The following is a 226212-nucleotide window of genomic DNA, read 5'->3' as shown; positions in this document are numbered from 1 at the left end:
CCCCGCTACGCCGCTTGGCTCGGCGCCGCCTTCTCCTCGGCGAACCCCCAGTCCGGCCACGGCGTCGGCGCTCCGAGATCGGCGGTCCCGACGGTGGCGCCGCCCCAGACCCGCAGGCCCGCCGGGGCGTCGCGGTAGGCGCCGAGGTCGAGGGCGACGCCCTCGCGGTCCAGGCGCTCGACGATCCCCCCGGCGAGCGCCGCCACCGCCGCGTCGCCGCGGGCGAGCACGTCCGGGTCGGCGATCACCAGGCAGACGCCGGTGTTCGAGTAGGTCGCGGGGTCGACCGCCAGCGGCGCGATCCACGGGGTCCGGGCGACCCAGTCGTAGATCACCGCTGCGTTGGCGTCGGCCCGGGCGTGGAGCGCCGGCAGGCCGCCGATCCGCACCGCCCAGTCGAGGGTGTCAAGGTAATCCTCCACCGCCAGCATCGAGGGCGTGTTGATCGTGTCGCCCTTGAAGATGCCCTCGATCAGCTTGCCGTCCTTGGCGAGCCGGAACACCTTCGGCAGCGGCCAGGCCGGGACGTGGCTTTCGAGCCGCGCCACCGCCCGGGGCGAGAGGATCAGCATGCCGTGCGCGGCCTCGCCGCCCATCACCTTCTGCCAGGAGAAGGTGACGACATCGAGCTTGTCCCACGCCAGCGGTTGCGCGAAGGCCGCCGAGGTCGCGTCGCAGATCGTCAGGCCGGCGCGGTCGGCGGCGATCCAGTCGCCATTCGGCACCTTCACGCCGGCGGCGGTGCCGTTCCAGGTGAAGACCACGTCGCTGGTCCGGGTGTCGATCGCCGACAGGTCCGGCAGCACGCCGTAGGGCGTCTGGTGGATCCTGGGCGCGATCTTGAGCTGCTTGAGCGCGTCGGTGACCCACTCCTTGCCGAACGCCTCCCAGGCGGCGACCTCCACGGGGCGCGGCCCGAGCAGGGTCCACATCGCCATCTCGACGGCGCCGGTGTCGGAGGCCGGCACGATGCCGATCCGGTAATCGTCGGGCACCTGCAGGACCGACCGGGTCAGGTCGATCGCCCGGCCGAGCTTGGCCTTGCCGATGCTGGAGCGGTGCGACCGGCCGAGCGCGGCATCGGCCAGGGCGGCCGGCGTCCAGCCCGGACGCTTGGCGCAGGGGCCGGACGAGAAATGCGGAACGCGCGGGCGCCTGTCGGGTCGGCTCATCGTCGGATCCATCCTTGCAGATGGGCGCTCCTCGGCGGGGAGGAGTGTCCCGCGCCGGGGATGCGCCCAATCCGGGGCCCTGGCAAGCGCTTGTCCGGTCTATAGTCTTCGGCGCATGGCCAAGGCCGGGACGAGCCGTCCGGCGGTCTGGAACCGTCGATTAATCTTGGGTCGTTAGCCTTAATGCCGTGCCGTGTTGTGTTTGAGGTACGCTGATGTCTTTCCACAGTGCTGCGATAGTGTCGGCTTGGTCGGTTTTACTTATGGTTATCGGTGCGTTAGCGACCCGCCTGGCCCTGGCGGGTCGGCTGCGCCGTCCCGCAGGGCAGCCGCTCCAGCTCGATCCGCTGGATTACGACCTCGACGGACCGGTGATCGACTTGGAGCCGGCCTGATTGGAACCCGCCTGAAGGTCCGGGCGCCGCTCGGCAGTGATCCGCTCGGCCTCCGCCCGTCGCCAGCGGGCAATGGCTCCGTGATTGCCGCCCGACAGCACCTCCGGGATCGGACGGCCCTCCCAGTCCCGGGGCCGGGTGTAGTGGGGATATTCGAGCAGCCCGCCCTCGAAGCTCTCCTCGATGCCGGATTGCGCCTTGCCCATCACCCCGGGCAGGAGCCGCACGCAGGCGTCGAGCACCACCAGGGCGGCGATCTCACCGCCCGACAGCACGTAATCGCCGATCGAGACCTCCTCCAGGCCGCGGCCGGCGATCACCCGCTCGTCCACCCCCTCGAAGCGGCCGCAGACGATCAGCGCCCCCGGCCCGGCCGATAGCTCCCGGACCCGGGCCTGGCTCAGAGGCCGGCCGCGGGGGGACATCAGCAGCCGGGGCCGTGAATCGTCCGGTTCGGTCGCCGCGTCGATGGCGGCGGCGAGCACGTCGCAGCGCAGCACCATGCCGGCGACGCCGCCGGCCGGCGTATCGTCCACCGCCCGGTGGCGGCCGAGCCCGTGCTCGCGGATGTTGCGGGCTTCCAGGCTCCAGTCGCCCCGGGCGAGCGCATCGCCCGACAGGGACACGCCGAGCGGCCCCGGGAACATCTCCGGGTAGAGGGTGAGGATCGTGGCCCGCCAGGGCGTTTCCGCGCGCGTCATGGCGCTTGATCGCGCGCGGGGTGCGGCACGGTCAACGCCCCGGGCACCGTTCGGGCCCATCGAGGGTTGTTGGCGATGATCCGGCGCACGCTTCTCCTAACCGTCCTGCTGGCGGGACCGGCCCTCGCGGCGGCGCCTCTGTCGCCTCCTGGCGCTCCCGCTAATGCGTTCCCAAAGCCCGACCGGCCCGTGGCCGAGATCGTGGCGCCGCAATGGTCCTCGGAGGCCGAGCGCGACAAGGCCGGCGAGTTCGATGCGGTCGCCCGCGGGATGGGTATCGCCCCCGGCGAGACGGTGGCCGATATCGGCGCCGGCAGCGGCTATTACGTGGTGCGGCTGAGTTCTCGGGTCGGGCCCGATGGCAAGGTCCTGGCCGAGGACGTGACTCCCGCCTACCTGGCAAGCCTGGAGCGGCGTGTGAAGGGGCTCGACAACGTCACGGTGGTGCGGGGCGAAGCCCACGATCCGCGCCTGCCCCCGGCCTCGGTCGATGCCGCGATCCTCGTGCACATGTACCACGAGATCGCCCAGCCCTTCGGCCTGCTGCACAACCTCGCCCCGGCAATGCGCCCGGGCGGCCGGATCGGCATCGTCGACGCCGACGACATCCCATCGCGGCACGGCACCCCGCCAGCGCTGCTCCGCTGCGAACTCGCCGCCGCCGGGTACCGGGAGACCGGGTTCCACCTCCTGAGCGGAGGGGCCTACCTAGCGGTGTTCGTCGCGCCTGCGCCGGAGGACCGGCCGCGCCCGGAGACGATCCGCCCGTGCCGGGATGCCGTGACGCCGCGCTGACTGCTTCGGCTGGCGCGGTCAGGATCCTGGCACGCAGCCGGCGTCCTACTGCGATCCGTCCAGATGGGCCGCGAAGCCGCTCAGATCTGGGGTGAGGTCGGGCCGCAGTTCCATGGACGGGATTGCGTAATCCCCACTGTTCTGCCGCCGGTAAGGGACGGGGGGTGTGCTGAACAGGGTGCGCATCCGCGCCCGCAGGCTCTCTGCCGTCGCCGCGAAGGCGCGCTCGCTCAGTCCGTCAGCTCGGTAGACGATAAAGGGCGGGAGCACGTCATAGCCTGGGTAGAACAGCACGCCGTGCTGGATCGGGAACAGGAGATCGTCGATCGGCCCGTTGATCCCCCGGGGGCCGTAATGGCTCTCCCAGCCGCCGGCGGTCACGACCAGCATCGCGCGTTTCCCGGCCAGTGTGCCCTCGCCGTAGCGGTCGCCCCAGCGGGTCTCGCTATGCTCGCCGACGCCGTAGGCGAACCCGTAGGCGTAGACCCGGTCGACCCATCCTTTCAGGATCGCCGGCATTGAGAACCACCAGAGTGGGAACACCAGGATCAGGGCATCCGCCCAGAGCAGCTTAGCCTGTTCGGTGATCACGTCGTCTGTCAGGGTCCCGGTGGCGAACGCCGCGCTGGACGCGGCCGGGACCCGCAGGCGCGCCGCCTCCGGCAGGCTCGGGAAATCGAATCGATCGACCGCACTTTTCCAGCCCGCGGCGTAGAGGTCGGTGACGCGGACTTCGTGTCGGTCCGCCTCCAACTGGTCTACCGCCACGCCGCGCAGCGCGTTCGTCAGCGATGCGGGATCCGGATGGGCTGAGACGACGAGGATCTTCATGAGGCGGTCTCGCTGGGTAAGAGGAGCCGCGAAGCTAGAAGCCCGTTCGACCATCCGGTAGACGGCACGGCGGGATAGGATCGTTCCGCGCAATGGATAGATCGGACGTTACGCTGGAGCGGATGCGCAGCTTCGTCCGCGTGGTCGAGCGCGGCAGCCTGTCGGCGGTGGCGCGCGAGCAAGGCGTTGGGCAATCGACTGTCAGCCGGCACATGGCCGAGCTCGAAGCCGCGCTCGGCGCGACGCTGTTGAACCGGACCACGCGGCGCATCATCCTGACGGACGAGGGAAGGCGCTTTCACGCTGAGGCTCGCACCATCCTGCGGATGGTCGAGGAGGCCACGGACGGCGTCCGGAACGCGGGGGGCGACCTGACCGGCACGGTGCGGGTGTCCTGCACGGCGGCTTTGGGCGTTCGCCATGTCTGCCGGGCGCTGTTCGCGTTCCAGGATCGCTATCCCGGAATCAACGTCGATCTCAGCCTGACCGATGAGCGCATTGATCTCGTGCGTGAGGCGATGGATGTGGCGATCCGGCTCGGCCCGCTGCCGGAGAGCAGCCTGCAGCGCAAGGCCGTTGGCCGCTCGCGCAGGATCCTGGTGGCGTCGCGTCGCTATCTCGCGGATCACGGCCGGCCCGAGAGACCGGACGACCTGTCGCGGCATCCGACGATCCGCATGAGCAATGTCGCCGGCAGCGACACGCTGTGCCTGTACGGGCCGGACGGCACGACAACCCGGGTCCTAGTGGGCGGCCGCCTACTGGTCGATCACGGCTTGGCCGCGGCCGAGACCCTGGCGCAGGGCCGCGGAATTGCGACCGCCCATGTCTGGCTCGTCGACGATCTGCTGGCGGCGGGCGCGATCGACCACGTCCTGCCGGACTACGTGCCCGAGCCCGTTCCGCTCTCAATCCTGGTCGTGCCAGGCCGCATCCGTATCCGGCGCGTTCGCCTGGTGGTTGATGCCCTGGTGGCCGCGCTGACGGAGCTTCCTGGCATTGATGGGCCGTGAGCCGGCCGGGCACACCAGTTCCGGAATAGGGGTTTCAGCCCGGATCGTCGGCAGGCTTCTCGCCCACCGGCGCGAAGAAATCCTCCGGAAGCACCACGGTCACACGCCGCTGCGGGAGGTCCAGGACCGGCACGAACGCTTTGGTGAACGGCAGCAACGCCGTGGCGCCGCCCGCAGCGGGGCGGAGTTCGAGGAGGTCGCCGCCGCCGTAATTCGGCACCGCCACGACCGTGCCGACGACGGTTCCAGCCTCGTCCATCGCGGTGGCACCGACCAGGTCGGCCGCGTAGACCTCGTCGTCATCCTCAGGCTCCGCCAGGCGGTCGCGGGGGATGAACAGGGCGACGCGATTGAGCGTCTCGGCGGCACTCCGGCTGCCGATATCCTTGACCCGGGCGATCAGGATGTCGGGGGAGGAACCGGGGGCGGTGCGTACGCCCGACAGGGTCAGCGTCCGACCGTCGGAGGTCAGGAGCGGCCCGTAGCCGGCAATCGCCAACGGATCGCCGGTGTGGGATTTCAGGCGGATCTCGCCGTTGAGCCCGTGCGCGCGCCCGAACTCGCCCAGGAGGACGAGATTCGCGTCGGGCGGCACGGGCGGCACTGCCGGCTTCGGGGCCGGTGCCTTGGGCGAGGTCGCGGCCTCGGGCGCGATGGCACCGATCGCCGTGCCGACGCGGCCACGGCGACCGCCGTCGCGGGAGAATGAACCTGCGGGGCGGCGCGCCATGGCCAGGCCGCCTTACGCGGCGGCGTCCTCGGCGGGCGCCGCGGCCTTCTCGGCGCGCTTGGTCGCGCGCTCCTTGGCCTTCTCGCCGGGCTCGGCCTTCTGCGGGTTGTTGCGGGTCGGGCGCTTGGCCAGGCCGGCCTGGTCGAGGAAGCGCAGGACCCGGTCGGTCGGCTGCGCGCCCTTCGCGAGCCAGCCCTGGATCTTCTCGGCATCGAGCTGGATCCGGGCCGGATCGTCCTTGGGCTTCATCGGGTCGTAAGCGCCGACCTTATCGATGAAGCGGCCGTCGCGGGGCGCGCGGGCCTCGGCGACGACGATGCGGTAGTACGGGCGCTTCTTGGCGCCGCCACGGGTGAGACGGATCTTCAGGGCCATTGTTTTACGACTTTCTCTGTTCTTCGACCGGCGGCGCATGGTTGGCCGCGATCGTCTGGTGGTGCCGGATGACTTCCTTGACCACGAAGGCCAGGAACTTCTCGGCGAAATCGGGGTCGAGCTTGGCGTCGACCGCGAGCGTGCGGAGCCGGGCGACCTGACGCGCCTCCCGGTCCGGATCGGAAGGGGGGATCCCCTTTCGGGCCTTGAGCTCGCCGACCCGCTGCGTGCAGCGGAAGCGCTCGGCGAGCAGATGGATCAGCGCCGCATCGAAATTGTCGATGCTGTCGCGCAGGCGCGCGAGCTCGGGATCGACCGCTTGGGCGGCGAGGACGCTCATTTCTTCTTCCCCGGCATGAAACCACCGAGGCCGGGCAGCTTCGCGCCGCCGAGGCCGGGAAGCCCTGGCATCTTCGGCATCCCGCCCAAACCGCCTCCGCCCAGGCCCGGCGGCATCGGCGGCAGCTTGCCGCCGAACTGCTTCTCGATCTGCGCGATCTGCTCGGGCGTCGGCTCGGGCATGCCGGGGGGCAGGCCGGGCATTCCGCCGCCCATTCCACCACCCATGCCGCCGCCGCCGAGCCCGAACATCGAGCCGAGCGCCTGCCCGATCCCACGCTTGCCCGAGCCCATCGCCTTCATCATGTCGGCCATGGTCCGGTGCATCTTCAGGAGCTTGTTGATCTCCGAGACATCGACGCCAGAGCCCGCCGCGATGCGCTTCTTGCGGGAGTTCTTCAGCAGATCGGGGTTCTTGCGCTCGTGCGGGGTCATCGACGAGATGATCGCCCGCTGGCGCTTGAACATCTTCTCGTCGAGGTTGGCGCCCTCGACCTGCTTCTTCATCGCGCCCATGCCGGGCAGCATGCCCATCAGGCCGCCGATGCCGCCCATCTTCTCCATCTGGGCGAGCTGCATGGAGAGATCCTCCAGGTCGAACTTGCCCTTGCGCATCTTCTCCGCGGTGCGGAGCGCCTGCTCGTGGTCGATGGTCTCGGCGGCCTTCTCGACCAGGGAGACGATGTCGCCCATGCCGAGGATGCGGTTGGCGACGCGGGCCGGGTGGAACTCCTCAAGGGCATCGACCTTCTCGCCGGTGCCGACGAGCTTGATCGGCTTGCCGGTGACGGCGCGCATCGAGAGCGCCGCGCCGCCTCGGGAATCACCGTCCATGCGGGTGAGCACGATGCCGGAGACGCCGAGACGTTCGTCGAAGGCACGGGCGGTGTTGACCGCGTCCTGGCCGGTGAGCGCGTCGGCGACCAGCAGCACCTCGTGGGGCCGGGTCGCGGCCTTCACTTCGGCCGCCTCGACCATCAGGGCCTCGTCGACCGTGGTACGGCCGGCGGTGTCGAGCATCACCACGTCGAAGCCGCCCAGCCGGGCCGCCTCCATGGCGCGCTTGGCGATCTGCACCGCCGACTGGCCGGCCACGATCGGCAGGCTCTCGACGCCGACCTGCTTGGCCAGCACCGCGAGCTGCTCCATGGCGGCCGGGCGCCGGGTATCGAGCGAGGCGAGCAGCACCTTCCGCTTCTCGCGCTCGGACAGACGCCGGGCGATCTTGGCGGTGGTGGTGGTTTTGCCCGAGCCTTGAAGGCCGACCATCAGGATCGGCACCGGGGCGGGGGCGTTGAGATCGATCACCTCGGCATCGGTGCCGAGCATCGCCACCAGCTCGTCGTTGACGATCTTGACGACCATCTGACCGGGGGTGACCGACTTGAGCACGACGGCGCCGACCGCCTTCTCCTTCACCCGGTCGGTGAAGCCGCGCACAACCTCCAGGGCCACGTCGGCTTCCAGCAGGGCGCGGCGGACCTCGCGCATCGCTGCAGTGACGTCGGCTTCCGTCAGGGCACCCCGGCGGGTGAGCCCCGAGAGGATTCCGGAGAGGCGATCGGACAGGCCTTCGAACATGGTTTTTCGGACCCGCGCTTACTGTTCGAGGCCGGCGCGCTCGACGCGGCGCGCCTGGAGGGCGGCCTCGAAGCTGCGCACGGCGCTCGCGAATTTGTCCCGGCAGTCCGGATCGCAGAAGCCGACGACGGCGCCGTTATAGAGCGTCAGCGAGTCGGCCGAAATCGGCTTGCCCGACCAGGGGCAGGTCTCGTTGATCGCGTCCGCAATGTTCAATGCGGCTTGGGTCACGGCGACTTGGGGCATGCGAAGGCCTCGACCGGCGGATTCCGGCGCGGCGGATCGGCCCAACACAGATCGCGCCCGAGGGCGCGGACGCGCTGTCGGGCGTTGACCTCCGGCCTCAGGGGCCGGTCGGCTTCGTGTCGTGGCGATCAACTACGGATCGGAAGCGCGGGGGTTAGCGGCCGCGGCCGCAAAAGTCAATTTTCGGTGTCCTCGGCTGCAAACCACCTCAGGGTTGAACCCGTCCATTAACTTTTACGGATCGTTAAGCATGTTGGGACTCTGATCGGACAGCACCCGTTCAGGACGACCGCCGATGTCGGAACCCGCCCGCACTTTACCGCCGCACGAGACCGGCAGCCGCATTGCCCCCGGTCCCCTGCGGGATTGGCTCGCGACGATGAAGACCCACAGCCCGGCCGAGCTGCGCGGCCACGATCGGCCGGAAGAGGCTCTGCAGGAAACCAAGGCGGAGACCAAGGCGCCGCGCGGTGCCGAGACGGCGTGGTCGCCCCGGCTCGTGGCGCAGCCCGAAGGGCCGCTGTCGGCCGCCGAGGACGCGGACGTGTCCGAGTTGATGGCCGAGAACCTGATGCTCAAGGCCAAGCTACGGCTGGAGGCCGAGCGTCAGGACGAGCTGCAGGCGATCCTGGCCGAGGAGATTCGGACGCTGCGCGAGCATATCCGCGAGGAGATCGGCTCGATCGAGGATCTGCGCGCCGAGCAGGAGGATGTCCGCGCCGAGCGCGAGGAGTTCCGCAGCGAGCGCGAGCGGTTCCGCCAGGAGCGCGAGCACATGCGCATCGAGCGCGACCGGGCCGTTGCCGAGCGCGACGCGCTGCGGGTCGAACGGCACGCGATCGCGGCGGAGCGCGATGCCCTGCGCGAGGAGCGCGACCTGTGGCGGGCGCGGACCGAGGCCCTGGCCCAGCCGCTGTTCCAGGCTCCGAAGCGCTGAACATTCAAGCTCTTAAAAGCCGAAGGGCCACCCGTGAGGATGGCCCTTCGCATTGCCGAACCGACATGTCCGGCGGAACTGTCCCTAAATCGGGGCTCAGACGCGTCTTAGAACGACGCGCCGGAGGCGACGGTCCAGGTCCGGTAAGCCGAGACTGACGGCTGATGACAATGAGACACTGGATCACCTCCTTTCGTTCGTTGCGGGTGATGCCAAGGTAGGTGGCTCACCGCCGCTTGTGAAGCCCCGCGGCTGCGCCCGTTTGTCCTCCCCGTGCCGGCGCCCGCACCCGTGCTTCCCCGCCCCGGCTGTCGGGCGTATGACCGGCGCTCCGAGGCCAGCCCGAAACCCCTTGACCGCTCCCGTCACGTCCCTGCCGCGTCCCGCTGAAGACGCCGCCCTCGATCCCGAGGCCATGCGCCAGCCGCTCGGCAATGCGTGGTACTGCGTCGGCCAGTCCCGCAGCCTCGGTCGCACCGGGCTTCGCGCCGTGGAGCTGAACGGCGAGCAGATCGTCCTGGGCCGCGCGCCGGACGGAATCCCCTTTGCCCTGCGCGACCGCTGCCCGCATCGCGGCATGGCCCTGTCGAAGGGCCGCTTCGACGGCGACACGCTGATGTGCCCGTTCCACGGCTGGCGCTTCGGCACGGATGGGCGCTGCCGCGATGTGCCGACGCTCTCCGAGCATGATGCCGCCGATTTCTCACGCATCCAAGTTCAGCGCTTCCCGGTCTGCGAGAGCGCCGGGTTCCTGTGGGTGAACCCGCATCTCGGCCCCGCCTCCGGCGCGGTGCCGGCGGTGCCGGAACTGGATTTCGAGCCGGCCGGGTCTCTGGTCGTCGAACTGGTGGTCGAGGCCTCCTACGACCTCACCACCTTGAGCCTGGTCGATCCCGGGCACGTCGCCTTCGTGCATGACAGCTGGTGGTTCCGCCCGTCGAAGCAGCTGCGCGAAAAGGTGAAGACGTTTCAGCCGGTGCCGCACGGCTTCGTCATGACCAGCCACGCCACCACGACCAGCTCACCGGTCTACCGCCTGCTCGGCGGCGTGCCGGAGGTCGAGATCGAATTCCGGCTCCCCGGCGTCCGCCTGGAGCGCATCCGCGCCGGCGAGAAGCGCGTGGCCAATTACACCTTCGCGACGCCGCTCACGCCGGACCGCACGCTGCTCACCAACGCCCTCTACTGGAGCATGCCGGCGCTGAATCTGCTCAAGCCCGTCGCCCGGCCGCTGATGCGGCAGTTCCTGACCCAGGACCAGCAGGTGCTCCAGCACGCCCAGGACGGCCTGGACCGCAAGCCGACCATGGTGCTGTTCGGCCAGGGCGACCTGCCCTCGCAATGGTATTTCCGCCTCAAGCGCGAGGCCCTGGAATCGGCCCGGGCGGGTCGTGCGTTCGTGAACCCGCTGGAACAGCGCGAGCTGCGCTGGCGCTCCTGATTTGTAGGAAAGTTATAGATAACTATTCGAGGCGATTAACGCATCATTAACTATAATTGCGCACTCATGTTATGGAATTATTTCCCTCGAGACGCTGCGCGCCGATGCCTCGCTTCTTCATCGACCTCCATGACGGCTCCCAGCCGGTCCGCGACGAGGTCGGCTTCGACCTGCCGGATCTGCCCGCCGCTCGCGCCAAGGTGACCCGGATCATGTCGGCGATCGCCCGCGACATGCTGCCCGACGTCGAGCGCCAGGATTATGTCGCCAGCGTGCGCGACGCGGTCGGCAAGGTGGTGTTCCGCGCGCGCCTGTCGCTCGCCGCGGAAGCGGTCGAGTGAGGCAAAGACGACCCTGAGGCTCCCCGTCGCGGCCGAAGGAGCTTGACCACGGCGCCTTGCCGGCCATGTCCTCTCCATGAAACGGCGCAGCCTGCTCACGGTCGCGAGTGCGGCCACGGTCATGACGCTCGGCGGCGTGGGCTATGCCGCTCACCGGCGGGGCAAGAACCCGTATTATCGCGGATCGAAATCCGATCATTTCGATGGGCTGCGATTCTTCCTGCCGGACCAGGCCACCGACAAGTCGCTGCCGGACGTGCTGCGCTGGCAGGCCAAGCGGCAGCGCGAGCCCTGGCCCAAGAGCTACCCCAGCCCGTTCCCCGCGGACCGTCCGCCCGAACGCAGCGGATCGCTGCGCGTCGTGCTGATCGGCCATGCGAGCTATCTCGTGCAGGTCGCTGGCCGCAACATCCTGATCGATCCGGTTTTCGCCAAGCGTGCCAGCCCGCTGCGCTTCGCCGGACCGAAGCGGGTCAATCCGCCAGGGATCGCGTTCGGTGATCTGCCCCCGATCGACGTGGTCCTGATCACCCACAACCATTACGACCATCTCGATGGGCCGAGCCTCGCCCGGATCTGGCAGGCCCACCAGCCGCTGATCGTGGCGCCGCTGGGCAACGACACGATCCTGCGCAACTTCGACGACACGATGCATGTCGAAACCCGCGACTGGGGCGAATCGGTCGATCTCGGCGACGGACTGGCCGTCCACCTGACCCCCGCCAACCACTGGTCCGCCCGCGGCGTGCAGGACCGGCGCATGGCCCTGTGGTGCGCCTTCGTGCTCACCGCGGCCCAGGGGGTCCACTACCATGTCGGCGATACCGGCTTCGGCGACGGCGGCCTGTTTCGCGACATCCGCGCCCGGTTCGGAGCCCCGCGCCTGGCGACGCTGCCGATCGGTGCCTACGAGCCGCGCTGGTTCATGCAGGCCCAGCACGTCAATCCGGCCGAGGCCGTGGAGGCGTTCGCGCTCCTCGGGGCCGAGCAGGCGCTCGGCCACCATTGGGGCACCTTCCAGCTCACCGACGAGGGCATCGAGCGCCCCGTCGAGGCGCTGGCCGCGGCGCTGGAGGCGCAGGGCATCGCCCCAGAGCGGTTCCTGGCCCTGCGGCCGGGGCAGGTCTGGGCGGCCTGAGGGTCGGAATACCGGCGGCAGCCGCGTTGGGCACGATGCATGCAAGATGCCGTATGCGGCCCCCAAGCGGTGCTCTCGACGGAGGGGGCGACGCCGATTGGCCGCGCGTCCCCTCCTGCCGAGAGACACGATGGACCCGATCAAGCCGACACGCCGCGCGCTCATGGCCGGGGGCGCCGCCCTGGCGGTGTTGGGTACGGCGGGCCGGGCTGGCGCGCAGGGCGCAGCCGCCGGTAGCCTGACCTACGGCATCTCGATGACCGACCTGCCGCTCACCACCGGCCAGCCGGACCGGGGCGCCGGCGGCTACCAGTTCACCGGCCTGACGCTCTACGATCCCCTAGTGGCCTGGGATCTCGGGATCGCCGATCGGCCCGGCACGATGATCCCCGGCCTCGCCACCGCCTGGGAGGTCGACAAGGCCGATCCCAAGATCTGGATCTTCCACCTGCGCGAGGGCGTGACATTCCATGACGGCTCGGCCTTCGATGCCGATGCGGTGATCTGGAACTTCGACAAGGTTCTCAACAAGGAGGCGCCGCATTTCGACCAGCGGCAGGCCGCCCAGGTCCGTCCGCGGCTGCCGGGTGTCGCGAGCTATCGGAAGCTCGACGCCAAGACCGTCCAGGTGACCACCAAGAACCCCGACAGCCTGTTCCCCTACCAGATGCTGTGGTTCCTGATCTCTTCGCCCGCGCAATACGAGGCGGTCGGGCGCGACTGGGCCAAGTTCGCGTTCCAGCCCTCGGGCACCGGGCCGTTCAAGATGGGCCAGCTGGTCCCCCGGGTCCGCCTCGAGCTGCTGCCGAATGCCGGCTACTGGAACCCGAAGCGCGTGCCGAAGCTCTCCAAGCTGACCCTGACCTGCGTGCCCGAGGACCTCGCCCGGGTGAACGCGCTGCTCTCCGGCAACGTCGACCTGATCGAGGCGCCGGCCCCCGACGCGGTTCCGCGCCTCAAGGCATCCGGCATGCGCGTCGTCGGCAACGACACGCCGCATGTCTGGAACTACCACCTGTCGATGCTGGAGGGCTCGCCCTGGCGCGATCTGCGCCTGCGCAAGGCCGCCAACCTCGCCATCGACCGCGAGGGCGTCGTCCAGTTGCTCGGCGGCCTCGCCCAGCCGGCGGTCGGCCAGATGCAGACGTCGAGCCCCTGGTTCGGCAAGCCCAGCTTCCAGATCAAGACCGACGTCGATCAGGCCCGCAAGCTCGTTCAGGAGGCCGGCTTCTCGGTCCAGAACCCGGTGAAGGCCACGATCATGATCCCCACCGGCGGCACCGGGCAGATGCTGTCGCTGCCGATCAACGAGTTCATCCAGCAGAGCTGGGCCGAGATCGGCATCCAGGTCGAGTTCAAGACGGTGGAACTGGAGGTCGCCTACACGGCCTGGCGCCAGGGCGCGGCCGATCCGAGCCTCAAGGGCATCACCGCCGGCAACATCGCCTACGTCACCTCGGACCCGTTCTACGCGATCCTCCGCTTCTACGATTCGAAGCAGATCGCCCCGGGCGGCGTGAACTGGAGCCACTACCGCAATCCCGAGGTGGATGCCCTCTGCGACAAGGTGAAGGCGAGCCTGGACCCGGATGAGCAGAACAAGCTCCTCGCCCGCATCCACGAAATCGTCGTCGATGACGCGGTGCAGGTCTGGGTGGTGCACGATACCAATCCGCACGCATTGTCGCCGCGGGTAAAGAACTATGTCCAGGCACAGCACTGGTTTCAGGACTTGTCGACCTTGGCCTGAGGCCGGTCTGATCCACGCTGTGCGTCGGGGAAAGCCTGGGGCGAATCGGGAACGATCCTCACGAGACTGTGTTGGGCCTCCAACGCACGAAGGAGTGTCCCATGAAGACCCTGCTCGCCGGCGCCATCTTGGCCGCCTCCCTCGCGACCGTCGTTCCGGCCTCGGCCCAGCGCATCGATATCGGACCCGACGGCCCCAGCGTCGATCTTCGCTCCCGCGGTCAGCGGGAGCGTGACTTCCGGCGCGAGGAATATCGCCGGGACCGCGATCGCGCCGACGACGATGACCGGATGTATCGCCGCCAACGCTTCGAGGATGATCGCCCGGCCGTCCGTCGCGGCTATGGCTACTGAGCCGGCCTGCCGACAACGTAGTGTGATCTGATGATCGTAAGAGGGGTCGGCCTTTGCCGGCCCCTTTTTCACGTTTGTGCTTCTCTGGGTGCAGCGTTGCCCAGCCAATTTCGCACTTGCGGCAAAGCCAGGGCGAGACTAGGAAGATCACGCATCATGTTTCGGGAGCATTTGGCAATGGCACTTCGTTTCATCAGTGGTTTCGCGGCGGTCGCATTCGCCGTCTCCGGTCTCGCCGTCCCCGCCGCCCTGGCCAAGCCGGTGAGCGGCGCCAGCGCCGTCAAGATGATCGACACCGACAACGACGGCACCGTCGACCTCAAGGAAGTGGAGGCCGTCGCCTCGGCAACCTTCGATCGTCTGGAGAAGGATTCCGACGGCACCCTCGACGCCAAGGAACTGAAGGGCCGTCTGAGCAAGGCTGGCCTGAAGCAGGCCGATCCGGATAGCGACGGCACCATCGACAAGAAGGAATACCTCGCTGCCGTCGCCGACCGCTTCAAGGCGGCCGACCCGGATGGTGACGGCACCCTCGACGCCAAGGAGCTGAACTCCAAGGCCGGCAAGGCGCTGCTTGCCCTGATCAAGTAACGGTTCGTTAGCGCTCGTCGCACGGACTGAGAATATCGACGCCCTCGCGGATATCTTCGCGGGGGCGTTCTTGCGTTTCAGGACCGAATGCCGGGCCTGGCGGCGCGATACGGCTCGATATGCTTCTGCACCCTTTGGTTGTAGCTCGTTTGTCTCGAAGGTAATGTCCGGCTCAGCGTCGCAGGGAAAAACCCGGAGCAAGCGCGATATAATTCCCTCATGCCTCGAAGATGTGCAGGTAAGTGGTTGACGGACCGCAACCTGTAGGTGCAGTTTGGGGATGGTTGGGGGACCGGACCATGCGTAACGACACGCCCGAAGACGCAACAAGTTTGGAATTGCTCGCGGAGATGCGGGCGATGATCGACGCCGCGCGTCACGTCATCGAAGTCTCGCAGACGGCATGCGCTCGGCCCGCCGGCGAAGAGGCGGCTCTACAGGAGCCGCACGCCGTGGACCTTCAGATCGAGTCGTCGGACCTGCTCGGAGATATCAGCGACAACCTGCTCATCGCCTATCACCTCGCCAAGCACGATGGCGATCCAACGACCGTGGCGCTGATCGAGAAGGTCTTGTTCCACGTCGGGCGTCGGCTTGCGAGCGGGATGTCGCCGGCCGATGTCGGCATTCCCTGCCACTAGGATCACGTTCGGAGCGGTGATTGTCCGCGGGGGCCTGAACGCTCAGGCATGGGCCGCCTTGCAGCGGTCCAGGAAGGCGCGCAGGTAGCTGCCGACTGCATCGGCGCGCTCGATGGCAAGGAGATGCGCTGCCCGGGGGAGCACAACCAGCTCGGCTTGGGCGATGCCGGCGCAAATCTCTTCCGCCATGGCCGGAGGTGTCGATGGGTCGTCGCGTCCAGCCATGACCAGGGTCGGTGCCGCGATGCGCGACAAAGCCGGCCGCAGGTCCATTCGGCCGATCGCCTCGCAACAGACCGCGTAGCCGGTCCGGTCGCAGGTGACGAAGCGCTCGCGCACGATCTGCATGGCCTCGGGTGCGCACTCCGCGAAAGCCGCCGTAAACCAGCGCGCCAGGGTCGCGTCCGCAAGAGCCCCGGTTCCTTGCGACCGTGCCGTGGCCGCGCGCTCGTTCCACATCTGCGGGCTCGGCAGATGAGCCGCCGTCGCCATCAGGGTCACGCTCGGGATACGCTCCGGTTCGGCGCTCGCCAGGGCCTGCACAGTCATGCCGCCCAACGAGAGCCCGACCAGATGGGCACGGTCGATCCCGAGGGCGTCAAGCAGTCCGGTGAGGTCGCCCGCCAGATCCGCGATCTCGGTGGGCCGGTCGCGCGTTTCCGAACCGCCATGACCGCGCGTGTCGTAGCGAAGGGTCCGGAAGCGTCCGGCCAACATCGGCAACACCGCGTCCCACATCTCCAGCGTCGCGCCCAGCGAGTTCGAGAAGGCCACTACGGGGGCGCCCTCCGGGCCTTCGAGGCGGTAGCGGAGCTCAAGCCCCCGGATGGCGATCTGCGGCATCAAGCGTCTCCGTGTTCGGCTGTGCGATTCATCTTCGCAGATAGGTCCGGATGGACCGTCTGATCAGCGCCGCCGCGCAGTGTGACGGCGAATCAGACAGATCGTGGCCGCGACAGCCCAGGCGGTGAGGGTCGGCGCCAGCCATTGCTGGAGGTTCGGCAGCGACCAGCCATACAGGAACTCGGCACCCAGATGCGCTTGAACGGCGTCCCAGCCGGCATGCTTGTTGTCATGCTCGCGCTGTCCGGCCTCGCGGCCAAAATAGTAGGTCGAGACCACCAAGGCCGCGGTCGCCTCGGGCCGGGGGATGCGCAGCCAGCGCATGGCGGTGGCGACCCCGGCGGTCTCTGGCAGGGCTGTGAGGGCGTGGCTCGCCGCGGGGTTGGCGATCATGAAGTCGAGAAGCGCGTCGAGCATCTCGAGCGCTTACTCGATCCGGCCTCGGCGCTGTACGCATCCGATCGACCGCCGCTGGGTTGGTTCCGTGCAGAGCGGAGCGGGACCATGGCTGAACCGTACAATCTCGAGCGTTTCGTCGCCGCGCAGGAGGGTGTTCATGAGCGGGCGCTTGCCGAGCTTCGGGCCGGAGAGAAACGCAGTCATTGGATGTGGTTCATCTTCCCGCAGATCGCCGGCCTGGGCTTCAGCCCGATGGCGCAGCGCTATGCCATCGGTTCCCTCGACGAGGCCAGGGCATACCTCGCTCATCCCGTGCTCGGCGACCGCCTGCGCGCCTGTACGGCGGCGGTGAACGGCGTCACCGGCCGCTCGGCGCACGTGCTCTTCGGTTCGCCCGACGACGTGAAATTCCGCTCGAGCATGACGCTGTTCACGCGCGCCGCGCCGCAGGAGCCGCTCTTCGCCGCGGCGATGGTGCGATATTTTGACGGCGAGCCCGATCCGCTGACGCTCGCCAAGCTCGGCGCGAACTAGAGGGTCACCGCCCCCACAGGCCGACGCGCTCGGCCCGAGCCTGCTCCTCGGCGCCGAGCAGGTCCGGGGGCGCATCCTCTGCGGCACGCGCGCCGCCCGCCGTGAGGATCAAGGCGGCGAGGTCGTCGCCCTCGATCCGGCAGCGGCCCGTGGCGCCGTCCGAGACGGTACAGACCACCTCGCGGCGGCGCAGGTAGTTCGCAAGCTGGCGGGCGAGGTGGCCGCGCTCGCCGACGACGCCGAGCAGGCGTACGGTCCGCCCGCGCAGCGAGAGGGTTCCGGTATCGATCACCTCGGGCACGCCCCGGATTTCGGCGGATGCCACCGGGGTCGACGGCGGCGCCGCGGCGGCGCCCGGCGCCGGCTCGGCCCGTTCCGCCGAGGGGCGCGGTCGGCCCTTGGCCAGCTGGGCGGAGGCGCGCTGGACGAAATCGTGGAAGATGCCGGCCGGCATCTCGCCGCCGAACATCCGGTTCATCGGGCTGTCGTCGTCGTTGCCGATCCAGACCCCGACCACGAGCTCCGGGGTCATGCCGACGAACCAAGCATCCCGAAAATCCTGGCTGGTGCCGGTCTTGCCGCCGATGATCTGGCCGGGCACCCGTGCTGCCCGGCCGGTTCCGGATTCGACCACTGCCTGCAGTGAATCGAGCATCATCTGGCGCGGCTCCTGCGCCAGGGTGGCGGTGGGCGCCGGTTCGGCCCGGACGTAGAGCGGCTGCGGGGCCGCGCCGCGGATCGCGTGGATGCCGAAGCTTGCGAGGGGTGCGCGGCCGGAGAGCACGGAGCCGTAAGCGCGGGTCATCTCCAGTAGGCTGACGGTACCTGACCCGAGGACGAGGCTCGGTACGTTCGGCAATTCGGATTGGATTCCCAGCTTGCGCGCTGTGGCGATCACCGCCGGAATGCCGACATCCTGACCCAACTGGGCCGCCACCGTGTTGATCGAGAGCGCGAAGGCGGTCCGCAGCGGCACCGGCCCGCGATAGCGCCCGTCGTCGTTCTCGGGCTCCCAGTCGCCGATCCGCACCGGACGATCGTCCATGACGGTCTCGGGCGTAAGGCCCTGCTCGTAGGCCGTGAGGTAGACCAGGAGCTTGAACAGCGAGCCTGGCTGCCGCTTCGCCTGGACCGCACGGTTGAACTGGCTGTCCTCGTAATCCCGGCCGCCGACCATGGCGAGGATCGCGCCGGTCTTCGACAGTACCACCATGGCGGCCTGGCCGACCTTGCGCTTGGCCCCGTCCTTGTCCAGTCGCCGGGCGACGACGCCTTCGGCGAGGCTCTGCAGGTCGAGATTGAGGGTCGACCGCACCGTCATGTCGCCGTCGATCCCGGCCAGACGCTTCACGTCGCCGGCGATCATGTCGAGAAAGTAGTTGGTGCCTGGTGGCGCCTCGGGCGGCGACTTCAGGGTCACGCTCTGCTTGCGCGCCGCGTCGGCCTCGGCTTGCGTGATTGCACCGGTCTCGACCATGGCTTGCAGCACCACGTCGGCCCGCTCCTTGGCGCCGCCGAGGTTGCGGGTCGGGGCGAGCTGCGAGGGCGCTCGCACCAGCCCGGCTAGCATGGCCGCCTCGGGCAGGGTCAGGGCCTTGGCCGGTTTGCCGAAATAGCGCCGGGCCGCAGCGTCCGCCCCGTAGGCGCCAGCGCCGAAATAAGCGGCGTCAAGATAGCCGAGCAGGATCTCGTCCTTGCTCATCGTCGTCTCGACCCGCAGGGCCAGGAACGCTTCCTGGACCTTGCGCCAGAGCGTCTTCTCCTGATTGAGGGAGGTCAGGCGGACATATTGCTGGGTGATCGTCGAGCCGCCCTCGCGGACGCCGCCGCCCACGGCGTTGCGCCAAGCGGCGCGGGCGAGGCCGCGCAGGTCGATGCCCCAGTGGCTGTAAAAGCGTCGATCCTCGATCGCCACGATCGCCTTGGCGAGATTCGGAGGCATATCGGCGGCGGTGAGCTTCTGGCCGCGGAAGCTGCCCCGTGTAGCGAAAACCCGGCCGTCATCGGCCTCTACGGTGATCGCCCGCTGGCCGGTATCAACGACGGCTCCGCCGAGCGGCGGGAGTGTCAGGAGGGCGGCGAGCAGATAGATCGCCAGCGCCAGGGCGGGCAGCAGGATCGCGAGGCCGGCCGAGAGCAGCACGGGCCGACGCCGCAGGCGGCCGACATATCCCGTGTCGACTGCCGGGCGAATTGCCGGGTCCACCGTCACCGGCCGAGCGCCGTCCCGCTTGCGCGCAAGGGCGCTGGCCATTCGCGCGAAACCCGACTGCCCCAGGCGCATGAGGCTGCGTCCGGCGGCGGCGATCAGGATCCACAGATGGCGGAAGAGGTCGCCGGCGGCGCGTCGGGCCTCGCGGGCGGCCTCTCGCGGATCCGGCGTGTCAGACTCGGGACCCTGTGCGGGACCCGAATCGGTCGGGGCGCGCTCCGGCGCGTCTGGCGTCATCGCGATGCGTGTTCCGGGACCGGCCTGTCCGGTCGATGCCGCGTTCTAAGCTGCATTCGGGTGCGTGTCCCATCGACAAACGGGCGATATCCGCCCGCAGCGATCGAGGAGCGGCGACCGTGTGCCCCGCGCCACGCAGACTGGCGGATGACCGGGCCGGCGCAGGCGATTACCGCCCGACGACCGGTCCGGCGGCCCCATGGCGGCTGCGCAGCTTGATGGCCAGGATCAGCAGGAGCACGCCGAACGCGAAGCTGTAGGCGCCGATCCACCAGGTCAGGACCAGGGCCGACATGCCCGGCTCCAGGATCAACGCGATGCCGAACAGGATCGAGACGAGGCCGCCCAGTCCCAGCCACCACCGCCCGTAATGGAGATGCAGCCGGAAAGCGGCGGCGATCATCAGGCCCGCGGTCACGAGCGCCCAGGCGGCGAGCAGCAGCACGAACGCCCAGACCGCGGCCGCCGGCACCAGCGCGGCCGCCACGGCGACGATGATATCGACGATGCCTTCAAGGAGCAGGAAGCCCCAGCGCTCATGCCGCTGTGCGGCCCGCACCGCGCCGACGATGGCGAAGATCCCGTCGACGAGCATGTAACCGGCGAACAAGAGCACCAGCGACAGCACGAACGCCGCGGGCGCCGCGAAGGCCACGACGCCGAAGAGGATCGCGATCACCCCGCGCAGGGCGATAAGCCACCAGTTCCGGGCGAGCGACGCGCTCATGGCGTCGAGCCGGGCGGCTCCGGTGAGTGGAATGCCGGATGGGGACGTCGCAGTCGAACCGTAGCCCGGGCCCTGGGGTGTCGGTGACGGGGTGCTGATCATGGCGGAACTCCGGAACGCGCCGGGCGCGCGTGCCCAGTCGGTTCGCCCGCAGAACGCCGCACTGCGACAAGCGTTCCTGAGCACGGTCGCACGCGGGGCGGAACCTTGGTGCGGCCGGCGACTTTTGGTGACCGAGGCGGGCATGAGTACAGCCCGGCCGCCGCTCGGCGGCCGGTCCATCCGGTGGTGATGAGACGCCATGTTTGACGATCAGCGGCAGGCTGCCGAGCCTGCGTCGCGCCCTGTTCAGGCCGAAGGCCGGCCCGACGCTCCCGATCGCGACATTCTGGATCTTCGACGCGACGGTTCCCATTCGGATGGTGAGACCGCGCGCAAACTGGCCCAAGAGGGCGACGAAGATCAGCGTGCTTCGGACGAAGAGCCCGAGCAGGACGGCAAGCCGGAGGACGAGGAACAGCGACCGAATATCCTGCGCCGCCACCCCTGGGCGTTCCTGTTCGGGGGCCTCGCGGTGGTCGCGCTGTGCGTCGGCGTGTTCTTCTACTGGCTCCTGTACATGCACCCTTACGAGAGCACCGACGACGCGTTCGTCGATGCCCGCAGCATCGCGATTCAGCCGAAAGTCGGCGGTTATCTGGTCGAGGTGCCGGTTACCGACAATCAGCATGTCGACGCTGGGCAGATGCTGTTCCAGATCGATCAGCGAGACTACCGGATCGCCCTGGAGCAGGCCAAGGCCCAGGTCGTGGCCGACGAAGCCGCGATCAAGAACATCGACGCCCAGATCCAGGCCCAATACGCCAACATCGATGTGTCCAAGGCCCAAGTCTCCACCGCAGAGGCGGCGCTGAAATTCGCCCAGGAGGACGCGGCCCGTTACAAGGACTTGGCGGAGCGCGGCTCGGGCTCCGTTCAGCAATCGCAGTCTGCGACTTCGACGCTCCAGCAGCGCCAAGCCTCGGTGCAGAGCGCCAATGCCAGCGTGGTCGCCGCTCAGAAGCAGATCGGCTCCCTGCAGGCCCAGAAGGCCTCGACTCAGGCGCAGATGGCCCGCGACAAGGCGCAGGTCGAGCAAGCGGAGCTGAATCTCGGCTATACTACGCTCAGGGCCGTGCAGCCTGGGCGCGTCGTGCGCTTGACCGGCGGCATCGGGGCGTACGCGCAGGCCGGTCAGAGCCTCTCGATGTTCGTGCCGGACGACATCTGGGTGACGGCAAATTACAAGGAGACCCAGATCACCGACATGCGTCCGGGCCAGCCCGTAGACCTTGTGATCGATGCCTATCCGGGCCGGACGATCCACGGCACGGTGGCCTCCGTCCAGCCCGGTTCCGGTACGGCCTTCAGCCTGTTGCCGGCTCAGAACGCGACCGGCAATTACGTGAAGGTCACGCAGCGCATCCCCGTGAAGATCGTCGTCAAGGATTGGCCGACGGACGTGTCGATCGGCCCCGGCATGTCGATCGTGCCTACCGTCACGGTGCGGTGACCACGATGGCCGGCAAGGGCCAGGCATCTTCCGATAAGGCCCCCGGCGGACACAATCCGTGGCTGATCGCTGGCGTGGTGGCACTCGCGACTTTCATGGAGGTGCTCGACACCACCATCGCCAACGTCGCTCTGCGGTACATCTCCGGTGGCCTCGCGGTCGGGCCCGACGAAGCGGCCTGGGTGGTGACCAGCTACCTGGTGGCCAACGCCATCACGCTGACTGCGTCGAGCTTTCTGGCCAAGCGCTACGGCCGCAAGGCGTTCTTCATGTGGTCGGTGGGCCTGTTCACCATCGCGTCGATCCTATGTGGCTTCGCTTGGAGCCTCGAATCGCTGCTGCTGTTCCGGGTGCTTCAGGGGCTCGGCGGCGGCGGCATGGCCCCGCTGGCACAGTCGATCCTGGCGGATTCGTTTCCGCCCGAAAAGCGCGGGCAGGCCTTCGCCCTCTACGGTGTCGCCATCGTGGTTGCGCCGGTGATCGGCCCGACGCTCGGCGGTTGGCTGTCGGACAACGCCTCCTGGCACTGGTGCTTCTTGATCAACGGGCCGATCGGCGTGATCGCGCTCGGGCTGATGTACTGGCTCATTGAGGACAGCGACGCTGCCAAGAAGGAGCGCCGCGCCCTGGTGCGCAAGGGCATCCGGTTCGATGTCGTCGGCTTCCTGCTGGTCGCCCTGTTTCTCGGCTCGCTGGAAGTGATCCTCGACGAGGGGCAGCGGAAGGACTGGTTCGGCACCTCGACCCTGATGAACGTGTCGGGCGTCCTCGTGGTCGTCTCGTTCGTCGCCATGATCCCGTGGCTCCTCACCCGCAAGAACCCGGCGGTCGACCTGCGCCTGATCGGCAATCGCCAGTTCGGCTCCTGCTTCCTGGTGATGATGTTCACCGGGGCGATCCTGATCTCGACGACGCAGTTCATCCCGCAGATCACGCAGGAATATTACGGCTACACCGCCACGCTTTCGGGTCTCGTGCTGGGCCCGGGCGGTATCGTCACCGTCGTGATGATGTTCCTCACCGGCCGTGCCTCGGCCTACGTGCAGCCGAAATGGCTGATCGCCGCCGGCATGACCATCGTGGCGCTCGGGATGTACGACCTGACGCGGATCAACGGGACGACGACCTTCGCGTTCTTTGCCTGGTCACGAGTCTATATCGGCATCGGGCTGCCGATGGTGTTCCTGTCGATCACTTCCGCGTCGTACGAGGGCCTGCGTAAGGACCAGACCGATCAGGCCTCGGCTCTGATCAACGTCGCCCGCAACGTCGGCGGCTCGATGGGCGTGTCGCTCGCCCAGAACATCTTGGCTTATCGCAGCCAGTTCCATCAGAGCCGGCTTGTCGAGAGCGTCAACCCGGCGGCGCCGGCCTACCAGGAGACCATGCGGCAGGCGACGCAGTACTTCTCCGAGCACGGCTATGCAGGCGTCGAGGCCCAGAGCCAGGCGACCGCCTGGATCGGCAGCGTGCTTCAGACCCAAGTGGCCTACTGGGCCTATATCGATGTGTTCTGGGTACTCGGCTTGGTGGCCGCCTGTGCGGTGCCACTCGCGCTGAGCCTGAGAACGGTCAAGCTTGGTGGCGGCGCCCCGGCAGGCGGGCATTGACGCGGAGTGGCATCAGACGCCGTCCGGGGGCAGCGCCTCCGTCACCTCCACGCGGCGGTTGTCCGGGACTTTGTCGGGCTCGTTCGTCGCGGTCTCGGTCGAGGTCGGTGCCTTGTCGGGGGCGCCCGCCACTGCGGCGACGCCCTGGTAGCGGGTCAGGCGACGGTCGATCATGTCGTCGATCCGACCGTGCAACTCCGCGACTGTTAGGCTGCGGCGCTTGCCACCGGATTTCTCAGTAAACAGGTTGCGATTGGCCCGGGCGGCACTGCGGAACTCACGACCCGCCACCTCGTCGGGCTTCTCGGAGGACAGCGAAAGGAAGCGTCCGGCGCTGGCGCTGCCGAGGAAGTGGGCGAGATACAGCTCGGTGGTGGTGAGCGCCCGCCCGACCTTCGCCTCGATCCGCTCGCGGTCGCGCTTGATCAACTCAGCCGCCATCAGAGCGGCGACGCGGGGATCGTTGCGCAGGCCCAGAACCCGGGCACGCATGGTGCCGGCCACGGTGATCGCGGAGCCCCGGCCCTTCACGGCAGCGGCTTCTTCGCTCAGGCCGTAGCGGGGACCGTAATCGCGGATCATCTCCAACCAAGTCCGGGTGACGAATTGGAACAAGCCCTGCGCCGAGGAGGTCCCCGCCTTGGCATCCGTGTCGAAGCTCGATTCCTTGTCGGCCAAGGCCATCATGTAGACCGGATCGACGCCGGCCTCATCGGAGGCCTTCACGATCGTGTCCACCACCTTGCGCGGCACGCTGCGCTCACCGAACCGGACCGCATCCTCGCCTTGCTCCTGGATCACCCGAGGCAGGGTTGCGAGGTCCTCTTGGATCAGGGCGACGGTTGGCGGCTCTTGGTCCTCGACGGGCAATCCGGTCCAGTCTGCAGCGCCCTCGGTCGGCGCCGTGTCTGCGAATCCGGCCCGCAGGCCCCGATCCAATCCGCCTGCCTGCATCCAGCCGGTCTCGCCCTCGGCGGCGAGTGCCCGGGCAGCGCGCGGGCTGGTGTCGATGCGGTCATGGGCCTGAGCGGACGGCGCGAAGAAGGCCGGCGCGAAGGCCGCCTGCGGCAGTCCGAACCCGGCGACAACGCCCAAAGCCAGGGTCCCTGTGAGGCGGCGAAGGCCATTGCGGCCGATGCAGCAAAGTGACCGGCGCCCGTTCCTGCGTCCGGCCCGCGGCAGCCACGCCACGGTTTCAGTCTCACAAAAGCTCGCGCTGGGCACGAGTCGGCTCACGTCGTCGGCGCAACGCGCCGGCTCCGGGAAAACCCCCATCGTTGGTCCTCTTCCAGATTGTCCCTTGTGTCGGTCCGGCGTCTGGCGGCCGGTTTCTCGTAGGCGGCGGCCCTATCGGCGCTTGCCGTGACCAGAATGGGACGGCCCCGTGATTCAACCGTGGCACGGTCAACGAAGGGTTAACCCTGCTTTTTCAGGCCGCCTTAACGCCCTGATCCGGCCGCGCCGGGCTCCCCGCAGGCGCAAAGTTGTCGCATTCGACTTGGAACGGGCCACGATCGAGCCAGTTAGATATCGCCCCGGGGGGGTCGACTACTCTTTCCCCAGACGCGACGCGCGTCCCCACAAGGACACTATTTTCCGATGAGCATGCAGACCGGTCGCCGCGTCGGCGTCGCGTTCGTTGGCATGGGTGGCGCTGTCGCCACCACTGCCATCGCCGGCATCGAAATGATCAAATCCGGATCGAACCGGCTGGATGGACTGCCGCTCGCCGGCCTCTCCGTGGCAGGCATGGCCGATTACAAGGACCTCGTGTTCGGCGGGTGGGACCTCAACGGCGATGACCTCGCCTCGGCTGCGTCCGGTCACGGCGTGCTGTCGAAGGACGACATCGAGGACGGTGCCCAGGCGCTCAAGGGCATCACGCCCTGGCCCGCGGTCGGCAGCGCCAAGTTCTGCAAGAACATCGATGGCACGAACCGCATCGTCGCCAAGGATCACCGCGAGGCGGTCTCGGTCATCGCCAACGACCTGCGGCGCTTCCAGAAGGAGAGCAACCTCGATGAGGTGGTGGTGGTGAACCTCGCCTCCACGGAGCGTTGGCCGGACCTTAACGATCCGACCCTCAACTCAACCGCCGCCTTCGAGAAGGGCCTGGATTCCAGCGACGAGGCGATCTCGCCCGCGATGCTCTACGCCTATGCGGCGATCAAGAGCGGCATCCCCTACGCCAACTTTACCCCGAGCATCGCGGCCGACGTGCCGGCCTTGCTCGGGCTGGCCACGGAGATGAACGTCCCGGTGGCCGGAAAGGACGGCAAGACCGGCCAGACCATGATGAAGACGGTGCTGGCACCGGCCTTCAAGGCCCGCGCCCTCCATGTCGACGGCTGGTTCTCGACCAACATCCTAGGCAACCGCGACGGGCTGGCCCTGAACGACCCGAACTCGCTGCAGTCGAAGCTGAACACCAAGGGCACGGTGCTCGACTCGATCCTCGGCTACCCGGTCGAGGACCATCTGGTGCACATCCACTATTACCGTCCCCGCGGCGACGACAAGGAAGCCTGGGACAACATCGACGTCACCGGCTTCATGGGCCAGCGGATGCAGATCAAGGTCAACTTCCTCTGCAAGGACTCGATCCTCGCCGCACCGCTGGTGATCGAGATCGCCCGCGTGCTCGATCTCGCGAAGAAGCGCGGTGATGGCGGCGTGCAGGAGCAGCTCTCGACCTTCTTCAAGGCCCCGATGGTGAAGAACGGCCACGGGCCGGAGCACGCCTTCGGCAAGCAGGAAGCGATGCTCCTCGACTGGCTCGGCGTCCACTGATGTCCGACGCGGCGGCGCCGGCCGCTCTGCGCGAACTCTTCGTCGAGATGAACGACCTCAAGCGCGTCCATTCGGCGGGCCGCGAAGGGTCGATCGCCGAACGGCTATTCGCGCAGGGCTGGAGTCTGCTCACCGGCGGCGCCGCACCGGACGATGTCGCCCTCGACATCACCGCGACGACGTTGGCCGCGACCCGCCTCTGCGACCTCGACGCCGCCTTCCTGGCGGCGGCGGGGCTCTCGGAGACGGCGGCCTCGGAAGTGCTGGTGGCGGGCTTCGACGCTGTCACCGGCGATCTCGATCCGGACTTGCGGGATCGACTGCGCGGCCGGCTTGCGCCGCGGCCGCCGGGCCGGCCCGGACCGGTGCCGGCCTTCGTGTCAGCACTGGCGAAGCAGCCGCGGGCGGGGGTGACCTGCCCGGGCCGTGCCCGGATCCTGCTGGAGCCCCCGGAGAATCATGCCGAGCACTGCCTGATCGTGGCGGTCTACGGCGTCTGCCTCAGCCCGTTCTACCGGGCCGATCCCGGGACCGTGTTCCTCGCCGCCATGGCGCATCACTTCCACAACGCCGCGATGCCGGATGCCGGCTTCACCGGCGAGATGCTGCTCGGCGATCATCTCGGCCCGATCATGGCCGTGACGACCGCCTGGGCAATGTCCGAACTCGACGGGCCCCTGCGCGGGCAGGTCGAGCGGGCGCGGGCTGTGCTGCCGGACGATGCCACCGCGGAAGGCCGTGCGTTTCACGCTGCCGATTGCGTCGACCGGGTCCTGCAGATCGCCCAGCATCTGCGCGGCGCCTCGACCACGATGGCGGCAGTGCTCGACGAGTGGGAGCTGGTCCATGCCGGACCGGTGAAGGGGTTCCACGACCGTGTCCTGCGCGACATGCGCATCCCTTAGGACCAGACCCGCGTTGTCCGTCAGACCCCGTCGCCAAGGCGACGGGGCGGTCCCGAAAGCCCATGATCCCGTTCGAACTCAGATCGCCGCAAACCGGCAACGTGCTGAAGCCCGACGTGCCGCATGCCTTGCGCGATGCCGGCACCGGTGCGCGCTGGCCCGTCATCGATGGCATCCCGTATCTGCGGATCGGCCGCGAGGCTCTGGTCGAGCGGGTTCTGGCCCATCTCGACGCGGGTGAGGCCGATGAAGCGCTCGCTGCTCTGCTGGTCGATCAGGATGATTGGTGGAACGGCCCTCCGGCCGATCCGGCGGAAATCATCCAGCTCATCAAGGACCGTCGCCATGCGACGCTGCGGGATGCAGTGGAGCGCCTCGGCTGGGGCCGCGTCGGCAACTATTTCCTGCACCGTTGGAGTGACCCGACGTTCCTGGCCGGACTGACGCTGCTTGAAGCCCACTGGAACGAGCCGCGCTGCGTCTTCGAGTTTGCCTGCGGCATCGGCCACTACCTGCGGGAGCTCGAGCGCCGCGGCTGCAAGACCGCCGGAGCCGACGTGGTCTTCGCCAAGCTCTGGGTCGCCCGCCACTGGGTCGTGGGCCCCCGGCCGCAACTCGTCTGCTTCGATGCCGGCTCGCCACACTGGCCGATCCCCGGCGCGCCTGTCGATCTCGTGGTGTGCAACGACGCCTTCTACTTCCTCGATGACAAGGCCGGTCTCCTCGAAAACCTGCGCCAGAATGCCGGCGATGATGGCTGGTTGGCCCTGAGCCACATCCACAACCGCGAGTGCCCCGGCTTCTCCGCCGGTCGCGCCGTCACCGCCGAGGAAATTGCCGAGTTGTTCCCCGATGCCCTCGTGTACGACGACGCGGAACTGACTCGTGCCCTCGTCGAAGCCCGGGCACCGGTGCCCCAGGAGCCCGCCGCGCTGCGCACCTGCGAGGCGTTCTCGGTGGTTGCTGGCCCTGGCATGCGCCCCGCACCCCGCGCGGTGGTGGACGGCCTAACCTTGCCGAAGGCTGGAACCGTCGTGCAGCTCAATCCGCTCTACCAGCCCGAGGGCGACGGCCATGCGATCCGCTGGCCCTCCGATCGCTACCGCGAAGAATACGCCCCCCGAGCCACCTACCCGATGCAGACGTCGGCCCCCGAACATATGACCTTCGACGGTCGCATAGACGGTGCCGAGACGCAGCGGGTCCGCGCCCGCGAATTCGTCGATCTCCCGGAGCGGTGGTGATGGACGCCGTCGGCTGGGGCATCGTCGGCTACGGCTGGGTCGCCCGCGATTACATGGCCCCGGGTATCCGGGCGGCGGGCCACCGCCTCGTGGCGGTCAGCGATCCCAACCCGGAGAGCCGCGCGGCGGCGGAGCGCGAAGGCGCCCGCGCTCATGCCGATCTCGCCGGTCTCCTCGCGGAGCCGGAGGTCGAGGCGGTCTACGTGGCGACGCCGAACCACCTCCACCGGGGCGCCGTCGAGGCGCTGGCGGCGGCCGGCAAGGCGATCCTGTGTGAGAAGCCGATGGCGGCGACGCTCAGTGACGCCGAGGCCATCGTGCGGGCGGTAGAGTCCCAAAACATCTTCTACGGCACGGCCTTCGATCAGCGGCACCATCCGGCTCACCGGGCCATCCGCGCCCAGGTCGCAGCCGGTCGGATCGGGACGGTGACGACGGTGCGGATCGTTTACGCCTGCTGGCTCGGGCGCGACTGGTCGGAAGCCGGCCAGCCCAACTGGCGGATCGACGCCGCGCAGGCCGGTGGCGGCGCCCTGATGGACCTCGCTCCCCATGGGCTCGATCTCGTGGATTTCCTCCTCGGCGAGCCCATCGCGGATCTCGCCGCCCTGACCCAGAGCCGCGCCCAGGACTATGCCGTCGATGACGGCGCGCTGCTGATTGGCCGGACCGCTAGCGGTGCATTGGCGAGTCTGCATGTCGCCTACAATTGCCCCGACGCCCTGCCGCGCCGCCGCCTGGAGGTGGTCGGCACGCAGGGCCAGCTCATCGCCATCGACACGATGGGTCAGACGGCCGGCGGATCTCTGACCTTCACGGACGGGGCGAGCGGACGCACGGAGCCGCTGGCCTTCGATGCCGGCAGCTCGCCCTTCACCGAGCAGGTGCGTGCCTTCGGCTCGGCGTTGCGCCGGCCCGAGGAGCGAGCGGCCTATTCGGCGGCTCGTGATCTCCACACCATGCGCCTCGTCGCCCGAGCCTACGGCTACGAGGGAACCGGACGGACGCCTTGACCAACGCAGATTTCAGTCACGACCAGGACGACCGAGCCCGCCACGAGCGGATCAAGGCGCCACGCCCCTATCGCTTTGGCGCCAAGCGCCGGATCGAGGGGCTGCCGGAGTCGCTGCCGGATCCGGTGCGGGCTTATCTCGACGTGCTGCCTGAGGGGCGCATCGTCGGCTTCCCGCTGGCGCCGCTGGACCGCACCGGCGTTCCGGTCTGGTTCGTGGCCCTGTTCCTCGACGATCCGTTCTTCGTCGGCGCGATGCCGTCCGGGATCGGCTACGGCGCCACCGATGAGGAAGCGCTGATCGGCGCCGTGGCGGAGATCGCCGAGAATCTGATGCCCTCGCTGGCGGTGCTGCCGCGGGCCAAGGAGCGTGCGAGCTACGCTGACCTCGTGCGGGTCTATGGGGCGAATTCGGTGGCCGATCCGCTCACCCTGTGCCTGCCGGCGGGCTCTCCGGTCGGCCGCGATACGGTGCTGGAATGGACACCGGCGATCCGGCGGGGGACCGACGAGATCGTGCTGATGCCGCTCGACGTGGCCGCCACCGATTACTTCGAGCTGTCGGAGGGCTATCGACCCTTCACCAACCTGATCACCAACGGCCTCGGCGCAGGGCCGGACGTGCCCTTCGCGCTCGGCCACGGTGTGCTCGAATTGCTGCAGCGCGACGGCAACGGTCTGCTGTTCCGCGCTCTCGACCAGGGCGTGATGCTCGATCTCGACGGGATCGGCTCTGAGAACGCCGCGATGCTGGCGCGCCTGAAGGATCTGGGCATCCGCGCGCTGCCGAAATTTGCCACCGACCAGTTCGGCCTGACCAATATCTACGTCGTCGGCTACGACGAGGATCCGGCGCGGGCGCCCGCGCCCATCGCCCTCTCGGCCTGCGGCGAGGCCTGTGATCCGGATCGGGAGCGGGCCCTCCGCAAGGCGCTGCTCGAATTCCAGGCGGCCCGCGTGCGCAAGACCTTCGGGCACGGGCCGCTGGACCTCGCTGCCACAGTCACGCCGCCCGGCTATGTCGACGCCTTCATCCAGAAGGCGCTGCCCAGCCTCGACCTTGAGGAGAGCCGCGCCCTGCAGGCCATGCTTGCATGGATCGAGATGCCGGCTGCAGACCTCCGCGGCGTGCTGGCCGACACCGTGTACAGCGAGCGCAGCACCAAGCGGTTCTCGGACCTGCCATCCACCGAGGCTGCCGATGGGCATGCCCGCGGCAAGATCGCTTGCGATCGGCTCACCGAGGCTGAGTTCGATCTGCTCTACGTCGATTGCTCGCCGCTCGGCGGCAGCGTCGGCGTGGTCAAGGCGATCGTGCCCGGCCTCGAGGTCGAGACCATGAGCTACTACCGCATCGGCGAGCGCAACACGCGCAAGCTGATCGAGCGCGACCATCCGCTGATCCGGTTCGGCACCGAGACCGAGACCCTGCGCCCGGTGCGCCTCACCCCGGAGGCCCTGGAGCGCTTCGGCGGCCAGCCGCTCTTCGACACCGCCTTGGCCGAGCAGATCGTCGGCCGGCATTATCCGCTCTACCGCGAGCCGGAATCCCACCACGCGCCATTCCGCCTCGCCCAGAAGCAGGGGAGGGCGGCGTGACCCTCCGCTTCGCCTACAACACCAATGGCGCCGCCAACCACCGCCTCGACGACGCGCTGCACCTGATCAAGGCGGCGGGCTACGACGGCGTTGCTCTGACGCTCGACATCCATCATCTCGATCCGTTCGCCGAGACCTGGGCGGCGGAAGCCGGCCGGGTGGCGAGCTTGCTGGAGAAGCTGGAGCTGGCCTGCGTCATCGAGACCGGCGCGCGTTTTCTGCTCGATCCAAACGCCAAGCATGAGCCAACGCTGGTGACCGCTGACGCAGCGGGCCGTGCCCGACGGGTCGGCTTCCTCAAGCGCGCGGTCGAGATCGGCGCGATGCTGTCGGCCGAGGCGGTGTCGTTCTGGGCCGGTGTGCCGAAGCCCGGTGTCGACCACGACGAGGCCCGCCGGTGGCTGACCGAGGGGCTGCACGAAATCGCGGCCTTCGCCACGCAGGCCGGTGTGGTGCCCTGCCTGGAGCCCGAGCCCGGCATGCTGATCGAGACGCTGGACGATTACGCAGCCCTCGACGTGCCCGGACTGAGGCTCGCCCTCGACACCGGTCATTGCCTTGTCACTGGAGAGCGCGAACCGGCTGCGGCTGTCCGCGAGTTCGCAGATCGGATCGGCACCGTCGCGATCGAGGACATGAAGCGCGGCAGCCACATCCATCTGCCGTTCGGCGAGGGTGACATGGACGTGCCCGGCGTGCTCGGCGCGCTCGAAGAGATCGGCTTCGGCAAGCTGGTCTGCGTCGAGCTGTCCCGCGAGAGCCACCGGGCCGACGTCATGATCCCGCAGGCGCTGGAGTATCTGCGCGGCTGCCGCCGGCCGGGCCCGGAACTCGCCGGCGAGCAGGAGACACGGCGGCAATGGCAGTGAGGGGACGCGCGCACCTCTCCTCCCCCTTGCGGGGAGGAGCCGGAGGTGGGGGTGCTGCAAGATCGAGCGCCCTGGTGCCGTCTGCGCCACCCCCACCCCTACACCTCCCCGCAAGGGGGAGGGGATCCTGGCCGTCCGGTGATGCCCAATGAGAATCCTCTTCCTCAGCCGCCGCTATTTCCCGGCGATATCGGGCATGAGCGTCTACGCACAGAACCTGTTGCGCGAGCTGGTTGGCGCAGGTCACGACGTGACGATGATCTCGCAGTACCGGGGCGATGCCTTCGGCACCCGCGTCTATGGCGGCGGCCCGCCGCCGCAGGTGCCAGGGGTGCGGGTGATCGGCCTGGAGCAGCTCGGCGAGCAGACGTCGGGCGATTTCGAGCGCGACATCGCCACCATGGTGGACGCCATCTGCCGGGAGCACGCGGACAAGCCGTTCGACGTGCTGCATGCACAGTACGGCTACCCCACGGGCTGGGCGGTTCTGCTCGCCGCGAGAAAGCTCGGGGTACCGAGCGTGGTCTCGATCCAGGGCGGCGACGGCCACTGGGTCGGTTCCTGCTGCGAGACCCACCGGGTGGCGATGTGCGAGGTCCTGGCGCACGCCAACGCCCTGCTGATCGGCGGCGCGTCCTTCGTGGGCGAGGTCTGCGAGCGCCTCGGCTCCGATCCCGCCCGGTTCACCATCGTGCCCGGTGCGGTGGACACCGACCGCTTCGCGCAAGGCACATCTGATGGCCTGCCGACGCCGCATGCCGGCCCGGTCCGGCTGTTCTACCATGGCCGGGTCGACCGCCGGAAAGGCGTGCTCGACTTCATCAACGCCCTGGCGGTCCTGCGCGAGCAGGGCACGCCGTTCGCCGCGACGATCTCGGGGATCGGGCCGGACGTGGATCCGGCCCAAGCCCTCGCTGCGGACTTGGCCTTTTCCCCGCGTGAGATCGCGTTTACCGGCTATGCCGAGTACGGCCGCGTGCCGGACCTCTATCGGCGCGCCGACGTGTTTGTGTCGCCGACCTATGCGGAGGGGTTCTCCAATACGATCCTCGAGGCGATGGCGGCCGGGCTTGCGGTGGTCTCCTGCCACGCCGTCGGCGTCTCGGATTGCCTGCGCGACGGCGAGAACGGCCTGCTGGTCGATCCTGGGGACGTTCCGGCGCTGGCCAGTGCGCTCACCCGCATCGTCACGGACGCGGAACTGCGCCGCGGTCTCGCGATGGCGGGCCTCGAAGAATGCCGGCGGGTTTATTCGTGGAGCGCGGTCGGCCGGCAGATCATGGAGGTCTACGCGCGCGTGCATCACGAGCGTCCGGCCACGGACTTTTCTGTCGACCTGCCCGAGGATCCGACCTGCCGCTTCCGCGCCGAACCGCATCTCCTCTGACCGAAAAGCCGCGCCGCGTGCCGACAGTTCTCGCCCTCTCGCCCCACCTCGACGACGCGGCCTTCTCTTGCGGCGGCCTGCTCGCAAGCTTGGCCCGACAGGGTTGGCGGGTGGTGATGGCGACGCTGTTCACCGGCAGCGTCGCCGATCCGAAGGGCTTCGCGCTGGCCTGCCAGCTCGACAAGGGGCTGTCGGCCGAGGTCGACTACATGGCCCTGCGCCGGGCCGAGGACGTCCGCGCGGCCACTGAACTCGGGATCGCCCCGCCCCGGCATCTGCCGTTTCGGGAAGCGCCGCACCGTGGCTATGGCTCCGCGCCGGAGCTTTTTTCCGCGCCCCACAGCGATGACGATATCGCGGCCGTACTGGAGACGGCCTTCTCCGGTCTGATTGCCGAGGAGAGGCCTGACCTCCTCCTCGCCCCGCAGGCGGTCGGCGGCCATGTCGATCATGTTCAGGCGGTCCGTGCCCTGACGAGCCGCGCCGTGCCGATCCCGATCCTGTGGTGGCGCGACTTTCCCTATACCGTCCGGGAGGCCGCGCCTCGGGAACCGCTGGCCGACCTGTTCGCCGTCCTGCCGGTGTGGCGGATGGCCCTCGATCCCGAGGCGCAGGCGCGAAAACGCGCCGCCTGTGCCGCCTATGCGAGCCAGATCGGATTCCAATTCGGCGGTGTGGAAGGCCTCGACACGCGCCTTGCCCGGGAGGAGGGGATCGAGCGCTTCCGCGTCACGGGCCAGCTCGACGCGGCGATCCTCGGCCTCGATGCTGCCTGAGCCGCAGGCGCCGAAAGCTCTGACCGATCCTGAGGCGCTCGCCGCCCGCCGCGCCTTGATCACCGCGCCCCATATCGCCCCGATACGGAGCCTCGCCGAGCGGATCTCCGTGGAGCGGGGCGCGCCGGTGCCGATTCCCGACCCGCTCGACGGTGGCGTCGCGGCGCGGATGCTGCTGCTTCTGGAGACCCCGGGGCCGGCGGTGCTGCGCACCGGCTTCGTCACCCGCGACAGTGCGAACGGCACCGCCGCCAACCTGTTCCGATTTCTCAAGGATGCCGGCATTCCCCGGGCCGACACCCTGATCTGGAACGCCGTGCCCTGGCTGATCCATGAGGAGGGCGCTCTGAACCGGCCGCCGCGCCGGGCGGAGCTCGCCGCGGCGGCGCCCTATCTCGCTCCGCTGCTCGACCTGTTGCCGCATCTGACTGTGGCGGTGCTCGCTGGCCGCTACGCCGGCAGCGTGGCACCAGCGATCGAGGCCCTGCGCCCTGGCCTGCCCCTGATCGCGATCCCGCATCCGAGCCCGACCTATGTCTGCACCGCGCCGGAGGTGCCGGCGCGGATCCGGATGGGCTTGTCGGAGGCCGCGGCGATCCTCTGCCGCGCCATCCGTTGAGGACCGGGCCACCATTGCATCCGGGCCTTCCCTGGCCTTGCGCGCTGGTTCGGCCTACATGGCGAGGCAACGGGCCGCGGTCCGGGACTAACCGGCACGGGCGCAGGCCTTCGGCCGGGCCGCGCAGCCGGAAGGGCGGACGCCGAACGGCATGAATTTTCAGGGACAGCACCGGGGGCCGGCGGAGCCGGTCGAGCCGGTCAAGCACGACGCTGCCGCGGACACTCCGCGGAAGAGCTGGCGCGGCCGGTATGCCTGGATCGGTACGGCCGCCAGCATCGTGTTGTTCGCGGTTTCGCTCGGCGTATTGTGGAAGCTCGTCCAGAGCGTGAGCTGGGCGGAGGTACGGGGGGCCGTCGCGGCGGCAACCGCCGAGCAGCTCGGACTCGCCTTCCTGTTCGTCGGAATCAGCTATCTGTTCCTCACGGGCTACGACGCGCTGGCCCTGCGTCAGCTTCGGATCAAGGTTCCGTACCGGATCACTGCCCTCGCCTCGTTCACCAGCTACGCGGTGAGCTTCACCCTCGGCTTCCCGCTGCTGACCGCCGGCACGATCCGCTACTGGATCTACGCCCGGCAGGGCCTGTCCACGGCCAAGATCGCGGCGCTCACCGTCATCGCCGGTTTCACCTTCTGGCTCGGCATGGGCGTCGTGCTCGGCCTGAGCCTGATCATCGAGGCCGGCCAGCTCGCTGGGCTCGCCTTCACGTCGATCCGGATCAACCAGGGCATCGGCCTCGTCGCGCTGGCCCTGGTGCTCGGCTACCTTGCCTGGGTTTCGGCGAAGAAGCGCAGCATCACCGTCAAGCAGTGGCGGCTGGAACTACCGGGGGCCTCGGTCTCGATCGGCCAGATGCTCGTCGGCATTGGCGATGTCTGTGCGGCGGCAGCCGTGCTCTACGTCCTGCTGCCGCAGGAGATGACGCTGGGGTTTACCACCTTCCTGGCGATCTACGTGCTGGCCGCCATGCTGGGTATCGCCTCCAACGCCCCCGGGGGGATCGGGGTGTTCGAGGCCACGATTCTGCTTGCCCTGTCGAGCTTGCCGCGCAACGAGGTGCTGACCTCGCTGCTCCTGTTCCGGGGCTGCTACTACGTCGTGCCGTTCGTGATCGCCCTGGCGATGCTCGGCTTCTACGAGATCGTGAAGCGTGCCGGGGGCGCGCGTGATCCGGGCCCGCCCGAGGGGATTGCCGGCCCGTCCGGGCGGCCGCGGCCCGACGATCCCGGACCCCGGTAACCACTCCGGCCCGCCGTCTATCATGTCAGAACGCCCGCGCAGCGCCACGGCCTGGACCGGCGCCGCGATTGCGGTCGGCCTGTTCGGCGCCGTTGTCGCGCTGTCCGGGCATCTCGACCTTCCGCTGATTCTCGCCGGACTCGTCTCGATCTGCCTCGGCGGCTGGCTCGGGGGGCGCGGCCGAGAGGCCCCGCCGCCGCGGCCGGCGGCGACGGCCCAGCGCCACGCGATCGCCGAGGCGCTGTTGGCCCATGTTCCCGATCCGGTCATCCTGGTGGACCGCCGCACCCTCGTGGTGGAGGCCAACCCGGCGGCCCGGGCGCTTCTGCCGGCCCTGCACCAAGCCCGGCCCCTGTCCTTCGCGCTGCGGAGCCCAGAAGTCCTTGACGGGGTAGAGGCTGTCCTCAGTTCCGGCATGCCACGCCGCGTCTCCTTGGCCACGCGGGTGCCGCTGGAGCGGATCTTCGAGGTCCAGATCGGCGCCCTGCCGATGCCGGACGGATCAGGCGTCAGCGCGGTGCTGTTCCTGCGCGACCTCACCTCGGCCCGGCGGCTGGAAGCGATGCGGGTCGATTTCGTCGCCAATGCCAGCCACGAGCTGCGCACCCCGCTTGCCACCCTGATCGGGTTCATCGAGACCCTGCAAGGGCCCGCCCGCGAGGATTCGCAGGCCCGCGAACGCTTCCTGGAAATCATGCGCGTCCAGGCCCAGCGCATGACGCGGCTGATCGACGACCTGCTGTCGCTGTCGCGGATTGAGCTGCGCGAGCACGTAGCCCCGACCACCGTGGTCGATCTTGGGGCGCTCGCCCGACAAATGGTCGACGCTCAGGGACCGCCGGCCGAGGTACGGGGCGCCACGATCCGGTTTCAGGACGGTGCGGGCCCCTATCCCGTACCCGGGGATGCCGACGAACTCGCTCGCGTGATCGAGAACCTGATCGAGAACGCCGTAAAATATGGCGGCGGCCATGTCAGCGTCGCCCTCTCGCGGGAGGAGGATGCTCGATTGGGCGCTCGGATCGTCTTGTCGGTAACCGATGACGGCCCCGGTATCCCGCCCGAGCATATCCCGCGCCTGACCGAGCGCTTCTACAGGGTCGATGTGGCCTCCAGCCGTGCCCGGGGCGGGACGGTTCTCGGCCTGGCCATCGTCAAGCACAGCCTCAACCGCCACCGGGGCCGCCTGACCATCGACAGCACGGTCGGGCAGGGGACCATCGTGCGGGTCAGCCTGCCGGAGCACGGAGCCGCTGCCGAGGTGCCCCGCGCGTCCGATCAGGCATAGGGTCCGATCCCGAGCCCGGTCTCGACCCGGGTGATCCAGCTGCGAATGGCCCGGTAAGGCGTAAGGTCGAACCCACCCTCATGGGCCATGCGGGTGTAGGCGACGAGCGCTACGTCGGCGAGGGTGAGAGCGTCGCCCACGAGGAAGGCGGTGCGTTCGAGCGTTCCGTCCATCAGCTGCAGGGCGGCCGCACCGCGCTCCGCGAGCTTGGGATCGAGGTCGTCCGGCGATCGCTTGAGATAATGGAGCTGGTAGCGGCGCACCGCGATGTAGGGTTCGTGGCTGTACTGTTCCCAGAACATCCATTGCAGCATGCGGGCCCGCGGGCGCGCGGCCTCGGGAACCAGCACCGAGCCTTCCGCCAGATGAAAGATGATCGCGTTCGACTCCGACAGGGTCTCGCCGTCCGGGAAGACGAGCAGGGGGACCCGGCCGGCAGGGTTCAGGGCCAGGAAGGCCGGTTCCCGCGTCCCGCCGCCCGGCACATCAACGTCACGCCAAAGTGCGGGAATGCCGAGATGGGCGGCCACCCATTTGACCTTGAGGCAATTTCCGGAGCCCGGATCGCCGTAAAGGGTCAGGGGTTCGGCCATCGGCTGCCTCGCGTTCGGTGCAGAGCGAAGTGTGTCGCCCGGTTCGCGATTCGGCAATGCGACCCGAATGGCCCTTGACCTTCCCATGATGGGAAGCACCATCTGAGCTGGCATGGATGCTCTGATCGGAACCACCCCCGTGCCCGAACCTGTCTCTCTGAGCCTCCCCGTGGAGGGAATGTCCTGCGCGTCCTGTGTCGGCAGGGTCGAGCACGTTCTGAAGGCGCTGCCCGGCGCTCGCGACGTAGCGGTCAATCTCGCGACCAACCGCGCCAACCTTGTCCTTGATGGCGGCGCGAGCCCGGCTGAGGCCGCGGCGGCGTTGGCGAATGCCGGCTACCCAGTCTCGGAGACGCAGACCCTGATCGCCGTGGCGGAGATGTCCTGCGCCTCATGCGCCGGCCGCGTGGAGCACACCCTCGCCGCCGTGCCGGGCGTAACCGGTGCCAGCGTCAACCTCGTCACCGGTCAAGCCACGATCCGCCATCCCGAAGGGCTCGTGGCGATCACCGACCTCGTCGCGGCCGTAGAGGCGGCGGGTTACGAAGCCCGATCCCTCGATGACGGATCGCGCATCGATCCGGCTGCCCGGCGGGAGGCCGAGGGTCGCGCCCTCCGACGCGACCTCGTCGCTGCAGCGCTGCTCTCCAGTCCCGTGGTGGTGCTCGACATGGGCGGCCACATCCTGCCGAGCCTCCATGGCGGTTCGGCCTCAGCCTTGATCCAGCTCGCCCTGGCGACCCTGGTCCTCGCTTGGCCCGGCCGTCGCTTCTTCCTGCGTGGGGTGCCGGGGCTGCTGCGTGGCCATCCGGACATGAACGCCCTCGTCGCCCTCGGGGCAGGGGCCGCTTATCTCTACTCCCTGGTTTCGACCCTGGCCCCCGGTCTGCTGCCCGCCGGCGCGGCGCATCTCTATTTCGAGGCCAGCGTGCTCATCGTCACCCTGATCCTGCTGGGGCGAACCCTGGAGGCGGGGGCCAAGGGGCGGACGGGACAGGCCATTGCCCAGCTGATGAATCTCGCGCCCAGGACCGCCCGCGTGATCCGCGACGGTACCGAGACTGGGGTGCCGCTCTCGGCCCTGGCGGTCGGCGACGTCGTGCGCGTCCGCCCTGGGGAGCGAGTCGCGGCCGACGGTGCGGTGGTGTCCGGCACGAGTTACGTCGACGAGAGCATGGTTACCGGGGAGCCGGCGCCCGTGCGCAAGGGGCCGGGGGACCCGATGGTCGGCGGCACCCTCAACGGCCGCGGCAGCCTCGACCTGCGGGTCGATGCCATTGGCGCCGCCACGGTGCTGGCGCAGATCGCCGCCATGGTCGAGCGGGCCCAGGGCGGCAAGCTGCCGATCCAGGCGCTCGTGGATCGGGTCACCGGGCGCTTCGTGCCGGCGGTGATCGGGGTCGCCGTTCTGACCTTCCTGGCCTGGCTGGTGCTCGGCCCGGCACCCGCCCTCGGGCCGGCCCTGGTCAACGCCGTGGCCGTGCTGATCATCGCCTGCCCCTGCGCCCTGGGGCTCGCCACCCCCACAGCCATCATGGTCGGGACCGGCCGGGCCGCGGCCCGCGGCATCCTGTTCCGCGACGGCGCGGCCTTGCAGGGTCTGCGCGACGTGCGCGTGGTGGCCTTCGACAAGACCGGGACCCTCACCGAGGGACGGCCGCGCGTCACCGATTTTCGCGTGGCCACGGGCATCGCGGAGGGGGAAGCGCTGGCGCTGGCCGCCGGGCTGGAAAGCCGGTCCGAACACCCGCTCGCCGGTGCCGTGATGACGGCCGCGCGCGCCCGCGGCCTCGCCATCCCCGAGCCGGAGCACTTCGAGGCGCTGGAGGGGTTTGGAATCTCCGGCCGGGTCTCGGGTCGAAGCGTGATCCTCGGCGCGCCGCGCTACCTCGAAAAACTCGGCATCGCTCAGGACCCGGACCTTTCCGCCCGGGCCGAGCGCTTGGCCGCGGACGGCAAGAGCCCGATCCACCTAGCCCTCGACGGTCGCCACGCCGGGCTGCTGCACGTCGCCGACCCGGTGAAACCGGGCGCCCGTGAGGCCGTGGCTGCGCTGAAGGCGCAGGGGCTCGTCGTCGCGATGGTGACGGGCGACGATCCCCGCACCGCCGCAGGGATCGCCAAAAGCCTCGGCATCCACGACGTGGCCGCCGGCATCCTGCCCGGCGGGAAGGTCGAGGCCGTCCAGCGATTCAGGACGGCGCATGGGCCGGTGGCCTTCGTGGGCGACGGCATCAACGATGCGCACGCCTTGGCCGAGGCGGATGTTGGGCTGGCCATCGGCACCGGCACCGATATCGCCGTCGAGAGCGCCGACGTGGTGCTGATGTCGGGCGATCCACAGGCGCTGGTCGAGGCGCTGACCCTATCGCGGGCGGTGATGGCCAATATCCGTCAGAACCTGTTTTGGGCCTTCGCCTACAACGCCGCGTTGATCCCGGTGGCGGCAGGCCTGCTGGTGCCGTTCGGCGGCCCGGCCCTGTCGCCTGTCCTGGCCGCCGGCGCCATGGCCTTTTCCAGCGTCTTCGTGCTCGGCAACGCCCTGCGCCTATGCCGGGCCGGTGGCCGAGCCGCGTCCGTCGAGTCGACGGCGCTGTCGCCGAGGCCCGCATGAGCGCGGGCCCGATCACCATCGGGGAGGCGGCGCGGCGCACGGGCGTGTCGGCCAAGATGATCCGCTGGTACGAGGCGACCGGTCTGCTGCCGACGGCCGCCCGTTCCGAGGCGGGCTACCGCCATTACGACGAGGCGGACCTGCACACGTTGCGCTTCGTCCGCCGTGCCCGCGATCTCGGCTTCAGCGTCGACGCCATCGCGGATCTGCTGGCGCTCTGGCGCGACCGAGCCCGGCCCAGTGCCGGCGTGAAGGCGATCGCCGAGCAGCAAATCGCAGATCTGCGCCGCCGCATCGCCGAACTGGAGGGTATGGCCCGGACTCTGGAGCGCCTCGCCGAGAGCTGCTGCGGCGACGAAAGGCCCGAATGCCCGATCCTGGATGATCTCGCGACCGAGGACGGGCCATCCGCGGCGCGGCGTGGATCCGCCGGGCTGGAGGCCCACGCGACGCACGCGATGCATCTCCGCGACAAGCGTGGCCGTTGACGCCGCGTCTGGCCCCGGCTTTGCTGGTCCGGCCGAGTCTCTTGCCGAGACCTGATGGCCACGAAAGCCCGTACTCATGCCCGTCCTCGAACGGATCCGTGACTTCGCCGACACCATGACCGCGTGGCGGTACGATCTGCACGCCCATCCCGAGCTGCTCTACGACGTGGAGCGGACCGCGGGGTTCGTGGCCGACCGACTCCGGGCCTTCGGCTGCGACGCGGTGGAGACCGGCATCGGGCGCACGGGCGTGGTCGGGGTGATCCGCGGCAATGGCCGGAACTCGAACCGCGCCATCGGGCTGCGCGCCGACATGGACGCCCTGCCGATCCAGGAGGTGCGCGATCTGCCTTACCGCTCCACCGTGCCGGGCAAGATGCACGCCTGCGGCCATGACGGGCACACCACCATGCTGCTCGGGGCGGCCAAGTACCTCGCCGAGACCCGAAATTTCGACGGCGCCGCGGTGCTGATCTTCCAGCCCGCCGAAGAGGGTGGGGGCGGCGGCGAGGCGATGGTCGAGGACGGCCTGATGGAGCGGTTCGGGATCGAATCGGTCTACGGGATGCACAACATCCCCGGCATGGCGGTCGGCACCTTCGCGATCCGGCCGGGTCCGATCATGGCGTCCACCGACCGCTTCACCCTCACCATCGAGGGACGGGGCGGCCACGCGGCCCTGCCGCAGAACGCCGTCGACAGCGTGCTGGTGGCGAGCCACGTGATCATCGCCCTGCAGAGCATCGTGTCACGCAACCTCCATCCGCTGGAATCGGCCGTCGTCTCGGTCTGCGCGCTCGATGCCGGCGAGGCGTTCAACGTGCTGCCGCAGAGCGTCACCATGCGCGGCACCATGCGGACCCTGTCCCAGGGGGTGCGCAGCCAGATCAAGGCGCGGATCGAGACCCTGGTGACGGAGATCGCCGGCGCCTTCGGTGCCAAAGGCGTGGTGGAATTCGGCTCGAGCTATCCGGTCACGGAGAATCATCCGGCCGAGACGGACTTCATGGCGGGCGTGGCCGAGGCCCTGGTCGGGGCCGAGAATGTCGACCGGACGGTGGCGCCGATGATGACCGCCGAGGACTTCTCCTACATGCTCGGCCGCCGCCCCGGCGCCTACATGTTCATCGGAAACGGCGACAGTGCCTCGCTCCACCACCCGCATTACGATTTCAACGACGCCGCGACCCCGTACGGGGCTTCGCTTTGGGCGCGTCTGATCGAGACGGCGCTGCCCCTGACGGCGTGAGCCCGGCGGGCGCCTCCGGCATTCCGCGTCCGACCCTGAGGCAAACCATACCGGTCTGGGTGCGGGTGGCGGCGCTGTCGTTCGGTGGCCCGGCTGGCCAGATCGCCGTGATGCACCGCATCCTGGTGGAGGAGCGGCGCTGGATCTCCGAGCGGCGCTTCCTCCACGGGCTCGGCTTCTGCACGCTGCTGCCCGGGCCGGAGGCGCAGCAGCTCGCGACCTATATCGGCTGGCTGATGCACGGCCCCGCCGGTGGAATGGTCGCGGGCGGGCTGTTCGTGCTGCCGGGGCTCGTCGTTCTGATGGGCCTGAGCTGGCTGTATGTACTCTATGGGGCGGTCGTCTGGGTCGAGGGCTTGTTCTTCGGCCTCAAGGCAGCGGTGCTCGCCATCGTTTTGCATGCGCTCTGGCGTCTCGGCGGCCGGGCGTTGCGCGGGCGAGCGGATCGGATCATCGCAGCCGCCGCCTTCGTGGCCATCTTCGCTCTGGCCATCCCGTTCCCGCTGGTCGTCGTCGCGGCGGGAATCCTCGGCCTCGTGTTGGGGCGCCGGCCCGCGTTGGCTCCAATCCTCGCGGATGCGGAAGGCGACGAGGCCGGTTTCCTGATCGGCGCCGCGACGCTGCCGCGGGAGCAGGCCGGGCCAGCGGAATCGCTGCGGATCGGGGCCCTCTGGCTGGCGATCTGGCTCCTGCCGGTAGCCGCCCTCTTGGTGCTGCCCGGGCTGCCACCGGTCTTCGGGCAGGTCGCTGTGTTTTTCGCCAAGATGGCGCTGGTGACCTTCGGGGGCGCCTATGCGGCCTTGGCCTATGTCGCCCAGCAGGCGGTGGAGCATTACGGCTGGCTGCGGCCTTGGGAAATGCTCGATGGGCTGGGGCTCGCCGAGACCACGCCCGGCCCGCTGATCATGGTGCTCCAGTTCGTCGGCTTCCTAGCCGGCTACCGGGCGCCCGGCACCTTGCCGCCGCTGCTCGCCGGGACCCTGGCCGGCCTGCTCACCACCTGGGTCACCTTCGCGCCCTGCTTCCTCTGGATCTTCGCGGGCGCGCCGCTGATCGGGCGTCTGCGCGGCAGCCGTCTCCTGGCCGGCGCGCTTTCGGCGATCACCGCCGCAGTCGCGGGGGTGATCCTGAACCTCGCCGTCTGGTTCGGGCTGCGGACCCTGTTCCGTGAGGTCCGGACCGTGCCGCTCGGGCCGCTGCGCCTCGACCTGCCGGTACCCGGTAGCCTCGATCCCGCCGCCCTGGCGCTGACGCTGCTGGCAATCCTGGCCGTCTTCCGGCTCAATCTCGGGGCGGTGCCGACCCTGGCGCTCTGCGCCGGGGCCGGGATGCTGCTGCGTCTGTCGGGCCTCGCCTGATCCGGTGGGATCAGGTCCCGTAGCGGGCCTTGAGCAGCGCGTAGGTCAGGCGCGCGGTCTGGACCTCGCCGCCTTCCGGCCGTCCGGGCTTGGTCGACGGGTTCCAGCCGTAGAGGTCGAAATGCCCGTGTGCTTTGGTCTTCGGGGCGAAGCGGCGCAGGAACAGGGCCGCGGTGATCGCGCCTGCGAACGGGCCGCCGGAGACATTGTTGAGGTCGGCCACCTTGGAATCGAGCAAGCTCGCGTAGGGGGCGTGGAGCGGCATCCGCCAGATCGGATCGATCGCCGTCCGCCCGGCTTCGGCGACGGCGGCGGCCAGGGCCTCGTCCTCGGTGAAGAAAGCCGGAAGGTCCGGGCCGAGGGCCACGCGCGCCGCGCCCGTCAGCGTCGAGAAGTCGAGGATCAGCTCGGGCCCCTCCGCGTCGGCGAGCGCCAGGGCATCGGCGAGGATCAGCCGTCCCTCGGCGTCGGTATTGCCGATCTCGACGCTAAGCCCGGCCCGGCTGGGCAGCACGTCGCTCGGGCGGAAGGCGTTGCCCGAGACCGCGTTCTCCACCGCCGGGATCAGCACCCGCAGTCGGATCTTGAGGCCAGCGCCCATGATCATGTCGGCCGCCGCCAGGGCCACCGCGGCGCCACCCATATCCTTCTTCATCAGCAGCATGGCGGAGGAGGGCTTGATATCGAGCCCGCCGGTGTCGAAGGCGACGCCCTTGCCGATCAGGGTCACCCGCGGTGCATCCTCCGGCCCCCAGGTCACGTCGATCAGACGCGGCACCCGCGGCGAGGCGATGCCGACCGCATGGATCAGGGGAAATTCCTGGGCCAGCTCCTCGCCCTGCGTCACGTCGATCGCCGCGCCGTGGCGCTCGGCCAGCGCCCGGGCGGCGGCTTCGATCTCGGCGGGGCCGAGGTCGTTGGCCGGGGTGTTGATCAGGTCGCGGCCGAGCGCCACCGCACCGGCGACCCGCTCGATCTCCGAAGCATCGATCCCGGCCGGCGCCGCGAGCCGGGCCTTGGTGCTGCCGGAGGACTGGTAGCGGTCGAAACGGTAGCTGCCCATCAGCCAGGCCAGCGCGGCCTCGGCGGGGTCTGGGGCGTTCTCCAGGCGAAACGCGCCATCGGGCAGCAGGCCCGGCAGCTTGCCGACGATCAGCCGATCGTAGGTGGCGGCCTCGGCGTCGCCGAGACCGAACAGCGCCCGGGCGATGCTCCCGTCCAATCCCGGCAGCAGCGCGAGGCTCCCAGCCTTCGGCTTGAAGCCGAGTGAGCGGGCGAAGCTGCTGTGGGCTGGGTCCAGGGCGGCTTCGGCCTCCGGCCAGGACGCCGTCGTGACCAGGGTGACCGGCACCGCGGGCGTGTCCGTGGGCAGCAGGGCGGGATGCGTCGCGGGAGCTTCGGCCTGGGTCATGTGCCTCTCGTGCGGCGGTCGGGCCGGCAGTGGCTTAACCGGTGATTAGGGTTAACGCTCTATCACCGGCCGGCCGGGAGCGTGAAGCGCGAGCCAGAGCCCGCCCGGCCTGTGCTGGCGGAGCGCATCATGAAGACGGCCCCGACCCGGGTCTCCCGGACCCTGGCTTCCAATGTCCGCCGTGCCGGCCTCGCCGCCGCGGCACTCGCGGCGCTGGGCCTTGCCGGTTGCAACACCCGCTCCCCGGAAACCACCGGCTCGATCGGTGATCTTGGCGAGCGCCAGACGGCCTCACGCCAGGAAGCCCCCTCCCGTCAGGATCTCGACGCCTTGGCCGAGCGGTTCAACGCCAATCCCGGCGACGGGCGGGCGGCGATCGCCTATGCCCGCGCCCTGCGGTTGAACGATCAGGCGGCACAGGCCTCCGCGGTGCTGCAGCAGGCGGCCCTGCGCAACCCGCGCGACACGTTCATCCTCGGCGCCTACGGCAAGTCGCTGGTCGAGGCCGGCCGCTACGCCGAGCCGATCGACGTGCTCGCCAACGCCCATTCCCCCGCCTCGCCGGACTGGCGCATCCTGTCGGCGCAGGGCTCGGCCTCCGCGCAACTCGGCGAGCAGGCCCGGGCCCAGAGCTTCTACGAGGCCGCGCTCAAGATCCGGCCGAACGAGCCGTCCCTGCTGTCGAATCTCGGCCTGTCCTACGCCCTGTCGCGCAATCTCGACCAGGCCGAGCAGACCCTGCGGCTCGCCGCCGACCAGCCCGGTGCCGATGCCCGCGTACGGGCGAACCTCGCCCTCGTGCTGGGCCTCAAGGGCCGATTCGCCGATGCCGAGACGGTGCTGCGTCGCGACATGGGTCCTGAAGAGGCCGCCTCCAACGTGGCGTCGCTGCGCAAGCTCGCCGCTCAGCCGAATCGCTTCAAGACGCTGCCCGGCACGCCACAGCAGGGCTGACGGATCACGGCGTATCCCGGGGCGCCGCTAGAGCGAGCAACCCGGCTTGCGCCGCAGGCAGGTCCCCTCGCGGGCGGACCGCCAATCGCCCGACAGGGCCACGCGGCTGTCATCGCAACCCGGTAGCGGCCAGATTCGAAAAGTTCTATATCGACTCCTGGCTGCGCCGCGCGGCTCCACGGGCGTCCAAATCGCCCCCGCGCATCGTCCTGCCCGGGCACTCCCGGGGCGGCGCGCGCCCGTCGGGCGCTAGAAAGGCCGAACACAAATTCGTAGCGCAGGTCTTGCCTGCGCGTGTTCGACAACCCGCAGCGAGGATAGAACCAGCCGTGCCATCACTCGACAGCTTCAAGGCCCGCCAGACGCTCGAAGCCGGCGGCAAGACCTACACGTATTATTCGATCCCCGAGGCCGAGAAGAACGGCCTCGCCTCCGCCACCGCGCTGCCCTTCTCGATGAAGGTCCTGCTGGAGAACCTGCTGCGCTTCGAGGACGATCGCTCGGTCCGCAAGGCCGACATCGCCGCGACGGTCGGCTGGCTGGCCGAGAAGGGCAAGGCCGAGGTCGAGATCGCGTTCCGGCCCGCCCGCGTGCTGATGCAGGACTTCACCGGCGTCCCGGCCGTGGTCGATCTGGCGGCCATGCGCGACGCCATGGTGGCGCTCGGCGGCGACCCGCAGAAGATCAACCCGCTGGTGCCGGTCGATCTCGTGATCGACCATTCGGTGATCGTCGACGAGTTCGGCACCCCGAAGGCGCTGGCCGACAACGTCGCGCTGGAATATTCGCGCAACGGCGAGCGCTACACCTTCCTGAAGTGGGGCCAGTCGGCCTTCGACAACTTCTCCGTGGTTCCGCCCGGCACCGGCATCTGCCACCAGGTGAACCTGGAATATCTGGCCCAGACCGTCTGGACGAAGTCCGAGGACGGGGTCGAGGTCGCCTATCCGGATTCGCTGGTCGGCACCGATTCGCACACCACCATGGTCAACGGCATGGCCGTGCTGGGCTGGGGCGTCGGCGGCATCGAGGCCGAGGCGGCCATGCTCGGCCAGCCGCTCTCGATGCTGATCCCCGAGGTCGTCGGCTTCAAGCTGTCGGGCAAGCTGCCCGAGGGCACCACCGCCACCGATCTCGTGCTCACCGTCACCCAGATGCTGCGCAAGAAGGGCGTGGTCGGCAAGTTCGTGGAGTTCTACGGCCCCGGCCTCGACGACATGGCGGTCGCCGACCGGGCCACGATCTCCAACATGGCCCCGGAATACGGCGCCACCTGCGGCTTCTTCCCGATCGACCAGCGGACCATCGACTTCCTGAAGGTCACCGGTCGCGCCGACGACCGGATCGCTCTGGTCGAAGCCTATGCCAAGGCGCAGGGTATGTGGCGCGATGCCAAGACCCCCGACCCGGTCTTCACCGATACCCTGCATCTCGACATGGGCGAGGTCCGGCCCTCCCTCGCCGGACCGAAGCGCCCGCAGGACCGGGTGCTGCTCGACGGGGCCAAGCCCGGCTTCGCGACCTCGATGGAGACCGAGTTCAAGAAAGCGGCCGACCTCGCCAGCCGTTACCCGGTCGAGGGCACGAACTTCGACATCGGCCACGGCGACGTGGTGATCGCGGCCATCACCAGCTGCACCAACACCTCGAACCCCTCGGTGATGATCGGCGCTGGGCTCCTCGCCCGCAACGCGGTGGCCAAGGGCCTGCGCTCGAAGCCCTGGGTGAAGACCTCGCTGGCCCCCGGCTCGCAGGTCGTCGGCGAGTATCTGGAAAAATCCGGCTTGCAGGAGCCCCTCGACGCCCTGGGCTTCAACCTCGTCGGCTTCGGCTGCACCACCTGCATCGGCAATTCCGGCCCGCTGCCGGAGGCGATCTCCAAGGCGATCAACGACAACGACGTCGTGGCCGCCGCAGTGCTCTCGGGCAACCGCAACTTCGAGGGCCGCGTGAACCCCGACGTGCGGGCGAACTACCTCGCCTCGCCGCCGCTCGTCGTCGCCTACGCACTCGCCGGCTCGATGCAGATCGACATCACCACTGAACCGCTCGGCCACGGCTCCGACGGCAAGCCGGTCTACCTGCGGGACATCTGGCCGTCCTCGGCCGAGGTGCAGCAGTTCATCGAGGAGAACATCACCTCGGAGCTGTTCAAGCGCCGCTACGCCGACGTGTTCGGCGGCGACCAGAACTGGAAGGACGTCGAGGTCACCGAGGCCGAGACCTTCGCGTGGAATCCCGGCTCCACCTACGTGCAGAACCCCCCGTACTTCGTCGGCATGGAGAAGACGCCAAAGCCCGTGGAGGACATCGAGAACGCCCGCATCCTCGGGCTCTTCCTCGACTCGATCACCACCGACCACATCTCGCCCGCGGGCAACATCCGGGCGGCCTCGCCGGCCGGCGAGTACCTGCAGGCCCACCAAGTGCGCGTGCAGGACTTCAACCAGTACGGCACACGGCGCGGCAACCACGAGGTGATGATGCGGGGCACCTTCGCCAACATCCGCATCAAGAACCAGATGGTCCGGGACCCGTCCGGCACCGTGGTCGAGGGCGGCTGGACGCTGTTCCAGCCCACCGGCGAGAAGATGTTCATCTACGACGCGGCGCAGAAATACGCCGAGAGCGGCACGCCGCTCGTCGTCTTCGCCGGCAAGGAATACGGCACCGGCTCCTCGCGCGACTGGGCGGCAAAGGGCACGAAGCTGCTCGGCATCCGCGCCGTGGTCGCCGAGAGCTTCGAGCGCATCCACCGCTCGAACCTCGTAGGCATGGGCATCGTCCCGCTGGTGTTCCAGGGTGAGACCTCCTGGGCTTCCCTGGGCCTCAAGGGCGACGAGACCGTCACGATCAAGGGCTTGTCGGGCGAGCTGAAGCCGCGCCAGACCCTGGTCGCGGAGATCACCTCGGCGGACGGATCGAAGAAGACGGTGCCGCTCACCTGCCGGATCGATACGCTCGATGAGCTGGAATACTTCCGCAACGGCGGCATCCTGCCCTACGTGCTGCGCTCGCTGGCAGCTTGATCCTCCACGGGCGGCGTCCGCGCCGCCCATCCGGGTTCCATCAGGCGGCGTCCATCGGGCGCCGCCTTATTTGTAGCTTAGACGCGTGGGTTTGGCTTGCGCGCAACCTTGTTTGGCGCGACGGGCGCCCCATAACCCGGCTTCCGAAGCCAGCATGGGATCCCGATGAAGCACCTCAGCAAGACCCTCGCCGCCGCCGGCCTGACAGCGCTGCTGTCGAGCGCGGCCTTCGCCGCCCAGGTCGAGCGCGTCCGCGGCACCATCGACAAGGCCGAGGGCAGCACGCTCACGATCAAGACCGACGACGGCAAGTCCGAGACCGTCGATGTCGGCGGCGCCAAATTTGCCTGGGTCGTCCCGTCGAGCCTCGACGCCATCAAGGACGGCGTCTTCATCGGCACCGCCACCAAGGGCGAGAACCCGATGACGGCCCTCGAGGTCGTGCTGTTCCCCGAATCGATGCGTGGCACCGGCGAAGGCCATTACGGTTGGGACACGATCACCGACCAGACCGGCGGCGCCGGATCCAAGGTGAAGAGCGCCATGACCAACGGCACCGTAAAGGCCGAGACCGCCAACGCGCCGAAGGTGAAGAGCGCGATGACCAACGGCACCGTGAAGGCCGACAAGGCGGCGTCCGGTGGTGAGCGCACCCTGACGGTGAGCTACGGCAAGGACGGGTCCAAGGAGATCGTGGTTCCGTCCTCGGCGCCGATCGTCGCCTTCGAGCCGGCCGACAAGGCCATCCTGACGCCCGGTGCGAAGGTCTTCGCCGTGGTCGCCAAGGACGGCGCCAAGGCCGAGGGCAAGCTCGTGGCGGTCGGCAAGGACGGCCTCACCCCGCCGATGTGATTCTTTTGAGTTCTCGCGTGCCGTGGCCGGCTGGGCTGACCGCGGCACGCGACGTCACTGTCGACCTCAGGTCAAACGGCCTCGCGCGAACTTGTTGCGGCGACTGTGTGCCCCCAGGAATGCTGCAAAGGATGGAGCTTGTCAGGGTTCGAGCGCTGCACAACAACTTTGTACTCAAAGTCTATCTCGGATGTTATAACTGATATCTGACTATGCGAATGGTCGTATGAATAAACATTGTGTGCGAAAAGGATAACGCATGCAATATGAATCCTAATTCTTGTTCGGGTTGAGTCAACAGTGTGCTGAATATAGTCTTTCATTATTGGACGCGTTCTGTTTGATCTGTCAGGCTCGAAGCATGGCCTGCTTCCGTCGTTGATGTTTTTGCGGCGCTGCTAGATGATCGGAGGTCTGGGTTCGACGGCGCGGGGCCAACGCGATGAAATGCTTTCGCGACGCAAAGATCTTGCTGAAGCTTGCGCTCCCGCTCCTCGTCGTTGCCCTGGCCGCGGGCGGATTGATACTCTACGCTCGTGCGAACCTGCTCGCCCAGTCGGGCCAGACACGGCAGATCGTCGATATGCAGGCCAAGCGCCTCGCGCTGATCCTCGGCGTTCAGATCGATGTCGGCGAGATCTCGGTTCAGGCGCGGAACCTGGTCCTCGAGACGCGGGAATCCCAGATGGCTGGGTACGAGACCCGCATCAAGCAGGCGAAGGCGCATGCTTTCGGCCTCATCGACGAGTTGGGAAGATTGGCCGCCTCGGCCGAGCGGCGTGCAACGGACGAGACGCTGCGTCAGACCTTGACGGCGCTCGGGACGATCATCGATCGGGTCATTGCCAGCGCGGAGCACGGCGATAGCGAACTCGCCCGCGACATCCTGTTGGGCGAAGGCAACCCGCTTCGGGCGAAGCTGTGGGAATTGGCGCAGGCCCGGGTCGATGTCCTGACGGCCGAGCTCCAGCAGGCGCGCGATGCGTCCGAGCTTTCTGCCTCCCGCGCGACAGTCACGCTGGTCGTAGCCGCCGCCATCGGTCTGGTCGCCGCCATCGCCGGGGGCGTCGCCGTGGTCGCCCGTGGCGTCACGGCCCCGCTCGGGCGTCTGGTTCGGACACTCGAGCGCATGGGACACGGGGAGATCGACAGCGAGATCCGCGAGGCCGCCCGCGGCGACGAGATTGGCGCGGTCGGGCGCGCGGTCGAGGGGATCAAGCGCATGGTCGCCGAGAAGGCTGCCGAGCAGGCCGAGACCCGGCGCCGCGCCGACGCTGAAGCTGCGGCCGAGCGCAGGCGCGCCCGGGCCGAACTGGCCGACAACTTCGAGAGGGCCATGGGCGGCATCGTCGGTGCGGTGTCGAATTCGGCGAACGAGCTGCAGAAAGCCGCCCAGGGTATGACCGACACGGCCAGTGTCGCGGCGATGCAGGCCGCCACCGTGGCTGCGGCAGCCGAGGAAGCCGCCGGCAACGTCCAGACCGTCGCGACGGCCGCGGAGGAACTCGGCACCTCGGTTCAGGAGATCGGCCGGCAGATCACGGGGTCGGCCGACCTCACGCGCACGGCGGCCCGGGAGGCCGGCCAGACGGCGCAGCTCGTAAAGGCCCTCAATCAGACCTCGGTGAAGATCGGCGAGATGGTCGGGCTCATTGCCAACATTGCCAGCCAGACCAACCTTTTGGCGCTCAACGCGACCATCGAGGCGGCCCGGGCCGGTGAGGCAGGCCGCGGCTTCGCCGTCGTCGCCACGGAGGTGAAGGAGCTGGCGAGCCAGACCGCCAAGGTCACGGACGAGATCACCGGCCAGATTGGGGCGATCCGGGCGGTGACCGAGAACGCCGTCGCAGCCATCGGAGGCATCACCAACCGGATCGGCGAGATCGACGGCTTGACCGCCGGCATCGCGGCTGCAGTCGAGGAGCAAGGCGCTGCCACTCAGGAGATCGTGCGCCACGTCGCCCAAGCGGCGTCGGGCACCGGCGAGGTGACGAGCAACATTGTCGGGGTTGCGGAGGCGTCCGAAAAGACCGGCGCGGCCGCGGCCCAGGTGCTGGGTGCGGCTGCGGCGCTCTCGGACCAGTCCGGGCGCCTGAACGCCGAGGTCGCCCGCTTCCTCAACGGCATCCGCGCTTCCGGAGGGGGCTCACGGTGACGATGCGGATCGGAGGCTTCAACCCGAGAGGCGTGTTCGGCCCGCGGGTTAAGGCGAAAGCGAAGGCCGAAGGCATCGTCCCGGATGAGATGTCCGGGACGATGCGCGATCAGGCCGCGAGCGCGACGGTGTAATCTGCCTCGGTCTTCGTGCGGATTTCGTCCTCCGAGACGCCGTCGGCGAGCTCGATCAGCTTCATGCCGCCGTCGCCCTTCTTATCGATCTCGAACACCCCGAGATCGGTGATGACAAGGTCGACCACCTGCGTGCCGGTGAGCGGCAGGTCGCAGGCCTTGAGCAGCTTCGGGCTTTCGGTGCCGTCCTTGTTCTTGGCGACGTGCTCCATCACCACGACCACGCGCTTCACCCCGGCCACGAGGTCCATGGCGCCGCCCATCCCCTTCACCATCTTGCCGGGGATCATCCAGTTGGCGAGATCGCCGTTGCCGGCCACCTGCATCGCGCCAAGGATCGACAGGTTGATGTGCCCGCCGCGGATCATCCCGAAGGAATCCGCGGAGGAGAAGTAGCTCGTCGTCGGGAGCGCGGTGATCGTCTGCTTGCCGGCATTGATCAGGTCCGGGTCCTCCTCGCCCTCGTACGGGAAGGGGCCCATGCCGAGCATGCCATTCTCGGATTGCAGCTGCACCGACATACCCTCGGGGATGTAGTTCGACACCAGCGTCGGGATGCCGATACCGAGGTTCACGTAGAAGCCGTCTTCCAGCTCCTTGGCGGCGCGCGCCGCCATCTGCTCGCGGGTCCAGGCCATCGTTCTACTCCCTTCCCTCGATCAGTGGGTGCCGCCGCCGGCGGCGGCCGCTGGCGTGTTCTCGGCACGCTTGCGGGTGGTGCGCTGCTCGATACGCTTCTCGCGGACGCCGACCTCGATGATCCGCTTCACGAAAATCCCGGGCGTGTGAATCGTGTCCGGGTCGATCGCACCCGGCTTCACGAGGTGCCCCACCTGCGCCACCGTCATCTTGGCGGCGGTCGCCATCATCGGGTTGAAGTTGCGCGCGGTCATCCGGTAGCGGAGGTTGCCCTCGGTATCGCCCGTATGGGCGTGCACGATGGCGAGGTCGGCGAACAGTCCGCGCTCCATCACGTAGTGCTCGCCGTCGAACTCCCGGACCTCTTTGCCTTCCGCAACCTTGGTGCCGACGCCGGTCTTCGTGAAGAAGGCCGGGATGCCGGCGCCCCCCGCGCGAATGCGCTCGGCCAAGGTGCCCTGCGGATTGAACTCGATCTCCAACTCGCCCCCGAGATACTGCCGGGCGAACTCCTTGTTCTCGCCGACGTAGGACGAGATCATCTTGCGCACCTGCCGGGTATCGAGGAGCTTGCCCAGGCCGACCCCGTCGATCCCGGCATTGTTCGAGACGATGGTCAGGCCCTTGACCCCCGAAGCGCGCACCGCCTCGATCAACTCGTCCGGGATGCCGCAGAGGCCGAAGCCGCCGCACATCACCATCATGTCGTCGCGCAGCAAGCCAGCCAAAGCCGCCGTGGGATCCGTGTAGACCTTCTTCATCGAACCGTCCTTTTCCCGTCCGGTCTGCCCGGCCGAAATCTTGGGAACCGCGTTTCCTCGGGCCTGCTGTCCCCGATTCCGTGAACGAAATCCAGTACCGGCATACCCGGCCCGCATGGCGTCCGGGGCGATCCGTAACCCGCGCCGCCCTGGGGAGAGCGGGGCGGCCTGCGCAGGCCCCCGCAGACAAGGCCGGCGGGGCGCGCTATGACGTGCCTTCAACGAGCAGACCCAACCGGGCCGCGACGGCTTGAGGGGGCTGGCGCGGCACCCGGTCTTCGGCCGCAACCGCGGCTCGCCCATCCGGAGCACGATGTCGCCCCGACGTCCCATTTTCCTTCTCACCCTCGCAGGCGTGATCCTGGTTGGCCTCGGCCTGCAGGATTGGCCGGTCGATGGCCGCCGGGCGATGACCTTTGCAGGCCGCGCGCTGGATGAATACGGCCTGTCGTTGACCGGCGAGGGGCCGGCACGCCTCACGCTCCTGCCCCTTCCGCGCCTGTCCCTCGGTCCCGTCCGCGTCGCTGCCGGTCCCACGGGGCCGACACTCGCCAAGGCCGGAAGCCTGACCGTCGACCTCGATCCGCTCGGCCTCCTGGCCGGCCGCGCCACGCTGGGCGGTCTCCGGCTCGATGGCGCACAACTGTCATCGGACGCCGCTGCCTGGAGCGTGCCGCTTGCTCAGCTGGCCGCGCGGATGCGTTCGGGCGCCACGCAGCGACCGCGCTGGTTGAGCGTGACCGGTGCCCGCATCGCCGAGGGCGACGAGGCACGGGACATCGACCTTGACCTCGCCTGGCCGTTCTGGAGCGCCTCCGCAGAGGCCCACGCGAGCTTGACATGGCGGGGCGTGCCCACGCGCATCGCGCTGACGCATCTCCGGGCTGCCGATATCGTTCAAGGGCACCCCACCCCGTTCACCGCCGCGGTGACGTGGCCCGACGGCAACCTGGCTGTCGATGGCACGGCAAGCCCGTCGCTTCAGGGAGGCGCCTTGCCTGCACTGGCCGGGCGCGCCCGATTCAAGAGCCGCTCGCTGTCCGAAACCCTGGCTTGGCTCCGTCGCGATGCCCCGCTCTCCCCCCTTGCCCGGGCCTTCTCTGTCGACGGACAATTCGACGTTTGGGACCGTTCCGTATCCTGGCCGCGCTTACGTGTGGGGCTCGGAGACGACGTGCTGGAGGGGGCGGGTGCCGTGACCCTCGGGCCGGGGACCGGGTCACGCCTCTCGGTTCAAGCGACTCTGGCGGCCGAGACGCTGAATCTCGCGCCGCTGATGGGTGATCTGATCAAGTTGTTTGACGCAGAGGCGGCGCCGCTGGCCCTGACGCCGCTCACCAAGGGCGATCTCGATCTGCGACTATCGGCGGCCGAGGGCCGGGTCGGACTGCTGCAGGTCCAGGACTTGGCCGCCAGTATCTTGGTGCGTGACGGCGCGATGGAAGTCGCTGTGAACCGCGCACGCCTTCAGGACGGAACGCTCAAGGGGCGCCTTACCCTGGTGAGTGCCAAGGATCCGGCTGAGACCGAGGTGCGGATGCAGGGCAGCCTGGATCGGGTCGACGTGGGAACCCTGCTCGGCGAGATCGGGGGCGGGCGCTGGATGAGCGGGCCCCTGCAGGGGCAATTCACCCTGGAGGGCAGTGCCCGCGACAGTGCAAGCCTGCTCGCCCATCTCGGCGGCCGCGCGACGCTGGCAGTCGACGGCGGCGCGATCTCGGGCCTCGACCTGGCCGAGATCGTCCACCGCAACGGCGTCGTCCCGGCAGGCGCGCTCGCGCGTCGGAATGGTCGGACCGCCTTCGAGCGCGCGGCGATCACCCTGCGCTTCTCCGACGGGATCGGTGAGTTCGCCGAGTCCGGCTTGCGCGGGCCGAGCGTCGGAGCCAGCCTGCAGGGACAAATCTCGCTGCCTAGTCGGCGGATCGAAGCCCGGGGCGATCTGGCGCTTCGCGCCGCGGACCCGTCGCGCAGGCTCCTGTTCGAAGTCTCAGGTCCGTGGGACGCGCTGACCGCGCAGGTCGTCCCTCATGGTGAGGCGATGCTGCCCGATCCCCTCAAGTTTCCGGCCGCCCTCGGGCTGAGCGGCAACGCCCGCGCTTACGCTCCGTGATTCGGGCGATGGCGCCCAAGCTCACCCGATTCTAAGCTCCGGCTTCAACTCCGTCCGTGATCCCCATGCGCCGCCTGCTTGTCGAGGAACCCGTCACCCGCGCCGGACCGTTGTCGCGGCAGCTTGCCGTGTTTGCCATTATCGCCACGGGGCTCGCCCTGATCGTGGTGCGCGACCCGCGTTCCGACACCGACGCGGCGCTGGTTGCCCTGGCGGCTGGGCTGTGTATCGCCCTGGCCGCGGCTGTCGCTGCCGTGTTCGCGTTCGTGCATGTCTGGCGTGAGGGTGCGCGCGGTCTGGGGGCTGCGCTCGCCGGATTGTTCCTGGCGCTACTCCTCCTGGGCTATCCGGCCTATCTCGGCTTGCGGGGTCTGCGCCTGCCGGTCCTTTCAGATATCACCACCGATATCGACAACCCCCCGGCCTTCTCGCGGTCCCGGGCCGCCTTCGCGGCACGGGGCGGCCGTTACCCGTCGGATCCGGGTCCCGCGATCCGTGAGCGTCAGCGCGGCGCCTATCCGCAGATCGCCCCGCTGACCCTCGATATCGGTGCCGACGAGGCATTCGAACTGGCCCGTAAGGCCGCCCTCAACCGGCACTGGCAGATCGTCGAGGCGATCCGTCCCGGGGGGCGTACCGGCAACGGCCGGATCGAGGCCGTGGCCCGTGGCCTCATCCTCAATCTGCCTGACGACGTGACCGTGCGAATTCGCCCCCGGGCCGACGGCGCCCGGATCGACGTGCGCTCGGCCTCCCGGCTCGGCGGCCGCGATTTTGGCACCAATGCCGATCGCATCCGCGCCTATCTCGACGACGTGGCGAACCTGGCCCTGGCGGTGAAGTAGCTGGGTCACCCGTCAGGTGGGTGCGTAGGCGCTGTCGAGACGGGGCGGCCCATCGCAGGCCACGAGCCCCCGCCCGACCAGATCTTCCAGATGGGCGAAGACCGACAGGGCGGCGGCCCCACGAAGGCGGGGGTCGAGCCCCTGATAGATCGCCGCCACAACGTCTGGAATCCTTGCATCTCCGGCGGCGAGCCGGGCGCGGATCGCCGCTTCCCGCTGGCGGCGGTGGCCGATCAGGCAGCGGACGAAACGCGCCGGCTCGCGTACGGGACCGCCATGTCCCGGCCAGTAGATCGTCTCACCGCGTCCGCGCAGCTTTTCCAGCGACGCCATGTAGGCGCGCATCTCCCCATCCGGAGGCGCGACGATCGTGGTGTTCCAGGCCATCACGTGGTCGCCCGACAACAACGCCTCCGCCTCCGGTAACGCGAAGGCGAGATGGTTCATGGTGTGACCAGGGGTCTCCAAAGCCACGAGGGTCCAGCCCGGTCCGGAAACCGTGTCGCCCTCGGCCATCACCCGCGTGGGGGCATGGGCCGTGTCAGAACTCGAATCGAGGATCGGCACCTCGCCCTCCGCCAAGGCGCGAGCAGCCCGGTGTGGGGCGCACCCGACGATCGGGGCGCCGGTTCGGGCGGCGAGAAGCCGAGCGCCCGGGGAATGATCCCGGTGGGTGTGGGTGACCACGATGGCCTCCACCTGCTCGCCCTCGAGGTCCGCCAGCAGCGCCTCGATGTGGCTAGGCTCGTCGGGCCCAGGGTCGATGACCGCGACGCGCCGGTCGCCGATCACGTAGGAACAGGTACCGGTAGCCGTGAACGGGCCGCCATTCGGGGCGATACGCCGCCGGATCAGCGGAGCCACGCGTTCCAGGCGTCCGGCTACGGGCAAGGACCGCTCGAAGGTCGGCCCGCTCTTGTCCTCGTCCGCCATCGCCACCCCGTGCTATTCCGGGGGCGGTTCTAGAGCCGTGCCCGCTCGCGGTGCAATCGGGCACAGGTGTCGGCTGGAATTTCCGAAGCCGATAAGTCGCGAGATCTCAAATCGCGGCCCGTCCTTCGGCGGGCCAGGATTTTAGCGCTCCCGGTGGGACCGGCCGGCACGCACGCGGACAGGCACCGGGACGGGAGCCGGTATCACACCGAGACCGAGAGCCGCCGCGCGCACGGCGTCGGCAGCACCGTCGACGATCTCCGTCACGCGCGCCGCCAGCGCGTTGGCCTTGGATCGAACGGCTCTCTTTGCAGCTTGCAGCATCACGGATCCTAGCTCGGACCTAACAACCACTGTTCGAACGCTACCGTCTCGCTCCCGTTCCGTCACGCATCGTCGCGGGCAGATCGTTAAGCGAAGGGAAGGAGCGGTCCTTTGTCAAGTGCGCGGAACCGAAGCGAGACCTTGGCGTTTTCGAGTCCAGAACGACGCGGCCGCCCGCGCCGGTATTTTCAAAGGATACGCACAATGCTCGGTTGGGCCGTAACTTTCCTCGTCGTCGCTCTGGTCGCCGCTCTGCTCGGCTTCGGTGGTATTGCCGGAACCGCCATGGAAGCCGCTAAGCTCGTGTTCTTTGTCGCTATCGTTCTGTTTGCGATTTCCGCAGTCGTCGGTCTGATGCGCGGCCGCTCGCCAACTTTGTAAAGCGACTTTAACGACTGGCGCTGGCGCCAGGCTGGCGTTCGCATTCGGAAAGCCGCCGTCATCAGCGGCGGCTTTTCAGTCTTCAGGGACAATCGAGGCGTCGGAGCGGGTAAAGTCTCCTCAGACGTTCTCACGGTCCCGATCATCAAGCTTCGCGATCAGTTCGGCGAAGCGGTCGGGAACCGGTTGCTGCGCCACCGTGTCGTACATGGCCCGCAACTGTGCGGCGAGACGATTGCGGGTCAGATCGCTCAGGCCGCCGCGGGCGACGGGTGATTCATCCTGGCCCGCAGCGGTCGTTCGGGCGTCGCTGGGGTTGCCCATCGCGGCTCGCAGCGGGGAGGTGACAGCGAGGCCCGCATGCGGATCTCCCGCGCGACGGTCCTCGTCCTTCCCCCGATTCGCCATTCACACGCCCCTTTTGCCGAAGTCCGCGGGGCCGCATTGTACTGCGGCTCGACATACGCCATGGCTGCGGCTGCAACGCCCGCCCGCCGGATCGGTTCCGCTGGGGGCGGAACGGAGTGCGGGCCTCCGCGTTGGGCGGTAGGCTGCGCAGGATACAAGCCGGCCCCGGCACGACCTCGGTCGAGGATCGAGGCATCGCGGCCGGGCAACACGGCGAGGCACAGGGGATCGAATGTCGACATCGCAACTCGTGGTACAGCACCTGCCGTACCTGCGCCGCTACGCGCGGGCGCTCACGGGGAGCCAAGTGGCCGGCGACGCCTATGTCGCCGCCACCCTGGAAACCCTCGTCAACGAGCCGGATACGCTCGGCCGCAGCACCAACATCAAGGCCGACCTGTTCCGGGTCTTCACGCGGATCTGGAACTCCCTGTCGGTGAACGGTCGCAGTGAGCAGGTCCAGCACGACCTGCCCGCCGAGGTTCGCCTGGGCCAGATCACCCCGCTGCCGCGTCAGGCATTCCTTCTGTCCTGTCTCGAGGGTTTCTCGGAAGAGGATGCGGCGATCATCCTGGCCGTCGACGTCTCCGAAGTCCGTGACCTGGTGGATGAGGCGGGGCGTGAGCTCGCCGCCGACATGGCGACCGAGATCCTCATCATTGAGGACGAGCCGCTGATCGCCATGGATCTCGAGGCATTGGTCGAGGGCCTCGGCCATAACGTCATCGGCGTCGCGCGGACGCGCACCGAGGCGATCAAGATCGCCGGCGAGGGCAAGCGCCCGGGTCTGATCCTCGCCGATATCCAGCTAGCGGACGGCTCCTCAGGCCTTGATGCCGTGAACGATCTGCTGAAGACCTTCGAGGTTCCGGTGATCTTCATCACTGCCTATCCGGAGCGTTTCCTCACGGGCGAGCGTCCGGAGCCGGCCTTCCTGATCGCCAAGCCGTTCCAGCCGGCGAACGTCTCAGCGGTGATCAGCCAGGCGCTGTTCTTCCAGCAGACGGCGCGTCGGCGGGAAGCCAAGACCGCTTAACCCGTCATATTCGGATCGGCTTGCCGCTTCGGATCAGTTGGGTGCAACGACGAAAACCCCGGCGCGAGCCGGGGTTTTTTTATGCGCGAAGACTGTCTCGCTTGCGCACAAAAAAACGGGCCGGAGATGGCTCCAGCCCGTCAATAAGGTTCCGGCCGATGCACAAGGGGAATGCGGGGAGGACCAGATGGCCGGGTCTCGATGTAACGGTCAGCCCACCCGCGAGGTTCCGGCGATCGCACTTTTTGGGCGACCGTGGCCGTTGCGACACAGGGGATGGTTATGGATGACCCGCGTACGCAGCCGCATCATAACGCGAACGTGTGCGAATACTCAGTGATCACCGGGACGAGACAGTGGTGGAACCGACGATTGCAGGCCGCGTTGTTGAAATATCCTGTCAAGCTCTCATGATGAGGTCGGGGCAATGCTGCGGTCTGGTTTCATTCTGGGCGTAAGTGCTCCCGCGGCTCTGATCACCGTGCTGATCCAGCCGGTGGTTCGCGAGACCGCTGACCATTGGTCGCCCCCGGTCATCACCGCTTCCGTACCGTCACCGCTGCCTGGCATGCGTCCGGCCTCGCTGGCCCTCAGCCCGACCCGGGTTGCCGGTGTCCAGCGGATTGAAAGTCAATCAGGTCCGGTTGCCGAGGAGGGACAGGAACTCGGTACTCAGCCCATCCTCAAGCCGCTGCTGCAGCCACGCCGCCTCGTTCGGGAGGGGTGCGAAACCGCTCTCAGCTCGCTGGTCGGTCCCGAGGCCCGTCGCATGATTCCGGGCCGCTGTATCTCCTGATCCCGCCACCCGCAATTGCCCACAGCAAAAGGCCCCGCCGGATCGGCGGGGCCTTTTGCTGTGGGTGGTCTGCAAAAACAAGGACGGCGCCGGTCGTTAAACGCGGCGCCGTTACGCAACTCGACAGTCGTTTTGGGTCACTCGGCGCGGCCGGTCCCCGTGGATTGGCCGCCCTTGCGTCCGGCAGCCGAAGCCAATTCGCGATCCTGCGAGAAGGAGCGCTTCTCGGCCGGCACGCTGCGTCCGCCCTTGCTGGCGATCTCGCGCTGCCGCGACAGGTCCATCGAGGCAAAGCCCCGCTTCGAGGTTGAATTTCCGGATGCCATCAGTTCCTCCTCAGGCTTCGCTTCACACCGCAACAACCTTCAGCAATAACCAAGGTTCCTGTGATCAGGCGTGGCCAAGTTTGGCAAAGCTAAGCTTGGCAGCAACCGCTGGCTTTGTGTGGCGTTGATGCGAGATTGCCTGGCATTCACTTCCCGGGGCGCCCGAGCGCGCGCCGGTACCGGGCCGGCCTGCCCTCGGCGGGCGCCTGCACGGAAGCTGTGATGCGGGCTACGGCAAAGGGCTTTACGCGATGACGAACCGCAACATGGTCAAGGCTGGGCCGGGATCCGGGCCTGCCGTTGAGCCGAACACACCGCCGCTCCCTCCGATGCCCGCCCCCGAGGATTCGCCGACGCCGACGACCCGCGAGGAGCCGATCGACTCACCACACCTGAATGCGAGTCCGAAACGCGAGGCCCCCGGCCCCGGAGAGTATGGTCTGTCGACCAAGCGCTGAGGCAGGTCCGCTTTCAGCCGGCGCGCAGGCGCGTCCGGCGAAGCAGGATCAGAATCAATGAGCCGATCGCCAGGACCGTAGCGATCCCAGCAACGGTCAGGATCCGTTCGACCGCGGGGGTGTAGATGCCGCGTGCGGCATCGTAGCCGTAGCAGAGCAACGCTAGGCGATCCGTGAGGCCGCCGACCAGTCCTTCGCCGGCTTCCGTGAGCGCCAGACGAAGGTCTCGGCCGGTGAGTGCCAGCGGTGAGAGGACCCGGGCGACCCGGCCCTCGCCGGTGAGCAGCATCGCCGCAGCGGGATGGGCGAAGCTGTCCGTCCCGGGGTCGTAAACGGCCGTGTAGCCCAGGGCACCGGTGAGGCTGGCCAAAGCAGCCTCCGAGGCGATCAAGGGCCGGATGCCGGCTGCCCGGTCTCCGAGGGTTTCGTGGAGCATGCGGCGCGCGGCCGCGGCATCGTCCCGGGGATCGATCCCGACGAGCACCAATGCGTAGTCTTCGTCAGAGAGTCCGGTCGCCGCGAGGGCATCCGCCGCCATCGACAACATGGGGTCGCAGACATTGCCGCAGGTGTAGTCGACCGGCAGCAGCAGGACGGCGCGTCCGCCGAGCGCCTGCCCCAAGGTCTTCGCTTGTCCGGTTCGCGCGTCCGTAACGACGAGATCCAGGGGTACTCGGGCGCCGGGCAGGGGTGCTGCTGCGACGCGGGCGAGATCGGCCTTGACCAGGCGCGCCTGGACGGGTTCCGCGCTCGTCAGAATCCCCCCCAGAATCGTCAGTGCACCGGCAATCAGGCATCGGAACGCCCGGGCTGCGTCGGGGGTGGGACTGGACAAGTGCTTGATGAACCGCATGGATGTATGGGCCAGTCCGGCCATCTGAATACCATCCATGCCCGCAAGGGTGTGAAACCCCTCGCGGAGCCCGCGAATGACCCTCGATACCGAGGTATCCTCCTTAAGGCAGGTTCCGCTGTTCCGCGAGGTGGAGCCGGCGCGCCTGAAGCTTCTGGCCTTCACGAGTGAGCGCGTGCATTTCGAGCCGGGGCAGCGCTTCTTCGCCCGCGGTGACGTGGCGGATGCGGCCTACGTGATCCTCAAAGGCAGCGCCGAGGTCAGCATCGACGGGCCGGCCGGGCCGATCCGCCTCGCGCTGCTCGGGCAGGATGCCTTGGTCGGCGAGATGGGCATCCTGGCCGACCAGCCCCGTTCGGCCACCGTCACGGCGGAATCGGCGGTGACGGCGCTCCGCATCGACCGCGGCGTGTTTTTGGAACTGCTGGCACAGTTTCCCCAGATCAGCATCGCGCTGATGCGGGTTCTCGCCCTGCGGCTCGAACAGACCAACCAGGCGTTGGCCGAGAGCCGGGGCTGACCTCACGCGGTCGGATAGGTGATGAATTCCAAGAGCGATCCGTCCGGGTCGCGGAAATAAATGCTGAGGCCGGTTCCCGCGGCCCCGTTCCGCTCGACTGGGCCGAGCTCCACCGGCACACCGGCTGCTTCGAGATGTGCCATTGCGTCTTCGATGGTGCCCGACCAGCGGAAACACAGGTCACTGTTTCCCGGCAGCACAGGCTGCGCCGCGACCGGTTCGGCCTTCACGCCGGGACCGTGGCAATTGAGCTGCACCCCACCGAACCGGTAGGCGAAGCCGCTCCCGCGCGCGATCACCTCGGCGCCGACCACGTCATGATAGAAAGCGTTGGATCGCGCCCAGTCAGTGACGTGGATGACACAATGATCGAGGTGGATCGCTGGACGCAGAGGTACCTCGGGCGCAGACACCGCCTCGGTCGGAAGCGTCTCGGTCTCGGCCATGATTCACCCCCCCGGATGCCGTGTCAGCTTCGGATCCCGCGTCATGAATTAGGGCGCAACCGTGGCCGCGGCATCAGGCTCTCGCGGGCCGCTGCGGCGCAAAAGCTACATCGCCGTGGGCGTCGAGACGGTAGGCATGGGGTCCAGGACCGTATCCCGCATGTCAGGACCCATGATCGCAACACGCCCATCGGCCTGGAGCCGAATTCGCCGGCTCCTGCTCTCGCGAATTCTGCTCGCCGTGGTCGCGATCGCACCGCTGGCCGCCTGCCAGACGCGCCCGTCCCAGCTCGCGCAGGACGACGAATCGGCCTGGTACATCGGGACGAAGCCCGACAAGCCATACGATATTCCGCTGGTCGATACCGCGCGGCTCGACCCGAAGTACCGCCGCCAGCAGGTCAGCTACAACGGCCCGGAGAAGCCCGGCACGATCCTGGTCGATATCGACCAGCGCCAGCTCCTTTTGGTCCAGGCGGACGGCACCGCGATGCAGTACGGCGTCGGCGTCGGCAAGGCCGGCTTCTCCTGGAAGGGCGAGGCGCGGGTCGGCCGCAAGGGCGTCTGGCCGGATTGGAGCCCGACCGTCACGATGGTCTCCCTCAACCCGGACCTGCCGCGCACCCGCAAGGGCGGCGTCGACAATCCGCTCGGGGCCCGCGCCCTCTACCTGTACCAGGGCAACCGCGACATCCTGTTCCGCATCCACGGCACCAACGAACCCTGGAGCATCGGCGAGCAGATGTCGTCGGGCTGCGTCCGCATGCTCAACGAGGACATCGCAGACCTCTACGAGCGCGTGCCGGTGGGGACCCGGGTGCTGGTGAAGCGCAACGGCAAGTACCGGGTCTGACCAAGTATCGGGTCTGACACCGACTCTGTGTGCCTGAGGGCGACGGGTCTCGCTAAGCATCATGCGATCGGCACGCACCCGCTCCGGGGCGCATGCAGCGCCAACAATACACAGAACCCGCTCCGGCGTGAGACGCCGGGAAACGCTCGCTCACGAGGGGGCGGGCTTCCGGATCGCCGTCCACTAACCCGCCCGGCATCCGGGACGCCAAACGCTGCCCGCCTCTACGGCGGCGCAACGTTGCAAACCCTTTCGCAACCTATCCGCGCGACGCTGCGTCGAGCCCGCTCCGGGATGACGGCCGTGCCGGTCCATCGCGGGCAGACCGCGCGACAGAACGCCCAGGCGCTCCGAGCGCGCAGCGTAGCCGGCAAAAACGCCACAATGGTCGGCGACCCTACGCGCTTCCGAAACGAACTCTGCCGCCCCTTCGTGGACAGCTTTCTGATGACAAGATCGATGCTCGCCCTGCTCCTCCTCTGCGGACCGGCCGCCGCGGCCGGGACGATCAGCGGGCCCGCGACGGTGATCGACGGCGACACGATCGAGGTGCATGGCACCCGCATCAACCTCTACGGCATCGACGCGCCCGAGACCGCGCAGAGCTGCCAGACCGTCACGGGCCGGGAATACCGCTGTGGCCGCGAGGCTGCACAGGCGTTGAGCGCGCATATCGGCAGCGGCGTCGTCACCTGCGAGCGCCGCGAGAATTCGGCTGCAGGCGGTATCGCCGGCCTCTGCCTCGCGCATGGCGAGGATCTGTCTGCCTGGATGGTTACGCGGGGCTACGCCCTGGCGAGCCGCCAGGTGACGGCGGCCTACACCCATCAGGAGGGCCAGGCCTGGGCGACCCGACGGGGGCTCTGGGCCGGGACCTTCGAGAAGCCCGCCGATTGGCGCCAAGACCGGCGCCGCATGGAGGCTTCGGCCGGAGCGAGCACAGCCGATTAGGTGTGATCACGCCGTCTGGTCGTGGCCCTCGGTGAATTCCCGCCACAGCAGGACCAGGGCTGCCATCACGGCAGGGCCAACGAAAAGGCCGAGCAGGCCGAAGGTCTCGACGCCTCCGAGAATTCCGAGCAGCACCCAGAGGAACGGCAGCTTGGTCGTGCCCCCGATCAGCGCCGGCCGGACGAAGTGGTCGGCTACGAAGGTCACCACCAGGCCTGCTACTGCCACGACGATCGCTGCTTTCACCGAGCCCGCCGCGACCAGGAGCAGCGCTGCGATCGCGATGGCGACGGCCGCGCCGAACGGGATCATGGCGGCGACCGCCGTGAAGGCGCCGAGCAGCACCGGGTGCGGCACGCCAGCGAAATAGTAGACCACCCCGAGGATGAAGCCCTCGCCGAGGCCGACCAGCACGAGCCCGTCGACGGTGCCATGCACCGAGGCCACCATCTGCCGCGCCACGCGCTCGCCCCGGGGGCCGAACAGGCGGTCGCAGGCGACCCGGGCTTGCTCCGTCACCGTCCGCCAGTCGCGGAACAGGAAGAACAGAGCCACGAGGCTGAAGCCGAACAGCACGATCCGATGCACCACCTCGCGGCCGAAATTACGCGAGGCACCGACGACCGAATGGTTCTCGAAGCGGTGCAGCAGGTCGGAGCCGGCCTGCGCGTGGCCGAGATTGTCATTCCACCAAGCGGTGGCCTGCGCTGCTCCGTAGGGCAGGTGCTGAACGAATTCGGGGGCCGGGATGCCGTTCGCTTCGGCGCTACGGACGAACTCGGCCACATCGTGGGCTTCGCGCGCCGCCTGGACGCCCAGGATCGCCAGGGGGGCGAGGAACACCAGGGCCACCGCGGCGGTCATCAGCGTGGGCAACAGGAGATTATGTCGACCCGGCGGGAAGCGCCGCTCCAAGCGGGCGTAAAGCGGCCAGAGGGCGATCGCCAACACGACCGCCCAGGCCAGGGCCGGCAAGAAGCCATGCAGGATCCAGAGGCCGAGGGCGGACAGCGCCAGGACCAGCACGACCCGCGCAGCGCCTTGCGAGCGCGCTCGCTCCGGCGGGGCCGGAGGAGCGACATGCGCCGGGACCGCAACCGGTTGGGCCGTGGGTAACATCCGTTTCGTCTCCTGGCGCCGCGCGAAGGATCCCGCGCAGATAAGCCGAACTCTTTCCGCAGGGCGGCACACGGTCCCGCGCACCCGTCGATGTACTACCCTGGACCAGCGCGGCAACGCACCGGGAACCGTTACGGTTGCCGCCCCCGACCCCCTCGTGTAGAGGTCGCGGCCATCCGACCGGCCTGCGCAACTGGGGCCGGTATGCGTATTGCTGGCCGCGCGGGGCGTGAGCGCCGGGTCGCCCGGTGTCGAGGGGGGCTCCCCGCCCGACCGATCCGGAAACCGAACAGCCCGCGAGAAGACATGTCCGACGATCCCGCCCACGGCAGCGCCACCTTCGAGCGCGTGGCCGACATCATAGCCGAGACGGCTGACATCCCGCGGGACAAGATCACCCCGGAAAGTCACGCCATCGACGACCTCGGCATCGACAGCCTCGCCTTCCTCGATATCGCCTTCGCCGTCGACAAGGCCTTCGGGATCAAGCTGCCGCTCGAGCGTTGGACCCAGGAGGTCAACGAGGGCAAGGTTCCGGCGGAGCAGTATTTCGTGCTCAAGAACCTGTGCGCGCGCATCGACGCCCTGGTGGCCGAGAAGGCCGCCAAGGTCTGACGCCCTAGAGCCCGACGCACCCCCATGCGCCTCGAATACTTCGAGATGATCGATTCTGTCCGGCACCTCGACCGGGCCGCCGGCCGGATCGAGGCGCTCGCCCGGGTGCCGCTGGAGAGCCCCGTCTTCGAGGGGCACTTCCCCGGCCATCCGTTGGTGCCCGGCGTGCTGCTCACCGAGACGATGGCGCAGGCGTCCGGCTACCTCGTGCTCGCTCATCTCGACTTCACCCGCATGCCGTTCCTCACGGGAGTGGACAAGGCCCGGTTCCGGTCTTTCGTCGGGCCCGGTGCGGAGCTCGTCGTGACGGCAACCCTGGAGCATGACGGCTCGGGCTACGCCGTGACGAAGGCCGCGATCAGCCATGCCGGCAAGGCGCTCTGCGACGCGGAGTTGCGCTTCCGCACCATGCCGTTTCCGGACGGGCTCGACGCGCCGATGCGCGAACGCGCCCGGGCGATCGGCCTGTTCCAGGATCCGGTGCAGCCATGAGCCGTCCCGTCCTTGTCACGGGTCTCGGCCTCGTCTCCTGCGCAGGCGAAGGAATCGAGGCGCATCTCGCCGCCCTCGAGGCCGGCGCGGCACCCCGGACCGATACCCAGACCTTCGCACCCTATTGCGTGCATCCGGCGCCTTCGATCGCCTGGGATGGGCAGATCCCCAAACGCAGTGACCAGAGGCAGATGGAGGCATGGCAGCGCCTGGGCGTCTACGCAGCCGGACTTGCCCTCGACTCCGCTGGCGTGAAGGACGATGCCGCTCTGAAGCAGGCGCTCCATCTCGTGGTGGCTGCGGGCGGCGGTGAGCGCGACTACGCGGTCGACGGCGCGATCCTGACGGGCCTGCGTAATGCGGCCGACCCGGGCGCCTACCTGAATGAGCGGCTGCAGAACGACCTGAGGCCGACGCTATTCCTGGCCCAGCTCTCGAACCTGCTCGCCGGCAACATCGCCATCGTGCACGGCGTTACGGGCGCCTCCCGCACCTTCATGGGCGAGGAAGCTGCCGGTGTGGATGCGCTACGGATTGCTCAGGCCCGGGTCGCCGCGGGCCAGATCGACGCGATCCTGGTCGGCGGCTCCTACAGCGCCGAGCGGCCGGACGTGCTGGTGGTCCACGAGATGGGTGGCTATCTCGCCCGCGCTCCCTACCACCCGGTTTTCGAGCGGGGCACGCGAATTGATGCCCCGGCCGGCTTCATCCTGGGGAGCTGCGCGGCCTTCCTCATGCTGGAATCGGAAGCGCACGCAGCGGCCCGCGGGGCCCAGGCCCTCGCCCGGCTGGACCGGGTCGCGAGCGATCGTGCGCCGCGCATCCCCGGCAGCGTTGCTCACAGTCTCGACGTCCTATGGGCGCAGGCCGGTCTCGCGTCGCCTGATCGCGTCCTGTCGGGCGCTTCAGGCGTCGCACCGATCACGGCGGAGGAACAGGATGCGATCGCGCGGCTCGCGCCGGGCGCCGACGTCCGAGCGCTCGGGGACGTGATCGGGCACGGGCTCGAAATCGTTGCGCCCTTCGGAGCGGCGCTTGCCGCAGGCCTCGTGGCTGCCGGATCGGCCCGCGAGGTGGCGGTGACGACGGTTGGTCATCGCCGCGGCGAAGGGGTGCTGCGTCTGACTCAGGCCTGACCGGCGCTCGAGACCGGGCTGGCGGCTTGCGTGCGCCAAGTCATCCCGACGTGATGCACACGGCCTATCTGTTTGACGGCACAAATCTTCTGCCCGCATCGCGTTTTCATTTCCACAAACATCACGCCCGTTTTACCGATGCCGGTTCTGGTCGAAATATCTCTTCGGACTTGCCAATGCGCGAGCGAAGGTCTATCTGAGGCCTATCGGCACGTGTCCGGATATCTTGGACCGTTACGCCTTCGCAGGGCGGTTCTGACTTTCCTATCGCTATCGGTCGATATCGGTGCCCGCTTTTTTGAGCGGGTGCCATCTCTCACGACGCCTGCGAAGATCGAGGAATTCCATGAGCACCGGAACCGTCAAGTGGTTCAACGAGACCAAGGGCTACGGCTTCATCCAGCCGGATGACGGCGGCAAGGACGTGTTCGTGCACGTTTCGGCTGTCGAGCGCGCCGGCCTGCGTGGCCTGAACGAAGGCCAGAAGGTCTCCTACGAGCTGGAAACCGATCGTCGCAGCGGCAAGGAATCCGCTGGCCAGCTCCAGACGGTCTGATCGCCGCTTCGTCGGCCTTTGTCGAAGCCGCTCTCGAGGGAGCGGCTTCTTCGTATTCAAATCCGATTTCGGGACGATGGCGGCCCGCCGCGCCCAACTCAGGAGTGTCTGTGAGCTTTCCGAACAAGCAAGGCGTCGTCGATCGACTGGAGGCCGCCGCCAAGGCGCGGTCCGAGATGCTGGCTCGTTTCCGAGCCCGCCCGACTGCCGATGATCCGGCCGTCCTCGCCCGCCAGTCTGCGCGTCGCGCCGTGGTTGATGCCCGCGAGGCCCGCGCGGCCGAGCGCGCTGCCCAGCGCCAGGCGGAACTCGAGCGCGCCGCCGCTCAGGCCGAGGCCGAGCGTCAGGCCGAGGCCGAGCGCAAGCTCGCCGAGCAGCTCGCCGCCCAGGAGCGTGCCAAGGCCTTGCAGGCCGAGCAGAAGCTTCAGCGCGATGCGCGCTATCTGGCTCGCAAGGCCAAGGCCCAGAAGCGCCGCTGAGGCGCCTGCCGCCGAAGGGAATGCCGAACGGCACGAACGGGCGCGTGAGACCAGAGACACGGAGCCGTATCCGACCGCAACTGCGGCCGGCGGCTGCTCCGATGGCGTCGCCCCTTCAAACCGCGCCCCAGGAGCCCGGCATGACCCACAAATTCAAGATCGGCCAACGCGTCTGCCGGGTGCAGCTCGGGCTTCCCGGTGACAAAGGCGGCGGCGAGATCTTCGAGATCCTGCGCCTGATGCCTGAGGATCAGACCGGCGAGCGCTCCTACCGGATCCGGACGGAAGCCGGCGAGCGCGCGATTCGCGAGAGCGAACTGGTCGCGGTCAACCGGCACTGATCGGCGGCGATCTCAGAGCGCTCTGAACATCACCAGGGCGTCGACATCCCCGAATCTCGGATGCCGGAAGGCTCCCGGGATGCGCCCGACCACGTCGAAGCCGAGGCGCTGCCAGAGTTTGACGGCTCGGGTGTTGGTCGAGACGACGCCGTTGAACTGCATCGCTGTGAAGCCGTGCTGGCGTGCTTGATCGAGTGCATGCTGGCACATCGCCCGGCCGATCCCGTGCCCGGCGGCGTCTGCATCGGTCATAAAGCCGCAATTGGCGACATGGGACCCGCCGCCCGCTTGGTTGGCGCGCAGGTAATAAGTGCCGAACACCGCCCCGTCCCGGTCTGCTACAAAGGTCTCGCGGTCCGCGCCGGTCCAGTAGGCGACGGCGTCGGCCTCGCTGAGCAGCGGATCGACCGCGTAGGTTTCGCCCGCCCGGATGGTCGGCACGATGATCCGGGCGATCGCCGGGTGGTCGGACGGCTGGGCCGGTCTGATCTCCAGACTCACCCGAACTGTTCCCGCAGGATGCGCTCGTCGAGGCTGTGCCCGGGATCGTGCAGCAGCACGAGTTCGGTGGCGCGGTCGAGTGAGGTCTCCACAGCGCAGACCCGGCGGAACTCGGTGTGGTCGGCCACCGCCGCCACCGGACGGTGAGGGGCGTCGAGCACGTCGATGCGGATCCGAGCATAGTCCGGCAGCAATGCGCCCCGCCAGCGCCGGGGGCGGAAGGCCGAGATCGGCGTCAGCGCCAGCAGCTTCGCGTCGAGCGGCAGGATCGGGCCACCCACCGAGAGGTTGTAGGCGGTCGAGCCCGCCGCGGTGGCGACCAGCACCCCGTCGGCGATCAGCAGGTCCAGCCGGACATGTCCGTCAACGGCGATCTTCAGCTTGGCGGTCTGGTGCGTTTGACGCAGCAGGTAGACCTCGTTGATCGCGCGGGCGCGATGACTGCGGCCTTCCGTGTCCAATACATCCATCACCAGGGGGTGGATGACGCTGCGCTGGGCGGCTTCTAGGTGCTCCAGCAGGTCATCGTCCCGAAATTCGTTCATCAGGAAGCCGACGGTGCCGCGGTTCATCCCGTAGATCGGTTTCGGGTGATCCATGAAGCGGTGCAGCACCTGCAGCATCAGCCCGTCGCCACCGAGCGCGACGACGACATCCGCGTCCTCCGGTGGGACATGGTCGTAGCGCCGCATCAGGGCGGCGGCGGCTTCCCGGGCGTAACCGGTGGGGCTCGCCACGAATGCGATCTTTTTGAATGTCGGCATGGCGTCAGGCGGTGCCTGGCAAGCGCATCTGGGTCGCGTCGGGGGTCACGTCACGGCTCCAATCTGATGAGCGAACCGCCCGGTTGACGTCGGTGCCCCGCATGCGTCTGACTCCTCGGGCACATGCGCGATCCTGGAGGCATAGCATGGAGCGTCCGCTCCTCGTCTACACCACCTTTCCCGACGCCGCCTCCGCGCTGAATATCGGCGAGGCCCTGGTCCGCGAGCGCCTGATCGCCTGCATCAACGTCCTGCCCGGGATGCTGTCGGTCTACAGCTGGAAGGGCACGGTTGAGCGGGGTGAGGAGGTCGCGGCGATCCTCAAGAGCCGCGAGGGCCTCGCCGATGCCCTGTCGGCCGCCCTAAAGGCGCGCCACCCCTACGAGACGCCGATCATCCTGCATCTCCCGGTTGCCGGTGCCGATGCCGATACGGCGGCCTGGATCCTCGCGGAGACGCAGCCAGCCGATGCTGCCCTCGCGGCGTTGTCGTCGTCCTGATCGCCGTCGCGATACTGCGCTGCGGCGAAGATCGGACGGGTGCGAATACAGCCATTCATGGCATTCATTGAGGGCTGCTGCGGTCTGCCGTCAAATTGTCGCCGATAACAATTGACTTCGTGAAAATTCGATGCTGAATTATCGTGGTGCCGTAACTCGAATACGGCGCCGTGACTTGCGGTGGCGTGCGATGAGAGGATTGGTTGCAATCCTTGCGATCGGATTCGGCCTCCCGGCTGCGCAAGCCCTGGAAGCCGACGCGGTGGTCGGAACCTGGCGCCTTGTCACCGCCACGCGGAAGATCGTCGAGACCGGCGAGGTTATCGACGCCTATGGTGGCCCCAAGCCCAATGGCTGGATCACCTACGGGCGCGACGGGCGGATGATGGTCGTCTGCGCCTTCGAGGGACGCGCCCGGCCCGCCGCCAACGACACGATGTCCGACGCGGACAGGATCCACCTGCACAAGACCTTCTTCGCCTATGCGGGCACGTACCAATTCGATGCCGACCGCGTCACCCACACCATCGACACGTCCTGGAACGAGGCCTGGACGGGGACGTCTCAGGTGCGGCACGTCGAGCAGAGGGGACGGCAACTGATCTACACGACCACGCCGTTCAAGTTCAACGTCGACGGAAAGCTGAGCATCATTACGCTGATCTGGGAGAAGTATCCCTAATCTTCGGTTCGTATCTGTATTGGGAGGATCTGATGCCCCGCAATCACGTTCTGCCGGCCCTGGTTTTCGCCGCCGCCGCGCTCCTGCCCGGCCTGTGCCGGGCGGAGGCGCTGGAAGCCGACGCGCAAGGCGCCGCGACCCGGTGGGACGAGGCCTATAACCGCAACGACATGGAGACGCTGGGCAAGCTCTACACGCCCGATGCCCTCGTCGTTACCAAGGGCGGGACCCAGACCCGCGACGGCATCCCGAAATTCTTCTCCGGCCTCAAGGCGAAGGGCTGGGACGACCACAAGACGACCGTGAAGAACGCCGTCGCGAAGGATAACCTGCTGATCGTCTCGGGTCGCTGGGAGATGACCGGCCCGGTGGATGGCGGCGCCAGGAAGACATTCGAGGGCAATTGGGTGAACGTGCTGGAACGCCAGAAGGACGGCTGGCGGACGGTTCTGCACACGTGGAACTGAGCGGCGCCTCGTCTTCGAAGACGCCGCCGCGCCACGATCGGGCAGACGAAGAGAGGCATCACCAGCCCTGATCGATCAGCCCGAGGCGCGGCACGACGGCGTGGGAGTCGATCGCTGCGCCCGGGGCGATCACGGCATTGGCGCTGATCCGGGCGCCGTCGCCGATTAGCGCGCCGAATTTGCAGGCTCCAGTCTCGACGAGGCGCCCGCCCAACCGGAGGCGGATCGGCCGGTCCGGTGCTTCGTTGCGATGGTTGGCGATGATCGCGCCCGCTTCCAGGTTCACGTTCGCGCCGAGGATGCTATCGCCGACGAAGTTGAAATGCGCGGCTGCCGCGCCCGTGAACAGGAACGCGGACTCCAGCTCGACGCCGGGCCCGGCGATGCAATCCGCTTCCAGCCAGCATCCGCCGCGCAGGTAGGCACCGGTCGCCACGAGGCAGCCCGGCCCGATGATCGCCGGGGGCTTCACGGTCGCGCCGGCCTCCACGATCGCCTGCGCGTGGATCGCGATGCCGTCTGCGACCCGATAGGTCCTGTCGAGGGCGGCGATGCGCGCGGCGACCAAAGCCGCCGCCCGGGCCGTGATCTCCCAGGGGCCCAAGGCGAGCTCGCCCAACCAGGATGCGGGGTAACGCGCGATGAGGTTACGCAGACCCGGTAGGTCGTCAGCCATGCTCGGTCTCGGACATGCGGCGGCGATGATCCGCGGCGTGGATCCCGATCTTGTCAGTCCGGGTCCGATGTTGCCAGCCGCCTGCGCCGAGACGACGATCCACCATTTGAGTTTGTAGGAACAATCCCAATTCCGCATGCGACGAATCAAGCCAAGATATCATTCGGTGGGTTGCCGTTGATCGAGAGCTTTAACAGCACTTAATCTAAGTTCAATAGATGGAAAATTAGGCGTTGGTGGCGGCTTAGACTATGAGATCCGCGGTGCCGTCTTCGGTGCCTCGAACTCTGGGACGTCGAAACCATGATGTCATTCAAGACCGCCGGTCGCATCGCGATGGTGCTGCTGGCTTCCGGCGCGGGCGGGACGGCCGTCCTGGCGGCCGGCGGCAAGGCGAGCGAGCCGGTGATGACCATCGAGCCGGCCCCGTCGGGTCCGGCCGGCCTGACCGCGGCCAATCCGCCGGCGCTGCGCTACGGGACACTCTACGCGGATGCCAAGGGCCAGAGCCACGTCCAGTATTGCGACCTGAAGAACTTCATCTTCAAGAGCTACGCGCCGCCCGCGGCCCCGCAATATGTCGGCTTCCCGCCGGGCGAGGTGGCGTCGATCAAGTACGCGATCCTGCCGGTCGGCTATGTCGGCACCTGGCACACCGCTCCCGGCCCGCAATGGGTGATCACCCTGTCGGGCCGCTGGTCGGTGGAGGCCACGGACGGCTCGGTGCTGGAGCAGGGGCCGGGCGAGGTGGAGTTCAACGCCGACACCGGATCGACCCCGCAGGGGCCGGAGGGCCATGTCGGGCACCTCACCCGTCAGGTCGGCGACGTGCCGAACGTTCAGCTGATCGTGTCGCTGATGCCTCGGAAGGGCAAGCGCTCGACCGATCCGTGCCAGCCGACCGCGCGGTGATCGCCAAGCCTGCCTGACGCTTGCGAGAGCAATTCGGCGGACATGCTCCGCCGGACCTTCGAAAAAAATCAGGCGCCGCTGACCGGGTAGGTGCGGCCCTTCCAGGTGGCCGCGCCGGCTCGGACGCCGCGCAAGAGCACGTTCCACTGGATTGCCAGCGCCACCAGCACCGCAGCCGGGTGGAGCGGGATCGTGGCCAGCGGCGCCCGGACGGCCAGGGTGATCGCCGCCCGGGTCGCGAGCGACAGCCCGCAGGCCGTTGCGGCGAGGATCAGGGCGAAGGGCGGTATCAGGCCGAACAGGCCGGCCAGCACGAGGAGCGGCGGCAGGACCTGGCCGCAGCCCAGGAGCAGTGTCCAGATCGGCAGGGCGCGAGGCGTGGCCATGCCCTCGTGCGCATTCTTGGAGAACCCCGCCCAGGCCTCCGAAAACCCGCGATACATCCGGCAGGTCGCGAGACCCGCCCCGGCGACGAGGTCGGTGCGGTAGCCGGCCGCGCGCAGGAGCCGGGGCAGGCGCACGCCGTCGTGCAGGAAGCCGCGGATCGCGCCATGCCCGCCGATCGCCGCGTAAGCCGCGCGCTCGAACAGGATGAGCTGCCCGCAAGCCGCACCCAAGGCCGGGTCGGGGCGGCGGCGCATCAGTGGAACCGGCAGGAAGCCGACGAGCAGGAAGTCGATCATCGGCACGGTCAGCAACTCGCCGAGCGTCCCAGTGCTCTGCCGGGGCACGCCGCTGACGAGGGCCGCATCCGCGCGCCGGGCCTGCGCCACGAGCGACGCAGCGGCCTCGGGCTTCAGTCGGACATCCGCATCGATGAACAGGAGGTGGCGGCCGTTCGCGAGACCCGCGATATGCGCACAGGCGTGGTTCTTGCCGGTCCAGCCCTCGGGAAGTGGCGGCACCGGGACAACGCGCAGCCGCGGGTCGCCAAGACCGCGCACGATCTCGGCAGTCCCGTCCGTGGAATGGTCGTCGCCGACGATCACCTCCACGGGCACGGCGCTGCTGGCGAGCGCGGCGCGGACGGTCCCGGCGATGTTCCCGGCTTCGTTGCGCGCCGGGATCAGGATCGAGACAAGGCCGGAATCGGCCTCCGGGGCGGGCTGGTGCAGGGCGAACAGGTTCACCGCCGTCAGGATTGCCGGAAGGGCGGCCGCGAACAGGCAGAGGAAGGCGAGCGCCGTGAGGATCGAGGCACTCATCGACCGGGCTGCCTGTCGCTGGTTCGGTGGGCCGGATCGAAGCTGCGGCCGGCCAGCCGCGCGGCGAGGCGCCGCCAGAGATCATAGACGCCGCCGACGCCCTTCCGGCCGGCGACCAGGGCGCGGAAGCGCTCGGGCTCGCGGCTGATCACGTCGCTGCTCAGCCGATCCAGGGTCGCGGTCAGGTCGCCCTCCAGGCGGGCCAGTCTATCCGTGCGCGGCAAGGCCGCTAGCTCGGTACCGGGGATCCCGGGTCCGAAGGCCGCGAAGGCCTCGGCCCCGCGCTCGTCCCAAAACGCGTATTCGAGGGCGAGGGGCACGAACAGCGCGTCGGGGGCGATCTCGGCGAGCCGGGCCACGCCTGGGCGCAGCCCGAGGGGCCGGACCCGTGTGTCCACGAATCGGCCCTGCGCGGTGATCCAGAGGGCTGTGTCGGAGCGCGCCAGGATGGCCCGCGCGGCGGTCAGGAACTGGGCGGCGCCCCGGGGGCTGTCGAGATCGACCCCGAAGGCACCGATCCGCTCGAACACCCGGTAGCGCGCCAGCATGGCGGCGTCGAACGGCGCCCGGTTCTCGCGCTTCGGACCGAGCCGGCCAGACAGCACGATGATCACCGCGGCATCCCACCAGGCGGGGTGGTTGCAATAGATCACCAGCGGTCCGGGATGGTCCTGAGCCGGCGGGATGCTCCAGCGCGGCAGGCGCAGCGCATCGAAGTGACGGTGCAGGTAGCGCTCGAACCACGCTTCCATGAAGCGGCGGATCAGGGGCGAGACCGGGCGCAGGGGCGCGGATGGCGGGGAGGGCACTATCCGGGCCTCCGCGGATGGCCGGATGCGCCGCGGATTTGCCCGCCCGTGCGGGTGAGCGAGGTCACGCGCCGCATTCGCCAGCAAGCGCTTGCGGCGCGGCGTTCTTTTCCCTGGCCCTTGTGGGGAGGTGTCAGGGGTGGGGGTGGTCCAGAAGGCACCGCTGCGCTCGATCCTGCACCACCCCCACCTCCAACGCCTCCCCGCAAGGGGGAGGAGAGGGCGTTGCGCTCTGCCGAAAACGATCCGTGACGATCGGAGCCCGATCGGGATGGCGGCGCGGGTGTCACGCCGAGGCGCGCAGCGTTCCGCGCGCGTCCTGGTCGTGCGCGTCGGCGGCGATCCAGCCGGACATCATCACCATCGGCATGCCGGGGCCGGGATGGGCGGCGCCGCCCGCGAGGTAGAGGCCGCGCACCTGCCGCGAGCGGTTGCCAGGCTTGAACGCGCCCATCACCCGGCCGTGCGAGGCCAGGCCGTAGATCGCGCCGTTGAGCACCCGGTAGCGCTCATGGATGTCCTGCGGGGTCAGGTGGCGCTCGACGACGATGCGCTCCTCCAGGTCGGGCATGCCAGCGGTGCGCTTGAGCTTGTCCAGGATGGTCCGGCGGTAGTTCTGGAACAGAGGGCCATCCGGGCGCCAATCGTGGTGCGGGCGCAGATACGGCGTGTGCACCAGGACGTAGAGGGCCTCGCCCCCCTCGGGCGCCACGCTCGGATCGGTGGAGGAGGGCGCCGCCAGATAGGCCGTCGGGTCCGGGGCCGGCTCGCCCTTGTTGTAGATGTAGTCGAACTCCTCCTCAGGGTCCCGGGAGAAGACGAAATCGTGGTGGTTCAGGTGCTCGTAGCGCTTGTTCAGGCCGAGATAGAGCACGACGCCCGAGCAGGCCGGCTCGGGGTTCTTCTTCTCATAAGCCTTGCCGGGGGCGCCCCCGACGAGCTCGCGGTAGGTGCGGACCGAGTCCATGTTGCTGATCACGGCGTCGAACGGCGTCATGCCCTCGGCGGTGCGCACGCCCCGGACCGCGCCGTTGGCGGTCTCGATCCCGGTCACCTCGGTGTCGGTCTTGCAGGTCGCACCGAGTTCCTGAGCCAGCTTGGCCAGGCCCTCGGCCACCGCGCGGGTGCCACCCATTGGGTACCAGACCCCGTCGGCCGTCTGCATGTGGGCGATGGCGCAGAGCACCGCCGGCGCGCCGTAGGGCGAGGAGCCGACATATTGCACGAAGTGGTCGAGCATCTGCGCGAGGCGCGCATCCTTGACCTTGCCGCGGATCGTCGAGGCCACCGAAGCGTGCATGCGCAGGGACAGCACGTCGCGCAGCGTGCCGGGATTCATGTTGGCGCGAATATTAATCGTGTCGAAGAGGTCCTCGACCGGTTTCCAGAAGAAGAATTTTTCCGAGACGCCGTGCAGGTGCTCGGAGATCGACAGGAATTTCTTGTAGCCGTCGCCGCTGCCGGGGGCGAAGCGATTCATGTCGCCGGCCATCCGCTCGACATCCTGCATCAGGTCGATGTGGGAGCCGTCGTCGAAGAAGCAGCGCCATTGAGGGTCGAGGCGGCGCAGGTCCATGTAATCGTGAACCGAGCGGCCGGCCTCGGAAAAGATCCGCTCCAGCACCCGCGGCACTGTCAGGATGGTCGGACCCATGTCGAAGCGGAAGCCACCCTCATGCAGCACCGCCGCCTTGCCGCCGAGCCAGCCGTTCTTGTCATAGACCGTGACGCGGTGGCCGCGCGCCGCGGCCACGCACGCGGCCGCGAGTCCGCCGAGCCCGCTGCCGATCACGGCGACCGTCGAATCCTGGCTCATCCTGTTAGGTCGCTCCCCGGGCCCGTCACAGCGTTGCCCGCCTGGCGAAGCTAGACGTGAAGCCCGGTGGGTCAACGCGCCACCCGGTCGCGGCATCGGCCGGTCAGGGCCTGTTTGTAGACAGTTGGGCCAAGAAGTTACCGATCTCCCGGCGGCGCAGGGGCGCGTCGAGCACCTCCGGGCCGAGGCCGTGGCGCCAGGCGAGGCGCCGCGCCGCCTCGGGATCGTCGCCCTGCAGGCTCGCGATCTCGACGGCATAGGCCGCCACCGCGTCCGGATCCTTGGCGAGGCCGGCCTCGACGATCGCCGTATCGCAAAGGCGCAGCATCGCGGCGACCTCCTCCAGGTCGAGTTCCGGGTGGTACTGCGTGCCCCAGAACCAGCCGGGTCCGTGCTGGATCTCGATGGCCTGGACGCCCAGCACCCGATTGCCCGCCAGCACCCGCGCGCCAGGGGGCGGCTCCAGCACTGCGTCCGAGTGGATCGCGGGCGCGTCCCAGACTGCTGGCCGGCCGGCCAGCAGCGGATGGGTTCGACCCTCCTGTGTCGGGGTGATCGCCCGGGCGAAGCCGTATTCCGGCCCGCGCGGATTCTCAGCGGCGTGTCCGCCGGCCACGGTGGCCGCGACCTGTACACCCCAGCAGGATCCGAACACCGCGAGCCCCGCTTCCAGGGCGGTTCGCATCAAGTCTAACTGGCGGGTCACCGCCGGCGTGCCGTCCGAGACCTTCAGAGTCGATCCGGTGAAGATCAGCCCATCGAACTCCGACAGGTCCTGCGGCAGGGCCGCATCGGCATCGGCTGGGTTGAGGAAGCGACAGGTGGTCTCGGGGGCGAGATCGTGGACCACCACGGCGTAGGATTCGGCCGAGGTCCGGCCCGTCGCCCCGACGTGCCGGTCGCGGGCCGCCCGGTCGTTGCCGTCGGCGATGAGCAGGCGGAGCATAAAGGTCTCACAATGTGCAGAGGCGGACCCTGCCCGATCGGCCGGGCCGTGTCCGGGGGCGGCTGGTCGCAGGCGCGGCGCGGATCGTCGCGGCGTCGGCCGATCAGACGGTCCGGCGCGCGACCAGGCCGAGCGCCAGCCCAAGTCCGCACAGGGTCAGCACGCTCAGCACCGCGAAGGCCGGGGTGGCGGAATCAAATCCCTCGCCCAGCGCGTTCTGATAGGCCTCGATTGCCCAGGCGTTCGGCGTGAGCCAGCCGGCCTGCTGCAGCCACGGGGGCATCAGGAAGCGCGGCACCATCGAGCCGCCCACCGCCGAGAGCAGCAGGACCCCGAAGGTCGAGGCGAGGTGGGCCTGCTGACGGGAGGCGGCCAGCGCACAGGCGGCCAGCGCCAGGCCCGCGGCCATGGCCGAGACCAGCAGGCAGGCGGTCAGGAAAGCCGGCCAGTGCGGGCCGATCTCGACGCCGTAGAGCAGCGCGGCGGCTAAAAAAATCAGGCCGGCTTGGACCATGCCTTGCAGCGTCAGGAAGCCGAACTTTCCGAGCACCACCACCGGCAGGCCACCAGGGCCGGCCATCAGGCGCTCGGCGATGCCGCTCTCCCGCTCCTCGACCAGCGAGAGCGCCCCCTGCATGGCGGCAAACAGCAGGAACACCGCGGTGATCGCGCCGGCGTAATAGCTCACCCGGGCATTGCCGGTGCCGGCGGCGGTGCTTCGGCGCTCGACCAGCGCGGCGAAACTGAACGGCTCCTTCTTGGCGCGCTGCTCAGCGAAGGCCTCCTCGAGGAAGCGCCGCTCGTCCGGCCCGATCTTGCCCGTCCGCTCGACGTCCGCGACGATGCGCGAGAGCACCACGTCGGGCAGCGCCTCGTTCAGCACGCGCTGGAGTTGGCCCAGCGCGATCGGCGTTGCGAGCGCCTTGGCTGGATTCTCGACCAGCACCACCGGCTGGTCGGAGGGGCCGGACGCGGCATCCGCCGGGGCGGCGATCAGGTCGCCCCGGAGCGCCAGGGCCACGTCGACCGCGCCGGACCGCACCGCCCGGGTCACCTCCGCCAGATCGGTCGCCGGAAGGCGGGTGACGCGCAGGGATGGGTCGGCCACGAGGGCGTCGGAGAGGCGCTGCGTGGCCGCCGTCCGGGCGAAGTCGGCCAGCCCGAGATGGATACGGATCCGGTCGCCGGTCGCCCCGGAGAAGATCGCCGCGAAGATGACGAAGATGACGGTGGGCAGCACGAAGGCCATCACCAGGGCAGCGCGGTCGCGCAGCAGGCTGAGCGCCATCACCCGGAACGCGGCACCGATCATTCGGCGGCCCCCGCGCGGCGCGGCTCGGAGGCTGGGCGGTCCGTGACCTCCCGGGGCCGGATCGCGTCGAGATACAACGCCTCGAGCCGCGGGGCCCGGACCCGCACCTCGGCTACCGGGATCCCCTGTGCCCGCAGGGCCCCGAGCAGGGCCGCGCCGTCGAGGCCGGATCGCTCGATTGAGCACCAGATCAGGCCGCCCGACTCGGCCGGCACGAAGCCGGCCCGGCGCAGCACGGCCTCCGCGTTCCCGTCCGCCGGCACGGTGAGGCTCAGCTCCCGTTCCGGGGCACCAACGCGCAGCTGCGCCAGCAGGTCGGTGAGGTGCCCGGCGCGCACGATCCGTCCCTGCGCCAGGAACGCGACCCGGGAAGCGAGACGCTCGGCTTCGGTAAAATCGTGGGTGGCGATCAGGATCGCGGTACCCGCCGCTTTCAACCGGTCCAGCACCGCATGGATCGCCGCTCGGGCGGCGAGGTCGACGCCGCTCGTGGGCTCGTCGAGCAGGACGAGGCGGGGCCGGTTCATCAGGCTCGCCGCGATGTTGACCCGCCGCCGGTAGCCGCCTGACAGGATCCCGACCGGGCGGTGCGCCACATCGGCGATGTCGGCCATCTCCAGGGCTGCGGTCACGGCTTCGCGCCGGTCGCGCCGGGGCACGCCTGCGAGCTGCCCGAAGACGCCGAGATTCTCGGCGACCGTGAGGCGCGGATAGAGGGCGATCTCCTGGGGGACCCAGCCAATCCTGCGGCGGGCGCTGCCTGCCTGGAACGGATCGGCGCCGGCCACCCGGATGATCCCGGAACTCGGGGCGAGGCGGCCAGCCACGAGGCGCATCAGCGAGGACTTGCCGGCTCCGTTCGGCCCGAGCAGTGCCAGAGTTTGTCCGGCGTCGAGGTCGAGATCGACCTGTTCCAACACCTGCTGCCCCCGAAGGTCGAGGCTGACGCCCGCGATCCGTACGAGGGGATCATCCACGCCGTCACCGCCTCGGCAGAGCGCGGGCGAGGCGGACCCGCACAGCAGCGCCGGGCTCCTGAAGAGCGAAGGCCGCGTCGGGGAAATCCGGCCGCGCCCGACGAGCCACGGTGCCGGAGAAGCCGTAGGGCTCGAGCGGCAGGCCGAGCCCGGTGCGGTCGAGCCGGCCATTGCCGTTGGCATCCTGGAAAGCCGCCACCGCATAGGCGCCCGGAGGCAGGTCCCGGAAGGTGAACAGCGCCCGGCCCCCGGAAGCCGGCGCTTCGTCGCCCCGGGTGCAGAACGGCTCGGAGAGACCGCCCTGGCACAGGGCTACCCGGACCGGGCCGCCGCCGGATTCGACCCCGTCGATTTCGACCTGCAGCGTCGCGGCGATCGCGTTCGAGCCCCAAACCAGTGCGATGGCGCAGAGGCCGGCGGTCAGCGTCGCCCGGCCCGGCGCTCCGATCACGAGGCCTCGCCGGTGGTCGCCAGCGGCGCCGTGTCGGGAATGCCCGCCTGGGCTGCGGCCCGAGCGCCGGCCAGCTCCTCGATCAGCAACCGAGCGGAGATGCGGGCGCCCTCGTAGATCACCGGCAGGCCCGAACCCGGATGGGTGCCGCCGCCGACGATGTAGAGCCCAGGCCCGAAGCGGTTGTGCGGCCGGAAATACAGCATCTGCATCAGGTCGTGGGCGAGGTTGAAGGTGGCGCCCTCGTGGACCGCAAAATCCTCCTCCCACTGCGTCGGATCGATGATCCGCTCGTACCGGATGCGGGATTCGAGGTCTTCCAGACCCAGATGCTTCAGGCGCCCCAGGATCAGGGCGCGATAGCTGGATCGGATCGCAGGCCAGTCGATCCCGGCCTTGAGGTTCGGAACCGGCACCAGAACGTAGAGGGCGGTGTGCCCGGGGGGCGCCATGCCGCCGTCGGTGTAGCCGGCATGCTGGACGTAGAGAGAGGGCTGCATCGGCAGCGTCCCCTCGGTGATCTCGCGAATGTTCTTCTCATAGCCGTCGGCCAGGAGGATCGTGTGATGCCCCAGGCTCTCGGGCATTTTCCCCTCGATGCCGAGATACAGCATGAAGGTTGAGCAGGAGAGCCGGGCCTTCTTGATCTTGGCGTCGCGCCAGCGCGGCCGGTGACGCTCCGGCACGAGGGCGCGCATCACCTTGGCGAAGTCGCCGTTGATCAGCACCGCATCGGCGTTGAAGGTCTCGCCATCCGCGACCACGCCGCTGGCGCGTTTGCCGTCGAAGAGCACCCGCTCGACATTGGCGTTCAGCCGGAGGTCGACGCCCATGCGCCCGGCCAAACCCGCCATCGCCTCGGACACCGCGCCGCAGCCGCCGACCGGGTGGTAGACGCCATGCTCGTATTCCAGGAACGAGAGGATCGTGAACAGGCTTGGGCAGCGGAACGGCGACATGCCGAGGTATTTGGTCTGGAACGAGAAGGCGAGGCGCACCCGTGGATCCGCGAAGTAGCGCTTCAGGTCGCGGTCGACGCTGCGGCCGGGATGCAGATGGGGCAGGGCGGCCAGCATCGCCGGGCTCACCATGCTGCGCAGCGTGTGGAAGGCCTGCTGCAGGATCGGCTTGAAGTAATCGAGCTTCGCCCGGTTCTCGGTAAAGAACGCCTGGACGTTCTTGGCGTCGTCCGGCGCCAGGCGGGCGATCTCCGTCTCCATCCGGGCGATGTCGCCGGTGGCGCGGATCGTCCCGGAGATGCCGTCCTCGCCTTCAAAGACCAGGTTGTACTGCGGATCGAGCCGCTCGAGCTTGACGTGGTCCTCGAGCCGCTCGCCACAGCTCGTGAAGATATCGGCGAGGATCTGTGGGTAGAGGAAGAAGGTCGGGCCGATATCGAACTTGTAGCCCCCGGGCGCCGTCACGGTCTTCGTGCGGCCGCCGACCTGGGCGTCCTTCTCGAATAGGGTCACATGGACCCCGGCGCGGGCCAGCAGCAGGGCCGAGGCCAGGCCGCCCGGACCTGCACCGACCACGGCCACCCGACGGCCGGTCAGCGCCCGCAAACCATCCCCAGACTGAAGCAACGCCGCCGACTCCCCTCGCAACCCCCGAACCCTGTCGGCCAAGCTAGCCTCGCAGCAGCACGCGGCAATTGCAGCCCTTTGTCGCGCGTTTGGCGCCAGACCGTAAAGGGGCGGATTCAACCGGCCGGTACGAGCCGGCCTTGGCCGCGGGCGATCGTCTGGAGCGCAATCCCCGCCGCGGTGGCGACGTTGAGCGAATCGAAGCCCGGGGCCATCGGGATTCGCACCGGACGGGCCCGCGCCAGGGTCGTCGCGTCGAGGCCCGGCCCCTCGGTTCCGAGGATCAATAGCACCCGCGTCGGCACGGTCAGAGCGTCCAGCGTCTCGACCGCCCCGGGGCTGAGCGCCAGAGCCTCGAGATCCAGGGTGCGGGCCAGGGTCAGCCAGTCATCCCCGGCGGGGAGCCGGGCGAAGGGTTGGATCAGCGCGGCGCCGGCCGAGACCCGGATGCTCTTGCGGTAGAGGGGATCGCAGCTTGCGGCATCGAGCAGCACCGCATCGGCTCCGAAGGCGGCCGCGTTGCGGAAGGCGGCGCCGACATTGTCGTGGTTGGTCAGACCCGCGAGGCCGAGCACCAGCGCCGGGGCGGGAATAGGCGGCACGAGGGCGGCGGGGTCGGGGTCCTTGCCGCGCACACCCACAGCCAGGACGCCGCGATGGATCGGGAAACCGGTCACACGGCTCATCACCGCCTTGGCGGCGAGATAGACCGGCGGCGGTTCGGTGGAGGCTGCCACGTTCGGGGCCAGGCCCGGCCACCGCTCCGGGGCAAGCAGGATCGACTCGGCCCGGAAGCGGGTGCGAAGGCCGAGCAGGAGCCGCAGTGTGACCTCGCCCTCGACGATGAAGCGCCCGGCGCGGCCGACGAGGTCGCGCTCGCGCATCCGCGTGTACGGTTCGAGGCGCGGGTCGTCCGGGTCCGCAATCGTTTCCGCGGCGATCGGCTCCCCGGCCTTGTCCACTTCAGCCCTGCTGGCGCTCGGTGCGGATCGCGAGCGGATCGGCCTCGGCCTTGGTCGGCACCTTCACCAGGGCTTCGCCGTCGAGGACGGTCTCGCCGGCCACGGAGCAGCGGCAGGCGAGGCGCGCCCGGCGACGCTCCGGCATCAATTCGGCGACCGTGACGGTGACGTCGACGACGTCGCCGATGCGAACCGGCGCGCGGAAGTTGAGGGTCTGGGAGATGTAGACCGCCCCCGGGCCTGGCAGGCGGGTGCCGAGCACCGCCGAGATCAGCCCGGCCGTGTACAGGCCGTGGGCGATGCGGGTGCCGAACGGCGTGCGCGCGGCGAAGTGCTCTGACAGGTGGATCGGGTTGCGGTCGCCGGTGATCTCGGCGAACCCGACCACGTCGGAGGAGGCGATGGTCTTCGAGAGGGTTTCCGACAACCCGACCTCGAGATCCTCGAAAAAGAGCACGCGCAATTCGGGCAGCATGGCTCGGCAGACCTCCGGTTCCGGCCGGTCGCATCTTTGGCGCACGCGGCTCAACAAGTTCGGTTCGCACGATCGCGCCGCCGAATCCACCCGGACGAAGGCGCAAGATCCCTGAACTTTCTTGAGGCGCAGACAGGGTTTTCTCAACAGCGGCTCGACAGGGGCGCCGCACTCGGCGATGACGCGCCCCGTGATCACGGACAACGCCGCCCGGCCCGAGCCGCCCGCCCTGCGCCCGGTCGTCGCCCGTGTGGCGACGCTGAACCTCGGCTATTTCGGCATCGAGATCGCGGTGGCGCTCGCCATCGGCTCGGTGGCGTTGATCGCCGACAGCCTCGATTTCCTGGAAGACGCGGCGATCAACCTGCTGATCTTCGCCGGCCTGTCCTGGAGCGCGCGCAACCGGGCGCGGCTCGGCACCGCCATGGCGTTCATCCTGCTCGTGCCGGCTCTGGCAACAGCCTACGCCGCCTACGACAAGTTTGCGGACTTCGTGCCCCCGGCGGCGCTGCCGCTGACGCTCACCGGCCTCGGGGCGCTGGCGGTGAACCTCACCTGCGCACTGATGCTTGCCCAGCACCGGTCCGGTTCGGGCAGCCTGACCCGGGCGGCCTATCTCTCGGCCCGCAACGACGCCTATGCCAACTTGGCGATCATCGCGGCCGGGCTGGTCACCGCCCTCCATCCCAGCCCGTGGCCGGATCTCGTTGCGGCGGCCGGCATCGCGATCCTCAACGCCGATTCCGCCGCCGACATCTTCCGTGCTGCCGCGGCCGAGCGCCAGGCCGCGAAATAGGCATGTCTATGCGCATCTTCCCCATTTCCGACCTGCATCTGGAGCGACGGCGGCTCGACCTCATCGCGCTGCCTCAGGAGCCGTTCGACGTCCTCGCTTGCCCGGGGGACCTTTACGAGGGGCATCCCGAGCGGGGGCTGGCCGCTCTGGTGCATCTGGCCCAGGGCAGGCCGATCGTCCTGGTGCCGGGCAACCACGAGCGCTACGCCCCCACGGGCGACCCGCGCACGGCCCCGGAGTTGCTGGCGGCTCTCGAGGCGGAGGTCGTCCGGGTGAACGCCCTGGGCGCAGACATCCACCTGCTCCAGGCGGCGCAGGCTTGCGTGATCGATGGCGTGCGGTTCGTCGGGACGACCCTGTGGAGCGACTGGCACCTGGCCGGGCGCTGGCTCGCCGCCGACGCGCCCGAGCGCCCGGAGGATCCCGTTGCCTATGCCGCCGCGCGCATGACCGATCCGGTCACCGGCTCGCGCGAATATCTCGGGTCGATCCGCAAGGCCGATGGCGGCGCGTGGCAGCCCGCGGACGCCATGGCGGCGCATGCGGCCGAGCGCGCTGCGCTGCACGACGCGCTCCGCTCGCCTTATGACGGACCGACCGTGGTAATCACGCATCACCCGGCGAGCCCGCAGGCGGCGGACCGCTACCGGGATCAGCCCGGCGTGCCGTGGTGGGTGCCGGCATTCTACGCCAGCACCGCGCTCGACGACCTGCCCGATGCCGCGCGGCCCGAAGTGTGGATCTCAGGCCATTTCCACGCCGGCCACGACCTGCGGGTCGGTCGCTGCCGCTGGGTGGCGAACCCGGTCGAGGGACAAAGCTACCGGTCGGATCTTTGCGTAACCGTCGGGGCGAAGGGGTAGCGTTCACGGATCCCCATCCCGTCATTCCGGCCTCGCCTGCGGCCCCCCGAACTGACGACGGTGTTTATCGATCCACCCCATGCATCGCGGCTGGAGCGATCGGTTCGGCAAGCCGCTCCACGTTCTGAGCAGCCCGACCGGCGAACATCGCCGCCGGTCGGGCCGGTTTCGCGCACAGGATCTCAGGCGGCCCGGACGGTGGCGAGGAAGTGACGGACCTCGTCCGAGAGATGCTCGGATTGGCGCGACAGCGCGGAGGCCGCGGACAGAACCTGGGCGGCTGCGGCTCCGGTCTCGTCGGCGGCGCCGGCCACGCCCGCGATGTTCGTCGTTACCTCGGCGGTGCCGCTCGCAGCCTGTCCGACGTTGCGCACGATCTCCTGGGTGGCCGCCTGCTGCTGCTCGACGGAGGCCGCGATCGCCGTGGCGACGCCGCTGATCTCCTGGATCCGGGCCGTGATGCCGCCGATCGCCGTCACGGCCTGACCGGTCGAGCCCCGGACCTGCGCGATCTGTCCGGAGATCTCCTGCGTCGCCTTGGCGGTCTGCTCGGCCAGGGTCTTCACCTCGGAGGCGACCACGGCGAAGCCCTTACCGGCCGCCCCCGCACGAGCGGCCTCGATCGTGGCGTTCAGGGCCAGCAGGTTGGTCTGCCCGGCGATATTCGAGATCAGCCCGACCACATCGCCAATCCGTCCGACGACCGTGTTCAGTTCCAGCACCAGGGCGCCCGTCTGGTCGGCCTCGGACACGGCCAGCCGGGCCAGCTGCGCCGAGCCGTCGACCTGCCGGCCGATCTCCTGCACGGAGGAGCCCAGCTCTTCCGCGGCCGCCGCCACGGTGTTGACGTTGGCCACGGCCTCCTCGGCCGCGGCCGCGACCGTCGTCGATTGGCTGGCGGTCTGGGCGGCGGTGGCGTTCATCGTCTGGGCGGTGGCCTGGAGCTCGGTGGCCGAGGCCGAGACCTGGCCGATGATGCCGCCGACCGCGGCCTCGAAGCTGTCGGCCATCTGGCGCATGCCGGTCTTGCGCTGCTCCTCCGCCTCCAGCCGCGCCTGCGCGGTCTCCTCCTCCAGCCGGCGGGTCTGGATCATGTTTTCCTTAAAGATCTGGACGGCGGCCGCCATCGCGCCGACCTCGTCGCGCCGCCCGACGGCGGGAATTTCTGTTCGCGTATCGCCCGACGCGAGCTGATGCATGGCCGCGGTCATGCGTCCGAGCGGACGGCTGATCTCCACGACGAGCATCACGACGGCCCCGATCGCCAGGAACGCCGCCAGCGCCAGGAAGCCCATCATCTGCTGATGGGCGCGCTCATAGGCACCCTGTGCCTCCGCGCCGCTGGCCGCCGCTGCCGCACTCTGCAGATCCGACATCGCGACGAGGGTCGCGATGGTGGCTCTGATCGTATCCGACATGGTGGTGTTGTATTGCTCTTGGGCGCCGGCGAGATCGCCGCGTTCGGCCTTGGCGAATCCGTCGGTCTGCTGATCCAGATACGTCGCCCATTGCTGTTCGAAGGTCTTGTACAGATCGCGGGCCGCGTCAGTCTCCAAGAGGCTCGCGTAAGTGGCTTTGTAAGTCTGCAGCTCCGCCAGGCGCTGCTGAATCGACTTCAGGGCATCCGCTTTCTGTTGTTGTGTCTTCGCCGAGAGGACACGGCTTCCATTGACGCGCGTGCGCAATGTCACGACTTGGATGCCGGTGAGGGCTTGCGCGGCCGGCAGGCGGCTTGCGCGCATTTCCGTGGCGACACGATTGATCAATTCGATGTGATAATAGGACAGTGCTGCCAGACTAGTGATGAGAGCAAGCATGACCGAGAAACAGACGATCAGCTTGCCTTTGATTGACATGAAGTCTAGCATTATAGTTCCAGTATAGATCCGCCTCAGCGCTCTGTGCGCCTGTCGAATGTTATATAATGATTTGTAAAAATTCCGATTAATCGGTGGGCATTTTTGGCGCGATTGGCCGAACGGTCCCGTCGATCGAAGGCCGCGCGCCACCCATCAGATGCTACAAGGCCCGATCCCGTCTGCCCGCGCATCACCCGGCCCCGCCTCCCCAGGGGAGAAGCCGGCCCTCGTTTGAAAGCTACGCATGGAAAGCGTCACCGTCGTCCTGGCCCTGTTGCTGTCCGTGCTCGTGAGCGGGGCGCTCGGCCGCTTGGTCCCGCTGCCGTTGCCGCTGATCCAGATCGTGATCGGCGTGGCCCTGGCGCTGGGCCCGCTTCCGAGCACGACCCTGGATCCCGAGATCTTCTTCCTGGTCTTTCTGCCGCCGCTCCTGTTCCTGGACGGATGGCGGATCCCGAAGCGCGACCTGTTCCGCAACGGCCGGACCGTGCTGGCGCTGGCGCTGGGCCTCGTGGCGCTGACGGTGCTCGGCATCGGCATGCTGATCCACGCCATGATCCCGGGCATCCCGCTGGCGGTGGCCTTCGCGCTGGCTGCGGTCCTGTCCCCGACCGACCCGATCGCGGTCTCTTCGGTGGCCGCCCAGGCCCCGGTGCCGCGGCGGCTCATGCACATCCTCGAGGGCGAGGCGCTGCTCAACGACGCCACCGGCCTCGTCTGCCTGCGCTTCGCCATCGCGGCGGCCCTCACCGGGACCTTTTCCTTGTCGGAGGCCGCGACCACCTTCGTCTGGCTGGCGCTCGGCGGCCTCGGCATCGGCGCCGCCACGACTTTCCTTCTCATGGGCGCCCAGGACCTCCTGCGGCGGCGGACCGGCGAGGATCCGGGTCTCCAGATTCTGTTCAGCCTGCTCACGCCGTTCGGGGCCTATCTCGCCGCCGAGCATGTCCACGCCTCGGGCATCCTGGCTGCGGTCGCGGCCGGCATCGCCATGACCTATGTCGAGATCCAGGGGCGCAGCCTCGGCACCACCCGGGTGCGCCGCACCGCCGTGTGGGACACCGTCGCACTCGCTGCCAACGGCTCGATCTTCGTGCTCCTGGGCGAGCAATTGCCCGAGGTCCTCGGCCATGCGGTCACGCAGGCCGACGTGCAGGGCGCCGGTTGGCTGGTGGCCTGGGTGCTGGCGATCACGGCGGGTCTCATGGCGATCCGGTTCGCCTGGGTCTGGGTCTCGCTCCACTTCGTCCTGGTCAAGGCGCATCGGAGGGGCGAGCGGCGCGAGGGCCTGACCTGGCGGCTCGTGGCCGCCACGACGCTCGCGGGCGTGAAAGGCGCGATCACGCTGGCCGGCATCCTGACCCTGCCGCTCACCCTGAAGGACGGCACGCCGTTCCCGGCGCGGGATCTCGCGATCCTGCTGGCGATGGGGGTGATCATGACCTCGCTGCTGCTGGCCACCACGGTCCTCCCGCCGCTGTTGCGGGGCCTGCGCCTGCCCGCTGATTCGAGCCACGATGCCGAGGAGGATTCCGCCCGCGCCGCCGCGCGCCACGACGCGGTGACGGCCATCGAGGCCCTGCAGCACCGCCTGGTCGAGGAGCAGGAGGACGCCTCCATCGCGGTCGAGGCCGGCGCCCGGGCCATGGACCGTTACGAGGGCCTCGAGGCCCCGACTGGTGCCCCCCGGGAGGGTGGCGGCCGCGCCCGGCAACTCGCGGTGGCCGAGAAGCGCCTGCGGCTCGCCGGGATCGAGGCCGAGCGTCAGGCGCTCTATCGCCTGCGCCGGTCGCGGGCCATCGACGACGTGGTCCTGCGCCAGCTCGTCCGCGAGGTCGATCTGGTCGAGGCGCGGCTGCTGGCCTGGAATCCCGCCGGCCGTGCCCTGTCGACGCCGCGCAGCTGAACCGCTGCGGACGCGCACGGACGGGAAGGCGCCGGCCGGATTAGTCCCGGCCGGCGGGCGCGATACGTCCAGGGCGTGTCGTTGCGCACAGCTTGGCTGTAAAGCCCGGATGAGCCTGGTTCGACCGCGCGTCATACCTTGATCAGCCCCGCGTTACGGGGCTCTGGATCGGGGGTTTCATGACCGGATTTGGCCTGGGATTACGCGGGATCGCGTCGGCTGCTCTGGCCTTTTACAGTGCAGGTGTCACGACCTCGGCTTACGCTGCTTCCGCGGCCCAGCCTGGACAGACCATCGGCCTGCCGGTGGGCGCGCAGCTCCCGGTCGGATTGTACTTCGTGAACCTGTCGAGCTTCGGCAGCCGCAGCGCGCGACCGGGCGACACTGCGACGAACGTCAACCTGCCGACCTTCGCTTGGGCGACGCCCTGGACCATCGTGGGCGGACGTCTCCAGTTCTTCGTCACCCAGCCTGTCGTGGCCGCGACCCTCCAGGGCGCGCCCTATCAGAGCGGCATCGGCCAGCCGCTGCTCGCCGCCCAGCTCGCCTGGGATCTCGGCAACGATGTCGGCGTCAGCTACTTCTTCGGAGGCTACCTGCCGATCGAGACGCGCTTCCTGACCCAATCCGCCTCGCTGACCCATCGCTTCGCAGTCAGCTACACCGGCCAGGACTTGAGCCTGACGGCGAACCTGCTCCACGGGATCTTCCTCGAGACGCGCTCGCCCTTCGGCACGCTTTACCCGGACTACCTGAACCTCGATCTCACGGCGGCGAAGAAGTTCGGCAAATGGCAGGTGGGCGCCGTCGCGTTCGGATCGACCGACCTGCCGACCGGCGTGTCCGGCTACCTGCCCCAGGGACAGATCGCGGTGGGCGGCTTGGTCGGATACAATTTCGGGCCGGTGAACCTGCAGGCCTACCTGACCCGGGACGTGGTCCAGCGCAATTACCGCGGCCGCGAGACCCGCGGCTGGCTGCGGGTGATCGTGCCGCTCTACCAGGACAAGGGCGAGGTCGAACCGAACCGCACCCTGGTCACGCGCCGACAGGCCGAGTAGCCGGTCTGGCGCCCGCAGCGCCGCCTCCCTCGGACAAGGGAGGCGGCGCGAGACATCAGCCGTGCACCAGCACGTTGCGGAACTGCCAGGGATCGCTGGTGTCGATATCCTCCGGGAACAGGCCCGGGCGGTCGGTGAGCGGGGTCCAGTCGGTGTACACGCCCACGACCGGGCCGAGATACGGGGTCTGGACTTCCAGGCAGCGCCGGAAATCCATCTCGTCGGCCTCGACGATGCCGGCCTCCGGGTTCTCCAGGGCCCAGACCATGCCGGCGAGCACCGCCGAGGTCACCTGCAGGCCGGTGGCGTTCTGGTAGGGGGCGATCCGCCGGGTCTCCTCGATGGAGAGCTGCGAGCCGTACCAGTAGGCGTTCTTGGCGTGGCCGTAGACCAGCACGCCCAGCTCGTCGATGCCGTCCACGATCTCGGTCTCGTCGAGGATGTGGTGCTGCTCCTGCACCTTGGCGGCTTTGCCGAACATCTCGTGGAGCGAGAGCACGGCGTCGTCGGCCGGGTGGTAGGCGTAATGGCAGGTCGGGCGGAAGACGGCCTGATCGCCCTCGCGCACGGTGTAGTAGTCGGCGATCGAGATCGCCTCGTTGTGGGTCACCAGGAAGCCGAACTGCGACCCTGCGGTGGGCACCCAGGTGCGCACGCGGGTGTCGGCCCCCGGCTGCAACAGGTAGATCGCGCAGCGCGAGCCCGTCTCCTGCTCGCGGGCATTGGCAGGCTTCCAGGTCTCGTGCGTGCCCCAGCCGAGCTCGGCCGGCTGGTTGCCCTCCGAGACGAAGCCCTCCACCGACCAGGTGTTGACGAAGACGCCCCGGGGCTTGGGGGTCTTGGCGCGCTGGGTGTCGCGCTCGGCGATGTGCACGCCCTTCACGCCCAGGGTCTTCATCAGGGCGGCCCAGTCCTTGCGGGACTTGGGCTCGGGCGCGGTGACGCCGGTATCCTTGGCGATGTTCAGGAGCGCCTGCTTGACGAACCACGAGACCATGCCGGGATTGGCGCCGCAGCAGGAGACCGCCGTTGTGCCGCCCGGCTTCTGGGCGCGGGCGTCGAGGATGTCCTGGCGCAGGGCGTAGTTGGTGCGGTCGCCCTGGCCGCGGCTCTTGTCGAAGTAGAAGCCCGGCCAGGGCTCGGCCACGGTGTCGATGTAGAGGGCGCCGAGCTCGCGGCACAGTTCCATGATCGCCCGCGACGAGGTGTCGACCGACAGGTTCACGCAGAAGCCCTGGCCGCCGCCCTCGGTGAGGAGGGGGGTGAGCACGTCGCGCAGGTTCTCCGGGGTCAGCGCCACCTTCTCGAAGCGCAGGCCGTGCTTCTCGGCGAGCGACCGGTGGGTGTCGACCGGGTCGATCACGGTGAAGCGGGCGCGGTCGTACTCGAAGTGGCGTTCGATCAGCGGCAGGGTACCGCGCCCGATCGAGCCGAAGCCGATCATCACGATGGGGCCGCTGATGCGGCCATGGATCGGGTGACGGGACGGCTGTTCGGTCATGCGGAAGGTCCTTGTCTGGCGGACGCCTGAGGTCCGCGCATAGGGTCGCGAGCGAGGTATGGCGCGCGTGTGACAGTGGGGCGACAGGCAGGCGCGCCGCGCCCTGCGGCGGCGCGTTCGTCGAATCCCGTCGTCGAGAAGGCCGCTCAATGGCGGCTCGACCTGCGGCGGTCAACTGCGCTGCACAACGAACGGTTAAGACGTCGTTGAGGATTGGTGGATGGCATCATGTTTGCAGCGCATGTGTCCTGCGCGCAAAGGCGAGTGGTGAGCAGTTGTGGCATGGCTCATATTGCGCTGCAGCAAAGGTCCCGCAGAAAAATCAACACCATCGGGGCCGAGGAAACGTCCGAGATCCAGATTTTCGGAGTTGTTATGCTCGCTTTCATCGCCACCCGCATCCCCGGCCCGGTCGCCGAGACCGCCGACCGCGATCCCGGCATCCTCACGCTCGCGTTCTCCCTCGCCCGCGCCCTCCGCACCGGGGCCGAGGCCGCGTTTGCGCGCCGCTGCGCTCTCGCCGAGGCCGCCGGCGGACCGAACCCGCTCTGATCCGTCACAACGGGGTGGACCTGCGCCCCCCGGTGATTGCCTCGCCCCGGCTGGGACGTTAGGCGGCTTTGCCGTCAATGGCCCCGGGGGATCGTGATTCCATGTCGACGTTTCGAGCGGTCGTTCGCTTCAGTCTGGTCGCGACGCTGCTGATTGCCGTTCCGTCCGCCTCGCCGCGCGCCCAGGATGCCGATCCCGAGGCGCCGGCCACCAGCGACGCGCCGGCCAAGGCCAAGCCCAGACCCAAGCCGAAGCCGCCCGCTCCCAAGCCGGCGGCCAAACCGGCTGCCGTCACGCCCGCTGCGGCGCATGCGACCTGGCCCACCGGCGCCAGCACGGTCAGCGAGAGCTACGGCGATTGGACCATGACCTGCACGCGCCCGAGCGAGAAGGTCACCTGCATCGTCGCCCAATCCCAGGGCGATTCGCAGACCGGACGGCGCAAGTTCGGCGTGGAGTTGCAGGTTCCCAACGACGGCCGTTCGGAAGGCATCGTGCTGATGCCGTTCGGCCTCTCGATCGAGGCGGGCGTGACGTTCAAGCTCGACGAGCAGAACCTGGGCAAGGGCGCGCCCTACAGCCTGTGCATGAGCGACGGCTGCCTCGTGCCGATCAGCTTCCCGACGCTGGCCCTCGACGGCATGCGCAATGCCAAGAAGCTGTTCGTGACCGGGCAGAAGTCGAGCGGCAGCGAGCCCGCCACCATCACGGTCCCTCTTGAAGGCTTTCCGCAGGCCCTCGACCGCGCCGTCGCCCTCAGCGGCTGAGACCGATCGGATCGGATCCGGCCAATCCCAGGGTTACGGTTAAGCCAGCGTTAGCCGCCGTGCCGCAGGATGCCTCCGATGTGTGGCGCCGGGCGCCGTGGCCCGAGGGTGGCCGCGCGCCGGGATTGGATCGGCGAGGCGATGAGCTCCGAGGGCAGGCGATCCCGGATCCGCCGATATGTCGGCACGCGGCTCGTGCGCGCGTCGCTGCCTGCGCTTGTCCTGCTGGCAGCGATCGATCCGGCGCTCGCCGCCCGGCTGATCGGCGCCAAGGGCAGCGAATCCGGCACGGGCCCCGGCGGTTACGGCCGGATCGTCCTCACCTTCGACAAGCCGGTCGCCGTCAAGGCGAAGCTCGCCGGAGGGGTGCTGCTGCTCGGCTACGGCGAGCGGGTCGCCCAGGGTCCCGAGCGGCTGGCCGAGGAGATACCCGCTTTCGTCTCCACGGTCCGGCGCGATCCCGACGGCTCGGGCCTGCGGGTCGCCCTGCAGCGCCCCTTCCGGGCCAACGTCCAATCGGCCGGCGAGCGCGTCTTCGTCGATCTGCTGCCGGAGGGCTGGTCCGGCCTGCCGCCGCCGCTGCCCCCCGAAGTGGTGGCCGAGCTCGCCCGCCGGGCCCAGGTCGCCGAGGAAGCGTTGCGGGCGCGTACGCCGCCGCTCGTCCGCAAGCCCCTCAGCCTGGAACTCGCCCGGCTCCCAAAGCTGACGCGCCTGTCCCTGCGCCTGCCCGACGAGGCGGTGGCGACCGTGACCGCCGAGGGGGCGACGACGCGCCTGCGCGTGGCCGGGGCGTGGACCATCGATTCGAACGAGGCCCGTGGCCGCCCGCGGCCCGGCATTGTCAAGCTCGCCACCGATTCCGACGCGGGTTCGGCCAGCATCCTGGTAACGCCTGCGGATGGATTCATCGTCACCACGGAGCGGGAGGACGGCGCCTACACGATCGACGTGGTGACCCGGGCGCCGCCCGAAGCCGCCAAGTCCAAGGCCGTTGAGGTGCCCGGCCCGGCCGCGTCCGAGCCGGGCGCCGCCAAGCCGACCGCGCCCATCCCGGTTCCCGCCCGGAAGGCCGAGGCCCCGGCCGTTCCGGATGCAGCCCCCGAATCGCCGCCGAAGCGCAAGGCGGGCGCCGGCCTGGTCTTCCCGTTCCAGACCCTGCCGCCTGCGGCCCTGTTCGAGCGCGGCGGCGTGGCCACGCTGGTGTTCGAGACCGCCGAGCCCGTAACCGTGCCGCCGAGCGCCCAGGGCCTCGCGCCGGTGGGAGCGCCGGAGCGGACCGGGGCGGTCACCGTCCTGCGCTTCGCGGTGCCGCCGGGCCGGCTGGTGGATCTGGCCGCCGTCACCACCGGGGCCGGCTCCGCCTGGGAGCTGTCGGCGGGCGATGCCCTGAGCCCGAGCGACAGCCTCGATCCGGTCCGCAAGCCGGACCCGACCGGCCGGATCACCGTCGCGCTGGCGCTCCCCCGGGCCGGATCGGCGACCTGGCTCGATCGTGACGGCGAGCGCATCGTCGTGGTCACCTCGGCGGCGCAGCGCGCCATCGGCAATCCGAAGAGCCGCCGTTTCGTAGATTTTGAGATCCTGCCGAGCCGGCACGGCGTCGCGGTGCTCGCGGGTGCCGACGATCTCGCGGTGCGGCCGCAGATCGACGGGGTGACGATCGGCCGGGAAGGCGGCCTTGCTGCCTCGACGGCTGTCCGCAACGCCGATCCCGCCCTGGCCGAGGCCGGCACCCTCGCCGTCGTGCGCGAGTCCTGGGATCGAGCGCGGGCCGGGAACGTGCGTGAGACCCTGCGGACCCTGGCCAACGCCGCCGCAACGGTGCCGCCCGGCGAGCGCGGCCCGGCGCGCCTGGCGCTCGCCCGCGCCGACATCGCCAACGGCTTGGACCTCGAAGGGCTTGCGCCCCTCGAGGCGGCGGCCGCCGAGGATCCGCTGCTGGCCACCCAGCGCGACGTCGCGATCCTGCGCGGTCTGGCACTCGCACGCAGCGAACGAAACACCGAGGCTCTGAAGGCCCTGTCGACGCCGCAACTCGCCAGCGACCCGGAGGCCGCCCTGTGGCGGGCGATGGCGTCGGCCGGTCTCGGCGACTGGAAGGCGGCCGAGACCGGCTTCCTCAAGGCGCTGCCGGTGGCCGACGGCTACCCGTCGGACCTCGCCCAGCAGATCCGCGCCCGGGCGGCGGAATCGGCGATCGAGAACGGCGATGCCGAGACCGCCGCAGCCCGGGCGGACGATGCGCCCAACCTCCCGCCCTGGATCCGCGACCGGCTCGCCCTGGTCCGCGCCCGCGTCTCGGAGGCGACCGGCCAGACCGAGGCGGCCCTCGACGCCTATGCGCGCCTCGAACAGGTCGGTCAGCGGCCGGTAGCAGCCGAGGCGCAATTGCGCGGCACGCTTTTGGCCCGTGCCTCCGGCAAGCTCGAACCGGAGGCCGCGATCGATCGGCTGGAGCGCTTGGCCCTGACCTGGCACGGCGGTCCGACCGAAACCGGCATCTCGGTGGGCCTGGCGCAGCTCTATCTCGGCGCGGGTCGCTGGCGCGACGCCTTCACGGCCTTGCGCCGGGCCAACGCCTTCGCACCGAACGACACCGCCACGCAGGCGCTCACCCGCGAGATGCGCGCCGCCTTCGAGAATCTCTACCTCACGGACAAGGGGGACCAACTCTCCGGGGTCGACGCGGTGGCGCTGTATTTCGATTTCCACGAACTCGCCCCGATCGGGCGGCGCGGCGACGAGGTGGCGGGTCTCCTGGCCGACCGCCTGGTCGGGCTGGACCTCCTCGATTCGGCCGCCGACCTGCTGCAGTATCAGATCGACAACCGGCTTACCGGCCCGGCCAAGTCCGCCGTGGCGGCCCGGCTCGCCACGATCCGGCTGATGGACGACAAGCCGATGCGGGCGCTGCAGGTACTCGACGCCACCAATCTGCCCGAACTGCCCGGCGAGCTGAAGCGCGCCCGCGCCCTGGTCCGCGCCCGCGCCCTCTCGGACCTCACCCGCACCGATCTCGCCTTGGAGACCATCGAGGAGGAGAGCGGCCCCGATATCGAGCGTCTGCGCGCCGACATCTATTGGGGTGCCCGCCGCTGGCGCGAGGCCGGGGAATCGCACGAGGCGCTGCTCGGCGAGGCCTGGCGCGCCGGCCGGCCGCTGAACGAGCAGGCCCGGGCCGACGCGGTGCGCGCCGCCATCGCGTACGACCTCGCGGGCGAGGCGATCGGCCTGGAGCGGCTGAAGGCCAAGTTCTCCGAGGCGATGGCCGAGAGCCCGGACGCCCGCACCTTCGCGCTGCTCACCGGCGCCAATCCGACGAAGACCCCGGAATTCCGCGCCATCGCGGCCCGCGCCACCAAGGCCGAGACCTTGTCGGCCTTCCTGGCCGAGTACCGCAAGCGCTATCCCGAGACCGCTCTGCCCGAGCGCGGCGCGGCGGGCGCGGAGCGCCAGAGCAGCGTGGAGGCTCCGGGTACGCCGCCGGGGTGAGTGGCATCATAATTTTGGTGATCGATCCCGATCGATTCCTCGAAACCGAGGGCGGCCGCGTCTGGACGCCGGAGCGCAACGGGGAGGCATGGCGGCTCGCCCACGCGGCGTTGGAGGAGGCGCTGGCCGCCGGTGGTGTCGACCGGGTCGTGATCGTCTGCGGCCTGCAGGGGGCGGGGAAGTCGAGCTGGATCGCTCACCAGGATCAGGACGCCGCCCACGTCTATGTGGACGCGGCCCTCCCCGGCGCACGGCATCGGGCGCCGATCGTCGCCATCGCGCGCCGCTACCGCGTCCCCGTGGACGCGGTCTGGATCCGCGTTCCCCTCGTCGTCGCCCTGGAGCGGAACCGGCAGCGGCAGGGCGACAAGATCGTCCCGGAGACGAGCATCCGCTCCGTGGACCGCCTATTCGAGCCGCCGACCCGCGATGAAGGGTTTTCGGTGGTGCGGATCGTCGTGGCTTGATTCCGGGCCTCGATCGCCCCACGCCGTCATTGCAAGCGCTGCGAAGCAATCCCGTGCGGCGCGCGATCCCCGACCATGGCTGTTGCTTCGCTACGCTCGCAATGACGGTGCGGGCGACGTGAAAAAATCGGCCGTCACTGCGTCAGCCGCGCGACCTGGAGCGCCTGATCGAACATCGCGGTGAGCGAACTCTTGATGTCGTCCGGGCTATTGGCCGTATAGAAATATCCCGGCGAGGCACAGCTTTGCAGAGGGGTCGCCAGGGTTGGGCTGAAGGCGTTCACCTTCTTGTTCTCGGCGGCGACGGTCCCGCCGTAATCCGTGAAGGTGATGATGTTGTAGGGGATGTACAGGATCGAGATCGTCGCCCCGGCCGTCTTGAGGGCCGTGCAGAGCGACGGGTCGATCTGTGCCGGCGTCGACCCGTCGAAATTGCCGGCGGCGTAGCCCGGGAAGCTCGATGGATTGCCAGGATAATAATATTTGCCGTTCTTGGTGATGGAATAGTGCTGCCCGTTCTGCATCCCGTCCGTCACCAGGAAGACGAACGGCTTGCGTGCGCCGATGCCGGAACCGTCCCCGAACCCACCGGCATTGGTGATGGTGCTCTTCATTTGAGGCAGGACGACCTCGAAATGCGTGCCGCCGGAGCCTGTGCCGGTGCTCGGATCGCCCCCCGTCGAGAGCTGCGTCGTACCGGTGTCGAGCAGCTTGGTCAGGGCCAGTGGATAGGGCGCGGTGTTGGCGCAGTCGGCCGCGGTGTTCAGCGTCGCGATACTGCTGTTGATGTCGGCCAGCGTGCCCATCTGGTTGATGAACGGATACAGGCCGACGCGGTACTGGCTCGTCACCGTCGGGTTGGCGGCCCGTTGAATCAGCGAGCAGACGGCCGTGTTCAACGCATCCGAGCGCAGCTGGATCTTGCCGGCGGCCAGGGTCCAGCCGTTGTTGTTCGGGTAGTGGCAGGCGAACTGGCAACCCTGCTTGTAGTCGGAGTTCAGGTCGTTGTTCTTGGCGGCAAGCTGGGTCATCCCGGCCGTCGTCGCGGGCAGGCCCATCGAGCCCGACACGTCCAAGAGCAGGTAGAAATCGAGATAGCTCGCCAGATCCGCGGACGCCGTGACCGTATTGGCGAAGGTCGTCGTCGGCGTCCGGAAGATCTGCCCGAAATTGTTCTTCACCGTGGCGCTGTAGACGACCGTCGACCTGAGCGTTTGGCGGGTCCGCACCAGCTGCGGTGTTTGGAGCTGCACCTGCGCGAACGGCACCGTGCCGGCATTGACCGTGAAGGCGTTGGTCGCCTGGGCGATGCCGGCCGCGATGGCGTTGGCGGTGACGTTCGCCTCGCCCGGGTTGGCGGCGATATAGGCCTTGGCGGTCGCCACCGCGGCGATGGCGGCGGCATCCGCGGCTGCGTCGAGCTTCGCCTTGTCGGTGATCGCCACGCCGTAATCGACCCCGTAGCCGAGCAGGCCGACCATGGGCAGCAGGCTCAAGGCGAACAGGATCGTCACGTTGCCGGAGCGCGCGCCAGACAGGAGCGCCGCCCGGGCGACGAGGCGGCGTGCGCGGTTCAGAAACCCGGGCATTTCACGGCGATCCCATCGTTGCCGGTCGTATCGAAATTGACCAGCGCGGCGTAGCGCGGCTGCACGTACATCGAGCGGGCGATCCGCACGGCGGGGATGAACCGCGCGCCGAAGGTCGGCCGAAAATTGAAGACCACGTCGACCGCGACGATCGAGCCCGGCCCGAAGACCGAGCGCGGCAGCGTCGTCCGGTTGGGCGGGGTGGTATCGGCCGCGGGAAGCTGCGGGACTTTGCAGGGGCGATAATTGCCGCCGGTGGTCCCCGAACTCGTCCATGCGACGGCGGCCGTATAGCAGGCGCTCAAGTCGCCGCCCGTGCAATTCGACGACGTCCGGGTGAACGCGACGGCGGCGTAGGTGATGGCGATGTCCTGCCACCATTGCAAACCCTGTCGCGGCGCGTCCTTCAGCAGGTACGGGAACAGGACCAGGGTCGAATCGTAGCTGAAATGCAGGTCGGCAGCGGTGACGGTCGCCACGGTGGAGCCCGAGGGGGGCATCGCCTGGGAGATCATCTGGCTGATCGACTGGGCGATCAGCCCGACCTTGCGGCTGGCGTCGATGTACGTGACCAGTTGGATCCCGCCGAGCATCAGGATCAGCAGCACCGGCAGGATTAGGGCGAATTCGATCACCGAGGCTGCGCGCGTGTCGCCGAGGAAGCGCGTCGCCGAGGGCAAACGGTCTGCCATCAGAACAGCTCATTGCGGAACGCCGCGGTCGAGATCGCCAGGTAGGCCGGGGCGCCATTGAAGGTCGTGGCGCCGCCAAGCATCGACGCGTAGGCAGAGGGCAGGAAGGTGATCGGATAGATCACCAACAGATACTGAAACTGCCCGCGGGTGCCGAGCCTGTACTGGCCGGTGCTCGGCGTGAGCGGCGGGATGATTAGGCCGCTGAGGTCGGATCTCACGTATGCGTAGTAACCGCCGGGCGACGTTCCGGTCGGAACCACGGACAGGTTGACGACGAGATTGCTGCATTTCAAGGCCGCCGGCAGGTGGCTGCACAGCGAAGCCTTGAATCCGGCTTGATCGAGGGCATTCCTCTGGGCCGCGCCGGTGAGGATCTGCCGGGCCGCCCGTGTCGTAGCAAAATCGAGAGATTGATTTATATACAGTATCGTGCCGACTGCCATGATCAGCAAAAATGTAAGAATAGACAGTATCGAGACGAGCGTGAATTCGACCGCTGCGGCCCCTTTCCGATCGCGAACAAAAGCGTGCATGAAAAACATGCGCCCTGCTAGCGAGAGATTACTAAATCCAAGTTAAAAACGTCTTCAGGACTCTAGAGACTTAACTTGGTGAATCTAGGGGCGTAACCAGTCTGATCGGCTTAGGCGGGTGCCTCTAGGCCATCGTCTCACTGCGCATTCTTTCGACGCATCTCTGGGCACTTCGGCGGGGGGCGCTTTCGAGCATGTTTTGAGCGCGTCGACTTGGGGCCCGCCCCGCGATCCTTGCCCAGTCTGCACTTCGGCGATGCTCTATCCGCCGTAGCTCTGGACCAGCGATCCGGCCACCAGGGTCCAGCCATCGACCAGCACGAAGAAGATGAGCTTGAAGGGCAGAGCGACGGTGGCGGGCGGCACCATCATCATGCCCACCGCCATCAGCACCGAGGCGACCACAAGGTCGATGATCAGGAACGGGATGAACAGCAGGAACCCGATCTCGAAGGCGCGGCGCAGCTCCGAGATCATGAAGGCCGGGGTCACGATCTCCAGACCGACATCCTCTGGGCCCTTCGGCACCGGTACCTTGGCGAGATCGAGGAACAGCTTCAGGTCCTTCTCGCGCACGTTCTTCAGCATGAACGTCTTGAACGGCGCCGATGCCCGCTCGAAAGCCTGCGCCTGGGTGATTCGCCCGGCCACCAGAGGCTCGATCCCGGCGCTGTAGGCGGCGCGCCCGGTGGGGGCCATCACGAAGGCGGTGAGGAACAGCGCGAGACTGACGATCACAGCGGTCGGCGGCGCCGTCTGGGTACCCAGCGCCGAGCGCAGGATCGACAGCACGACGACGATCCGGGTGAAGGCGGTGGCCATCACCAGGACCGAGGGCGCCACCGCCAGGACGGTGATCAGCGCAACGAGCTGAAGTGCCCGCTCGGTGGTGCCGCCCGCGCCGAGATCGACGCTGAGGCTCTGGGCCAGGGCCGGTCCGGCGGCCAGCGAAGCGCCGGCCAGCCCGGCGAGGATCGAGACGCGGATTCTTGGGACTGAACGCGGTTTCGCGCCGCCGGTCGGAGCGTCGGCCTTCGAGGTCACGGGCATCGCGGTCACAGGCGGTCTCAGGTGGGGGTGGCCGGGCGCACGCCCGTGCGTCGCGCCTCGAGATTCTGCCAGATCAGCAGTGCCGGCAGCCCGAGCACGACATCGGGGATCCGGCGGGCGAGGGAGAGCGCGATCGCGGTGCCGGCATCGATTCCGAACAGGCCGCAGACCAGGACGAGGCCGCCTTCCTGGACGCCGAGCCCGCTTGGAACCAGGAAGGCCGCGGCCTTGATCGCCTGGCTGAGCGCCTCGATCACCAGGACCTCGGACAGGCTGATGTTGTCGACGCCGATGCAGGTCAGCACGACCGCCACCTCGGCGGCGCCGAGCAGCCAGGCCAGGGCATGGAGGGCGAAGGATTGGGCCAGACGGCCGCGCCGCTCTGCCGCCCAGACCGCGTCGAGCGCCCCCTGGATCCGTGGGGCCGGCTCGGGACGTGCTTCGGTCTCGCGCACGAATCGCCGGCCCAGAGCCGCGACGCGATCTTCGAGCACGCGCACGATCCCTGTACGCTGAAGCGCGAAGAAGGCCGCCACCGCGAGTCCCGCCACCGCGAGAGTCCGCAGCGTCCAATGCGCCAGCTCGGCGGCGGCCGGACCCTCGACCTGGCTCAGCAGACCGGCGCCGAGCCCGGCAAACAGCGCCAGCGTGCCGACCTGGAACAGCATGTCGGCCAGCACGGAGGCCGCCGCCAGGGTGCCGGTCACACCCCAGAAGGTCAGGAGCCGGGCGCCGAGCACGTCGCCGCCGACCGAGGCCACCGGCAGCAGCACGTTGATGCCCTCGCGCACGAAGCGCAAAATCAGGCAGGCCGAGGCCGGGGCGGGCGACAGGCCGTCCAAGATGCGCGCCCAGGCGAGGCCGCAGACCACCACGACCAGCGCCCGGACCAGCGTGACGCCGGCAAAGCCCACGAATCCGATCCGTCCGAACGCCGCGGCCACTGCGGAGAGATCGTTGGTCGCCACGAGCCAGATCGCGAGGCCGAGGCCGATCAAGGTGCCGATCAGGGGCAGCCGACGCAGCACGGCGAGGCCGATGCGCCGCATCGGGGAGGCGCGGTCGCCGCTCACGGCCGGACCGTGGGGGATGTGCGCCGAATGGCGGGCAAGGGGGAGCGCTCCAGGTTGCGCCAGTCAAGCATCCGGCGGCGATTCGGCAGGTGGCACCGCCGCTAGGGGGGTATTGGGGCCGAATTCGGGGGCGCGCCGCCGCGGCAGCACGGGGCGGAGCACGGCCGCGAGGGCGTCCTGAGACGCTGCATCGGGATTGAGCAGGACGATGCGGCCCTCTGCCAGGCTCGCGCCCGTGGCCACCGCCACCGCGCGTTTCGGACACGGCCCGAGGCAGCCCGACTCGACGATGCAGAGTTTGGTCCGCCCGGTGAGCGCGCCATCCTTGACGGCCTGCTTGGCGGCCCCCTTCAGCAGCGCCCGCACCGCGCGCGGGCGCAGGCCCTGGCGCTTGGCGCATTTGGAGCACACCACCACGACCTCCGCGAGCTTGGTCTTGGCAGACTTCGTCCGGGCCGGGCGGCCGGCGGGGCGGTCTCCGGGTTCGCGGGCGACAGGGGGGCGTGTCATCATCGGGAGATTGTACGGCGCGATACCGGGGCCGGCTACGTTGCCCGTCGCCGCGGTGCGGCGGCGCCGGGGGGCGGTGCCTTAAAAAGGGCCGAAAAGAACGGGATTCCGATCGCTGCGCACGGGCCGTCCTCCGGCCGGTTTCGCGGTGGCGGATCCGGCGCAGACCCAGGAACAGTGAGCGGATGAGCTTCGACGACGTCAAGGACGACACGCGCGAAAGCGAGCTCGTGACGTTCGCCCCATCGACGATGACCGAGCTGCGCCACGGCGCGGAGACGATCCGTCCGGTGCCGGAGAAGCGCGGCGCCCGGGCCCTGGTGGCCGCGGCGCGGGAGCGCCTCGACTGGACCCGCCTGCCCGGCCTCGGCCGGCGCCGGGAGGACACGTCGAGCTACGGGGCGCGGGTCATTCGCCGCGTCGGCCTGTTCGTGCTGCTGCCGACCCTGGTGGTCGGCCTGTACCTGTTCGTCTTCGCATCCAATCAGTACATTGCCGAGGCGCAGTTCACGGTGCGCGGCAACGTCGAGCCGATGGAGAACATTTCCCTCGGCCAGTACACGAACCTGATTCAGAAGCATAACAGCCAGGACAGCTTTATCGTCCGCGACTTCATCGAGAGCCAGACGCTGGTCGAGGCTCTTGAGAAGAGCATCGGCATCTCGAAGATGTTCTCCCGGCCCGAGGCGGATTTCTGGGCCCGGTTCGATCCGAGCGACCCGATCGAGGACCTCACCAAGTATTGGCGCAAGCACGTCGATGCGCATATCGACTCGATCTCGGGCGTGATCCGCCTGTCGGTGCGCGCCTTCACTCCGCAGGACGCGCTGACCATCGCCCGCGAGGTGGTGAGCCGATCCGAGGCGCTGATCAACGACATCTCGAAGCGCGCCCAGGCCGACATGGTCAAGCAGGCGCAGGCGGACGCGACGGTGGCGCAGGAGCGCCTGAGCAAGGCCCATCTCGCGTTGCAGAGCTTTCGCAACCAGTGGGGCGTGATCGACCCGATCAAGACCGCCGAGGGAACGCTGACCACGCTCACGCTTCTGCGCAAGGAGAAGCTCAAGCTCGAGACCGATCTTCAGGTCCTGCGCGGCTCGAACCTGGATGAGCGCTCGCGCTCGATCCAGACGCTGGCCTCCAACGTCGCGGCCATCGACCAGCAGATGAAGGTTCTGCAGGACGAGCTGACCAATGCCGGACGGGCCGCGGGGGGCGGCACCAACCTGACCGAGGCGCTGCTCCAGTACGAGGGCCTATTGGTCGAGCGGACCATCGCCGAGAAGCTCGAGGAATCGGCGAACATGCTGCTGGACCGGGCCCGGATCTCGGCGAGCAAGCAGCACATCTTCCTGGCCACCTTCGTGCCGCCGGTGCTGCCGACAGACAGCCTCTATCCCGAGCGGGGCCATAGCCTGATCGTGGCGTTCTTCTGCTTCTTCGTGCTCTGGAGCTCGTCCTCGCTCCTGATCGCCGGCATCCGCGACCAGCGGATGTGAGCCGGCACCGCGGGGTCTGGATCCCGCGGCGTACGGTCTGTAGAGGGGAGACGGCCCGGCATCCCGGGCCTCCCCCGATCGATGAGCGAAGTCTAACGGTCCATGTCGGATTTCTCCGATCTCGTCGCGAAGGCGATCCAGCCCTCGATGAACCGGGCGGAGCGCGAGGCGGTCTACACGGTCGTGCGGCAGGCCGTGCTCCGCCTCCAGGAGCGCGAAGCGCTGCCCCCGGACGACCCGCGCGTCGCGCTTCAGCGCCACCTCGTCGAAGAGACGATCCGCGACGTCGAGGGCGACGTCGCCCGCTACGAATCCCTGCGCAAGCTCGACGCCGCCTTCGCGGCCCAGAATGAGGCCAATAAGGCCGCGCGCGAGGGGCGGTGACGGGGCCGCGGCTCGGAACGTTCTGCTGGTTTCGTCATCGCGAGCGCAGCGAAGCGACCCAGGGCGGCGCGCGATCCCCGGAGGTGGCGTTTCTCTAGGTTGCTTCGCTGCGCTCGCAATGACGGTGATAGCCGCTGCAAGCCCTCCTGATATCCTGCCCTACCCGTAGGCCGCGCTCGCCCGGACGGCGCCGGGCTCGGCCACGTCGAGGCCGGCCGAGACGTACTCGTTGAGCTTGTTGCGCAGCGTGCGGATTGAGATGCCGAGGATCTTGGCCGCGTGGGTCCGGTTGCCGAGGCAATGGTCGAGGGTGTCGAGGATCAGGTCGCACTCGACCTGCGCCACGGTCCGGCCGACCAGGCCGCGGGTAGCGGCTTCGGCGGCCTGGACGGCACGGCCGGCCGGACCCGCCGTGGCGATCGCCTCGCCGTCCGGGGACAGGATCGCGTCGGGGCCGATCTCGGGGCCGGAGGCCAGCAGCACCGCCCGGTGCAGGGTGTTCTCGAGCTCGCGCACGTTGCCGCGCCAGGGATTCTTCACCACCAGCGCCCGCGCCTCGGCGCTGAGCGGGCGGGCCGGGACGCCGTTCACCTCGGCGTATTTCCGGGCGAAGTGAGCGGCGAGCTCCAGGATGTCGGCCGGCCGGTCGCGCAGGGCCGGCAGCTTCAGCGAGACGACGTTGAGCCGGTAGAACAGGTCCTCGCGGAACGTGCCCTTGCGGACCTCCTCCATCAGGTTGCGGTTCGAGGTCGCGAGCACGCGGATGTCGACCCGCACCGGGGCGGTGCCGCCGACCCGGTCGATCACCCGCTCCTGCAGGGCGCGCAGCAGCTTCGACTGCAGGCGCACATCCATCTCGGATATCTCGTCGAGCAGCAGGGTGCCGCCATTGGCCTCTTCGAACCGGCCGATTCGCCGGGCGACCGCGCCGGTGAACGCGCCCTTCTCGTGTCCGAACAGCTCGGATTCGAGCAGGGCCTCGGGGATCGCCGCGCAATTGACCGAGACGAACGGCTTGCCGGCCCGGTTCGACTTGAGGTGGACATGGCGGGCCAGCACCTCCTTGCCGGTGCCGCTCTCGCCGGTGATCAGCACCGAAGCCTCGGAGGGGGCGACCTGCTCGGCCAGCTTGACCACCCGTTCCATCGACGGGTCACGCCAGACGAAGGCCGCGCGGTCGGAGGCGACCGCCTCCAGCACTGCGGCGATCAGCTCGGGATCGGGCGGGAGCGGGATGTACTCCTTGGCTCCGGCCCGGATCGCCGCGACCGCGGTCTGGGCGTCGGCCGAGACGCCGCAGGCCACGACCGGGGTGCGGATGCGCTCGGCCTCCAGGGCGTCGACGAGGTCGCGCACCGCCAGCGACACGTCGATCATGATCAGGTCGGCGCCCTTGGCGCGCAGGACGTTGAGGCCCTGCGGGATCGCGTCCGCCTGCGTCACCGAGGCGCCGCGCCGCATCGCGATCTTGGAGGCGGTGATCAGCTCGCCGTTGAGCCGCCCGATCATCAGGAGCCGCATGGTTCGTCCCTCTCAAATGTCGTGGCGTGAGGTGCAAGCCGCCTCGCAAGGCGGCGGTCTCCCGCGCAAAGTCCCAAAACAATCATTCGCCCTTGACGATCTCGGTCATCGTCACCCCGAGCCGGTCCTCGACGAGGACGACCTCGCCGCGGGCGACGAGCCGGTTGTTGACGAACACGTCGATCGCCTCGCCGACCTTCCGGTCGAGTTCGAGCACCGCGCCGGGGGCGAGCCGGAGCAGGTCGCCGATCGGCATCCGCGAGGAGCCGAGCACCGCCGAGACCATCACGGGCACGTCGAACAGCTGCTCCAGGTCGGCGGCCGTCTTCGGGGTGGTGGGCGTGTCGCGGATCGAGCCCGCGGCGTAGTCGGGATCGGTGTCGCCGAGCTGGGGCAGGCTGAAATCGTCGGACATCCGGGCTCCTTAGGCGGTCGGGGGCAGGCCGAGGGCGTCGGCGACGGCGGCCTCGATGCGGGCGCGCTCCCGCACGATGCCGCCGTCGGCCCATTCGATGCGGGCATCGCCCGCCTGCATGTCGGGGTCGCCCAGCACGACGAGGCGGCCCTCGTAGCCGCGCTCGCGAGCGAGCTTCTTCACCAGCGCCTCGGCGTCCTCGACGAGGCCGTCATGCACGCGCACCACGAGATGCGGCACGCCGCGCAGGTGCTGGAGCGCCGTGCGGGCGGCCTCGCCGATGCTGGCCAGCGGGGCGGCGTCGAGGGCGTCGCCGGCGACCTTCCGGGCGATCAGGACCGCAACCTCGACCGCCTGCGCCTCGCGCTCGGCATCATGGGCGTCGGCCCGGGCGAGGAGCGCGGTGGCGGCCTGGGCCAGGTGGCTCAGGGCGGTGGCGAGCCGGCCCTGGATCTGAGCCTCGGCTTGGATCAGGCCCTCCTGCACGCCGCTGGCATGCGCCTCCATCTCCGCGCGGGCCGCCGCCTCGGCCGCGGCCCGGGCCGCCGCGCTCGGGCGCGGGCTGCGGAAGTCCGTCTCGAAGAGGAACGGCTTCGCGGTCCGGGGCGACGAGGCGTTCAATAGACCAGCTCCTCCTCGGCGCTGTTCTTGGCGATCATGATCTCGCCCTTCTCGGCGAGGTCCTTGGCGATCTCGGTCATTTTCGTCTGCGCCTCATCGACCTCCTTGAGGCGGACCGGGCCCAGCGAGGCCATCTCGTCCGTGAGGTTCTTGGCGGCGCGGGTCGACATCTGCCTCATGAAGAAGGCCCGGGTCGGCTCGTTGGCGCCCTTGAGCGCCCGACACAGGGTCTCGCCGTCGATCGAGCGCATCAGGGTCTGGACGCTGCCCGGATCGAGCTTCAGCAGGTCCTCGAAGGTGAACATCAGTTCGCGGATGCGCTTGGCGGAGCCGCGGTTGGCCTGATCGAGGGCGGCCAGGAAGCGGCCCTCCGTCTGGCGGTCGAAGGCGTTGAACACGTCCGCCATCATCTCGTGGGCGTCGCGGCGCTGGGTCTGGGCGATGGTCGAGACGAACTCGACCCGCAGGGTCTCCTCGATGTGGCGCAGGGCCTCCTTCTGCACCGTCTCCATGCGGAGCATCCGGTTCAGGACGTCGATAGCGAATTCCTCGGGCAGGATGGTAAGCACCTTGGCGGCGTAGTCGGCCCGCACCCGGGACAGCACCACCGCCACGGTCTGCGGGTACTCGTTGCGCAGGAACGAGGCCAGGATCTCGGGATCGACCTGGGCGATCGAAGCCCAGACGCGCTTGCCCGAGGCGCCCTTGATCTCGGCCATGATCAGGGAGACCTGATCGCTGGGGAAGATCTTCAGGAGCAGCGCCTCGGTGCGCTCGAAGTTCGACGAGATGCCGCCGCTGTTGCTGAGCTTCGTGACGAACTCGATGATCAGCTTCTCGACGGTGGCGACCTCCAGCGTGCCGAGCTGGACCATCGCGTGGCTGACCTTCTTGACCTCGTCCTCCTCGAGCATCTGCCAGATGGGGGCGCCCTCGGCCTCGCCGAGCATCAGCAGCAGCGCGGCCGCGCGCTGCGGGCCGGGCATGGTCGCGAAGGCGTCGCCGCCCGCTTCCGCCAGAGAATTTGCCAGACCTGCCGCCATCGTGCGTTCCCGATCCTCGACGCGCTACTCTTCCTGGATCCAACCGCGCAGCACCTCGACCGTCTCGGTCGGGCTGGCCCGGACCATGTCGACGACGCGCTGCACGGTATCGGCCTGGATCTGGCCGTTGATCTTGGCGAACTCCATCAGCCGGGAGGTCGGGCTGTCGCGCTCGATCATGGTGACCGTGGCACCCGCGGCGGCGGCGGCCGCTGCCTCGGCGAGGGTCGCAGGCCCCGCCAGGGCGGGGGCGGCCGGCACCGGGGCCAGCACCTGCCGGACCAGCGGGCGCACCACGGTGAGGAGGACGATCAGGGTCAGCAGCGCCAGCACGGACAGCTCGGCCATGCGCAGCACGTCCTCCTTGGTCGGCGCCAGCAGCGATTGGATCAGGCTCGGCTCGCTGAACTGGGGCACGCTCGGTGCCTCGGCGAAACGCAGGTTCACCACCTCGAGCTGATCGCCGCGGGCCTTGTCCAAGCCGACCGCGCTGCGGACCAGGGCGGTGATCCGCTCGATCTCGGCCGGCGGCCGGGGGCTGTACGTCTGCTTGCCGTCGGGGGCGGTGGCGTAGACGCCGTCGACCACCACGGCGACCGACAGGCGCTTGATCCGGCCACCTTCGGCGATCTCGGTCTTGGTGACCTTCGAGATCTCGTAATTGGTGGTCTCTTCGTTCTTGTTGGTGGCGTCCTTCGGGGCCGGAGGCTTGTCGCCGCCATTGGCGCCCGGCAGCTCGTTGCCGACCGTGACCTGGCCGTCGGCATTACCGGTGACGGCCGATTCGGTGCGCGTCTGGGCGGACCGCACGACCTTGCTCTCCGGGTCGAAGGTCTCGGAGCGGCTCTCGATCCGGTTGAGGTCCAGCTCGGCATTGACCTGAACGCGCGCCCGGCCCGGGCCGACGATGCCGGCCACCACATCCTCGATCTGGCCGCGCAGGCGCCGCTCCATCCCGAGCTGCCGGTCCTCCAAGGCGCTGGCGGCGTTGGAATCGGCATCCTTGGCGCCGTCGGCCAGCAGCCGGCCGCGCTCGTCGACGATCGAGACCCGCTCGGGCTTCAGGCCTTCCACGGCGGAGGCCGCGAGATGGCGGATCGCCCGGACCTGCCCGGCATCGAGCTCGCCCATCAGCTTCAGCACGATGGCGGCGCTCGGGCTCTCGCGGTCGCGCTCGAACAGGCGCCGCTCCGGCAGGACCAAGTGGACGCGGGCGGCCTGGACCCGGCCGATCGCCCGGATCGAGCGGGCAAGCTCGCCCTCCAGGGCGCGCAGGTGGTTCACGTTCTGAACGAAGTTGGTGGACGAGAACGCGTCGCCCTTGTCGAAGATCTCGTAGCCGACCCCGCCCTGGACCGGCAGGCCCTTGCCGGCGAGGTCCATGCGCAGGCGGGGGAGGTCGGCCCGGGGTGCCATGATGGTCTGGCCGGTATCGCCCCTCGATTCGTAGCGGATGCCGCGGCTGTCGAGCTCGCGGATCACGGCGGCCGAATCCTGCATCGACAGGTCGGAGAACAGCACGCCCATGTCGGGGCGCGAGACCCGCAGGATAATGAAGGCGAAGAAGCCGATGAGGGTCAGCGTCACCGCCGCCATGGCGGCGATCCGGGCCGGTCCAAGCTTGGAGACGAGATCGAGAACCGGCTTCACGGGATGGTTCGCTGCACTCTAACGCTGGCGGCGCCCGACGGCCCGCCCGGCAGAAATTGCCCAGCCCCTGGTTAGCGAGGCGTTAATGCCGGGGGCCGTACGGGCGTTAAACCGGCCCCCGGAACGAAACGAAGCCGCATCCGGGGTTCGGAGGCGGCTTCGGAAAGGGTCTTTGCGGGGCACGGACCGCCTGGAGCGCGATCCCGGTTCAGTGCCGGTAGTGCTGGATCCGGGTCGTCCGCAGTCCGGCTAGGCCGTGCTGGTCGATGGAGAACTGCCAGCTCAGGAATTCCTCGGTGGTCAAGGTGTAGCGCTTGCACGCCTCCTCGAGACTGAGGAGGCCACCGCGCACGGCGGCTACGACCTCTGCCTTGCGCCGGATCACCCAACGGCGGGTGCTCGGCGGCGGAAGATCCGCGATGGTCAGAGGACTGCCGTCTGGCCCGATCACGTATTTGACTCTCGGGCGGCTGGGTTCGGTCATGATACGCTCTACACTCGACTGACCTGTCGAGCGTTGAAGGTACTTGCGTCCGCTTAAGAGATGTTGAAGCGGATCACTCGGATATGATTCGTCAGGAGCCACTTGTGGACAACCCTATGCTTTGGACGCTGCTGAGCGGAACTTTCTGAGAGCCGATCATCAGGACCGGTGCCGTGCCGCTGAGGTCGACCGAGTCCACCGTCCCATTCAGCTGGGTGTCCACGGCCACGTTCGTCCCGGTGGCGTCGGAGGCCGAGACCTTGATCGCGTAGGTGCCGTCCGGTGCGGTCAGTCCTGCCGACGTCTTGCCGTTCCAGGAATAGGTTTGACTGCCGGCGGTGAGTGACGTGCTCTGTGTCGCCACGACGTTGTTCTTGGAATCGAGGATCGTCACCACCGCCTTGGAGGCCGCCCGGGCCGGGGTCAGCGTCCAGGATGCCGAGCCGTTGGAGAGCTGGGACGAGCTGCCGTCCGCCGTGATGCTCTTGCCGATATAGCTCGTGGCCGAGGCGGAGCTCGCCGATTTCGAGGCGGTCAGGATGCTGTCGAGGCGATCATTGGATTTGAGCTGCTGCTCGACGCCCGCGAACTGGACCAGCTGCTGCGTGAATTGGTTCGTGTCCATTGGGTCGAGCGGATTCTGGTTCTTGAGCTGCGTGGTCAGCAGCGTCAGGAACTGCGTGAAGTTGCTGGCGATCTCGCTGGCGTTGCCGGTCGCGGTGCCGCTCGACGCTGTGGATGACGTGTTGGTAACGCTGGATATGCCGGAGGTCATGCGGCTCGCTCCCGTGGCGCGTCGGGGCGAAACGCCGGGACGCGGGATGTTTCGATGTGGTCGCGCATCGCGCTAGATCCGGATGTCGAGGCCGCCGTAGCCGCGCAGCCAACGCGTCGGGACGGTCTCCTGGGTCGCCTCGGCCCGATCCTGCGCCCAGGCGGCCTGCCCGCCCCGGGGCGCCTCGCCCTGGCCGCCGCCAGCGCCGCCCTGTGCGTTGCCGTCGCTGCGCAGAGACAGGTTGAGCCCGCCGGCGGACGGATCGAGCCCGGCCTGGGACAGGGCCTGCTGCAACTGGCCGGCATCGCGCTGGAGCATGGCCAGCGTCTCGGGCCGCTCGACCACGAGGTGGGTCGTCACGGTACCGCGGGCCTTGTCGATCGCGAGCTTCACGTCGATCCGCCCGAGCTCGGCCGGATCGAGCCGGATCTGGAACTCGCTCGATCCGGCGAGCGAGCGCAGCCCGATGGTCATCGGCACCTGGCCGATCGGCACCGGCGGATCCACCGGGGCCTGCGCCTGGGTCGGGGTCGGCGCGGCGGCCTGCGTCGCCCCGGTCGTCGCCCCGGCCACCTGCGGGGCGAGGGGGGACAGATCCGGACCGCCCTGGGGGAGGGCGGGTGTGGCGAGCGGTGCCTGCAGGCCGGCGGCTGTGCCCTGGCCGCCGCCCTGGCCGGCATCGGCCAAGGCGGTCAAGAAGTCCTGGCCGGCGGACGCGCCCGAAGGCGCTTCCGTTCCCGCAGCTTCGCCCGCACCGGGTTTCACGGCCTCGACCGGGCTGGCGCCCTGGCCCGCCGCCGGCTGCGCCGTCTGCCCCGCGAGGGCTTTGGCCCCCGACACGTTGGGGCCGGCTTTCGCAAGGGCTGCATCCGCCCGGGCGCCCGCCGCCTGCGACGGCCCCGTCGCCGAACTCGCAAGCCCGGTGCCGGCGCTGCCCGAGCCGACCGCTCCGGTCGCCGGGACCTCCGCGGCCTCGCCACCGGCCGCGGCACCGTCGGCCAGGAGGGGGGCGCCCTTGATCAGATCGGCCAGCAGCGCCTGAACCGGTCCCGGCACGGTCGGGCTCGCCGGCTGAGGGGGGGCCTGTGGCGGTACCTCGCTCGGCGCCGTCTCGGCCTGCGCGGCTTCGGTCGCCGGGGGATCGGCTGTCGCCGGGCCAGTCTGGGCGTTGGTGGCCGTTGGCGCGTCGGGTAGGGTCTCCGGCGCGGGCGTGGCGGCCGTGTCGGAGGCCGGCTGCGCTTTCGGATCCGTATCCCGGCTCGTTCCGGCGGGGACGGGATCCGAGGCTGTCGCCGGGGCCCGAGCGTCGGCACGAGCCGTCGGTTTGGTCGGCCCCGTATCGGCAGGCGCCGTCTTTTGAGCCGGCGCGGGAGGCTCCGGCGGCTTCGGGAGATGGCTGGGTCTGGGCTCCGGCCGGGTGGCGGCGCGCGCTTTGGCGGTATCGACCGCATCCCGGGCGCGCTCCGTGGCCGTCCGGGCGGCGTCGGCCTGGTGACGCTGAATCGCGTCGCGGGCGCGGCTCGCCGCCGCGTCATCGCGGACCTGCGCCGCGCTCAGGGCCGCACCGAACCGATCCTGCGACGAGTCGCCGGCCCGGGCGGCAACGCCCGCCGCATCCCAGCTCGATCGCGCGTTCGACGCCGTGCGGCCGGATGGAATCCACCCGGTGACATCCAACCGATCCGCTGCACCGCTCGCCATGCTGGGCTCCTCTGGATGGGATCGAGCAAGGGTCAGGCCATTGGTGCTGTCGGATAAACAGCTGATCGATAACGGTTTTTGCCGCGACGCTGCCGATTGCAGGGGCGTGCCCGGGTCTGAAGCTGCCGCACGCCCGGCAGCATTTGCCGGGTAGGGCAGGCCGGAGGGATACCCGCGACGCCCTCCCGCCGCTGCGGGCGAGCAGATCCATATATCGGCTTCGTTCTCTGACAAGCTTTTGAAACGCAACGCGTTTCCCCGCCCCGCAAGGGGGAGGAGCGCGCGGCGTGCCTCTCCGAGGACGATGCGTGAATCCGCTGGCCGCTGCGGGGGAGGGTGGCCCCGAAGGGGGGTCGTGCCAGGGGAGCGACGGTGCAGAATACGGCTGTGATCGTCACGTCCGCTCTGCCTCATTCGGACGTCCTTCGAACCGCCGTCCATGCCGCTGCGGGCCGCGCGGCCCACGCCCCGCACCGAGCACGCGCAAACCGGCTCGCCCCGGTCAGACAAACCCCGCCCTGGAAAGCCGACCCGAGTCCCGCTATAGACGGACCGTGCAGCCGTGACGCCTTTCAGCCGGCGGCGGCGGACCCCTGTGATGAACGCCCTCGACCTTCCCAAGCCAGCCCACGAGACGCGCGTCGTCGTCGCCATGTCGGGCGGCGTCGATTCCTCCGTGGTCGCGGGGCTTCTGAAGCGGCAGGGCTTCGACGTGGTCGGCGTGACGCTCCAGCTCTACGATCACGGCGCCGCGACCCATCGCAAGGGCGCCTGCTGCGCCGGGCAGGACATCAACGACGCGCGGGCGGCCGCCGAGCATCTCGCCATCCCGCATTACGTCCTCGATTACGAAGACCGGTTCCGTGACGCGGTGATCGAGAAATTCGCCGAGAGCTACCTCGCGGGCGAGACGCCGATTCCCTGCGTCGAGTGCAATCGCACGGTGAAGTTCCGCGATCTTCTCGGCCTCGCCCGGGATCTCGACGCCGACGCCCTGGCCACCGGCCATTATGTGGCGAGCCGCGCCCTGTCGGGCGGCGGCCGGGCGCTGCACCGCGCCCTCGATCCGGCCCGGGACCAGAGCTACTTCCTCTACGCGACGACGGCCGAGCAGCTCGCCTTCCTGCGCTTTCCCCTGGGCGAGATGTCCAAGATCGAGACCCGGGCGCTCGCCAAGGATCTCGGCCTGTCGCTCGCCGAGAAGCCGGACAGCCAGGACATCTGCTTCGTGCCGCAGGGTCGCTACAGTGATGTGATCGCCCGCCTGCGCCCGGATGCGGCCCGGCCCGGCGAGATCGTCGACCTCGCCGGCCACGTCCTCGGCCGGCACGAGGGCATCGTCCACTATACGGTCGGCCAGCGACGGGGCCTCGGCGTGGCGGGCTCCGAACCGCTCTACGTCGTGCGCCTGGAGCCGGATACCGCCCGGGTCGTGGTCGGACCGCGCACCGCCCTGGCGACGACGCGGATCCGCCTCTCGGACCTCAACTGGCTGGGTGAGGGCCCGGCCGAGTCGGTCCGCGACCTGCCCGTGGCGGTCCGGGTCCGCTCGACCCGGCCGCCGCGTCCGGCGACGCTCACCATCGGGCCGGACGGTACCGCCGAGGTGGTGCTGGCCGAGCCCGAGGACGGCGTATCGCCGGGCCAGGCCTGTGCGATCTACGGCGACGACGGCCCCCGCGCCCGGGTGCTGGGCGGCGGCACCATACGCAGGGTCGATGCGTTGTCGGCCCGGCCCCGCGAAGCGGCCTGATCTCAATCTCTGGATAATCTGAACGATGCTGAGCGAGCCGCAGATGGCCGGGCCGAGCACGGCCCTGATGCGTAAGGCCTATGCCCGCTGGGCCCCCGTCTATGACGTGGTCTACGACAAGCTCACCGAGCCGGCGGCCCGCGCCGCGGTGGAGGCCGCGGCCGAGCACGGCCCGCGGATCCTGGAGGCCGGCGGGGGCACCGGGCTGGCGCTCGGCTATTACCCCAAGGCGAGCTTCGTTTGCGGAGTCGACCTCTCCGAGGACATGCTCAAGCGCGCCCGCGCCAAGGTGAAGCGCCGGAACCTCGCCCATGTGAAGGGCCTGCAGGTGATGGATGTCTGCCACCTCGGCTACGCCGATGCGAGCTTCGACGCAGTGGTGGCGCAGTTCCTGATCACCCTGGTGCCCGATCCCGAGGCCGCGATGTCGGAGTTCCTGCGGGTGGTCCGCCCCGGCGGCGGCATCGTGCTCGCCAACCATTTCGGCCAGAGCGACGGTCCCCTGGCCCGGGTCGAGGAGGTCGTGGCGCCGCTCTGCACCAAGATCGGCTGGTCATCGGACTTCAAGGCGACCCGGATCGAGGCCTGGGCCCGGCGCAACGGCGTCGAGGTGTTGGGCCTGAAGCCGACCTTCCCGGGCGGTTTCTTCAAGATCCTGCGGATGCGCAAGCCCGGGTGAGCGAGGCCGGGCGCGCGTCCGTCCCCGAGGGACGCTGGAAGCGGCTGCTGCGCTGGCTGCCGCTGGTGCTGCTCCTGGGCATCTCGGCGGTGGTATTGGTCTCCGGGGTCGCGCAGCTGCTGAGCCTCGACCGGCTGCTCGCGTCGCGGGCCTGGCTGCATGGCTTTGTCGAAGCCGGCTACGGGCGTGCCCTTGTGGTGGCCTACCTGGTCTACGTCGCCTCCGTTGTCGTCTCGGTGCCGGCCACGCTGATCCTGACCATGATCTGCGGCTTCCTGTTCGGGATCGTCCCGGGGGCGCTGACCGCGGTCTGCGCCGCCACCACGGGGGCGGCGATCGTTTTCGCCATCGGCAAAGGCCCCGGCGCCGATCTGCTGCGGCGAGTGGGCGGGACGCGTCTCGCGGCGTTCACGGAGGGGTTCCGGCGCGACGCCTTCGGGTACATCGTGGTGATGCGGTTGCTGCCGCTGTTCCCGTTCTGGATGACCAACCTCGCCCCCGCCGCCTGCGGGGTGAAGATGCGGGTCTTCGTGCTGGCGACCTTCCTGGGTCTGCTGCCGGGGGCCCTGGTCTACGCGACCACCGGGGCGGGGATCGACGACGTGGTCGCCGCGCACGAGACCGCCAAGGCCGCCTGCCTGGCCTCGGGCGTGGTCGGCTGCGGCTACGCCCTGACCCTGCGAGCGCTGATCACGCCCAAGATGGTGGCGGGGCTGGCGATGCTCGCCGTGTTCGCGCTGGGGAGCGTGTTCCTGAGCCGGCGGCTACGGCGAGCCTGATCGGGCTACGGTCGGAGCGTGCGGCGCCCCGCGCCGGCATCGCGCGCCCACCAAAGCACTGCGTTGTCGCGGTTTTGATTTCCCGCCCGCCCGTTCCCAGCTTGCAGCTGTATCCGGGCGGATATCATCATCCCTGGATTGTCGCGGCCGCCTTGATGTTCTGAGTGACCCGTCGAAGATGTGTCGGCGCGTGAGTTTCACCTTTTGCGGAAGGCCGGGCTGCCGGGTATAGGGTCAAGACATCGTTCCCACGGCCACACGGATATCCGCCACTCTTGTCGTCATCGATTGACCCACTGTGTGTCGAGGAAAGCCGGCGGTCCGCATCTCTCCATGCGTACGAGCTGCTCGATGCACCGCGTGAGCAGGACTTCGACGACATTGCTCACATGGCCTCGCGGATCTGCGGGACGCCCATGGCTGTCGTGAACCTCGTCGATACGCACCGGCAGTTCTTTCTGGCCGAAGTCGGGCTCGGGGTGCGCGAAACGCCCCTCGAAACCTCTTTCTGCGGTCATGCGATCCTCGAAGACGACGTCCTGGTCATTCCCGACGCCCAGCGGGATCCGCGCTTCGACGGCAATCCGCTCATTCATGGGACGCCGGGCCTGCGCTTTTACGCCGGCGCCGTGCTGAAAACCCCCGATGGCGAGGCCATCGGAACGATGTGCGTGCTCGATACCAAGCCACGCCATCTCAGCGAGCAGCAGATCGACATGCTCCGCTTCCTGGCCCGCCAGGCGATGACCCAGATGGAACTGCGGCGCTCCATCGCGACCCGTGATCGCCTTCTGGCTGAGGCCCGTGCCGCCGAGGCGCGCCGGCGGGATCTGGTGCAGGAAATGGCGCACCGGATGAAGAACCTGCTCTCCATGGTCCAGGCCATTGCGACGCAGACCCTCCGCCAATCGGCCACGATGGAGGATGGGCGTCAGGCGATCGCACAGCGTCTGGCGGCCTTGGCCCGGGCTCAAGATATTCTCACCCAGGCGGACCACGAAGCGGCAAACGTCTGCGCGGTGGTCGCCGCCACGATCGAACCCCATCAGACCCGTGACGGCCGCATTCGTTTGGACGGTCCTGATACGCTCCTGACCTCGCAACAGGCGCTCGGGCTTTCGCTCGCCATCCATGAGCTCGCGACGAACGCCGCGAAATACGGTGCCCTGTCGAATGAGGACGGCACCATCGATGTCGCCTGGACCAGCGACGATGAGGCGTTCGTTTTCGACTGGATCGAGCGCGGTGGTCCCGCGGTTCTCGCGCCGCAGCGACGGGGGTTCGGCTCGAAGCTGATCGAGCGGATCGTGGCGTCATACTTCAATGGCGAAGGTCGCATCGATTTCGCCCCGACCGGCATACAGTTCAAGCTGGTCGGAAGAGCAGACCATGGCGCGCTGAGCCGCTAGAGTCGTTCCCGACCGCGTTGCCATTGGGCTCACCACTGAAAGCCTCACGCAAAACGCCTTCCGCCCCGTCGTTTGGAGAGGGTGGCGTCCGGTGATCGGCCGTTGTGTGCGGTGTTCAGCGGCCCTGAGCGAACGCACGCGTTTGCCCAAGACCGGTCGGTCCCTGTGAAGAGGCCTGCGTCACGGTCTGGGACCCGAGGAAGGCCGATCACGGACGCGGCCCGGTAAAGCGCGATTCGGATCTCCGCGGCCTCGCCATGACGGTGCAGGGCAGTCCGCTCCGCATTCGCGGCTGGGGACGGATTTCGCAGGTGCTCCAGGATACATGCAACTCCGGCCCCCCCGTGCTCGTATAGTGCGCACGGGAACGCACCTGCCTTCCCGCCTTCGAGATGATGGCGTCACCACCATGTCCTGCGCGAAGGCCGCACACGGCTCGAGCTTCCACGATTTCCGCGCCACCGCCGATCTCCGTTCGCGATGCCGGCCCGGAGTGTGATGGGCGTGGCCGTTGAATCCGACGCGGTCGCGGCCCCGGCGGCCGCTGGGGTGCGCGAGCTGTTCGAGCGGCGCCCGGCGCGGCTCGGCCTGTCCGGGCGGCTGTTCCTCGTCACCGTCGCCTTCGTGGTGGTGGCCGAGGTGCTGACCTACGTGCCGGCGGTAGCCAATTATCGAATCGAGTGGATGGCCGACCGGGTCGCGGCCGCGCAGGTCGCCGCCCTGGTCCTCGACGGTCGCACCGGCGAGCCGGTCTCGGAGGCGCTGGAAAGCCGGCTGCTCGCCGGGGTCAACGCCCGGGCGATCGCGGTGCGCGGCGGCGGCGCCCAGCGGCTGCTCGCCATCGAGCCGGTGCCCGAAACGGTCTCCGACACCGTCGACCTGCGCGACGTCTCCGCCCTGTCGACCATCCGGGGTGCCTGGCGGACCCTGGTCGCGCCGGACCGCGACCCGATCCGGGTGATCGGGGAGGGGGGCATCGGCTTCGACCGGGTCGAGATCCTGCTCGACGAGGCGCCGTTGCGCGCCGCCATGGTCGACTACGCGTTGCGGCTGCTGGTCTCGTCGCTGATCATCGCGGCCTCCGCGGCCGGACTGGTCTTCGTGGTGCTGCAGGTGCTGATCGTGCGCCCGGTCCGGCGGCTTGCCACCAGCATCACCGCCTTTGCCGAGAATCCGGAGGATGCCGGCCGGATCATCGCGCCGTCCCGCCGCCGCGACGAGATCGGCCAGGCGGAGCTGGCCCTCGGGCGGATGCAACGGATTCTCGCCGACCAGCTTCGCCAGAAACGGCGGCTCGCCGAGCTCGGACTCGCGGTGAGCAAGGTCAGCCACGAGCTGCGCAACCTGCTGACCGGCGCGCAACTCCTGGGCGACCGGCTGGAGGATACCGCCGACCCGATGGTCCAGCGGGTGGCACCGCGGCTGGTGGCGGCCATCGCCCGGGCGATCCGGTTCTGCGAAGCGAGTCTGGCGTACGGGCGTGTCTCCGAACGCGCGCCGAAGTTAAGCGCCACGCCGTTGGCGCCGCTCTTCGCCGAATTGCCGGATCTCGCCGCCCTCGCGTCGCATCCCGTGCGCGTGACCGTGAGCGCCGCCGAGTGCCAAGTGCAGGCCGATCCGGAGCAGCTCGCCCGGGCGCTGGCCAACTTGGTCCGCAACGCCGTCCAGGCGCTCGATGGCGCTGCCGTTCCGGACGCCGAGGTCCGCGGGGCCGCCCGCCGCGACGAGCCCGGCCGGGTGACCATCCTGGTGACCGACAACGGCCCCGGCCTGCCGACACGGGCGCGGGAGAACCTGTTCTCGCCGTTCCAGGGCTCGACGCGGTCCGGCGGCACCGGGCTCGGCCTGCCGATCGCCGCCGAGCTCATCGAGATCAATGGCGGAAGCCTGACCCTCGATCCGGGGGAAGGCGGGGCCCGGTTCCGGATCGTGCTGGCGGAGACCTGACGCGCTACTCCGCCGCGGCGAGCACCGGCTCGGCGACTCGCATGCCGAGATCCTGAAGCAGGGCGGCGTCGAAATCCTCTTCGTTGTTGGCGGTGGTGAGCAGGCGCTCGCCGTAGAAGATCGAGTTGGCCCCGGCGAGGAAGCACAGGGCCTGCGCCTCCCGGCTCAGGGACTTGCGTCCGGCGCTCAGGCGCACCCGGGCCTTGGGCATGACGATGCGGGCGGTGGCGCACATCCGCACCATGTCGAACGGATCGACTGGCATGGCCGTGTCGCCCAGCGGGGTTCCGGGAACGGCGGCCAGCGCGTTGATCGGCACGCTCTCCGGATGCGGCGCGTGGTTGGCCAGCACGTGGAGCATCGCGACACGGTCGCCCACCCCCTCGCCGAGGCCGATGATCCCACCGCAACAGACGCCGATCCCGGCTTCGCGCACCCGCTCCAGGGTGTCCAGGCGATCCGCGTAGGTCCGGGTCGAGACGATCTTGTCGTAATAGTCCGGCCCGGTATCGAGATTGTGGTTGTAGGCGGTGAGCCCCGCCTCTGCCAGGCGCTCGGCCTGGCTGGCGGTCAGCATGCCCAGGGTGACGCAGGCCTCCATGCCGAGGCCACGCACGCCCCGCACCATGTCGAGGACGGAGTCGAACTCCGCCCCGTCCCGCGGGCTGCGCCAAGCCGCACCCATGCAGAACCGGGTCGCGCCGTTGGCCTTGGCGGCGGCGGCTTCGGCCAGCACCGTCTCCACCGGCATCAGGCGCTGGCGCGGCAGGCCGGTGCCCTTGTGGTGGGCCGATTGCGAGCAATAACCGCAATCCTCCGGGCAGGCGCCCGTCTTGATCGAGAGCAGGCTCGCACGCTGAACGTCGCTCGGATCGTTGTACGCCCGATGCACGCCGGCGGCCCGATAGACCAGGTCGAGCAGCGGCAGATCATGGATCGCGCGGATCTCGGCCACGCTCCAGTCGTGGCGGAAATCGGAGGCGTGCGGATCGGCGGCTTGGCTCATGATGTCTTCTTCAGCGGGATCGGTAGCCAAAATCAAGCGCCCTGCGGGCCGCCGTCATCCGGTGCGGCGGCGCCGCCGCGGCTCAGTGCGTCGACTCGCCGGCCGAGACCTTGGCGGTCCAGTCGTCAAAGGCGATCACCGGCTGGCGCTGCTCACCCAGGTGCTCGATGCGCAGGACCATCTCGTCGCCGGCCTTCAAATAGCGCGGCGGCTTCATGCCCAGGCCGACCCCGGGCGGGGTGCCGGTGGTGATCACGTCTCCGGGCTCCAGCAGCATGAAGTGCGAGGCGTAGGCGACGAGCTGCGGCACGTCGAAAATCATGGTCGCGGTCGAGCCGGTCTGGCGGCGCTCGCCGTTCACGTCGAGGCTCATGGCGAGGTTCTTGAGGTCGGGGATCTCGTCCAGCGTCACCAGCCAGGGGCCCAGGGGCCCGAAGGTCGGCGCGCTCTTGCCCTTGGTCCAGGTCGGCCCCCGGTCCATCTGCCACTCGCGCTCGGAGACGTCATTGCAGATGCAGGCACCGGCCACATAGCTCAGCGCCTCGTTGGCGTGGACGTAGCTGGCGCGGCGGCCGATCACCACGGCGAGCTCGACCTCCCAGTCGGTCTTGGCCGAACCCTTGGGGATGATCACCGTGTCGTTCGGCCCGCACAGGCTGGATGGTGCCTTGTTGAAGATGATCGGCTCGCTCGGGATCGGTGAGCCGGTCTCGGCGGCGTGGTCGGCGAAGTTGAGACCGATGGCGATGACGTTGCGGGTGCCGCCGACGCAGGGGCCGAGTCGCACGTCCGGCGGCAGCTTCGGCAACGTCTCCGGATCAAGGGCGCGCAGCCGAGCCAGGGATTCGGGCGCCAGAGCCGGGCCGGCAATGTCGCGCACGATGCTCGACAGATCACGCAAGCCCCCCTGCGCATCCACGAGACCGGGCTTCTCGACGCCGCTCGGGCCGTGCCGGAAGAGCTTCATCGCCGCGACTCCTCATCCTTCCCTGGTACCGGTCTACGCCGGGCGCCGGGACCATGGCCGTGCATCGTCGCCGGTGCAAGCGCATCCAGGGATCGGCCGCGCTGGCGGGGTGTCGCAACTCGGCAACAGCATGGCAAAAAAGTGCCTATTCAGCTGCTGACGGATTTATTGTTCATTACTCAAACTGGATGGAAAATAGCGATCTGTTCTTCGGAAGATCAGATTTCCGCGCGATCACACAAAATATAGATCCATCAAGATTGACGATAGATCAATGGGAGCCGCGCCACTTGGAATAGAAAACATCGTTGCGGTCGACCGGTGGAAGTCGGCACCATGCTGGCAACGGCGCCGGACCGGTACGCAAGGTCGAATCAGGGCGCGGGCAAACCAGCCGGTTCGGGGGGAGTCGATGAGCGGGACAATGCGCGCGATGGCGCTCGCAGCTTCTGTGGCGGCCTTCGGCGCCGGGGACGCCAGGGCCGGAGCGTTCGGCATCCGGGAACAGAGCACGCAGGCCCAGGGCCTGTCCTTCGCGGGTGTGGCCGCCGGCTCCGGCGGCGTCTCGTCGATGTTCTGGAATCCCGCGACCATCACGATGAACCCCGGCTTCGTCGCGGAGCAGAACCTCACCTATATCGGCCTCTCCTCCGAAATCCGGACTGCGCCCGGCACCAATCCCGGCTTCGCGAACCTGGGCAATTCCGGCGATATCGGGCAGGGCGCCGTGGTGCCCGCGGGGGCGACCTCCTACCAACTCAACGACCGCCTGTGGCTCGGCCTCTCCACCGGGGCGCCCTTCGGCCTCGTGACCAAGCCGAACCAGGTCTGGGCCGGCGAGGTCTACGGGCGCTCGTCCCGTATCTTCACCCTGGCGTTCAACCCGGTGATCGGGTTCAAGGTCAACGAATGGCTGTCGCTCGCCGCCGGCCCGAACATCGAGTATTTCCGGCTGACCTTGCGGCAGGCCCTGCCGATCCCCGGGATCTCGCCGACCCTGTATCCGAGCTCGTTCCTGAAGGGCGAATCCTGGGGCGTCGGCTTCACGGCGGGTGCCACACTGACGCCCCGCGACGGGACCGTGATCGGCATCGGCTACCGCTCGTCGGTGCACCACGACATCGACGGGTCGATCGGCGTGCCGCTGGTGGCCCTGGCGCCGCTGGCCGGGCAGGTCCGCGCCAAGCTCAACACCCCGGATAAGCTCAGTGTCGGCCTGGTCCAGGCGATCTCCCCGGTCGCCCGGTTCGATCTCGGCTTCGAGTGGGATCAGTGGTCGCGCCTCGGGACGATCGGGATCGTGTCGAACCGCCTCGGCCTGCCGGTCAACAACCTGCCGCTGAACTACAAGGACGGCTACACGTACGCGATCGGCGCCGAATACGATGCCGCGCCCAACCTGACCCTGCGGACCGGCTTCGCCTACGAATCCTCGCCGATCGATTTCCGCAACCGCTCGGTGCGCCTGCCTGACGGTAACCGCTACATCGCGTCCGTCGGTGCGAGCTACCGCTGGAACGAGCGCCTGACCCTCAACCTGGCCTATTCTCACTTCTTTCTCGACCGCTCCCGCGTGCTCGCGGGGATCGGGCGCGACTACAACGTCAGCAACATCGCGTTCGCGGGTGTGGTCGATTCGAGCGCCGACATCGTCTCGGTGGGCTTCCGCTACGTGTTCGGTGCCCCGCCCCCGGCCGCCCCGGCGCCGCTGGTGCGGAAGTATTGAGGGGCGGCTGTTCACCGCTCCCAAGGGGCGGTGTTCAGACATCACGGGATGCAACGCGGGTTCCCTCTCCCCGCACGCGGGGAGAGGCCCGCACTGACCTTGTCGTCGATGCGGGAAGCGGAGGCGAAGCCGGAGCGGCGGTGAGGGGGCGGCTCAGGGTGAGGCGCGCGTTCTGAACCGCCCCCTCACCCTTGGCTGCCGCCTCGCCGCGACGACGACGAGATCGTCGCGGCCCTCTCCCCGCAAGCGGGGCGAGGGGATCACGGCTCGCACCTTCGATCAAACGCGTAGGCCGCCGTGTAACGGGCTCGAAACCCGCTTCGTCAGCCGCAAGCCGCGAGCCCGACGCGATCCAATCAGGCGCGCATCCGCACATACGTCCCCGGAGCCGGGCCGAGCGATGGCAGCGCGTCGCCGCCGGGCTTTCGGGCCGGGACTCGCTCGGGGGCCTGCGCCTCGATCCACTGGAACCAGTAGGGCCACCACGAGCCCTTGGTCTCGGCCGCGGCGGCGATCCAGTCCTTCAACTCGCCTTTGACCGGGCCGCCGGTCCAGTAGCCGTATTTCGGCTTGTAGGGCGGGTTGACCACCCCGGCGATGTGGCCGGAGCCGGCCAGCACGTAATCGACCTTGCCGCCGAAGGTCTTCGAGCCCTCGAACACCGAGATCGCCGGCGCGATGTGGTCCTCCCGGGTGGCGAGATTGAAGATCGGTACCTGAACCTTCTTCAGGTCGAGCCGGACGTTGCCGAGCACCATCCGGCCCTGGGCCAGGCTGTTCTCGAGATAGCAATTGCGCAGGTAGAACGAATGGTTCGCCGCCGGCATCCGGGTGGCGTCGGAATTCCAGTACAGAAGGTCGAATGCCGAGGGCGGCTTGCCCTTGATGTAGTTGTTGACGACGTAGGACCAGATCATGTCGTCCGGCCGCAGCATGTTGAACGCGTTGGCCATGCGGGTGCCCTCCAGGTAGCCGCGCTCGGCCATGCGCGCCTCGACCTGGCGGATCTGCTCCTCGTCGGCGAAGACCTTTAGGTCGCCGGCATGGGTGAAATCGACCTGGGTGGTCAGCAGGGTCGCGCTCTTGATCCGCCGGTTGCCCGTGGCCGCCTGCATGGCCAGCGTGACGGAGAGCAGGGTGCCGCCCACGCAATAGCCCGCCGCATGGACCTCGGTCTCGCCCGTGGCGACCCCGATCGCATCGATCGCGGCCTCGATGCCCTCGCGCATGTAGGATTCGAAGTCCTTGTCGGCGTGGCGCGCATCCGGGTTCACCCAGGAGATGCAGAACACCGTGAGGCCCTGATCGACCATCCACTTCAGGAAGCTCTTCTGGGGATTGAGATCCAGGATGTAGAACTTGTTGATCCAGGGGGGCACCATCAGGAACGGGCGCCGCAACACCGTCTCGGTGGACGGCGCGTACTGGATCAGCTCGATCAGGTCGTTGCGGAACACCACCTCGCCGGGGGTCACGGCGATGTTGCGCCCGACCTCGAACCCGCTCGTATCGGTCTGTCGGACCCGCAGTTGGCCGCCGCCGGCCTCCAGATCCTCCTCGTACATCTTGAGGCCGCGCACGAGGTTGGCGCCGCTCTCCTTCAGAGTGTGGCGGATCAATTCCGGGTTGGTCGGCAGGAAGTTCGACGGCGACAGCATGCTGGTCAGCTGGCGCAGATAGAATTGCGCCTTGTGACGGGTGTGCTCGTCGATGCCCTGGGCCTCGTCGACCAGGCCCTCGGCCCAGCGGGTCGCGATCAGGTAGCCCTGCTTGAGGAAGTCGAAATAGGGATTGGTCGACCATTCGGCGTCGCTGAAGCGCCCATCCCGGGGCTCCGGGACCGCCACGGGGTCAGCCGGCTGGCCCTGGAGGCGCAGATAGGTCGTGCCCCAGAGCGTCAGGAACGCCTGGGACAGCTTGGCCTGAGCCTCGGCGCTCCGATTCGGATCCGACATCCACGCCTCGGCGACCTGGCCCAGCGTCTTGACCGCTTCGTTGATCTCTCCGGTGGGACCATTGACCTGGGCCTCGGGTGTGAGCAGGCGGGCGGCGCTGCGCCCCAGCGCTTCCACGAACTGCCCCGCGTTGCGCGACAGGGCCTCGATATCCGGCAACGGCGGTGTGATGCCGTCCGGCATCGCGTCACTGGGCAGGGAAGTCCGAGCGGCAGCCTGGTTCGGCGCCTGCGTCCGCGGGCTCGTCACGCATGCCTCCCTGTGTGATGTTTCGGCTCGACTGGCAGTGAGCCTCGTTTCCGACAAATTAGGGAGCGAGCGAGTGGTTGCACCAGCCCGGACGCGGCTGTCGTCGAAACATCCGCGCGTTCTTCTCATACCTTTGTACCTTTGTACTCATGCGCCGCGTTTTCCCCACCCTCGCTGGGCCCACCGGTCGGCCCGCTCTGGCGATCCTGACCCTGCTGGCGGCGCCGCTCGGCGCCTGCTCCGGGGACGCCGTGCGGACGCTTGCCACCGATGCAGGCTACGGCCCCCGGGTCGTGGCCGCGCCGGATTTCGTGACCGAGTCGCGCAGCAAGGAGCCGGCGGCCTTCATGCCGGTGGGCGTCGACGCGCCCAAGCGTGCCGTCCGGGCCAAGTCGGCCGAGGGCCAGAAGGCGCTGGAGGCCGAGCTCGAAGGCGCCCGCGGCCGCAACGAGTCCCGCGGCCGCGCTGCCGAGAGTGCCGGCCGGGGGGCGGCGGCCACGATCAAGCCGGCCCCTGCGGCGGCGCAATAGCGCGCCCGATCCGGACCGGTTTTTTGAGGGTCGGCGGCGGCGCGCAACTCTGATAGAGCGATTCGTTCGCGCGCCCGCCATGAACGAGAGACGCCAGATTCGGGACGCGCCGATGGACACGCCGATGACCGATTTCCACCGCATCAAGCGCCTGCCGCCCTACGTGTTCGAGCAGGTCAACCGGATCAAGGCCACGGCCCGAGCTCAGGGCGCCGATATCATCGACCTCGGCATGGGCAACCCGGACCTCGACGCCCCCAAGCACGTCATCGCCAAGCTGTGCGAGACGGCCGGGCGCCCGCGGACCGACCGCTACTCCGCCTCCAAGGGCATCGCCGGGCTGCGCAAGGCCCAGGCCGGCTACTACCAGCGCCGCTTCGGCGTGAGCCTCAACCCCGACACCCAGGTGGTGGCGACGCTGGGCTCGAAGGAAGGCTTCGCCAACATGGCCCAGGCGATCACCGCCCCGGGCGACGTGGTGCTGGTGCCGAACCCGAGCTACCCGATCCACGCCTTCGGCTTCCTGATGGCCGGCGGCGTGATCCGCTCGGTCCCGGCCGAGCCGACCCCGGCGATGTTCCCGGCCCTCGAGCGGGCCATGCGCCACTCGATCCCGAAGCCGGTCGCCCTGGTGGTCTGCTACCCGTCGAATCCGACCGCGTATGTGGCCGATCTCGACTTCTACCGGGACCTCGTCGCCTTCGCGAAGCAGCACGAGCTGATCCTGCTCTCGGACCTCGCCTACGCGGAGGTCTATTTCGACGGCAAGCCGCCGCCCTCGGTCCTCCAGGTCCCGGGCGCGATCGACTGCACGGTGGAGTTCACCTCCCTGTCGAAGACCTACTCCATGGCCGGCTGGCGCATGGGCTTCGCGGTGGGCAACGAGCGGCTGCTGGCGGCGCTCTCCCGGGTGAAGTCGTATCTCGATTACGGCGCCTTCACGCCGATCCAGGTCGCCGCCACCGCGGCCCTGAACGGCCCGGACGATTGCATCGACGAGATGCGGGCGACCTACCGCAAGCGGCGCGACGCGCTGGTGGAATCCTTCGGCAAGGCCGGCTGGACCATCCCGGCTCCGGCGGCCTCGATGTTCGCCTGGGTGCCGATCCCCGAGCGCTACCGGGAGATGGGCAGCCTCGAATTCTCGAAGCTGCTTCTCGAGAAGTCCGACGTGGCCGTGGCGCCCGGCATCGGCTTCGGTGAGTTCGGCGACGAATACGTCCGCATCGCCCTGGTCGAGAACGAGCAGCGGATCCGGCAGGCCGCGCGCAACATCCGCCGGTTCTTCGACGGCGGCGACAAGACCCTGCACAACGTCGTGCCGCTGGCCGAGGCCGTCTGAGGCCGGGCCGATCCGATTGTTGCCGGCGGGCGACAGGCGCCGTCAAAGGCGTCGCCGTCCCCCGCCGGCGCTTGTCACAGCGGGCCGCCATGCGCAGGGTCGAACCCGGGGTCCTCCCGCGTCCGAGAGTTGCATGCGCCGCCTGAACCTCATCGTCGCCCTGCTGCTGGCCGCTACGGCCTCGGCCTGCGCGCCGAACCCGATCATCGCGCGTGACCCGGTGCCGGCCCCGGGCCCGACGGATGTCTATGCCTGCGACTCGAAGCCGTTGCCGCTCAATGCCTTCATCTCGGATTGCCGGCCGGTGCCGGTGAGCCCGCAGGTGGTCCTCCGCGCCCGCGGCTGAACCGGCATTCCGGGTTCCGGTAACCGGTCGGCCCGCAAATGCCGGACAGGCCGCCCGGGATAAGCTAGAGTTTAGGCCTGATGCCGGCCCCGCCGGCCCCGTGACGGAGCATTGCGTGAGCACCAGGACCCTGATCGCCGCCGGATTGCTCGGCCTCATCGCCCAGGGCGCCGCCGCCGAGCCGGCCTTCCCGCCGGGGATCCCCCAGCCGCGCGCCTACGTGTTCACCGCCCCCAACGGACCGACGGTCCTTCAGGCCGAGGGCTGCTGCCAGGTGATCGTGCCGCCCGGCCGCCCCGATCTCGCCGTCCCACCAGTCCCCGTAGCCCAGGTGATGAACGGCGGCGGCTTCGGCTATAGCGGCTTCGATTATTACAACGATCAGATCACCGAAGGGCGCTTCGGAGCGCAGCGGCGCCCGAAGGAATTCGTGATCGCCCCCTCCTACATCGTGCCCCCGCGGTACTGAGCGCCACTCACAAAACGCCCTCTGCGCTGTCTTGTGCAGAGGGGGGACGCCCGGTGATCGAGCGTGTCGTGAGGGGCGCTTAGCCGAGCCCGGGGCCTCAATCCTTGTGTGGATCGTGGCCCCAGTTCATCAGCGACAACCGCCAGGGTGAGTCGGGGTCCTTCCGGGCGTCGCCGCCCTGCTTGAGATGGCGGTGGACGTAGCCCACGACCTTGCGCATGGCGGCGTAGTCGTCGTCGGTCAGGTCCGCCTTCTTCGTGTCCTTGATCGCAAGAATGCGCCGGCCCATCGCGTGGCCGGTCGACTCCGCGCCGTCCTTCTTCTGGCCGACCTCCTGGCTCGCCGCACCGTCGAGGTGCTTGCGCAGGGCGGCCGGCGTCATGTTGACGGCCTCGTTGAAGTCGCTCCACGTCGCCGCGTGATCGTCGTCTGCCATACCTGACCGTCTCCGCATTCCGCCGTGATCCGTGCCGGACAACGCGCCGACCGTAGGACGGCTCGCGCGCCGCCCTGCGGTCGGGCGCCGCATACGCTGGAGGCGGACGCGTCCGACCGCCGTTTACAGGGCGTCGCTCGGACGGTATCACCCCGGCCCGACCCATCACCCGAAGTCCCGAAAAACCAAATGCGCGCCGAGATCGAGCAAGCCTCGGATGCCGCCAAGCAGTCTATAGGACTGCTGAGGAGGCATCTTTGACTGGGATACTGTCGATAAACGCCTCGCGGAGCTGAACGCAGCCTCCGAGAACCCCGACCTGTGGAACGACGCCGACGCCGCGCAGAAGGTCATGCGCGAGCGCCAGCAGCTCGACGAGGCCGTCACCTCCATCCGCAAGCTGGAACGCGACCTCGAGGACGGCGCGACGCTGATCGAGCTCGGCGAGATGGAGGGCGACGAGTCCTCGATCCGCGAGGGCGAGGCCGCGATCCTGGCCGTCGAAAAGGAAGCGGCAAGCCGCCAGGTCGAGACCCTGCTGTCCGGCGAGGCCGACGGCTTCGACACCTACCTCGAAGTCCATGCCGGTGCCGGCGGCACCGAGAGCCAGGACTGGGCGAACATGCTCCAGCGCATGTATGCCCGCTGGGCCGAGCGCCGGAAGTACAAGGTCGACATCGTCGAGTGGTCGGACGGCGAAGAGGCCGGGATCAAGGGCGCGACGCTCCTGATCAAGGGCCACAACGCCTATGGCTGGCTCAAGACCGAGTCCGGCGTGCACCGGCTGGTGCGGATCTCGCCCTACGATTCCAGCGCCCGGCGGCACACCAGCTTCGCCAGCGTCTGGGTCTATCCGGTGATCGACGACCGGATTGAGATCGAGATCAAGGAATCCGATTGCCGGATCGACACCTACCGCTCGTCCGGCGCCGGCGGCCAGCACGTCAACACCACCGATTCGGCGGTGCGCATCACCCACAACCCGACCGGGATCGTGGTGGCGTGCCAGCAGGAGCGCTCCCAGCACAAGAACCGCGCCACGGCGTGGAACATGCTGCGCGCCCGGCTCTACGAGGCTGAGCTGAAGAAGCGCGAGGAGAAGGCTAGCGCCGAGGCCGCGGCCAAGACCGATATCGGCTGGGGCCACCAGATCCGGTCTTACGTGCTCCAGCCGTATCAGCTGGTGAAGGACCTGCGCACCGGTTCCCAATCCACCGACCCGGATGCGGTGCTCGACGGCGCTCTCGATCCGTTCATGGAAGCCTCGCTGGCTCAGCGGGTCTATGGCGGTGCCGAAGAGGTCGAGGACCTCGACTGAGTTTTTCTCAGTCGAGGCGGCTGCCGCATCCGCGCGCGCTTCCCTCCCCCCTCTGCGGGGGAGGGTGGCCCCCGAAAGGGGGTCGGGAGAGGGGAGCGACGGTGCAGGGTTAAGCTTTGCCCGTCATGCCGGTCGGCGCCCTGTCCTGAAACCGGGTTCCCCTCTCCCGACCCTCGCTGACGCGAGGCCCACCCTCCCCCGCAGAGGGGGGAGGGGAGACGCGCTTGGGGTTGGCCTTGGCCCACATCCGGCAGCGATGTGTGAGTTTCGTAGTCCGTGCGGGAGAGGGGACCTGCGCTGCCTCCGGACAACTTTGGTCCGGTAGCTTTCAAGTCTGGCTCCTGCCCCTCAATACCCCAAAGCCGCCCCATCCTTGCGCGGGTCCGATCCCGCGGCCAGCGTTCCGGCCGTCCGGTCGATCCAGATGATCTGTCCGCCGCCGAGGGGCAGGGGGGCCCGGATCGCCGAGTGGCCGCGTTCGATCAGGCCCGCCATCGCGGCGTCGGAGATACCGCCCTCCAGCTCCAGGCTGTCGCCATAGGCGAAGCTGCGGGGGGCATCGAGGGCCGCCTGCACATCGAGGCCCCGGTCGAGGATACCCGACAGCAGCTCGACATGGCCCATGGCCTGGTAATGGCCGCCCATCACGCCGAACGGCGCGACCGCCTGGCCGTCCTTCATCAGCATGCCCGGGATGATCGTGTGCATCGGCCGCTTGCCCGGCCCGATGCTGTTCGGGTGTCCGGCCTCCGTGCGGAAGGACAGGCCGCGATTGTGCAGCAGCACGCCGCTCTCCGGCGCCAGGATCCCCGAGCCGAAACCCTGGAACACCGAGTTGATCAGCGACAGCGCATTGCCGTCCCGGTCGACGACGCAGAGGTAGACCGTATCCTTGTGGGCCCGCTCCTGCGCGATTTCCCGGGCGATCTCGGGATAGATCTCCGGCGGTCGCGCCCGACCCATATCGATCGCCCCATGGGCGGCAGCCTTCCAGGCATCCGACAGCAGGTGCTCCACCGGTACCCGGGCGAGGGCGGCGTCCCCGAACAGCACGTCCCGGTGGTGATAGGCCTGCTTGCAGGTCTCGGCGAACAGGTGGAGCCGGTCGAGATCCGACAGGGCGCCCACGTCATAATGCGAGAGCACGTTCAGCATCATCAGGGCGGCGAGGCCCTGGCCGGCGGGCGGGCACTCGTAGACGTCGTAGCCGCGGTAGCGGGTCGAGACCGGTGTGACCATGTCCGGACGCGCGGCGGCGAAATCGTCCATGGTGTGCAGGCCGCCGAGCTCGTTGAGGCGCCGGACCATGTCGGCGGCCACCGGCCCCTCATAGAAGCCCCGCGGGCCCTCCTCGGCGATGCGCCGGAGGGTCGCCGCAAGCCTCGGCAAGCGGAAGACGTTGCCGATCGCCGGGGCCGCGCCCCCGGGCAGGTAGGTCGCGGCGGCGTGGGGATCGCCCGCGACCCGGGGAATGCAGCGCTGCCAGTCCCAGCCGACGCGCTGCTGGATCACGAAGCCGTCCTCGGCATAGCCGATCGCCGGCTGGAGCAGCTCGCTTAAGGGACGGGTGCCGTGCTGGCGCACCAGCAGGTCCCAGGCTCCCACCGCCCCCGGAACCGTGACCGCGTGCGGCGAGGTCGGTGTGATGGCGGCGCCATGCGCGGCGTACCATTCAGGGGTCGCGGCCGCCGGCGCCCGGCCGGAGCCGTCCAGCGCGTTCGGCGCCGAGGCGCCCACCGGCGCGTAGAGCGAAAAGCAATCGCCGCCGATGCCGGTCATCAACGGGTCGACCACACATTGGACCGCCACCGCGGCGATGCCGGCATCGACGGCATTGCCGCCCATGCGCAGGACCTCGATGGCCGTCAGGGTCGCGAGCGGGTGCGAGGTCGCGACGGCGGCGTTGGCGGCGTAGACCGGGGAGCGGCCGGGTGCGGAGAAGTCTCTCACGGGAAATCCTGCTTCCTTCGATGGCCCGCGAACAGGCCGACACGACCTATACCGGGGGATCTTACCTCAGGATGGGCCGATGCCGCGGTGAAAGTCTCGTGCCAGGCCGGAAAACCAAGATCGCGGCTCTGGTTGCGCCCATGAGTTCGGCGGACGGGTGCGCGCAGCGCAGCTGACGCGGCGATCGTGCCCCTGCGGGCGGCGTCGGTTCTGGCTCCCGCCGGCCCGTGGCGGTCGGATCGGAGCGGGTTTCAACCCTGTCCGCGAGACGATCGAAGCGGTATCAATTTTGCTTGAGAGACAAAGGGTCTTTTAGAGAGATGTTCTGGAGATAGTGTGATAGATCAATTTATGAAAAGTCGTGACTCGCCGGAGTTCTAATGAAAGTCGCGTTGGTGCATGAATGGCTCACGACCTACGCCGGATCGGACAAAGTTCTGGCAGAAATGGCGGCAATCTTCCCCGAGGCAGACATTTTCTGTCTGATCAATTTCCTGTCCGATAAAGATAGAGGGCATTTCAACGGTCGATCGATCACGCCGTCCTTTCTCCAAAAGGTGCCGCTCTCAAGAAAATATTACACCTACATGTTGCCGATGATGCCGCTGGCAATCGAGCAGCATGATCTGTCGAAATACGATCTGATCATCTCGAATTGCCATGCCGTGGCGAAGGGGGTCATCACCACGCAGCGCCAGCTGCACGTCTGTTATTGCTATACGCCGATGCGCTACGCCTGGGATCTGCAGCAGCAATACCTCGACGGTTCAGGGTTCGGTCCGGTCCGGCGCGCCTTGGCCCGCTACTTCCTCCATAAAATAAGAATCTGGGACCAGCGAACATCGAATGGTGTCGATCACTTTGTAGCCTGCTCGAAATACATCTCTGGGCGTATTCGTAAAACGTACCGTCGGGAATCGGACGTCATTTATCCCAATGTCGATACTGATCATTACACCCCAGGAAACGGACCGCGGGAAGATTTCTATGTGACCGCGTCGCGAATGGTCCCGTACAAGCAGATGCATCTCATCGTCGAAGCCTTCACGAAAATGCCAGACAAGCGGCTCGTCGTGATCGGGGACGGGCCCAAATATCGATACGCAAAATCTATCGCGACACCGAATATCGACATTCTCGGATTCCAGCCCAACGCAGTGCTGCTCGACCATCTGCGCCGGTGCAAAGCTTTCATCTTCGCATCCGAGGAGGATTTTGGAATCGCACCTCTGGAGGCGCAGGCCTGCGGTGCGCCGGTCATCGCGTTCGGCCGCGGCGGCGCCCGGGAAACGGTCGTCGACGGCGTCACCGGGCTGCATTTCCACGAGCAGACGACGGCGGCGATCATCGACGCCGTGTCCCGGTTCGAGGCGGTTTCGGACATGTTCGACCGCCAAGCGATCCGCGCGCACGCGGAGACCTTCTCGACGGCCGTGTTCCGCGAACGGTTCGCCCGATACGTCGGTGACCGGTGGGCGGAGCATCAACGTCACCTGAGCCGCGAGGATGCGTCAGCATGAAGACGGCACTCATCACCGGCGTCACTGGGCAAGACGGCGCCTATCTTGCGAACAATCTGCTGCGGCGCGGGTACAAGGTCTACGCGACCTACAGGCGGTCCAGCTCGGAGAACTTCTGGCGCATCCGCGAACTGGGGATCCTCGACGATCCTGGTCTGATCCTCGTCCAGCACGACATGACCGATTTCGGATCGACGCTGCGGCTGTTGGACCGATCGGCACCGGACGAGATCTATAATCTCGCTGCACAGACGCATGTTCAGGTGTCGTTCGACCAGCCGTTCACGACGGCCCAGATCACCGGGCTCGGCCCGCTGACGTTCCTTGAGGCGATCCGTGCCCGGAAGGGGGCGACGCGTTATTATCAAGCGTCCTCCGCCGAGATGTTCGGCCTGGTTCAGGCCGTTCCCCAGAATGAGACGACACCGTTCTATCCCCGCAGTCCCTACGGGGTCTCGAAGCTGTTCGCGCACTGGATGACGGTCAACTATCGGGAGTCTTACGGCCTGTTCGCCGCGTCCGGGATCCTGTTCAATCACGAATCGCCCCTGCGGGGGACCGAGTTTGTGACCCGCAAGATCACGCACGCGGCTGCTCGCATCGTCCGCGGCGCACAGGACGTGCTGCGATTGGGGAACCTGAACGCTTTGCGCGATTGGGGGTACGCAAAGGACTATGTCGAGGGCATGCGGCTGATCCTGCAGGCGGAACGGCCGGATACCTTCGTGCTGGCCACGAACCGGTCGACCTCGGTGCGCGATTTCGTGACGCTGTCGTTTGCCGCCGCCGGGATCGCGCTCGAGTGGGCATCCGCCGGGGTGGACGAGTTCGCCGTGGACCGGCGGACCGGCCGTCGGGTGGTCGAAGTCGATCCCGCGTTCTTCCGCCCCGCGGAAGTCGATGCCCTGATCGGCGATTACGGCAAGGCGGAAGCTCTGCTCGGCTGGCGGCCCGCCACCGCCTTGGAGGAACTGTGCCGGCTCATGGTTGAAGCCGATATCCGGCGCCTTGACGACGCCGGTCGTGGCTGAGGCCGTGGTGCGACGGCCTACGCCTTCTCGATGATCGAGACTTTCCCATCCCGTTCGACGATCCCGACCGCGACCTTGTCGAGGTCATCCAGGCCCTGCTGGCGGGCGGCGGTGCGGATATCGGCCTGCTGCATGCGCAGTTGGCGCATGCGTGCCTCGTCCCAGACGCCGTCGCGATAGACCACGATCGGCGTCCCGTCGACGATCCGCTCGAACCAGACGAAGCGCAGCTTCAGCCACGACACGGCCACGTGCATCAGCCCGACCGTGAGCAGCGCGCTCATCGCCCCGGTGAAGGAATGGTCATCGCCCAGGACGGCGCTCACGCTCAGGCCGCCGAACAGGAACAGCACGACCATGTCGATCGGCGCCTGCTGGCTCGCGGTGCGCCGTCCGATCAGCCGGATCACGAACAGCACGATCAGGTAGGCTGCCGCGGCCTTGACGACGGTGTTCATGCTCAAGGCACCGCGTATTGCGACCAGGACAGGGTCTCGCCGGCATCGAGCCGGGCGGTGAGGTCGACGCCGCCCCGGAAACTCGGCGATCCGGTGAAGCGGATCAGCGCGCGGGTCTCGCCCTGTAGCACCGGGAAGACGAGCCGGATGTTCGCGCCGGCGACCTGCCAGGTCTCGGGCCGGGGTGTGATGCTCTCCAGACCGAACAGGTCGACGAGGTTCTTGGCGATGGTCACCGCAACCTTGTCGCCCCCCGGGGGCACGCGGGTATCGAGCCGCAGGATCGTCGGGGCGCCGAACCGGACCACGGGCTCGTACCGGATGGTGATCGAATCATCCGCGTTGGTGCGCGTGCGCTCGCTGAACGGCCCATGCCCGAGGAGGCCCAGCGCACAGAGCGCCACGAAAGCCAGCATCCCGAAGCGGCCGGCGATCTCGGCCCGGCGCCAGCCATCCTCGAAGGCCGGGTAGAATCCCGCGGCGATCTCCTCGCGCATCGGCGGGTCTTTGTGGATCACCTCCAAGCTTCGGCTCCTCCCGCGCAGGGCGCCCGAAGGCGAGACCGTTACGCATACCGGAGGCCGGAGTTCCGCCGGGTTGCGGGACGCTGCGGTGTCGGAGGGACGGTTTCCGGTGCATGGCCGGTCTCTCGGTCGAATGGCGTCCTAGAAAAGGATCATTTGTAGGAAAGTTCGGAAGACCTTGGCAGGGTTCCCCATCGCAGAAGCCGGCGGATGGATCGAACCCCGATGATACGGCGATGACGGGCGCGGTGGGCCCACGACACGTCGTCGTGCTGCCGGCTTTCTGCTGGAACCCCCGCCGGCAGGACTTCTACGCCGTCACGGCCGACGTCACCGCGGAGGGCATCCGGCTCCGATCCGCGGCCCGGCTGGCGGTGGGCGAGGATCTGACCTGCAGCATCCGCTACATCGGGCAGTTGGACGTACGGATCACGCAGGTCATCGGGCAGGAGTTCGTCGTCTCGGTCCGCGGCGGTCGTGCGACGCTCAACGGGCTGGCCCGGCAATTCGTGACGCTGGCACGCGCGCAGAACGTCCGTCCGGAGCCGCTCCGCGGCCACCGCCGCATCGTGCCGGCGCAGAAGACCGTCGCGATCACCCTGGAATCCGGATTGTCCTTCCCGGGGCATGTCCTCAACGTCTCGGCCTCCGGCATCGGGCTGCTGGTCGACCGGGCTCTGGAACTCGGCGAGATCATTACGATCGGCAGCCGGGCGGCCCGGGTCGCCCGCCATTTCGAGCACGGCATCGGCGCCGCCTTCCTTGAGCCTCTGGAGCCGGACGCGGTCCACGCGACGATGACGCTCTGAACTCTGGCGATCGCGGTGGCGCCCCTCGCAGAGCCGAGGGATCGGCGCTACATCGGAGACAGACCTTGAAGGATCACCGATGAAGCGCCTGCTCGCCGCTCCCCTGACTGCCCTTCCCGCCGCGCTCGCGCTGCTGCCGCAGGCGGCTTGGGCCCATCCCGGCCATGGCGCCGCCCTCGGTGCGGAGGCGGGCTTCCTGCATCCGCTGATGGGGGCGGACCACGTGCTGGCCATGGTCGCGGTCGGCCTGCTGGCTGCCCTGCGTGGTGGTCGGGCGCTCTGGGCGCTGCCCCTGTCGTTCCTGGCTCTGATGAGTGTCGGCGCCGGCCTCGGCATGGTGGGCGTGGCGCTGCCCTATGCCGAAACCGGGATCGCGCTCTCCATCGTGGTGTTCGGTCTCGCCGCGATCGTCGGCCTGCGGGCGCCGGTGGCGCTGCTCGCCAGTCTGGTGGGGGTGTTTGCCGTGTTCCACGGGTACGCCCATGGCGCCGAGATGCCGGAGACGGCCTCCGGCTTGTCCTTCGGGGCCGGCTTTCTGGCGGCGACCGCGCTCCTGCACATGGCCGGAATCGGCCTCGGCGTCGCCGCCGCGCGGCTCGGCGCGACCCGGGCCGCGCCGGCGCTCGGCGCTTGCGTTGTTGCGGCGGGCCTCGCCCTTCTGGCGATTCCCGCCTGAGCGGCGGTTACATCCATTCGCAGGGGTCTTGATGTCACGGGGCTGCCGGGGCTGACACGGCTGCGCTCAGCCCCAGGTCATGCGCGCCGCCCGCGTTCCGGCGGCGAAAGGATTCCCGCATGGCACGACTTCCGACACTCGCCCTGGCGAGCCTGCTGACCCTCGGCACCGCCGCAGTGGCGGCCTCACCACCCGAGCGCCTCCGCGGCACGATCGAGGCCGTCGAGGGCGGCGGCTTCACCCTCAAGACCCTGGACGGCAAGAGCGAGCGCGTGACCCTGGCGCCGGACGCCAAGGTGTCCTGGGTCGTCCCGGCTCAGCTCGATCAGATCAAGGACGGCGTGTTCATCGGTACCGCCACCAAGGGCGAGCCCCCGGTGGCCCTGGAAGTCGTGCTGTTCCCCGAATCGATGCGCGGCACAGGTGAGGGCCATTACGACTGGGACGTGATCCCCGATCACACCGGCGGCTCGGCGGTGAAGAGCGCCATGACCAACGGCACCGTGAAGGCCGCCGCACCCGCGACCGCCCCGGACGCCCCCCGGGTGAAGAGCGCGATGACCAACGGCACCGTCAAGGCGAGCGGGACTGGCGCCGAGCGCACCCTCACGGTCGATTACGGCAAGGGGCAGTCGATCCAAGTGCTGGTGCCGCCGCAGGCCCCGGTGGTCACCTTCGAGCCCGCGGATGCGGGGGCCATCTCCGCTGGCGCCAAGGCGTTCGTGGTCGTGGCGCGCGGGGACGACGGCAAGGTCACGGCCCGCCGCGTCGCTGTCGGCAAGAACGGCCTGACGCCGCCCATGTAAGCGAGCGTCGGGAGCGTCGTCTCGAGATGTCGTATTCGACGCCGGGGCGACACGGTGTTCCTGATCCCCGTTGACCCCGCACGTTCGAACCGCCCCGACCCGTCCCGCCGGTCGGGGCGGCACCGACCGTGCCCGGTTCTGCAGCACCCGTGCCACTCTCGAAAGCATATCATTACATCTCGCAAGCTGTTGCCGGCTAAAGCGTTCTGATATTGTTGCCGGGCGGCAACATCACACAGGAACCAATTTATCCGAGCCGAATTCTGATTGCCCGCCGAAACCCGTTCGCACATGGTGATCGTGCACGGGGGCATCGCCAAGCGAGAGCCCGCAGGAGCCTGCCACCTAAGACGCAGGCCAAACCTACAAGACGTGCGGCAAGATCCGGAGAACCGGGCATGTCCGCATCATTGGGTCTCGAAGCTTTGGAGATGTCTATGAAGCTCTTGAAGAGCTCTCTGCTCGGTTCCGCCACCGCGTTCGTCGCGATCGGAGCCGCCCACGCCGCCGACCTGCCGGTCAAGAAGGCGGTCCCGATCGAGTACGTCCGGGTCTGCGGCGCCTACGGCGCCGGCTTCTTCTACATCCCCGGCACCGATACCTGCCTGCGTCTCTCCGGTCGCGCCCGGTTCGAGGGCGGCTACATGACCAGCTACTCGCGCCAGAACGGCACGAACGTCGGTGACACGTCGGGCTTCCAGGGCCGCCTGCGCATCAACCTCGACGCCCGCACCCAGACCGCCTACGGCACCCTGCGCGCCTTCGTGCGCCTCGATGCCGGCGCCCGCACCGGCTATTCCGGCGTCGGCACCTCCGGCACCCAGCAGCGTATCGGCCAGGCCTATCCCGGCCTCGGCATCGACAGCTTCGGTCGTGACCAGCAATTCTCGAACGTCGACAAGGCGTTCATCCAGTTCGCCGGGCTGACCGCCGGTCGCGCCTCGTCGTTCTTCGACTTCTACGCCCACGATTTCGAGTTCGCCGGCGCCACCGCGGGTTCGGATATCGCCTCCACCAACCTGCTCGCCTACACGGCGACCATGGGCAACGGCCTGTCAGCGACCCTGTCGATCGAAGACCCGGTCTTCCGCCGCAGCCCGATCTACTCGCCGTCGAATAACCCCACGGGTATCACGAACAACGCCGCCATCGCCGTCTTCGCTCAGTCGAACTCGCCGGCGCCGGTCTTCATCGGATACACGGGCGCCACGCCGACCCGTTACAGCTTCGTCGACGTGATCCAGCGCGAACGTCTCCCCGACTTCGTCGGTGCCCTGCGCCTCGACCAGGCCTGGGGTTCGGCTCAGGTCTCGGCCGCTGTGCACGAGTTGAATGTGGGCAACGTCGCCAACGGCGCCGGCACCGGAACTGGCTCCAATATCAGCATTCCTCACGCCAATAACTCCTACGGTTATGCGGTGCAGGGCGGCATCAAGATCAACACGCCGTTCATCGCCCCGGGCGATGCTCTCTACCTGCAGGGCGCTTACGGCAGCGGCGCGCAGCTCTACACCGGCTACTCCTCGTTCAGCGGCTCCTACTCGCAGAACGCCGCGACGATCCAGGGTCAGAAGTTCAACCAGTTCTTCAATGACGCGACCGTCAATCCGTTCACGGGTCAGATCGAGCGGTCGCAGAGCTTCAGCGTTGTCGGCTCGTACCTGCACTACTGGACGCCGGAATGGCGGTCGGCCGTCTTCGCCAGCTACGGCGAGATGGACTTCTCGCAGCGGGCTCGTGCATCTCAGGGTGCCGTCTTCAATCTGGCTAATCCCGGCGGAACGAACGCCTTCGGCGCCAACGCTGTCGGCACTCCCGGCACGACCTTCTACAACCTCAGCGAAGCGCTTCGCGATACCTACCAGATCGTCGCCGGTGCGAGCTTGATCTGGTCGCCGGTCAAGGACCTTGATATCGGTGTCGAAGGTTTCTACACCCAGATCGGCGTCAAGAACGGTCGCGTGATCGACAAGGACAAGAGCCCGACCGCCTACGCGAACGTGGCAGGCATCAATGCCGGCACCTTCGTGCCGCGCACCGCGACCCAGGACTCGGTGTCCTCGTTCCGCATGCGCGTCCAGCGCGACTTCTAAGCGGCAAAGGCGGCGTCGGGGATACGATCCCGGCGCCGCCCCTCGTGCATCATGGATCTCAAGGCCCAGCCCTCCGGCTGGGCCTTTTTCGTTGCGCACCCGCGTTGAAGGGTGGGTGCGCGGGATCGGTCACCGGGTCCCACGCCATGCCCGCTGCCTGCGCCCCAAATCGTTGGCAGACCGGACGTCGGTCCAAGCTCTGCTCGGGTTTGACCGACGTGCCATCTCCGGCGAGGTGCCGTCTCGCGGAACGGTCGCGCGGCCTCGCGCGCATCCCGACACGGGTCGGACCGCTCCGCCTCGGCGGATAGGTTGCCGCGGCCCGCCTCTCCGCCTTCCTTGCAGCCCATCGCCCCGGCCGGCTTCCGAAGCCATGCCGCGATCCATCCGGCCATGGCGTCGGCGAGGCGCATCGGGCCCTGAGTCCGGCAGTTACAGCGGCGTGACGCTGGCGGCTCTACCGCGGCGCGTTCGCAAGCTGGCTCCATCGGTCGTCTTATCCGGGCATCGGCTGGCACGCGGCGGGATCGGCATCCGCCACATCGCGCGGATCCGCGTCCGCGACCATCGCTCGAGCATGCTGATGCGGCCGCCCGACCGCGCGCGGCGCCAGACGCGATTCTCCCATCCCTCCGAATCAACTTCCGCTCAGGCGCACCGGCGGCCGGCCTTGGTGATCGCTGCATCCGAGCGATGTGGTCTTGAACATTGCCGGCTTCACGGACGCCCAGGAGGGTTTTGCGTTGCCAATCCGCGCAACGGTACGCCGCCAGAAGGTGATCAAGCGAGCCGTTGAAGCAAAAGACGTATTTGTTTTCACGGAATGATTTTAGTTGGCGAATAGTCGCGGAAAATATCCATCTAGGCCAATGTTTTTTGAACAAATAATCGCGCAGCGGTATTTTAAAAGCTTTTAAACGTTGCGGGTTTGCAACAACATAAAGCAATCACTGTCCGTCTTCGGAATCGATCTTGCTAGTTTCTGAGCTGATCCGCGATATGGGCCGGCATAGAGGCATCTCTCACGCGAGATATCTCTAAAATCTGCAGCAAAGATTGCAGATGAAAACAAAAATAGACGCTGAGATGACCGGTTGATCCGGGATTGTTGTTGTTGTCGGGTCTCGAAGTTTTGGAGATATCTATGAAGCTCTTGAAGAGCGCGCTGCTCGGCTCAGCCGCTGCCTTTGCGGCTGCCGGCGCAGCCCACGCCGCCGATCTGCCGGTCAAGAAGGCCGCGCCGATCGAATACGTCCGGGTCTGCTCCGCCTTCGGGGCCGGCTTCTTCTACATCCCGGGCACCGATACCTGCCTGCGCATCTCGGGCCGCGCCCGGTTCGAGGGCGGCTACATGGCGAGTAACTCGCGCCAGGCCGGTAGCAACGGCGGTGACACGTCGGGCTACCAGGGCCGCCTGCGCATCAACATGGATGCCCGCACCCAGACGGCCTACGGCACCCTGCGCGCGTTCGTGCGCCTCGATGCAGGCGCCCGCACCGGCTATTCCGGCATTGGCACCTCCGGCACTCAAGTGCGGATCGGCCAAGCCTTCGCCGGCACCGGTGTCGACAGCAACGGACGTGATATCCAGCAGGTGAACGTCGACAAGGCGTTCATCCAGTTCGCTGGCCTAACAGCCGGTCGCGCCTCGTCGTTCTTCGACTTCTACGCCCACGATTTCGAGATCACCGGCAATACGCTGGGCTCGGACAACGCCTCCACCAATCTGTTCGCCTACACCGCGACCTTCGGCAATGGTCTATCCGCGACCCTGTCGGTGGAAGACCCGGTCTTCCGCCGCACGCCGATCTTCGCGCCGTATTCGGTGAATAATTCCCCGGTCGCTCCCGTCGTTGTCGCCTACAACCGAGGCGCTCCGATCCTCGTCAACACCATCGACACCGTCCAGCGTGAGCGTCTGCCCGACTTCGTCGGTGCCCTGCGCCTCGACCAGGCCTGGGGCTCGGCCCAGATCTCGGCAGCCACGCATGAGCTGAACGTCGGCAATATCCAGACGGCCGTGCCGGCTGGCGCAAACGTCAACCTGGCACACACCAACAGCGTCCAGGGCTGGGCGGTTCAGGGTGGCCTGAAGGTGAACACGCCGTTCGTCGCGCCGGGCGATGCTCTGTACCTGCAGGGCGCTTATGGCGAGGGCGCGCAGCTCTACACCGGCTACTCGGCGTTCAGCGGCTCCTATGCGCAGAACCCGTCTACGATCCAGGGCCAGAAGTTCAGCCAGTTCTTCTCGGACGCGACGATCAACCCGATCACGGGCCAGCTGCAGACCTCGCAGAGCTTCACCACGGTGGCATCGTACCTGCACTACTGGTCGCCGGAATGGCGCTCGGCCTTCTTCGGCTCCTACGGTGAGCAGAGCTTCGGCCGTGGCGCCCGTCTTGCTCAGGGCGCCGTCTACGGCGTTGCAGGATCGAGCCTCATCTCCGGGCCCAACGCCGTCGGCGTGCCGGGCACCCGGTTCTACCAGCTCAGCCAAGCCTTGCGCGACAACTACCAGTTTGTCGCCGGTGCGAGCCTGATCTGGTCCCCGGTGAAGGACCTCGATATCGGCGTCGAGGGTTTTTACACTCAGATCGGCCTGAAGAGCGGCCGGGTGATCGACGCCGACAAGAACCCGGGCGCGTACAACGCGATCGCCCAGATCAACAACGGCACCTTCGTGCCGCGCACCGCGACGCAGGACTCGATCTCGCAGGTCCGTTTCCGCGTCCAGCGCGACTTCTGATCCGCAACATCGGCGCCGGGGCTTCGGTCCCGGCGCCCGTCCTCGTGCCTTTCGACTTCCAAGGCCCGGCCCCGCGCCGGGTCTTTTTTCGGGTTCGTCGCGCCGCGGGGGGCCCGCAGGAGCTCGTGGTCTCGACGTCAGGCCGCGTTGGGTTTCACCGAGGCACGGCTCGACCTTGGGACAGCGCGTGTTCCACGCGATGTCCAAGCCCGCACGCGTCTGCGTCTTCAGCAAGGCTGGCCCGACGCGGCCCGCGGCTATCGTGATTCGCCAAGGCCGACATACGCGCACGCCGCGTGCAGGGATGTCGGCCCGTGCGCTTCACGCGCGGCTGAGCCGCCAGGGACAGACGAACGGCCGGATGCGCGGCGTGCAGCAGGCAGCGGCCGTGCCATCTGTATCAGTCATTGCCGATCGACTAGAGGAAGGTAGTTATAGAAATCTCGAAGTGGATTATATCGTCGTTTTGTGTTTTGATCTCAATAATTTGTCGCGATAGGATCGCAGTATCCACGTAAATTATCGTAGATTTGATGCAAAATATATGACGACCATTTTGATATATGGTATCAAGTATTGAGATCCTAGAATTTGTTCGACACTATTATGAACGAATGATGGCGATTGAAATTTGTCGGCATGGACAACTACTATATAAAATCTTTTACATGCCAAATAAAAACGCGAAACACCCGAAGTTTCAGCTCAACTGATGTGGGCATGGCGATGATCTTGTTGAAACGCGCCTTCATCGGGCCTGCTGCCGCCCTTATGGCCGTTGGGGTCACCCACGCTGCCGACCTTCCGAACGGGAAAGCCATCCCGATCGCGTATGTCCGCGTCTGCTCCGCCTACGGCGCCGGCTTTTTCGTCATTCCCGGCACCGACACCTGCCTGCGCGTCTCTGGCCGTGCCCGATTCGAGGGCGGCTACATCACGAGCAACACCCGCCAAGCCGGTACAAACGGCGGCGATACATCGGGCTTTCGGGGCTTATTGCGCTTCAATCTCGATGCCCGCACCCAGACCGCCTACGGCACCTTGCGCGCCTTCGTGCGCCTCGACGCAGGCAGCCGCACCGGTGCGGCCGGGGTCGGGCGCTCCGGTACCCTGGAGCGCATCGGCCTCGCCTATATCGGCACCGGCGTCGATCAGGTCGGGCGCCTGCAGCAGGTCATGAGTGTCGACAAGGCGTTCATCCAGTTCGCCGGTCTGACCGCCGGTCGCGCCTCCTCGTTCTTCGACTTCTACGCCCACGATTTCGAGATCACCGCCGCCACGGCTGGCTCGGATGTCGGCTCGACCAACTTGCTGGCCTACACGACGACCTTCGGCAACGGACTGTCAGCCACGCTTTCGGTCGAAGACCCGGTCTTCCGCCGCACGCCGATCTTCGCGCCCTCGGGCGGCTCTGCCCCGGTCAGCCCCGTCTTCGTCGCCTATGCCCGGGGCGCTCCGACCGGCTTCGCCAACCTGGACAGCATCCAGCGGGAGCGCCTGCCCGATGTCGTCGGCGTCCTGCGTCTCGACCGGGCCTGGGGCTCGGCTCAGCTCTCGGCCGCGACGCATGAGCTGAACGTCGGCACCATCGCGCTCGGTGCCGGTGCGAATGTCGGCGTCGCGCGCACCAACAGCGTTCAGGCCTGGGCGGTCCAGGGCGGCCTGAAGATCAACACGTCGTTCGTCGCGCCGGGCGACGCGCTTTATCTGCAGGGCGCCTATGCCGACGGCGCGCAATTCTACACGGGCTATTCGGCGTTCAGCGGTTCGGCCGGCCAGAGCCCGGCGACGATCCAGGGCCAGACGTTCGCCCAGTATTTCTCGGACGCGACGATCAATCCGTTCACCGGCCAGTTGCAGACCTCGCAGAGCTTCACCGCGGTGGCGTCGCACCTGCACTACTGGTCGCCAGAGTGGCGCTCGGCCGTCTTCGGCTCCTACGGTGAGCAGAGCTTCTCCCGGAGCGCGCGCTTGGCCCAGGGGACAGCCTTCAACGTCGTGAGCACAATCGGTGGCGGCAACCCCTTCGGTACCAGCGCCGTCGGTGCCCCGGGCACCCGGTTCTATCAGCTCAGCCAAGCCCTGCGCGACACTTACCAGTTCGTCGCCGGCGCGAGCCTGATCTGGTCCCCGGTGAAGGATCTCGATATCGGCGTGGAGGGCTACTACACCCAGATCGGCCTCAAGAGCGGCCGGGCGATCGACCTCGACAAGAGCCCGACCGCCTACGCCAACGTCGCCCAGATCAACGCCGGCACCGTCCTGCCGCGCACCGCGACGCAGGACTCGGTCTCGCAGGTCCGCTTCCGCATCCAGCGCGATTTCTGATTCGCTCGACCGACGCCGGACCTTCCGCGTTGCAAGCACCCTTCGCCCCTGATCCCGGGCTGTCGCGCTCCGTCCGGGCATGGTCCGATCGCCGGTCGAGCCTGACTGACCGCCGCCACAGGGCGGGCGTGCCTGTCTGCCCAATTGCTGGAAACAAGCAATCGCATGCCAGTTAGAAGGTATTGAAACGATATATAAATTACGGTCGATACTAGATTTATTTTTTGATCGAACTCTATTTGCAATTATGTCTGTAGAGACCAGCGTGTTTTTCGTTTCCGATCTGCAACATAACTATGGATGCGTGTGGAATCGTCTGAATGCGTGTTGATCCCTGAAAAACTGGATCGCAAGATGATCGTTGAAAGATGAGTCTTGGACGATCTGCTCCAGAAAAATCTTCCATCAAAAAATAAAAAAACGGAACAGCCTGCAGCGTGCAGGAAAAACAGGAAGCGTTGCCGTCATCGGCTTCAAATTTCTGGGGGTCTCGATGAAATTATTGAAGCGTTCCTTGCTCGGCTACGCCGCAGCCTTCGCGGCGATGGGCGCGGCCCACGCCGCCGACCTGCCGGTGAAGAAGGCCGCACCGATCGAATACGTCCGCATCTGCTCCGCCTACGGCGCCGGTTTCTTCTACATCCCGGGTACCGATACCTGCCTGCGCATCTCCGGCCGGGCCCGCTTCGAGGGGGCCTACCAGACCTCATCCAGCCGCCAGCCCGGCGCGGCCGGGGATACATCGGGCTTCCGGGGGCTGGCGCGCTTCAATCTGGATGCCCGCACCCAGACCGCCTACGGCACCCTGCGCGCCTTCACCCGCCTGGAGGCCGCGTCCCGCACGGGCGTCATCCATTCCGGCACGATGGTGCGCATCGGCCAAGCCTATCGTGCCACGGGCGTCGACGAGCTGGGCCGCGCGCAGCAATACGTGAACGTCGACAAGGCGTTCATCCAGTTCGCCGGGCTCACCGCGGGGCGTGCGTCGTCGTTCTACGACTTCTACGCCCACGATTTCGAGTTCTACGGAGCGACCTCGGGCTCGGACAATTCGTCGACCAACCTGTTCGCCTACACGGGCACCTTCGGCAGCGGCTTCTCGGCGACCCTCTCGGTGGAAGACCCGGTCTTCACCCGCTCGCCGGTCTTCGCGCCGACCTCCGCCGTCACCCCCGTCTTCGTCGGCTACACCGAGGGTCGGCCCTCCCGCTACGGCACCGTCGACACCGTCCAGCGCTCGCGCCTGCCCGACTTCGTCGGCGCCCTGCGGGTCGACCAGGCCTGGGGTTCGGCCCAGCTCTCGGCGGCCACGCACGAGATCAACGTCGGCAACCTGAGCACCAGCCCGGCCGCAGGCGCGGGCGGCGTGCTCACCGGGATCCGGCACGCCAACGCGGTCCAGGGCTGGGGCGTGCAGGGCGGCGTGAAGGTCAACCTGCCGTCCATTGCCCCGGGGGACACCCTCTATCTCCAGGGCGCCTATGCCGACGGCGCGCAGAGCTATGCCGGCTATTGCATGATCGCAGGCTGCTATGCGCAGTCCAACACGGGCTTCGACACGCAAAAGTTCGAGCAGTACTTCGCCGATGCCTCGATCAACCCGTTCACCGGCCAGCTCCAGACCTCGACCAGCTTCTCGGCGGTCGCGGCGTTCCTGCATTACTGGTCGCCGGAATGGCGCTCGGCGCTGTTCGGCTCCTATGGCGAGCAGGATTTCTCGGCTCGCGCCCGCCTGGCCCAGGGGGCCCTCTTCGGCCTGGTGAATCCGAACGGCGCCAACAGCTTCGGCACCAACGGCGTCGGCGTTCCGGGCACCCGGTTCTATCAGCTCAGCCAGGCGCTGCGGGATACCTACCAGTACGTGGTCGGCGGCAGCCTGATCTGGTCGCCGGTGGCCGATCTCGATATCGGCGTCGAGGCCTTCTACACCCAGATCGGCGTGAAGAGCGGCCGGGTGATCGACCTCGACAAGGGCCCGGGTGCCTACGGGGCGATCGCCCAGATCAACAACGGTAGCTTCGTACCGCGCACCGCCACGCAGGATTCGATGACCCACGTCCGTTTCCGCGTCCAGCGCGACTTCTGATACGCGGACCCGGCGCCCGGGCTTCGATTCCCGCGCCGGACACATGCGGTTTGCCGTCCAAGGCCCGGCCCTGCGCCGGGCCTTGTCGCGTGCGTGTGTGCGTGAGAACTGAACAGATCGGTTTAATCCCGGTCCTCAATACAGGTCGGGCCCTTTGTTCCGCGGATCGCGTTGCCGCTCTCCGCGGGCGCTGATACGCCGGATGTGACTTTATCTCCGCCGACCGCGCGGGATCCTCCAGGCCGCGACGTCGTGGCGACCGGGGCCGCGCGGCGAAGGCCGGAAGGGCCCGCGCGTGGTCGGAAGTCCGGAGGAAGCCGATGACCAGTTCCGCCTCGACCAGCCCCGTCCCAGCCCCGGCCGAGAGCGCCCTGGCTGAGCGCCGCGCGGGCCGGTTCTGGCCGGAGAGCTGGTGGCGCCTCGTCGACATCAAGATCGGCATCATCCCGCTGCCGCTCTACGTCATCTTGGCGATCCTGCTGGTGGTCATGGTCCAGGAGGGCGAGGTCAAGCCGGACGGGCCGACCATGATCGCCGTCCTGGTGATGGGCGGCTTCACCTGCGCCGAGATCGGCAAGCGGCTCCCGATCCTGCGCAACATCGGCGCGGGCGCGATCTTCGCGACCTTCATTCCGTCGGCCCTGGTCTATTACAAGCTGATCCCGCCGCAGATGGAGAAGGCGATCTTCGATTTCACGAAGTTCACCAACTTCCTCTACATCTACATCGCCACGATCATCGTCGGCTCGATCCTCGGCATGGATCGCGACGTCCTGGTCAAGGGCTTCCTCAAGATCTTCGCCCCCCTCGCGGCGGGCTCGGTGGCGGCCGCCATCGTCGGCACATTGATCGGCACGGCCCTCGGGCTCGGCCCCTACAAGACCTTCTTCTTCATCGTGGTGCCGATCATGGCCGGCGGCGTCGGCGAGGGCGCGATCCCGCTCTCGATCGGCTACGCCGCGATCCTGGGCCAGCAGCAGGGCGTCGTCTTCGCTCAGGTGCTGCCGCCGGTGATGCTGGGCTCGCTCACCGCGATCATCTTCTCCGGCACCCTCAACTACGTGGGCAAGCGCTATCCCCACCTCACCGGCGAGGGCCGCCTCCAGCCCGGTGCCGAGGGCATGGCATCGAGCGATGCCCAGGCCCGGTCCGAGGCGGCGAGGGGCCAGATCGACGCCGCCACGATCGGCGCGGCCGGGCTCACGGCGATCACCCTCTACCTGCTCGGGGTCATCGCCCACCACCTCGTCGGCCTGCCGGCGCCGGTGGCGATGCTGTTCCTGGCGGTGTTCGCCAAGCTCGGCAGCGCCGTGTCGCCCCATCTCCAGGCCGGCGGCTTCGTGGTCTATAAGTTCGTCCAGGTCTCGATGACCTACCCGCTGCTCTTCGCCATCGGGGTGGCGCTCACGCCCTGGAACGAGCTGATGGCGGCCTTCACCCTGGTCAACCTGATTACCATTGTGTCGACCGTGTCCACGCTGATGATCACCGGCTTCCTCGTCGGCCGGGCGCTCGGGATGTACCCGATCGAGACCGCCATCGTGAACGCCTGCCACAGCGGCCAGGGCGGCACCGGCGACGTGGCGATCCTCACGGCGGCCAACCGCATGGCGTTGATGCCCTTCGCCCAGATCGCAACCCGGATCGGCGGCGCGCTGACCGTGACCGGGACGATCATCGCGATGAAATGGATCGGAGTTTGAGCGTGAAATCGAGAGCGTTACGTCATGGCCGGTGATCCGGGCGCCGTCGAGGCGACCCTGCAATCCAGGATCGGGGCGATCCTCCGCTCGACGAGCGGAAACTTCCTGGAGATGTTCGACTTCTTCCTGTTCGGGTTCTACGCCAGCTATATTTCGCGGGCGTTCTTCCCCTCGGGCAACGAGACCACCGAGCTGCTGCTGACCTTCGGCACGTTCTGGCTCGGCGCGCTGATGCGACCCCTCGGGGCGATCGTGCTCGGCGCCTATATCGACCGGATCGGGCGCCGGAAGGGGCTGATCGTCACCCTGGCGATCATGGCAAGCGGCACGGTGCTGATCGCCTTCTGCCCCAGCTACGGGACGATCGGCGTCGCCGCGCCCCTGATCGTGCTGGCCGGGCGCCTGCTGCAAGGCTTCTCCGCCGGCGTCGAAATCGGCGGCGTCTCGATCTACCTGTTCGAGATCGCCACGCCGGGGCGGAAGGGTTTCTACACGTCGTTCCAGTCGGCCAGCCAGCAGGTGGCGATCATGGTCGCGGCCGTGATCGGCTACGGGCTCAACGCCTACCTGACCAAGGAGCAGATCGGCGATTTCGGCTGGCGCATTCCGTTCTTCATCGGCTGCCTGATCGTGCCGTTCATCTTCTTCATCCGGCGCTCCCTGCAGGAGACCCAGGAATTCGCCCAGCGGACCCATCACCCTGGCACGCGCGAGATCCTCACCACGGTGGCCGCCAACTGGCGGATCGTGCTGCTCGGCATGATGCTGTCGACCATGACGACGGTGACCTTCTACATGATCACCGTCTACACCCCGACCTTCGGCAAGACCGTCCTCAAGCTCACCGAGACCGACAGCCTGATCGTCACCCTGTGCGTGGCGATCACCAACTTCATCTGGTTGCCAGTCGGCGGCGCGCTCTCGGACGCGGTCGGGCGCAAGCCCGTGCTGCTGACGGTCTCCGTCCTGTCGCTGCTGACCACTTATCCGGCCCTGCACTGGCTCGTGGCCGATCCGACCTTCGGCAAGATGCTCGGCGTCGAGCTGTGGTTCTCGTTCTTCTTCGGCGTCTACAACGGCGCGATGATCGTCGCGCTGTCGGAGGTCGTCCCGAAGCATGTGCGCGCCAGCGGTTTCTCGCTGGCCTACAGCCTCGCTACGGCCCTGTTCGGCACCGCCACCCCGATGGTCTCGACCTATCTGATCGAGCAGACCGGCGATCGCGCGGCCCCGAGCTACTGGCTGATGGCGGCGGCCGCCTGCGGGATCGTCGCGACGCTCAGCCTGTTCCGGAGCGGTCCGCGGGAGGCACGGGTTCCGGCCCACGCCTAAGGGCAGCCTACACCCCCTGCCAGATCCGGATCCGCGCCTTGAAGGCGGCGCGGATATGGGCGCGCGCCGCCGCCTCGGCGCCGTCGCCGTCATGGGCCCGGATCGCCGCGATGATCGCGGCATGCTCGTCGAGGGACTCGCCGGCACGGTCGGGAGCCGCCAGCGTCGTGGCGCCGGGCAGAAGCACCAGCGACAGCCGCATCGTCTCCAACGTGCTCTGCAGGAAGCGGTTGCGCGCCGCCGCGTGGATCTGCCGGTGGAACAGCCGGTTGTTGCGGGCCAGGGCCGCCGCGTCGCCGGTGAGCGTCCGGTCGCGGGCGATCATCTCCTCCAGGATCTCGGTCTCGACCGCGCTCGCGTGGATCGCGGCGAGCCGGGCGGCCGTGCCTTCCAGCACCTCGCGCATGTCGTAGAGCTCGCTGACCTGGCCGTAATCGAGCTGCGCCACGCTGGCGCCCCGGTGCGGCTCGTGCGCGACGAGGCCCTGCGCCTCCAGGCGGCCCAGCGCTTCGCGCACCGGCGTGCGGCTGATCGCGAAGCGCTCGGCCAGCTCCGCCTCGCGCAGGCGGCTGCCGGGGGCGAGCTCGCCCTCCTCGATCGCCCGCAGCAGCCGCTCATAGGCGGCGACGCCGTTGGAGCGCTCCGACTCACTCGCTTTCATGCCAGGCTCTCCTCGACCGGGGCTTAGCCCGAAACCACGCCGTCCGGAACGCTTGCGAAGTATTGCATGCGAGCGTATACAATTTTGCAAACATGGCGGAGCGGTGGAGGCGGGGATGCAGGATCGTCCGGACGGATCGTGGGATGTCGTGGTGGTCGGCTCCGGCAACGCCGCCATGAGCGCCGGCCTCGCCGCCCTCGAGCGCGGCGCCTCGGTGCTGATGATCGAGAAGGCCGAGCCGGATCTCGCCGGTGGCAACACCGCTTACACGGCCGGCGCCATGCGGTTCGTCTACCAGGGCAACAACGACCTGCTTCCGCTGCTGGCCGACCCGGAGGATCCGCGCCTGCCGCGCACCGATTTCGGCGCGTACACGGCCCAAACCTTCGAGTCCGACCTGCTCGGCTTCAACGACGGCCGGCCGCTGTCGCGCGAGCAGCGCATCCTGATCGACGAGAGCGGCGCGGCCCTGCGCTGGCTCTCGACGCAAGGCGTGAAGTTCGAGCCGATCTATTCCCGGCAATCCTTCGAGAAGGACGGGCGCTTCGTGTTCTGGGGTGGCCTGACGCTGGCCACCCACGACGAGGGTTTCGGGCTCGCTCGGGCCGAGCTGGAGGCCTTCACCAGGGCCGGCGGCGAAATCCGCTACGGCTGCCCGGCGACCGGGCTGATCGTCGAGGGGGACCGCGTCACCGGCGTGGAGACGCCTCAAGGCGCGTTCCGGGCCAAGGCCGTGATCCTGGCCTGCGGCGGCTTCGAGTCGAACCCCGCCCTGCGCACCCGCTTCATCGGCGCGGGTTGGGACAAGGCTCGGGTGCGCGGCACGCCGCACAATCGCGGCGACGGGCTGGAGATGGCGCTCGCGCTGGGCGCCAAGCCGCACGGCTTCTACGGCGGCTGCCACGCAACGCCGATGGACCTGCACACCCCCGATTTCGGCAATCTCGAGCTGCCCCACGGCGAGCGGAAGCACTACCGCAAGATCTGCTATTTCCTGGGCCTGATGCTCAACGCCGACGGGCAGCGGTTCGTCGACGAGGGCAAGAACTTCCGCAACTACACCTACGCCCAGTTCGGCCGCTCGATCATGGAGCAGCCCGGCCATATCGCCTGGCAGATCTTCGACGCCAAGGTCGATCACCTGCTCTACAGCGAATACCGGTTCCACGACGCCCATTTCGTCGAGGCCGATACGCTCGACGATCTCTTGGACAAGCTCGACGGCATCGACCGGGCGGCGGCCAAGCGCACCATCGCGGATTTCAATGCCGCCGTGGACGAGGCCGTGCCGTTCGACCCCACCGTGAAGGACGGCCGGGGCACCAAGGGTCTCGCCCTGCCGAAGTCGAACTGGGCGCAGACGATCGAGACCGGTCCGTTCAAGGCCTACCCGGTCACCGGCGGCATCACCTTCACGTATGGCGGCGTCGAGGTCGGCGCGGGCGGCGGGGTCCGGCGCGAGGACGGCAGCGAGATCCCCGGGCTCTACGCCTGTGGCGAGATGGTCGGCGGCGTGTTCTTCAACGGCTATCCCGGCGGATCGGGCCTGACCTCTGGCGTCGTCTTCGGGCGGCGGGCGGGCTACGGCGCCGCGGCGACCGTGCGAGGGACGTAGGCTTCCGTTTCCCCCGTCATTGCGAGCGCAGCGAAGCAACCCAGGGCAGCGCGCGCTCTCGGAATGTAGTCGTTTTACTGGGTTGCTCCGCTGTGCTCGCAATGACGGCGTGCGCTCGCCAGCGTCGCACGCCCCTGTCCCGGTCCTTCGCGCGCGCGTACAAGGCGCCCCATGTCAGAACGGCAGGCCGTCTTCACCATCACCCGGGGCGTCCCGTTCCTGCCGGCGCCCGCCGCGGCGCTGCTGTCCGGCCGGCTGGTCGGGCCGGTGGCGGAGGATCCGCTGGCCCTCGCCGCGGTCACGATCTACCTGCCGACCCGGCGGGCGGCGCGGGGGCTGGGTGCGATCCTGGCCGAACGGCTCGGTCAGCGGGCCCACGACCGGGGCGCCTCCGGCTACGCGGCCCTGCTGCCGCGGATGATCCCCCTGGGCGAGGCCGACGAGGCGGAGCTCGACCTCGCCGCCGAGCCACTGCTCGAGGACAACGATCCCCTCAGCACGCCGATGCCGCCGCTGGAGCGCCGGCTGATCCTCGCCCGCCTCGTCCAGGCCTGGGCGAAGTCGGTTGATCGCACCCTGCTGCCTTTGGACGCCGAGGTGCCGTTCCTGGTGCCGTCCTCACCCGCCGACGCGGTCGGGCTTGCGGGCGATCTCGAGCGGCTGATGGATGCGCTCACCGTCGAGGGCCTGCCCTGGTCTGAGATCGGCGCCGCCGTGGAGGCCGAGTATTCCCGTTATTTCGGCCTGACCCTGGATTTCGTGAAGATCGCCGCCGAGAACTGGCCGAAGCTCCTGGCCGAGCGCGGCCTGTCCGACCCGGTCGCCCGTGCCCGGGGCCTCGTCCTCGCCGAGGGCCAGCGCCTGGCGCGGACGGCGCCGACGGATCCAGTGATTGTCGCCGGCTCGCTCGGCTCCGTGCCGGCCACCGCGCGGCTGATCGCGGCCGTGGCGAAGCTGCCCCGGGGTGCCGTCATCCTGCCCGGCCTGGATCTCGACCTCGACGAGGCCGGCTGGTCCGGCATCGACACCGGCGAGGGGTTTTCCCGGGTGATCGCGCACGGGCATCCCCAGGCGGTGCTGCACCGGCTGCTCGGACCGGACAACCTCGCTTTGCCGCGCGCGGACGTCGCCACTCTGGGCGAGCCCGATGCCGGGCAGGCGGCCCGGGCCGCTTTGCTGTCGCAGGCCCTGCGTCCGGCCGACACCACCGACGCCTGGGCCGATCTCGACCCGGGCCAGCGGGACGCGATCGCCGAGGCCGGCCTCGACGGGCTGGCCCTGGTCGAGGCCGCCGACGAGCGGGAGGAGGCCCTGGTCGCGGCGCTGGCGCTGCGTGAAACCCTTCAGGTGCCCGGTGCCACCGCAGCCCTGGTCACGCCGGATCGCGGGCTCGCCGGGCGGGTCGCGGTGGAATTGCTGCGCTGGGGCATCGTCGCCGAGGATTCGGCCGGGCTGGCGCTGGCCGGAAGCCCGGCGGGCCGGCTCGCCCGGCTCACCGCGGAGCTGGCCGCCGACCTCGCCCGCAACCAGGCCGACGCGATCCCGGCCCGGCTGATCGCGCTGCTGTCGCATCCGATGGTCCGCCTCGGCCTGCCCCGACCCGACGTGGTGCGCGGCGCCGCCGCCCTGGAGATCGGGCTACTGCGCGGCCCTGTCCCGGCCCCGGGTTTTTCCGGCCTGCGGACTGCGCTCGCCGCCGAGCGGGTCGGGCCCCTGGAGCGCAGGCCCCGGGCCAAGCGCCGCCTGAAGGACATCGACTGGGACCTCGCCGCGGATCTGCTCGCCCGGCTGGAGCAGGTCTTCGCCGACTTCCCGGGCCCGGATGGGGCGGGCGACTGTGATCTCGTCGCAACCGCTGCCCTGCACCGCGCCGCCTGCGACTGGCTGCTCGCCGGCTCGGAGGACGCCCCGGAGGAGGCCGCGGACGGCTCCCTGTCCTGCCTCGACGCCCTGTTCGACGATCTGGAGATGGCCGAGCCCGGCCTGATGCCGGGCCAATTCACCGATTACGCGACCTTCTTCACGTCGCTCGCCCGGGAGCGCCTGGTCGGCTGCTCCGGCGATGCGCCGCATCCGCGGCTGCGCATCCTCGGCCTGCTGGAGGCGCGGCTGCTATCCGTGGACCGGGTCGTGCTCGGCGGGCTCGACGAGGGTGTCTGGCCGGTGCGAACCCTGACCGACGCGTTCCTCAACCGGCCGATGCGCGAGCGGGTCGGCCTCAACCCGCCGGAGCGCCGGATCGGCCAGATGGCGCACGACTTCGTGCAGGCGCTGGGCTGCCGCGATGCGGTGATCACCCGGGCGCTCAAGCGCGACGGTTCGCCGACGGTGCCGTCGCGGCTTATTCAGCGCCTGCGTGCCCTGTCCGGCGATGCCCATTGGGAGGCGGTGCTGGTGGCCGGACGGCGCTTCACCGGTCTGGCCGCCCGCCTCGACGCCGCAACGCCCGAGAAGCGATTGAAGCGCCCGGCGCCGAAGCCGGACCCGGCCCTGTTTCCGCGCTCGCTCAGCGTCACCGAGATCGAGACGCTGGTGCGCGATCCCTACAGCATCTTCGCCCGCCACGTGCTCGGGCTCGATCCCCTGGAGCCGCTGGCCGCGGTGCCGAGCGTCGCCACCCGCGGCTCTCTGGTGCACGACATCTTTGCGGAGTTCGCCCAAGCCCATCCGGAGGGCCTGCCGCAGCGGCCAGGGGAAGCCCTCTCTGCCATCGCCATCAACGCGTTCGGCGAGATCGCCGACACCTATCCGAACCTCTACGCCGAGTGGTGGCCGCGCTACGAGCGCATGGCCGCCGCCTATCTCGAATGGGAGGCGCAGCGCCGGCCGGTCTTGCGCCGCATCCACCCGGAGGTCTCCGGGCGCTGGGTGATCCCCCTGGGCCGCGAGAGCTTCACCCTGCGCGCCCGGGCCGACCGGATCGAGCTGCGCCCGGACGGCAGCGCCTGCATCGTCGATTACAAGACCGGCACGCCGCCCTCGGCTAAGATGATCTTCTCGGGGTTCTCGCCGCAGCTCACCTTGGAAGCCGCGATGCTGATGCACGGCGCCTTCGACGGCCTGCCCTCGGTGAAGACCACGCCGGACCTACTCTACGTCCACGCCTCGGGCGGGCGGAAGCCGTTCGTCCCGACCCCGGTGAAGCCGCCCCGGGGCGAAGAGCGTAGCGTCGAGGCGATCGTGGCCGAGCACGCCACCCGCCTGAAGGGACTGGTGGCCCGCTTCCTCACCGGCGAGGCCGCCTATACGGCCCGGCCCTACCCGCAATATGCCAGCCAGTACGGCGCCTACGACCACTTGGCGCGGGTGCTGGAATGGTCGCTGGGCGGGGAGGAGGGCGGGGAGTAGCGGCGTTCCTGCCGACACCGATCCATCCTACCCCCGGCCCTCATCCTGAGGTGGCGCAGCGAAGCGGAGCCCTCGAAGGAGCCCTCCAGCCGGCCGCGCGATCCCTGGAGGCCTCCTTCGAGGCGGCTGCGCCGCACCTCAGGATGAGGGGGTGGGTGAGAGATGACGGGGCGGGGGAGGTGCTCCGTCCCCAAGTCTTAGAAGCAAGTCTCAGAAGAACGCCTGCAGCCCCGTCTGCGCGCGGCCCAGGATCAGCGCGTGGACGTCGTGCGTGCCCTCGTAAGTGTTGACCGTCTCGAGGTTCTGGGCGTGGCGCATCACGTGGTACTCGCCCATGATGCCGTTGCCGCCGTGCATGTCGCGGGCGGTGCGGGCGATGTCGAGGGCCTTGCCGCAATTGTTGCGCTTGATCAGCGAGATCATCTCGGGCGCCATCTTGCCCTCGTCCATCAGCCGGCCGACCCGCAGCGAGGCCTGGAGGCCCAGCGTGATCTCGGTCTGCATGTCGGCGAGCTTCTTCTGCACCAATTGCGTCTGGGCGAGGGGCCGGCCGAACTGCTTGCGCTCCAGGGTGTAGTTGCGCGCCCGGTGCCAGCAATCCTCGGCGGCGCCCATGGCGCCCCAGGAGATGCCGTAGCGCGCCCGGTTGAGGCAGCCGAACGGACCCTTCAGCCCGGAAACGTTGGGGAGCAGCGCGTCCTCGCCGACCTCGACGTCCTCCATGACGATCTCGCCGGTGGTGGAGGCGCGTAAAGACAGCTTGCCCTTGAGGGTCGGGGCCGAGAGGCCCTTCATGCCCTTCTCGAGGAGGAAGCCGCGGATCGCGCCCTCATGCGCGTCGGACTTCGCCCAGACCACGAACACGTCCGCGAAGGGGGCGTTGGAGATCCACATCTTGGCGCCCGAGATCCGGTAGCCGCCGTCGATCTTCTCCGCCTTGGTCTTCATGCCGGCGGGATCGGAGCCCGCATCCGGCTCGGTCAGGCCGAAGCAGCCGATCCATTCGCCCGAGGCAAGCTTCGGCAGGAACTTTTGGCGCTGCGCCTCCGAGCCGTAGGCGTGGATCGGGTACATGACGAGCGAGGATTGCACGCTCATCATCGAGCGATAGCCGGAATCCACCGCCTCGACCGCCCGCGCCACGAGTCCGTAGGCGACGTAGGAGGCGCCGGCGCAGCCGTATTCCTCGGGCAGGGTCACGCCGAGCAGGCCCAGTTCGCCCATCTTCCGGAACAGGCCGGGATCGGTCTTCTCCTCGGCATAGGCCTCGACGATGCCCGGCAGGAGCTGCTCCTGCGCGAAGCTCTGGGCCACATCGCGGATCGCCCGCTCGTCCTCGGTGAGCTGGTCGTCCAGCAGGAACGGATCCTCCCAGACGAAGCGGGCCGAGGCCGGGGCCGACGGGGAGGCGCTGCCCGGGGGGCGCATCGGAGCGTTCATGTGAATTCCTCGCCGACTGGGTGTGGCGGGCTTCGCCCCCGCGCTTGCCATTACCCTAGACCGGTGGGCCCCGCCGTCCAACGCGCCCAGTGACGCCGGGGCCGCGGCGTCACGCCCGGCCGAGCAGCATCAGCCAGCCGAGGGTCGTCAGCGGGGCCAGCAGGGTCGAGACCAGCACGGAAGCCGCGACCATCCCGGTCTCGGTCCGGTAGCGGGCGGCGAGCAGGTAGGCGTTGATCCCCACCGGCATGGCGGCGAACAGGGTGGCGACGCCCGCATAGGCGGTGGGCATCCTGAAGACGTGGAAGGCGAGCAGCCAGACCGCCAGCGGGTGCAGCAGGTTCTTCAGGCAGGCGATCACCAGAGCGCCCTTGAGATCGAACAGCACACGGTAACGCTTGAGCCCGGCGCCGAGCGCCACCAGCGCGCAGGTCGAGGCGGTGCCGGCAAAGGCGTCGATCAGGGATTTGGCGATTCCCGTCGGGGTGATGGCGAGGCCCTTCATCGCCATGCCGATGAGCAGGGCCACGAAGATCGGGTTCTTGAGCAGGACAAGGGCGAGGCCGCGGAGGCGGGCCAGGACCGGCAGGCCGGAATCGGATTCGATCAGGAAGGTGGCGCAGCCCATCATCAGCGGCAGATGGACCGCGAGCAGCATGAACAGCGGGAAGGCGCCGTCCTCGCCATAAGCCTGGAGGATCATCGGCACGCCGACGAACACGGTGTTCGACTGGCTCGCCGCGAAGCCGTGCAGGATCGCGCCGCCGCGGTCGATCCCGGCCCGCCGCCGGGCGATCAACGTGCCCACGAACCAGGACAGTCCGGCGCCGCCGAAATACGAGATCCAGTAGCTCCAGGCGACCTCGCCGGTCATCCCCGGCCGGGTCAGCGTGGCGATGATCAGGGCCGGTACCGCGACCGCGAAGACGTATTCCGACAGGCCGTCGCTGACCTTGTCGGACAGGAGCCCGGTGAGCGCCGCGCCCCAGCCGATCAGGACGATCCCGAAGATCGGGGCGATGATGGCGAGGGCGTTCACGGATCCGGCGGGGCTCTGTGCGGGAAGGCCCGCGCATAGCATATCGAAGCCGGCTTAGGCGCCCCGGGACAGGTCCCGGGGGCGGGATTCTGGCCTACTTGTTCTCCAGAACCTCCATCGGGTTCGTGCGCTGGCTGGCGGGCGGCTCCTTCGTCAGGTTGGCGCCGCCTTCGTGTTGTGCCTTGACGTCCTTGGGCGAGCCCGGGCCGCCGACCGCCGTACCACCCTGGTCGGACTGAGTCGGCACGGAACCGGAGGCCAGCTCCAGGCAGGTCACCATCTCGACATAGGAGGGGAAGCCGCCCGCCTTGAACTGGTTCTCGCATTGGCGCTTGGCCGCCGGGGTGTAGCTCCCCCAGCGGCTCTCCGCCTCGCGCTTGGCCTCCCGCTCGGACCGGAGGCAGCCATCGTAATTGGCCTTGTCGCTGATCGACGTGTTGGCGACCTGCGCCGACTTGCAGGTTTTCTCCACGTCGAGATCCGGCACGGTGTCGGCCCGGACGGGGCCGGACGCGAGGGCCAGAGCGAGGAGCGCGAGCGTCCCCGGGACGTGGGCGCGGAAGGGAACGGGCATGGTCGTGAGGCTCGCGGTCTGTGGCGGTGGTCGCCGACGGATTTGCCGGCACAACGCGCAAGCACGGCCTTCGGCACCACACCCGTGATCATCAATCCCCGTGCGCACCCCGGAGGGCCTGGTCGAGGTCGTCGTAGAGGTCGTCGGTATCCTCGATCCCGGTGGAGAGGCGCAGCAGGTCCGTCGGGCACGGGCTTCCCGGGCCCTCTACCGAGGCCCGGTGCTCGATCAGGCTTTCGACGCCGCCCAGCGAGGTCGCGCGCTTCCACAGCCGCACCCGCGCCGCCGTGGCGATCGCCCCGGCCTCGCCGCCCGCGACCCGGATCGACAGCATGTAGCCGAAGCCGTCCTGCATCTGCCGGCGCGCCACGGCGTGGCCGGGATCGTCGGGCAGGCCGGGATACAGGACATGGCGCACCAGCCTGTGCCCGCTCAGGCGCTCGGCGAGCCGCAGGGCGCCGGCCGATTGCGCCGCCGCCCGCAGATGCAGGGTCCGGAGCGAGCGCATCAGCAGATAGGCCTCGAACGGGCCGAGGATCCCACCGCTGCCGGCCCGGATTCCGCGGATCCGCTCCCAGAACGCATCCGCCTTGGCGCCCGCGAGCACACCCGCCACCACGTCGGAATGGCCGTTCAGGATCTTGGTGCCGGAATGCATCACGATGTCGGCGCCGAGTTCGAGCGGGCGGGTGTGGACCGGCGAGGCGGCGGTGGAATCCACCGCCAGCCGCGCCCCGGCCGCGTGGGTGATCTCGGCCGCGGCCGCGATGTCGGTCACGGTCCAGAGCGGGTTGCCCGGAGTTTCGATCCAGACGAGCTTGGTCCGGCCCGGCTCGATCGCCGCGCGCAGGGCGTCGGTGTCGTCGGTATCCACGAAGGTCAGGGTCAGCCCACGGCGGGGCGCCTCCTCGCGCAGCCAGCGCTTGAGCGCCCAGTACATGACGGTGCCGGCGACGACGTGGTCGCCCGGCTCCAGGGCGCCGAACACGGCGGTCGCCGCCGCCATGCCGGACCCGAACAGCAGGCCGCCGGCCTGCGCGCCCTCCAGCATCGCCAGGACGGCCTCGGCCTCGCGCACCGTGGCGTTGTCGGGTCGGGCATAGCAGTAGCCCGAGCTGTAGCCGTTGTCGGGATCGCGGATGAAGGTGGTGGAGAGATGCAGCGGCATCACCACCGCGCGGGTCTCGGGCTCGATCCGGCCCATGGCCTGCGCGGCGAGGCTTCGGCGAGAGAACCCGGTCGGCGTATCGTTGCCGGTATCCGTATCCCGGTGAGGCGCGTTAGGGTCTGACATCTGGCGATTCCGGCGGATGGAACCAGGCGCGTGCCACGGCGCACGGGCCCCTGCAACCTGCGCCTCAACCCCGGATCCTCTTGCCCGAAGGCCGGCATCCATCGTTCGGGAGGATGCTTGAGCGGAGAACGACCGACGATGCTTGCTGCGACACAAGTCCCCGTAGGTCCGGCCCTGCCACGCTGGCTACGCTTGGCGGCTGCGATCGTGCCGGTGATGATCACCGCTTCGATCGGGTCGGCCGCGACCCAGGCCGAGATCCCGGGCTGGTATGCCGGCCTGAACAAGCCATTCTTCAACCCGCCGAACTGGGTTTTCCCGGTGGCCTGGACCCTGCTCTACACGATGATCGCCGTCGCGCTGTGGCGGCTGCTCGGTGTCATGCCGCGCACCGGGCCGAGCCGCGAGGGCTGGTGGCTGGCGCTCGCGGCGTTCCTGGTCCAGCTGGCGCTGAACGCCGCCTGGACGCCGGTCTTCTTCACCGCCCACGCGATCGGCGCCGGGCTGATCGTGGTGGCGATGTTGCTGGTCATGGTGCTGTGGACGATCCGCCTGTCCTGGCGGTTCGACCGGGCCGCGGCCTGGCTACTCGTGCCCTACGCCGCCTGGGTGGCCTTCGCGACCCTGCTCAACGCCGCGATCCTGCGGCTGAATTGATGAGGGCGCTCAATGCGGGCCCATGGTCAGCGCCACGATGGCGCCGACGACCACGATCGTCTGAAAACCGATCGCCGACAGCACCCATTTCAGAATTTCGTATTTCGTGTCGGCGATCTCGGTTCTGAGGTCGGATCTCACCAAACCGATCTCAGCCTTCAAATCGGACCGAGCACGTGCGATCTCGGAACTGAGATCGACCGTCGTCACCAGCGTCGACAGGTCGGCTTCCCGAGCATCACGCAAGACACCGGTCATAGCCTCAGCCTGGACGTCCGAAAAACCGGCCGCCTGAAGCTTCCGTGCGATTGCCAGCGTGTCGAGGGAGACGAGGCTCATGGAATCGACGATGGCACGCGGGGAGCGCGTTTGTCGTCGATCCGCTCTCGATCTCGAAGCCGCCCTCAGCTCCCGCCGCTCGTCGTCTCGTCGCCCGCCGGCTTGCCGTCGCCGCGGGCACGGTGGAGCATGAAGATCGCCAGCACCATCGTGAGGATCAGGCCTGCCAGGACGCCGAGTTCGATCATCGAGGCGTTGAACAGGGCCTGTTTCTCCGGCGACCAATCCTTGGCATGGGTGATCTCGGAGGATTGCAGGGTGATCACCAGCACCCGCCGGATCGAGGCGATCAGGCCGACGATCAGGAACGGCTCGCAGGTCAGCTTGCCGGACCGCATCGAGACCCGCACCGTATGCAGGATCTCGATCAGCATCAGCAGGAACAGCAGCCGATCGATCACCTCGAGGATCTTGTCGGCGCCCCCGAGCGCCCGCAGGGCATCCCAGGTCAGCCCGGCGGCGTCGATCAGCGCCACGAAGGCCGTGACCGCCAGAAGCAGGCCCAGCGCCGCATAGATCGCGTGCTCGGTGTGCAGGAAGATCCCGCTGGCGATCCGCGTCAGGCGTCCCTGCTGTTCGTCGTCCTGGTCGTCCATTGCGCTGCATCCCCCGGGTAAGCCGTGGCGAAGGTAGAGCATCGTTCGTGATGCGGGATCCGGATCGATGCTCGAAGCTTTATAGGTGGGTCGATTTCTGTCGAAGCCCGGTCATCCACGGGCCGACGATCCTGCGGAACCTGTCGATTCGACCGATCCCATCCTCGACCTCTGGATGAGGCGCGCGCATGGGATCGCGGTCGATCGGATCGTCACGGGACCGCGATCACGCGGTCAACCCGGTTCTCAGTGTAAGAACGGCAGGGCGTGCGGCGCCAGATAGCCGAAGCCGAGCAGGGCCGCCCCGGCCAGTCCCAGGAAACCGCCGGCGAAGACCAGGATGGCGATGCCGGTGATGACCTCGGCCGAGGCCAGCACGATGCCGATCTGGAAGGCGGCCGACGCCAGCTCGTAATGATGGTAGCGCAGCAACGACAGGTCGCGCCGCTCCTCGGAGGCCCGCGCCTTCGCGGTCAGCTCCTTGCGGCCCTCGCCGGTGGCGGGCTCGGATTCCCAGCGTGCCAGGGTCTTGGCCCACTCGGCGCGCTTGGCCGCGATCGCGTCCTGGTTCGGGCCGGGCGGCACCAGGGCCAGCGCCTCGTCGGCGGTCTTGAGCACCGTCGAGCGGATCGTGCGCGCCTGGAAATAGGCCCATTGGTTGGCGGCCTCTACATTCGAGCCGATCGAATCCGTCTGGGCGGCCTTGCCCAGGGTCTCGCTGAAGGCGAGGAACAAAGCCAGGACCGAGATCAGCAGCGCCACGCGCTTGTTCGAGCCCTCGATCGCCCCGTGACCACCCGACATCGTTTCCCGCTTCCCCGTTGATTCGTCGGGCGCGACTCACAGCCCATCGCGGCCCGGCGCGCAATGCCGCGTCGCCCGTCCGCTGCTTATTCCGCCGCAATCCTGGGCGGCGTCGAGCGGCCGTCATTGGCCGGATGCGCCGGCTGGCCGTAGCCCGGCTCGTCCTCCGGGTCGTCGCGCTCGCCCACGAAGCGGCCGAACAGCCGGCCGAGCAGGCGCGAGAGATCGTCCATGAGCACGAAGATCGCCGGCACGAAGACCAGCGACAGCACGGTCGAGACGATCAGCCCGCCGATCACCGCCACCGCCATGGGCGCGCGGAACTCGCCGCCGATCCCGTAGGCCAGCGCCGAGGGCACCATGCCGGCGGCCATCGCGATGGTGGTCATCACGATCGGCCGGGCGCGCTTGCGGCCGGCATCGACGATGGCGGTGGTGCGGTCGACGCCGGCATGGATCTGCTCGACGGCGAAGTCGACCAGCATGATCGCGTTCTTGGTGACCACGCCCATCAGCATCAGGATGCCGATCACCACCGGCATCGAGATCGGCATGTGGCAGATCAGAAGCGCCAGGATCGCGCCGCCGATGGAGAGCGGCAGCGAGAACAGGATGGTGAGCGGCTGGAGGAAATTGCCGAACAGCAGGATCAGCACGCCGAACACCATCATCAGGCCGGCGCCCATGGCCAGCGCGAAGCCCTCGAAGACCTCGCCCATCACCTCGGCGTCGCCGGTCTGGCTGATCGTGACCCCGGGCGGCAGGTTCTTGGCGGTGGGCAGGTTCATCACCTGCTTGATCAGCTCGGCCAGCGCGTCGGTGCCCTGCATGTCGCCCTCGATGGCGACGCGCACGGCACGGTCGTAGCGGTCGATGCCGGTGGGGCCCTGGCCGAGGCTGATATCGGCCACCGTCGCCAGCGGGACCGCGGCGCCGCCCTTCACCGGGACCTTCAGCGTCTCGAGCTCGGAGAGCCGGCCGCGCAGGCTCTCGGGCAGCTGCACCCGGATCGGCACCTGCCGGTCGGCGGCGTTGAACTTGGCGAGGTTCATGCCGATGTCGCCGATCGTCCCGACCCGCACGGTCTCGGCGATCGTGTCGGTAGAGACGCCGAGATCGGCCGCCACGCCGGCTTTCGGCCGGATGCGGATCTCGGTCCGGTCGAGCGGGGCCGTCGACATGACGTTGACGAGGTGCGGGATCTGCGCCGCCTCGCGCTGCAGCTTGGCCGCCACATCCGCCACCACGGCCTTGTCGGGGCCGGCGATGATCAGCGCCATGTCGCGCTGGCCGCTCTCGCGCAGGGCCCAGAACCGGATATCGGGCTCCTCGCGCAGGATCGCGGCGACTTCGGCGTCGACCTGCTTCTGGGTGCGCGCGCGGGTGTTCTTCGGCGTGAGGTTGATGGTCAGCGTCGCGAGCCGCACCTCCTTCTTGCCGGGCAATTGCCGGCCGCCATCCACGAACACGCTCTTCACCTCGGGCAGCGCCCGGATCTTCTGCTCGATCGCGTCGCTGAGCTTGATCGTGTCCGGCAGCCGGGCGCCCGGGGGCAGCTCCAGCACGAACAGGGTGCGGGCCTGGTCCTCCGCCGGCAGGAAGCCCGCGGGCAGCAGGCCCGTGGAGGCGATCGAGCCGGCAAAGCAGGCGATGCCGAGGATCAGGGTGATGAACTTGTGCCGGACCGACCAGGCCACCAGCCGGGTGTAGCCGCGCATCACGATCCCGTCCGTGGTATGGTCGGGGCCGTGGTCGCGCAGGAAGTAGGCGGCGAGCAGCGGCGTGATCAGCCGCGCCACCAGCAGCGACATGAACACCGCCGCCGCGATGGTCAGGCCGAACTGCTTGAAATACTGGCCGGCGATGCCGCCCATGAACGAGACCGGCGAGAAGATCGCGATGATCGTCGCCGTGATGGCGATGACCGCGAGCCCTATCTCGTCGGCCGCCTCGAGCGAGGCGCGGTAGGGCGATTTGCCCATCCGCATGTGCCGGACGATGTTCTCGATCTCCACGATCGCATCGTCCACCAGGATGCCGGTGACCAGCGTGATCGCCAGCAGGCTCACGGCGTTGAGCGAGAAGCCAAGCGCGCTCATCACCCAGAAGGTCGGCAGCACCGAGAGCGGCAGCGCCACCGCGGCGATCAGCGTCGCGCGCCAGTCGCGCAGGAACAGCAGCACCACGATGACCGCCAGCGCCGCGCCCTCGATCAGGCCCATCATCGCCGAGTGGTAGTTGCCGATCGTGTTGACGACGCTGGTGTCGATCAGGTCGAAGCGCACGTCCGGGTTGGCCGCGTGCAGCGCCGCGATCTTCTTCGCGACTCCCACCGAGACGTCGGCGTCGCTGGCGCCGCTGGCCCGGGAGACCGCGAAGGCCACCACCGGCTCGCCGTTGAAGCGCGCGAAGGTGCGCGGCTCCTCGGCGGTGTCGGACAGGGTCGCCAGCTCGTCGAGGCGGACCTTGCGGTTGCCCGGCACCACGATCGAGGTCTTGGCGAGCGTATCGAGGCTCGCCGAGGCGGCGAGCGCCCGGATCGATTGCTCCTGGCCGCCGACCTCGCCGCGCCCGGCGGCCATGTCGGCCGAGGTCAGGCGCAATTGCCGGTTCACGTCCGCCGCGGTGATCCCGAGCGCCAGCAGCCGGTCGGGCTTGAGCGTGACCCGGATCTCCCGGGCGACGCCGCCCAGGCGCTCGACGCCGCCGACGCCCTTCACGCTCTGCAGGCCCCGGGCGACCACGTCGTCCACGAACCACGACAGGTCCTCGGGCGTCATGGCGGGCGCGGAGGCGCCGTAGACCATGATCGGCAGGCCGGCGATCTCGACCCGGGAGACGATCGGCTCGTCGATGGTGCGCGGCAGGTTCTGGCGGATCTTGGCAATGGCGTCCTTGACGTCGTTGGTCGCCCGATCCTGGTTCACCTCCAGGCGGAACTCGATCGTCGTGGTCGAGATGCCCTCGGTGATGGTCGAGAGGATGTGCTTGACGCCCTTCACCCCGGCGACCGAATCCTCGACCCACTTCGTCACCTGGGTCTGCAACTCGGCCGGCGCCGCGCCCGACTGGGTGATCGTCACCGACACGATCGGGATGTCGATGTTCGGGAAGCGGGTGATCGGCAGGGCGCGGAAGCTCACCAGCCCGAGGATCATCAGAACCAGGAACAGCACCACCGAGGGCAGCGGCTTCCGGATCGCCCAGGCGGAGACGTTGAGGCGCATGGCAGGATCCTTCGACTCAGTCCTACCGCGGGGCCGCGTCGGCCATCGGGGCGCTGACGGGCGCGCTCATGGGCGTGCCCGCTGGCGCGGAGACGGCCCGCACCCGGTCGCCGTCGCGCAGGAAGCTGCCCGCCCGCACCACGACGGTCTCGCCGGCCGCGACGCCCGAGCGGAGTTCCGTATAGCCATCGGACGACAGGCCCGAGGTCACCGTACGCGCCTCGACGCGCCCGTCCTTGGAGACCAGGACGCTGGCCCGGCCGTCCGCCGCGTAGAGGAGGCTGGAAACCGGAACTGCGATGCCCTCGCGGCGCGCCACCTCGACGGTGCCGCGGGCGAAGGCACCGATGCGCAGGGCCGGATCGTCGGTGAGGCGGATGCGGACCTTTCCGAGCCGGGTCGCCCGGTCGACCTCCGGATAGACCCGGCGGACCTTGCCGCGGAGCTGGCGGCCGTCGTCGAGATCGAGGATTGCCGGGTCGCCCACCGTGATGCGGGCGAGCGAGGTCTCGGGCACCTCGCCCTCCAGCTCGATCTCGCCGCGGGCGATCAGGCGGAACAGCGGCTCCCCCGCCGCCGTGACCGAGGCGCCGACCCGGGCTGTGCGCCGGTTGACGATGCCGGCCTCCGGCGCGCGAATGTCGGTGCGGGCGCGCCGCAGGGCGATCTCCGAACCGGCCGCCCGCGCGGTGGCGAGGTCGGCCTGGGCCGATTGCAGGCCGCCCTTGGCTGACGCCAGACGGCCTTCGGCGCCCTGCGCCGCCGAGACGCGCTGCTCCAGCACGGCCGCGGTGGCGTTGCCGGTCTTGGCCAGCGACTGGGCGCGCTCCAGCGATTGCTTGGCCTCGATATTGGCGGCCTCCGCCTGGACGATCTGGCTCCGGGCCTGGACGATCGCCGCCTCGGCCCGGGCGACCGCGGCGACGTTCGAGGCCTCCTGGGTGACGATCATCTCCTGGGACAGCCGTGCGAGCACCTGACCCTTGGTGACCCGGTCCCCCTCCTCGACCAAAAGCTCGGTGATGCGCAGGCCCTCGACCTCTGGAGCGACCAGGATCTCGTCCCTGGGAACCAGGGTGCCGGTGACGACCGCGCGCTCCACGATCTCGCGGCGCTGGGCCGGGACGACGGTAACGGCCGGGGCGATGGCGGCGGCATCGGGAACGGCGGCCGTTTCCACGGCCCGGGCCGGCGTCGCGGCCAGAAGCGCGATCCCGCACAGGAGGGAGAGACGGGACGCGCGCCCGGACAGGATCTGCAAAACGGAAGCCTCGCTGGCGGCTCGATACTGGTTCTACCTCTCCGTCGCTGGGTAGATCGGCGTTTTCATGGCGCAGGCCCACGCGACGATGAGAGGATAGCGGCTCGTGCCGGTCCCGTCCCCGGACGGTGAGCCGCAGGTCGGGTGTAGGTCAAAAGAGTTTTGGATGACGACCTTCGACCTGCAACCGACCGCGGGAGACGCGGTTATTAGATCGCAGGTCTTCGCGTCACCGGGGAGGGTTCTATGAGCATCTTTCAGATCAAGCAGGTGAAAAGCGGCGCCGTGGTCTGGACCGGTGCAGCGGACGACGAGCAGACGGCGCTCGACGCCATGGCCCGCGAGGCCGGCTATCGCGATTTCTCCGCCCTGCCGGACACGATCCGCGCCAACGGGCTCGAGGCGGCCAAGCTGGACCTGATTTCTTAAGTCAGCCGACGACGAGCCGCCCCATCCCGGCGTCCGTCCGCGCAGACGGGCGCCGTTTTCGTGCTCGGTCGGAGAGGCTCAAGGCGCAGGCTGAAGGTTCTTGAGAGCGTCGTTCAGCCAGCGCCACACCGTTCGATCGACGGCGATGGGAAAGTCCTTGCCCAGGACGCCCAGGAGTTCTTGGTATCGACCAAGGCGCCCGCCATTCCGCTCGTATTGCGTGAGATGCCAATCCCGGAATGCCGAATCCGGCATGCGTCCGAGGGCGCGGGCCGACTCGGCAAGCCAAGTGCGCGCGAGGGCCTGGGCTTCGGGACTCCCCGGCGACAGATGTCTCGCGGTCGCTTTGGCCGCATTCTCGTAGGCTATCCGCGAGGCCGTCCGGTAGGCGTCGGGATCCAGCGCGTCCGTCCAGAACGCCTTGGTCCCCTCCTGCACCTCGCGGACGAAGGTCGGATCTGCCAGAGGCCGCGAAAGCTCATCCCAGGCGGTGATCTGGTCCGGCGTGGGATCCTCTGGCAGTTCCGGCACGGTCATGGCGAGGAGTTGCCGCCGCCGGGGCGCATCAAGCGCCGTGCCCGCCGCGATGGCGTCGACGAATTGCTCCGCCAGAGCCTTCATCTGCTGATTGCTTAAGTTGCTCATGGTCCAAATCCTCCTCAGATCACCATCGGCAGGGTTTGGGATGCGAAGCGTGGCACGGAGGATCGTAGCCACTCGGTGCTTGGCCGCGATCTCGGCTTCAAGGATCTCCAGGCGCGTTCGCAGCACGTCGTGCAGCGACAGGCGACGTGCCAGCAGCCGCCCGATCATATCGAGCCCGACCCCCGCCTCGCGCAGTGCTTGGATGAGGTCGAGCTTGGCGACATCCGCGTCGGTGTAGACCCGGTAGTTCGACGCGGATCGCAGGGTTGGCGGTAGCAGGCCCCTGTCTGAGTAGAACCGGATCCGCCGCACCGGTTGCCCGGAGAGGCGCGCCAGATCACCGATCGTGTACGTCTTCGCTCCCATGGCGACTCGATTACGGGTTCCACCACATGGAGGGTCAAGCCTGGTGCGCGCGGCTCTGGATCGGAAGGCGCGGCGCCAGAACACTGTGACGGCCCTCTCCGTCATTGCGAGCGCAGTAAAGCAACCCAGCGACACGCCATGGTCTGGGATCGCCCGCCACCCTGGGTCGCTTCGCTGCGCTCGCGATGACGGGGTGGAGGAATCGTTTCAGCGACTCGGTTGAAACCGGCCGCGCCTCAAGCGCGTCCGATCTGCCGGACCAGCGCCTCGATCGTCGCCGCGCAATCCGGGATCGCGCTCGGCCGGGGCAGTGCGGCAATCACCGACGGATCGAGGGCGAGGCCGGCCTGGACCAGCCCGGGCCAGGCCCCGGCGCTGGGCCAGCCCGGATGGACCACCGCGGCGCCAAGCCTCTGCAGGGCCTCGGCCTTCTCGGTCTGCTCGCCATAGGTCCGCTCCTCCGGCAGGCACAGGAAGCGCTTACCCTGCCCGGCGGCCAGCGCCACGAGGCCATCGCCGCCGCCCCCGACCAGCAGGGCCGCCCGGGCGATCCGCGCCTCGACGTCGTCGACCCAGCCGTGCAGGTGCAGGTTTTCGGGGACTTCGCCGGAGCCGGATACGGGACCGAGGACGTGCCAGGACCGGTCTGGCACGGCGCGGGCCGCCGCGGCGAGGTCGGCGAGATCGCCTCCCGCGCCGCCGCGGCCGAACACCACGACGATGTCGTCGCCCGCCTCACCGGCCTTTCGGGCCGGCGCGCCGAGGAACCCGGCATAGTGCGTCTTGGCGCGGACCCAATCGGGCACGTTGGCGCCGTCGAGGGCTTCGGGGAAGGGCGCGAGCAGGCGGGTGGCGCTGCGGAAGGCTTCGCAATGGGGACGGTCCGTCCGGGTGCCGGCGAGGCGCTCGACCAGGGTCGGGACCGACAGGAGCCGCGCCAACAGGGCGATCTCCACCGAGACGTCGACCACGATGAGGGCCGGCTCCGTCCGGGCGACCCATTCGGCGATGCGCGTCATCCGGGCACGCACGCCGGGATGGTTCAGGGGCGCGTAGTGGAACGCCTCGGGCCGTTCCGCCTCGCCGTCCCGTCCGTCGAACGCCGATCCGCCGAGCGGCCGGTCGTCGGGGAGGTCGAGCACGTCCAGGCCAGATGTCGCAATCTTCGGGGTGTCGAGCGCCGCCAGGGTGCCGATCAGCGTGCACGGCCGGGGCAGGGCGGCGGCGACCGCACGGGCGCGCTGGAGATGGCCCGCGCCCTGGTGGTGGACGTACCAGCCGATCCCGCGGGTCACACCGCGTCCCGCAGAGACAGGGCGAGGGCGTCGAGGTCGGCGAGCGCCCGGTCGAGGGGGCATTCCCGGGCTGGTGCAGAACGCGATCCGAGGATGCGGTCGGCCCGCTCCACGAAGGCGATGTCGTTGGGGCAGGCCTCCAGGGCCGCGCATGCGTCGGCGTCGAGCCCGAGCCGGGCGCAGGCCTCGCCTCGGGCCGATCCGGTCGCGTGGAAGGCCCGGCGCAGGGCGGCGCGGCGCAGGATCAGCGCCTGCCAATGGGCCGCCTCGGGCAGGAGATAGGGTTCGCCGGCCAGCACCCGGGCGCGGCGCGCCATCTCGGTGGCCATGCCGCCCGAGACCCGACCCTGGTGGCGGGCCGAGACCATCACGCGCACATCCGGGCAATGGCGCAGGCGGGCGCCGCTCTCCCGGAGCAGGCCCACGAGGGCGTTGTCCTCCCCGCAGGGCAGGGGGGGCAACCCGCCCACCGCGCGGTAGAGCGCCACCGGGACGGCGAGGCTCGCGCCGGTATGGTCGCCGTGGCGCGGGGCGGGGTCGTGCGGTGGCGGGTCGAGGATGTCCTCCAGGCGGCGAACGCCGGCCCAGTACCGCTCGATCCGCGCGTGCAACGCGCCGAGGCGCGGGTCCCCGGCACCGTCATCGTCGATCACCAGGCGGCCGCCGACCACATCCGCGCCGTGCAGGGCCCGGAGATTCGCCGCGACCCAGTCGGCCGGAAGGCGCGCATCGGCATCGGTGGTGAGCAGGATCCCGCTCGGACCGGCCTCGGCGTCGAGCCAGTCGGCGCCGGCATCGAGCGCCATGCGGCGGGCGGTGCCGACATGGGCCGCAGCGCCGTCCAGCGCCGCCTCGATCACCCGCAGCGTCAGGCTCGCCAGCGCGCCCGATGCCTCCCGGGCGTGGACCGCCGCGACCGTGCCGTCGGTGCAGTTGTTGGCGATCACCACCACCCGCAGCGGCGCCTCGGCCGAGAAACCCTCCTGCCGGGCCAGGGTGGCGAGCAGGATCGGCAGCCGCTCCGCCTCGTTGCGCGCGGGGATGCAGACGACGCAGGGCCGAGCGATCGGGGCTGCGGTTGCGAGGGGCATAGCGGTTTTCCCAACCTTGTCGGCGCGAACTCTCGCAACGTAGCGCTCTCATCACTTCCGTGCGGGTGCCCGGGTTCACACACCGAAATCCGGATCGTCCCCCGCTGAAAGAGATGACGCTTCAAAGCCTACACGCGCTCTCCCTCCCCCGCAGAGGGGGGAGGGAGAGCCGCAGTGTTTCCCGTGTCTTCTGTGACCCCGATGTGTGGATCTGCAAGCCCCCAAGGGGGAGGGGAAAACGCGTCGTGTTTCCGGGACTTCTTTTACGCCCGTCCCCCGGCCACCCGCAGCGTCGGCCGCGCCCGCTCGGCACAGCGCGCGATCACGGCATCGTAGGTCTCGAGGTAGCGCTCGGTCATGGCGGCGGCGTCGTAGAGCGCCTCCGCCCGGTCGCGGCAGGCCCGGCGCGACAGGCCGGCCGCCTCGCGGATCGCCACCGATAGATCGTGCGAATCATCCGGCCGTGCGAGGCGACCGCACTGCGGGTCGAGGATGTCGGGCAGGGCGCCTCGGCGGAAGGCCGCCACCGGCGTGCCGCAGGCTAAAGCCTCGGCGACCACGAGGCCGAACGGCTCCTCCCAGCGGGGCGAGACGATCGCCACCCGGGCGCGGCCGAGATGGTGGGCGAGGTCCCGGTGCGAGAGGTGCCCGAGATGGGTCAGGTCCGGCCCGAGCCGCGGGGCGATCTCGGCCGCCCAGTAGACGGGATTGAGCTTCGGGCCCGCGAATTTCAGCGGCAAGCCGGCCGCGCGGGCGGCGTCGATGGCAAGGTGGAGCCCCTTTTCCGGCACGATCCGGCCGGACCAGAACACGAAGGGCGGCGCGTCGGGCGTCTCGGAATACGCGAAGGTCGAAAGATCGACGCCGTTATCGACGACCTGCGCGCCGGGCACGAGCGATTCCCATTCCTGGGCGAGCGACGGCGACACCGCCAGGAAGGCCATGTCGGGATCGGCCTGCACCACCCCGGAGACCAGGGCGTCGAAGGGCGGCGTGTGCAAAACCGTGACCCAGGGCAGGCCGAGCCGGGCGCTCTGCTGCAGCGGCAGCGCATGCAGCGCGTTGTTGTGCACCAGGTCGAAGCCCCCGGCCGCGACCATCTCCATCATCCGCCGGTAGGCGTCGTATTCGGCCTTGTCGATCGCGTCCTCGCGCTCCGGATCGGACAGGGCGTCCCCGGTCGGATCGCACAGCATCACCGGATCCAGCGCCGGGTCCGAGCCCCGGCTGGCGAACAGCGTCACGTCGTGCCCGTGCCGCTTCAACGCCACGGTGAGGAGATGGGTGTGCATCTCCAGACCGCCGGCATAGGGCTGGCCGATCGGGTACTTCAGATGTGCCAGGACAGCGATCTTCACGCGCGCACCGCATCCGGTTGTGTGGGGATCTTTGCCGGCCGCAGCGGAGCGAAAGGAAAATCGTCCGCAGCGAGCATGGCGGGTATCATGCCCATCGTTTCTTCACCAAGCGTTGCGTCATCGGCACCGGGAGCGACGACGGACGCAGCGCGTTCCCATGTCCATAAGGGCTGTGGTCTGAACCGATGATGATCGAGACGACAGGTCGACCATTCAGCCGCGCGCGCCATCCGGCCTGGGTGCGCCTGACCCATTGGACCGGCGCCGCCGCGACGCTCGCGCTCATGGTGAGCGGAACCGCGATCCTGCTGGCCCTGCCGAAGCTGTTCTGGGGGGAGACCGGGTCCAACAGCGCGCCGGCCTGGATCACGCTGCCCCTGCCGGTCGATCTCGAGCAGACCGGCTGGGCGCGCAACCTCCATTTCCTGGCCGCCTGGATCTTCGTCCTCAACGGCGCCGCCTATCTGGCCCTCGCCCTGTTGCGCGGGCATCTGCGGCGGCGCCTCCTGCCGGCGCCGGCCGAGATCAAACCCCGGGCGCTGGCCGGCGAAATCCGGGACCATCTGCGCCTGCGCTGCGCGGCGCCGCCGACCGGCCGCTACAACGCGCTTCAGAAGATCGCCTATCTCGGGGTCCTGCTGGTGCTGGCGCCGCTGATTCTGCTCACCGGCCTGACGATGTCGCCGGGCGTCACCGCGGCCTGGCCGGAACTGTTCACCCTGTTCGGCGGTCGGCAATCGGCCCGGACGATCCACTTCCTGTCGGCCTTCGCGATGGTCGCATTCCTCGCCATCCACATCTGGCAGGTGCTGGCCAACCGGCCGGTGACGCTGATGCGCGGCATGATTCTCGGGCGGGCCGGCAACGCGGAGGAGACCCGATGAGCGCGCTGACCCGGCGCCGCCTGGTCCTCGGAACCGCCGGGTTCGGCGCGGCCGGCCTCGTGGGCGGCTGCGATCCCGGTGCCCCGCAACTGCGCCCCAACCCCTACGGCCTGAGTGACTGGCTGACCTTCGCCGGGCAGCGCCTGCTGCTGGCGCGCCAGCCGCTCGCCCGGGAATTCGGGCCCGAGGCGATCTCGGCGGTGTTCCCGACCATCAACACCACCGACCCGGACGATCCGGCCTATCGCCGCTCGAAAGCGGCCGGCTTCTCGGATTGGCGCCTGCCGGTGACCGGCCTCGTCGCGCGGCCGGGGGCGTTCTCCCTGGCGGAGCTGAAGGCGATGCCGGCGCGCACGCAGATCACGCTCCATTCCTGCGAGCAGGGCTGGTCGGCGATCGGCCAATGGACCGGCGTGCCGCTCGCGCAGGTGCTCGCCGCCGCCGGGATGCGCCCGGAGGCGCGCTACGTGGTGATCCGCACCGTCGACGGCTGGTGGGACAGCTACGACCTGTTCGACGCCCTGCACCCGCAGACGATCCTGGCCTACGGCATGAACGGCGCCGACCTGCCGGTGGCTCACGGCGCTCCTGTTCGCCTGCGGGTGGAGCGCCAGCTCGGCTACAAGTCCTTGAAATACCTCAGCAGCATCGAGGCCGTGGACCGGGTCGACGGGATCGGCCACGGCCGCGGCAGCATGGTCGCGGGCCTCGGATTCAGCTGGTACGCTGGCATCTGAGCCGCCCGTCGCGCGGCGGGCAAGGGGGGGCTTGGCGGCGATGGATCTCACGATCGGGCTGAGCACGTCGGCGATCGCCGCGGCGGCGCTGGCGGTGATCACGCTGGCGGCCGGCGTGAAGATGATCCCGCAGGGTCACGTGTTCACGGTGGAGCGGTTCGGCCGCTACAACCGCGCGCTGGAGTCCGGCCTCGGCCTGATCATCCCGTTCGTCGAGCGCATCGGCCGCCGGGTGAACGTGATGGAGCAGGTCATCGACGTCCCGAGCCAGCAGGCCTTCACCCGCGACAATGCCGTCGTGACCATCGACGCGGTGGTCTTCTACCAGGTGCTCGATGCGGCCCGGGCCTCCTACGAGGTCGCGAACCTCGACCTGGCCATGACCACCCTGACCGTGACCAACATCCGCACCGTGGTCGGCTCGATGGATCTCGACCAACTCCTCGCCCACCGGGACGAGATCAACGAGCGCCTGCTGCGGATTCTGGACGCGGCGGCCTCGCCCTGGGGCGTCAAGATCAACCGCAACGAGATCAAGGACATCGTCCCGCCCGCCGACCTCGCCGGCGCCATGGCCCGCCAGATGAAGGCCGAGCGTGAGAAGCGCGCCTCGATCCTGGAGGCGGAGGGCCAGCGCGCCGCCGAGATCCTGCGGGCCGAGGCGCGCGAGCGCTCCGCCGAGGCCGAGGCGGCGGCGACCGGGATGGTCAGCCGGGCGATCGCCGAGGGCGACATCGCGACGGCAAAACCTGCCCGTCGGGGGACGGGTGCGGGTGGTCGGGCTCTCGGGGACGGTGCCGCGGGTGGAGGCGGCGGGAGGCGCCGGATAGGCCCGCCGCGGCATTCTGACTGCGATCACCCGATCCGTCGCGGCCGGACGGTTCCGCGGCCGGGGCGGCCTCGCGGCGCGGTGCGACCCTTTATCGTCCGTCGGGGCGAACGCCTTCTGGCGGCAGGGTAAACCGGCTCGGACGTCCGCGCGCAGTGCAACGCGGAGCGTCCTCTCACTCGACCGTGACCATCGTCCGACGCAACAATCACGACGGGCGCAGATTGGGCAGGCGGCCGCCACGTTTCTTGGCGTGCCTTTCATCCCTGTTCCGACGAGATATCAATGACGCCTCAATTCTGGCTGTGGCTGGGCTTTGCCGGCATGGCCGCCGGCGCCGCCGTGATCCTGTTCATGGCAAAGCGACGGACCCCGGCCGAAGAAGCGGACGGGATCATCCACGGCATCGTGCCGATCATCGCGGCCTGCTCCTACTTCGCCATGGCGACCGGGCAGGGGAGTCTGGTTCTTCCCGCCGGCCCTGATGCCGCGGAGGCCGCGCGGCAGTTCTACTTCGCGCGCTACATCGACTGGACCTTCACCACGCCCCTGCTGCTGCTCGGCCTCTCGCGGACCGCGATGCATTCCGGGATGCGCCGGCCGGCCGTGGTCTGGGGGCTGATCGGGTCCGACCTGATCATGATCGTGACGGCTCTGGCCTTCGGCCTGTCCAACGTCGCTGCGGTGAAGTGGACCTGGTTCGCCATTTCCTGCGGCGCGTTCGTCGCCGTGTTCTACGGAATCTTCGTGCAGCTGCGTGAGGAGAATGCCGGCGAGCGCGCCGATGTGCGGAAAGCCTTCCTGCGCAATGCCGTGTTCCTGACCGGCGTCTGGTGTGCCTACCCGGTGGTGCTGCTCATCGGCCAGGACGGCCTCGGCTTCCTGTCGCCGACGCTCGCCCTGGCGGTGATCGCGATCTTGGATCTCACCGCCAAGGTCGTCTACGGCATCATGGCCACGCTGGAGACGACCCGGGCCGTCGACCGCGACCTGATGGAAAGCCCGAAAGCCGCTCCGCTGCGCCGGGCGGCCTGACGCGGATGGCGGCTCCTTCGTCCATCCTCTCCCGCGGGGAGTCTGTCCGGACGAGCCGCCATCCCGTTCCTGTATCGGGGACGGCGCGGCTGCGGCTGGCCGGTGCGCTCGTCGCCGTCGGTCTCGTGGCCTCCGCAATCCTGCCGCGCGAGACCGCGTGGCTCGTCGCTCTGACGGTCGTGATCGTCCTCGGGGTTCCCCACGGCGCTCTGGACGGGGCCGTGGCCGCCCCTCTGCTGCGCCCCCGCTACGGACGCATGTGGTTCGCGGTCTTTGCCGTGCCGTATCTCGGGCTTTCGGCCCTGGTCCTCCTGGCTTGGCAGGTGGCGCCCCTCGCTACCCTGGCGGGCTTCCTGGCGCTGTCAGTGCTGCATTTCGGCGAGGAGGATGCCGGCCCGGGCCGGCGCTTTGAGGCCCTCGTCCGCGGCGGGCTCCCGATCGCCCTGCCGGCGCTGTTGCGGCCTGAGGAGACGGCCGGGCTTTTTGCGGTGGTCACGCGGGTGCCGATGCCGCAGCTTCCCGTGTGGTGGGCGGCTGCGGCCTGGGTCTGGGTCGCCGTTACAACACTCTGGTTGCTGACGGGGCCGCGGCGGACGTCCGTGCTCATCGAGATGGCGCTTCTCGCGCTCGCCTTCTGGTCTCTGCCGCCGCTGACCGCGTTCACCCTGTACTTCGTCGGCCTCCACGGCCCCCGGCATGTGCGCGCCTTGTTGGCGGATCCGACAAAGGCCCCCGGTGTCGATACGATCCGGCGCGCGGTCCATGCGGCGCTGCCGGTCTTCGGGCTGACGCTTCTCCTCGGCGCGGCGCTCTGGCCGCTCTACGCGCCCGGCGCCCCCGATGCGCCGGCGAACCTGCTGACCCTGACACTCCAGATGCTGTCGGCCCTCACCGTGCCGCACATTCTGCTCGATCGGATCGCGACCCGGTATCGCGCTCGGGGCCCGTAACGGCTGGTGGGCCCCTGGCGGCGTCAGTCGCCTCGCCCCATCGGACCACATGCTGCAGCGGCCGCGAGATCTCCCGCACCGGGTCGAAGGGACAGCGGATCGGCCAGAACAGGCCGGCGAGCTCGGTCTCGTGGGTGTCGGCGTCCCGGGGCCGGCCGGTCTGCGGTCTGGCCGAGCGTTGGGTCCGGGGTGAGGGAGACGATTCGGCGAGCGGCGTCAGGCCGCTCGCCATGTCGACGCAGCGGAGCGTGCGATGGGCCGTGACCGTATAAACGGTCACGGCGGTTTCCTGTCCGAATCCGTATCCTTGGGAGGCCCGGCCTTACGCGGCCCGCACCGTCTTCAGGAAGCTGCTCACCTCGGTCGAGAGATGCTCGGACTGGCGTGACAGCGCGGAGGCCGAGCTGAGGACATGGGCTGCCGCGGCGCCGGTTTGCTCGGAGGCCTGGGCGACGCCGACGATGTTGCCGGTCACCGCGCTCGTGCCCGTCGAGGCCTGGGCGACGTTCCGGACGATCTCCTGGGTCGCTGCACCCTGTTGTTCCACCGCCGCCGCGATGGATGTGGCGACGGTGTCGATCTCGCGGATGCGGGCGGTGATCGTGGCGATCGCATCGACCGCCTGTTCGGTGACGCCCTGCACCGCGCCGATCTGGCGGGCGATCTCATCGGTGGCCCGCGCCGTCTGGCTGGCCAGTTCCTTGACCTCGGTGGCGACCACGGCGAAGCCACGGCCGGCCTCGCCGGCACGTGCGGCCTCGATCGTGGCGTTGAGCGCCAGCAGGTTCGTCTGGCTCGCGATGTTGGCGATCAGGCCGACCATGTCGCCGATCTTGGCCGAGGTCTGGCTGAGAACCTGTACGAGCTGCGTGGTCTGGTCGGCGTCCAGGACCGCCGCCTTGGCGAGGTTTGTCGAGCCCGTGACCTGACGGCCGATCTCGCTGACGGACGAGCCGAGTTCCTCGGCCGCCGCCGCGACGGTCTGGACGTTGGTGGCGGCCTCTTCGGCGGCCGCTGCGACGTTCGTGGATTGCGCTGCGGTCTCGGTCGCGGTCTTGGTCATCGTCTGCGCCGTGGCCTGCAGCTCGATCGCCGCGTCTGAGACGAGGCCGACGATGCCACCCACGGCGGCTTCGAAGTTGTCGGCGAGCTCCATCATGGTGCGCTGGCGTGCCGCGGCGGCGGCGGCATCGGCGGCCTGGCGCAGCGCCGCCTCTTCGCCCGCCTTGCGGGCGACCATGGATTTGATGTTCTCGACGGCCCGGCCGAGGGCGCCGATCTCGTCCGTGCGCTGCGCTTCGCGGATCTCGGCGTCGATCTCGCCGCTCGCCATGCGTTGGAGAGCCGCCACCAGCCGGACGAGCGGCCGTTGGATGTTGAGCATCAGCAGGATCGCCGCCGCAAGCAGGCTCAGGAGCAGCGCCGCGCCCGCGACCAGGCCGATGCTTGTCGCCGCACTGACCTGTCCGAAGGCCGTCTGCAATGCAGCCTCGGTGAAGCGATTGGCGTTCGCCACCGAGGCATTGATCGTCTTCTCGCCACGCTCGCTCAGGTCGGCGATCTGCTTGCGGGCCGCCCCTGCTCGGGCACTGTCGACCTCCCGGCCATACAGGTCCGCGCGGCCGATCTGGACATAGTCGCGCAAGGCCGCGGCCAGGTCGCGCAGATGGCGCGCGCTCTCCTGAAGGACGTCCGGCTTCAATGCGATCGCGATCGGGCGTTCCAAGCCCCTGGAGGCCGCCGCCGCCTCGTCCAATGCCGCGGTCGCGACCTTCTCCGCCTCCGGTCCGGTCCGCGCCAGATCGATGGCCTTGTAGTCGACCTGGATCCGATTCAGGGCGAGCTGAGCCTGAGAGATGCCGAGGAGGATCGCCTGTTCGCGCGCCAGCGCTTCGGTCGCCATCCGGATCTGTGTGTTGCTACTCCACTGGTTATAGATCACACCGGCGGCGATCAGGCCAGTCAACGTTGTAGACAGCGTAAGTTTGCGACCGATGCTGAGACTGGGCATGATGTGTACTTGAACCTGCGATAGAAAGAGATCTTTCGTCGGCCCGTTCGAATTTCTTTGCTAAAAAAAAATGCCGATCTGGGCGACACTCTATCGGCAAACGTATGAATTTATGCTTTTGAGTCAAATCAAATTATTTTCTAAACACCGTTAGTGTCGCAATAATTCAAAATCCGATCGTCTGTTTCTTATACCGATGATTTATATTCGAACCTGCTGAGTGTTAAGTCTTGTTCATGATTGCGAGGACGTCGATCTATGCCGCCGTTTTCGGACGCGTTCGAAGTATTGAGCGCGCGATTGCATCGGGGGCCCGGTGCGATCGCGCGCTGTGGCCTTCGGCATCGTGTCCGGTGAACCCGTGCGCACGTCTGTGCGCAGGATTCTACCCGAACGCTCCGACCTCGTGCTGGATCATCCCCGAGATCTCCCGCACTTGGTCGAACAGGCGGCGGATCGGCTGGAACAGGTTGGCATGCTCGGCCTCGTAGGTGCCGACATCCCGGGGGCCGGCCGGTTCGCCGAAATTCAGGCCGAGCGTCGGATCCGGGGTGACGGGAAAAATCTCGTCGAGGAGCGTCAGGCACCCGTCGATGTCGAGACGCAGGAACCGCTCCAGCAGCTGCTCGCGGGAAATGCCGGCTTGCGGCCGGAATCCCGGGATGTGCACGGCCAGGAACCAGATCCGGTGGATCAGCGCCAGGCGCAGCGCATGCAGCAGGGTCAGGGGGGCCGACATGCCGGGCAGGTCCGGGGCGGCGGTGGTGAGCGCCAGCCAGTCTCGGGTCAGCCGGCCGAACAGGCCGCGCAGCGACGCCGCGAGGTCGAGCCGCTCCAGGGCGCCGGCGATCACGACCAGCTCCTCCCGGCGGAAATCTTTCCGGGTGCGCCGGGCCCGCTCCAGCCAGACGGCCGGGTCGAGGGTGTCGATATAGGCGCGCAGCACGTCGAGATCGCCCACCGCTGCCGCATGCTGGACCAGCCGGAACGCCCGCGAGAAGCGGACCGAATCCCGGCGCATGTCGCGGAACAGGTCGGGGCCGCGCTGGGCGGCCCGGCCGATCCCGTGGAGGGAATTCGCCAGGAAGCCGAGCTGATGCAGGATCGCGTTGTTCGGGATCGCCCGCATCTGGGTCGGATGGGTGATCCGCGCCGGCCCGCCCGTGTCGGTCTGGCGGGCCACCGGGCGGGAGCCGGTGCGGTCGATCAGGCTCGGGCCGAAGGTGCCGAGCAGGGCGGCGTAGCCGGCATCGTCAACCAGCGCCTCCATGTCCTGCCGGGCGGCGGTGAAGAATTCCAGGGCGAAATCCGGCTCCGAATAGATCGGGTCGTCCTTGGAATCGGTGCGCGCCGCATCGTCGTTCAGGGCATAATCCGAAAAGCTGTCCTCCTCGGCGATGTCGAGGGCGTAGACGTGCTCGGCGATGCGGGCGACGCTGGCCTGGGCCAGCGCCTCGGTGCCGTAGAGCAGGTAGCCGTCGGTGCCCTGGAAGCTCGATTCGAGCCGCACCTTCAGGCCGGCCTTGCGGGCGCGGTCGCGGGCATCCTCGGGGGCCAGGTAGGCGAGGCGGTCGCGCAGAGAGGTCGGGTGGGCGCCCCGGCCGATCGATTCGCCGTGGGTGTCGAAGATCGCGAGCTCGACATCGGCCAAGCCGTTCTGGACCAGCATCTCGGTGATGCGCAGGCGCAGCCGCTCGATCCAGAAGGTGGCGGCGAGCTGGCCGACATAGCGGCCGGAATCCGAGTAGCCGAATTGCACGGTCAGCCGGCCGATGCGCTTCAGGTACTGGCGCCAGTGCGGGTTACGCAGGGCGTCGTCGAGCACCCGGATGCCCTGTTCCAGGGCGCTCGCGGTTTCGAACAGGGGCGTGATCTCGAGCTTGTCCGCGATGCCGTAATGGCGCGCGAGCCACAGGGCGGCCAGCAGGGTGTAGCCGGTCTCGGTCTCGGCGATCAGGAAGCGCACCGGGTGGGTGCCGTCCACGTGCTTGAGGATCTGGGCGATGGTCATCATCAGCCGGGCGGCCGAGGCCCGCTCGGCGGCCAGCGCGCCGAAATCCACCGCCACCGGGCGGACGTCGTTGAGCAGGCTGTGGATGGTGGCGAGGTGCGAGCGGCGCTGGGCCGAATCCGTCGGCTCGCCCTCCAGGTCGATGACCCGGCGCACGGCGTTGTGGATCTGGCTGGCGTTCAGCCGGAAATGCGGCAGGGCGTTCGACAGGCCGTGGGTGGCGACACCGGAGCACAGGATCGCGATCGCCCGCCTGTCGGATTCGTCGGCGGCTTCCAGGGCGGCGGTGAGCCCGGCCACCAGGGCGCCCGCATCGGTCTGGGCGCGCTCCCGCTCGATGATCAGCGCCAGGGCGAAGCGGTGGACCGATTCGAGCGACGGCTTGTCGCCGAGCCGGGGCGCCACCGCGAGCTGGCGGTTGACCGCGGCGAGCGCCCCCTCGGCCAGCGCGCGGACCTCCCGGCAGGCGGGGCTCTCGGGCAGGTCGCGCATCACCCGGTCGAACTGCATGCGCTTGGAGATCAGCCGGTAGCGCAGGGTGTCCCACCAGCCGATATCGGTGCGCCCGTCCGTGTCGCAGCCGACCCAGCTCGCGATGGCGAAGGGGCGGGGCGTCAACTCGGTCCAGCTGTCCGGCCAGCGGGCCCGGGCGGCGTCGAGCAGGGCGCCGTTGAACGCGTCCAGCGCGAGCCGGCCGTTATTGGCCGCCGCGCAGGCCTGCTCGAACTCGACAGCCAGGGTGATCGGCGCGTCCGGCCGGGTCGAATGTGCGGCGGCCCGGGCGATCAGCTCGGCGCGGGCGGCGACATCGGCCAGGCTCGCGGCCTGGGCGAGCAGCGTTGCCACGGCCTTGGGCATGCCGAAGGTTGGGTGCGCGGTGAAGACCACCGCGAAGGCGGTGCGGTGGATGAAGGCCGCGAAGGCCGAGACGCCGTCGGGTCCGTCCTTGGCCGCGGCCACGAGGCAGGCCGGGATGGCGGATTGCGGGTCGGCCGGTGCGGCCTCCAGCCCGACATAGCTGCGCAGCCGCTCCGCCCGGGCCGCGAGCGCGGCGGCGCGCAGCCGCGCGAACAGGATGTCGAGATCGCCCGCGGAAATCTCGTTGCGGTCGAACCGGCGGGTGATCGCCAGGGTCACGGCCAGGACCGGATTGCGGAACGGGTCCTCCCGGGCCTGCTCCCGGGCACTCTCGATCAGGCCGAGGAGATGGCTCTCCAGTTCCTCGGGCTCGCGGCTCGGCTCGTGTTGCATGAATCCGTCCCGGCTCCGGTCTGCTGGCCTCTACTGTTATAGGCAAGGCATGTTCCACGCGTGACGGGGTGACGCCGCCGCCGCGGGCGGCTAGAGTTTGCCGCCTCATGGAGCGCCTGCTGATCATCCTGGCCGTCCTGATCTGTGTCGTGGCCGGGGTCGCGGTCATCGCCATGGCCGCCCGCGGCCGGCGCGAGCCGCTGCGCATGGGCTCCGAACTCGACGTCGAGGACGAGCACCTTCTGATCGGCACCCTCGGCCCACAGCGGAGCCCGATCGACCGGCAGGCCGATGTGCTGGATCCGCGCCTGCTGGATGTGGAGTCGTTCGACCTGAATGCGATCCCAGCCCCCGCGCGGACGGTGCGGATCGCGCCGCCGCATCTGGAAGCGCCGGATTCCGGGCGATGAGGGCTGTGATCCTCGGCACGGCGCGCCTGATGCTCGCCCTCCTGGCCGCCCCGGCGGCGCTCGCGGCACCGGCTTCTCAACCGCCGGCTCAGGTTCCACCGGCTCCGGTCGCTCCGGCGCTAGCCGAGCCCGCTCCGGCGCCCGATCCCACCCCGGCCGCCGCTCCGCCGGCCGAGCAGCCCTGCGGGACCCGGGCGGCGCGCTACGAGGGCGGCAAGGGCTTCACCATGGTGGTCACCCGGGCCGGGCAGGTGAAGACGACGAATCCGCTCCGGCCGCTGACCCCGGAGGTGAACGAAGTTCTCCAGGTCGTGATCGCCGGCAAGGTCGCGACCGCGTACGGGCCCGATTTCACCAGCCTGCGGCGCGGCACGGCCCCGGCCACCATCGAGGCGATGCTGGGCGGGCCGATCCGTTGGGAGCCGTCCCTGCCGACGCTGGCGGACCCGATCGCCATCGTCACCGAGGAAGGCTCGACCCTGGCCCAGCTCACGTTCCGCGCCTGCCAGGATGCCCCGGCGGTCAAGGCGGCGCCGAAGCCCCAGGCCAAGAAGAAGGCTCCGGTCAAGCGCGCGGCCCCGAAGGCGGCCGAGAAGGCGCCCCCGGGCTTCTCCATGCCCCAGGGCGCGATCGCCGAGTAAGCCGCTACTTCTGCTTCGCGATGACCTTGTCCTTGATCCCGTCATAGACGCTCTGCGGGATGATCTTCTTGGACACGAGGTCATCCTTGCCGCGATAGGGGCGGCCCTTGATGATTGCGGCCGAGCGGGCGGCGCCGATGCCCGGCAGGGCGTCGAGCTCGGCGGCGCTGGCGCTGTTGAGGTCGATCAGGGCGCCCTTGGCGGCGTTGGGCGACCCGGCGACGGGGGCGCTCGGCGCCATCGGCTTGGCGGGGGCGGCCGGCGTTGCGGGGCTCGCGGTCTGCGGCGCCTGCGCCAGGGCGGGCACCGCCATCAGGCTCGAGAGCAGGGCGAGGAGGGCGAAGGTCTTTTTGGAGGAAGCCATGGCGGTTCTCCCGAGGGGGCGGCCCGCTCTGCGGTGCCGTCGGAGAGATCTGGGCTCCGCGACTTGAACCCGGGCTTAACGGTTGTGGTGCGGCGCCTCTAGCCAGCGGCGGGCGCCGACGCTATAAGCGCGCCCTCATCCGTATCCCGCGGTGTGCGAGGCGATCCTCGATCGAGGAGCCGCCCGCGCGCCGCTTTGCCCGCGGCGTCACGAAGGATTTCTGTCATGGCCGTTCCGAAGCGAAAGACCTCCCCCTCCCGCCGCGGCATGCGCCGCTCGGCCGACGCCCTCAAGGCGCCGACCTATGTCGAGGACAAGGACTCGGGCGAGCTGCGCCGTCCCCACCACATCGACCTGAAGACCGGCATGTATCGCGGCCGTCAGGTTCTGAAGGTCAAGTCGGCCGAGGCGTAAGCTTCGGACTCGGTTCGACCCTTCGTCGTTCCGACCTTCGCCCTCATCCTGAAGTATGAGCGAAGCGAGCCTCGAAGGAGCCCTCCAGAAGTCTCCGTGATTCCTGAAGGGCTCCTTCGAGGCTGCTGCGCAGCATCTCAGGATGAGGGGCGTGATTTAGATGTGCCGTCAGGCTTGCATCCCGCACACCGTCATTGCGAGCGCAGCGCAGCAACCTAGGGCCGGCGCGCGATCTCCGCGCGTGACGGTTCACTGGGTTGCTTCGCTGCGCTCGCAATCACGGCGCGAATAATCAAAGACACATCATGCGAGCCGGCGCGCGGTCTCCGCGTAGCGCGCGGCGGCGGCCCGGGTTCGCTCCAGCCGCGACGGCCTGAGGGTCGGGTCGCTGGCGATCAGCAATTGCGCGACGAAGCCCGCTGAGGCGCGGCCCCCCTCGAATCGATCCGTCGCCACGATCGACGCGTGCGCCTCACGCCGACCCCCATCCAGCACCACCAAAGCCCGGACCGGCGGGATCTCTTCGACCGACCCGACCGGGCCGGCAGCAGCGCCCGCCTGTCGCGCGGTCCTGCTCCAGCTTGCACCGGTCCGGCCGACTGTCCCGATCCGCGCCATTGCGACACCCTCCGCACGTTTCCGTGCCCGTGTTGCAAACGTGGGACCGCCGTTAAGGGTTCGTCAACTTATCGAAAACGCGTAGAGACGCCCGCCGTGATTGGTTTTGGCACAGCCAATGTCACTTTTTAGCGAGCGCCTCGAGCCGCTGCTGCATCTCCAGCATCTGCCGCTTGAGATCGTCGAGCTCGCCGCCGGCATAGGAAGCCGGCGCGGCCGGCGGGGCAGAGGGCTGCGTGCCCGCGGCGGGCGGCGTGAAGCCCGTGAACATCTTCATGGCGTCGCCGAAGAAGGTCATGTTGGTCCGCACCGATTGCTCGATCGCATTCTGGAACGCGGCCGGGCCGAAGCTGTGGGCGAATTTCTCGCGCAGGCCGTCCTGGTCCTTGGCGAAATTCGCCATCGAGAATTCCAGGAAGCTCGGCACCATGGTGCGCATGCTGTCGCCGTAGAAGCGGATCAGCTGGCGCAGGAACGCGACCGGCAGCAGGTTCTCGGCGCCCGCCTTGTTTTCCTGCTCGAAGATGATCTGCGTCAGCACCGAGCGGGTGATGTCGTCCCCCGCGCGCGCATCGTAGACGACGAAATCCTCGCCGTTCTGGACCATCGTGGCGAGGTCCTCCAGCGTCACGTAGGTCGACGTGCCCGTGTGATACAGGCGCCGATTGGCGTATTTCTTGATGACGGTCTGGGTGGCCTTGACGGTATCCGCCATCGGGAACGGCCTTTCTGGACTCTCGGGATTCTGGGGCGTTGCAGGCACGCGCGGCGCGGCCCGGCGGTGGTCGTCTTCGCGCCCGCAGCACGAACCTTAAAGCCTTCCACAGGCGCAGAAAACAGCAAACTGCACGTCTTCAACGCAGAATAATGCCGGGTGTCGACCCGTGCATGGGTCATTTCAGTCTCGCAGTCGCGTCATCGTGGGATTTTCACCGTCGAAGGTCGATCCTTGACTTCGCCGACCCCAGGCCCTTCATCCCATCACCGGCTTTAAGAGCGCGCCCGGACCGAGGAGGCGCGCCGGCTCGTGAGAGGAGAACGTTCACATGGCAGGCAGCGAAGAGATCGTCATCGTCGGGGCCGCACGCACGGCGGTCGGGTCGTTCGGCGGCGCCTTCGGGGCGGTGCCGGCCCACGACCTCGGCGCCACCGCGATCAAGGCCGCCCTTGAGCGCGCCAACGTGTCCCCCGATGACGTGGACGAGGTGATCTTCGGCCAGGTGCTCACCGCCGGCGCCGGCCAGAACCCCGCCCGCCAGGCCGCGATCAAGGCCGGCATCCCCGAGAAGGCCACCGCCTGGGGCCTCAACCAGGTCTGCGGCTCGGGCCTGCGCACGGTGGCCATCGGCATGCAGCAGATCGCCAATGGCGACGCCAAGGTGATCGTGGCCGGCGGCCAGGAATCGATGTCCCTTTCGCCCCACGCCCAGTACCTGCGCGGCGGCCAGAAGATGGGCGACATCAAGCTCGTCGACACGATGATCAAGGACGGGCTTTGGGACGCCTTCAACGGCTACCACATGGGCCAGACCGCCGAGAACGTGGCCCAGGCCTTCCAGCTCACCCGCGAGCAGCAGGACCAGTTCGCCACCCGCTCGCAGAACAAGGCCGAGGCCGCCCGCAAGGAAGGCCGGTTCAAGGACGAGATCGTGCCCGTCACGATCCCCGGCAAGAAGGGCGACACGGTCGTCGACACGGACGAGTACATCCGCGACGGCGCCACCATGGAGGCGATGGCCAAGCTGAAGCCGGCCTTCTCCAAGGAGGGCACGGTCACCGCCGCCAACGCGTCCGGCCTCAACGACGGCGCCGCGGCCCTCGTGCTGATGTCGGCCTCCGAGGCGGAGCGGCGCGGGCTCACGCCGCTGGCCAAGATCAAGTCCTGGGCGACGGCGGGCGTCGACCCGAAGGTGATGGGCACCGGACCGATCCCGGCCTCCCGCAAGGCCCTGGAGAAGGCCGGCTGGAAGCCCTCCGACCTCGACCTGATCGAGGCCAACGAGGCCTTCGCGGCTCAGGCGCTGGCGGTGAACAAGGATATGGGCTGGGATGACGCGAAGGTGAACGTCAACGGCGGCGCCATCGCCATCGGCCACCCGATCGGCGCCTCCGGCGCCCGTGTCCTCGTCACCCTGCTGCACGAAATGAAGCGGCGCGATGCCAAGAAGGGCCTCGCCACGCTGTGCATCGGCGGCGGCATGGGCGTCGCGATGTGCGTCGAGCGGCCGTGATCGTTTTGTAACGCCAGGTTCTCCACCAATATAGACTTGAGACGTAACTCAGAAAAAATCGCGTGCGGACGCCATCCGCACGCGGCATCAGGTGATGCGAAACAGGAGGAAACAACAATGGCTCAAGGACGCGTCGCACTCGTCACGGGCGGCACGCGCGGCATCGGCGCCGCGATCTCGAAGGGCTTGCAGGCCAAGGGCTACCGGGTCGCGGCCAATTACGCCGGCAACGATGAGGCGGCCCAGGCCTTCAAGAGCGAGACCGGGATCCCGGTCTTCAAGTTCGACGTCGGCGATTACGAGAGCTGCCAGGCCGGCATCGCGGCGGTCGAGGCCGAGCTCGGCCCGGTCGAGGTGCTGGTCAACAATGCCGGCATCACCCGCGACGGCGCCTTCCACAAGATGGATTTCGCCAAGTGGCAGGCGGTCATCAAGACCAACCTGGACTCGGTGTTCACCTGCACCCGGCCGGTGATCGAGGGCATGCGCAGCCGCGGCTTCGGCCGGATCATCATCATCTCGTCGATCAACGGCCAGAAGGGCCAGGCCGGCCAGACCAATTACTCGGCCGCCAAGGCCGGCGTGATCGGCTTCGCCAAGGCGCTGGCCCAGGAGAGCGCCTCCAAGGGCATCACGGTCAACGTGATCGCACCGGGCTACATCGCCACCGACATGGTGATGGCGGTCCCGGAGGACATCCGGAACAAGATCATCGCCACGATCCCGACCGGCCGCCTCGGCAAGTCGGAAGAGATCGCCCACGCGGTGGAATACCTGGCGAGCGACGAGGCGGGCTTCATCAACGGCTCGACGCTCACCGTGAACGGCGGCCAGCACTTCGTCTGATTTATTAAGGGTGTGATACGGCCCGGCTCCCCGCGGGGCGCCCGGCTCACCTCCAACGCCGCGCCGCCCTGCCGGGCCGTGCGGCGTTTTTTGTGACCGGCGCCGGACGCCGCTTCGATCGGGGGCGGGGAGCCTGTTGGACTGGTCTTGACCCAATCCTCCACCTCAGGATGCGGCTGAGGATTGGATGAGACCGGGATTGGTATTTTTGACCGAGGCCGTCGTTCCCCAAGCCGTCATTGCGCGCGCAGCGAAGAAACCCAGGGCAGCGCGCGATCCCAGACCGCTCCCCAAGGCTCGTCAAATCGCTGCACGCCATCCGGCCAATCCAAGGTTTCGGACGGCGAAGACTTCGCAGGCCGGGTAATCCTGACGAATCCTTTTCTCCTCCGCAGATTCATCGAGTCCGCGTGTGGATCTGTGCATTGCGGGTGCGGGTGCGCGAAATCGCACACGTGTTCCGACACACGAACAATTTGAGCGGACCGGGTTAGCTCTCGTTTCAGCCGGACGTGGTTGTTCGCGCCAGCAAAAACGAAGGCCCCGACACGATGAACACCGCATTCACCACGCGCCGGACCGGTGAAACTCTTTCCGCTAACCGGACCGTCAAGGCGCGTGGCGTCTCGATGCTCGCCAAGATCGGTCTCGCTGCAGCTTGCACGCTGGGGCTTGCCGCCTGCGTCACCCCGCAGGAGCGGCACGCGATGGATAACGGCCAGTGCTACGAATTCGGGTTCGAGCCCGGCACCGATGCCTTTGCCCAGTGCATGATGGACCTCCACCAGCAGCGCGCGCTGACCCAGGCCAACCGGGATCTTTACTGGCAGTCCCACTTCGCCGAGCAGACCCGCCGCCGCGAGGCCCAGCAGGATCTCTACAAGCAGGTGAGCCTGCAGCGCAGCGGCGACCCGCGTTTTCCCGTCTGCGGCGCCTCGTCCGAAGGCGGCCTGGACCGCCGGACCATGACCTGGTTCGGCCCGAACTGCCGCGCCCGCTGATCCGGCTCGCGAGGAATCCCCGATGTCCGATGTCATCACCCGCGGCCCGAAGAATCCGGGCCGGCTCATCTTCGTCACCACCGCCCTGGTCGGCATCGCGACCGGATTCGCAACCGGCGATTTCGGGTTGTTTGCCAAAGCTGTTGTCGGCTGCGGGCTGCTGCTCAGCCTCAGCTACGTGCTGATCCGGCGGTGGCTTGGTTGGACGCCGCTGACGTTCGACGACCTGTCCGCCGTCGTGCAGCTGCTGTCGCCGCTCTGACCCGGTTCTCTTCGCGGGCCATGCGAAGGGAGCCCCGAAAGACCGGCCCAATTCTTCGACGGTTGGCCGGTCACGCTCCCCATTGTCTTCGCCGAAATCACGCCCCCGAGGCCGCCATGACGCTCGCCCTGATCCTCGCCGCTATCCTCCTGGTCAACTTTCTGATGGCCGGCCTGTTCTCCCTGGTCGCCCTCTGGGCCGACTGAGCTACGGTGCGCCGACGCAATTGGCGTAGAAGGTGGTGGTCGCCGGCCAGTCCGAGAATACGCCGAGCACGCCGACCTGCCCGTGCAGCACATCCAGCAACCGCAGGATGTCGCCATCGCCGGTCACCACCGGTTTGATCGACTGGTAGTAGTATCCGCCGCCCTCTTTCAGCGGTCCCGACCGCTCCAGCGACCAGGCGATCAGGTCGAGCCCGGCCTTCTTCGCCTCCCGGGCATAGGTCGAGGGCTCGATAGTGCCCTCGGGGCCCGGCCGGACCAGCATCCACAGCGGCGGCGCCAGGATCTTCACGCCCTTGGCGGCGAGCTCCGCCATGCCGGGCTTCCAAATCTCGGGCTTCTCCGGGTCGAAGCCCTTGGTGGTCTCGTCCCGGTCGTCGAGATAGATCGCTTGGCGACCGAATTCCGGGTCCTTCTCCAGCCAGTAGAGGATATCCCGCAGCTGGAAGCTCTGCGGATAGACGTCGGAGGCCGGAATACCGGCCTGCTTGTACTCGTCGATGAGCTGCTGGGCGTATTGATCCTGGGTGTAGGTACCCTCGAACGGCATCGGGACCTGGGGCGCCTTCAGTTCGGGGGTGAACTTGCGGCCCATTCCCTTGACCAGGGCGATGTACTCCTTGTGGGACATCAGCGTGCCGGTGGAGGCGTAGAGGTCGGTGCGCCAGTGCGGCGTCGCGTTCATGTAGGCGGCGACATTGGTGGCATCCGGGTCGGCCGCATCCATCTTGCCGTTGAGCGACTTGAATTCCGCCAACGTCAGGTCGCTGGTACAACACTTGGCCGAGGCCTTGCGGCCGGTGGCCGGGTCGGCGGGCTCGAACCCTGTCGTGCATTTCGCCGCGAGGTTCGGCCGGGCCAGGATGTCGGTCGTCGTATGCAGGTCACACTGGCTGTGCCGGCAGACCAATTGGCGATCCTTCGTGAAGGCCACGTCGCACTCGATGATCCCGGCGCCCATCCGATAAGCGGCGAGCAGCCCCTCCCGGGTATGCTCCGGGAACATCAGCGGCGCCCCCCGGTGTGAGATCGAGAACGTTCTCGGCGTGTAGGGCCGGTCGATCCCGCAGGCGGCCAGGTGCTCCTTCAGCGGCCCGGGCTTCAATTGGTCGACCAGGTAGAAGGGCCGCGGACCGAGCTGCACGCCCTCTCCGGCCAACGCCGCCCCTCCCGCAAGCAGCAGCCCAAGGACGGCCAGGATCGCGCGCATCGACAGATCTCCCGATTTGAGCCGCCGGTAGGGCGCGGCGATGACAGGGTCGTGACCCCTCTCGCCGACTCGACCGCCGGCATGATAGCGGCGATCCATGAGCCGGACAGTTACATCTTCCAGCCGAGCCACCACCCGCTCGGCAGCCACCCTGGCGGGGTTCGCCGCGATCCTGCTGTGGTCGCTGCTGGCCTTGTTCACCGCGGCCTCCGGGACGGTGCCACCGTTCCAGCTCGCCGCGATGACGTTCCTGGTCGGCGGCCTGTGCGGCTGCCTCACCTGGATAGCTCGGCCGGCCCGGGCTCGGGCCCTGCTCCAGCCCTGGCCGGTCTGGCTGCTCGGCGTCGGCGGGCTGTTCGGCTATCACGCCCTCTATTTCAGCGCCCTGCGGTTGGCCCCACCGGCCGAGGCGGGGCTGATCAACTATCTCTGGCCGCTGCTGATCGTCCTGTTCTCCTCCCGGCTGCCGGGCTCGGGCGGGCTGCGCGCGGGCCACGTCGCGGGTGCGGCGCTGGGGTTGGCCGGCGTGGCCGCCTTGTTCGCCGGCAGGGGCAACCTCGATTTTGCCGCCGGCGCGCTGCCCGGCTACGCCGCCTCCCTGGCGGCGGCCTTCGTGTGGGCCGGCTACTCGGTGTTGTCGGCTCGGGTCGGTCAGGTGCCGACCGATGCGGTCGCCGGGTTCTGCCTCATCACGGCGGCCCTGAATCTGGCCTGTCACCTGGCCTTCGAGACGACGGTCTGGCCCGCGGATGCCACGCAATGGGGCGCCGTTCTACTCCTCGGGATCGGGCCGGTGGGCGCCGCGTTCTATCTCTGGGATATCGGCTGCAAGCGTGGCGACGTCCGCCTGCTCGGGGTCGCCGCCTATGCGGCGCCGGTTTTGTCGACGCTGATCCTGGTGGCGAGCGGCTATGCCAGCGCGAGCCCGGCGCTCGCGCTGGCCTGCCTGCTCATCGTAGCCGGCGCGCTGACGGCCGTGTGGGCCTCCCGGGCGGAGCCGAAGCCGGTCTGATACGGCTTCCAAACCAAGGCTTTGGTCAGCGGCGCCCCTGCGGCGGCAGAGCCGACCCCGGCTCGTCTCAGGGTGTCGAAGGCGGGACCGTGTGCGGTCTCAGCTGCGTCAATCGAACGGACGTTCTGGCTCGCCCAGTTCGCGCCGTAGGAGAGGGGCTGGACCGGGACGCGTCAGGCGATGGGCGACTCAAGCCGCGATCAGCCGCGTGCCATCGTGCCCCGCGATCGAGACCGCGTGAAACGTCCCTGCCGCGACCTCTCCGGTCAGCCGCACGGGCGTGAAATCCGCGCTCCGGCCGGTGCCGCCGCGCTCGGCCAGAACCGTCAGCCTGCGCCCGACCTGAGCGTCGAGATGCCGGCGCAACGCGTCCGCGCCGGCTTCGCGCAGGCGGGCGGCGCGGTCGCGGATCGCATCGGCCGCCACAGGGGGTATGCGGGCGGCCGGCGTCCCGGGGCGGGGGGAATAGGGGAAGACGTGCAGATGCGTCAGCCCGCACTCGGCCACGAGGTCGAGGGAGCGGGTGAACTGCGCCTCGGTCTCCGTGGGGAAGCCCGCGATGAGGTCCGCGCCGAACACCACCTCGGGGCGCAAGGCGCGTACCGTCTCGCAGAAGCGGATCGCATCGGCGCGGCTGTGCCGGCGCTTCATCCGCTTCAGGATCAGGTCGTCGCCGGCCTGGAGGGACAGGTGCAGGTGCGGCATCAGCCGCTCCTCCTCGGCGAGCGCCGCGAGCAGCGCGTCGTCCGCCTCCACCGAGTCGATCGAGGAGACGCGCAGGCGCGCCAGCTCCGGCACGCCCCGGAGGATCGCCCGCACCAGGCCCCCGAGGGCGAGTGGCGGTCCGGGCAGATCGCGGCCATAGGCCGTGAGGTCGACACCGGTGAGGACGACCTCGCGGCCGCCATGGGCCACGATGGTCTCGACCTGCGCGATGACGTCGGCCACCGGCATTGAGCGCGAGGTGCCGCGGCCAAACGGGATGATGCAGAAGGTGCAGCGATGGTCGCAGCCGTTCTGCACCGGCACGAAGGCCCGCGTATGGCCGGTGACGGCGTCGATCCGCGTCGGCGCGATGGTTCGGGCCGTCATCACGGCGCCCGGGCCGGTGCCGGAGGGCGACCAGCCCGTGGAACTGAGCTTCTCGGCATTGCCGACGAGGCGCGTCACCTCGGGCATGGCCGCGTAGGCTTCGGTCTCGACCTCAGCGCCACAGCCGGTAACGACGATCTCGGTTCCGGGCCGTTCCCGGGCGATCCGGCGGATCGCCTTGCGGGCCTGCCGGCCGGCTTCCTGAGTCACCGCGCAGGTGTTCACCACCACCCGGTCGCGCCCGTCCGCCGCCGCGTGGACCCGCAGGGCTTCCGATTCAACCGTGTTGAGCCGGCACCCGAAGGTGAGGGTCTCGACGCCCATCAGGCGACGCCGGCAAACAGCTCCGGCGCCAGGGTGCCCTCGGCGACGAGCGCGACCGGGCCGGTCATCAGGACGTGGTCGTCGGCGCGCCATTCCACGAACAACTCGCCCCCGGGGAGGCGGACATTGGCCTGCCGGCCGATCATCCGCAGGCGCGAGGCCGCCACGACGGTGGCGCAGGCAGCCGTGCCACAGGCGAGCGTCAGCCCGGCGCCGCGCTCCCAGACCCGCAACGTGATCGCCTCGCGTTCGGTCACCTGGGCGATGGAGATGTTAGCCCGCTCGGGGAAGAGCGGGTGGTTCTCCAGCATCGGCCCGATCCGGGCAAGGTCGAAGGAGGCGGGATCCCGGTCCACGAAGAACACCGCGTGTGGGTTGCCCATGTTCACGACGGCTGGCGAGTGCAGGATCGGATCGTCGATCGGGCCGATCTGCAGTTCGATCCGCCGCGTGTCGGGAAAGGGCTCGGACAGGGGGATCTCGTCCCAGGCGAGCTTTGGACGGCCCATATCCACCGTGAAGGCGCGCTCCGAGATCCGGCGCACGCCAACCCGCCCGGTTGCGGTTTCCAGGACCAGCCTTCCGCCCTCGGCGGGGCGGGCCATGGCGGGGTCGTCGAGCATCGCGTAGGCGACGCAGCGGGTGCCGTTGCCGCAAGCGCCGGATTCCGAGCCGTCGGTGTTGTAGATCCGCATGAACGCGTCGGTGCCCGCGCTCACGGGATCGTGCAGCACCATCAGCTGGTCGAAGCGCGAGCCGGGATCCTGCGCGATCGCCCGGGCCTCCTCGGGCCGGACCTTGGCGGTCGAGCCCCGCAGGTCCAGCACCACGATCGCGTTGCCGGCGCCGTGCATCTTCAGGAAGCGTCTATGGGCGAGTGCGCTCATGCGGCCAGAAGCTTTGAGGGGATCGAGCGGCTATATGGCAAACCCGCTCGCCCGACGCGAGGGGGGCCGTCAGCGTGGCAGATGCGCCGCACCCGCGGCTCTCGTGGTGCGCGCCCTCGCAGGCCGACGGGATCGCCATTAGGTTAGCCGGCGGGAGCCCACGCGACGATCCGCCGGGACCCGACCGGAGCGCCACCCGTGATCCGCCTTCGTGCCCTCGTCGCCTTCTCGACCGCGCTGATCCTCGCCGCCGGCGGCCCACTGGCCGCGCAGCAGCAGCCCGCGCCGCCGCCCTCCACCGCGCCGGCGCCCGCCCAGACCAGCCCGCTGCCGACCACCACGGCGCCCAACCCGGTTGCCGACCCGACCAAGAGCGCGGCTCCGGCGCCCCAGCAAGCTATTGCGCCGCCCCCGGCAGGCCAGGCGGCGGTGGGCACGCCCGGGCGTCCGACCCTCATCGAAAAGCCGGGCGAGCCCGGCGACGTCGACGAGGTCACCCTGCCGGCCAAGCCCGCCGCGATCGTCTCGGGCAAGACCAAGTGGGAGGAGGCCATCGTCAACCTGACCCAGGCTTTCACGCGGATCGAGGCGGATCTCGCCAAGCTCGGCATCGCCCCCGCGGGTCGGCCGCTGGCGGTCTTCACCCGCACCGACGATGACGGTTTCGAGTTCGAGGCGATGATCCCGGTGGCCGCCGCCCCGAACCCGGCGCCTACCGAGACAGACGGGCTGCGCTTCGGGACGACCCCCTCCGGCAAGGCCCTTCGCTTCCCCCACCGGGGCTCCTACGAATCGATCGACAGCACCTACGAGACGCTGACGGCCTATCTCGACGCCAAGGACATCGTCGTCCAGGACCGCTTCGTGGAGGAATACGCCACCGACTTGAAGGACGGCACCGACGACAATCTCGACGTGAATATTTTTGCGCTGGTGAAGTAATCACCGGCCAAGCCTGTACCGTTCAGGCCGAGGGGACAGATCGCCGCTGTATTCGGCGACCTGGAACAGTGGCGGCGGCTCGCGGATTCATCGAGCATGCCGACCTCCCTATTTCCAATCACCTCCACGCCGCCATCGCGCCGCCGGACCGCCTCGCTACCGGGCGATCCGGCGGTTGCCGACAAGGCGCTGGCCATCCATGCTCGGCTCTGCCCGGTCTATGGCTGCCCAATCCCGTACTTTCATAGTCTCGATCCGCTGAGCGAGCTGGTCTCGTCGCTGCTCTCGCACCGGACCCGCAACGCCGAGTCCGGCCGGGCCTTCAAGGCTCTGCGCGCCCGCTTCCCAGATTGGGAGGCGGTGATCGACGCGGAGGTGCCGGAGATCGAGGCGGCGATCGCCGGGGTGACCTGGCCGGAACTCAAGGCGCCACGGATCCGCGAGGTTCTGGTCGCCGTGCGGGAACGGTGCGGCAGCCTCGACCTCGCCTTCCTGGGCGACATGGATGTCGCGGCGGCCCGTGCGTGGCTGGAGGCGATCCCCGGGATCGGCCCCAAAACCAGCGCGGCGGTGCTGTCGTTCTCGACCCTGCGGATGCCGGCCCTGCCGGTTGACAGCCATCACCACCGGGTTGCCCAGCGCCTCGGCCTGATCGGGCCCCGGGTCGATGTCGGGCCCTCGCACGCGATCCTGCGGGCGCAGCTTCCCGCCGACTGGAGCGCGCAGGATCTCTACGACAATCACGAGATCCTGATGCTGCATGGCCAGCAGGTCTGCCATCATCGCCGCCCGGCCTGCGGGCGCTGCGTCCTGGTCGATCTCTGCCCGAGCGCAGCCGTCGGTGCGCGGGAGCCGTGACGGCATCCTTGACCGGTCCGGGCCGCGGGTGCGAGTAACCCCGCGCCCGGCAGGCGCGGAGCCCCGGCGTCTTCGTTTTCAGGATCGGCGCCGATGGCCGCGTTCACCGAATTGGTCTTCTCGGGCGTCCAGCCCACCGGCAACCTGCATCTGGGCAATTACCTTGGGGCGGTAAAACGCTTCGTGGAGATGCAGGCACGCGAGGCGCAGTGCCTGTACTGCGTGGTCGACATGCACGCGATCACCGTCTGGCAGGACCCGGAGGCCCTGCGCGGCCAGATCCGCGAAGTCACGGCAGCATTTCTGGCCGCCGGCATCGATCCGAAGCGCTCGATCGTGTTCAACCAGAGCCAGGTGCCTCAGCACGCCGAGCTCGCCTGGGTGTTCAACTGCGTCGCGCGGCTGGGCTGGCTGAACCGCATGACCCAGTTCAAGGAGAAGGCCGGCAAGGACCGGGAGAACGCCTCGATCGGGCTCTACGACTACCCGGTGCTGATGGCGGCCGACATCCTGGCCTACCGCGCCACCCATGTCCCCGTGGGCGAGGACCAGAAGCAGCATCTGGAGCTGACCCGGGACATCGCCCAGAAGTTCAACACCGACTTCTCGAAGTCGATCGCGGCCCATGGCCATGGCGAGGCGTTCTTTCCGATCACCGAGCCGCTGCGCGGCGGCCCGGCGGCCCGGGTCATGTCGCTGCGGGATGGATCGAAGAAGATGTCGAAGTCGGACCCATCCGACAACGCGCGCATCAACCTCACCGACGAGGCCGACACCATAGCCCAGAAGATCCGGCGGGCGAAGACTGATTCGGAGCCGCTCCCCTCCGAGATCGCGGGGCTCAAGGAGCGGCCGGAAGCCGACAACCTCGTGGGGATCTACGCGGCGCTCGCCGGCATCACCCGCGAGGCGGTACTGCGTGATTTCGGCGGGGCGCAATTCTCGACCTTCAAGCCGGCGCTGGCCGATCTCGCGGTGACCAATCTCGCGCCGATCGCTGGGGAGATGCGCCGGCTGACCGCCGATCCTGGTCATATCGATGCCGTGCTGGCCGACGGCGCCGGGCGGGCCGAGACGATCGCGGCCCAGACCCTCGACGCGGTGAAGGACATCGTCGGCTTCGTCCGCCGGAGCCCGAACCTTCAGGCGGTGCGGTGACGATCCGGGCGCTCGTCTTCGACGTCTTCGGGACGCTCGTCGACTGGCGCTCCGGGGTCGCTCGGGAGGCCGCGCGCCTGCTCGGCGCCTACGCGCCAGCCCTGGATGCCGGTGCCTTCGCGGATGCCTGGCGCGGCCGCTACAATCCCTCGATGGAAACCGTGCGCTCCGGCGCCCGGCCCTTCGTCGATCTCGACACGCTTCAGGCGGAATCCCTGCCCGACGTGCTGGCGCAGCTCGGCATCGCCGGTGTGCCCGAGGATGTGCGGCGGGAGTTGGTTCAGGCTTGGCACCGGCTCGACGCCTGGCCGGACGTGCCGGACGCGATGCGCCGGCTGCGGGAGCGGCACCTCCTGGCGCCGAACTCGAACGGCCATGTCCGGCTGATGGCCGACCTCGCCCGGCGCAACGGCCTGATCTTCGACGCGATCCTGGGCGCCGGCTATTCCCGCGACTATAAGCCGAAGCCCGCGCTCTACCGCGACGCGGTGGCGGCTTTCGGCTTCGCCCCCGCAGAAACCCTGATGGTGGCCGCCCATTCGAACGATCTCGTGGCGGCGGCGAGCCACGGCCTGTCCACCGCTCACATCGCTCGGCCCCACGAGCACGGGCCGGCTGGCGGCGAGACCGCGCCCAGCATCCCGGTGACCTACGCGGCCCGGGACCTGACGGACCTGGCCGACCAGCTGGGCTGCTGACCACAGAGCAGGAGGGGAGCACGATGACCGATTGGAACCCCGCCCTCTACACCCGCTTCGAGGACGAGCGCACCCGCCCGGCAGCCGAGCTCCTGGCGCGCGTGCCGCTCACAGAGCCACGCCTCGCCTACGATCTCGGCTGCGGCCCCGGCAATTCCACGGCCTTGATCGCGGCGCGCTTCCCGGAGGCGGAGGTAATCGGCCTCGACACCTCGCCGGCGATGCTGGAGAGCGCCCGAGCCCGGCTGCCCGACCTGACCTTCGCGCTGGCCGACGCCGCGACCTGGACACTGGAGCGGGCGCCGGACCTGATCTACGCCAACGCGGTGCTGCAATGGTTGCCGGACCATCCGGTGCTGCTGCCTCGGCTGTTCGATCTGCTGGCGCCGGGCGTCGTGCTGGCGATCCTGATGCCGGACAACCTCGCTGAGCCGTCGCACCGCCTGATGCGCGAGACCGCCGCGTCCGGGCCCTGGGCCGAGGCGATCGGCGATCCGGCGTTGGCCGGGCGCCTCGGACGCATGCTGGAACCGGCCCACTATTACGATTTGCTGGCGCCGCTCGCCGCCGACGTGGATGTCTGGCGCACCGCCTATCACCACCCGATGGCAGATGCCGCCGCCATCGTGGCCTGGGTCAGGGCAACCGGACTGCGTCCATTCCTCGATCTGCTGGACCCGGACCAGACAGGCAGCTTCCTCGCCGCCTATGAGGCTGCGATCGAATCGGGCTACCCGCGCCGCAGCGACGGACGGCGTCTGCTGTCCTTCCCGAGGGTGTTCATCGTCGCGCGCAAGGACGGGTAGGCCCGGGAGCCCGGCTTGATCGGGGCGCGCGCGGGGGCGTGCGGATCTTGGGGCGGGGATTGGTCTCATCCGCGGTGCGGGTGGACAGTCCAGTAAGGGGATCACGCGCGCCCTCTCTACCGAAGAGGGCTACCGCATCCATACATCGGCTTAAGAAGGTCGCGACGCGAGCCCTCTCCTGCACGGAAGAGGGGACACGCGCCTCACCCGGCCACGTACGACCGGCCGTGGTCCCTATGGGCGCGATGAAAAAGGCAAGAGCGCCGGCGAGAAAGCTTGGCCCCTCAGGCCACCCGCACAGTGCCGAGGAAGCGGTTCACCTCGGCGTTCAGCTGGTCGGATTGATGCGACAGCTCGGAGGCTGAGGTAAGGACCTGGCTCGCGGCCGCGCCGGTCATCTCGGCGGCGTCGGCGACCCGGGTGATGTTGGTCGTCACCTCGCCCGTTCCCGAGGCGGCCTGTGTTACGTTGCGGACGATCTCCTGGGTTGCAGCGCCCTGCTGCTCGACCGCGGCCGCGATCGTGGCGGCGACGCCGTTGATCTCGTCGATGCGCGCCGAGATCGTGCCGATCGCCGTCACCGCCTCGCCGGTCGAACCCTGGATGCGCGCGATCTGGCCGGCGATTGCTTCCGTCGCCTTGGCAGTCTGATTGGCCAGTTCCTTGACCTCGGCGGCAACGACGGCGAAGCCGCGACCGGCCTCCCCGGCCCGGGCCGCCTCGATCGTGGCGTTGAGCGCCAGCAGGTTCGTCTGGGCCGCGATATTCGTGATCAGCGTCACTACGTCCCCGATCGTCGTCACCGCCGTGCTCAGCTCCTGCACCAACTCCACCGTGTGCGAGGCCTCTGCGGCCGCGGCCTGAGCGAGCTGGGCCGAGCCGTGGACCTGCCGGCCGATCTCCTGGACCGACGTGCCCAGCTCCTCGGCCGCCGAGGCTGCGGCGCCGACATTCGACGCCGCCTCTTCGGCTGCGGCTGCGGCAGTGGTCGACTGCACGGCGGTATCGCTGGCCGTGCCGGATAGGCTCTGGGCCGTGGCCTGAAGCTCGTTCGCGGCGGCCGTGACCGTCTCGACGATGCCGCCCACCGCCCGTTCGAACTCACTCGCCAGCGTCGCCATTGCCTTCTTGCGCTCCGCCTCGGTGGCAGCCTGGGCGGCGGCCTTGTCGAGGGCGTCGGTGTCGGCTTGCCGGCGCAGCCCGTCCCGCAGCTTCAGGACCGCCTGCCCGACGATCCCGACCTCATCCGAGCGCCGGGCCTCGGGCACGCTCGCCTCATAATTACAGCCGGCCATATCGCCGATGGCCGCCCCGAGAGCGCGGATCGGCGTCCCGACCATCCTGTGCAGCACGCCAACCAGGACAGCGCAGCCGATCAGCACACACAGGAGCGAGATGCCGATGAGCATCGTCCGTGCCTGATCAGCGGCGGCCGTCAGCGTCCGGACAGGCACGGCGGCCACCACCGCCCAACGATCCTGAGTACCGCCGGCCTGTATCGGCTCCGACATGTAGCGCCACAGCGCGCCGTCCGGGCCTGCCGCATCGACCACGACATGGGATCCCGCGGCGATCGCCGCCTGCGCGGCATCGGCTGCGGAGGCATCGACGGTCCGGAGCGGTTTTCCGGCGGCCTCGCCGGTCCGATGGGCGACGCTGATCCCGCTCGCCGAAACCACGGCCAGGTAGCCGGTGCCGAACGGCTTCACCACATTCAACGCGGCGTTGAGGGAGCCGAGGTCCAGGTCGATGCCGGCCGTCCCCCGATACGTCCCATCCACCGTGATCGGTGCGCCGAACGACATGATCGTCAGCTTTTGGCCGGCTACGGGATAGATATAGGGCTCGATGGCAACCGGGCGGTTGAGCCGCTTCGGCAGCAGGTAGTAGGCACCATCCGTCTCAGTATCGTATCCGGTGAGCACCTCTCGCTTGATCTCACCCGTGCCACGATTCCAGTAGGGCAGGAAGCGACCTGTCGCGTCCGATGAAGCCGTGCCGGCAAAGTCCTTGTCGCGACCATCGAGCGCGTCCGGCTCCCAGCCGGTCCAGGTGGCGAGAAGATGGGGATTGGCGCGCAGCAAATCGTGGACAACGGCATCGTAGGCCGCGCGATCCTGGATCCCACTCGCCCGCAGGGCCGCGGTCGCGACCGCGAGGCTTTCTGCCGTCTCGGCCGCCGCGGCCAGTTGCGCGCGAACCTCGCGCGCCTCGTTCGACAGGGTCTCGGACTGGATCTTGGCCGTCTGTTCTTCAAACGCGGCATCAATGCGTTGGGTCAGAAACGCCGTTCCGCCGGCGAAGACGAATGCCAGCGAAAGACTGCCGGCGACCGCGGCTTTCAGTGGAAGCGATGCCATTGACCAACATTTTCTAAGTGCGAACGCGAATCGTTCTATCGCACGAACATAACCTGCCAGTTAATCATCATTTGCGTCTTTAATGCGCTTTCAGTACTGAAGATATATCGCCGTAAAATTGCCGACTGAGAAAATAACAAAATATTTTAATCCTAAATAGGTAATTATCACGACGTGAACGCGTCAAATCGCCAATTCAATAATGTTTTCATCGGCCCTCATGTTGACCATGAGGGCCGGTTCTTACCTCAAGCCTCGCCGCGAGCGACCAGGGCCTCGTACTCGGCCACCTCGAGCTTGCCCTCTTGGGCGACCCGGGCCTTGTCCGCATCGCTGATCACGTCGCCGGCGAGGTCGAGGCGCTTCCAGGAGGCGAGGGGGGTCTCGCGCCCCGGGGTCGGGACGTACTTGTTTTGCTCGAGTTTCTGATACTTGTGGATGTAACGCGGGCAGTTGACCCAGATCTTCTTAACAGCGACCTTAACTAGGTACTTAGCCTCGGTGTACTCGGCCATGAGGGCGTCGTCGCGCAGCAGCGTCGCGTGGCCCTGCACCCGGATCCGGTGTGGCGTCTCGAAATCGATGAACAGCAGGCCGACCTTGGCCTGACCCTCGATGTTTCCCATCGAATAGAACATGCCGTTGCCGTCAAAGCCCGGGAACGCGAGGGTGTTCTCGTCGAGCACCTTCACCAGGCCCTGGGGCCCGCCCTTGTAGGAGACGGTCGGCATTCCGTCGGGATCAACCGTGGACAGGAAGAACATGTCCCGGGAGCCGATGAAGGCGCCCTCGTCCGGGCGGATGCTGTCGTGGACCCAATCCTCGTCCAGGCGCACGGCGAGCTTGGTAGTCCCGAATTCGGTCTGCAACGCCCGGTGGGCGTCCGAATAGAGCGATGCCATGGCGTGTCCTCTCCAACCCTCACCGGTCCTCATACGTGCGGGACCGCTGAGGCGTTTATCGCCGGGAATGCCCGCGTTCGGCAACCGGCAATAGAAAAAGCCGGCCTCGCTTTCACGTGACCGGCCTTCCGGAGGTGCGGCCGAGCAAAGCCCGGCCGCGAGATCCTAAAAATTAGTTGCGGGTCTTGTCGACCAGCGCCTTCTCGGAGATCCACGGCATCATGGCGCGGAGCTTGGTGCCGACCTCCTCGATCGGGTGGGTGGCGAGCTTGGCGCGGGTCGCCTTGAACGAGGTCTGGTTGACCTTGTTCTCCAGCATCCAGTTGCGGGTGAAGGTGCCCGACTGGATGTCGTTGAGCACGCGCTTCATCTCGGCCTTGGTCTCGGGCGTGACGATGCGCGGGCCGGTCACGTACTCGCCGTACTCGGCCGTGTTGGAGATCGAGTAGTTCATGTTGGCGATGCCGCCCTCGTAGATGAGGTCGACGATCAGCTTCACCTCGTGCAGGCACTCGAAATAGGCCATCTCGGGGGCGTAGCCCGCCTCGACCAGGGTCTCAAAGCCGGCCTTGATCAGCTCGACCAGGCCGCCGCAGAGCACGGCCTGCTCACCGAACAGGTCGGTCTCGCACTCTTCCTTGAAGGTGGTCTCGATGATGCCGGCGCGGCCGCCGCCATTGGCCGAGGCGTAGGACAGGCCGAGATCGTGGGCGTTGCCGGAGGCGTCCTGGGCGATGGCGATCAAGGTCGGCACGCCGCCACCGCGCAGGTACTCGGACCGCACGGTGTGGCCGGGGCCCTTCGGGGCGACCATCAGGACGTCGAGGTCCTTGCGCGGCTCGATCAGGTTGAAGTGGACATTGAGGCCGTGGGCGAACAGGAGGGCGGCGCCCTCTTTCATGTTCTTCTCCAGCGACTCCCGGTAGATGTCGCCCTGCAGCTCGTCGGGGGTGAGCATCATCACCACGTCGGCCCACTTGGCGGCCTCGGCGACCGACAGGACCTTGAAGCCCTCGTGCTCGGCCTTCTTGGCGGTGGCGGACCCCTCGCGGAGCGCGATGACGATGTCCTTCACACCGGAATCGCGCAGGTTGAGCGCGTGGGCATGGCCCTGGCTGCCGTAGCCGACGATGGCGACCTTCTTGCCCTTGATCAGGTTTAGGTCGGCGTCGCGATCGTAATAAACCCGCATGTCGATTTCCTCTTCAGGTGTTGGTTTCGGGTAGGGTTAGGTGTTTGCCTGGCCGTACAGGGCCAGGAACTGGTCCACGGCGCGGCCCGCATCGCGCTGGATCTCGTCCGCGTCGAGGTCGAGCGCCTCGCCGAGCAGCAATCGGATCTGGATATCCCGGCCGACCAAGCCGAAGAAGGTCCGGAACGCTGCCTCGCTGTCGGCGAAGGCGAGCAGCCCCGCCGCGCGCCCTGCCTCCAGCACCGGCTTGACCCGCTCACCGATGGCGAAGCGGCCGTTCGCCAACACGATGCCGCCGAGATTGCTCTTGCGCGAGCCGGCATGGGCGACGGCGATCCGGTTCAGCGCCACCGAGGTGCGGCTGGTGATCACCGTGAGCCAGGAGACCGCGAAGTCCTGGAGATGTTCGCGCAGGCTGGTCCCGTCCAGCGCCTGCACGGCCTCGCGGCCGGCATGGACCCGGGACGCCTGCCATCGCACCGTCGCGGTGAGCAGGCCGTCGCGGTCGCCGTACCACTTGTACAGGGTCTCCTTGGAGCAACTCGCCCGGCGGGCCACCGCGTCCATGGTGAGCTGGTCACCGCCCTCGACCATGAGGGCGAGGACGGCGTCGAGCACCGCCTGCTGGCGCACGGACGGCGTCGCCGGCGCCTCGGCGCCCGCCTCTTCCGTCTCCTGCCGCTCTGCAAGGCTCGACCGCATCGCTTCTAGTACCGTACCGTACGGTACGCTCGATAGAGCGATTCGCCGGACGCCGCAAGGGGCCCGGCGGGGCGGCTTCAGGCTGGCAGGGCCACCCCTTCGCGGGCGAACACCGCCTGCACCGCCGGCCGCTCGGCGACCCGACGAGCATGGGCGTGCCAAGCCGGGAAGCGCGCGGGCATGTCGAACCGGAGCGACGCGCCGGAGGCCCAGACCCAAAATACCATCAGGTAGGCGTCGACCACACCGTACCGGTCCCCCACGGCCCAGACGCCGTTCGAGAGGTGGACCTCGGTCATGGTGCAGAGATCACCGTAGGTGTCGGCGGCCTTGTCGCGGATGCCGGGAAAGGCGTCCTCGTCCGCAGTGTAGCGTTCCGGCCGGCGGACATGCGCGTAGGTGACGTGGTGATTGGCGGCGAGCCAGCCGAGCCACTCGTCGGCCCGGGCCTGCTCGCGCAGATCGGTCGGCCAAAAGCCCTTCTCGGGCACGGCGCGGGCGACATGGCGCAGGATCGCCGCACATTCGGTCAACACCCAGCCGTCCTCGACGAGGGCCGGTACCCGGCCGCGCTCGTTGATTGCGAGGTATTCCGGCGCGCGCTGGTCCCCTGCCGCGAGGTTCAGCTTGACGCCCTCGAATGGCAGCCCGGATTCCTCCAGGATGATGTGGGCGGCCAGGGAGCAGGCGCCGGGGGCGTAGTAGAGGGTGCGGGTGGTCATTCGGAGTTCTTACCGTTGCTGCACTGAGGGGGCGTCCGCACCGTCGAAAGTCAGGCCGAGAAGACTGCGCAGCTTGCCGCGCACTTCGGCGACAACATCGTCCGGTGCCGACCCGAGGCTTCTGAGGATCCGGGTCGCCCGGTCGATCGAACGGACTTGATCGACCAACACGGCGCCTCCGACGACCAGACCGGCTGGCAGGAAGACTTTGGTTGGCCATGGATGCGGGTTACGCGTGATCGGGCATATGATCACCCGGCGCGTCAGGTAATTCATGTCCGGATCCGATACGACGAGCGCCGGCCGGATCCCGTTCTGCTCGGTGCCGCGGACCGGTTCGAGATCGATGAGGAGCAACTGGCCCGGAATTGGCTGCCAATCAGTACGGGTCGTTGGCGTCATCGATGATCTCGGAACCGCGGTCGGGACCCCAATCGACGGATTCAGGTTCCGCCTCGGGCCCCAGACGCCGTGCTTCAGCGATCATCTCCGCCATCGTATAAACGGGCAACCCGTCAACGTACCGACGCCCGGTCCATTGCTTGGGCTCGACCTCCGGCCGCCCCTTCGAGACGATCTCGACGGTCTCTCCCTCGCGGATACCGAGTTCCTCGGCCTCCATGCTGCTCAGCCGCACGGCGAGATCATTGCCCCAGCGAATCACCTTGGCTTCCATCGCTTCGCCTCCCGTGAGGACGGCGGAGCATAGCAGATCGGAGCCGCGGGATCCTACAGCGGCTCCGAACCCCGGCCCATGGCGCTGATGCCGGTGCGGCAGATCTCGACCAGCCCGATCACGCTCATCAGCCGCACGAACCGGTCGATCTCCTCGGTGGCGCCGGTGAGTTCGAACACGAAGGAATTGAGCGTGGCATCCAGCGTCTTGGCGCCGAAGGCGGCGGCCAGGCGCAGGGCCTCGCTGCGATGCTCGCCCTCGCCCTTGACCTTCACGAGGCAAATCTCGCGCTCCAGCGCATTGCCCTGGAGGGTCAGGTCGACGACCCGATGGACTGGCACCAGCCGATCGAGCTGCGCCTTGATCTGCTCGATCACGGCGTTCGTACCGGTGGTCACGATGGTGATGCGTGAGATATGGCGCGCCTCCTCGGTCTCGGAGACGGTCAGGCTCTCAATGTTGTAGCCGCGGCCGGAAAACATGCCGGAGATGCGCGCGAGCACGCCGGGCTCGTTGTCGACGATCACCGCGAGCGTGTGCCGGTTCACCGGCTCGACGCGGCCGGCATCGGGGTAGTGGGTGTTCATCGCGTTCATCGCCGGCTTCGTCCTCGTCGTCCAGTCCGTGCTCATTGGCGGCCGCGCGCCGCCGCCCAAACGGCAGGCGGCCACCCCGAGAGGGCCGCCGCCAAACCCCTCACACCAGCATCTTGCCTTCCTCGGAGATCACGTCGCCGAGTTCGACGCCGGTCTCGCCGAGGTAGTCGGACAAGAGCATCTCGTTATGCGCCTTGCCCGAGGGGATCATCGGGAAGCAGTTCTCGGTCTTGTCGACGATGCAGTCGAACAGAACCGGCCCGTCATAGGCCAGCATCTCCGCGATGGCGCCGTCGAGGTCGCCCGGCTTCTCGCAGCGCATGCCCTTGGCGCCGTAGGCCTCCGCCAGCTTGACGAAGTCCGGCAGGCTCTCGGAATAGCTCTGCGAGTAGCGCGAGCCGTGCAGCAGTTCCTGCCACTGCCGGACCATGCCCATGTACTCGTTGTTCAGGATGAACACCTTGACCGGAAGCCGGTACTGAACCGCGGTCGAAAGCTCCTGCATGTTCATCAGGATCGAGGCCTCGCCGGCGATGTCGATGACCAGCCCCTTCGGGTGGGCGAGCTGCGTGCCGATAGCCGCCGGCAAGCCGTAGCCCATCGTGCCGAGGCCTCCGCTCGTCATCCAGCGGTTCGGCTCGTCGTACTTGAAGTACTGGGCTGCCCACATCTGATGCTGGCCGACCTCCGTGGTGATGTAGGTCTCGCGGTCCTTGCAGGCCTCGTAGAGGCGCTGCACGGCGTATTGCGGCTTGATGATCGTCCCCGACGGCCAGTAGGCAAGGCAGTCGCGAGCCTTCCAAGCGCTGATCTTCTGGAACCACGGGTCGAGATTGGACTTTTCGGGCCGCGATGGCAGGGCGCGCCAGGCTTCCAGCATATCGGCCAGCACCGAGGCGCAATCGCCGACGATCCCGACATCGACCTTGACCACCTTGTTGATAGAGGAGGCGTCGACGTCGATGTGGATCTTCTTCGAGAACGGCGAGAACGCATCGAGCCGGCCGGTGATCCGGTCGTCGAACCGGGCGCCGACGCAGATCATCACGTCGCACTCGTGCATCGCCAGGTTGGCCTCGTAGGTCCCGTGCATGCCGAGCATGCCCAGGAACTTCGGATCCGTGCCCGGATAGGCGCCGAGCCCCATCAGGGTCGAGGTGACCGGGAAGCCGGTCTCGGCGACGAGCTCGCGCAGGAGGCGCGAGGCCTCCGGACCGGAATTGATCACGCCGCCGCCGGTGTAGAAGACCGGGCGGCGGGCGGTCGCCATCAGTTCCACCGCTGCGCGGATCCGGTCGCCGTCGCCCTTGACGGCGGGGCGGTAGGTCTTGTGGCTCGCGATCTCCGGGCGCTCGTAGAGGCCGGAGGCGAACTGGATGTCCTTGGGCAGGTCGACCACGACCGGGCCGGGCCGGCCGTTCGCGGCGACGTAGAACGCCTCGTGCAGGATACGCGGCAGGTCCTCGATCGATTTGACCAGGTAATTGTGCTTCGTGCAGTGGCGCGTGATGCCGACCGTGTCGCATTCCTGGAAGGCGTCGGTACCGATCAGATGCGTCGGAACCTGCCCGGTGATGCAGACGAGCGGGATCGAGTCGAGCAGCGCGTCGGTGAGGCCGGTGACGATGTTGGTGGCGCCGGGGCCCGACGTGACCAGGACGCAGCCGACCTTGCCGGACGAGCGCGCATAGCCCTCGGCCGCGTGGACGGCACCCTGCTCGTGGCGCACGAGGATGTGCTTGACGGCGTCCTGATGGAACAGCGCGTCGTAGATCGGAAGTACGGCGCCGCCCGGATACCCGAACAGTGTGTCGACCCTCTGATCTTGGAATGCCCGGATGACCATCTCGGCCCCGGTCATGACCTCGCCGCCCATGCTCTCCTCCTCCGCTCCCCGGATCGTCAGCGGCGATCGTGCGCCGCCGGACGGACCGGCTCCTTTAGTCCTGCACTTTCGTCACGCGAGGCGGCATCCGCCTCGCTCGAAAGTACTGTCTTCGTCGGTATCTCGAACGCGTGGATCTCGTTGGCCGTGATGCGTCACTGAGCAGCGGGCAATAAAAAAGGGCCCCGAGGGACCCTGCATGCGCCACCGCTCGGATTGCAGCCCTGTTTTAGGGCCGCCCCGTCGGTGACGCTTCCGCTACAATAAGAACCGCGTTCATCGGATATCCGAGCCTGCCTCGCGGTGATCGCCAAACCCAGGAGCGGATTCTGGCGTCTCACGCGTGAAGTGTCGAGCCTCATACCGGAGCTGCGGGAACCGGTCAACGCGTTTGCCGACGATCGGACGCGCGCTCAGTGCAGGGGCGGCGGGCAGCGGCGGACCCAGTTGCTCGCGGCGTCGTAGGCGGCGCCGAGCTGGAGGCAGGCGAGTTCGCCGTGGTTGCGGGCGACGATCTGGATGCCGGTCGGCAGGCCGGCCTCCCCAAAGCCCGCCGGGATGTCGAGGGCCGGCAGACCGCTCATGGTCACCGGGACCACGGTCTGCATCCACCGATGGTAGGTGTCCATCGCGCGGCCGCCGACGTCCCGGGGCCAGCGCAGGCCCTTGTCGAACGGAAAGACCTGCGCGCTCGGCATGACCAGGTAATCGTAGTTTTCCATGAACCGGCGCACGGTCTCGTACCAGCGGGTGCGCCCCTCTAGGGCGGCGACGACCTGATCGGCGGTGAGCGCAAGCCCGCGCTCGGCCTCCCAGATTGCCTCGGGCTTCATCTGCGCCCGGTGGGACGGCTCGTCGTAGAGCGGCCGGAGCGCGGCGGAGACCGACAGCGCCCGCAACGTCAGAAAATCGCGCCAGAGCTGCTCCATATCGAACCGGGGCGCCGCCTCCTCGACCACGCAGCCGATCTCCGCGAAGGTTGCCAGCGCCGCGCGGCCGAGTTCGAGCACGCCGGGATCGAACGGGATCTGTCCGTCGCAATCGCCCAGCCACGCGATCCGGGTCCCGCGGAAATCCCGGGCGAGCGGGCTCGCGAAGGCCGACGGATCCTGCCGGATCGTGTTCGGGCAGCGGGGATCGTAGCCAGCCTGGACCGACAGCATCAGGCCGATATCGGCCGGGCTGCGCCCGACGGCGCCGAGCACCGACAGGCCGGGGCTGAACACGTCCTTGGTCTCGACCGGGATCCGGCCCCAGCTCGGGCGCAGGCCGTAGCAATTGTTGAAGGCGGGCGGGTTGCGCAGTGAGCCGCCGAAATCGCTGCCATCGGCCACCGGCTGCAGCTTCAGGGCCACCGCCACGGCCGCACCACCACTCGATCCGCCGGCGCTCTTCTCTGGATCGTAGGCGTTGCCGGTGGTGCCGTAGACCGGATTGAAGCTGTGCGAGCCGAGCCCGAATTCGGGGATGTTGGTCTTGCCGATGAAGATCGCCCCGGCCGCGCGCAGCCGGGCGACCATGATCGTATCCGTTTGCGCGATCCGGTCCGCGAAGATCGGCGACCCTTGCGTGAACGGCAGCCCGCGCACCGCATCGAGATCCTTCACGGCGAGCGGGAAACCGTGCAGCGGCCCCACGGCCTCGCCGCGGGCGAGCGTGGCATCCCGCGCCTCGGCCTCCTGCAGGAGTACCGCGTCGCGCTGAAGCCCAACGATGGCGTTGACCTGCGGATTGAGCCGGTGGATCCGCTCCAGATAAGCGCGCATCACCTCGACGCAGGAAACAACCCGGCCGCGGATGGCGGCCGAGAGATCGACGGCGCCGAGCGCCGTGATGCCGTCCTGTCGCTCATCCTGCATCGTCGGTCGTCTCCCTATCGCGGTCCGCGCCGGCATAGCAAAGGCAAGGCCGATCACACGTTTGATCGTGTGCGGCGGTCTACTGCTTGTGATGGTCGGAGAGGCAAGAGACGTGCAGGGATTCGGCCGATGTTTCCTTGCCCCGACAAGGGGCCCCCGTCGCGCGCAATGGCGCGATGATCCCTGGTCCCACTTCCACGCCCAGCACCGTCATCGCGAGCGGAGCGAAGCAACCCAGGGCAGCACACGCTCGCCGAATGTGGCGTTTCCCTAGATGGTTTCGCTCCGCACGCAATGACGGTGGGAGGGGTACGTGCTCCCGTCGGAACCAGATCAGACCACAGCCCAGGGCAGTGTCTCATCCCCCCGGAACACCACCACGGCGGTGTCCTCCACGGCGACCGCCTCGATCACGCGGCTCTCCCGCCGCTCGAGGGTGACCGTAGCGGCGTTGGGCTGGAGCCCGTGGAAGCGCGCACCATTGAGCGACGCGAAGGCTTCGAACTTGTCGAGTGCGCCTTCCTCGTCGAACACCTGCACGTAGGTCTGCAGGGCGCTCGGGCCGCAGAACACACCGGCGCAGCCGCAGGAGGCCTCCTTGGCGCCGCGGACATGCGGGGCGGTGTCGGTGCCGAGGAAGAAGCAGGCCTCGCCGGAGTCGCCGGCCGCGCGCAGGGCCAGGCGGTGCCGTTCGCGCTTGGCCACTGGCAGGCAGTAAAGGTGCGGGCGCAGGCCGCCCTGGAAAATATGGGTGCGGTTGATGACGAGGTGATGGGGCGTGATCGTCGCCGCCACGCGACTCCGGTTGGCCCGCACCACGTCGAGGATCTCGGCCGTGGTGGCGTGCTCGACGGTGACCTTCAGGCCCTGGTGCCGGGCGAGCAGCGGGATCAGGCTGCCCTCCATGAAGGCGGCCTCGCGGTCGAAGATGTCGATCTCCGGGTCGGTCGCCTCGCCGTGGATCAGAAGCGGCATGCCGATGCGCTCCATCCGCTCCAGAACGGGCGCGAGCCCGATCAGGTCGGTGACGCCAGCATGCGAGTTCGTCGTCGCGCCGGCCGGGTAAAGCTTGGCGGCGATCCAGACCTTCTCGGCGAAGCCGCGCGCGATTTCGTCCGGGTCGGTGTCGTCCTGCAGATAGCAGGTCATCAGCGGAGTAAAGTCGACCCCCTCGGGCAGCGCGGCCAGGATCCGCTCGCGATAGGCCCGCGCAGCTGCCACGGTCGTCACCGGCGGCACCAGGTTCGGCATGATGATGCCCCGGGCGAACTGGGCCGCCGTGTAGGGCAGCACCGCCTTCAGCATCGCGCCGTCGCGCAGGTGGATGTGCCAGTCGTCCGGCCGGCGGATCGTGATCCGGTCGGCCGCGGTCGAAGCGGGCGGCTGCGCCGCGGGGAACAGATCGGCGACGCTCATCGCTTGCGGCTCCTCAGCCCTGCCCGAAGGACGAGATGCCGCCGTGGGCGGCCGACCACTCCGCCGGGGCGTTGAGGAAGCGCTCGACCTCGGCCAGGGTGTTGGCGTCGAAGGTGCCCATCTCCCTGGCCACCGCTAGCACGTCCCACCACGTGGTGAGGTAGTGCAGCTTTATCCCGATCTCCTGCATCAGCGCGGCGCTGCCGGGGAAGATGTCGTAATAGAACAGCACGAAGCAATGATCGACGTTGGCGCCGGCATCGCGCAGAGCCTGGCAGAAATTGACCTTGCTGCGCCCGTCGGTGGCGAGATCCTCGACCAGCAGGGTCTTAGCGCCTTCCACCACCTCGCCCTCGATCTGGGCGTTGCGGCCGAAACCCTTCGGCTTCTTGCGCACGTACTGCATCGGCAGCATCAGCCGGTCGGCGATCCAGGCGGCGAACGGGATACCGGCGGTCTCGCCGCCCGCGATATGGGTGAGCGACTCGTAGCCAATCTCGCGGACGATCGTGGAGGCGGCGAAATCGATCAGCGTCGAGCGCAGGCGCGGAAACGAGATGATCTTGCGGCAGTCGATATAGACCGGGCTGGCCCAGCCCGAGGTAAACTTGAACGGTTCGTCCTTGTAGAAATGGACTGCCTGGATTTCCAGGAACATCTTGGCCGCTTCGCGGGCGATGATCGTCCGGTCGATGGGCAGGAACGACGTGGTCATGCGGCGTGCGCGCTCCGCTGGGTGCGCTCTCCGGCGGGGACCGGTCTCGAAGAGCGCGGGATGGGTAGGCCTGACCGGTCTCCTCCGCCCTGTCTCCGCCAGCGTCAACCCTCCCGAAGCCGCTATCCGCGTCTTAGGCGGCGTCGCCTTTCGTTCGGAGCAGCGCCAAATGCCGGATTGCGAGCGCGTAGCCATGTGTGCCGAAGCCGGCCAGGACTGCGGTTGCCGCCAATGAGATGTACGAATGGTGGCGAAACGCCTCGCGCCGGTGGACGTTCGAGATGTGGCACTCGATCACCGGCACCTCGCAGGTGTTGAGCGCGTCGAGGATCGCCACCGAGGTATGGGTGTAGGCGCCGGCATTGATCACGATGCCGGCTGACGCGATCCGGAAGGCGTGGATCGCGTCGATCAGCACGTGCTCGGCATTGCTCTGGCGGAAATCCACGTTGAGCCCGAAGCCGACGGCGGTCTCACGGCACAGGGCCTCGACATCGGCGAGCGTCTCGCGCCCGTAGATCTCCGGCTGCCGTTTGCCCAGCAGGTTCAGGTTCGGCCCATTCAGGACCAGGACGGTGTCGTTCATTGCGTTCCTCGCCGCGCGAGAGGTGCGGCAAGCCGCCGTCCGACACAAGTCCACCCTGTCACCGGCCCCGAGATGTCCCGCGCCGAAGGCCGCCCGGTCCGCCAGAGCGGTTCAGTTTTCCCGCCTGCGGGGCTATCCCGGGCGCGAATCAAATGAACGATCAGGGAGAAGACGCGATGGCAGGATCCCCGAGCGACGCGCCCGTCGTGATTGCGGTGGCGATCACCGGCTCGGTGCCGCGCAAGACGGACAACCCGGCCGTGCCGGTCACCGTGGCCGAGCAGATCGAATCGTCTCAGCAGGCCTTCGAGGCGGGCGCGACCCTTGCCCATATCCACGTGCGCAACGACGACGAGTCGCCCTCGTCGGATCCCGACAAGTTCGCGGCCGTGCAGGAGGGGCTGCGCAAGCACTGCCCCGGGATGATCGTGCAATTTTCGACAGGCGGGCGTGGACGTGACCCCGCCGCAAGGGGACTCTCGCTCAAGCACCGGCCCGACATGGCGTCGCTCTCCACCGGCTCGGTGAACTTCCCGACCATCGTGTACGAGAACAGCGCCAGCCTCGTCACGGACCTCGCCGGCCAGATGAAGCAGTTCGGCGTGCGGCCCGAGATCGAGATCTTCGACCTATCGCATCTGCACGGGGCGAAACGGCTGGTGGAGGCTGGCCTCATCGACAGCCGTCCACATGTTCAGTTCGTGATGGGCGTGCAGAACGCGATGCCGGCCGAGGCGCACCTGCTTGATACCCTGCTCGCCGAGACGCGCCGGATCCTGCCCGAGGCCACCTGGACCGCCGCCGGGATCGGCCGCAACCAAGCGGTCGTAATGGAGTGGGCGCTGGCCCGCGGTGCCGACGCGGTCCGCACCGGGCTCGAGGACAACATCCGGATCACGAAGGACCGGCTGGCGGCGAGCAATGCCGAGCTGGTCGCCCTCGCGGCCGATGCTGTCCGCCGCCACGGCCGCCGGGTCGCGAGCCCGGTGGAGGCGCGGGCCGCCTTGGGGCTGGGCTGAGAGGAACCGTATTCTACAACTCCGCCTCGGGCGACTTCCAATCTCGTCGGTCGTCAAGCGACCGCTCGCGAAGCCTTTCCGGCATCACGGCTTTCGGGCGACGATGGCATGCAGTCTACCGACGGAGCGGTCCTGATCGATGATGAAGCCGATGGCCCGCAATTCCCTCGCCAAGGCTGCAGGCTGAAGCCGCAGCTTCCGATAACTGCTTTTGCGCAGCGTCCAACCGCCATTGTCGCGGACGTAGATGATATCCGTCACGACGACGCTTTCGGGCTCGTAGTCGAGTGCGCAGACCATCAAACGTTGGTCGTCCGCCCGAACCGGAATGAAGCGATCCAAGCCCGTCAATTCCAGCGAAAGATCGCGAAACGTCAGGACCAAGCGACCTGCCGCACGTAGCGCATCATACGCATCGCGGAAAAGCTTCGATACGTCGCCGCGATCGTCGAGATGCGTCAGGGTATCGCCCATACATACGATCGCATCGATGCTATCGTGCTCGACCAATGTCGCGAAGCCGCGTATATCGGCCCATCGCGGTTCGATTGAATCTCTCGCTTTAAGCGTCTTCAATTCCTCAAGCAGAGCGTGACAGGAATCGAGTGCAATAACGGATTCGAAGCCGAGATCGCGAAGAGCAAAGCTCTGATATCCCGGCCCGCAACCGAGGTCGATGGCCCGACCATTCGGTCGTGAGCATATTCCAAGGTCGACAAGCAGTTTTCGCTGCTCAGCAACCTTATTGACGAACGACAAACCGTTTATCCACGAGTAATGTTCTGCCAGAAGATTGTCATAATGGGCTCGAGCCTGGCTCATCAGCAGCTCCGGGATCGCGTTTTTAACCGCATTACCGTCGTGCCGGGCCGCTTGTCGAGATTGCGAGCAGAACAGCCTATCTCGCAGCACCCCTTACCCGATTGCCGGCACGGCCCCAATGCCCATCTTCTCACGGGCCGGGCGGTGTGCTAACGCTCTGCCCGCGCGGGTGTAGCTCAATGGTAGAGCAGCAGCCTTCCAAGCTGAATACCCGGGTTCGATTCCCGGTACCCGCTCCACGTCTCTCCCCGGATGGCACAGGCACGGGGTACATGATCCCAGGATGTGTGGGGTGGATAGAGACTGACGCGTCTGCGTTCTCTCGTTCTGGCCTGATGGACATCCTGGCAGGTCGTAACACCGTGCTGAGCCCTCAGGCGACGCGTATGATTGTGGTCGACGAATAGCGGCAGGTGCGACCGTGGTTTATGGCGGAACTCATCGATATCACCGAGCCATCACGGGCTTGGTGATGCCGCTCCTTCGCTCGACCTAACTTCTAGTTCACGGATGCTTGGGCTTGGTCAGGTGATGCGTGATGCCGCGCTCCTGCCAGACACGACCGAAAATGTGCCCTCTTTAGAGGACTATCGGGCCTGAGCGGTCGCGCGCGGAAAGGCAGGGTTGCCCCCCGTGTCCGTTCGCACCTTTTGGATCTGGCGCGGCACGATCGCCCTCAATGCGGGTAAGACGCCCGATGCCGCGTCGCGACCGACTTCCGCCCGCAGTCGACGAAGGCAGACGAATACCGCCAAAAAGGTAAAGCTTGCCCGCCTTCGCCCTGACACCGGCGATATCGACGTAGACAGCGCCGATGGCGTAAGCGGCGAGACGCGTCTGCTGGGGTTTTTCGCCGTCAATCTGCCTGGGCGACTGATATCTTGTCGCTCAAGGAAGTATTTAGCAGTTCGGGTGGAGGATCGTCGGCGAGAGGCGATGGAGGCCGTCGTCCGACGGCAGCAGCGTATGCCGCCAGAAAGGAACGCTGCCCGACTTGTTCTATGATGTGAGGACGGTCGAGCGCGGCTGTTGTGCCCTCCATGGTGGGTATCCGACGTCGTCCGACGCGTCCATTTCTGTATGGTTGTCAGCCTGATACCGCAGCGTCTGATGGCAGCCCTTACACTCCATGGACGCAACTATTTCGCGCCTTGCATCTCCTCTGTGGTGCCTGCGCTACCGCAAAGAATTCGGTCCGTAGCGCATGTTCTGCAGCAAGGTGCCGAACCCTATTGCCACACCACGGGATCAACCCATCAAGCCTGAGCTGGCTCGCTATACGAGGTGTCCCGTGGTGATGCTGTCGTAAAGATCCTCAGGTGTCCTGCGTGCCTCGAGACCGGATCGGCAGCGTCCAATTCGGCCTGACGAAGTGGCAGGTATAACCGTCCGGTCGACGTTCCAGGTAATCCTGATGCTCCGGTTCGGCCTCCCAGAACGGACCCGCCGGCGCCACCTCGGTCACCACCTTGCCCGGCCAGAGGCCCGACGCGTCGACGTCGGCGATGGTCTCCTCCGCGACCCGCCGCTGCGCGTCGTCGAGGTAGTAGATGGCCGACCGGTAACTCAGGCCCCGGTCGTTGCCCTGGCGGTTCGGCGTCGTGGGGTCGTGGATCTGGAAGAAGAACTCCAGGATGCGCCGGAAGCTCGTCTGGGCCGGGTCGTAGACAATCTCGATGCCTTCTGCATGGGTGCCGTGGTTGCGGTAGGTCGCGTTCGGCACGTCGCCGCCGGTATATCCCACGCGGGTGGCGATGACGCCCTCCTGCCGCCGGATCAGGTCTTGCATGCCCCAGAAGCAGCCGCCTGCCAGCACAGCCTTCTCTTCGCTCATCGTGTTTCCTCCGTAGGACCGAAGCGTCCCATCCTGCCCCATAGATGGGGATTCCGATCAGGCTTCGCCCCTTCCCGGGGCGACATCGCCCGCGGCACTCTTTCATCCTCTGCTAACCCGCGCTCGGTCAGCGCGCCTCGACTTTCACGCAGGTGAGGGCGACGGGCAGGGCCTAGCCGCCCTCCATCGTCTCCGTGAACGAAGCGGCGTTAGCGGTGGTCGACGCGACGGCGTGCTCGGCATTCGGGCTGTCGACCGGCAGCACGTAGTCCTGGCCGCGCTCCGGCCCCTTGGTCGAGTCGAACACTCGGATGGTGACGTTGAAAGGCTTACGCGCCGTCTTCGCCATGTCGTCCACCTGAACCTGCGTCGCGCCGAGGAGGATGGCGGCCATCGCCGCCAGGCTGGACATGCGCATATCGGGGTTCCTCAGCGCCCGCTGCCGGGCTCGTGGATCGGGCACCCGTTGAACCGCTGGCGGAACTCGGCCGAGTGCCGGTAAGGCGCATTGCGGGCGCGGTTGATGTTGCCCAGCGGCCTGTGGGCGGCGAGCCCCGTCCAGACGCTGAAGCGCATCTCCTCATCCACGGTTCGGACGCGGGCCTCGTCCCAGCTGTCCTGCGGGCGGACGGTGATCAGGCCAACCCGCTGAAATGGCGCCTCGTCCTCGCTCCATTCGACGGTCGGATCCTCGACGGGCTGGCGCTCGAGGTCGCGGCAGAGCTGGACCCGGAATTCCCACATGCCCTCAATTACCGCCATCTCGGAGCGCACCGTCTCGCGGATCGCGTTTGGGCGGCCGGAGGCATCGATCTCATTGCCGGTGAGCGCGGTCAGCCCCGGGGCGATCGGCGCGATCGAGAATTTGGCGACGTGGTCGCCGTACCGAAACGGGGTGACGCTGTAATAGGTCTCACCGAGCGGATCGACGTTGGGCGCGCCGCCAAGCGAGCCGATGGTCGGGCTCTCGATGCCGACGGCGGTCAGTGCCTTGTTGACTCCACGCAGCACCGTCGAGGCCGCGACCTTCAGGCCCTCGACCCGGTCGGTAGTGCCGGCGAGCAGCTTGAGGCTGCCAAGAAACTTCTGTGCGTTCGGGGCCTGGAATATCTTGCCGTTGACCATGATGAAGTTCTGGGTCGTGCCCTCGGCATCGGGCAGGCGCTCGCCCTCGACGTCCAGGACCTTCAGCGCGAGGCCTCGGGGTAGCGAGACCGCATCGGGCAGGATGTCGCCGGCATTGGTCGACAGCCGCATGTAGACCTTGTGCTCGCCGGGCTTGGCGAACAGCCCCTGTGCCAGCTCTGGCGGCAGGTTCGGATCGATCCGAAGGACGCCTTCGAGGATCCCGTGCGCTTTGGCGTGGACGGAGCGGACGGCATGGCCGGAATCGTCGGCGACCGTTTGGAGGATGGTGTCGAAGGTCTGGTTCAGTCCCTCGATGGTCTTGCCCTCATCGGGCTGCACGACCTCGAGATCGGGGCTGTAGCGAATAGGTGCTTGCAAGTTCAGAGGCTCCAGCTTGGTTCCGTTCCCGATCGAACAACGCTGGCGCACCTCCGTTCCAAGTTGCATTCCATTCAATTATCCGTGAGCAATTGGTTGGGAATGCGGATACCGGGCGGCGATTGTCGGCGGAAGGACGCCAGATGTGGTACCCTCTCTAATTTATGAGAGTTCTGACGTGCGTCTTTGCCTTGGTCCGCCGAAACGCCTGACCGCCGAGCCACGGCCGCGTCATGCTCTTTTTTCATGTGGGGATCGCTGAGCAGTTCCGGGATTTTGCGGACTGCCATGTCGGACGGCCCCCCGATCAGCCCATTCGATTCTTGGCTACACCAGCCGGCCATCAGCCGAGCAGTCTTGGACCTAGCCGAGGCCGTGTCCAAGCTCCGGGCCCTGTTGGAGACCGCCCGTCAGGTCGCGACGATTGTGGCCGGGCAGCACCCGTTCTACTTAACCATGGACGTAGCTACCGTCTACGACGCGGGCAGCCCCATGAATACGGCTGGTATTCTGCCGCGCCGGTTCTGCAACTGTATTTCCGTGTACATTAACTGAGTTTGCGTCGCAGAACTGATCCGATTATTTGGTCTGTGCGCGGTGGTCTGCGTTGCATTGGACGGATTCGATGTGCCCGTTCCCGAATACGATGTCCATTCGGTCCCTTGGTGTCATCGTTTCCCAGGCTCGCTTGCGCCGATCTAGCATCTGCGTCGTTCATTAGAGCCATAGCCGCAACGACACCCGACTTTTTCCGTGAACAGCGGCCGCGTCTACGACGCTGTCATCGATGTCGATAAGCCGCTTACAGGAACAATTGAGCATCTTAGCCTGCGCGGGCCTCTAGGAACGATCCCTGTGCCCGCAGGCTCGCGACGGGCCGCAATGATTTGACCGACATGCATCACCCGAACCCTCCTCACGGCTTTACCCAGATGACCGCCCATTCTAAGTGCTGCCTGCAGGCGATGGAGTAACTCGCCGCGCTTCTCGGCGACGCCCTTCGTAGGCCGTAAATCGCTGCTGTCCCGATCGTGGACGCATAGCCTCTGCGCGTGTGCTATCGTTTCTGGGCACGCCATGCGTGAACAGGGAACGGCGCGACACACAGTCTCGTCACCCTGATCCGATCCGGTGGGCTCCGGTCCTTTGGGAAGCATCACCATGAAGGTATCCGCCGACCTGTGCATCGTGCCGATGGGCGTCGGTCCCTCGGTCTCGTCCTACGTGCGCGAGATTAAAGCGATCATCGAAGCAAGCGGCTTGACCGCCACGATGCATCCCAACGGCACCAATATCGAGGCCGAATTGTCGGAGGTCTGCGCGCTGGCCGAACGTTGCGAGGCGCGGCTCGCCGAGCTCGGTGTCGAGCGAACCTTCTTCACGCTGATCTTCTCGACCCGCCGGGACAAGGATCAGTCTATGGCCGACAAGCTCGCGGCCGTCTCCTGACGGATCGTCTCTGAGGCGCCGCGCGGCGTTCCTGCCGTCGCGCGGGCCCCGTCGTTCGAGACCGCTCAGCCGTGGCAGGCGCAGCCGGCATGCTCGCAACCGGTGTGATCCTTGTGACCGTCGGCACATTCGTCACAGCAATACGCCTTGCCGTCCCGGGACACCGCCTTGGACAGTTGGACGACGCACACGCAGTCCTGACAGGCGCATTTCACCATCTCGACGTCGACGCTGGCCATTCTTCTCTCCGCTGAGCGTTTCGTTCACTGACCGAGTCTAGATCCGCCACAGCAGGGACGGAAGCGCTTCGGCGCCGCGGTGACGCGCCTTTGATCCGACCTGCAGTCTCGCGCGTTCCCCCCCGGTCCGGACGCTGGCGTGCCGGGAGGAGGACGGCATGAGCGAACAGGACACCGGTGACATACGGATCGAACCCTATGACAGCCCTGCGGGTGGCTGGGGCTCCGCCCGCTCCCTCGTGGAGATTTTGACGCGCGAAGGCGTCCCGGTCACCGGCTCGGCGATGCTGCTGAAGCAGAACAAGCCGGACGGGTTCATGTGCGTCTCCTGCGCCTGGGCGAAGCCGGCCAAGCCGCTGGCCTTCGAGTATTGCGAGAACGGCGCCAAGGCCACCGCTTGGGAACAGACCCGTCGGCGGGCAACCCCGGATTTCTTTTCCGCCCACACAGTCACCGAGCTGCTCGGCTGGAGCGACTACGCCCTGGAGGAGCAGGGCCGCCTGACGCATCCGATGCGCTACGATCCCGAGACTGACCGGTACCGGCCGGTCTCCTGGGGCGAAGCGTTTGCCGAGATCGGGCGGGAGCTGAAGGCTCTACGCGAAGAGGACCCGAAATCGGCGGTGTTCTACGCCTCCGGGCGGGCCTCGCTGGAGACCAGCTACATGTGGGCGCTGCTCGCGCGCCTCTACGGCAACAACAACCTGCCGGACTCGTCGAATATGTGCCACGAGCCGACCTCGGTGGCGCTGCCGCAATCGATCGGCGCGCCGGTCGGCACGGTGCTGCTCGAGGATTTCGAGACAGCCGACCTAATTTTCTTCTTCGGCCAGAATGTCGGCTCGAACGCGCCCCGGATGCTCCATCCGCTCCAGGAGGCGCGGCGCCAGGGGGCGCAGATCATTACCTTCAACCCGCTGCGCGAGCGCGGGCTCGAACGCTTCACCAACCCGCAATCGCCGGTGGAGATGCTGACGCGCTCGGCCACCAAGATCTCGACGCAGTACCACCAGGTGAAGGCAGGCGGCGACCTCGCGGCGCTCACCGGCATGTGCAAGATCCTCATCGCCCAGGATCGGGAGGCCGTGGCCGCGGGCAAGCCAGCGGTGCTCGATCACGCCTTCATCGCCGAGCACACCCATGGCTTCGATGCATTCGTGGCGTTCTGCCATCGCGCGGATTGGGCGGCGATCGAGCGGCGCTCCGGCCTCACCCGCCCGGCCCTCGAAGCCGCGGCCGGGGTCTATGCCCGCGCCAAGGCGGTGATCGGCATCTACGGGATGGGCCTGACCCAGCATCGCAAGGGCACCGAGACCGTGCGGATGCTGGTGAACCTGCTGCTGCTGCGCGGCAATATTGGCAAACCCGGCGCCGGGATCTGCCCGGTGCGCGGCCACTCGAACGTGCAGGGACAGCGCACGGTCGGCATCACCGAGAAGCCGGAGCTGGCACCGCTCGACAAGCTGAAGGAGCTCTACGACTTCGAGCCGCCGCGGGAGAAGGGGCTTAACACGGTCGAGAGCTGCGAGGGCATCCTAGACGGCAGCGTCAAGGCCTTCGTCAGCCTCGGCGGCAACTTTTTGCGGGCGATCCCCGATACCGGGCGGATGGAGCCGGCCTGGCGGCGGCAGCGCCTCACGGTGCAGATCTCGACCAAGCTCAACCGCTCGCATCTAGTCAACGGCACGGTCGCGTACATCCTGCCCTGTCTCGGCCGGATCGAGATCGACCAACAGGCGAGCGGCCCGCAGGCGGTTTCGATGGAGGATTCCACCGCGCGCTTCCACGGCTCCCGGGGCGTATCGGATCCGGTCGGCCCGGAGGTGCGCTCCGAGCCCTGGATCGTGGCCGAGATCGCCAAGGCGGCGCTGCCGCACAACCCGCGCATCGACTGGGATGCCTGGGTCGCCGATTACGCCCGGGTGCGCGACGCGATCGAGGCGACCTATCCGACGGTGTTCCACGACCTGAACGGGCAGATGTTCCGGCCGGGCGGGATCACCAAGCCGCTTGGCGCCCGCGACCGGAAATGGGAGACGGACACCGGCAAGGCGAACTTCTCGGTGCCGGAGGGGCTGGAGGCCGATCCTGACCTGCCGGCGCACGGCCCGGACGTGCTCGACCTGATCACTTTGCGCTCGAACGACCAGTTCAACACCACGGTCTACGGCTACGACGACCGTTTCCGCGGGGTGAAGGGCACCCGCGACATCCTGTTCATGAACCGGGCCGATATCACCCGGCTCGGGCTCAAGGACGGCGGCTCCGTTGATGTCGAGGCGGTGGCCGGCGACGCGGTCACGCGGCGCGTCGGCGGTCTGCGGGTGATCGCCTACGACATCCCCCAGGGGAATTGCGGCGGTTACTACCCGGAGCTGAATGTCCTGTTGCCGCTCTGGCATCACGACGAGCAGTCCAAGACCCCCGCCGCCAAGGCCATCACCGTGCGGGTGACGGCCACGACCTGAGCCGAGGGATCTGGCGCGGCGCCGTTCTCTCCGGCAAAGAGCCTGGATGGATCAGGTCACGCCCCGAGATGTGGAGCCGCGCCTGCGCGGCCTCCTAGACCTGATCGCAGCCGGCACGCCCGTCCGCGAGCCGGGCCTCGACCTTGCGCATGTGGATGCCAGCAGCACGGCGCTTGCCACTGTCGCGCCGGCCGATGCCGAATCCGGCGGCCTTCCCCTGGTCGGTGCGGACCTGTCCCGGGCCCGCATGGAGGAGTCCGATCTGTCCGGCGCAAATCTGCGCCGGGCCAGCCTTACCGGAGCGGTCGGGCGCTCGACCCGATTCATCGGGGCGATCCTAGAAGAAGCCGATCTGTCTGAGGCCGACCTTTCGGGGGCGGATTTCAGCGGCATCGTGGCGGGCCAGGTCAGGTTCGCCGAAGCAATGCTGGAGGATGCCCGCTTCGGGCAGGCCGCCATGCGCTTCGCCGATCTGTCGGGCGCGCTTTTGGACGGGGCGAATTTCGCCGAAGCTGACCTCTGGGGCGCGAATTTCTCCGGTGCCGATGCCGACGACACCGTGTTCCGCGGCGCGCGGCTCGACGAAGCCAAGCTCGCCGACGCCAACCTGACCCATGCCGACTTCGAGGGCGCGAGCCTTACAAAGGCATCCCTCGCGGGCTCGCGCCTGCGTGGCGCCAAGTTCACCGGAGCGAAGCTTGACGGCGCCGACCTGTCCGGCGCCGACCTCTCCGACACCGATCTTGTTCGGCTCAACCTCGCCACCTGCCGACTGCGGCATGCCCGCTTCGCTGGCGCCTGGCTTAACGGCACTCGAATGAGCGTCGAGCAGCTCGGCGGCGCCGTGGGCGAAGAGGTATCCGGTGCCTACGAGGCGGCGCAGGCGAGCTATCTTGCCCTAGAACAGAACTGGAAGAGCATCGGCAGCCAGGACGCTGCGAGCTGGGCCTACAAGCGCGGCCGCCGGATGGGCCGCTTTCATGCAGGGCAACAGGCGCGCGTCGCCTGGATCTCACGAGACTGGCTCGGAATCCTGGGCCATGGCTACCGCTGGACCGCCGACAGATTCGTCGAGTGGCTGTGCGATTACGGCGAGAGCCTGTCGCGTATCGCCCGAGCCTTCGCGCTGCTGATTGTCGTGTTCGCCGGCCTATACGGACTCACCGGCGGCCTATTCTTGACCGAGGGGGCTGAGGCGGGGCCGACCTACAATCCGATCGACCTGATGAGCTACAGCGCGCTCAACATGATGACCGCCAATCCACCGGAGATCGGCCTCAAGCCGACCGGGCGCGTTACCAATCTGCTGGTCGGCTTGGAGGGCGCGGTCGGCATCATCCTGATGGGACTCTACGGCTTCGTCCTCGGCAATCGCCTGCGACGGTAGAATCCCTCAGTCGTTCCCGCTTAACCGCTCGATCAGAGTGCCGAGATCCTTGCGCAAGGCCCGGATCTCCGGCTCGCTGAGTTCGAGCTGGCACATCACGCTCTCACGCACGGTGACGGCCTCCGCTCGCAAGGCGGCCCCTTGCGGCGTCAGCGCGATCTCGACCTCGCGCTCGTCTGACTGGCGCCGGGTTCGCACCAGGAATCCCGCGCTCTCCAGTCGCTTCAGCACCGGTGTGAGCGTGCCGGAATCGAGCCGCAGTCGCCGGCCGATCTCCGAAACCGTGACGCCGTCCTGCTCCCACAGCACCAGCAAGACGAGATATTGCGGATAGGTCAGGCCAAGCCGCTCCAAGAGTGGGCGGTAAGACTTCGTCATCCGGTGCGCGGCAGCGTAGAGCGCGTAGCAAAGCTGGTTATCGAGCAGGAGCGGATCCGTCACGTGCTCCGTCTCGACCGTGTCCACTGAATACGACATGTTTCTCGCCCATCGCGGTCCGAGGGCCGCTTGTCTCGCACCGCGACCGCGGGTTGGCCACCCTAGCATAACACGCGCATCACGCGCGCAAGCCCCTGCGCGACTTGCTCTTTCTCAACAACCCCGGCGCCCGGACGCTCCGTCACCTGGGGATGACAAGTTCGATAGGCTGTTCAAGAACCCGGTTTCGTCCTCCAGAGTACGAAGGTCGAGCACGATGGCATCGCCGCTGATGCGGCCGATTACCGGTGCCGGCAATTCGCGCAGACGTTCGGCGAGGCGCTTGCAGCGGCCCCCGGCGCCGCGGCGGCCGTCGCCTTCCGGTGTCAGCACCAGGGCTGCGCTAGGTAAGGTCTCCACCGGCAGCGCCCCGGAGCCGATCTGGCTGATGCACTCGGTCACCGAGACCGTCGCCCAACCGGATATCCGTTCGGCGACCGCCGGCGCGATGGCCCGGGCCTGCGCGTCGATTGCCCCGCGCGGGCGGGTGAGCAGGCGCAGAGTTGGCAGCTCCTCGGCCAGCCGTTCAGGATGGAGATAGAGCCGCAGCACCGCCTCCAGGGCCGCGTAGGTCATCTTGTCGACCCGCAAAGCCCGCTTCAGCGGGTTCTTGCGCACCCGGGCGATCAGATCCTTGCGCCCGGCCACGATTCCGCACTGGACCGCACCGAGGAGCTTGTCGCCGCTGAAGGTCACCACATCCGCTCGCGCCAGGGCCTCGCGAACGGTGGGCTCGGGGGGCAAGCCGTAGGCAGAGAGGTCGACGAGGCTGCCGCTCCCAAGATCCTCCGCCAGAGGCACGCTGTGCTCCCGGCATAGGGCGTGGAGCGCTATCGGGTCCGCTTCGGCGGTAAAACCGGTGATCGCGTAATTGCTCGGATGCACCTTCATGACGAGGCCAGTGCGCGGCCCGAGCGCCTCGGCGAAATCGCGCAGATGGGTGCGGTTGGTGGTGCCGACCTCGCGCAGCCGGCAACCAGCCCGGGCCATCACGTCGGGCACCCGGAAGGAGCCGCCGATCTCCACGAGTTCGCCGCGCGAGACCACCACCTCCTTGCGCATGGCGAGCGCGTTCAGCACCAGCAGGACGGCGGCGGCATTGTTGTTGACGACCACCGCGGCCTCGGCCCCGGTCAAGCGGCAGATCAGCGATTCCACGTGGTCGTCGCGCTCGCCCCGGGAGCCGGTGGCGAGATCGAATTCGAGGTTGCTTGCCTGTAACATCACGGCGGTCACGGCTTCTGCAGCTGAGCGAGGCAGGAGCGCCCGGCCGAGATTGGTATGGAGAACCGTACCGGTGAGGTTGAAGACCGGCCGCAGTGAGGTCCGACGCTGGGCCGCGAGTTTCTCCCCTGCCGCGGACCGGATCGCCGCCTCGTCCGGCACCGGGCCGCCCTCTGAACGGATCCCGGCCAGGATGGCTCGCACCGCCTCAGTGCAGGCCGTGCGCCCGTAGGAAGCGAGGATTTCCTCCGAGACCCCGCTGACAAGACGTTCAACGGAAGGAATCCGGCGCGGAACCTGCGTGGGATCTTCGAGGGTAGGTTGGGTTGTCGCTGAAGCTTTCATGTGTCGCTGAGAGATAACGATCCCTGCGCTCGGGACCAGCCCGGCGCGGCGCGCGCGATCCCCGCAGGATTGGCACCGGAGCGGGCTGAGTCTAAGGGCTCCCTCGTGTACGAAGCGGCCAATCGCGCGGCCAGTCAGGCCCAGCGAGCCCTGTGCAGGCCTCGCATCCGCGGGCTGGCCCCGCACCCATTGCCGAGCCGCGGGAGGTCCCACCCATGTCCCGATCCGACACCGCGATCCATCCCATGATCCTGTGCGGCGGCACGGGGACCCGGCTGTGGCCGGTCTCGCGGCAGAGCATGCCCAAGCAGTTCGCCCGGCTGGTGGATGCGAGGACCTCGACCTTCCAGGCCAGCCTCGAGCGCGTTGCGGATGCGTCGGTGTTCGCCAAGCCGACCGTGATCGCCTCCGCGGAAGCTCGGTTCATCGTCGCCGAGCAGTGCGGCCAGCTTGGGATCGCCGCCGACATCGTGCTCGAGCCGCAAGGGCGCGACTCCGCCGCCGCCGTGGCGGTGGCCGCGCTGCATGCCGCCGCGATCGACCCGCAGGCGGTGGTGCTGATCATGGCCGCCGACCACGTCGTGCCCGACACCCAGGCCTTCGTCGACGCCGTGAAGGCCGCCGCCGTGGGCGCGCGGGCCGGCTACACCATGACGCTCGGCATCGAGCCGACCCGCCCGGCCTCGGATTACGGCTACATCCGCCGCGGCGCGCCGATCTCCGAGGCCCCCGGCGCCGCCCGGGTGGAGAAGTTCGTCGAGAAGCCGGATCGCGCCGGCGCCGAGGCGCTGATCGCGGACGGCGCCCTGTGGAACTCGGGCTACTTCCTGTTCCGCGCCGACCTGATGCTGGCCGAACTCGAAGCCTTCGTGCCGGAGGTGCTCGAGGCCGCGCGGGCCGCGCTCGACGCGGCCGTGACCGACCTCGACTTCGTTCGGCTGGACGGCGAGGCGTTCGCGCGGGCGCCGAAGATCTCGATCGACTACGCGGTGATGGAGCGGACCGCCCGGGCGGGTGTGCTGCCGGTGTCGTTCCCGTGGTCGGATGTCGGGACCTGGGACGCGGTCTGGCAGGTGCTGGACCACGATGCCGAGGGCAACGCGGTGCGGGGCCGGGTGTCGCTGATCGGGACGAAGAACAGCCTGGTGCACAGCCAGGGCGAGGGCCTGACCGCGGTGGTCGGGCTGGAGGACGTGGTCGTGGTCTCGACGCCGGACGCTGTGCTGGTGGCGTCGAAAGCCCGCTCGGGGGAGGTCAAGCAGCTGGTCAACGCGCTGCGGGCGTCGGGCGAGCCGGAGGCGGACGCGCATCTGCGGATGTACCGGCCGTGGGGGTGGTACCAGCGGATCGACATCGGCGAGCGCTTCCAGGTGAAGCGGATCCAGGTGGTTCCGGGCGGGCGTCTGTCGCTGCAGAAGCACTATCACCGGGCGGAGCACTGGGTGGTGGTGCGCGGCACCGCGGAGGTGACGGTGGACGAGAGGGTGGTGCTGGTCCACGAGAACGAGGCGGTGTACCTGCCGATCGGGTCGATGCACCGGCTGAACAACCCGGGCAAGATCCCGCTGGAGCTGATCGAGGTCCAGGTCGGATCCTACACCGGCGAGGACGATATCATCCGCGTCGAGGATATTTATGGACGATGAGTTACCCGCGCTGCTTTCGTGAAGGCCAACGCAGTCTAATCAAATTGGCTCTGCGCAAATTCTTAGAATGCGTTCGAGAAGCAGGGTGATCGGGCGAGGCGTCTGACGAGGATCATGACGGCTGCGGCGTAGAGGAAGGCTCTGGCGGAGGCGAGGGTCGCTTCCGCATCTCTCCAGAGGCGCCGGTT

At 68.4% G+C, this 226212-nt stretch carries 210 protein-coding genes and 1 tRNA gene; 110 read left to right on the top strand and 101 right to left on the bottom strand.

Going from position 1 to position 226212, the window contains the following annotated elements:
- Positions 1 to 5: 5 nt before the first annotated feature.
- Together AO398_RS20905 and trmD are read right to left on the bottom strand one after the other, a co-directional pair.
- Positions 6 to 1172, bottom strand: a complete 1167-nt coding sequence (locus AO398_RS20905; protein ID WP_058194124.1) for a phosphoserine transaminase — start codon at positions 1170 to 1172, stop codon at positions 6 to 8.
- A 352-nt stretch (positions 1173 to 1524) separates the two neighbouring features.
- Positions 1525 to 2268: a tRNA (guanosine(37)-N1)-methyltransferase TrmD gene (trmD, locus tag AO398_RS20900; RefSeq protein WP_058194104.1), complete on the bottom strand. Its 744-nt coding sequence runs from the start codon at positions 2266 to 2268 to the stop codon at positions 1525 to 1527.
- Between the two features lie 75 nt (positions 2269 to 2343).
- Between trmD and AO398_RS20895 the strand changes: the two genes are divergently transcribed.
- Positions 2344 to 3063: a methyltransferase domain-containing protein gene (locus tag AO398_RS20895; protein ID WP_058194103.1), complete on the top strand. Its 720-nt coding sequence runs from the start codon at positions 2344 to 2346 to the stop codon at positions 3061 to 3063.
- Positions 3064 to 3108: 45 nt separating this feature from the next.
- Here the strand turns inward: AO398_RS20895 and AO398_RS20890 are convergent, their stop codons facing one another.
- Positions 3109 to 3894, bottom strand: a complete 786-nt coding sequence (locus AO398_RS20890) for an NAD(P)H-dependent oxidoreductase (RefSeq protein WP_058194102.1) — start codon at positions 3892 to 3894, stop codon at positions 3109 to 3111.
- Positions 3895 to 3986: 92 nt separating this feature from the next.
- Here AO398_RS20890 and AO398_RS20885 point away from each other — a divergent pair, with 92 nt between their 5' ends.
- Positions 3987 to 4907, top strand: a complete 921-nt coding sequence (locus tag AO398_RS20885) for a LysR family transcriptional regulator (RefSeq protein ID WP_058194101.1) — start codon at positions 3987 to 3989, stop codon at positions 4905 to 4907.
- A gap of 34 nt (positions 4908 to 4941) precedes the next feature.
- Here the strand turns inward: AO398_RS20885 and rimM are convergent, their stop codons facing one another.
- Genes rimM through AO398_RS20860 form a run of 5 tightly spaced genes read right to left on the bottom strand, consistent with a single transcriptional unit; the run spans position 4942 to position 8178 of the window.
- Positions 4942 to 5637, bottom strand: a complete 696-nt coding sequence (gene rimM, locus AO398_RS20880; RefSeq protein ID WP_058194100.1) for a ribosome maturation factor RimM — start codon at positions 5635 to 5637, stop codon at positions 4942 to 4944.
- A 12-nt stretch (positions 5638 to 5649) separates the two neighbouring features.
- On the bottom strand, positions 5650 to 6012 hold the full coding sequence (gene rpsP, locus AO398_RS20875) for a 30S ribosomal protein S16 (protein WP_058194099.1): 363 nt from the start codon (positions 6010 to 6012) through the stop codon (positions 5650 to 5652).
- Between the two features lie 4 nt (positions 6013 to 6016).
- The gene (locus AO398_RS20870; RefSeq protein WP_058194098.1) at positions 6017 to 6352 is read right to left on the bottom strand and encodes a chorismate mutase; all 336 of its coding nucleotides are present in this window, start codon (positions 6350 to 6352) and stop codon (positions 6017 to 6019) included.
- A complete protein-coding gene (gene ffh / locus AO398_RS20865) occupies positions 6349 to 7932 on the bottom strand; it encodes a signal recognition particle protein (protein ID WP_058194097.1) in 1584 nt (527 codons plus the stop codon). Before ffh ends, AO398_RS20870 begins: the two co-directional genes overlap by 4 nt.
- 18 nt (positions 7933 to 7950) lie before the next feature.
- Complete coding sequence (locus AO398_RS20860) at positions 7951 to 8178, bottom strand: hypothetical protein (protein WP_058194096.1); 228 nt, start codon at positions 8176 to 8178, stop codon at positions 7951 to 7953.
- A gap of 295 nt (positions 8179 to 8473) precedes the next feature.
- Between AO398_RS20860 and AO398_RS20855 the strand changes: the two genes are divergently transcribed.
- From AO398_RS20855 to AO398_RS20820, 8 genes are all read left to right on the top strand, one after another.
- Positions 8474 to 9115 (top strand): hypothetical protein, encoded by a 642-nt coding sequence (locus AO398_RS20855; RefSeq protein WP_058194095.1) that lies wholly within the window; start codon positions 8474 to 8476, stop codon positions 9113 to 9115.
- Between the two features lie 319 nt (positions 9116 to 9434).
- On the top strand, positions 9435 to 10556 hold the full coding sequence (locus tag AO398_RS20850; protein ID WP_082643376.1) for an aromatic ring-hydroxylating dioxygenase subunit alpha: 1122 nt from the start codon (positions 9435 to 9437) through the stop codon (positions 10554 to 10556).
- Positions 10557 to 10660: 104 nt separating this feature from the next.
- Positions 10661 to 10897 (top strand): hypothetical protein, encoded by a 237-nt coding sequence (locus tag AO398_RS20845; protein ID WP_058194094.1) that lies wholly within the window; start codon positions 10661 to 10663, stop codon positions 10895 to 10897.
- Positions 10898 to 10973: 76 nt separating this feature from the next.
- A complete protein-coding gene (locus tag AO398_RS20840) occupies positions 10974 to 12035 on the top strand; it encodes an MBL fold metallo-hydrolase (RefSeq protein WP_058194093.1) in 1062 nt (353 codons plus the stop codon).
- 130 nt (positions 12036 to 12165) lie between these two features.
- Complete coding sequence (locus AO398_RS20835) at positions 12166 to 13785, top strand: ABC transporter substrate-binding protein (RefSeq protein WP_058194092.1); 1620 nt, start codon at positions 12166 to 12168, stop codon at positions 13783 to 13785.
- Between the two features lie 101 nt (positions 13786 to 13886).
- Positions 13887 to 14138, top strand: a complete 252-nt coding sequence (locus tag AO398_RS20830; protein WP_058194091.1) for a hypothetical protein — start codon at positions 13887 to 13889, stop codon at positions 14136 to 14138.
- 177 nt (positions 14139 to 14315) lie between these two features.
- Complete coding sequence (locus AO398_RS20825) at positions 14316 to 14729, top strand: histidine kinase (RefSeq protein WP_058194090.1); 414 nt, start codon at positions 14316 to 14318, stop codon at positions 14727 to 14729.
- A gap of 359 nt (positions 14730 to 15088) precedes the next feature.
- Entirely contained in the window at positions 15089 to 15370 is a 282-nt protein-coding gene (locus tag AO398_RS20820) for a hypothetical protein (RefSeq protein ID WP_152997584.1), read from the top strand.
- Between the two features lie 42 nt (positions 15371 to 15412).
- Here AO398_RS20820 and pcaD read toward each other — a convergent pair whose 3' ends face one another.
- Together pcaD and AO398_RS20810 are read right to left on the bottom strand one after the other, a co-directional pair.
- Entirely contained in the window at positions 15413 to 16213 is an 801-nt protein-coding gene (pcaD, locus tag AO398_RS20815) for a 3-oxoadipate enol-lactonase (RefSeq protein ID WP_058194088.1), read from the bottom strand.
- A gap of 63 nt (positions 16214 to 16276) precedes the next feature.
- Complete coding sequence (locus AO398_RS20810) at positions 16277 to 16630, bottom strand: hypothetical protein (RefSeq protein ID WP_058194087.1); 354 nt, start codon at positions 16628 to 16630, stop codon at positions 16277 to 16279.
- A gap of 87 nt (positions 16631 to 16717) precedes the next feature.
- Here AO398_RS20810 and AO398_RS20805 point away from each other — a divergent pair, with 87 nt between their 5' ends.
- Positions 16718 to 17146, top strand: coding sequence for a DUF1810 domain-containing protein (locus AO398_RS20805; RefSeq protein WP_058194086.1), 429 nt, complete (start codon positions 16718 to 16720; stop codon positions 17144 to 17146).
- A 4-nt stretch (positions 17147 to 17150) separates the two neighbouring features.
- On the opposite strand, the gene AO398_RS20800 is transcribed toward AO398_RS20805, so the two are convergent.
- Both AO398_RS20800 and AO398_RS20795 read right to left on the bottom strand, forming a co-directional pair.
- Positions 17151 to 19595, bottom strand: a complete 2445-nt coding sequence (locus tag AO398_RS20800) for a PBP1A family penicillin-binding protein (protein WP_058194085.1) — start codon at positions 19593 to 19595, stop codon at positions 17151 to 17153.
- A 169-nt stretch (positions 19596 to 19764) separates the two neighbouring features.
- Positions 19765 to 20424: a DUF308 domain-containing protein gene (locus tag AO398_RS20795; protein ID WP_058194084.1), complete on the bottom strand. Its 660-nt coding sequence runs from the start codon at positions 20422 to 20424 to the stop codon at positions 19765 to 19767.
- Between the two features lie 199 nt (positions 20425 to 20623).
- On the opposite strand from AO398_RS20795, the gene AO398_RS20790 reads away from it, so the two are divergent.
- Together AO398_RS20790 and AO398_RS20785 are read left to right on the top strand one after the other, a co-directional pair.
- The gene (locus AO398_RS20790) at positions 20624 to 21874 is read left to right on the top strand and encodes an HlyD family secretion protein (protein ID WP_058194083.1); all 1251 of its coding nucleotides are present in this window, start codon (positions 20624 to 20626) and stop codon (positions 21872 to 21874) included.
- 5 nt (positions 21875 to 21879) lie between these two features.
- Positions 21880 to 23484, top strand: coding sequence for a DHA2 family efflux MFS transporter permease subunit (locus AO398_RS20785; protein ID WP_058194122.1), 1605 nt, complete (start codon positions 21880 to 21882; stop codon positions 23482 to 23484).
- 12 nt (positions 23485 to 23496) lie between these two features.
- On the opposite strand, the gene AO398_RS20780 is transcribed toward AO398_RS20785, so the two are convergent.
- Positions 23497 to 24759, bottom strand: coding sequence for a transglycosylase SLT domain-containing protein (locus tag AO398_RS20780; protein ID WP_058194082.1), 1263 nt, complete (start codon positions 24757 to 24759; stop codon positions 23497 to 23499).
- 324 nt (positions 24760 to 25083) lie between these two features.
- Here AO398_RS20780 and AO398_RS20775 point away from each other — a divergent pair, with 324 nt between their 5' ends.
- From AO398_RS20775 to AO398_RS20725, 11 genes are all read left to right on the top strand, one after another.
- Positions 25084 to 26274, top strand: a complete 1191-nt coding sequence (locus AO398_RS20775) for an inositol-3-phosphate synthase (protein WP_058194081.1) — start codon at positions 25084 to 25086, stop codon at positions 26272 to 26274.
- Positions 26274 to 27179, top strand: a complete 906-nt coding sequence (locus tag AO398_RS20770; RefSeq protein ID WP_058194080.1) for a hypothetical protein — start codon at positions 26274 to 26276, stop codon at positions 27177 to 27179. Before AO398_RS20775 ends, AO398_RS20770 begins: the two co-directional genes overlap by 1 nt.
- Positions 27180 to 27241: 62 nt before the next feature.
- Positions 27242 to 28423 carry a methyltransferase domain-containing protein gene (locus AO398_RS20765; RefSeq protein ID WP_058194079.1) on the top strand — a complete coding sequence of 394 codons (1182 nt, stop codon included), beginning with the start codon at positions 27242 to 27244 and terminating at the stop codon, positions 28421 to 28423.
- Positions 28423 to 29436: a Gfo/Idh/MocA family oxidoreductase gene (locus AO398_RS20760; RefSeq protein WP_058194078.1), complete on the top strand. Its 1014-nt coding sequence runs from the start codon at positions 28423 to 28425 to the stop codon at positions 29434 to 29436. The genes AO398_RS20765 and AO398_RS20760 overlap by 1 nt, the downstream gene beginning before the upstream one ends.
- A complete protein-coding gene (locus AO398_RS20755) occupies positions 29433 to 31034 on the top strand; it encodes a YcaO-like family protein (RefSeq protein WP_058194077.1) in 1602 nt (533 codons plus the stop codon). Before AO398_RS20760 ends, AO398_RS20755 begins: the two co-directional genes overlap by 4 nt.
- The gene (locus tag AO398_RS20750; protein ID WP_058194076.1) at positions 31031 to 31903 is read left to right on the top strand and encodes a sugar phosphate isomerase/epimerase family protein; all 873 of its coding nucleotides are present in this window, start codon (positions 31031 to 31033) and stop codon (positions 31901 to 31903) included. Before AO398_RS20755 ends, AO398_RS20750 begins: the two co-directional genes overlap by 4 nt.
- A 148-nt stretch (positions 31904 to 32051) precedes the next feature.
- Positions 32052 to 33290, top strand: coding sequence for a glycosyltransferase family 4 protein (locus AO398_RS20745; protein WP_058194075.1), 1239 nt, complete (start codon positions 32052 to 32054; stop codon positions 33288 to 33290).
- A gap of 17 nt (positions 33291 to 33307) precedes the next feature.
- A complete protein-coding gene (locus tag AO398_RS20740; protein WP_058194074.1) occupies positions 33308 to 34066 on the top strand; it encodes a PIG-L family deacetylase in 759 nt (252 codons plus the stop codon).
- Positions 34056 to 34685 (top strand): uracil-DNA glycosylase, encoded by a 630-nt coding sequence (locus tag AO398_RS20735; RefSeq protein ID WP_058194073.1) that lies wholly within the window; start codon positions 34056 to 34058, stop codon positions 34683 to 34685. Before AO398_RS20740 ends, AO398_RS20735 begins: the two co-directional genes overlap by 11 nt.
- Positions 34686 to 34836: 151 nt before the next feature.
- Positions 34837 to 35925, top strand: a complete 1089-nt coding sequence (locus AO398_RS20730) for a lysylphosphatidylglycerol synthase domain-containing protein (RefSeq protein WP_058194072.1) — start codon at positions 34837 to 34839, stop codon at positions 35923 to 35925.
- A 22-nt stretch (positions 35926 to 35947) separates the two neighbouring features.
- Positions 35948 to 37213, top strand: a complete 1266-nt coding sequence (locus tag AO398_RS20725) for an ATP-binding protein (protein ID WP_058194121.1) — start codon at positions 35948 to 35950, stop codon at positions 37211 to 37213.
- Here the strand turns inward: AO398_RS20725 and AO398_RS20720 are convergent.
- The gene (locus tag AO398_RS20720) at positions 37204 to 37806 is read right to left on the bottom strand and encodes a glutathione S-transferase family protein (protein ID WP_058194071.1); all 603 of its coding nucleotides are present in this window, start codon (positions 37804 to 37806) and stop codon (positions 37204 to 37206) included. The two genes, AO398_RS20725 and AO398_RS20720, sit on opposite strands and share 10 nt — an antisense overlap.
- A 112-nt stretch (positions 37807 to 37918) precedes the next feature.
- Here AO398_RS20720 and AO398_RS20715 point away from each other — a divergent pair, with 112 nt between their 5' ends.
- From AO398_RS20715 to chrA, 4 genes are all read left to right on the top strand, one after another.
- Positions 37919 to 40420 (top strand): heavy metal translocating P-type ATPase, encoded by a 2502-nt coding sequence (locus AO398_RS20715; protein ID WP_058194070.1) that lies wholly within the window; start codon positions 37919 to 37921, stop codon positions 40418 to 40420.
- Positions 40417 to 40908 (top strand): Cu(I)-responsive transcriptional regulator, encoded by a 492-nt coding sequence (gene cueR / locus AO398_RS20710; RefSeq protein ID WP_058194069.1) that lies wholly within the window; start codon positions 40417 to 40419, stop codon positions 40906 to 40908. The genes AO398_RS20715 and cueR overlap by 4 nt, the downstream gene beginning before the upstream one ends.
- 76 nt (positions 40909 to 40984) lie before the next feature.
- Positions 40985 to 42157, top strand: coding sequence for a M20 aminoacylase family protein (locus AO398_RS20705; protein WP_058194068.1), 1173 nt, complete (start codon positions 40985 to 40987; stop codon positions 42155 to 42157).
- Entirely contained in the window at positions 42154 to 43515 is a 1362-nt protein-coding gene (chrA, locus tag AO398_RS20700) for a chromate efflux transporter (protein ID WP_058194067.1), read from the top strand. The genes AO398_RS20705 and chrA overlap by 4 nt, the downstream gene beginning before the upstream one ends.
- Positions 43516 to 43525: 10 nt before the next feature.
- Here the strand turns inward: chrA and AO398_RS20695 are convergent, their stop codons facing one another.
- On the bottom strand, positions 43526 to 44926 hold the full coding sequence (locus tag AO398_RS20695; protein WP_058194066.1) for a leucyl aminopeptidase family protein: 1401 nt from the start codon (positions 44924 to 44926) through the stop codon (positions 43526 to 43528).
- Positions 44927 to 45055: 129 nt separating this feature from the next.
- Here AO398_RS20695 and AO398_RS20690 point away from each other — a divergent pair, with 129 nt between their 5' ends.
- The 4 genes from AO398_RS20690 to AO398_RS20675 all read left to right on the top strand — a co-directional run bounded on the left by AO398_RS20690 (position 45056) and on the right by AO398_RS20675 (position 51916).
- Positions 45056 to 45880, top strand: a complete 825-nt coding sequence (locus AO398_RS20690; protein ID WP_058194120.1) for a hypothetical protein — start codon at positions 45056 to 45058, stop codon at positions 45878 to 45880.
- A 329-nt stretch (positions 45881 to 46209) separates the two neighbouring features.
- Positions 46210 to 48909, top strand: a complete 2700-nt coding sequence (acnA, locus tag AO398_RS20685; protein WP_058194065.1) for an aconitate hydratase AcnA — start codon at positions 46210 to 46212, stop codon at positions 48907 to 48909.
- A gap of 165 nt (positions 48910 to 49074) precedes the next feature.
- Positions 49075 to 49761, top strand: coding sequence for a hypothetical protein (locus tag AO398_RS20680; protein ID WP_058194064.1), 687 nt, complete (start codon positions 49075 to 49077; stop codon positions 49759 to 49761).
- 442 nt (positions 49762 to 50203) lie between these two features.
- Positions 50204 to 51916, top strand: coding sequence for a methyl-accepting chemotaxis protein (locus AO398_RS20675; RefSeq protein WP_058194063.1), 1713 nt, complete (start codon positions 50204 to 50206; stop codon positions 51914 to 51916).
- 109 nt (positions 51917 to 52025) lie between these two features.
- On the opposite strand, the gene AO398_RS20670 is transcribed toward AO398_RS20675, so the two are convergent.
- Both AO398_RS20670 and AO398_RS20665 read right to left on the bottom strand, forming a co-directional pair.
- Positions 52026 to 52688 (bottom strand): 3-oxoacid CoA-transferase subunit B, encoded by a 663-nt coding sequence (locus AO398_RS20670; protein ID WP_058194062.1) that lies wholly within the window; start codon positions 52686 to 52688, stop codon positions 52026 to 52028.
- Positions 52689 to 52709: 21 nt separating this feature from the next.
- Positions 52710 to 53450: a CoA transferase subunit A gene (locus tag AO398_RS20665; protein WP_058194061.1), complete on the bottom strand. Its 741-nt coding sequence runs from the start codon at positions 53448 to 53450 to the stop codon at positions 52710 to 52712.
- A 313-nt stretch (positions 53451 to 53763) separates the two neighbouring features.
- Here AO398_RS20665 and AO398_RS20660 point away from each other — a divergent pair, with 313 nt between their 5' ends.
- Both AO398_RS20660 and AO398_RS20655 read left to right on the top strand, forming a co-directional pair.
- A complete protein-coding gene (locus AO398_RS20660) occupies positions 53764 to 55563 on the top strand; it encodes an AsmA family protein (protein ID WP_058194119.1) in 1800 nt (599 codons plus the stop codon).
- A gap of 65 nt (positions 55564 to 55628) precedes the next feature.
- Positions 55629 to 56408: a DUF1499 domain-containing protein gene (locus AO398_RS20655; protein ID WP_058194060.1), complete on the top strand. Its 780-nt coding sequence runs from the start codon at positions 55629 to 55631 to the stop codon at positions 56406 to 56408.
- 12 nt (positions 56409 to 56420) lie between these two features.
- On the opposite strand, the gene AO398_RS20650 is transcribed toward AO398_RS20655, so the two are convergent.
- Positions 56421 to 57341, bottom strand: coding sequence for an MBL fold metallo-hydrolase (locus tag AO398_RS20650; protein ID WP_058194059.1), 921 nt, complete (start codon positions 57339 to 57341; stop codon positions 56421 to 56423).
- Positions 57342 to 57869: 528 nt separating this feature from the next.
- Here AO398_RS20650 and AO398_RS27675 point away from each other — a divergent pair.
- Positions 57870 to 58046, top strand: a complete 177-nt coding sequence (locus AO398_RS27675; RefSeq protein ID WP_007568853.1) for a DUF1328 domain-containing protein — start codon at positions 57870 to 57872, stop codon at positions 58044 to 58046.
- A gap of 120 nt (positions 58047 to 58166) precedes the next feature.
- On the opposite strand, the gene AO398_RS20640 is transcribed toward AO398_RS27675, so the two are convergent.
- Positions 58167 to 58370, bottom strand: coding sequence for a NepR family anti-sigma factor (locus tag AO398_RS20640; RefSeq protein WP_244498835.1), 204 nt, complete (start codon positions 58368 to 58370; stop codon positions 58167 to 58169).
- Between the two features lie 316 nt (positions 58371 to 58686).
- Between AO398_RS20640 and AO398_RS20635 the strand changes: the two genes are divergently transcribed.
- Positions 58687 to 59490 (top strand): response regulator, encoded by an 804-nt coding sequence (locus AO398_RS20635; RefSeq protein ID WP_058194056.1) that lies wholly within the window; start codon positions 58687 to 58689, stop codon positions 59488 to 59490.
- A gap of 933 nt (positions 59491 to 60423) precedes the next feature.
- Here the strand turns inward: AO398_RS20635 and AO398_RS20630 are convergent.
- On the bottom strand, positions 60424 to 60612 hold the full coding sequence (locus AO398_RS20630) for a KGG domain-containing protein (RefSeq protein WP_058194055.1): 189 nt from the start codon (positions 60610 to 60612) through the stop codon (positions 60424 to 60426).
- Positions 60613 to 60863: 251 nt separating this feature from the next.
- Here AO398_RS20630 and AO398_RS29465 point away from each other — a divergent pair, with 251 nt between their 5' ends.
- The gene (locus tag AO398_RS29465) at positions 60864 to 61070 is read left to right on the top strand and encodes a hypothetical protein (protein WP_082643373.1); all 207 of its coding nucleotides are present in this window, start codon (positions 60864 to 60866) and stop codon (positions 61068 to 61070) included.
- Between the two features lie 13 nt (positions 61071 to 61083).
- Here the strand turns inward: AO398_RS29465 and AO398_RS20625 are convergent, their stop codons facing one another.
- Positions 61084 to 61947, bottom strand: a complete 864-nt coding sequence (locus tag AO398_RS20625) for an SCO family protein (protein WP_152997583.1) — start codon at positions 61945 to 61947, stop codon at positions 61084 to 61086.
- A 52-nt stretch (positions 61948 to 61999) separates the two neighbouring features.
- Here AO398_RS20625 and AO398_RS20620 point away from each other — a divergent pair, with 52 nt between their 5' ends.
- Positions 62000 to 62443, top strand: a complete 444-nt coding sequence (locus AO398_RS20620) for a Crp/Fnr family transcriptional regulator (RefSeq protein ID WP_058194054.1) — start codon at positions 62000 to 62002, stop codon at positions 62441 to 62443.
- A 2-nt stretch (positions 62444 to 62445) separates the two neighbouring features.
- Here the strand turns inward: AO398_RS20620 and AO398_RS20615 are convergent, their stop codons facing one another.
- Positions 62446 to 62889, bottom strand: coding sequence for a VOC family protein (locus AO398_RS20615; protein WP_058194053.1), 444 nt, complete (start codon positions 62887 to 62889; stop codon positions 62446 to 62448).
- Between the two features lie 172 nt (positions 62890 to 63061).
- Between AO398_RS20615 and AO398_RS20610 the strand changes: the two genes are divergently transcribed.
- Positions 63062 to 63742: a L,D-transpeptidase gene (locus AO398_RS20610; protein WP_082643372.1), complete on the top strand. Its 681-nt coding sequence runs from the start codon at positions 63062 to 63064 to the stop codon at positions 63740 to 63742.
- A 447-nt stretch (positions 63743 to 64189) separates the two neighbouring features.
- Positions 64190 to 64693, top strand: coding sequence for a thermonuclease family protein (locus AO398_RS20605; protein ID WP_058194117.1), 504 nt, complete (start codon positions 64190 to 64192; stop codon positions 64691 to 64693).
- Between the two features lie 6 nt (positions 64694 to 64699).
- Here AO398_RS20605 and AO398_RS20600 read toward each other — a convergent pair whose 3' ends face one another.
- Entirely contained in the window at positions 64700 to 65812 is a 1113-nt protein-coding gene (locus AO398_RS20600) for an AI-2E family transporter (protein WP_058194051.1), read from the bottom strand.
- Positions 65813 to 66118: 306 nt separating this feature from the next.
- Between AO398_RS20600 and AO398_RS20595 the strand changes: the two genes are divergently transcribed.
- The 6 genes from AO398_RS20595 (at position 66119) to AO398_RS20570 (ending at position 69431) form a co-directional block, all read left to right on the top strand.
- The gene (locus tag AO398_RS20595; protein ID WP_058194050.1) at positions 66119 to 66427 is read left to right on the top strand and encodes an acyl carrier protein; all 309 of its coding nucleotides are present in this window, start codon (positions 66119 to 66121) and stop codon (positions 66425 to 66427) included.
- A gap of 24 nt (positions 66428 to 66451) precedes the next feature.
- Positions 66452 to 66919 (top strand): 3-hydroxyacyl-ACP dehydratase FabZ family protein, encoded by a 468-nt coding sequence (locus tag AO398_RS20590; protein WP_058194049.1) that lies wholly within the window; start codon positions 66452 to 66454, stop codon positions 66917 to 66919.
- Positions 66916 to 68055 (top strand): beta-ketoacyl-ACP synthase, encoded by a 1140-nt coding sequence (locus AO398_RS20585; protein WP_058194048.1) that lies wholly within the window; start codon positions 66916 to 66918, stop codon positions 68053 to 68055. The genes AO398_RS20590 and AO398_RS20585 overlap by 4 nt, the downstream gene beginning before the upstream one ends.
- Before the next feature lie 346 nt (positions 68056 to 68401).
- Positions 68402 to 68611, top strand: a complete 210-nt coding sequence (locus AO398_RS20580; protein ID WP_007568877.1) for a cold-shock protein — start codon at positions 68402 to 68404, stop codon at positions 68609 to 68611.
- Positions 68612 to 68721: 110 nt separating this feature from the next.
- Entirely contained in the window at positions 68722 to 69090 is a 369-nt protein-coding gene (locus AO398_RS20575; RefSeq protein WP_058194047.1) for a DUF6481 family protein, read from the top strand.
- Between the two features lie 140 nt (positions 69091 to 69230).
- A complete protein-coding gene (locus tag AO398_RS20570; RefSeq protein WP_058194046.1) occupies positions 69231 to 69431 on the top strand; it encodes a hypothetical protein in 201 nt (66 codons plus the stop codon).
- A 12-nt stretch (positions 69432 to 69443) separates the two neighbouring features.
- On the opposite strand, the gene AO398_RS20565 is transcribed toward AO398_RS20570, so the two are convergent.
- On the bottom strand, positions 69444 to 69926 hold the full coding sequence (locus AO398_RS20565; RefSeq protein WP_058194116.1) for a GNAT family N-acetyltransferase: 483 nt from the start codon (positions 69924 to 69926) through the stop codon (positions 69444 to 69446).
- A gap of 2 nt (positions 69927 to 69928) precedes the next feature.
- Positions 69929 to 70696 carry an NAD kinase gene (locus tag AO398_RS20560; RefSeq protein ID WP_058194045.1) on the bottom strand — a complete coding sequence of 256 codons (768 nt, stop codon included), beginning with the start codon at positions 70694 to 70696 and terminating at the stop codon, positions 69929 to 69931.
- Positions 70697 to 70842: 146 nt separating this feature from the next.
- On the opposite strand from AO398_RS20560, the gene cutA reads away from it, so the two are divergent.
- The 3 genes from cutA to AO398_RS20545 all read left to right on the top strand — a co-directional run bounded on the left by cutA (position 70843) and on the right by AO398_RS20545 (position 72345).
- On the top strand, positions 70843 to 71196 hold the full coding sequence (gene cutA / locus AO398_RS20555; protein WP_058194044.1) for a divalent-cation tolerance protein CutA: 354 nt from the start codon (positions 70843 to 70845) through the stop codon (positions 71194 to 71196).
- Positions 71197 to 71386: 190 nt separating this feature from the next.
- A complete protein-coding gene (locus AO398_RS20550; RefSeq protein WP_058194043.1) occupies positions 71387 to 71878 on the top strand; it encodes a lipocalin-like domain-containing protein in 492 nt (163 codons plus the stop codon).
- 32 nt (positions 71879 to 71910) lie between these two features.
- Positions 71911 to 72345 carry a nuclear transport factor 2 family protein gene (locus AO398_RS20545; RefSeq protein ID WP_058194042.1) on the top strand — a complete coding sequence of 145 codons (435 nt, stop codon included), beginning with the start codon at positions 71911 to 71913 and terminating at the stop codon, positions 72343 to 72345.
- A gap of 58 nt (positions 72346 to 72403) precedes the next feature.
- On the opposite strand, the gene AO398_RS20540 is transcribed toward AO398_RS20545, so the two are convergent.
- Complete coding sequence (locus tag AO398_RS20540) at positions 72404 to 73021, bottom strand: LpxA family transferase (RefSeq protein WP_058194041.1); 618 nt, start codon at positions 73019 to 73021, stop codon at positions 72404 to 72406.
- A gap of 306 nt (positions 73022 to 73327) precedes the next feature.
- Here AO398_RS20540 and AO398_RS20535 point away from each other — a divergent pair, with 306 nt between their 5' ends.
- Positions 73328 to 73933 carry a hypothetical protein gene (locus AO398_RS20535; RefSeq protein ID WP_244498834.1) on the top strand — a complete coding sequence of 202 codons (606 nt, stop codon included), beginning with the start codon at positions 73328 to 73330 and terminating at the stop codon, positions 73931 to 73933.
- Positions 73934 to 74001: 68 nt separating this feature from the next.
- Here AO398_RS20535 and AO398_RS20530 read toward each other — a convergent pair whose 3' ends face one another.
- The 10 genes from AO398_RS20530 to croR form a co-directional block, all read right to left on the bottom strand.
- Positions 74002 to 75138 (bottom strand): glycosyltransferase family 2 protein, encoded by a 1137-nt coding sequence (locus AO398_RS20530; RefSeq protein ID WP_058194040.1) that lies wholly within the window; start codon positions 75136 to 75138, stop codon positions 74002 to 74004.
- Positions 75135 to 75890: a lysophospholipid acyltransferase family protein gene (locus tag AO398_RS20525; protein ID WP_058194039.1), complete on the bottom strand. Its 756-nt coding sequence runs from the start codon at positions 75888 to 75890 to the stop codon at positions 75135 to 75137. The genes AO398_RS20530 and AO398_RS20525 overlap by 4 nt, the downstream gene beginning before the upstream one ends.
- 343 nt (positions 75891 to 76233) lie before the next feature.
- Complete coding sequence (gene crtI, locus AO398_RS20520) at positions 76234 to 77763, bottom strand: phytoene desaturase family protein (RefSeq protein ID WP_058194038.1); 1530 nt, start codon at positions 77761 to 77763, stop codon at positions 76234 to 76236.
- Between the two features lie 103 nt (positions 77764 to 77866).
- Positions 77867 to 78709 carry a type 1 glutamine amidotransferase gene (locus tag AO398_RS20515; protein WP_058194037.1) on the bottom strand — a complete coding sequence of 281 codons (843 nt, stop codon included), beginning with the start codon at positions 78707 to 78709 and terminating at the stop codon, positions 77867 to 77869.
- Between the two features lie 103 nt (positions 78710 to 78812).
- Complete coding sequence (locus tag AO398_RS20510; RefSeq protein WP_058194036.1) at positions 78813 to 80021, bottom strand: ABC transporter permease; 1209 nt, start codon at positions 80019 to 80021, stop codon at positions 78813 to 78815.
- A complete protein-coding gene (locus tag AO398_RS20505; RefSeq protein WP_058194035.1) occupies positions 80018 to 80998 on the bottom strand; it encodes an ABC transporter ATP-binding protein in 981 nt (326 codons plus the stop codon). The genes AO398_RS20510 and AO398_RS20505 overlap by 4 nt, the downstream gene beginning before the upstream one ends.
- 4 nt (positions 80999 to 81002) lie before the next feature.
- The gene (locus tag AO398_RS20500; RefSeq protein WP_058194034.1) at positions 81003 to 81449 is read right to left on the bottom strand and encodes a DUF2141 domain-containing protein; all 447 of its coding nucleotides are present in this window, start codon (positions 81447 to 81449) and stop codon (positions 81003 to 81005) included.
- Positions 81446 to 83035 (bottom strand): phytoene desaturase family protein, encoded by a 1590-nt coding sequence (gene crtI / locus AO398_RS20495; protein WP_058194033.1) that lies wholly within the window; start codon positions 83033 to 83035, stop codon positions 81446 to 81448. The genes AO398_RS20500 and crtI (AO398_RS20495) overlap by 4 nt, the downstream gene beginning before the upstream one ends.
- A 116-nt stretch (positions 83036 to 83151) precedes the next feature.
- Entirely contained in the window at positions 83152 to 83997 is an 846-nt protein-coding gene (locus AO398_RS20490) for an RNA methyltransferase (protein WP_058194032.1), read from the bottom strand.
- Between the two features lies 1 nt (position 83998).
- A complete protein-coding gene (croR, locus tag AO398_RS20485) occupies positions 83999 to 84472 on the bottom strand; it encodes a 3-hydroxybutyryl-CoA dehydratase (protein ID WP_058194031.1) in 474 nt (157 codons plus the stop codon).
- 178 nt (positions 84473 to 84650) lie between these two features.
- Between croR and AO398_RS20480 the strand changes: the two genes are divergently transcribed.
- Positions 84651 to 85268: a cation transporter gene (locus tag AO398_RS20480; protein ID WP_058194030.1), complete on the top strand. Its 618-nt coding sequence runs from the start codon at positions 84651 to 84653 to the stop codon at positions 85266 to 85268.
- Between the two features lie 8 nt (positions 85269 to 85276).
- Entirely contained in the window at positions 85277 to 86131 is an 855-nt protein-coding gene (locus tag AO398_RS20475; RefSeq protein WP_058194029.1) for a metallophosphoesterase, read from the top strand.
- Between the two features lie 182 nt (positions 86132 to 86313).
- On the opposite strand, the gene AO398_RS20470 is transcribed toward AO398_RS20475, so the two are convergent.
- Positions 86314 to 87999, bottom strand: a complete 1686-nt coding sequence (locus AO398_RS20470; RefSeq protein ID WP_058194028.1) for a methyl-accepting chemotaxis protein — start codon at positions 87997 to 87999, stop codon at positions 86314 to 86316.
- A 235-nt stretch (positions 88000 to 88234) separates the two neighbouring features.
- Here AO398_RS20470 and AO398_RS20465 point away from each other — a divergent pair, with 235 nt between their 5' ends.
- Entirely contained in the window at positions 88235 to 89896 is a 1662-nt protein-coding gene (locus AO398_RS20465; RefSeq protein ID WP_058194027.1) for a Na+/H+ antiporter, read from the top strand.
- Positions 89897 to 90075: 179 nt separating this feature from the next.
- Positions 90076 to 90957: a transporter gene (locus AO398_RS20460; protein ID WP_152997581.1), complete on the top strand. Its 882-nt coding sequence runs from the start codon at positions 90076 to 90078 to the stop codon at positions 90955 to 90957.
- 55 nt (positions 90958 to 91012) lie between these two features.
- Here AO398_RS20460 and AO398_RS20455 read toward each other — a convergent pair whose 3' ends face one another.
- Positions 91013 to 92458 carry a saccharopine dehydrogenase NADP-binding domain-containing protein gene (locus tag AO398_RS20455; protein ID WP_058194026.1) on the bottom strand — a complete coding sequence of 482 codons (1446 nt, stop codon included), beginning with the start codon at positions 92456 to 92458 and terminating at the stop codon, positions 91013 to 91015.
- 375 nt (positions 92459 to 92833) lie between these two features.
- On the opposite strand from AO398_RS20455, the gene AO398_RS29105 reads away from it, so the two are divergent.
- The 4 genes from AO398_RS29105 (at position 92834) to AO398_RS20440 (ending at position 97736) form a co-directional block, all read left to right on the top strand.
- Complete coding sequence (locus tag AO398_RS29105) at positions 92834 to 93010, top strand: hypothetical protein (RefSeq protein ID WP_201025805.1); 177 nt, start codon at positions 92834 to 92836, stop codon at positions 93008 to 93010.
- 101 nt (positions 93011 to 93111) lie between these two features.
- A complete protein-coding gene (locus tag AO398_RS20450) occupies positions 93112 to 93777 on the top strand; it encodes an invasion associated locus B family protein (RefSeq protein WP_058194025.1) in 666 nt (221 codons plus the stop codon).
- 141 nt (positions 93778 to 93918) lie between these two features.
- Positions 93919 to 97269 (top strand): hypothetical protein, encoded by a 3351-nt coding sequence (locus tag AO398_RS20445; RefSeq protein ID WP_058194113.1) that lies wholly within the window; start codon positions 93919 to 93921, stop codon positions 97267 to 97269.
- Positions 97266 to 97736 carry an AAA family ATPase gene (locus tag AO398_RS20440; protein WP_058194024.1) on the top strand — a complete coding sequence of 157 codons (471 nt, stop codon included), beginning with the start codon at positions 97266 to 97268 and terminating at the stop codon, positions 97734 to 97736. Before AO398_RS20445 ends, AO398_RS20440 begins: the two co-directional genes overlap by 4 nt.
- 134 nt (positions 97737 to 97870) lie before the next feature.
- Here AO398_RS20440 and AO398_RS20435 read toward each other — a convergent pair whose 3' ends face one another.
- The 6 genes from AO398_RS20435 to AO398_RS20410 form a co-directional block, all read right to left on the bottom strand.
- Positions 97871 to 99325 carry a pilus assembly protein TadG-related protein gene (locus AO398_RS20435; RefSeq protein ID WP_058194023.1) on the bottom strand — a complete coding sequence of 485 codons (1455 nt, stop codon included), beginning with the start codon at positions 99323 to 99325 and terminating at the stop codon, positions 97871 to 97873.
- Positions 99310 to 100017, bottom strand: coding sequence for a TadE/TadG family type IV pilus assembly protein (locus AO398_RS20430; RefSeq protein ID WP_058194022.1), 708 nt, complete (start codon positions 100015 to 100017; stop codon positions 99310 to 99312). The genes AO398_RS20435 and AO398_RS20430 overlap by 16 nt, the downstream gene beginning before the upstream one ends.
- On the bottom strand, positions 100017 to 100562 hold the full coding sequence (locus tag AO398_RS20425) for a TadE/TadG family type IV pilus assembly protein (RefSeq protein WP_058194021.1): 546 nt from the start codon (positions 100560 to 100562) through the stop codon (positions 100017 to 100019). The genes AO398_RS20430 and AO398_RS20425 overlap by 1 nt, the downstream gene beginning before the upstream one ends.
- Positions 100563 to 100814: 252 nt before the next feature.
- Positions 100815 to 101603, bottom strand: a complete 789-nt coding sequence (gene fliP, locus AO398_RS20420) for a flagellar type III secretion system pore protein FliP (protein ID WP_058194112.1) — start codon at positions 101601 to 101603, stop codon at positions 100815 to 100817.
- A 17-nt stretch (positions 101604 to 101620) separates the two neighbouring features.
- Positions 101621 to 102676 carry a flippase-like domain-containing protein gene (locus tag AO398_RS20415; RefSeq protein ID WP_058194020.1) on the bottom strand — a complete coding sequence of 352 codons (1056 nt, stop codon included), beginning with the start codon at positions 102674 to 102676 and terminating at the stop codon, positions 101621 to 101623.
- A 63-nt stretch (positions 102677 to 102739) separates the two neighbouring features.
- Positions 102740 to 103186 carry a hypothetical protein gene (locus tag AO398_RS20410; RefSeq protein WP_244498833.1) on the bottom strand — a complete coding sequence of 149 codons (447 nt, stop codon included), beginning with the start codon at positions 103184 to 103186 and terminating at the stop codon, positions 102740 to 102742.
- Positions 103187 to 103371: 185 nt separating this feature from the next.
- On the opposite strand from AO398_RS20410, the gene AO398_RS20405 reads away from it, so the two are divergent.
- Together AO398_RS20405 and AO398_RS20400 are read left to right on the top strand one after the other, a co-directional pair.
- Positions 103372 to 104685: a hypothetical protein gene (locus tag AO398_RS20405; protein ID WP_058194018.1), complete on the top strand. Its 1314-nt coding sequence runs from the start codon at positions 103372 to 103374 to the stop codon at positions 104683 to 104685.
- A 102-nt stretch (positions 104686 to 104787) separates the two neighbouring features.
- Positions 104788 to 105069 carry a hypothetical protein gene (locus tag AO398_RS20400; protein ID WP_058194017.1) on the top strand — a complete coding sequence of 94 codons (282 nt, stop codon included), beginning with the start codon at positions 104788 to 104790 and terminating at the stop codon, positions 105067 to 105069.
- Positions 105070 to 105228: 159 nt separating this feature from the next.
- On the opposite strand, the gene AO398_RS20395 is transcribed toward AO398_RS20400, so the two are convergent.
- The 8 genes from AO398_RS20395 to AO398_RS20360 form a co-directional block, all read right to left on the bottom strand.
- Positions 105229 to 106590 (bottom strand): sigma-54 dependent transcriptional regulator, encoded by a 1362-nt coding sequence (locus tag AO398_RS20395; protein WP_058194016.1) that lies wholly within the window; start codon positions 106588 to 106590, stop codon positions 105229 to 105231.
- Positions 106591 to 106672: 82 nt separating this feature from the next.
- Positions 106673 to 107005, bottom strand: a complete 333-nt coding sequence (fliN, locus tag AO398_RS20390) for a flagellar motor switch protein FliN (RefSeq protein WP_058194015.1) — start codon at positions 107003 to 107005, stop codon at positions 106673 to 106675.
- A 9-nt stretch (positions 107006 to 107014) separates the two neighbouring features.
- Positions 107015 to 107626, bottom strand: coding sequence for a FliH/SctL family protein (locus tag AO398_RS20385; protein ID WP_058194014.1), 612 nt, complete (start codon positions 107624 to 107626; stop codon positions 107015 to 107017).
- Complete coding sequence (locus tag AO398_RS20380) at positions 107623 to 108669, bottom strand: flagellar motor switch protein FliG (RefSeq protein WP_058194013.1); 1047 nt, start codon at positions 108667 to 108669, stop codon at positions 107623 to 107625. Before AO398_RS20380 ends, AO398_RS20385 begins: the two co-directional genes overlap by 4 nt.
- A gap of 24 nt (positions 108670 to 108693) precedes the next feature.
- A complete protein-coding gene (gene fliF, locus AO398_RS20375; RefSeq protein ID WP_058194012.1) occupies positions 108694 to 110319 on the bottom strand; it encodes a flagellar basal-body MS-ring/collar protein FliF in 1626 nt (541 codons plus the stop codon).
- 208 nt (positions 110320 to 110527) lie between these two features.
- Entirely contained in the window at positions 110528 to 110803 is a 276-nt protein-coding gene (locus tag AO398_RS20370) for a DUF1153 domain-containing protein (RefSeq protein WP_007569077.1), read from the bottom strand.
- 91 nt (positions 110804 to 110894) lie between these two features.
- Positions 110895 to 111578: a flagellar hook capping FlgD N-terminal domain-containing protein gene (locus AO398_RS20365; protein WP_058194011.1), complete on the bottom strand. Its 684-nt coding sequence runs from the start codon at positions 111576 to 111578 to the stop codon at positions 110895 to 110897.
- 72 nt (positions 111579 to 111650) lie between these two features.
- Positions 111651 to 113279 carry a flagellar hook-length control protein FliK gene (locus tag AO398_RS20360; RefSeq protein WP_058194010.1) on the bottom strand — a complete coding sequence of 543 codons (1629 nt, stop codon included), beginning with the start codon at positions 113277 to 113279 and terminating at the stop codon, positions 111651 to 111653.
- A 598-nt stretch (positions 113280 to 113877) separates the two neighbouring features.
- Between AO398_RS20360 and mnmA the strand changes: the two genes are divergently transcribed.
- The 5 genes from mnmA to AO398_RS20335 all read left to right on the top strand — a co-directional run bounded on the left by mnmA (position 113878) and on the right by AO398_RS20335 (position 119846).
- Entirely contained in the window at positions 113878 to 115032 is a 1155-nt protein-coding gene (gene mnmA / locus AO398_RS20355) for a tRNA 2-thiouridine(34) synthase MnmA (protein ID WP_058194009.1), read from the top strand.
- Between the two features lie 25 nt (positions 115033 to 115057).
- Positions 115058 to 115711: a class I SAM-dependent methyltransferase gene (locus tag AO398_RS20350; RefSeq protein ID WP_058194008.1), complete on the top strand. Its 654-nt coding sequence runs from the start codon at positions 115058 to 115060 to the stop codon at positions 115709 to 115711.
- Positions 115708 to 116490: a VTT domain-containing protein gene (locus tag AO398_RS20345; RefSeq protein ID WP_058194007.1), complete on the top strand. Its 783-nt coding sequence runs from the start codon at positions 115708 to 115710 to the stop codon at positions 116488 to 116490. Before AO398_RS20350 ends, AO398_RS20345 begins: the two co-directional genes overlap by 4 nt.
- A gap of 275 nt (positions 116491 to 116765) precedes the next feature.
- A complete protein-coding gene (locus AO398_RS20340) occupies positions 116766 to 117899 on the top strand; it encodes an HWE histidine kinase domain-containing protein (protein ID WP_082643370.1) in 1134 nt (377 codons plus the stop codon).
- A 480-nt stretch (positions 117900 to 118379) separates the two neighbouring features.
- Positions 118380 to 119846 (top strand): HAMP domain-containing sensor histidine kinase, encoded by a 1467-nt coding sequence (locus AO398_RS20335; RefSeq protein ID WP_058194005.1) that lies wholly within the window; start codon positions 118380 to 118382, stop codon positions 119844 to 119846.
- 4 nt (positions 119847 to 119850) lie between these two features.
- On the opposite strand, the gene bioB is transcribed toward AO398_RS20335, so the two are convergent.
- Entirely contained in the window at positions 119851 to 120852 is a 1002-nt protein-coding gene (gene bioB, locus AO398_RS20330) for a biotin synthase BioB (protein WP_058194004.1), read from the bottom strand.
- 82 nt (positions 120853 to 120934) lie between these two features.
- On the bottom strand, positions 120935 to 121819 hold the full coding sequence (locus AO398_RS20325; protein ID WP_058194003.1) for a fumarylacetoacetate hydrolase family protein: 885 nt from the start codon (positions 121817 to 121819) through the stop codon (positions 120935 to 120937).
- Between the two features lie 433 nt (positions 121820 to 122252).
- Between AO398_RS20325 and AO398_RS20320 the strand changes: the two genes are divergently transcribed.
- Positions 122253 to 123545: an OmpP1/FadL family transporter gene (locus AO398_RS20320; protein WP_244498832.1), complete on the top strand. Its 1293-nt coding sequence runs from the start codon at positions 122253 to 122255 to the stop codon at positions 123543 to 123545.
- Positions 123546 to 123901: 356 nt separating this feature from the next.
- Here the strand turns inward: AO398_RS20320 and phaC are convergent, their stop codons facing one another.
- Entirely contained in the window at positions 123902 to 125683 is a 1782-nt protein-coding gene (gene phaC, locus AO398_RS20315; RefSeq protein ID WP_058194001.1) for a class I poly(R)-hydroxyalkanoic acid synthase, read from the bottom strand.
- Positions 125684 to 125898: 215 nt separating this feature from the next.
- Between phaC and AO398_RS20310 the strand changes: the two genes are divergently transcribed.
- The 4 genes from AO398_RS20310 (at position 125899) to AO398_RS20295 (ending at position 128436) form a co-directional block, all read left to right on the top strand.
- Complete coding sequence (locus tag AO398_RS20310) at positions 125899 to 126279, top strand: hypothetical protein (protein ID WP_058194000.1); 381 nt, start codon at positions 125899 to 125901, stop codon at positions 126277 to 126279.
- Between the two features lie 124 nt (positions 126280 to 126403).
- Entirely contained in the window at positions 126404 to 127621 is a 1218-nt protein-coding gene (locus tag AO398_RS20305; protein WP_058194111.1) for an LL-diaminopimelate aminotransferase, read from the top strand.
- Between the two features lie 133 nt (positions 127622 to 127754).
- Complete coding sequence (locus AO398_RS20300; RefSeq protein WP_058193999.1) at positions 127755 to 127967, top strand: hypothetical protein; 213 nt, start codon at positions 127755 to 127757, stop codon at positions 127965 to 127967.
- A 115-nt stretch (positions 127968 to 128082) separates the two neighbouring features.
- Complete coding sequence (locus tag AO398_RS20295; protein WP_058193998.1) at positions 128083 to 128436, top strand: hypothetical protein; 354 nt, start codon at positions 128083 to 128085, stop codon at positions 128434 to 128436.
- A 97-nt stretch (positions 128437 to 128533) separates the two neighbouring features.
- On the opposite strand, the gene AO398_RS20290 is transcribed toward AO398_RS20295, so the two are convergent.
- Positions 128534 to 128872 (bottom strand): DUF3140 domain-containing protein, encoded by a 339-nt coding sequence (locus AO398_RS20290; protein ID WP_058193997.1) that lies wholly within the window; start codon positions 128870 to 128872, stop codon positions 128534 to 128536.
- 189 nt (positions 128873 to 129061) lie between these two features.
- On the opposite strand from AO398_RS20290, the gene prfB reads away from it, so the two are divergent.
- A protein-coding gene (prfB, locus tag AO398_RS20285; RefSeq protein WP_152997580.1) for a peptide chain release factor 2 occupies positions 129062 to 130190 on the top strand; the annotation gives its coding sequence in 2 pieces (ribosomal slippage) (positions 129062 to 129130 and positions 129132 to 130190; 1128 coding nt in all).
- A 348-nt stretch (positions 130191 to 130538) separates the two neighbouring features.
- Here the strand turns inward: prfB and AO398_RS20280 are convergent.
- Positions 130539 to 132140 carry a gamma-glutamyltransferase family protein gene (locus tag AO398_RS20280; RefSeq protein WP_058193995.1) on the bottom strand — a complete coding sequence of 534 codons (1602 nt, stop codon included), beginning with the start codon at positions 132138 to 132140 and terminating at the stop codon, positions 130539 to 130541.
- A 380-nt stretch (positions 132141 to 132520) separates the two neighbouring features.
- On the opposite strand from AO398_RS20280, the gene AO398_RS20275 reads away from it, so the two are divergent.
- Positions 132521 to 133660 carry a glycosyltransferase family 4 protein gene (locus tag AO398_RS20275; protein ID WP_058193994.1) on the top strand — a complete coding sequence of 380 codons (1140 nt, stop codon included), beginning with the start codon at positions 132521 to 132523 and terminating at the stop codon, positions 133658 to 133660.
- Entirely contained in the window at positions 133612 to 134691 is a 1080-nt protein-coding gene (gmd, locus tag AO398_RS20270; RefSeq protein WP_244498831.1) for a GDP-mannose 4,6-dehydratase, read from the top strand. The genes AO398_RS20275 and gmd overlap by 49 nt, the downstream gene beginning before the upstream one ends.
- Positions 134692 to 134708: 17 nt before the next feature.
- On the opposite strand, the gene AO398_RS20265 is transcribed toward gmd, so the two are convergent.
- Both AO398_RS20265 and AO398_RS20260 read right to left on the bottom strand, forming a co-directional pair.
- Positions 134709 to 135149 carry a YetF domain-containing protein gene (locus AO398_RS20265; RefSeq protein ID WP_058193992.1) on the bottom strand — a complete coding sequence of 147 codons (441 nt, stop codon included), beginning with the start codon at positions 135147 to 135149 and terminating at the stop codon, positions 134709 to 134711.
- A 2-nt stretch (positions 135150 to 135151) separates the two neighbouring features.
- On the bottom strand, positions 135152 to 135673 hold the full coding sequence (locus AO398_RS20260; RefSeq protein WP_058193991.1) for a hypothetical protein: 522 nt from the start codon (positions 135671 to 135673) through the stop codon (positions 135152 to 135154).
- Between the two features lie 236 nt (positions 135674 to 135909).
- Here AO398_RS20260 and AO398_RS20255 point away from each other — a divergent pair, with 236 nt between their 5' ends.
- The 9 genes from AO398_RS20255 (at position 135910) to AO398_RS20215 (ending at position 150252) form a co-directional block, all read left to right on the top strand.
- A complete protein-coding gene (locus tag AO398_RS20255) occupies positions 135910 to 136482 on the top strand; it encodes a PilZ domain-containing protein (RefSeq protein ID WP_058193990.1) in 573 nt (190 codons plus the stop codon).
- 79 nt (positions 136483 to 136561) lie between these two features.
- Complete coding sequence (locus tag AO398_RS20250; protein WP_058193989.1) at positions 136562 to 137158, top strand: HupE/UreJ family protein; 597 nt, start codon at positions 136562 to 136564, stop codon at positions 137156 to 137158.
- A 119-nt stretch (positions 137159 to 137277) separates the two neighbouring features.
- Positions 137278 to 137964: a hypothetical protein gene (locus AO398_RS20245; RefSeq protein WP_058193988.1), complete on the top strand. Its 687-nt coding sequence runs from the start codon at positions 137278 to 137280 to the stop codon at positions 137962 to 137964.
- A 437-nt stretch (positions 137965 to 138401) separates the two neighbouring features.
- The gene (locus tag AO398_RS20240; RefSeq protein WP_058193987.1) at positions 138402 to 140057 is read left to right on the top strand and encodes a porin; all 1656 of its coding nucleotides are present in this window, start codon (positions 138402 to 138404) and stop codon (positions 140055 to 140057) included.
- A 1144-nt stretch (positions 140058 to 141201) separates the two neighbouring features.
- A complete protein-coding gene (locus tag AO398_RS20235) occupies positions 141202 to 142803 on the top strand; it encodes a porin (RefSeq protein WP_058193986.1) in 1602 nt (533 codons plus the stop codon).
- A gap of 726 nt (positions 142804 to 143529) precedes the next feature.
- On the top strand, positions 143530 to 145131 hold the full coding sequence (locus tag AO398_RS20230; RefSeq protein WP_058194110.1) for a porin: 1602 nt from the start codon (positions 143530 to 143532) through the stop codon (positions 145129 to 145131).
- 493 nt (positions 145132 to 145624) lie between these two features.
- A complete protein-coding gene (locus tag AO398_RS20225; protein WP_058193985.1) occupies positions 145625 to 147217 on the top strand; it encodes a porin in 1593 nt (530 codons plus the stop codon).
- A 320-nt stretch (positions 147218 to 147537) separates the two neighbouring features.
- Entirely contained in the window at positions 147538 to 148920 is a 1383-nt protein-coding gene (locus AO398_RS20220; RefSeq protein ID WP_058193984.1) for a 2-hydroxycarboxylate transporter family protein, read from the top strand.
- A 24-nt stretch (positions 148921 to 148944) separates the two neighbouring features.
- The gene (locus AO398_RS20215; RefSeq protein WP_058193983.1) at positions 148945 to 150252 is read left to right on the top strand and encodes an MFS transporter; all 1308 of its coding nucleotides are present in this window, start codon (positions 148945 to 148947) and stop codon (positions 150250 to 150252) included.
- Positions 150253 to 150259: 7 nt separating this feature from the next.
- Here the strand turns inward: AO398_RS20215 and AO398_RS20210 are convergent, their stop codons facing one another.
- Complete coding sequence (locus AO398_RS20210) at positions 150260 to 150913, bottom strand: GntR family transcriptional regulator (RefSeq protein WP_058193982.1); 654 nt, start codon at positions 150911 to 150913, stop codon at positions 150260 to 150262.
- Positions 150914 to 151028: 115 nt separating this feature from the next.
- Between AO398_RS20210 and tcuA the strand changes: the two genes are divergently transcribed.
- Together tcuA and addB are read left to right on the top strand one after the other, a co-directional pair.
- The gene (gene tcuA / locus AO398_RS20205; protein WP_058193981.1) at positions 151029 to 152528 is read left to right on the top strand and encodes an FAD-dependent tricarballylate dehydrogenase TcuA; all 1500 of its coding nucleotides are present in this window, start codon (positions 151029 to 151031) and stop codon (positions 152526 to 152528) included.
- Positions 152529 to 152699: 171 nt separating this feature from the next.
- Complete coding sequence (gene addB / locus AO398_RS20200; protein WP_058193980.1) at positions 152700 to 155876, top strand: double-strand break repair protein AddB; 3177 nt, start codon at positions 152700 to 152702, stop codon at positions 155874 to 155876.
- A 210-nt stretch (positions 155877 to 156086) separates the two neighbouring features.
- On the opposite strand, the gene AO398_RS20195 is transcribed toward addB, so the two are convergent.
- From AO398_RS20195 to AO398_RS20180, 4 genes are all read right to left on the bottom strand, one after another.
- Positions 156087 to 157316, bottom strand: a complete 1230-nt coding sequence (locus AO398_RS20195) for an acyl-CoA dehydrogenase (protein WP_058193979.1) — start codon at positions 157314 to 157316, stop codon at positions 156087 to 156089.
- 109 nt (positions 157317 to 157425) lie between these two features.
- A complete protein-coding gene (locus tag AO398_RS20190) occupies positions 157426 to 158355 on the bottom strand; it encodes an AEC family transporter (RefSeq protein WP_058193978.1) in 930 nt (309 codons plus the stop codon).
- A 94-nt stretch (positions 158356 to 158449) separates the two neighbouring features.
- Positions 158450 to 158929, bottom strand: coding sequence for a hypothetical protein (locus AO398_RS20185; RefSeq protein WP_058193977.1), 480 nt, complete (start codon positions 158927 to 158929; stop codon positions 158450 to 158452).
- Positions 158930 to 159020: 91 nt separating this feature from the next.
- On the bottom strand, positions 159021 to 160223 hold the full coding sequence (locus AO398_RS20180) for an aminotransferase class V-fold PLP-dependent enzyme (protein ID WP_058193976.1): 1203 nt from the start codon (positions 160221 to 160223) through the stop codon (positions 159021 to 159023).
- A 138-nt stretch (positions 160224 to 160361) separates the two neighbouring features.
- Here AO398_RS20180 and AO398_RS20175 point away from each other — a divergent pair, with 138 nt between their 5' ends.
- On the top strand, positions 160362 to 160880 hold the full coding sequence (locus AO398_RS20175; RefSeq protein WP_058193975.1) for a TspO/MBR family protein: 519 nt from the start codon (positions 160362 to 160364) through the stop codon (positions 160878 to 160880).
- A 9-nt stretch (positions 160881 to 160889) separates the two neighbouring features.
- On the opposite strand, the gene AO398_RS20170 is transcribed toward AO398_RS20175, so the two are convergent.
- The 5 genes from AO398_RS20170 to AO398_RS20150 form a co-directional block, all read right to left on the bottom strand.
- On the bottom strand, positions 160890 to 161219 hold the full coding sequence (locus tag AO398_RS20170; protein WP_058193974.1) for a hypothetical protein: 330 nt from the start codon (positions 161217 to 161219) through the stop codon (positions 160890 to 160892).
- Positions 161220 to 161284: 65 nt separating this feature from the next.
- On the bottom strand, positions 161285 to 161815 hold the full coding sequence (locus AO398_RS20165) for a phosphate-starvation-inducible PsiE family protein (RefSeq protein ID WP_058193973.1): 531 nt from the start codon (positions 161813 to 161815) through the stop codon (positions 161285 to 161287).
- A gap of 246 nt (positions 161816 to 162061) precedes the next feature.
- The gene (locus tag AO398_RS20160; RefSeq protein ID WP_058193972.1) at positions 162062 to 162619 is read right to left on the bottom strand and encodes a DUF4337 domain-containing protein; all 558 of its coding nucleotides are present in this window, start codon (positions 162617 to 162619) and stop codon (positions 162062 to 162064) included.
- A gap of 86 nt (positions 162620 to 162705) precedes the next feature.
- A complete protein-coding gene (locus tag AO398_RS20155; protein WP_058193971.1) occupies positions 162706 to 165846 on the bottom strand; it encodes an efflux RND transporter permease subunit in 3141 nt (1046 codons plus the stop codon).
- 22 nt (positions 165847 to 165868) lie between these two features.
- Positions 165869 to 167107, bottom strand: a complete 1239-nt coding sequence (locus tag AO398_RS20150) for an efflux RND transporter periplasmic adaptor subunit (RefSeq protein WP_152997579.1) — start codon at positions 167105 to 167107, stop codon at positions 165869 to 165871.
- Between the two features lie 246 nt (positions 167108 to 167353).
- On the opposite strand from AO398_RS20150, the gene AO398_RS20145 reads away from it, so the two are divergent.
- A complete protein-coding gene (locus tag AO398_RS20145; RefSeq protein WP_058193970.1) occupies positions 167354 to 167536 on the top strand; it encodes a hypothetical protein in 183 nt (60 codons plus the stop codon).
- Between the two features lie 78 nt (positions 167537 to 167614).
- On the opposite strand, the gene AO398_RS20140 is transcribed toward AO398_RS20145, so the two are convergent.
- From AO398_RS20140 to AO398_RS20125, 4 genes are all read right to left on the bottom strand, one after another.
- Positions 167615 to 168631: a MerR family transcriptional regulator gene (locus AO398_RS20140; protein WP_160329341.1), complete on the bottom strand. Its 1017-nt coding sequence runs from the start codon at positions 168629 to 168631 to the stop codon at positions 167615 to 167617.
- 152 nt (positions 168632 to 168783) lie between these two features.
- Positions 168784 to 169842 carry a glycosyl transferase gene (locus AO398_RS20135; RefSeq protein ID WP_058193968.1) on the bottom strand — a complete coding sequence of 353 codons (1059 nt, stop codon included), beginning with the start codon at positions 169840 to 169842 and terminating at the stop codon, positions 168784 to 168786.
- Positions 169839 to 170933 (bottom strand): glycosyltransferase, encoded by a 1095-nt coding sequence (locus AO398_RS20130; protein WP_058193967.1) that lies wholly within the window; start codon positions 170931 to 170933, stop codon positions 169839 to 169841. Before AO398_RS20130 ends, AO398_RS20135 begins: the two co-directional genes overlap by 4 nt.
- A 263-nt stretch (positions 170934 to 171196) precedes the next feature.
- Positions 171197 to 172291 (bottom strand): glycosyltransferase family 4 protein, encoded by a 1095-nt coding sequence (locus AO398_RS20125; protein WP_058193966.1) that lies wholly within the window; start codon positions 172289 to 172291, stop codon positions 171197 to 171199.
- Between the two features lie 185 nt (positions 172292 to 172476).
- Here AO398_RS20125 and AO398_RS20120 point away from each other — a divergent pair, with 185 nt between their 5' ends.
- The 5 genes from AO398_RS20120 to AO398_RS20100 all read left to right on the top strand — a co-directional run bounded on the left by AO398_RS20120 (position 172477) and on the right by AO398_RS20100 (position 176726).
- Positions 172477 to 173175: a cytochrome b/b6 domain-containing protein gene (locus tag AO398_RS20120; protein WP_058193965.1), complete on the top strand. Its 699-nt coding sequence runs from the start codon at positions 172477 to 172479 to the stop codon at positions 173173 to 173175.
- Entirely contained in the window at positions 173172 to 173912 is a 741-nt protein-coding gene (locus AO398_RS20115) for a molybdopterin-dependent oxidoreductase (RefSeq protein ID WP_058193964.1), read from the top strand. The genes AO398_RS20120 and AO398_RS20115 overlap by 4 nt, the downstream gene beginning before the upstream one ends.
- A 40-nt stretch (positions 173913 to 173952) precedes the next feature.
- Positions 173953 to 174873 carry a paraslipin gene (locus AO398_RS20110; protein ID WP_244498830.1) on the top strand — a complete coding sequence of 307 codons (921 nt, stop codon included), beginning with the start codon at positions 173953 to 173955 and terminating at the stop codon, positions 174871 to 174873.
- Between the two features lie 153 nt (positions 174874 to 175026).
- The gene (locus AO398_RS20105) at positions 175027 to 175776 is read left to right on the top strand and encodes a bacteriorhodopsin (protein ID WP_058193963.1); all 750 of its coding nucleotides are present in this window, start codon (positions 175027 to 175029) and stop codon (positions 175774 to 175776) included.
- Positions 175777 to 175781: 5 nt separating this feature from the next.
- The gene (locus AO398_RS20100) at positions 175782 to 176726 is read left to right on the top strand and encodes a Brp/Blh family beta-carotene 15,15'-dioxygenase (protein ID WP_082643367.1); all 945 of its coding nucleotides are present in this window, start codon (positions 175782 to 175784) and stop codon (positions 176724 to 176726) included.
- Between the two features lie 322 nt (positions 176727 to 177048).
- Here the strand turns inward: AO398_RS20100 and AO398_RS20095 are convergent, their stop codons facing one another.
- Complete coding sequence (locus tag AO398_RS20095; RefSeq protein ID WP_058193962.1) at positions 177049 to 178737, bottom strand: HAMP domain-containing methyl-accepting chemotaxis protein; 1689 nt, start codon at positions 178735 to 178737, stop codon at positions 177049 to 177051.
- A 385-nt stretch (positions 178738 to 179122) separates the two neighbouring features.
- Positions 179123 to 181999 carry a phosphoenolpyruvate carboxylase gene (locus AO398_RS20090; protein ID WP_058193961.1) on the bottom strand — a complete coding sequence of 959 codons (2877 nt, stop codon included), beginning with the start codon at positions 181997 to 181999 and terminating at the stop codon, positions 179123 to 179125.
- Between the two features lie 107 nt (positions 182000 to 182106).
- Between AO398_RS20090 and AO398_RS20085 the strand changes: the two genes are divergently transcribed.
- Both AO398_RS20085 and AO398_RS20080 read left to right on the top strand, forming a co-directional pair.
- Positions 182107 to 182409 carry a hypothetical protein gene (locus AO398_RS20085; protein ID WP_058193960.1) on the top strand — a complete coding sequence of 101 codons (303 nt, stop codon included), beginning with the start codon at positions 182107 to 182109 and terminating at the stop codon, positions 182407 to 182409.
- Complete coding sequence (locus AO398_RS20080; RefSeq protein ID WP_058193959.1) at positions 182406 to 183050, top strand: hypothetical protein; 645 nt, start codon at positions 182406 to 182408, stop codon at positions 183048 to 183050. The genes AO398_RS20085 and AO398_RS20080 overlap by 4 nt, the downstream gene beginning before the upstream one ends.
- Before the next feature lie 4 nt (positions 183051 to 183054).
- Here AO398_RS20080 and AO398_RS20075 read toward each other — a convergent pair whose 3' ends face one another.
- The gene (locus AO398_RS20075; protein WP_058193958.1) at positions 183055 to 183414 is read right to left on the bottom strand and encodes a helix-hairpin-helix domain-containing protein; all 360 of its coding nucleotides are present in this window, start codon (positions 183412 to 183414) and stop codon (positions 183055 to 183057) included.
- Between the two features lie 225 nt (positions 183415 to 183639).
- Between AO398_RS20075 and rpmF the strand changes: the two genes are divergently transcribed.
- A complete protein-coding gene (gene rpmF, locus AO398_RS20070) occupies positions 183640 to 183828 on the top strand; it encodes a 50S ribosomal protein L32 (RefSeq protein WP_003601373.1) in 189 nt (62 codons plus the stop codon).
- Between the two features lie 303 nt (positions 183829 to 184131).
- Here rpmF and AO398_RS20065 read toward each other — a convergent pair whose 3' ends face one another.
- Positions 184132 to 184446: a hypothetical protein gene (locus tag AO398_RS20065; protein WP_058193957.1), complete on the bottom strand. Its 315-nt coding sequence runs from the start codon at positions 184444 to 184446 to the stop codon at positions 184132 to 184134.
- Positions 184447 to 184567: 121 nt separating this feature from the next.
- Positions 184568 to 185161, bottom strand: a complete 594-nt coding sequence (gene phaR / locus AO398_RS20060) for a polyhydroxyalkanoate synthesis repressor PhaR (protein ID WP_058193956.1) — start codon at positions 185159 to 185161, stop codon at positions 184568 to 184570.
- 331 nt (positions 185162 to 185492) lie between these two features.
- Between phaR and AO398_RS20055 the strand changes: the two genes are divergently transcribed.
- The 4 genes from AO398_RS20055 to AO398_RS20040 all read left to right on the top strand — a co-directional run bounded on the left by AO398_RS20055 (position 185493) and on the right by AO398_RS20040 (position 188786).
- On the top strand, positions 185493 to 186677 hold the full coding sequence (locus tag AO398_RS20055; RefSeq protein WP_058193955.1) for an acetyl-CoA C-acetyltransferase: 1185 nt from the start codon (positions 185493 to 185495) through the stop codon (positions 186675 to 186677).
- A gap of 117 nt (positions 186678 to 186794) precedes the next feature.
- Positions 186795 to 187523: an acetoacetyl-CoA reductase gene (gene phbB / locus AO398_RS20050; RefSeq protein WP_058193954.1), complete on the top strand. Its 729-nt coding sequence runs from the start codon at positions 186795 to 186797 to the stop codon at positions 187521 to 187523.
- A gap of 512 nt (positions 187524 to 188035) precedes the next feature.
- Positions 188036 to 188524, top strand: coding sequence for a hypothetical protein (locus tag AO398_RS20045; protein ID WP_244498829.1), 489 nt, complete (start codon positions 188036 to 188038; stop codon positions 188522 to 188524).
- Between the two features lie 22 nt (positions 188525 to 188546).
- Positions 188547 to 188786, top strand: a complete 240-nt coding sequence (locus AO398_RS20040) for a hypothetical protein (protein ID WP_058193952.1) — start codon at positions 188547 to 188549, stop codon at positions 188784 to 188786.
- 207 nt (positions 188787 to 188993) lie between these two features.
- Here the strand turns inward: AO398_RS20040 and AO398_RS20035 are convergent, their stop codons facing one another.
- The gene (locus AO398_RS20035) at positions 188994 to 190220 is read right to left on the bottom strand and encodes a glycerophosphodiester phosphodiesterase family protein (protein ID WP_058194107.1); all 1227 of its coding nucleotides are present in this window, start codon (positions 190218 to 190220) and stop codon (positions 188994 to 188996) included.
- Positions 190221 to 190317: 97 nt separating this feature from the next.
- On the opposite strand from AO398_RS20035, the gene AO398_RS20030 reads away from it, so the two are divergent.
- Positions 190318 to 191232 carry an EamA family transporter gene (locus tag AO398_RS20030; RefSeq protein ID WP_058193951.1) on the top strand — a complete coding sequence of 305 codons (915 nt, stop codon included), beginning with the start codon at positions 190318 to 190320 and terminating at the stop codon, positions 191230 to 191232.
- Positions 191233 to 191421: 189 nt separating this feature from the next.
- Here the strand turns inward: AO398_RS20030 and mtaB are convergent, their stop codons facing one another.
- Positions 191422 to 192648, bottom strand: coding sequence for a tRNA (N(6)-L-threonylcarbamoyladenosine(37)-C(2))-methylthiotransferase MtaB (mtaB, locus tag AO398_RS20025; protein ID WP_058193950.1), 1227 nt, complete (start codon positions 192646 to 192648; stop codon positions 191422 to 191424).
- Complete coding sequence (gene dapF, locus AO398_RS20020; RefSeq protein WP_058193949.1) at positions 192648 to 193535, bottom strand: diaminopimelate epimerase; 888 nt, start codon at positions 193533 to 193535, stop codon at positions 192648 to 192650. The genes mtaB and dapF overlap by 1 nt, the downstream gene beginning before the upstream one ends.
- Positions 193536 to 193733: 198 nt before the next feature.
- Here dapF and AO398_RS20015 point away from each other — a divergent pair, with 198 nt between their 5' ends.
- The 5 genes from AO398_RS20015 (at position 193734) to tam (ending at position 197997) form a co-directional block, all read left to right on the top strand.
- Entirely contained in the window at positions 193734 to 194477 is a 744-nt protein-coding gene (locus AO398_RS20015) for a GyrI-like domain-containing protein (protein ID WP_058193948.1), read from the top strand.
- A gap of 96 nt (positions 194478 to 194573) precedes the next feature.
- Positions 194574 to 195335, top strand: a complete 762-nt coding sequence (locus tag AO398_RS20010) for a Fe-S cluster assembly protein HesB (protein WP_058193947.1) — start codon at positions 194574 to 194576, stop codon at positions 195333 to 195335.
- A gap of 93 nt (positions 195336 to 195428) precedes the next feature.
- Positions 195429 to 196493 (top strand): tryptophan--tRNA ligase, encoded by a 1065-nt coding sequence (gene trpS, locus AO398_RS20005; protein WP_058193946.1) that lies wholly within the window; start codon positions 195429 to 195431, stop codon positions 196491 to 196493.
- A complete protein-coding gene (locus AO398_RS20000) occupies positions 196490 to 197191 on the top strand; it encodes a haloacid dehalogenase type II (protein WP_058193945.1) in 702 nt (233 codons plus the stop codon). Before trpS ends, AO398_RS20000 begins: the two co-directional genes overlap by 4 nt.
- 23 nt (positions 197192 to 197214) lie before the next feature.
- Complete coding sequence (gene tam, locus AO398_RS19995; protein ID WP_058193944.1) at positions 197215 to 197997, top strand: trans-aconitate 2-methyltransferase; 783 nt, start codon at positions 197215 to 197217, stop codon at positions 197995 to 197997.
- Between the two features lie 284 nt (positions 197998 to 198281).
- Here tam and AO398_RS19990 read toward each other — a convergent pair whose 3' ends face one another.
- The 13 genes from AO398_RS19990 to aroQ all read right to left on the bottom strand — a co-directional run bounded on the left by AO398_RS19990 (position 198282) and on the right by aroQ (position 211608).
- Positions 198282 to 200357: a methyl-accepting chemotaxis protein gene (locus AO398_RS19990; RefSeq protein ID WP_058193943.1), complete on the bottom strand. Its 2076-nt coding sequence runs from the start codon at positions 200355 to 200357 to the stop codon at positions 198282 to 198284.
- Between the two features lie 248 nt (positions 200358 to 200605).
- Entirely contained in the window at positions 200606 to 201259 is a 654-nt protein-coding gene (locus AO398_RS19985; RefSeq protein WP_058193942.1) for a pyridoxamine 5'-phosphate oxidase family protein, read from the bottom strand.
- Between the two features lie 172 nt (positions 201260 to 201431).
- Complete coding sequence (ilvC, locus tag AO398_RS19980) at positions 201432 to 202451, bottom strand: ketol-acid reductoisomerase (protein WP_007561887.1); 1020 nt, start codon at positions 202449 to 202451, stop codon at positions 201432 to 201434.
- Between the two features lie 36 nt (positions 202452 to 202487).
- Positions 202488 to 203153 (bottom strand): TetR/AcrR family transcriptional regulator C-terminal domain-containing protein, encoded by a 666-nt coding sequence (locus tag AO398_RS19975; protein ID WP_058193941.1) that lies wholly within the window; start codon positions 203151 to 203153, stop codon positions 202488 to 202490.
- Positions 203154 to 203230: 77 nt separating this feature from the next.
- A complete protein-coding gene (locus tag AO398_RS19970; RefSeq protein WP_058193940.1) occupies positions 203231 to 203875 on the bottom strand; it encodes a glutathione S-transferase N-terminal domain-containing protein in 645 nt (214 codons plus the stop codon).
- Positions 203876 to 203884: 9 nt separating this feature from the next.
- A complete protein-coding gene (locus tag AO398_RS19965) occupies positions 203885 to 204277 on the bottom strand; it encodes a type II toxin-antitoxin system PemK/MazF family toxin (RefSeq protein WP_058193939.1) in 393 nt (130 codons plus the stop codon).
- The gene (locus AO398_RS19960; RefSeq protein ID WP_058193938.1) at positions 204255 to 204551 is read right to left on the bottom strand and encodes a hypothetical protein; all 297 of its coding nucleotides are present in this window, start codon (positions 204549 to 204551) and stop codon (positions 204255 to 204257) included. The genes AO398_RS19965 and AO398_RS19960 overlap by 23 nt, the downstream gene beginning before the upstream one ends.
- Positions 204552 to 204604: 53 nt before the next feature.
- The gene (gene ilvN, locus AO398_RS19955) at positions 204605 to 205147 is read right to left on the bottom strand and encodes an acetolactate synthase small subunit (protein WP_058193937.1); all 543 of its coding nucleotides are present in this window, start codon (positions 205145 to 205147) and stop codon (positions 204605 to 204607) included.
- A gap of 100 nt (positions 205148 to 205247) precedes the next feature.
- The gene (locus AO398_RS19950; RefSeq protein WP_058193936.1) at positions 205248 to 207023 is read right to left on the bottom strand and encodes an acetolactate synthase 3 large subunit; all 1776 of its coding nucleotides are present in this window, start codon (positions 207021 to 207023) and stop codon (positions 205248 to 205250) included.
- Between the two features lie 422 nt (positions 207024 to 207445).
- Entirely contained in the window at positions 207446 to 208891 is a 1446-nt protein-coding gene (locus AO398_RS19945) for an amidase (RefSeq protein WP_058193935.1), read from the bottom strand.
- 333 nt (positions 208892 to 209224) lie between these two features.
- The gene (pyrC, locus tag AO398_RS19940; RefSeq protein ID WP_058193934.1) at positions 209225 to 210307 is read right to left on the bottom strand and encodes a dihydroorotase; all 1083 of its coding nucleotides are present in this window, start codon (positions 210305 to 210307) and stop codon (positions 209225 to 209227) included.
- 13 nt (positions 210308 to 210320) lie between these two features.
- Entirely contained in the window at positions 210321 to 211022 is a 702-nt protein-coding gene (locus AO398_RS19935; protein WP_058193933.1) for an orotate phosphoribosyltransferase, read from the bottom strand.
- Between the two features lie 133 nt (positions 211023 to 211155).
- Positions 211156 to 211608: a type II 3-dehydroquinate dehydratase gene (gene aroQ / locus AO398_RS19930; RefSeq protein ID WP_058193932.1), complete on the bottom strand. Its 453-nt coding sequence runs from the start codon at positions 211606 to 211608 to the stop codon at positions 211156 to 211158.
- A 176-nt stretch (positions 211609 to 211784) separates the two neighbouring features.
- Here aroQ and AO398_RS19925 point away from each other — a divergent pair, with 176 nt between their 5' ends.
- Positions 211785 to 212627 (top strand): 3-keto-5-aminohexanoate cleavage protein, encoded by an 843-nt coding sequence (locus tag AO398_RS19925; RefSeq protein WP_058193931.1) that lies wholly within the window; start codon positions 211785 to 211787, stop codon positions 212625 to 212627.
- An 84-nt stretch (positions 212628 to 212711) separates the two neighbouring features.
- Here the strand turns inward: AO398_RS19925 and AO398_RS27655 are convergent, their stop codons facing one another.
- Positions 212712 to 213449, bottom strand: coding sequence for a class I SAM-dependent methyltransferase (locus AO398_RS27655; RefSeq protein WP_082643366.1), 738 nt, complete (start codon positions 213447 to 213449; stop codon positions 212712 to 212714).
- Positions 213450 to 213614: 165 nt separating this feature from the next.
- Here AO398_RS27655 and AO398_RS19915 point away from each other — a divergent pair.
- Positions 213615 to 213688 (top strand) — tRNA-Gly (locus AO398_RS19915).
- A 1076-nt stretch (positions 213689 to 214764) separates the two neighbouring features.
- On the opposite strand, the gene msrA is transcribed toward AO398_RS19915, so the two are convergent.
- The 3 genes from msrA to AO398_RS19900 form a co-directional block, all read right to left on the bottom strand.
- Positions 214765 to 215283, bottom strand: coding sequence for a peptide-methionine (S)-S-oxide reductase MsrA (msrA, locus tag AO398_RS19910; RefSeq protein ID WP_058193929.1), 519 nt, complete (start codon positions 215281 to 215283; stop codon positions 214765 to 214767).
- A gap of 172 nt (positions 215284 to 215455) precedes the next feature.
- Entirely contained in the window at positions 215456 to 215701 is a 246-nt protein-coding gene (locus AO398_RS19905) for a hypothetical protein (RefSeq protein WP_152997578.1), read from the bottom strand.
- An 11-nt stretch (positions 215702 to 215712) separates the two neighbouring features.
- The gene (locus tag AO398_RS19900; protein WP_058194105.1) at positions 215713 to 216789 is read right to left on the bottom strand and encodes a catalase family protein; all 1077 of its coding nucleotides are present in this window, start codon (positions 216787 to 216789) and stop codon (positions 215713 to 215715) included.
- A 1161-nt stretch (positions 216790 to 217950) separates the two neighbouring features.
- Here AO398_RS19900 and AO398_RS19890 point away from each other — a divergent pair.
- Positions 217951 to 218238, top strand: coding sequence for an MTH1187 family thiamine-binding protein (locus AO398_RS19890; RefSeq protein ID WP_058193927.1), 288 nt, complete (start codon positions 217951 to 217953; stop codon positions 218236 to 218238).
- 65 nt (positions 218239 to 218303) lie between these two features.
- On the opposite strand, the gene AO398_RS19885 is transcribed toward AO398_RS19890, so the two are convergent.
- On the bottom strand, positions 218304 to 218477 hold the full coding sequence (locus tag AO398_RS19885; protein ID WP_058193926.1) for a metallothionein: 174 nt from the start codon (positions 218475 to 218477) through the stop codon (positions 218304 to 218306).
- Between the two features lie 158 nt (positions 218478 to 218635).
- Here AO398_RS19885 and AO398_RS19880 point away from each other — a divergent pair, with 158 nt between their 5' ends.
- Together AO398_RS19880 and AO398_RS19875 are read left to right on the top strand one after the other, a co-directional pair.
- Positions 218636 to 220945 carry an FdhF/YdeP family oxidoreductase gene (locus tag AO398_RS19880; RefSeq protein ID WP_058193925.1) on the top strand — a complete coding sequence of 770 codons (2310 nt, stop codon included), beginning with the start codon at positions 218636 to 218638 and terminating at the stop codon, positions 220943 to 220945.
- Between the two features lie 46 nt (positions 220946 to 220991).
- A complete protein-coding gene (locus tag AO398_RS19875; RefSeq protein ID WP_058193924.1) occupies positions 220992 to 222332 on the top strand; it encodes a pentapeptide repeat-containing protein in 1341 nt (446 codons plus the stop codon).
- Positions 222333 to 222338: 6 nt separating this feature from the next.
- Here the strand turns inward: AO398_RS19875 and AO398_RS19870 are convergent, their stop codons facing one another.
- Together AO398_RS19870 and selA are read right to left on the bottom strand one after the other, a co-directional pair.
- The gene (locus AO398_RS19870; protein ID WP_058193923.1) at positions 222339 to 222809 is read right to left on the bottom strand and encodes a MarR family transcriptional regulator; all 471 of its coding nucleotides are present in this window, start codon (positions 222807 to 222809) and stop codon (positions 222339 to 222341) included.
- A gap of 114 nt (positions 222810 to 222923) precedes the next feature.
- Positions 222924 to 224378, bottom strand: a complete 1455-nt coding sequence (selA, locus tag AO398_RS19865; RefSeq protein ID WP_058193922.1) for an L-seryl-tRNA(Sec) selenium transferase — start codon at positions 224376 to 224378, stop codon at positions 222924 to 222926.
- A gap of 215 nt (positions 224379 to 224593) precedes the next feature.
- On the opposite strand from selA, the gene AO398_RS19860 reads away from it, so the two are divergent.
- On the top strand, positions 224594 to 226024 hold the full coding sequence (locus AO398_RS19860; RefSeq protein WP_058193921.1) for a mannose-1-phosphate guanylyltransferase/mannose-6-phosphate isomerase: 1431 nt from the start codon (positions 224594 to 224596) through the stop codon (positions 226022 to 226024).
- Positions 226025 to 226212: the final 188 nt, after the last annotated feature.

This window comes from Methylobacterium sp. GXS13 (genome assembly GCF_001455965.1).
In the GTDB taxonomy this organism is placed as follows: Bacteria; Pseudomonadota; Alphaproteobacteria; order Rhizobiales; family Beijerinckiaceae; genus Methylobacterium.
The sequence above is the reverse complement of the archived record's forward strand: the minus strand, read 5'-3'. Positions and strand labels throughout refer to the sequence as shown.

Excerpts from the sequence above, each read along its gene's own strand:
- AO398_RS20905 (WP_058194124.1), bottom strand. The coding sequence starts at position 1,172 with ATGAGCCGACCCGACAGGCGCCCGCGCGTTCCGCATTTCTCGTCCGGC.
- trmD (WP_058194104.1), bottom strand. The coding sequence starts at position 2,268 with ATGACGCGCGCGGAAACGCCCTGGCGGGCCACGATCCTCACCCTCTAC.
- AO398_RS20895 (WP_058194103.1), top strand. The coding sequence starts at position 2,344 with ATGATCCGGCGCACGCTTCTCCTAACCGTCCTGCTGGCGGGACCGGCC.
- AO398_RS20890 (WP_058194102.1), bottom strand. The coding sequence starts at position 3,894 with ATGAAGATCCTCGTCGTCTCAGCCCATCCGGATCCCGCATCGCTGACG.
- AO398_RS20885 (WP_058194101.1), top strand. The coding sequence starts at position 3,987 with ATGGATAGATCGGACGTTACGCTGGAGCGGATGCGCAGCTTCGTCCGC.
- rimM (WP_058194100.1), bottom strand. The coding sequence starts at position 5,637 with ATGGCGCGCCGCCCCGCAGGTTCATTCTCCCGCGACGGCGGTCGCCGT.
- rpsP (WP_058194099.1), bottom strand. The coding sequence starts at position 6,012 with ATGGCCCTGAAGATCCGTCTCACCCGTGGCGGCGCCAAGAAGCGCCCG.
- AO398_RS20870 (WP_058194098.1), bottom strand. The coding sequence starts at position 6,352 with ATGAGCGTCCTCGCCGCCCAAGCGGTCGATCCCGAGCTCGCGCGCCTG.
- ffh (WP_058194097.1), bottom strand. The coding sequence starts at position 7,932 with ATGTTCGAAGGCCTGTCCGATCGCCTCTCCGGAATCCTCTCGGGGCTC.
- AO398_RS20860 (WP_058194096.1), bottom strand. The coding sequence starts at position 8,178 with ATGCCCCAAGTCGCCGTGACCCAAGCCGCATTGAACATTGCGGACGCG.
- AO398_RS20855 (WP_058194095.1), top strand. The coding sequence starts at position 8,474 with ATGTCGGAACCCGCCCGCACTTTACCGCCGCACGAGACCGGCAGCCGC.
- AO398_RS20850 (WP_082643376.1), top strand. The coding sequence starts at position 9,435 with ATGACCGGCGCTCCGAGGCCAGCCCGAAACCCCTTGACCGCTCCCGTC.
- AO398_RS20845 (WP_058194094.1), top strand. The coding sequence starts at position 10,661 with ATGCCTCGCTTCTTCATCGACCTCCATGACGGCTCCCAGCCGGTCCGC.
- AO398_RS20840 (WP_058194093.1), top strand. The coding sequence starts at position 10,974 with ATGAAACGGCGCAGCCTGCTCACGGTCGCGAGTGCGGCCACGGTCATG.
- AO398_RS20835 (WP_058194092.1), top strand. The coding sequence starts at position 12,166 with ATGGACCCGATCAAGCCGACACGCCGCGCGCTCATGGCCGGGGGCGCC.
- AO398_RS20830 (WP_058194091.1), top strand. The coding sequence starts at position 13,887 with ATGAAGACCCTGCTCGCCGGCGCCATCTTGGCCGCCTCCCTCGCGACC.
- AO398_RS20825 (WP_058194090.1), top strand. The coding sequence starts at position 14,316 with ATGGCACTTCGTTTCATCAGTGGTTTCGCGGCGGTCGCATTCGCCGTC.
- AO398_RS20820 (WP_152997584.1), top strand. The coding sequence starts at position 15,089 with ATGATCGACGCCGCGCGTCACGTCATCGAAGTCTCGCAGACGGCATGC.
- pcaD (WP_058194088.1), bottom strand. The coding sequence starts at position 16,213 with ATGCCGCAGATCGCCATCCGGGGGCTTGAGCTCCGCTACCGCCTCGAA.
- AO398_RS20810 (WP_058194087.1), bottom strand. The coding sequence starts at position 16,630 with ATGCTCGACGCGCTTCTCGACTTCATGATCGCCAACCCCGCGGCGAGC.
- AO398_RS20805 (WP_058194086.1), top strand. The coding sequence starts at position 16,718 with ATGGCTGAACCGTACAATCTCGAGCGTTTCGTCGCCGCGCAGGAGGGT.
- AO398_RS20800 (WP_058194085.1), bottom strand. The coding sequence starts at position 19,595 with ATGACGCCAGACGCGCCGGAGCGCGCCCCGACCGATTCGGGTCCCGCA.
- AO398_RS20795 (WP_058194084.1), bottom strand. The coding sequence starts at position 20,424 with ATGATCAGCACCCCGTCACCGACACCCCAGGGCCCGGGCTACGGTTCG.
- AO398_RS20790 (WP_058194083.1), top strand. The coding sequence starts at position 20,624 with ATGTTTGACGATCAGCGGCAGGCTGCCGAGCCTGCGTCGCGCCCTGTT.
- AO398_RS20785 (WP_058194122.1), top strand. The coding sequence starts at position 21,880 with ATGGCCGGCAAGGGCCAGGCATCTTCCGATAAGGCCCCCGGCGGACAC.
- AO398_RS20780 (WP_058194082.1), bottom strand. The coding sequence starts at position 24,759 with ATGGGGGTTTTCCCGGAGCCGGCGCGTTGCGCCGACGACGTGAGCCGA.
- AO398_RS20775 (WP_058194081.1), top strand. The coding sequence starts at position 25,084 with ATGAGCATGCAGACCGGTCGCCGCGTCGGCGTCGCGTTCGTTGGCATG.
- AO398_RS20770 (WP_058194080.1), top strand. The coding sequence starts at position 26,274 with ATGTCCGACGCGGCGGCGCCGGCCGCTCTGCGCGAACTCTTCGTCGAG.
- AO398_RS20765 (WP_058194079.1), top strand. The coding sequence starts at position 27,242 with ATGATCCCGTTCGAACTCAGATCGCCGCAAACCGGCAACGTGCTGAAG.
- AO398_RS20760 (WP_058194078.1), top strand. The coding sequence starts at position 28,423 with ATGGACGCCGTCGGCTGGGGCATCGTCGGCTACGGCTGGGTCGCCCGC.
- AO398_RS20745 (WP_058194075.1), top strand. The coding sequence starts at position 32,052 with ATGAGAATCCTCTTCCTCAGCCGCCGCTATTTCCCGGCGATATCGGGC.
- AO398_RS20735 (WP_058194073.1), top strand. The coding sequence starts at position 34,056 with ATGCTGCCTGAGCCGCAGGCGCCGAAAGCTCTGACCGATCCTGAGGCG.
- AO398_RS20730 (WP_058194072.1), top strand. The coding sequence starts at position 34,837 with ATGAATTTTCAGGGACAGCACCGGGGGCCGGCGGAGCCGGTCGAGCCG.
- AO398_RS20725 (WP_058194121.1), top strand. The coding sequence starts at position 35,948 with ATGTCAGAACGCCCGCGCAGCGCCACGGCCTGGACCGGCGCCGCGATT.
- AO398_RS20720 (WP_058194071.1), bottom strand. The coding sequence starts at position 37,806 with ATGGCCGAACCCCTGACCCTTTACGGCGATCCGGGCTCCGGAAATTGC.
- AO398_RS20715 (WP_058194070.1), top strand. The coding sequence starts at position 37,919 with ATGGATGCTCTGATCGGAACCACCCCCGTGCCCGAACCTGTCTCTCTG.
- cueR (WP_058194069.1), top strand. The coding sequence starts at position 40,417 with ATGAGCGCGGGCCCGATCACCATCGGGGAGGCGGCGCGGCGCACGGGC.
- AO398_RS20705 (WP_058194068.1), top strand. The coding sequence starts at position 40,985 with ATGCCCGTCCTCGAACGGATCCGTGACTTCGCCGACACCATGACCGCG.
- AO398_RS20695 (WP_058194066.1), bottom strand. The coding sequence starts at position 44,926 with ATGACCCAGGCCGAAGCTCCCGCGACGCATCCCGCCCTGCTGCCCACG.
- AO398_RS20690 (WP_058194120.1), top strand. The coding sequence starts at position 45,056 with ATGAAGACGGCCCCGACCCGGGTCTCCCGGACCCTGGCTTCCAATGTC.
- AO398_RS20680 (WP_058194064.1), top strand. The coding sequence starts at position 49,075 with ATGAAGCACCTCAGCAAGACCCTCGCCGCCGCCGGCCTGACAGCGCTG.
- AO398_RS20675 (WP_058194063.1), top strand. The coding sequence starts at position 50,204 with ATGAAATGCTTTCGCGACGCAAAGATCTTGCTGAAGCTTGCGCTCCCG.
- AO398_RS20670 (WP_058194062.1), bottom strand. The coding sequence starts at position 52,688 with ATGGCCTGGACCCGCGAGCAGATGGCGGCGCGCGCCGCCAAGGAGCTG.
- AO398_RS20665 (WP_058194061.1), bottom strand. The coding sequence starts at position 53,450 with ATGAAGAAGGTCTACACGGATCCCACGGCGGCTTTGGCTGGCTTGCTG.
- AO398_RS20660 (WP_058194119.1), top strand. The coding sequence starts at position 53,764 with ATGTCGCCCCGACGTCCCATTTTCCTTCTCACCCTCGCAGGCGTGATC.
- AO398_RS20655 (WP_058194060.1), top strand. The coding sequence starts at position 55,629 with ATGCGCCGCCTGCTTGTCGAGGAACCCGTCACCCGCGCCGGACCGTTG.
- AO398_RS20650 (WP_058194059.1), bottom strand. The coding sequence starts at position 57,341 with ATGGCGGACGAGGACAAGAGCGGGCCGACCTTCGAGCGGTCCTTGCCC.
- AO398_RS27675 (WP_007568853.1), top strand. The coding sequence starts at position 57,870 with ATGCTCGGTTGGGCCGTAACTTTCCTCGTCGTCGCTCTGGTCGCCGCT.
- AO398_RS20640 (WP_244498835.1), bottom strand. The coding sequence starts at position 58,370 with ATGGGCAACCCCAGCGACGCCCGAACGACCGCTGCGGGCCAGGATGAA.
- AO398_RS20635 (WP_058194056.1), top strand. The coding sequence starts at position 58,687 with ATGTCGACATCGCAACTCGTGGTACAGCACCTGCCGTACCTGCGCCGC.
- AO398_RS20630 (WP_058194055.1), bottom strand. The coding sequence starts at position 60,612 with ATGGCATCCGGAAATTCAACCTCGAAGCGGGGCTTTGCCTCGATGGAC.
- AO398_RS29465 (WP_082643373.1), top strand. The coding sequence starts at position 60,864 with ATGACGAACCGCAACATGGTCAAGGCTGGGCCGGGATCCGGGCCTGCC.
- AO398_RS20625 (WP_152997583.1), bottom strand. The coding sequence starts at position 61,947 with ATGGCCGGACTGGCCCATACATCCATGCGGTTCATCAAGCACTTGTCC.
- AO398_RS20620 (WP_058194054.1), top strand. The coding sequence starts at position 62,000 with ATGACCCTCGATACCGAGGTATCCTCCTTAAGGCAGGTTCCGCTGTTC.
- AO398_RS20615 (WP_058194053.1), bottom strand. The coding sequence starts at position 62,889 with ATGGCCGAGACCGAGACGCTTCCGACCGAGGCGGTGTCTGCGCCCGAG.
- AO398_RS20610 (WP_082643372.1), top strand. The coding sequence starts at position 63,062 with ATGATCGCAACACGCCCATCGGCCTGGAGCCGAATTCGCCGGCTCCTG.
- AO398_RS20605 (WP_058194117.1), top strand. The coding sequence starts at position 64,190 with ATGACAAGATCGATGCTCGCCCTGCTCCTCCTCTGCGGACCGGCCGCC.
- AO398_RS20600 (WP_058194051.1), bottom strand. The coding sequence starts at position 65,812 with ATGTTACCCACGGCCCAACCGGTTGCGGTCCCGGCGCATGTCGCTCCT.
- AO398_RS20595 (WP_058194050.1), top strand. The coding sequence starts at position 66,119 with ATGTCCGACGATCCCGCCCACGGCAGCGCCACCTTCGAGCGCGTGGCC.
- AO398_RS20590 (WP_058194049.1), top strand. The coding sequence starts at position 66,452 with ATGCGCCTCGAATACTTCGAGATGATCGATTCTGTCCGGCACCTCGAC.
- AO398_RS20585 (WP_058194048.1), top strand. The coding sequence starts at position 66,916 with ATGAGCCGTCCCGTCCTTGTCACGGGTCTCGGCCTCGTCTCCTGCGCA.
- AO398_RS20580 (WP_007568877.1), top strand. The coding sequence starts at position 68,402 with ATGAGCACCGGAACCGTCAAGTGGTTCAACGAGACCAAGGGCTACGGC.
- AO398_RS20570 (WP_058194046.1), top strand. The coding sequence starts at position 69,231 with ATGACCCACAAATTCAAGATCGGCCAACGCGTCTGCCGGGTGCAGCTC.
- AO398_RS20560 (WP_058194045.1), bottom strand. The coding sequence starts at position 70,696 with ATGCCGACATTCAAAAAGATCGCATTCGTGGCGAGCCCCACCGGTTAC.
- cutA (WP_058194044.1), top strand. The coding sequence starts at position 70,843 with ATGGAGCGTCCGCTCCTCGTCTACACCACCTTTCCCGACGCCGCCTCC.
- AO398_RS20550 (WP_058194043.1), top strand. The coding sequence starts at position 71,387 with ATGAGAGGATTGGTTGCAATCCTTGCGATCGGATTCGGCCTCCCGGCT.
- AO398_RS20545 (WP_058194042.1), top strand. The coding sequence starts at position 71,911 with ATGCCCCGCAATCACGTTCTGCCGGCCCTGGTTTTCGCCGCCGCCGCG.
- AO398_RS20540 (WP_058194041.1), bottom strand. The coding sequence starts at position 73,021 with ATGGCTGACGACCTACCGGGTCTGCGTAACCTCATCGCGCGTTACCCC.
- AO398_RS20535 (WP_244498834.1), top strand. The coding sequence starts at position 73,328 with ATGTCATTCAAGACCGCCGGTCGCATCGCGATGGTGCTGCTGGCTTCC.
- AO398_RS20530 (WP_058194040.1), bottom strand. The coding sequence starts at position 75,138 with ATGAGTGCCTCGATCCTCACGGCGCTCGCCTTCCTCTGCCTGTTCGCG.
- AO398_RS20525 (WP_058194039.1), bottom strand. The coding sequence starts at position 75,890 with ATGGAAGCGTGGTTCGAGCGCTACCTGCACCGTCACTTCGATGCGCTG.
- crtI (WP_058194038.1), bottom strand. The coding sequence starts at position 77,763 with ATGAGCCAGGATTCGACGGTCGCCGTGATCGGCAGCGGGCTCGGCGGA.
- AO398_RS20515 (WP_058194037.1), bottom strand. The coding sequence starts at position 78,709 with ATGCTCCGCCTGCTCATCGCCGACGGCAACGACCGGGCGGCCCGCGAC.
- AO398_RS20510 (WP_058194036.1), bottom strand. The coding sequence starts at position 80,021 with ATGATCGGTGCCGCGTTCCGGGTGATGGCGCTCAGCCTGCTGCGCGAC.
- croR (WP_058194031.1), bottom strand. The coding sequence starts at position 84,472 with ATGCTGCCCGAATTGCGCGTGCTCTTTTTCGAGGATCTCGAGGTCGGG.
- AO398_RS20480 (WP_058194030.1), top strand. The coding sequence starts at position 84,651 with ATGACGCGCCCCGTGATCACGGACAACGCCGCCCGGCCCGAGCCGCCC.
- AO398_RS20475 (WP_058194029.1), top strand. The coding sequence starts at position 85,277 with ATGCGCATCTTCCCCATTTCCGACCTGCATCTGGAGCGACGGCGGCTC.
- AO398_RS20470 (WP_058194028.1), bottom strand. The coding sequence starts at position 87,999 with ATGCTAGACTTCATGTCAATCAAAGGCAAGCTGATCGTCTGTTTCTCG.
- AO398_RS20465 (WP_058194027.1), top strand. The coding sequence starts at position 88,235 with ATGGAAAGCGTCACCGTCGTCCTGGCCCTGTTGCTGTCCGTGCTCGTG.
- AO398_RS20460 (WP_152997581.1), top strand. The coding sequence starts at position 90,076 with ATGACCGGATTTGGCCTGGGATTACGCGGGATCGCGTCGGCTGCTCTG.
- AO398_RS20455 (WP_058194026.1), bottom strand. The coding sequence starts at position 92,458 with ATGACCGAACAGCCGTCCCGTCACCCGATCCATGGCCGCATCAGCGGC.
- AO398_RS29105 (WP_201025805.1), top strand. The coding sequence starts at position 92,834 with ATGCTCGCTTTCATCGCCACCCGCATCCCCGGCCCGGTCGCCGAGACC.
- AO398_RS20450 (WP_058194025.1), top strand. The coding sequence starts at position 93,112 with ATGTCGACGTTTCGAGCGGTCGTTCGCTTCAGTCTGGTCGCGACGCTG.
- AO398_RS20445 (WP_058194113.1), top strand. The coding sequence starts at position 93,919 with ATGAGCTCCGAGGGCAGGCGATCCCGGATCCGCCGATATGTCGGCACG.
- AO398_RS20435 (WP_058194023.1), bottom strand. The coding sequence starts at position 99,325 with ATGCCCGGGTTTCTGAACCGCGCACGCCGCCTCGTCGCCCGGGCGGCG.
- AO398_RS20430 (WP_058194022.1), bottom strand. The coding sequence starts at position 100,017 with ATGGCAGACCGTTTGCCCTCGGCGACGCGCTTCCTCGGCGACACGCGC.
- AO398_RS20425 (WP_058194021.1), bottom strand. The coding sequence starts at position 100,562 with ATGTTTTTCATGCACGCTTTTGTTCGCGATCGGAAAGGGGCCGCAGCG.
- fliP (WP_058194112.1), bottom strand. The coding sequence starts at position 101,603 with ATGCCCGTGACCTCGAAGGCCGACGCTCCGACCGGCGGCGCGAAACCG.
- AO398_RS20410 (WP_244498833.1), bottom strand. The coding sequence starts at position 103,186 with ATGACACGCCCCCCTGTCGCCCGCGAACCCGGAGACCGCCCCGCCGGC.
- AO398_RS20405 (WP_058194018.1), top strand. The coding sequence starts at position 103,372 with ATGAGCTTCGACGACGTCAAGGACGACACGCGCGAAAGCGAGCTCGTG.
- AO398_RS20400 (WP_058194017.1), top strand. The coding sequence starts at position 104,788 with ATGTCGGATTTCTCCGATCTCGTCGCGAAGGCGATCCAGCCCTCGATG.
- AO398_RS20395 (WP_058194016.1), bottom strand. The coding sequence starts at position 106,590 with ATGCGGCTCCTGATGATCGGGCGGCTCAACGGCGAGCTGATCACCGCC.
- fliN (WP_058194015.1), bottom strand. The coding sequence starts at position 107,005 with ATGTCCGACGATTTCAGCCTGCCCCAGCTCGGCGACACCGATCCCGAC.
- AO398_RS20380 (WP_058194013.1), bottom strand. The coding sequence starts at position 108,669 with ATGGCGGCAGGTCTGGCAAATTCTCTGGCGGAAGCGGGCGGCGACGCC.
- AO398_RS20370 (WP_007569077.1), bottom strand. The coding sequence starts at position 110,803 with ATGACCGAACCCAGCCGCCCGAGAGTCAAATACGTGATCGGGCCAGAC.
- AO398_RS20365 (WP_058194011.1), bottom strand. The coding sequence starts at position 111,578 with ATGACCTCCGGCATATCCAGCGTTACCAACACGTCATCCACAGCGTCG.
- AO398_RS20360 (WP_058194010.1), bottom strand. The coding sequence starts at position 113,279 with ATGGCGAGCGGTGCAGCGGATCGGTTGGATGTCACCGGGTGGATTCCA.
- mnmA (WP_058194009.1), top strand. The coding sequence starts at position 113,878 with ATGAACGCCCTCGACCTTCCCAAGCCAGCCCACGAGACGCGCGTCGTC.
- AO398_RS20350 (WP_058194008.1), top strand. The coding sequence starts at position 115,058 with ATGCTGAGCGAGCCGCAGATGGCCGGGCCGAGCACGGCCCTGATGCGT.
- AO398_RS20335 (WP_058194005.1), top strand. The coding sequence starts at position 118,380 with ATGCCGGCCCGGAGTGTGATGGGCGTGGCCGTTGAATCCGACGCGGTC.
- bioB (WP_058194004.1), bottom strand. The coding sequence starts at position 120,852 with ATGAGCCAAGCCGCCGATCCGCACGCCTCCGATTTCCGCCACGACTGG.
- AO398_RS20325 (WP_058194003.1), bottom strand. The coding sequence starts at position 121,819 with ATGAAGCTCTTCCGGCACGGCCCGAGCGGCGTCGAGAAGCCCGGTCTC.
- AO398_RS20320 (WP_244498832.1), top strand. The coding sequence starts at position 122,253 with ATGGCGCTCGCAGCTTCTGTGGCGGCCTTCGGCGCCGGGGACGCCAGG.
- phaC (WP_058194001.1), bottom strand. The coding sequence starts at position 125,683 with ATGCCGGACGGCATCACACCGCCGTTGCCGGATATCGAGGCCCTGTCG.
- AO398_RS20310 (WP_058194000.1), top strand. The coding sequence starts at position 125,899 with ATGCGCCGCGTTTTCCCCACCCTCGCTGGGCCCACCGGTCGGCCCGCT.
- AO398_RS20305 (WP_058194111.1), top strand. The coding sequence starts at position 126,404 with ATGACCGATTTCCACCGCATCAAGCGCCTGCCGCCCTACGTGTTCGAG.
- AO398_RS20300 (WP_058193999.1), top strand. The coding sequence starts at position 127,755 with ATGCGCCGCCTGAACCTCATCGTCGCCCTGCTGCTGGCCGCTACGGCC.
- AO398_RS20290 (WP_058193997.1), bottom strand. The coding sequence starts at position 128,872 with ATGGCAGACGACGATCACGCGGCGACGTGGAGCGACTTCAACGAGGCC.
- AO398_RS20275 (WP_058193994.1), top strand. The coding sequence starts at position 132,521 with ATGAAAGTCGCGTTGGTGCATGAATGGCTCACGACCTACGCCGGATCG.
- AO398_RS20265 (WP_058193992.1), bottom strand. The coding sequence starts at position 135,149 with ATGAACACCGTCGTCAAGGCCGCGGCAGCCTACCTGATCGTGCTGTTC.
- AO398_RS20255 (WP_058193990.1), top strand. The coding sequence starts at position 135,910 with ATGACGGGCGCGGTGGGCCCACGACACGTCGTCGTGCTGCCGGCTTTC.
- AO398_RS20250 (WP_058193989.1), top strand. The coding sequence starts at position 136,562 with ATGAAGCGCCTGCTCGCCGCTCCCCTGACTGCCCTTCCCGCCGCGCTC.
- AO398_RS20245 (WP_058193988.1), top strand. The coding sequence starts at position 137,278 with ATGGCACGACTTCCGACACTCGCCCTGGCGAGCCTGCTGACCCTCGGC.
- AO398_RS20240 (WP_058193987.1), top strand. The coding sequence starts at position 138,402 with ATGAAGCTCTTGAAGAGCTCTCTGCTCGGTTCCGCCACCGCGTTCGTC.
- AO398_RS20235 (WP_058193986.1), top strand. The coding sequence starts at position 141,202 with ATGAAGCTCTTGAAGAGCGCGCTGCTCGGCTCAGCCGCTGCCTTTGCG.
- AO398_RS20230 (WP_058194110.1), top strand. The coding sequence starts at position 143,530 with ATGATCTTGTTGAAACGCGCCTTCATCGGGCCTGCTGCCGCCCTTATG.
- AO398_RS20225 (WP_058193985.1), top strand. The coding sequence starts at position 145,625 with ATGAAATTATTGAAGCGTTCCTTGCTCGGCTACGCCGCAGCCTTCGCG.
- AO398_RS20220 (WP_058193984.1), top strand. The coding sequence starts at position 147,538 with ATGACCAGTTCCGCCTCGACCAGCCCCGTCCCAGCCCCGGCCGAGAGC.
- AO398_RS20215 (WP_058193983.1), top strand. The coding sequence starts at position 148,945 with ATGGCCGGTGATCCGGGCGCCGTCGAGGCGACCCTGCAATCCAGGATC.
- AO398_RS20210 (WP_058193982.1), bottom strand. The coding sequence starts at position 150,913 with ATGAAAGCGAGTGAGTCGGAGCGCTCCAACGGCGTCGCCGCCTATGAG.
- tcuA (WP_058193981.1), top strand. The coding sequence starts at position 151,029 with ATGCAGGATCGTCCGGACGGATCGTGGGATGTCGTGGTGGTCGGCTCC.
- addB (WP_058193980.1), top strand. The coding sequence starts at position 152,700 with ATGTCAGAACGGCAGGCCGTCTTCACCATCACCCGGGGCGTCCCGTTC.
- AO398_RS20195 (WP_058193979.1), bottom strand. The coding sequence starts at position 157,316 with ATGAACGCTCCGATGCGCCCCCCGGGCAGCGCCTCCCCGTCGGCCCCG.
- AO398_RS20185 (WP_058193977.1), bottom strand. The coding sequence starts at position 158,929 with ATGCCCGTTCCCTTCCGCGCCCACGTCCCGGGGACGCTCGCGCTCCTC.
- AO398_RS20180 (WP_058193976.1), bottom strand. The coding sequence starts at position 160,223 with ATGTCAGACCCTAACGCGCCTCACCGGGATACGGATACCGGCAACGAT.
- AO398_RS20175 (WP_058193975.1), top strand. The coding sequence starts at position 160,362 with ATGCTTGCTGCGACACAAGTCCCCGTAGGTCCGGCCCTGCCACGCTGG.
- AO398_RS20170 (WP_058193974.1), bottom strand. The coding sequence starts at position 161,219 with ATGAGCCTCGTCTCCCTCGACACGCTGGCAATCGCACGGAAGCTTCAG.
- AO398_RS20165 (WP_058193973.1), bottom strand. The coding sequence starts at position 161,815 with ATGGACGACCAGGACGACGAACAGCAGGGACGCCTGACGCGGATCGCC.
- AO398_RS20160 (WP_058193972.1), bottom strand. The coding sequence starts at position 162,619 with ATGTCGGGTGGTCACGGGGCGATCGAGGGCTCGAACAAGCGCGTGGCG.
- AO398_RS20155 (WP_058193971.1), bottom strand. The coding sequence starts at position 165,846 with ATGCGCCTCAACGTCTCCGCCTGGGCGATCCGGAAGCCGCTGCCCTCG.
- AO398_RS20145 (WP_058193970.1), top strand. The coding sequence starts at position 167,354 with ATGAGCATCTTTCAGATCAAGCAGGTGAAAAGCGGCGCCGTGGTCTGG.
- AO398_RS20130 (WP_058193967.1), bottom strand. The coding sequence starts at position 170,933 with ATGCCCCTCGCAACCGCAGCCCCGATCGCTCGGCCCTGCGTCGTCTGC.
- AO398_RS20120 (WP_058193965.1), top strand. The coding sequence starts at position 172,477 with ATGATGATCGAGACGACAGGTCGACCATTCAGCCGCGCGCGCCATCCG.
- AO398_RS20115 (WP_058193964.1), top strand. The coding sequence starts at position 173,172 with ATGAGCGCGCTGACCCGGCGCCGCCTGGTCCTCGGAACCGCCGGGTTC.
- AO398_RS20110 (WP_244498830.1), top strand. The coding sequence starts at position 173,953 with ATGGATCTCACGATCGGGCTGAGCACGTCGGCGATCGCCGCGGCGGCG.
- AO398_RS20105 (WP_058193963.1), top strand. The coding sequence starts at position 175,027 with ATGACGCCTCAATTCTGGCTGTGGCTGGGCTTTGCCGGCATGGCCGCC.
- AO398_RS20100 (WP_082643367.1), top strand. The coding sequence starts at position 175,782 with ATGGCGGCTCCTTCGTCCATCCTCTCCCGCGGGGAGTCTGTCCGGACG.
- AO398_RS20095 (WP_058193962.1), bottom strand. The coding sequence starts at position 178,737 with ATGCCCAGTCTCAGCATCGGTCGCAAACTTACGCTGTCTACAACGTTG.
- AO398_RS20090 (WP_058193961.1), bottom strand. The coding sequence starts at position 181,999 with ATGCAACACGAGCCGAGCCGCGAGCCCGAGGAACTGGAGAGCCATCTC.
- AO398_RS20085 (WP_058193960.1), top strand. The coding sequence starts at position 182,107 with ATGGAGCGCCTGCTGATCATCCTGGCCGTCCTGATCTGTGTCGTGGCC.
- AO398_RS20080 (WP_058193959.1), top strand. The coding sequence starts at position 182,406 with ATGAGGGCTGTGATCCTCGGCACGGCGCGCCTGATGCTCGCCCTCCTG.
- AO398_RS20075 (WP_058193958.1), bottom strand. The coding sequence starts at position 183,414 with ATGGCTTCCTCCAAAAAGACCTTCGCCCTCCTCGCCCTGCTCTCGAGC.
- rpmF (WP_003601373.1), top strand. The coding sequence starts at position 183,640 with ATGGCCGTTCCGAAGCGAAAGACCTCCCCCTCCCGCCGCGGCATGCGC.
- AO398_RS20065 (WP_058193957.1), bottom strand. The coding sequence starts at position 184,446 with ATGGCGCGGATCGGGACAGTCGGCCGGACCGGTGCAAGCTGGAGCAGG.
- phaR (WP_058193956.1), bottom strand. The coding sequence starts at position 185,161 with ATGGCGGATACCGTCAAGGCCACCCAGACCGTCATCAAGAAATACGCC.
- AO398_RS20055 (WP_058193955.1), top strand. The coding sequence starts at position 185,493 with ATGGCAGGCAGCGAAGAGATCGTCATCGTCGGGGCCGCACGCACGGCG.
- phbB (WP_058193954.1), top strand. The coding sequence starts at position 186,795 with ATGGCTCAAGGACGCGTCGCACTCGTCACGGGCGGCACGCGCGGCATC.
- AO398_RS20040 (WP_058193952.1), top strand. The coding sequence starts at position 188,547 with ATGTCCGATGTCATCACCCGCGGCCCGAAGAATCCGGGCCGGCTCATC.
- AO398_RS20035 (WP_058194107.1), bottom strand. The coding sequence starts at position 190,220 with ATGCGCGCGATCCTGGCCGTCCTTGGGCTGCTGCTTGCGGGAGGGGCG.
- AO398_RS20030 (WP_058193951.1), top strand. The coding sequence starts at position 190,318 with ATGAGCCGGACAGTTACATCTTCCAGCCGAGCCACCACCCGCTCGGCA.
- mtaB (WP_058193950.1), bottom strand. The coding sequence starts at position 192,648 with ATGGGCGTCGAGACCCTCACCTTCGGGTGCCGGCTCAACACGGTTGAA.
- dapF (WP_058193949.1), bottom strand. The coding sequence starts at position 193,535 with ATGAGCGCACTCGCCCATAGACGCTTCCTGAAGATGCACGGCGCCGGC.
- AO398_RS20010 (WP_058193947.1), top strand. The coding sequence starts at position 194,574 with ATGCCGACCTCCCTATTTCCAATCACCTCCACGCCGCCATCGCGCCGC.
- trpS (WP_058193946.1), top strand. The coding sequence starts at position 195,429 with ATGGCCGCGTTCACCGAATTGGTCTTCTCGGGCGTCCAGCCCACCGGC.
- tam (WP_058193944.1), top strand. The coding sequence starts at position 197,215 with ATGACCGATTGGAACCCCGCCCTCTACACCCGCTTCGAGGACGAGCGC.
- AO398_RS19990 (WP_058193943.1), bottom strand. The coding sequence starts at position 200,357 with ATGGCATCGCTTCCACTGAAAGCCGCGGTCGCCGGCAGTCTTTCGCTG.
- AO398_RS19985 (WP_058193942.1), bottom strand. The coding sequence starts at position 201,259 with ATGGCATCGCTCTATTCGGACGCCCACCGGGCGTTGCAGACCGAATTC.
- ilvC (WP_007561887.1), bottom strand. The coding sequence starts at position 202,451 with ATGCGGGTTTATTACGATCGCGACGCCGACCTAAACCTGATCAAGGGC.
- AO398_RS19975 (WP_058193941.1), bottom strand. The coding sequence starts at position 203,153 with ATGCGGTCGAGCCTTGCAGAGCGGCAGGAGACGGAAGAGGCGGGCGCC.
- AO398_RS19970 (WP_058193940.1), bottom strand. The coding sequence starts at position 203,875 with ATGACCACCCGCACCCTCTACTACGCCCCCGGCGCCTGCTCCCTGGCC.
- AO398_RS19965 (WP_058193939.1), bottom strand. The coding sequence starts at position 204,277 with ATGACGCCAACGACCCGTACTGATTGGCAGCCAATTCCGGGCCAGTTG.
- AO398_RS19960 (WP_058193938.1), bottom strand. The coding sequence starts at position 204,551 with ATGGAAGCCAAGGTGATTCGCTGGGGCAATGATCTCGCCGTGCGGCTG.
- ilvN (WP_058193937.1), bottom strand. The coding sequence starts at position 205,147 with ATGAACGCGATGAACACCCACTACCCCGATGCCGGCCGCGTCGAGCCG.
- AO398_RS19950 (WP_058193936.1), bottom strand. The coding sequence starts at position 207,023 with ATGGGCGGCGAGGTCATGACCGGGGCCGAGATGGTCATCCGGGCATTC.
- AO398_RS19945 (WP_058193935.1), bottom strand. The coding sequence starts at position 208,891 with ATGCAGGATGAGCGACAGGACGGCATCACGGCGCTCGGCGCCGTCGAT.
- pyrC (WP_058193934.1), bottom strand. The coding sequence starts at position 210,307 with ATGAGCGTCGCCGATCTGTTCCCCGCGGCGCAGCCGCCCGCTTCGACC.
- AO398_RS19935 (WP_058193933.1), bottom strand. The coding sequence starts at position 211,022 with ATGACCACGTCGTTCCTGCCCATCGACCGGACGATCATCGCCCGCGAA.
- aroQ (WP_058193932.1), bottom strand. The coding sequence starts at position 211,608 with ATGAACGACACCGTCCTGGTCCTGAATGGGCCGAACCTGAACCTGCTG.
- AO398_RS19925 (WP_058193931.1), top strand. The coding sequence starts at position 211,785 with ATGGCAGGATCCCCGAGCGACGCGCCCGTCGTGATTGCGGTGGCGATC.
- AO398_RS27655 (WP_082643366.1), bottom strand. The coding sequence starts at position 213,449 with ATGAGCCAGGCTCGAGCCCATTATGACAATCTTCTGGCAGAACATTAC.
- msrA (WP_058193929.1), bottom strand. The coding sequence starts at position 215,283 with ATGAGCGAAGAGAAGGCTGTGCTGGCAGGCGGCTGCTTCTGGGGCATG.
- AO398_RS19905 (WP_152997578.1), bottom strand. The coding sequence starts at position 215,701 with ATGCGCATGTCCAGCCTGGCGGCGATGGCCGCCATCCTCCTCGGCGCG.
- AO398_RS19890 (WP_058193927.1), top strand. The coding sequence starts at position 217,951 with ATGAAGGTATCCGCCGACCTGTGCATCGTGCCGATGGGCGTCGGTCCC.
- AO398_RS19885 (WP_058193926.1), bottom strand. The coding sequence starts at position 218,477 with ATGGCCAGCGTCGACGTCGAGATGGTGAAATGCGCCTGTCAGGACTGC.
- AO398_RS19880 (WP_058193925.1), top strand. The coding sequence starts at position 218,636 with ATGAGCGAACAGGACACCGGTGACATACGGATCGAACCCTATGACAGC.
- AO398_RS19875 (WP_058193924.1), top strand. The coding sequence starts at position 220,992 with ATGGATCAGGTCACGCCCCGAGATGTGGAGCCGCGCCTGCGCGGCCTC.
- AO398_RS19870 (WP_058193923.1), bottom strand. The coding sequence starts at position 222,809 with ATGTCGTATTCAGTGGACACGGTCGAGACGGAGCACGTGACGGATCCG.
- selA (WP_058193922.1), bottom strand. The coding sequence starts at position 224,378 with ATGAAAGCTTCAGCGACAACCCAACCTACCCTCGAAGATCCCACGCAG.
- AO398_RS19860 (WP_058193921.1), top strand. The coding sequence starts at position 224,594 with ATGTCCCGATCCGACACCGCGATCCATCCCATGATCCTGTGCGGCGGC.